Genomic DNA, 230,686 nt, shown 5'->3' with positions numbered 1-230,686 from the left:
GCGGCTTCGGCCGCATCCGTACCGCGGCTCGGATGCCGGGGCGCGAGGATCGTCAGGAGTCTCGGAAATTGCGACTTCAGCACGGCATGGGCGTAGGCGACGATGCTGTCCTCGCCCTCATGGGTGCTCGCAGCGACCCAGACCGGTCGGTCGGCGACCATGCCGTCGAGATAAGCCAGTTGCTGGCGATCGACCGGCGGCACCTGGGAGTCGAATTTCAGGTTGCCGGCGACGCTGACCCGGGGTGCGCCGAGCTTGGCGTAGCGCGTGCCGTCCTCCTGGGTCTGCGTCAGGCAGATTGCGATCCGGGAGAGCAGCGCCTTGGCGGTGCGCGGGCACCGCTCCCAACCCTTGAACGAGCGCTCCGACATCCGGCCGTTGACCAGGATGAGCGGGATCTCGCGGGCGTCCAATTCCAAGATCGTGTTCGGCCAGATCTCGGATTCGGCCACGATGGCGAGATCGGGCTGCCAATGGTCCAGGAACCGCGCGACCCATCGCGGCGCATCGAGCGGCACGTATTGGTGCACGGCACCCGGAGGCAGGCGGGCCCCGATCAATTCGGCGGCCGAACGCGTCCCCGTGGTCACCAGCACCGAGAAGCCGCGGGCGATCATGCCCTCGACAAGCCCGATCAGCGACAGGACTTCGCCGACGCTGGCGCCGTGCATCCAGGCGAGCGGTCCGACTGGGCGAGCCCGGCCGGGCAGCCCGCGCCGCTCGGGCAGCCGCAGCGGATCCTCCTTGCCGTGATGCGCGCGCCACGCGAGGAGCCCGGCCAGCGCCGGCTCACCGACGCGCAGGCCGGCCCGGTAGGCCAGCAGCGGCAGGGTCACGGACGGCAGCTTCACGCGGGGTCTCCCACCGGGGCGGCCGCTGCGGCCGGAGACCCGTTGCGATAGAGCGCCGCCCGGTCGGTACGCCCGACCAGCGCGTAGGCCCGGGCGTGCACGCGGTCCATCTCGGCTTCGAGGTGGCGCCGGAGCGATTCGAACTCCTCGCCGGCGCAGTCGCGGGCGACGTAGATCGGCTCGCCGAGCACCACCGCGCCCCGGCCGAAGGGCAGACCGAGACAGGCCCTGTCCCAGGATCCGAAGCGCAGGTGCCGGCTCGTGACCACGGCAGCCGGGACGATCGGGCGTCCGGAGAACCGCGCGAGGGTCAGGATCCCGGCATCGCAACGCCTGGACACTTTCGGTACGTCGGCGCTGAACGCCACCGACTCGCCGGCCTTCAGGGCCCGCAGCATCGCCCGCAACCCTTCCGCACCGCCCTTGGCGCGCAGGTCGGTCGCCCGGTCCCGGCCGCGAGCGCCGGACGCCCGGATCACGCGCACGCCGAGATGCTCCAGCGCGATGGTGTTGATGTTGCCGTCCGGATTCTTGGAGATGATCGTCGCGACCCGATCGCTCGGCCGTCGCATGAACGGCATCATGATATGCTGCCCGTGCCACATGCCGGCGATGAGCGGCACATGTGCGCCGATCCATTCGTCGGAGCTCCCGTTTGCCGCCGCGCCGGCCTGCACCTCGAAGCGATTCGTCGCCTGCACGAGCCGCAGATAGCCGGCCGCGAGGCGCCCGAGGGCGCGCTGAACGACGGGATGGCGTAGGATGCGCTTGCCGAGACTCATGAAACGCTTTTGGCGACCGGAGCGGCGCAGCCCGATTGGGGCGAGCGCGGATTAGTCCGGCCATGGTCTAGTCCCCGCGCCTCGGCCAACGCAACTCGATCGGCCATCGGACAGACGCGATCGCACGCCCGGCACCGGAGCGGCCCAGGCGAAAGCGCGGCCATCGCAGCGAAAATCCGTCCGCGCGCTTGTTTATATCAATTCTAAACAGTAGATTAGAACAAATCCAAACAGGAGTGCCGAGCATGGCTGCCGCCTTCGAATCCGTGATCGACGCCGCCGAAGCGCGGCGGAATTTCGCGCTGCGCTACGTCCAGCCTGGGCTCGCCGGCCTGATCGACGGTTCGGTCTCGACCCTCGCGCCGATCTTCGCCGCCGCCTTCGCCACCGGCCATAACGGCGCGACCTTCCTGGTCGGGCTGGCGGCCTCCGTGGGGGCGGGCATCAGCATGGGCTTCACGGAGGCGCTGTCGGACGACGGCAGCGTCACCGGACGGGGCGACCCGTGGATGCGCGGCCTGGTCTGCGGGGTCATGACGACGCTGGGGGGCCTCGGCCATACGCTGCCCTACGCGATCCCGGACCGGCTGCCGCCCGGCTGGCCGAACCCGTTCCTGCTCGCCACGAGCCTCGCCGTCGTGGTCGTGATCGTCGAGCTGGTCGCCATCGCGGCGATCCGGACGCGCTTCATGGCGACGCCGTTCTGGCGCGCGGCACTCCAGGTGATGCTGGGCGGCGCGCTGGTGCTGGCCGCCGGGATGCTGATCGGCAGCGCTTGACGCGGGAGCCCGCGACCGCGATGCCGGGCGCGTTCCGTGCCCTCCTTCAGCGTTGATCGTCGGCCTTGATCTTCCGCCTGGCCCATCTCAGTGACCCCCATGTCGGCCCACTGGGCCGCGTGCGCCTGCACCAGCTCATCGGCAAGCGCGCCACCGGCTACGCCAACTGGCGGCGTGGTCGCTCGCGCAGCCACGACATGACCGTGCTCGAAACCCTGGTGGCCGACCTGAAGCAGCAGGGTGCCGCGCATGTCGCCTGCACCGGCGACCTGTGCAACATCGGCCTGCCGAGCGAGTGGGAGACGGCGCGCACCTTCCTGGAGGCCCTGGGGCCCCCTGAGACCGTGAGCTTCGTGCCGGGGAATCACGACGCCTACGTGCGTGGCTCCCTGGAGGGGTTGCTGGCGGCCTGCCATGGCTACACCGGGGACGATTCGGGCTCGTCGGGACGCTTTCCCTACCTGAGGCGGCGCGGCCCCGTGGCCCTGATCGGCCTCTCGAGCGCGATCCCCACGAAGCCGTTCGTGGCCACCGGCCGCCTCGGACCGCCGCAACTCGCCGCGGCCGAAGCTTTATTGCGCGCGCTGGCGACCGAACCGGGCAAACCGTTCCGGGTGGTGATGATCCACCACCCGCCCCAACCGGGGGGCGCGTCGTCGGGGCGGGAGTTGAAGGACGCCGCCGCCTTCACGGCGATGATCGCGCGGGCGGGCGCCGACCTGATCCTCCACGGCCACAACCACACCACCACCTGCGCCCTTGTACCGGGGCCGGACGGCCGTTCCGTACCGGTAATCGGCGCGCCATCGGCGTCCGCGCGCCCGGATGGGCATGGCGGGCTCGCGGCGCGGCGGGCGTCCTATCTGATGTACGAGATCGCCCGCTCGGGCGAAGGTTTCGCGGTCAGCGCGCGGCGGCGCGGCCTGGACGCAGCTGGTGTTGTCTGCGACCTCGGACCGATCAGCTTGACCTGAACGCCCGGGGCGTCGTCGAAACCGAGACCGGCCTGCCCGTCTGGCGGCCGGCCTCGGCTCAGGTCATCAATGGCTCGCAGCGGCGAGCTCGGACCGTCGCTGTTGGCTGATACTGGCCTCATAGCGCTCCGCCTGCAGGCGGGTCAGCCCGCTGATCAACGCGAGAGTCCCGCGATAGACCGTATAGGTGCCGTCGTGAGTCGGCTTGACGCGAATCATCTCTGCCATGGAAGCCTGCCTTGCTCTGGAGGTTGTCTGTCTTCGTCGGAGGAGATTGATCCTTCCCGCAGATTTGGCCGGTTGAACGGGCGAACGCTGGCGAGGTTATCAATCAGTCCATGCTTGGCAAGGGTCGGCTACCGCGAAATGCTTAGGTTCCTCTGCTGCGATGCGGCAAGCCGTTGCCGATACTTGCGATCGGCCAATGCTTAAAAAAACGGCCGCGCGCTTGCATAATGAATAAGGCCGTGACGGACGGTGTCGCGCCTCGACTCGGCGCGTGTCCGAAGCGAATCTCGCCCTGCGGGGCTCGGCAAAGGGACATCACATGCAGCTATGGCGTCTGACCGCGACCGACCTGTCGGCTCTGATTCGCAGCGGCCAGGTCTCGGCCCGGGAGGTCGCACAGGCCGCCCTCGATCGCCTCGACGCGGTCAATGGGCGGATCAACGCCGTGGTCGAGCATCGCCCCGACGAGGTGCTGTCGCAGGCCGATGCGGTCGACGCCGCCCGCGCTCGAGGCGATACGCTCGGGCCGCTCGCGGGCGTGCCGGTGACGATCAAGGTCAATGTCGACCAGCGGGGCTTCGCGACCACGAACGGCCTGCGCCTCCAGCGCGATCTCATGGCTACCGACGACAACCCCGTCGTGGCGAATTTCCGGCGTGCCGGAGCGGTGCTGCTCGGACGCACCAACACGCCCGCCTTCTCGCTGCGCTGGTTCACCACCAATCAGTTGCACGGCGAGACCAGGAATCCCCGCGATCCCGGCTTGACGCCGGGGGGCTCGTCCGGCGGCGCAGGCGCAGCCGTGGCGGCCGGGATCGGGGCCGTCGCCCACGGGACCGACATCGCCGGCTCCGTCCGCTACCCAGCCTATGCCTGCGGCGTTCACGGGCTTCGTCCGAGCCTGGGGCGGATCCCAGCCTGGAACGCCTCGTCGCCGGAGCGCGGGATCGGGCCGCAATTGATGGCGGTATCGGGTCCGCTGGCCCGCAGCATCGCGGATGTGCGCCTCGCTTTCCACGCGATGGCGGCCCCGGACCCGCGCGATCCTTGGTGGGTGCCGGCGCCGCTGGAGGGTCCCGCGGTGCCGCGCCGGGCTGCGCTCTGCGTGCGGCCCGGCGGCCTCGCGGTGGTCCCCGAGGTCGAGGCCGCGCTGCGCGAGGCCGCCCGGCGCCTGGCCGAGGCCGGGTGGGCGGTGACCGAGATCGCCGACACGCCGCCGATCCGTGAGGCGAGCGCCTTGCAGCTTCAGCTCTGGCTCGGCGACGGCTACGAGGCGGCCCGGGCGGCGGCCGAGCGCGAAGGCGACCCGGCAGCCATCGACCTGCTGGAACACTTCCGTACGCGCGCGGAAGCGATGGCCCCCGACGCCATCGCCAAGGCCCTGACGCGTCGCGCGACGCTCGTGCGCGACTGGTCGTTGTTCCTCGCCGAGCATTCCGTGTTGCTGGTGCCGGTCTCCGCCGAGCTGCCGTTCCCGGACGGGCTCGACCGGACCGGCGAGGACGGGATCGCACGCGCCTTCGAGGCGAACCTCCTGCAGGTCGGCCTGGCGCCGATTGGAGTTCCGGCGCTCACCGTCACAACCGGGCTGGTCGGGCGCACGCCCGTCGGCGTCCAGCTCGTCGCCGCGCGCTACCGGGAGGATCTCTGCCTCGCGGCAGGTGCGGCCATCGAGGCTGCCGGCGTTCCGGAGATGCCCGTCGACCCAGTCTGACCCAGCGCCTCCCCGCAGGCGGGAACCTGATGGAAACAGCCCCGGTTATACAACCGATAGTTGCATGAGGTTCCCGATGTCCGTGATCGCCACCGCAGGCTGCGTCGGAAGCTCCCTGGTCTTCGCGCTGGCGGCGCCCTCGGGTCCGCTGCTGGCCATGGCGGGCTTCTTCGGGGGCGGCACGATCGGGGGGATGATCGGCGCCGTGGCGGTGGCCACCCTGGGTTGGGGCCGCGCCTGACTGCGACGCGGCGTCGGCTACCGGCCCCGTCGCCGCGCGGCCTCCGTCAGAAAGGCCTGGACCGTGGTCCAGCGCAGGTCCGGGTAGCGGGCGTTGTCGAGCGGCGTGAGCCGCGCCCGCCCCTCGAACATGTCGCGCAGGTACTGCATGCCCTGCCAGGGCGGGAACACCGCGCCCCGCCCCGGCGCCAGGGTGCGGGCGACCCGGATCATTAAGCTCAAGGTCCCGAGCCCACCGGCGCGCAGGGGCCGGTAGCGGGTGCCGAAAACATCGCCCGCCGTCTCGGCCAACGTGCGGGCGCTGAGGCTGTCGCCGGCGACGCGCAGCCAGCGCGGCGCCTCGGGGTCCAGGGCTGCCCGGGCCGTGAAGCCGGCGGTGTCGTCCTTCGTGGTGAAATCGAGGATCTGGTCGGCGCTGCCCCAGCAGAGCACCCGGTGCGGACGATGGAGGATCAGCGGGGCCTGCCCGTCGAGCAGTTCCATGAATGCGCCGCTGAGCACCGAGGTGGCCTGGATCGGCGCGGCGTCGAGCCGGGCCTGAAAGGCTCGGCGGAGGTCGAGGTTGCGGTTTCCGCCGGGCGCGGTTTTCGCATAATCGATCGCGAAGTCGGACGGGATGAAGCGCGGGACGCCGGCCCGGACCGCGCCCTCGAGCAGGGCGGTCTGCGCGTCGATCACCGTGCCGCTCAGACCGTTGAGCGCCGAAACCACGCAGCCGGCGCCAACGCAGGCTGCCTGCCAGCTGCCCGGGCGTCCGGGGCCGGCCTCCGCGATGCGCGCGCCGAGGGCCGTGAGCGGTGCCGTCCGGGCGAGATCGGTCCCGGGCCGGACGATGGCGGTCACAGGCGCACCCTCGCGCCGAAGGGCCCGCACGATCCGCAGTCCGAGGTCGCCGGTCGCGCCGGCGACGACGACCGTCACGGGGTCCGCGCTCACGGCTGTCCCACGGCGCCGAGATTGGCCAGCAGAGCCGCGAACAGGCGCGCCCGCCGGGGCAGCGTCTCGATCAGCACATGCTCGTCGAGGGTGTGGTAGCCCTGGCCGAGCGGCCCGAGACCGTCGAGAGTCGGGATGCCGTTGGCGCCCGTGAAGTTGCCGTCGGAGCCGCCTCCGGCGCTGCGGTGGGGCAGGGTCTGGCCGAGAGATTCGCTCAAGGTGCGCGCCTGCTCGTAGAGGGCCATGCAGCCGGCATCCGGCTCCCAGACCGGCCGGGTGACGCCCCGGGTGACCGAGAAGTGGACGCCGTCCTGCTCGCCCGTCAGCGCCAGCATCCGCTCGACCCCCCGGTCGAGGTCCAACTGGCGCTTGGCCATGCTCAGCGCTTGGCCGCGGCACAGGGTCGGGACGCAGTTGACCCATTGCCCGCCCGAGACGATCCCGGTGGAGAAGGTACAGTCGGCGTCCGACATGGCGTCGATCGCCAGGATCATCCGCGCCATGGCGCGGATCGCCGAGCGGCCCTCAAGCGGGGACGCGCCAGCATGGCTCGGGCGGCCGAACGCTTCGAGGTCGAAGCGCGCGATGGCGTAGCGCCCGGTGACGACGCCGTTGTCGGCTTGGCCGGGCTCGGGCACCAGCACGATTGCGTGGCGGGCAGACTCGGCCTCGATCAGGTCCCGGGTCGAGGGGCTGCCGACCTCCTCGTCGCCGGTGAACAGGAACGTCACCGGCAACGGCGTCTCGATCCGGGACGCCGCCAGGGCCCGGATCGCCGCGAGCGCGATCACGTTGCCGCCCTTCATGTCGAGGATGCCCGGCCCATAGGCACGGTTGCCCTCGATCCGCCAGGGCAGGCTCCCGAGGGTGCCGACGGGATGCACGGTGTCGAGATGCCCGAGCACCAGGATGCCGGGCCGGTCAGGATGCCTGTGCGGGAACCGGGCGCGGACGCAATCGCTCAAGCCCATCGATCCGGGAATGGTCTCGACCGCGGCCCCGGCGACCGCGAGGTCGCGCGCGGCCAGGCCCATCATGCGGTTGACCGCGGCCGCGTCGTGGGTCGGGCTCTCGCATTCCACCCAAGGACGCAGCGTCGCCAGGATCGCGTTGGCATCGAAAGACAGGTCCGGGGTCATCGGGCGCCCTCGGCGAAGGGATCGGCAACCTTGGGCCAGTAGCGGTCCGAGCGCTTGGTGTAGGGAATCGCACCGTAATCGGGCGGGACCGCGCCAGGGGCCGCGACGTAGCGGACCTCGCTCGCGATCGGTGCGAAGGCGGCATAGAAATGCTGCATCGATTTCACCACCACGATCCGCTTGTCGTCGAGGGTCAGCCCCAGCCCCGCGAAGGCGTCGGGCGCGAAGGCCTGCTGGCGGATATGGGTCAGGACCACGTGGATCCCGTCGGCCTCGACCCAGGCGGCGGGGCCGAGCTGGGCCCGGCCGCCGCTGAGGCCGCCCTGGCTGTGATCCTCGGAGAGGCCGCGCACGGTGATGCGCAGGTCCACGGGATCGCCCGAGGTCACGCCGCACTTGCCGCCGATGCGCAGCACGAAGGACGCGCCGAGCCCGGCCTCGTGGCAGATCCCGACCGCGCCCGGATCCCAGATCAGCCCGAGTGCCACATCTTTGATACCGCGCTCGGCCAGCCGCGCCAGGATCGCGGTGTTGTCCGAGGGCGCTCCGGCGCCGGCATTATCCGCGAAGTCGGCCAGCACCATCGGGCGCGGGTCGCCGGAAGCGAGCGCGGCGTCGATGGCGGCATCGATCGTATCGCAGCGGCTCGCCGCCGCCTCGCGCATCGCCCAGACTGCGCCGGCGAGTTCGTTCGCGAGCGCCTGCGCCTTGGCGGCATCGCCGTCGGCGACGACCAGCATCTTGGCGCCGACATCCGGCACGTCGCCCCATGGGAAGCCGTGCCCGAAGGAGACCGACAGGATGCCGTCCCGGCCCTCCAGGGCCTCCATCCGGCGCACGAAGGCCGCGACCGGCTCGCGGGTGGTGCGCCACATGTTGACCATCCGGCAATCGGCATACGCCATCACCGGGCGGATGTTCTTCGCCACCGTGCGCATCACCAGCGGGTAGAGGTCGCGGGCGCGGTCCACGATGTCGGTGTGGGGGTATTCCTTGTAGATCACGATGATGTCGGCGCTCCGCCGCATCGTCTCGGTCAGGTGGCAGTGCAGGTCCAGCTCGAGGCCGATCGTGACGTCGGGCCCGACGATGGCGCGGACCCGCTCCAGGGTGTCGCCCTCGCAATCGTCATAGCCCTCGGCGACCATGGCGCCGTGCATGAACAAGAGAACGGCATCCACCGGCATCGCGGTCCGGAGATCGTCCAGCAGCGCGTCGCGCAGCTCCTCGTAAACGGCGCGCAGGGTGATCCCCCCCGGCTGCGCGAAGGTAGAGACGCTCTCGATCACATCGTGTCCGTCCGCCTCGGCCAGCTCGCGCCAGGCCTTGAGGCCGATATTGCTGAGGCGGGGCGGGTTTTTGCTGCCGTCGCGGCGGGCATAATCGGCCAAAAAGGCCGCCCGGCCAGTGGGCAGCGGCGCGAAGGTGTTGGTCTCGGTGGCCAATCCGGCGATGAAGATCTTCAAGGTTTTTCGGTCCCCGTCTTCGACCCGCCGCCGATCAGGCGGCGGCCGGGCTCAGCGTGATGATCGTCTCGGTGGCCGCCTCCACGGCCGCGCGGCCGTAGAGCATCGGCACATGGTGCTGGCGCCCCCAGACGGGAGCCAGGTCGCCGTAATGCGGGCTGCCCGGGTCCCCCGACTGGCCGGGCACGTTGATGAAGACCGACCGGTCCCAGTCCCCCACATCCACGACCATGCGGAACGAGGCACCGTGGGTCAGCCGGAACGTGTCGGTCCGGTACTCCGCGTGCATGACCGATGCCGCGGCACCGCCGATGGGCAACGGACCGACATCCCAGTCCAAATTCGGCCGCAGCGGCGAGAGCGGATGCGCGAACAGGGCCTGGTGCACGCGGCCCCAGGACCAGGTTTCCGGGTCCTGGCCCATGCGAGCACGGCAATCCCGGAACGCGGCGCCTAAGGTCTCGATGAGGAGAGGGTCGCGCGTGGCCGGCTCGAGGCCCGTCTCCAGCCGCTCGATCAGGCTCTGCGTGTCGCCGGGCGGCAGCAGGCGCTGCATCTCGGCATCCGGCACCAGTGCCTTCAGCAGCGCCGGGCGCAGGTGGCGGGCCCAGACCACCTCGATGAGAGCAGCCGCCGCGGAGTTCTCTTGCAGCGTCCCGTCGAACGCGGCCAGCAGGGCCCGGGCCGCGGCGACGTCGGGATCCGACACCGCCGGAAGCGCGCGGACCAGCCCGGCGAGCCGTAGGGCCGGCTCGGATAGCGCGTCGCCCTGAAGGGCCTGGGAATCCGCCAGGCTGTGACGGGTCTGCCCGTCGAGCACCGCCCGGATGCGGCGGGCGCGCCAGGGCTCGGCCCACTCGAAACCGACCTTGCGGGTCTCGGCGGGAAAGTCCGGCGGCAGGTTCATCTCGTTGGCGGTGGCAAGGTAGCCCTCCGGCGGGTCGATGCGAGAGGGCAGGGTGGCCGGATCGTGGAATCCGGCCCAGTCGTAGCGGCCGTCGCCCGGCACCGGCAGCAGCCCGTCATGGGACGGCCGAACCGGTGCCTTGCCGGCCATGAACCAGGCGATCCGCCCGGTCGCGTCGGCGTAGAGCTGGTTGACGGAGGGGGCCGACCAGTGGCGCAGGGCCTGCCCGAACGCCTCCGGGGTCGTGGCGCCGAGATAGGCGAGACTGCCGAGATAGGCGGCAGCGCCCGGATCGGACCAGACCGTGCGCAGCGCGAAGGCGCGTCCGCCCGCCTCGCGGAGCACCGGACCATGCCGGGTGAAGCCGAGCACCGAGGTCTCGTCCGGGCCGCCACGCACCGGGATCGTCTCGATGACTCGCTCGATCCGCTCCCAGCCACCCTCGTACTTGTAGCGGTCAGCGTCGTCTGGATCGGTCTCGCAGACGAACAGATCCTCCTGGTCCATCGGCGCGATGGTCAGGCTGAAGGCCGCATGGCCGTTATGGCCGATCGAGATACCCGGCAGCGCCGGCTCGCCGGCCCCGATCACGTCGAGCCCCGGCGCGGTGAGGTGGACCGCGTAGCGCAGCGAGGGCTGCAGATAGATCCTGTGCGGGTCGCTCGCCAGGATCGGGCGGCCGGTCTCGGTGCGGGAGGGCGCCACCACCCAGTTGTTCGAGCCCTCGGCCGGCTCCCTCGGGGCGGCGCGCGGCCCTCGCGTGACGGCGCCGTGCGCATCGACCTTGGTCCAGTCCCAGGCTTCTTCGCGCGTCGCCGCCATCCGCTCGGGCGTGAACCCGACCGGGGCGGTGGCCAACCGGAAAGCGTCGAGGAGATCGTCAGGCCAGCCGGCGGCGTCGATCCCGTCCGGGATGACCGGATCGTGCGGCGGGCTCATCCGCTTGCGCAGGTCGTCGGCGGCCAAGCCGGCCTCGCGGGTCTCGGCCCTGGCCAGCACACGCGCGCGGGCGACTTCGGACAGGACGTTGCGCACCAGCCCATGGCTGCGGATCCGGACCACGTCCTCCGGAAGCCATCGTGCCGGGCGCGTGTCCGTCAGCGCGAATTCCGGCGGCAGCAGCGCCGGCCGCGCCTCGGCCAGCGCCACGAAGGCGTTGATCCCGTCCGCGAAGGCCGTGACGATCGCTTGCGTGTCCTGCGGCCCGTAGGCGGCCCACTCGTCCGCCATGTCGCCGCGATACAGGAACAGACGGGCGGCGCGGTCCTGGGCGAGGTAGCCCGGCCCAAAATCCGCCGCCAGCAAGCCGAGGCCGCGCTTGCGCCAGAGGTCGAGCTGCCACAGCCGGTCCCGGGCGGCGTTGAAGCCCTGGGCCCGGAACGCGTCGAGCGTCGTTCCGGCCCGGATATGTGCCAATCCCCAGCGGTCGACCCGGATTTCCACCGGGCCTTCCAGCCCGGTGAGCGGGTAGGTGGTGCGGCTCACAGAGCCACTTCGATCAGATGCGGGCCGGGATTTGACAGGGCGTGCTGGAACGCCGCGATGAAGTCCTCCAGCGTTTCCACCCGCCGGCCCTCCACCCCGAAGCCCTTGGCGAGACTGACCCAATCCAGGGCCGGATCGTCGAGGCTCAGCATGCCGATCGCCTTGGGGCCGGGATTGAGCGCGCCGACATTGGTGAGTTCCGCCCGCAGGATCGCGTATGAGCGGTTCGACCAGACCAGAGTCACGACATCGAGCCGCTCGCGGGCCTGGGTCCAGAGCGCCTGCACGGTGTAGAGCCCGCTGCCGTCGGCCTGGAGGTTGATCACCTTGCGGCCCGGGCAGGCGATCGCCGCCCCTGTGGCCATCGGGATGCCCAGCCCGATCGATCCGCCGCTGAGCTGCAGCCAGGAATGCGGCGCCGCATCCCGGGTCAGGGCGAAGAAGTTGCGGCCCGTGGTGATCGACTCGTCGCAGATCACCGCGCCCTCCGGGATCAGCGCGCCCAGGACCTGGCCGATCGTGTCCTGGTCGAGGGGTCCGGAGGTGGGAAGCTTCGGACGCGGGTTCACGGCGACAGGCGCGGCCGGCGGGGCTTCCACCGCCTCGGCCAGCCGCTCCAGTGCGTCGATCTGGTCCTCCTCGGGGGCGGCGAGGGTGATGGTCGAGGCTCCCTCCGGCGCGAGAAGGCTCGGCTTGCCCGGATAGGCGAAGAAGCCGACCGGCTGGGTAGCGCCGATCAGGATGATGTGGCGGAAGCCCTTGAGGGCCTCGATCGCCTGATCGATCGGGTAGGGCAGGCGCTCGATCGGTACGGTGCCGGCGCCCCGGTCGATCCGGGCGTTCGAGGTCATCGCCATCAGCGTCGCGCCGGTCTTGCGGGCGATCCGGTCGGCGATGACCCGGCCCTCGCCTCGCACCGCCCGGTCGCCGAGATGCAGGAGCACCGGTTCGCCGCTGGAGAGCACGGCGACGGCGGCCGCGATCGCGGCCTCCTCGGCCTTGGCCGGCTCGGGGATCGCCGGCACAGGCGCGATACCGGTCCCGGGGTCCCACGCGGTGTTGGCCGGTAGGACCAGGGTCGCGACCTGCCCCGGCGCGGTTCGGGCGGCAGCGATGGCGGCGGCGCCGTCCGCGCCGATCTCGGCCGCGCTCATGCCGGTGTGAACCCAGGACGACATCGGCCGGGCCAGCCCCTCGATGTCCGAGGTCAGCGGCGCGTTGTACTCGCGGTGGTAGGTGGCGTGCTCGCCGACGATGTTGACGACGGGGGTGCGCGCCTTCTTGGCGTTGTGCAGGTTGGCCAGCCCGTTGGCGAGACCCGGCCCGAGATGCAGCAGGGTCGAGGCCGGCTTGTCGGTCATGCGGGCATAGCCGTCCGCGGCGCCGGTGGCCCCGCCCTCGAACAGGAACAGCACGCAGCGCATGCCCTCGACCCGGTCGAGCGCCGCCACAAAATGCATCTCGGACGTGCCGGGATTGGTGAAGCAGACCTCGACCCCGCCGGCGACGAGGGTCCGAACCAGGCTCTCGGCCCCGTTCATCGTGGTTGGCGTCCCATCACTCACGGGCAGCTCCCTTCCGGTCCGGCTCGAGCGTCCGGCGAATCGCATTCTTTATTATCGTGGCGCAGCCCGTGCCGAGCGCAAGAGCCGAAACGCGCGTTGCCCGGTCATCGGGCGCCTGGACTATCGCACGATCTGGCGCAAGATTTGCCGCTGGCGTCCCGCAACTTCGACGAACGGGATCCGATGAAACTTCGCCGCCTGATTGCCGCCTCCCTGGCTGGTTCCTTCGCCCTGGTCCCTGCGGCCCGGGCCGAGAGCGTGCTGCGCATCGCCATGACGGCCTCCGACATCCCCACGGCCACCGGGATGCCCAACAACGGCTTCGAGGGCATGCGCTTCCTCGGCTACCCGATCTTCGAGGGTTTGGTGCAATGGGACCTGAAGAGCACCGACAAACTCGCCGGCATCATCCCGGCTCTGGCCGAGCGCTGGGAGCAGGATCCCAACGACAAGACGATCTGGACCTTCCACCTGCGACAGGGCGTCAGCTTCCATGACGGCACCCCGTTCAATGCCGACGCGGTGGTCTGGAACCTCGACCGCTACTTCAAGAACGACAGTCCGCAATTCGAGCCGCAGGGGGCCGGCATCTCCCGGGCCCGGGCGCCCCTGGTCGGGACCTACAAGAAGATCGACGAGTCCACCGTGCAGATCACGACCACGCAGGTCGCGTCGTACTTCCCCGACATGGTCGTCTACCTGCTGTTCACCTCGCCCCAATCGTTCGAGAAGGCGGGCCGCGACTGGGCCAAGGTCGCGGCGCTGCCGGCGGCCGGCACCGGCCCGTTCAAGATCACCCGCGTAGCCCCGCGGGAATCGGTCGATCTGGCCAAGTTCGACGGTTACTGGGATCAGAACCGGATGGCCAAGGTCGACAAGGTCCGGCTGATGCCCATCCCCGAGGCGAATGCCCGGGTCGCCGCCCTGCGGTCGGGGCAGGTCGACTGGATCGAGGTGCCGGCGCCCGATGCGATCCCGTCCCTGAAGCAGGCGGGCTTCGCCATTACTACGGGCTCCTACCCGCATGTCTGGCCGTACATCTTCAACATCGGCGCCAAAGACAGCCCGCTGAAGGACGTGCGCGTCCGCCAGGCGCTGAACTACTGCGTCGACCGGGCCGCCATCGTCGAGCTGCTCAACGGCACGGCCGAGCCGGCCTCGGGCTGGCTCAACGACAAGGACCCGAATTTCGGCGCGCCGAAGAACCGCTACGGGTTCGACGCCGCCAAGGGCAAGGCGCTGCTGGCCGAGGCGGGGTACTCGGAGAAGAAGCCGCTCAGCCTCAAGGTGATGATCTCGTCCTCGGGCTCCGGCCAGATGCTGCCGATGCCGATGAACGAGTACCTTCAGGAGAACCTGAAGCAGGCCTGCAACGTCGAGCTGAGCTTCAACGTGGTCGAGTGGCAGGTGCTGCTGAATTCGAGCCGGGCTCTGCCGGACGCCCCGAGCCTGCAGGGCTCGATGGCCCTCAACGTCTCCTCTCCCTCGTCCGACCCCAGCGTGATGGCGCGCTACTTCGCGGGCGACCGGTTCCCGCCCGGCGGCTTCAACTTCCCGAACTGGAAGGACGATGCGTTCGACGCCGCCCTGAAGGCGCTCGCCGAGACCGACGACGCGAAGGTGATCGATGCGCAGACGGCGCTCGCCCACGAACGGCTGGTGGACAACCCGCCCTGGCTGTTCATCGTGCATGACCTCAACCCACGCGGGATGTCGAAGAAGATTCACGGCTTCGTCTCCCCGCAATCCTGGTTCGTCGACCTCACCCTCGTCAGCGTGCAGTGATCCCGATGGCAGATCTGAATCCCGTCGATGCGTCCGCGGCCGAACTCGCCCGGGCCATCAGTTCGAAGTCCTTGTCCCCGGTCGACGCGGTCGATGCGCTGCTCGGCCAGATCGAGCAAATGGAGCCCAAACTTCAGGCCTTCACGGAGGTGTTCGCCGCCGATGCACGCCTGGCTGCCGAGGGCGCCGAACGGGCGATCCGGTCGGGCCACGCGGTTGGACCGCTCCACGGCGTGCCGGTGGTGCTCAAGGATTTGATCGACCTTGAGGGCCGGATCACCATGGGCGGCTCGGCCGCCCACCGGGCGCGCCGGGCCGAGCGCACCGCGACCATCGCCCGCCGACTGATCGCACAGGGCATGATCGTGCTGGGCAAGACCCACACGGTGGAGTTCGCCTATGGCGGCTGGGGCACCAACCAGCATCTCGGCACCCCCTGGAACCCCTGGGATCTCGAGACGCCGCGCACCCCCGGCGGGTCGAGCAGCGGTACCGGCGTCGCGGTGGCGGCCAGGATGGCGCCCTGGGGCATCGGCACAGACACGGGCGGATCGGTGCGCCTGCCCGCCTCCTTCTGCGGGCTCACGGGCCTGAAGGTCACGGTTGGACGCGTCTCGACCTGGGGGATCGTGCCGCTGTCGACCACGCTGGACACGCCGGGCCCGCTCGCCCGCACCGTCGAGGACACCGCGCTCCTCTACGAAGCCATCTCGGGTCCCGACCCGCTCGATCCCACGACCCGGGGGATCGCCCCGGACGCGCCCTGGTCGATCCTGAACCGCGGCGTGCGCGGCCTTCGGCTCGGGCGCATGCCGGACGCCGAGCGGGACGGTGTCGCCCCCGACATGCTGCAGGCCTACGATGCGGCCCTCGATCTGCTGGCTCGGCAGGGGGCCGAGATCGTCGACGTCGTCCTGCCGTTCCGGTTCAGCGAATGCGTCGCCATGAGCGGCATCACCAACGCCGAGGCTTATTTCGTCAACGGCGCCCTCGCGGAAGACCCGGCCTCGCAGCTTGGCGACGCCGTGCGGGCCCGGATCCTGGCCGGCGCGAAGGTTACGGCCCAGGAGTATCTCAGCACGCTCCAGCGCCGGGCCGCGATGAAGCACGCCTACGCCGCCGCCCTCGACGGGATCGATGCCCTGCTGACGCCGACGACGGAATGCGCCGCCGTAGCCCTTGCCGAGGTCGACGAGGCGCACCTGCCGTCCCGGTTCACCCGCTTCGGCAACCTCCTCGACCTCTGCGCCCTGGCGCTGCCCGACGGCTTCACCGCCGCCGGTCTGCCGCTCTCGCTGCAGATCGTCTGCCGGGGTTACGACGAGGCGACGGCGCTACGGATCGGCCAAGCCTATCAGCGGGCGACCGACTGGCACCTGCGCCGTCCGCCGGTGTGAGGCCACGAACGATCGGCACCGCATCGCTCTCCGGCTCCGCGGCGGAGCGCGATGCGGCAGGACAGCGTGAGGGCAGCGCGGCCGCACCGCGCTGAACTGACGATGCAGCACCAAGCGGCGCCGCGCACGATCTATCGAGGCAACCCCAAGTCCCTCCGATCCGGGCCGCAAGCGATCTGACGGTCGGGATCTGCGGCTGGAGCCGCACGTGCAGAAAACCGATCTCACCGACGATACATAGACAGCCGGCCACGCGTGCCGGACCCTCTGCGAGGAGACCGAGCCACCACGTCGCCGCCACGCAAGCGAAGGCGAGGAAGCAGGCGGAAAGCGCAGCACGCGCGGGGTGCTTCCACCGCCCCTGCGCTGGTCCGTCGTCGTCCTGGGATGTCGGAGCCATCTGCGGCTCCCGATAATGGAACCGCAACGATCCTGTACGATGAAATTTGGCGTTGACCTGAGCACCCAGGCCCATTCCGGGCGGGTCGCCGCTTGGTCGGCGCGGATGGTGACACGGCCCTTCGCGATACGGCCCCTCGAGCGGAGCGAACCCGCGCGCTCAGGCAGCCGGCGCCTGGCCCGACACCACGACGCCGAGTGTATCGAGCAGAGACGACCGCGCCCGGCTGACGCGGCTCTTCACGGTGCCGACCTGGCAACCGAGCTTGCTCGCGGCCTCCTCGTAGGTGTGGCCCTCGGCGCCGACCAAGAGTAGCGCCTGCCGCTGCGCCGCCGGGAGGGTCCCGAGCTGCTTCCAGACGACCTTGAGAGTGCTGGCATCCTCCTGGTCGGACAGGCTGGTCATCTGGCTCGCGTGGGTGCCGTCCACGTCCTCGACCTCGCGCCGGTTCTTGCGCAGCTCCGAGTAGAACTGGTTGCGCAGGATCGTGAACAGCCAGGCGGTGAAGTTCGTCCCGGGCCGGAACCGGGCCTGGTTGGCCCAGGCCTTCACGAAGGTCTCCTGCACGAGGTCGTCGGCCCGGCTGACGTCGCCGACCAGCGACAGCGCGAACGTGCGCAGCGCGGGAAGCGCCTTGATGATGTCGCTGCGGAAATCGAACGCCACGACCTGGCCGTGCGCCGCCACGGCCGCCTCGAAGCGCTCCATCAGAACGGCGAGCTGGGGTGGCAGCGGCTCCTGCTCGACGACCTGGAAATAGTCCCGGATCGGCAAGGCGAGATGCTGGCCGAGGATCGTTGCGTATCGAGGCGGGGTGCTGCCCGAGGGGTTCGATCCATCATCGATCATGCGCGTTCCCTGCGGTCGAAGACTTGGTATACTGGAATGACTCTAACCCGGTATCTCGGCAATCCTGAACCGTTACCAAACGCTCCCGACAGCATCGGGAAATTTACGCAGACTTGCTGAATGCCGAAGACGGTCGTCGCACCCTCCCTGTGGCGGCCGGGCGCGCAACGATGCAGAATGCGGGTCGCCAGGAGAGCGGGATGAGCCAGGACGACCACGACCACCACCACGCCCACGACCATGAACATCCGCACGGCAGCGAGCTGTCGCCGCTCGAGGCGCGAGTCCGCGCCCTCGAGTCCCTGCTGACCGAGAAGGGCTACATCGAGCCCGCCGCCCTCGACGCCCTGGTCGAGCTCTACGAGACGAAGGTCGGGCCCCACGCGGGAGCACGGGTGGTGGCCCGGGCCTGGGTCGATCCCGATTATCGCGCCCGGCTGCTGGCCGACGCCACCCCGACGATCGCCGAGCTTGGTATCGGCGGTCGTGGCGGCGAGCACATGGTGGTGGTGGCCAACACCCCCGAGACCCACAACCTCGTCGTGTGCACGCTCTGCTCCTGCTATCCGTGGCCGGTGCTGGGCCTGCCGCCGGTCTGGTACAAGGCGCCGCCCTATCGAGCGCGGGCGGTGATCGATCCGCGCGGCGTGCTGGCCGAGTTCGGCGTCACCATTCCCGAGACCACGCGGATCACCGTTTGGGATTCCACCGCAGAGACCCGCTACATGGTCCTGCCGATGCGCCCTGCCGACACCGAGGGCCTTTCCGAGGAGGCTCTCGCCGCCCTCGTCACCCGCGATGCGATGATCGGCACGGGCCTGCCCGGGCTGCTTCCAGCGGAGATGCCCCTATGAACGGCGCCCAGGACCTCGGCGGCGCGCACGGCTTCGGGCCGGTGGTGCCCGAGCTAGACGAGCCGGTGTTTCACGCCGCATGGGAGCGCCGCGTCTTCGCGATGGCGATGGCCATGGGCTACACCGGCGCCTGGAACCTCGACGGCAGCCGTGCCAACCGCGAGTCGCTGCCGCCGGCGCACTATCTCGCGTCGAGCTACTATGAGATCTGGCTGGCGGCCCTGGAGAAGCAGATCGCCGCCACGGGCCTCGCCACGCCGGAGGAAATCACAGCGGGCCGGGCCTCCGCGCCGGCCAGGCCGGTGGCACGGGTGCTCGCCCGGGACGGGCTGGAGGCCCGCTTCCGGGCCGGCTTCCCGAGCAGCCGCGACCCCGCCGCGCCCGCCCGCTTCACGGTCGGCGACGCCGTCCTGGCCCGGAACATCCATCCGACCGGGCATACGCGCCTGCCGCGCTACGTCCGCGGGCGGCGGGGCCGGATCGAGCGCATCGACGGCGCCTTCGTGTATCCCGATACCAACGCCTACGGCGCGGGCGAGAACCCGACTTGGCTGTACACCGTCAGCTTCACGGCCCGGGAATTGTGGGGCGAGAGCGGCGACCCGGGCGGGATCGTCACGGTGGCGGCGTTCGAACCCTACCTGGAGGCGGCGTGAGCGTCCCATCGCCCAAAGCCTTCGCGGCCCCCTGGGAAGCGCAGGTCTTCGCCCTGGTGGTGTCCCTGCAGGAGGCCGGGCTGTTCACCTGGGCCGAATGGGCCGAGCGGATCGGCCGGGAGATCCGGCCGGACGACGGGCCCGAGCGGGCGGCCGATTACGGTGCGTGGCTCGCGACCCTGGAACAGATCCTCGCGCAGCGCGGGGTTGCCCCTCCCAGCAGCGTGGCCGCGCGGGCCGAGGCGTTCCTCCGCGCCGCCGCGGCCACGCCCCATGGCCAGCCGATCCGCTTGGAGAACGATCCGCTCTATCGGTCGTGATCCTTGAGGCCCTCGAGGGGCACCGGGGCGGCGTGGGGCCGGCCGGCCAATTGCGCGTCGATCAGCGCCAGAACCTCGCGCCGTCCGCAATTCTTCGCGGCTTCGAAGGGCGTCCAGGTCTGATCGAATTCGAACTGCGCGAAGACGGCGCGGTAGCGTTCCAGTTCCTTCGGCGTGAGCGGCACGCCGCGGACGAAGGCCTTGTGCGCCGAGATCGTCGTGGCCCGGCGCGGGTCGGCGGGGTCGAGCTCGAACTTCAGCGCGTCGCCGCAGAAACAGATCTTTCGGGCCCGGTCGAACAGGACGGCGTGGCCGTCGAAATGGCCGGCGGTGCGGTGCAGTTCCAGGCCCGGCAGCGGCTCCAGGACGTCGTCGTAGGGCCAGCTCACCTGCAGCGCCGCGCTCCAGGTGAAGTCGGCCGCGGGCAAGCACAACTCGGGGTCGAACCGGTCCTGCAGTTGCACGAGGGCGCCATAGGCATGCGGGTGTGAGGACGAGAGCACCTGCATGCCGCCGAGCGTCTCGATCTGGTCCAGGGCGGCATCGCTGAAAACCGGGCAGCCCTCGAAGCCCATATTCCCGTTCTCGGTGCGGATCAGGTAGGCCGAGGGGCCGATGCCGGAGACGGGCTCGTTCCAGAACCGCCACACGCCAGGCTCCAGTTCCTGCCAGTGGCAGGGAAAGGCATCCTGCGCCTCCCGGGTCGTGCGGAATCGCCAGCCGTCCTGCGGCACCACGTGGCGAGCGTCGAGGCACATCGGGCAGGACGGGGGCGCCTCGAAATGGCGCTGCCAGAACCCGCAATTGTCGCAGGTGTAGGCGGGCAGGTTCAGGGCGCCCGCGAAGGGCAGATAGCCGGGCATCGTCTCGAACCTCTCCTGCCGAATGGTCTCGGGTTCCCAAAGGGCTCAGCCCTTTGGCGGGGCTCGGGGGTGCCCCCCCCGAAGCATCGGGCCAAGCCCGACATCAGGGCTCCGCCCTGGACCTGCAAAAGGTCTCAGACCTTTTGAAACCAGGCCTTGTCTAGTGGGTCCGGTCAGGTAGCGCAGCGCGCCGCGAGCGGGAGGCCGCCACGGCAGCGCCGGCGAGACCCAGCAGCGCGAGCCCGGCCAAGCCGCCGACCACCGCGTCGCGGGTGCGGCTGGTGACGAACTCGCTGCGGGTCGATTTCATCCGATCGTTGAACCGCCCATCGATGCCGACATCGCCGGGCACCGGGTCGAACAGGTTGCCCGCCATGTCCGGGATCGTCGTGTCGGACAGCTGCGCCGACCACATCGTGGCAGCCTTACGGTCCGCCAGCGCGGGGGCGAGCGCCTGGGCGGCAGCCATCATCATCGACGAGCGCCCGACCCAGACTTCCCGGGGCGGGTGCTCGGCGGCGTATACGATCGCCTCCGCGCAGAGCCGCGGATCGAACACCGGATCTGGGGCATACTGGCGGTGGCCGGTACGGTTGCGCGCCCAGTTGAACTGCGGCGTGTTCACGGCCGGCAGGTAGACCACGCTGAGGCTCACGGCGACGTTGTCGTGGAGCAGTTCGCAGCGCAGGGCGTCGGTGAAGCCGGAGACGGCGAACTTGGCCGCACAATAGGGCGCCTGGAGCGGCGCCGCCCGGATCGCCAGACCCGAGGAGACCTGGATGATCGCGCCGCGGTTGCGCCGCTTCATGTAGCGAAGCGCCGCGAGCGTACCGTAAACCTGGCTCAGGTAGGTGGTCTCGGTGACCCGCCGGTACTCATCCGGCGTGATCTGGTCGGCCGGGTTCACCACGGTCGCCATGGCGTTGTTCACCCAGGCCCGGATCGGGCCGAGCTCGGCCTCGATCCGGGCTGCGGCCGCATCGACCGCCTCGGCATCGGCGACGTCCGCCGCGATCGCCAGGACCGGCTGGCCGTAGGCAGCGAGCGCCCGCTCGGCGGCGGCGAGCCGCCCGGGATCGCGCGCCACCACCGCCACCGACCATCCGCCGGCGGCGAAGCGATGCGCGGTCGCGAGCCCGATTCCGGCGGTCCCTCCGGTAACGACTGCAACCCGTGCCATCCTGGCCTCGCCTGAGTGGAGAAAATCGCAGCGGCAACGGGTGCCGACGCCCACGGTTGCGCCGCACCGCCGTGCCGGAACGTCACGGCCACCGGTCTTTTTGGAACCCGGCGCGCAACGTCCGCCGACGAGCGCTGTTGATCCTGCGTAGTCGCGCGCTCTCGGCGTGCAGCCGGCCAAAGGATCGCAGCCATGCGCTACGGACGACGGTTCTCCCTGCCGATCGATCCCTGGCCGCAAGCCTCGCTGGGTGAGCGGATGTCGGTCGGCCTGGTCCTGACCTTGCTGCTGCTGGTGCCGTTCTGCGCTGCCAGCGCCGTGATGGTCGTGAGCGCGGCCATCGGAACTTACATCGCCTGGTCCTACGATCTCGGCGCCTCCCTGCGGAGCGCCATTGAGCGCCAAGTCGGCAAGCTCGCAGACAGGCATGGCCGGACCGTCCGGAAAGCTTGACCCGAATCGCGACAGCAATCGGGCTCGGATGTTGGCTGGCCTCGTGCGCCTGCATCGACCCGATGAGATATCAAGACCGAACCGGAGCCGGCTTGCAAAGCTTGACCCCGTCATCGGTCGGATTGGGTCACCTGCACTGAAGCCCCGCTCCGTCTTTGCAAGCAAAGCGCGCTGAGGCAGCGGGCGATCTCCCAACCTTGACGCAGCACCGGCACGATTCCTCGCGCTCTCGAGGACGAAACTGTCGGGATGACGCGCAAACCGGTGTATGGCGACCCCACAACCACCGCGTCACGCAGGTCCGATTTGACCTCGACGCATCGAGTGGGCCAGTCAGGTTCGGAACCGAGAGATCGCCATGTTCCGTTCCCTGATGAGTGCCCGGCGCTTCGCGCCGCTGTTCTGGTGCCAGTTCTTCTCGGCGTTCAACGACAATTTCCTCAAGAACGCGCTGGCCTTCCTGATCCTGTTCGGGATCGGCGGGCAGGCGGATGCCCATGCCGGCGTCCTCGTCACCTTGGCCAGCGCGGTGTTCATCGGGCCGTTCTTCATCCTGTCGGGCCTCGGCGGGCAATGGGCCGACCGGTACGACAAGGCGCTGATGGCCCGGCGGCTCAAGTTCGCCGAGATCTTCGCGGCCGGCACCGCGGTGATCGGCTTCCTGCTGCATTCGGTCCCGGTGCTGTTCGTGGCGCTGGGCCTGTTCGGGACGATCGCGGCCCTGTTCGGACCGATCAAGTACGGGATCCTGCCGGACCATCTGCGCCGCGAGGAGCTGCCGGCCGGCAACGCGCTGGTCGAGGCCGCGACCTTCCTGGCGATCCTGCTGGGTACGATCGCGGCCGGCGCGGCCTCGGCGATGGGCGGCTCCGGCCTCGTGTTCGGTGCCCTGGTGATGGGCTTCGCGGTCCTGTGCTGGCTCTCGGCCAGGATGATCCCGCCGACCGGGGAGGGGGCGCCGGACCTGCACGTCGATCGCAACGTGGCGCGCTCGACCGCCTCGCTGCTGCGCGACCTCTGGGCCGACACGCGCCTGTGGCGCGGCTCCCTGACGGTGAGCTGGTTCTGGCTGGTCGGCGTCGTGGTGCTGTCGCTCCTGCCGGTCCTGGTGCGCGACGCCTTCAACGGCACCGAGACCGTGATCACCCTGCTGCTGGCACTGTTCTCCGTCGGCATCGCGGTGGGATCGGGGCTCGCCTCGTGGCTCGCCAGCGGCCGGATCGTGCTTCTGCCGACGCCGGTCGGGGCGGTTCTGATGGGCCTGTTCGGCCTCGACCTCGCCTGGACGATCGGACATCTTCCGCCGCCGTCCACGGCGGCGATCGGACCGTTGGACTTCCTGCGGACCGGCGACGGCCTGCGCACCGCCATCGGGTTCCTCGGCCTCGCCATGTCGGGGGGCCTCTACATCGTCCCGTCCTTCGCGGCCGTGCAGGCCTGGACCGAGAAGGCGATGCGGGCCCGGATCATCGGGGCGGTCAACGTCGTGACCGCGGCGTTCATGGTGGCCGGCACCCTGGCGCTGGCGGCCCTGCAGGGCGCGGGCCTGTCGATCGCCAGCCTGCTCGCGGTCGTGGCGGTGCTGAACCTGATCGTCGGCGCCGTGGTGTTTGCGACCCTGCCGACCAGCCCGTTCCGCGACGCGCTCTCGATCCTGTTCCGGGCCTTCTATCGGCTCGAGGTCCGCGGACTCGACAACGTCGCGGCGGCCGGGCCGAACTGCATCCTGGCGCTCAACCACGTCTCGTTCCTCGACGCGCCGCTGGCGCTGTCGCTGCTCGACCAGGAGCCGGTCTTCGCGGTCGACAGCGGAATCGCGCAGCGCTGGTGGGTGCGGCCGTTCCTGCGGGTCACAAGGGCGATGCCCCTCGACCCGACCCGGCCGCTCGCCACGCGGACGCTGATCAACGCGGTCAAGAATGGCGAGACCCTGATCATCTTCCCCGAGGGACGGCTCACCGTCACCGGCAGCCTGATGAAGGTCTACGACGGCGCCGGGCTGATCGCCGACAAGTCGGGCGCCATGGTGGTGCCGGTGAAGATCGACGGGTTGGAGCGTACCGCGTTCTCGCGCCTGTCCCGCGGGCAGGTCCGCCATCGCTGGTGGCCCAAGGTGACCGTGACGCTAATGCCGCCGGTGCGGCTCGCCGTGGATCCGGCGCTGCGCGGCAAGGCCCGGCGTCAGGCGGCCGGGGCAGCCCTCTACGGCATCATGTCCGACCTGCTGTTCCGCACGGCCGACACCGACCGGGGCCTGATGGCAGCGCTGATCGAGGCCGGGGACCGCCACGGCTGGCGCCGCACCGCCGTCGAGGATCCGGTCACGGGCCGCCTGTCCTACAGCCGCCTCGTCCTCGGCGCGAACGTGCTCGGCCGCAAGCTGATGCCGCTCGCCCCGGAAGGCGGCCGGATCGGCGTGATGCTGCCCAACGCCAACGGCGCAGCCGTAACCCTGTTCGGCCTGGCATCGGCGGGCCGGGTGCCGGCGATGATCAATTTCTCCGCCGGCGCGGCCAACGTGCTCTCGGCATGCCGGGCGGCGCAGGTCGACAAGATCCTGACCTCCCGGGCCTTCATCGAGAAGGGACGGCTCGGCACCCTGATCGAAGCGATCAAGGGACAGGTCGAGCTGATCTACCTGGAGGACGTGCGCGCCACCGTCACGACGCCGGACAAGATCCGCGCCCTGCTGGCCGGGCGCAAACCCCTGGTGCGGCGCACGGGCGAGGATCCGGCCGCGGTGCTGTTCACCTCGGGCAGCGAGGGTACGCCCAAGGGCGTGGTGCTGGCCAACCGCTGCATGCTCGCCAACGTGGCCCAGGTTGCGGCCCGGATCGATTTCGGCCCGACCGATAAGGTCTTCAACGTACTCCCGGTGTTCCACGCCTTCGGGCTGACCGCCGGGCTGGTCCTGCCGCTGGTCTCGGGGGTGCCGGTCTACCTGTACCCGTCGCCGCTGCACTACCGGATCGTCCCGGAGCTGATCTACGGCTCCAACAGCACGGTCCTGTTCGGCACCGACACGTTCCTCGCCGGCTACGCCCGGGCCGCGCACGCCTACGACCTGCGCTCGCTCCGCTACGTCGTGGCCGGGGCCGAGGCCGTGAAGGAAACGACCCGCAAGACCTGGGGCGAGAAGTTCGGGCTGCGGATCCTGGAGGGCTACGGCGTCACCGAGTGCGGACCCGTCGTCGCGCTGAACACGCCGATGTTCAACCGCTTCGGCACGGTCGGGCGGATCCTGCCCGGGATCGAGACCCGCCTCGAGCCGGTGCCCGGGATCGACGATGCCGGCCGCCTGTCGGTGCGAGGCCCCAACATCATGCTGGGCTACCTGCGGGCGGAGAAGCCCGGCGTCCTGGAGCCGCCGCCGGGTGGCTGGCACGACACCGGCGACATCGTAGCGATCGACGCCATGGGCTTCGTGACGATCAAGGGCCGGGCCAAGCGCTTCGCCAAGATCGCCGGCGAGATGGTGTCGCTCGCCGGCATCGAGGCGCTCGCGGCCGAGCTCTGGCCGAGCCAGCCGAGCGCGGTCGCGGCGGTGCCGGACGCGCGCAAGGGCGAGCGGCTGGTGCTGTTCACGCAGGAGAAGGGCGCGACGCGTCCCGCCTACCAGAGCTTCGCCAAGGAGCGCGGCGCCTCCGACGTGGCGATCCCCGCCGAGGTGGTGGTGCTGGACGCGATCCCGATGCTGGGCAGCGGCAAGGTCGACCAAGTCTCGGTGGTCAAGCTTGCGCACGAGCGGGCGAAAGAAACGGCGGCAGCCTGACCGGCCGTCCCATCCCACCCCCGCGCGTCCCCCAAACGGGGGATGCGGGCGGCATCGCGTTAGCATGGTATCACGAATACAGTCATGATTCGATCAATCTTGAGTGATCGAGATTCAGGGACTGAATTCCGCGATTCGCGCGTGTGTCGACGAGGGGTTGATCATGCAAAAGGGCAGGCGATTTCCGATCTGGCTGACTCGGCGGGCCTACTTCAAGCGTCTCGAACGCTGGGCGAAGCCCGGCAAGGCGCGCAAGCCCGCGCCGCCGAGCACCGAGATCGCGCCTGCAATGCTGTCGTCCAACGTCGTGCCGTTCCCGATCCACCTGGCCCAGGCGAGCCGGCCGGCTTTCCCGGACCTGCGCGGCGTCGGCATCGGCTGAACCGCCGCCCCGGGCCTTGCCTGCCGCGGCGGATCGTTGAATCTGTGCGCCCTGGCAGACCCGGGATCTGGAGGATGCGTGCCGCACCATGGGCCTGATCCCGGCGCGGCCGCGGCGTCCAGGCTTCGCCGCGCGGCCCGCGCGGGCCTCGCGATGGCGGCACTTCTGGTCGTGCTGGTCTTGGCCGGCGCCGGGCTGGTCTGGTGCTACGCCGCTTCGCTGCCGCCCCTCGACCTGGCGGCGGCCTCGGCGCGCTCGACCGTGGTGCTCGACCGGTCCGACACGCTGCTGCGCCCCTTCGCCACCGCGGACGGCCGCTGGCGGCTTCCGGCCAGAGCGGCGACCGTTGATCCGCGCTACCGGGCGATGCTGCTGGCCTACGAGGATCGGCGCTTCGAGACCCATCCCGGCGTCGACTCGATGGCGATCCTGCGCGCCGCCGGTCAATGGCTGGGGCATGGCCGGATCCTGTCGGGCGGCTCGACCCTGTCGATGCAGGTCGCCCGCCTGGTCGAGCCGCGCCACGGGCGCTCGCTGGAGGCCAAGGTCCGTCAGATGGTGCGGGCTGTGACGCTGGAGCAACAGCTTGGCAAGGCCGCGTTGCTCGACCTCTACCTGGCGCTCGCCCCCTATGGTGGCCCGCTCGAGGGCGTCCGGGCGGCGAGCCTGGCCTATTTCGGGCGCGAGCCGGCGCGGCTGACGGCGGCGCAGGCGGCCTTGCTCGTCGCCCTGCCACAATCCCCAGAGACCCGCCGGCCGGACCGCTTCCCGGGCCGCGCCCGGGCCGCCCGCGACAGGGTGCTCGATCGGGTGGCCGGGCGCGGGCTGATCAGCGTGGCCGAGGCCGCTGCCGCCAAGGCAGAGCCGGTCCCGACCGGGCGGAAGCCGTTCCCGATGCTGGCCGCCCACGCCGCCGAGGAGGCGGTCGCGGCCGAGCCCGGGACGGCGGTGATCCGCCTGTCCATCGACGGGCGGCTGCAGGCGCGCCTCGAGGACCTGGCCGCCGAGCGTGTCGCCGCGACCGGACCGGCCCTCTCGGCGGCCATCGTCGTGCTGGACAACCGCGACGGCCGCGTGCTGGCCCAGGTCGGCAGCCCCGGCTACCTGGATCCGAGCCGTCGGGGCGCGATCGATATGACCCTGGCGGTGCGCTCGCCGGGCTCGGCACTGAAGCCGTTCATCTACGCCATGGCCTTCGAGGACGGCCTCGCTCATCCCGAGACGTTGCTGGAAGACCGCCCGGCCCGGTTCTCCGCCAGCTATGCGCCCGAGAACTTCGACCTGACCTTCCAGGGCACGGTCACGGCGCGGCGCGCCCTGCAGCTCTCGCTGAACGTGCCCGCGGTGGCGCTGATGGAGGCCGTCGGGCCCGCACGCTTCATCGCCCGGCTGCGGGCGGCCGGCGCCGGGATACAGCTGCCCCGCGAGGCCGCCCCGGGCCTGCCGGTGGCGCTGGGCGGCCTCGGCATCACGCTCACCGACCTCGCCCGGCTCTATGCCGGCCTCGCCCGGGGCGGCGGAGTGCCCGACATCCTGCGCCGGGCCGGGGGAGCCGCCGGAGCGGGCACGGAGCGCCGGGTCACGGAGCCGGTCGCGGCGTGGTACGTCGCCGACATCCTGCGCGGGACGCCGCCGCCGGAGAACGCGCTGTCGAGCCGCATCGCCTACAAGACCGGCACGTCGTTCGGCTATCGCGACGCCTGGGCGGCGGGGTTCGACCGGCACGTCACCGTGGCGGTCTGGATCGGGCGGCCCGACGGTGCCGCGGTCCCCGGCCTCGTCGGGCGGGTTGCCGCGGCCCCGATCCTGTTCGATGCCTTCGCGCGCCTCGGGATCGAGCCCGAGCCGGTCCCGCAGCCCCGCAACGCCCTGAGCGCCACCGAGGCCGGCGGCTTGCCGCCGCCGCTCCGGCGCCTGCGCCGCGACGGGGCGGAGACGGCCGGCCCCTCCCTCAAGATCGCCTATCCCCCGGACGGGGCCCGGATCGATCTTGGCCTCGCGGCCGATCCGGCCGGGCATGGGGACGGAGGTCCCAGCCTCGCCCTCAAGGCCCTCGGCGGCGTCCCGCCGCTGACCTGGCTGGTCGACGGCCAGCCGGTGGCCCAGACACCCCGCCGGCAGGCCGCGTGGATCCCGAACGGCGCCGGATTCGCGCGGATCTCGGTTCTCGACGCCACCGGAGCGAGCGACAGCGTCTCCATCCGCCTGGAGTGAAGTGCCGCCTCAGCGTTGCCGACGATCAGAGGCGCCGGGACGCGACATTATGTGCGGGCTAATACGGCCACCAATGTCAGTCTTCATACGAAGATTCATCGGTCATCAACGAATACCGGCCTAATGCTGGCCAGTGAGGTCGGTGATGGCTTGGAAGGTCGGCGCCGCGATCGCGGGGCTTCTCGGGTTGGTGGGTGTGACGGCTGGACTCGGCGGCGGTGCTGATCCGCGCCGGGCCGGCTGGCGCGAGACCTATCGGCCGCCTGCCGAGATCCCGTTCCCGGACGAGAACCCCTACTCGGCCGCCAAGGCCGACCTGGGCCGGCGCCTGTTCTTCGATCCGATCCTGTCCGGCGATGGCACCCGGGCCTGCGCCACCTGTCATCTCCCCGATCTCGGCTGGGGTGACGGGCGCGCCCGCGCCGCGACGCGGATGCAGGGCGACATGGACCTGCGCACGCCGACGCTGATCAACATCGCCTGGCAGGACGGCCCGATGGGCTGGGACGGAAAGTTCAAGACCCTCGAATCCGTCGCGGCGATGCCAATGATCTCGCCGTCCAACATGAACCTGCCGATGGCCGATGCGCTCGCCCGGCTGTCCGCCGACTCGAGCTACGCGGTCGCCTTCGCCACCGCATTCAACGATCCCGCCATCACCCGGGACCGGCTGGAGGCGGCGCTGGCGACGTTCGAGCGCCTGATCGTGACCGGGACGAGCCCGTTCGACCGCTGGATCGCCGGCGACGAGGCCGCCATTGGCGAGCCGGCTAAGCGCGGCTTCGACCTGTTCAACGGCCGGGCCGATTGTGCCGGCTGCCATTCCGGCTGGTCGTTCACCGACAACTCGTTCCACGACATCGGAGTCGGCACCGGCAACGATATCGGCCGGGGCCGCTTCAAGCCCACATCGGTCGCCCTGCGCTATGCCTTCAAGACCCCGACCCTGCGGGAGATCGGCCGCCGGGCCCCCTACATGCACGACGGCTCGTTGGCGACCCTGGAGGCGGTGATCGACCTCTACGACCGCGGTGGGATCGAGCGCCCGAGCCGCTCCCGGGCAATCAAGCCGCTCCATCTCAGCGCGACGGAACGCGCGGACCTGCTGGCGTTCCTCAAGACGCTCTCGACCGAGGCGGCCCCCGACCTGACGACGGCATCATTCACCACCGCGGTCCCGGCGCCGTGACGGCGGCAGCGCAGATCACCGCGTCATTCCAGGGCGCCGCAGGCGAGCCCGGAACGACGAGCGGGTTGCTTTGGCACGACGGCAACATCCAAGCCGCGGAGACGCATCGCGTTGTCTGCCGCCCAACACCGAGCCCCGATAGGCTCGCGACGGCGACCGTCAGCGCGCCAGCCCCGGCTGCGGCGCTCCGATCGCGCGCCGCTCGGTCGCTTCAGGCGCGACGCCGACGCGAGCCTCGATGACCGCGTAGCGATGGGAGAGGTTCGCGAGGCTGACGATGATCCACACGCTGCCCAGCAGGCTCGCCGCCAGCACGCCGAGCAGGATGTAGACCGTGCGGGTGTTGCGCCGTACTTCGACCGACAGGTCCTGGGCGAGGTCCCGGTTGCTATGGAACAAGGCGTCCCGCGCGGCGACCAGCTCGTTGTGCATCTCGCTGATGACGTGGGTGGCGTTGTAGAGCAGCAGCAGGTGGACGACGAAATCGTCGTCTGTGGTGGTGTTGAGGGCGGCCGCGACGCGCACGGCGAGCTGCCGCTCCCAGGGCAGCAGCTCCCGGCCGTGGACCGTCCGGTAGAACCGCTCGAGGTTGTTCACGGACGGAAGGCCTCGCGCCAGGCCGTGTGGAAGTTGCGCCGCAGGCGCCGGCCCTCGACGCGAAGGCGCATCGGCGCGGTCGTCGCCAGTTCCAGCCAGGTCGTGTGCTGGATCCGCAGCGCCTCGATCAGGCGCTCGCCGATCCGCTCGATCTCGGTGGCGCGGAAGTTCGGTTGCGCCCGCAGCTGCCGCACCACGTCGGAGGCTTCCAGATAATCGAAGTTGGTCGCCTGGGCGGTGTTCTTGGCGAGGATCGCCCGGTCGCATTCGAGCAGCAGCGGACGGAGTTCCCGGAGTACGTCGAGGGCGGTGGGATCGACGGCACCGGCGGCCACGACCACGCAGAGGCGGATCTTCTCCTCGCGGCAACTCTCGACGATGATCTCGGTGCTGCGCCGGGTCGTCTCGGTGTCGCCCGCTGGGAAGTCGACCACGACGAAGCGCTCGGCGGCGTCCGACACGCGCTCGATCAGGTCCTGGACCAGGGTCGGATCGACGCGGCCGGTGGAATCCTCGGCCCGCAGGCGCTGCCGGAAGCAGGACACGCCCGGACGGCGCGGCATGAAGCTCTGGCTGCCCGGGTCGGTCTCACGCATCAGCGCCGTGTGGAAGTGCCGGTTGGCCGGGTCGGTGTCGACCGCAAGGACCGGCCCGACCTCGGCACAGAGATCCGCGATCTGCAACGCGATGGTCGTCTTGCCGACGCCGCCCTTGCCGCCCAGGCACAGGATCAGGACCTTGGTGTTGCCTGGGCCGAGCAGATCCTGCTGGATGTCCTGAAGCTCGGACGGGGTGTACCAGGCCGGAACCTTGAGCTGCGTGACGTCGGTCATGAAAGTCTCCTCGGGTTGAAGGGCGCAGGTCGGCGTCCGCGCGGGCGCTGCTGCGCCGGGCCGGGACGGTCCTGCAGGGGTTTCAGGGTCGGTATCGTCGATCCGGGCTCGTCCGGCGGGCAGCCGGGCCGCCTGTCTGCGCACGGTCGATCGCCGACCGGGACGCGGTGAACGGGCCTCGCGACGGCGGGAGAGCGGGGCCGCGATTTTGGGCGCTTGGGCCGGGCACGCTCAAGCCGGACGCCCGCCCAGGCATCGGCCGATCGCTCGCCCACCGCCCGATGGCCGGCGATCCCCGCACAGTGGCGCAGTGGACGCGGGATGGCGGAACCGGATGTGGCCCCGCCGTGGCATAGCGCCGTACAGGTCGGGACCCGAAATGTTTGCCCTCGTCACGCCTCGCACTCCGTTGCCGGCCCGGTGCCGCGGCGGGACCGCGTCAGTTCGTCGTCTGGCCAGCGTCGCGCAGGAGCGAGAGTTCGCCCAGCGCGGCGCCAGAGGCAAGCCTATAATCCGAACTGTTGACAGCTTATCCGTACGTATGATCGCAATTTCTCAGACTCCGTTCGCAAAAAATGTCTCTTTCTTCGATAAAATTCTATCATCTCCGATTTTAAATACATATATATTCAAATATATACATCTAGCACACATCAATATACGCGGGATCTTAGGCTAAATACCGCCAAATGCTCAGATGATACATCTTGGTCATCGAGGCGTATTGGGACGCCACCGCTGGTGGCGCGTCCTCAGATCCCGTCTCGAAACACGATTGCGGTTGCCGGTGAGGCTCAGGACGGCGGATGGCTTGCCGTTTCCGGATCCGGGATCAGGCCATCGCGGGACCGGCGCGCGGCTCGGCAACGCTTGAAATCCACAGCGTTAACCTTCCACTCATATTCGTTAATAAACCATTGGCGAGAAGCCTATTAACCTATCTAAATAGAGCGGTAACCACGGTGTCGACATGCACCGGTGAGGCTCCGATGCTACCAATCAAGACAAAGCGCACGTCAGCCGGATACGCTCTCACCGCCGCCGGAGCCGCGAGCCTCGCGGCCACCGGCGAGGCCCAGGCCCACGTCAAATGGTTCTGCGCCTACGACGTCGCCGGGCAGCCCCAGGGCCTCGAGCAGGTGCTGTGCGCCAACTTCGAGGGACTCACCGTCCTGGCTCTGGTGTGCCTGATGTTCGGGTGCCTGGCCGAGGGCACGCCGCTGGGCGGCGCCCTGCTCAACGCGCTGGATCGTGTGACCTCCCGGGTCCGGACCGACACCGAGCTGCTGGTCCGCGCCACGCTGGGTTTCTTCTTCGTCTCGCTCTGGGAACTCGGTGGCATCATCCTCACCCCCGAACTCAAGACCGACGTCGCCTGGATCCCGTGGTTCCAGCTCGCGCTGGCCGCCGGCCTGATCTGGCGCCGAACCATGCCGCTCACCGGCCTGGGCATCGTCTTCCTGTTCAGCTTCGCCACGGCGCAATACGGCGTCTTCCACTTGGCCGACTACCCGATCTTCCTGGGCGTGGCCGTCTACCTGATCTGCCGCGGCCTGGACCTCTCGCCCTTCGGCGTGCGCCCGCTCGACATCGTGCGCTGGACCGCCGCCATCACGCTGATGTGGGCGTCGATCGAGAAGTGGGCCTATCCGGAATGGACTGCGCCGCTAATCGCTGCCAAGCCGCAGATGACGCTCGGCGCCACCCCGGAACTGTTCATGCAGGCAGCCGGCGTCATCGAGTTCACCCTGGCCTTCGCGCTGCTCTGGACCCCGCTGGTGCGGCGCGCATCGGCGATCATTTTGGCCGCGATCTTCGTCTCGGCGGTGTTCGAGTTCGGCAAGGTCGATGCGATCGGGCATTCCGGGATCATCGTGGTGCTGATGGCAATCGCCGCCGACGATGTCCGGATCGCGGTCCGGGCCCGCCACGTGGTGCTGGCGCCGGCCTGGTACGGGGCCGCCCTGGCGCTCTTCCTCTTCCTCTACTACGCGGGCCACGCGGCCCTGTTCGGCGGGCTCGACACCCTGCCGGTGATCTGAGGCGCGGATCAGCGCGCTGCGAGGAGCGGCGCGAACACGTCGGTCAGGCCGGTGATCAGGATCTGGGTCCCGACGCAGAGCAGCAGGAACGCGAACAGGCGGCCGGTCACCCGCGCCCGGGCCGGGCCGATCAACGCCACCACCCGGTCGGCCGAGGCGTAGATCAGCGCCACCGCGAGCGCCACGACGAGAGCCGCCAAGGTGACGCCGAGATAGAAGCCGAACCGGTCCGCGTAGGCGGCGGGCCGGTTCGCGCCCAAGCTGATCGCCACCGCGATGGTGCCGGGCCCGGTGGTGAACGGCAGGGTCAGCGGGAAGAACGCGATCTCGGCCAACGGCGCCGGCGCCGGGTCGCGGCTCGCCTCGATCAGGGTCGTCGCCCCGCGGTCCTTCGAGCCGGACGCTTCGGCCTGCTTGCGGGCCTCGCGCGCCTCGGGGCGGTTGAGCTGGGTCCAGGCCGAGGACATCACCACCAGTCCGCCCGCGATCCGCATTGCCGCCAGGGTCACTCCGAAAAAGTTGAGGATCGGTGTGCCGGCCCAGAGGGCGCCGAGCATCACCAGGGCGGCATAGACGCCGATCTTGCGCGACAGCAGCACCCGCTCGGCATGGCTGTAGGCGGTGGTCACCTGCGCGAAGATGAAGGCCCCGCCGATCGGGTTCACGATCGCGATCAGGCCCGAGAAGGCGAGCAGGAACTGCTGGATTGTGAAATCGATGCTCATCAGGGCCGCCGCCTAGCCCAACAGGCCTCCGACGACCAGCCTATCGCTCTTCAGCCCGGCGACGGCGCGGGCACCAGCACCCGCGCGGGGGCGAGGCGGCGGGCGCGGCGCACCTGCTGGACCGCGATCGGTCGGTAGAGCTGCTTGGTCGCGTGGACCACGTGCAGGCCGGCGAAGGGCAGGGCCAAGCCTGAGCCAAGCCGCTCCCAGGCGGGACCGGTGCGCAGCATCAGCCGCGAGCGCACCGGCGGCATGTACAGGGTCTCGGCCCAGCCCTCGGGCGAGAACAGCGTGTCCCGCATCAACCGGCCGAGCTGCGAGCGGCTGTAGGGCTGGCCGTGGCCGAACGGCGTCGCCTCGCGCCGGGCCCAGACGCCGCGCCGGTTCGGCACCACCAGGATCATCCGGCCGCCCGGGGTGAGAGTGCGCCAGACCTCCTGCAGCAGTTCCGTCGGGCTCTCCACCGATTCGAGCGCGTGGACCAGGACGACCCGGTCGATGGCGGCCTCGGGCAGCGGCATCATGGTCGGGTCGGCCAAAGCCGTGCAGGACCGGCCGGTGCCGGGCCAGTTCACCACCCCTTGCGTCGCCGGCATGAACGCCAGGGTGCGCTCGGCGATGCAGTGGATCGGCCCGAGATACGGCGTCGCGTAGCCCAGTCCGAGGACCCGCAGGCCCGAGACCGAACCCAGGAACCCGTGAAGGGCGCGGGCGACGACGCGGTGCGTCTCGGCCCCCAGGGGGCTGGCATAGAAGGCGCGCAGGCCGTTGACGTCGAGACGCATGGACGAACAGGACACCGAGCCCGGGACGATGATCAACCTCAATGGTGAGACGCGATGCGCGCCGCAAGCGCCATCGATCCCCCCGGCGAAGGAACCCGCTCGATTGCCGCCGGTTCACGGCTGACGTTTCGCGCTGCGACGCGCCGGTGCAGTGTCGCAGCCCCGGGAGAGGGAATCCGATGGCTGCCGAGACCGAGATCCGAACCTTCCTGTGCCGCAGCGACAATATCGGGGTCCTGATCCGAGATCCGGCCACCGGCGCCTGCGCGGCGATCGACGTGCCGGAGGCCGGCCCGGTCCTGAAGGCCCTCGACGAGACCGGCTGGCGCCTGACCGACATCCTCGTCACCCACCGGCACGGCGATCACATCGAGGGCATCCCGGCAGTGAAGCGGGCGACCGGAGCCCGGGTGGTGGCCCCCGCCAAGGCGGGCGGCGCGGTGCCGGAGGTGGACATCACGGTCCGCGAGGGCGACACGGTGCAGGTCGGCGGGCTCAAGGCCCAGGTCTGGGAGACCCCCGGCCATTGCGCCGACCACGTCACCTACTGGTTCGCCGAGGCCGGCCTCGTCTGCTCCGGCGACACGCTGTTCACCCTCGGCTGCGGCCGGGTGATGGAGAGCCCGCCCGAGACCTTGTGGCGCTCCCTGCGCCGGTTCGAGCAACTGCCCGACGAGACCTGCGTCTTCAGCGGCCACGATTACGTCTTGTCGAATGCCCGCTTCGCACTGGCGGCGGACCCGGAGAATCGCGACCTGATGGCGCGCAAAGTGGAGGCAGACCGTGCGAAGGCCGAAGGACGCTTCCTGATTCCCTCGACCATGGGCGCGGAGCGCGCGACCAATCCGTTCCTGCGCAGCAGCCTGCCTGCCCTGGCTAGATCAGTCGAACTCGGAGCCGGCACAGATCCGGAAGCGGTGTTTGTGGCACTGCGTGCGTGGAAGGACCGCTTCTAGAGGCGGTGATAACCAAGAAAATTTTGTTGCGTTCTCAAGCCGAACTGACCCATACCCTGTGCAAGCGGTACCAATCCGCTAAGTCAACGGGCTCCCGGGGGGAAGCCGTAACGTCAACGCGAAGCGCCGGGACGCTTCCGCCGGTCTGATGGGGGTCCGTCTCGCCCTACCACCTGTCCACCTCCCGCCTTCCGCTTCCGTTCCTTAAGCCAGAATCCGACGGGGCTAAGGACGAGGCGCTCAGCGCAAAGACCAAGATTCCTGCAAGCGACACGACCGCCAGTGACGCGCTTCGCGACACCGGCGAGGTGGCAACCCCGTCGCGTCCCCGCGCGCCGGTCGCGGCCGATGTGCGGCTGCTCGGCATCGCCACCGAACACCTCTCCCGCCTTGGGCCCAAGCGCGTGACGGTGGTGGCCGTGGCGGCGGAAGCCGGCATGACGCACGCCAACGTCTACCGCTACTTCCCGTCGAAGGACGCGCTCCTCGATGCGGTGGCAGGGCGCTGGCTGCGCGAGGTCGAAGCCCGACTCGCCGGCATCGCCGACGCACCCGACCCGGCCGACGACAAGATCGAGCGGCTGCTCACCGCCCTGGCCACGGTGCAGCGCGACGCGCTGTTCGACGAGCCGAACCTGTTTGCGGTCCATCTCGACGCCACGGTGTCGGCCCGGCCGATCGCCCGGCGGCACCGGGTCCGTTTGCGGAGCCTCGTCGAGCGGGTGGTCGAAGAGGGAATCACCTCGGGCATCTTTTCGGCCCGGGACCGGGAGCGGGCGATCGCCTACATCTTCGATGCGAGCTACCGCTTCACGCATCCGCTGGCGATTCAGCACGATGCCGACGTACCGCGGGACCTGATCGAGGCGCGATTCGGGGCGGTCATCCACGCGATCCAGCGGGTCCTCCGGTCTGGGATCCTCTGAGGACGGACCACACTCCAGTGTTGGTCGACAACGCTTCGAAAGGCCCGGACATCGCGTCCGGGCCTTTCGCGTTTTTGGCCATGATGGTGCATTATGGCTCAGCGAGTTCGACGGCCCTGAATTTCCTGAAATGACAGGATCTCGGATCTGTTATCTGAGCTTTGCCGCACCGGCGGGGCCGGGTGCAGTGCACCTAAAAGCCTCGCCGCATTGGCGTTTCGTCGCCCGGGCTTGCGCCCTCCACGTCAGGCCCGGGCCAGCCCGGCCAAGTCTGCAACGGTCCATCGGGTTGAAGCGACGAGGCTTTTCGGCCACACAACCGCGCAGATTCCAGAGCGGCGAATCCCGCGCCGGCACCGACCAGTGGACGGTCCCGGCGCCTCGCCGATCCCACCGAAGATGACACGCAGCGGAGGTTGATCCGACATGGCTCGCAACAAGATCGCGCTCATCGGTGCCGGCCAAATCGGCGGCACCCTGGCCCTCCTGGCTGGCCTGAAGGATCTCGGCGACGTGGTGCTGTTCGACATCGTCGACGGCGTGCCGCAGGGCAAGGCGCTCGACATCGCCGAGGCCGCCCCGGTCGAGGGTTTCGACGCGACCTACGCGGGCGCGAGCGACTATGCAGCCATCAAGGGCGCCGACGTGGTGATCGTCACCGCCGGCGTGCCGCGCAAGCCCGGGATGAGCCGCGACGACCTGATCGGCATCAACCTCAAGGTCATGCAGGCGGTGGGCGAGGGCATCAAGGCCTACGCCCCGGACGCCTTCGTGATCTGCATCACCAACCCGCTCGACGCGATGGTCTGGGCCCTGCAGAAGTTCTCGGGGCTCCCCACCAACAAGATCGTCGGCATGGCCGGCGTGCTCGACTCGGCCCGCTTCCGCCACTTCCTGGCCGAGGAATTCAAGGTCTCGGTCGAGGACGTCACCGCCTTCGTGCTGGGCGGCCACGGCGACGACATGGTGCCGCTCACCCGCTACTCGACGGTCGCGGGCGTGCCGCTCACGGATCTGGTCAAGCTCGGCTGGACCACCCAGGAGAAGCTCGACGCCATGGTCGAGCGGACCCGCAAGGGCGGCGGCGAGATCGTCAACCTGCTCAAGACCGGCTCGGCCTTCTACGCGCCGGCCTCCTCCGCCATCGCCATGGCCGAGAGCTACCTGCGCGACAAGAAGCGGGTCCTGCCCTGTGCCGCCTATCTGGACGGCCAGTACGGCGTGACCGGCATGTTCATCGGCGTGCCGATCGTCATCGGCGCTGGCGGCGTGGAGCGCGTCCTCGAAGTCACGTTCGACCCGGCCGAGAAGGCGATGTTCGAGAAGTCCGTCGCCTCGGTGACCGGCCTGATCGAAGCCTGCAAGAGCGTCGACGGCAATCTCGCCTGATCACGGGGCGAATAGTGAATAGGGTTTGGCGATTGGTGACCCAGCCGAGGTCCTATCGCACTCTAGAAGCTACTCGCTATTCGCTACCCCCTACTCGCTCCTCCGTATGAGGTCCCGATGAACATCCATGAATACCAGGCCAAGGCCGTCTTGAAGGAGTTCGGCCTGCCGGTCTCCCGCGGCGTCCCGATCTTCGATCCGTCGGAGGCCGAGGCCGCCGCCAAGGAGCTCGGCGGCCCGGTCTGGGTCGTGAAGAGCCAGATTCACGCGGGCGGCCGCGGCAAGGGCACGTTCAAAGGCGCCCCGGAGGGTGCGAAGGGCGGCGTGCGCGTCACCAAGTCGATCGACGAGGTGAAGCTTTACGCCGGCGAGATGCTCGGCCAGACCCTGGTGACGATCCAGACCGGGCCGGCCGGCAAGCAGGTCAACCGCCTCTATATCGAGGAGGGCGCCCAGATCGCCGAGGAGTTCTACCTCTCGATGCTGGTCGACCGCGCCACCGGCGGCGTGGCCTTCGTGGTCTCCACCGAGGGCGGCATGGACATCGAGGCGGTCGCCCACGACACGCCCGAGAAGATCCACACGATCCCGGTCGATCCCGCCACGGGCGTGATGCCCCATCACGGCCGCGCGGTCGCCAAGGCGCTGGGCCTTTCCGGCGCCCAGGCCAAGGAAGCCGCCTCGCTCACCGAGAAGCTCTACGCGGCGTTCGTGTCCAAGGACATGAGCATGCTGGAGATCAACCCGCTGGTGCTCACCGCCGACGGCCACCTCAAGTGCCTCGACGCCAAGATCTCGTTCGACTCGAACGCGCTCTACAAGCATGCCGACATCGTCGCGCTGCGGGACGAGACCGAGGAGGACGCCAAGGAGATCGAGGCGTCGAAATACGACCTCGCCTACATCGCGCTGGACGGCACGATCGGCTGCATGGTCAACGGCGCCGGTCTGGCCATGGCCACCCTCGACATCATCAAGCTCTACGGCGAGAGCCCGGCCAACTTCCTTGACGTCGGCGGCGGCGCCTCCGAGGAGAAGGTGACCGCGGCGTTCAAGATCATCACCGCCGACCCGCAGGTGAAGGGCATCCTCGTCAACATCTTCGGCGGGATCATGAAGTGCGACGTCATCGCCCGCGGCGTCATCGCCGCCGTCAAGGCGGTGGGCCTGCAGGTGCCCCTGGTGGTGCGCCTGGAAGGCACCAACGTCGAAGAGGGCAAGGACATCATCCGGGGCTCCGGCCTAAACGTGATCCCGGCGGACGACCTCGACGACGCCGCCCAGAAGATCGTCGCCGCCGTGAAGGGAGCCTGATCATGTCGGTGATGATCGACGCGAACACCAAGGTCATCTGCCAGGGTTTCACCGGCAAGAACGGGACCTTCCACTCCGAGCAGGCCATCGCGTACGGGACCAAGATGGTCGGCGGCACCAGCCCCGGAAAGGGCGGCGCGAGCCATCTGGGCCTGCCCGTGTTCGACACGGTCGCCGAAGCCCGCGAGGCCACCGGCGCCGACGCCTCGGTGGTCTACGTGCCGCCGCCCGGCGCCGCCGACGCGATCTGCGAGGCGATCGCCGCCGAGATCCCGCTGATCGTGTGCATCACGGAGGGCATCCCGGTGCTCGACATGGTGCGGGTGAAGCGGGCGCTGACCGGGTCGAAGTCGCGCCTCGTCGGCCCGAACTGCCCCGGCATCGTCACAGCCGGCCAGTCGAAGATCGGCATCATGCCGGCCAACATCTTCCGCCAGGGCTCGGTCGGCATCGTCTCGCGCTCGGGCACGCTGACCTACGAGGCCGTGTTCCAGACCACCAACGCCGGCCTCGGCCAGACCACGGCCGTGGGCATCGGCGGCGACCCGGTGAAGGGCACCGAATTCATCGACGTACTGGAGCTGTTCCTGGCGGACCCGAAGACCGAGTCGATCGTGATGATCGGCGAGATCGGCGGCTCGGCCGAGGAGGAGGCTGCGCAGTTCCTGCGGGACGAAGCCAAGCGCGGGCGCAAGAAGCCGATGGTCGGCTTCATCGCCGGACGCACGGCGCCTCCGGGCCGCCGCATGGGCCATGCCGGCGCGATCATCTCGGGCGGCAAGGGCGGCGCCGAGGACAAGATTGCCGCCATGGAGGCGGCCGGCATCCGTGTCTCGCCGTCGCCGGCCCGGCTCGGCTCGACGCTCGTCGACGTCCTCAAGGGCTGAGGCCAGCGCGCCAGCGTTGCGGCCGGCGCAGGGCCGCGACACCCATATCGACCTTGTCGGGGCGCGCTTTCGCCCCGGGTCAATTTCAGGGCGATCCGCACTGCGAGCGGGTCGCCGACAGGGCAGCCGGCCTGCCCGCGCGACAGGATGAACGGACCATGGCACGCCAGGACGTGAACGAAGCGCTTCTCGAAACCTCGTTCCTCTACGGCGCCAACGCCGCATACATCGAGGAATTGCAGGCGGCCTACGCCCGCAACCCGGCCTCGGTGGATCCGGAATGGCAGGCCTTCTTCAAGGGCCTGGGCGAGGACGAGACACTCGTCGAGAAGAACGCCGCGGGCGCGTCCTGGGAGAAGCCGAACTGGCCGGTGCCGGCGAATGGCGAACTGGTTTCGGCGCTCGACGGCAATTGGGGCGCGCTCGAGAAGGCGATCGGCGACAAGATCGTCGCCCGGGACGCCAAGGAGCCCAAGCCCGGCAAGCCGGTCGACAGCGTCGCCGCCACCACGGGCGTGTCCGTCGAGCAGGCGGCCAAGGATTCGGTGCGGGCGATCATGCTGATCCGCTCCTACCGGATGCGCGGCCACCTGCATGCCAAGCTCGATCCGCTCGGCCTCGCCCCGCGCGGCGACCACGAGGAGCTGCACCCGCAGCATTACGGCTTCACCGAAGACGCCGACTGGGATCGCCCGATCTTCCTCGACAACGTGCTCGGCCTCCAGTTCGGGACGATCCGCGAGATCGTCGACATCCTTGAGCGGACCTATTGCCAGACGCTCGGCGTCGAGTTCATGCACATCTCCGATCCCGCCGAGAAGGCGTGGATCCAGGAGCGCATCGAGGGCAAGGACAAGGAGATTTCCTTCACGCCTGAAGGCCGTCGGGCGATCCTCAACAAGCTGATCGAGGCCGAGGGCTTCGAGAAGTTCCTGGACCTGAAGTACACCGGGACCAAGCGCTTCGGCCTCGACGGCAGCGAGTCGATGATTCCGGCGCTGGAGCAGATCATCAAGCGCGGTGGCGCGCTCGGCGTGCGCGAGATCGTGCTCGGCATGGCGCACCGGGGCCGGCTCAACGTGCTCACCAACGTGATGGCGAAGCCGTTCCGGGCGGTGTTCCACGAGTTCAAGGGCGGCTCCGCGTCGCCGGCCGAGGTCGAGGGCTCGGGCGACGTGAAGTACCACCTGGGCGCCTCGTCCGACCGGGCCTTCGACGGCAACAACGTCCACCTGTCGCTTACCGCCAACCCGTCCCACCTCGAGATCGTCGATCCGGTGGTGCTCGGTAAGGTCCGGGCCAAGCAGGACCAATGGGCCAAGCCGCATATCCAGCGCGCCAGCGTGCTGCCTCTGCTGATCCACGGCGATGCCGCCTTCGCCGGGCAGGGCGTGGTCGCGGAGTGCTTCGGCCTGTCGGGGCTGAAGGGCCACCGCACCGGCGGCTCGGTGCACTTCATCATCAACAACCAGATCGGCTTCACCACCGACCCGCGGTTCTCCCGCTCCTCGCCTTATCCGTCGGACGTAGCGAAGATGGTCGAGGCGCCGATCTTCCACTGCAACGGCGACGACCCGGAGGCCGTGACCTTCGCGGCCAAGGTGGCGGTCGAGTACCGGCAGAAGTTCGGCAAGCCGGTCGTGATCGACATGCTGTGCTACCGCCGCTTCGGCCACAACGAGGGCGACGAGCCGGCCTTCACCCAGCCGAAGATGTACCAGCGGATCCGCAAGCATCCCTCGGTGCTGGAGACCTACGGCCGCCGGCTCGTGGACAACGGAACCCTCGACCAGCCGGCGCTGGACGCCCGCAAGGCCGAGTTCCGCCAGATGCTCGACAGCGAGCTCGACGTCGCCACCAACTACAAGGCCAACAAGGCCGACTGGCTCGACGGCCGCTGGTCCGGCTTCAAGGCCGTGCACGAGGACGTCGACGACCCGCGCCGCGGCCGCACCGCGGTGCCGGCCGAGACCCTGCAGGAGATCGGCCGCAAGATCACTCAGGCGCCCCCCGGCTTCCACCTGCACCGGACCATCCAGCGGTTCATGGACAACCGCGCCAAGGCGGTGGAGACCGGCGCCGGCATCGACTGGGCGACCGCCGAGGCCCTGGCCTTCGGGGCGACGCTGCTCGACGGCAACCGGGTCCGGCTCTCCGGCCAGGACGTCGAGCGCGGCACCTTCTCGCAGCGCCACGCCGTTGTGATCGACCAGGAGAACGAGCAGCGCTTCACGCCGCTCAACGCCATCCGCGACGGCCAGGCCTCGATCGAGATCATCAACTCGATGCTCTCCGAGGAGGCGGTGCTCGGCTTCGAGTACGGCTACTCGCTGGCCGAGCCGAACGCCCTGGTCCTGTGGGAGGCGCAGTTCGGCGACTTCGCCAACGGCGCCCAGGTGGTGATGGACCAGTTCATCGCGAGCGGCGAGCGCAAGTGGCTGCGCATGTCCGGCCTCGTGCTGCTGCTGCCGCACGGCTACGAGGGCCAGGGTCCCGAGCACTCCTCCGCCCGCCTGGAGCGCTACCTCCAGGCCTGCGCCGAGGACAACATGCAGGTGGCCAACGTCACCACCCCGGCCAACTACTTCCACATCCTGCGCCGGCAGCTGAAGCGGGACTTCCGCAAGCCGCTGGTGCTGATGACGCCGAAGTCGCTGCTGCGCCACAAGCGGGCGGTCTCGACGCTCGACGCGCTGGCCGAGGGTTCGACCTTCCACCGCGTCCTGTGGGACGATTCCGAGGAGGAGGGCGCGCCCAACAAGTTGGTGCGCGACGACAAGATCCGCCGCGTCGTCCTGTGCTCCGGCAAGGTCTATTACGACCTGCTGGAGGAGCGCGAGAAGCGCGGCCTGAACGACGTCTACCTGATGCGCGTCGAGCAGCTCTACCCGTTCCCGCTCAAGGCACTCGCCAACGAGATGGGCCGGTTCCGCAACGCGGACGTGGTCTGGTGCCAGGAGGAGCCCAAGAACATGGGCGCCTGGTCCTTCGTCGAGCCCTACCTCGAATGGGTGCTCGGCCAGGCCGGCTCCGCGGTGAAGCGCGCCCGCTACGTCGGCCGTCCGGCCTCCGCGTCCACGGCCGTGGGCCAGATGTCCAAGCACCAGGCCCAGCTCCAGGCGTTCCTCAACGAGGCGCTGGCGGTCTGATTTTATGGAGCCCGGCGGTCATCCGCCCGGGCGCCGCCGCCCTCAACAATTCCAGGCCGTCCGGCACGGCCCAACCGATCCGGAAGTGCGAAAGACCATGGCTACCGACATCCTCGTCCCGACGCTCGGCGAATCCGTGACCGAGGCCACCATCGGCCGCTGGTTCAAGAAGCCCGGCGACACGGTCGCGGTCGATGAGCCGATCGTCGAGCTCGAGACCGACAAGGTCACCCTGGAGGTCAACGCTCCGGCGGCCGGCCAGCTCGGCGAGATCCTGGTCAAGGACGGTGAGACGGTGGAGCCCGGCGCGCTGCTCGGCTCGATCGTCGAGGCCGGTGCGGCTGCGGCCTCCGGCGGCGGCAAGAAGGCCGCCGCCAAGGAGGCCCCGAAGGAGGCCGCCGAGACCAAGTCCGAGAGCCGCAGCGAGGCGCCGAAGCCGGCCGCCCCCGCGAAGACCGAGGCGCCCGCCCGGGAATCGTCCGCCGGCTACGGCAACCACGGCGACGCCGGAGCCCCGGCCTCCCAGCGCCCGACCGGCGACAACGGCCCGGCGGTGGCCAAGCTCGCCCGCGAGAGCGGCGTCGATCCCTCCGGCATCAACGGCTCCGGCAAGGACGGCCGCGTGACCAAGGGCGACATGCTCGGCGCGATCTCCAAGGGCCCGAGCCCGGCCCCGGCCGCCCCCCGCCAGGGAGGCCCGCCCGACCCGCCGCGCGCGCCCTCGGCGCCGGACGATGCCGCGCGCGAGGAGCGCGTGCGCATGACGAAGCTGCGCCAGACCATCGCGCGCCGCCTCAAGGACGCGCAGGACACTGCTGCGATGCTGACGACGTTTAACGACGTCGACATGTCGGCCGTGATGGCGCTCCGCAGCCAATACAAGGACATCTTCGAGAAGAAGCACGGCACCAAGCTCGGCTTCATGGGCTTCTTCACCAAGGCGGTGATCGGCGCCCTCAAGGACGTGCCCGCGGTCAATGCCGAGATCGACGGGCAGGACCTCGTCTACAAGAACTATTACCACATCGGCATCGCGGTCGGTACCGATAAGGGCCTGGTCGTGCCGGTGGTGCGCAACGCCGACGACCTGTCGATCGCCGGCGTCGAGAAGACGATCGCCGGCTTCGGCAAGAAGGCCCGCGACGGCAAGCTGTCCATCGAGGACATGCAGGGCGGCACCTTCACGATCACCAACGGCGGCATCTACGGCTCGCTGATGTCGACCCCGATCCTCAATGCCCCGCAATCGGGCATCCTCGGCATGCACCGCATCGAGGAGCGCCCGGTGGTCCGTGCCGGCAAGATCGAGGCGCGGCCGATGATGTACCTCGCACTGTCATACGATCACCGGATCGTGGACGGTAAGGAGGCCGTGACCTTCCTGGTGCGGGTCAAGGAGGCGCTGGAGGATCCGGCCCGGCTCGTGCTGGACCTGTGATCCGGTTTGGCGGGGGAATGATCGTGGCCTCGATTGGAAAGTCTCGCTGATCGCGGCCGACGATCGCCATCGTCGAGGGCGTTCGGATCACGATCTGTCTCAACGATCATCTGCCGCCACATCTGCACGCATTCTTGTCCGGCCAGGAGGCGAAGCATTCGATCATCACGGGCGAAGTCCTCAGCGGGGCTTTGCCGCGTGCGAAGGACAAGGACATCCGGGCGTGGCTGGATGCCAACCGCGAACAGGTTTCCTATGTCTGGCGAGAGATCCGGGCCGGTCGCTACAACGGGGGAATGATCGAATGACGTCGCATCGGATCGCCTCCGTGGAGCCTCTTCATTATCCGGCTCTCCGCGTCACGTTCGTTGACGGCATCGCGGGCATTCTGGACTTTTCGGACTCCATTACGACGGGCGCCATCTTCGCGCCGCTCGAGGACGAAGCCTTTTCCCGGACCGTCGCTGTCGGCGATCACGGACGGACCTTCGGCTGGAAACTCGACGCTGTCGGGCGCGAGATCGGTTTCTGCCCCGACGCCGCACGGATCCGGATCGAGACCCAGATCGTCGAGGTTCTCGCGAGCCGCTACGAGTCGGCCCACGCGGCAGCCGCATGAGTGAGCCCATGAACAGACCCAACGTCGCCATCGTCACGGGCGGCAGCCGCGGCATCGGTCGGGCGGTATCGTTGCTGCTCGCCGAGCGCGGCTACGCGATATGCCTGAGTTACGTGTCGGACACGGCCGCGGCACAGGCGGTGGTGGATGCGATCACCGCCAAGGGCGGCAAGGCGCTGGCCGTGCGCAGCGATGTCGGCGTCGAGGCCGACGTGCTGGCGCTGTTCCAGGCCGCGGACGGGCTCGGCCGGCTCGCGGCGCTCGTGAACAACGCGGGCGTGGTCGATATGAAATCCGACGTGGCCGACATGAGCGCGGCCCGGCTCCAGCGCATGATGACCACCAACGTGGTCGGGAGCTTCCTGTGTGCCCGCGAGGCCGTGCGGCGCATGTCGACCAAGCGTGGCGGGGCAGGGGGCGCCATCGTCAACCTGTCCTCCGTCGCGGCCCGGCTCGGTGGCCCCGGCCAGTTCGTCGACTACGCCGCCTCGAAGGGCGCGATCGACTCGCTGACCACCGGGCTCGCCCGGGAGGTCGCCGGAGAGGGCATCCGCGTCAACGCGGTGGCGCCCGGCATCATCGCCACCGAGATCCATGCCAGCGGCGGCGAGCCCGACCGGGTCGAACGCCTCGGGCCCGCCGTCCCGATGGGCCGCGCCGGCACCGCCGAGGAGGTCGCCGCGCCGATCGCGTGGCTGCTCTCGGAGGAGGCCGCCTACACCACGGGTGCCATCCTCGACGTCGCCGGCGGCCGCTGAGCCGCCCCCGACACCTCTCTTCTCTTCGACCGCCCCAGGCGGCATGACCGACCGGAAGCGAACTCTCATGTCCTACGATCTCGTCGTCATCGGCACCGGCCCAGGCGGCTACGTCTGCGCGATCCGCGCGGCGCAGCTCGGCCTGCGGACCGCCGTGGTCGAGAAGCGGGCGACCCACGGCGGTACCTGCCTCAATGTCGGCTGCATCCCGTCGAAGGCACTGCTGCACGCCTCCGAGGCGTTCGAGGAGGCGACCAAGCATTTCGCCGATCTCGGCATCGAGGTGAGCGGCGTGAAGCTCGATCTCAAGAAGATGATGAGCTTCAAGGCTGAGGGCGTCGCCGGCAACACCAAGGGCGTCGAGTTCCTGCTCAAGAAGAACAAGGTCGACACCTTCCACGGCACCGGCAGGATCGCGGGCGCCGGCCGGGTCGAGGTCGTGTCCGAGGATGGCGGCAACCAGATGCTCGAGACCAAGAGCATCGTCATCGCCACCGGATCCGACGTGACGCGCCTTCCGGGCGTGACCATCGACGAGACGGTCGTGGTCTCCTCCACGGGCGCCTTGGAGCTCGACCGGGTGCCGAAGAAGCTCCTGGTCATCGGCGCCGGGGTGATCGGCCTGGAACTGGGCTCGGTCTGGCGCCGGCTCGGCGCCGAAGTCACCGTGGTGGAATACCTCGACCGGGTGCTGCCCGGCATGGACGGCGAGGTCGGCAAGCAGTTCCAGCGGATCCTGACCAAGCAGGGCATCCAGTTCAAGCTGTCGACCAAGGTGACCGGCGTCGAGGTCGGCAAGAAGGGCGCCAGCGTCAGCGTTGAGCCGGCAGCGGGCGGCGCGACCGAGACCGTGCAGGCGGACGTGGTCCTCGTGGCGATCGGCCGGGTGCCCTACACCGAGGGTCTCGGGCTGGACACCGTGGGCGTGCAGCGCGACGACAAGGGCCGGATCCTCACGGATTCCCACTACGCCACCAACGTCACGGGCATCTACGCGATCGGCGACGTGATCGCGGGGCCGATGCTGGCCCACAAGGCGGAGGACGAGGGCGTCGCCATCGCCGAGATGCTGGCCGGCCAGTCAGGCCACGTCAATTACGGCGTTATCCCGAACGTGGTCTACACGTTCCCGGAGGTGGCCTCGGTCGGCAAGACCGAGGAGGAGCTGACCAAGGACGGCATCGCCTACAATGTCGGCAAATTCCCGTTCACGGCCAACGGCCGCGCCAAGGCGAACGGCACCACGGACGGGTTCGTCAAGGTGCTGGCCGACGCGCAGACCGACCGGGTTCTCGGCGTGCACATCGTGGGCGCGGATGCCGGCAACCTGATCGCCGAGGTCGCGGTGGCGATGGAGTTCGGCGCCTCGTCCGAGGATATCGCCCGCACCTGCCACGCGCATCCCACGCTGACCGAGGCGGTCAAGGAGGCAGCCCTGGCCGTGTCCAAGCGCGCCATCCACGTCTGACCGGTCCAGCCGATCCGGCGCGGGATCAGGCGATCTTGCGCCGGGCGTTCGGGAGGTCCGCGATCCGCAGGAGCGCGCTTGGGGCCGGCGGCGCCGTCAGGGCGTTCAGGAGATACGGCCGGCGCAAGCCCAGGGCGTTGTGCAGCGCCAGGTCGATGTCGCGGGCGTAGAACGGCATCCGCAGCACCGCATCGACCCCGAAGTAGCGCCCGGCCTGTGCGATCGGCTCCAGCTCCGACGTGGTCAGCAGGGTGATCCGTGTCGGCAGCCCGAGGGGCTGGATCTGACAGGCGAGTTCCATCCCTTCGATGCCACCGAGCTTCACGTCGAGGAACGCGAAATCGTAGGCACGGAGCTTGAGCTGGCTCAGGGCATGGTGGCCGCAATTGGTCTCTTCGAGTTCGATTGCGAAGCCGCTGCGGGCCACCACCCGGCTGATCGCGGTCCGCCCGGCGGGGGACGAGCAGGCCAGCAGCGCCCGGGTCGGGGTGCGGCGGCGGGCATCGGCATGCAGCAATGGCTCGATATGGCCCGGGTCGAGCGGCGTCTTCAGCACCTCGTAGGCGCCGAGGCTCTGGGCGATCTCCTGCCAGTGCGGCAGCACCCGGTTGGCGACCAGAACCAGGCAGGGCGGCTCGGCACCGGCCCGGCGTGCGACCGCGACCGCCTCGGGCCCGCTCAGGTCGGCGAGCTGGAGCCCCACGAAGGCGAGGCTCGGGCGTTTCTTCAGAAGGATGTCGCACAGCGCCTGACCCGACGTGGCCTCGTCGATCACGGCGCGGGAGTCGAAGCGTTCGACGATTGCCCGCAGGGCGGCGCGGCGTCCCGCATCGCAATCCGCGATTGCGACACGCGCCGGCGACCCCGCCTGATCAAGCTCCATGGCCATGCCCCGACACTCGCATCCCCCAATCCGGATCATGGATGCAGGTGATGACGAAGCCCTTAAAAAGCAGCCTAATAAGCTCAGTCTACGGATTATTCGAACGGACAACCCATAAGAATAGCAACTTGCACTATCACCGACAGTCTAGATCACCGGCCCGCCCGCGGATGCGCCGCCGTGTAGGCGCTCATCAGCCGGGCGGCGTCGACCTGGGTATAGAGCTGCGTGGTCGACAGGGAGGCGTGGCCGAGCAGTTCCTGGATCGCCCGCAACTCGCCCTGGCGGGCGAGCAGATGCGTCGCGAAGGAGTGGCGCAGGGCATGGGGCGTCGCACTTTCGGGCAGGCCGAGCGCCCCCCGGGCGCGGGCCACCGTGTACTGGATGATGCGCGGCGAGAGCGGCCCGCCGCGGGCCCCCACGAAGAGCGGCCCCTCCGGCGGCAGCGGCAGCGGGCAGGCGGCGACGTAGTCGGCCACCGCCCGCGCCACCACTGGCAGGATCGGCACCATACGCTGCTTGCCGCCCTTGCCGAGCACCGTGACCTGATCGCTGCCTGGGAGCGGGGCGTCGCGCCGGGTGAGGCCGAGGGCCTCGGAGATGCGCAGGCCGGCGCCGTAGAGCAAGGCGAGGACGGCGGCGTCCCGCCAGCACCCACGGCGCGCGCTCCTCGCCGGCCCGGATGGCCGTGTCGGTGAGCGCCACCGCGGCGGCGACGGGCATCGGCCGGGGCAGCCGGCGCGGGACCTTGGGCGCACGCACGCCGCCGAGCGCCGAGACGCTGCCGTAGCCCTCGCGCTCCAGGAAGCGCCCGAACGAGCGCAAGCCCGCCAGCATCCGCATCAGCGAGCGTCCGGATACCTCGTCGGCCCGGCGGGCGGCCATGAAGGCGCGGATGTCGCGGACCTTCAGGGCCACCAGCATCGGAATGGTCGGGGTGCCGAAGCGCGAGGCCAGGTGGACCAGGAACTGGCGCAGGTCCCGGCTGTAGGCCTCGACGGTGTTGGGCGACATCCGCCGCTCCCGCGCCAGCCCGTCGGCCCAGGCATGGACCACCTCGCGCAGGCGCGCGTCGCCGGGAATCACGATCAGGTCGTCTGCCGTGTCGCGCGCGCTCATCGCCTCACTCGACCGGTATTTTATTGTCGGGGACTTAACGCCGCGCAGGGCCGCGCCTCAGTTCAGAATTCCATCCTTGCCCTGGAAACCCGCCAGCGGCGCGGTGAGGACGCAGAGCAGACCGGTCTCCCGGTACTCCAAGGCGACGTCCCCGGCGACCGTGCCCGCGAAGGCGCGCTCGATCAGGCGGGTTCCGAACCCCTTGCGCGACGGCGCGGTCACCGGAGGCCCACCGGACTCGGCCCAGCTGAGCCGAAGGTGCGGATTGTCGTCCCGGGTCTCGATCTGCCAGGTGACGCCGACAGCGCCGGCTGCCGCCGAGAGGGCCCCGAACTTCGCCGCGTTGGTCGCCAGCTCGTGGATCATCAGCGCCAGGGCGAGGGCCGCCTTCGGCCCGATGTCGAGGGGCGGCCCCTCGATCCGCAGCCGGCCGGCGCGGGCGTTGTCGTGGAGCGCCAGCGCGCCGCGGATCACCGCCTCCATGCCGGCCCGCTCGGCATTGCCGGCGAGCAGGATATCGTGCGCCTTGCCGAGCGCCAGCAGGCGCTGCAGCAGGGCGTCGCGGGCCGACGCGACGTCGGGGGCGTCGCGCAGGGTCTGCGAGGCAATTGCCTGGACCATCGCCAGGGTGTTCTTCAGCCGATGGCTGAGTTCCTGGCTGAGCATCTCGCGGTGGGCGTCGGCCTCGGCCTGCTGGGTCGCATCCAGCATCACGCCGGTCATTCGGGTGGCCCTGCCCTCCGAGCCCCGGACGATGATCGCCCGGTTGAGGACGGTGGCATAGCTCCCGTCGGCCCGCCGGAAACGGTATCCCTCGCTCCAGCGCAGGGGTGCGCCGTCGATGGCCGCCTGGACGCTGCGGCGAACGCGGTCGCGATCCTCGGGATGGATGTGCGCGTACCACCAGTCGTTGCTGGGTTCGATCTCGCCCGGCTGAAATCCGTACAGCGCCGACAACCCGTCATCCCAGTGGATCCGGCCCGTCTGCGGGTTCCAGTCCCAGATCAGGTCCGTGGTCGCCCGCGACGAGAGGCGGTAACGCTCCTCGGAGACCGCCAGGGCGTCGCGGACCAGGCGCTCGGCCGCCAGCGCCGCCTCCCGCTCCCGGACCGCGCGGCGCAGTTCGAGCTGCGCCATCACCTGCCGCGCCAGGGCCCGCAGTGCGAAGGCCTGATCCGGCTTCAGCCCGTCCGGCCGAGGTTTCGTGTCGATCACGCACAGGGTTCCGAGCGAGACGCCGTCATCGGTCCGCAGCACAGCCCCGGCATAGAACCGGATGAACGGCGTTTCCGTCACCAGCGTGTTCTCGCGGGTGCGCGGATCGGCCGTCAGGTCGGGGATCACCAGCAGCCCGTCCTCGGCGGTCAGCGCATGGGCGCAGACCGACTGGCTCAAGGGCGTCTCGCAGGATGGGAAGCCGCATTGAGCCTTGAACCATTGCCGGTCGGCCGCGACGAGGCTGACGAGGCCCACCGGCACCGCGCAGATCTGCGTCGCCAGCGTGACGATGTCGTCGAAGGCCGGCTCGCGCGGCGTATCGAGGATACCGTAGCTGTGGAGGACCTGGAGGCGGGCGGTCTCGATCGGGTCTGACATGGCCGGGGTGGTGGATCGGGCGGGGCCCGGGAAGCACGCGGAAGCGATCGGGACAGGTCTTAGCCGATCTTGCGCGCGTGAGCATCTTGCACTTCGGGGTAAGGTTTTCCGAGGATGCGGCGTCGCCCGCTTGTCCATCTCACCTCGCCCCTGGTCGATACCCATGCCAAGGCTCGTGCGATGACGCTCCTCGTCTATGCCGGCGCCGCCCTCGCAGAAATCGCTGGATGCTTCGCCTTCTGGGCCTGGCTTCGGCTCGGCCGCTCGGCCTGGTGGGCGCTGCCGGGGACCGCCTCCCTGGTGGCGTTCGCCGGCCTGCTGACCCTGGTGGACAGCCCGGCGGCGGGGCGCGCCTTCGCGGCTTATGGCGGAGTCTACGTGGCCGCCTCGGTGCTGTGGTTGTGGCTCGCGGAAGGGCAGCGGCCGGACCGCTGGGACCTCGCCGGCAGCGCCGTCTGCCTCGCCGGCACGGCAATCATTTTGCTCGGGCGGCGGGGGTGAGGGCGCCTCATCGCCCCATCGTGTAGAACTCGTCGTTGGGCCGCAGATCCGTCACGCTGGCCAGTCGGTTCGACAGGGCGAACAATGCGGTGATCGCGGCGATGTCCCAGATGTCGTCGGGGCTGAAGCCGTGGCCCGCCAGCACGTCATGGTCCTCGGCCTCGACCGTGTGGGCCGCCTGGGCCACCTTGAGCGCGAAGGCCAGCATCGCGCGCTGGCGCGGGGTGATGTCGGCCTTGGCGTAGGCGACCGCGACCTGGTCGGCGAGCAGCGGGTTCTTGGCGCGGACCCGCAGGATCGCCCCGTGGGCGATCACGCAGTAGAGGCAGTTGTTGGCCGCGCTGGTGGCGACCACGATCATCTCGCGCTCGGCCTTGGTCAGGCCGCCGGGCTTGTCCATCAGCGCGTCGTGATAGGCCATGAAGGCGCGGAACTCGTCCGGGCGGTGCGCCAACGCCAGGAAGATGTTGGGCACGAAGCCCGCCTTCTCCTGCACCAGGGCGATGCGGGCGCGCAGATCCTCGGGCATCTCGGACAGCTTCGGCACCGGGAAGCGGCTGATCGGTGCTGACGCGCTCATGGTCGGGCTCCCTGAATCCCGGTCCCTTGGTGAAACCGGGCGTTCACGATACGTACGGCACGCTCGGGCAGATCGTCGAGGGCGGACGGCCGATAGGATGCGGCCGCCTTTCGGAACACGACGATGGACGAGACAAAAAGCCCTGGAGCGTCATGAGCAGCATCGTCCGCATCCTGGGGATCGACCCGGGGCTCCGCCGCACCGGCTGGGGCCTGATCACCGCGCAGGGCAGCAAGCTGAGCTACGGCGATTGCGGGGTCGTCACCTCGGACGGCGACCTGCCGCTTGCGCTGCGCCTGCGCGAGCTGTTCGAAGGGATCGGGCGCATCGTGGCGGCGCAGACACCCGACGAGGTCGCCGTGGAGGAGACCTTCGTCAACAAGGACGCCCAGGCGACACTCAAGCTGGGCCATGCCCGGGCCATGGCGCTGGTGGTGCCGGCGCTCGCCGGCCTCCCGGTGTTCGAGTACGCCGCCAACCTGATCAAGAAGACCGTGGCGGGCTCCGGCCACGCCGAGAAGGTGCAGATCCAGGCGATGGTCCGCTTCCTGCTCCCGAAGGCCGAATTCCGTGTCGCCGACGCCGCCGACGCGCTGGCCATCGCGATCACTCATGCCAGCCACCGCGACGCGCACGCCCTGCGCAAGACGCACCTGCCGGAGGGCAAGCGGCGCAACCTCAACGGACAGGCGGCCGCTGGGCAGGGGCTGGCCGGAAAGGGATTCTCGGCCGCGGCCGCCGCGCGCATCGAGGCGGCCCTGGCGAAGCAGGTCTGATCGGGCAGGATCTTCAGAAAGCTTGGTGGGGGAAGTAGGACTCGAACCTACGAAGCTTACGCAGCGGATTTACAGTCCGCCCCCTTTGCCGCTCGGGACATTCCCCCAAGGCAGGTTTCTCACCCGCGGCGCCCTTATGGTGAGGGGCTGGCCGGGTGTCAACGCTTGTCGTGGCCGGATCCCGCCTCCCGGGCTGGGTTTACGACACTTCTGCGGGGTTGAGGGGGCCGAACCGCTGCGCGGCGCATGCGGTGCTGGGTCCCGGATCAGGTTCCGCTCCACATCTCCGGGAAAGCGGCGGTGCAGGATGAAACGCCGCTTTCCCGGGCGCCTGCAGCGGCCGCGGAATGTGGCCCGGAACCCAGCATGGGATGCCCCGCGCAGCGGCTCAGTCCGAACGAACCTGCGCCAGCGACCACAGCGCCCGGGAAGAAAACGCGAACGTTCCGCGTCCCGAGGGATTCACAAAGGAATCCGGATCGGCCACGGTGCGCCGATGTCGCCCTGCTTCGCCGGCCCTTGACCCGTCCCGCCCCATCCCTGCGGTCGCACCAGCGTACGTTGATGGCCCTCGTCGCGGCCATGGCGAGCGGGCAGGCGGGGCATGTCCAGAAGATCCTGGCGGCGGTGACGCCTGGCGGCGGCAAGTCGCTGCTCCCGGTGATTGCGGCGCATACGCTGATCGCCGCGGGCCGGGTGGACCGCGTGGTCTGGGTGGTGCCGCGGGACTCCCTGCGCCTCCAGGCCGAGGAGGCCTTCGCCGATCCGCTTTGGCGGGCGACGTTCGGGCATGCGCTCAGCGTGCGCGCGGCCGACAACGAGCGCGATCCCGCCCGGGGCCTGGCCGGCTACGTCACCACCTATCAGGCGGTGGCGGCTGCCCCGGCGCTGCACCTCGCGGAGGCGCGGGCCCACCGCACCCTGCTGGTGGTCGACGAGGTCCACCACCTGCCGGTCCCGGGACGTCCCGGCGCGGAGGAATCCTCCACCGAGGAGGCCGAGGCCGGGGCGTGGTCCCGGGCGATGCTACCCGTGATGGAGGCGGCCGAGATCGGCCTGTTCCTGTCCGGCACCCTGGAGCGGGCGGACGGGCGGCGCATCCTCGGCCTGCCCTACCGGCCGTCCGCCCTCGGTCGCGGGCCGGAACTGGAGCTGGAAGCGCCGGGGCTCGCGGTGATCGGCTACTCGCGTTCGCAGGCGCTGGCCGAGCGGGCGGTGCTCCCGGTCACCTTCGGGGCGATCGACGGCGAGGCGAGCTGGCTCGAAGGCGGCCGCATCGCGGGCGACAGCCCCCGGGTCGGGCCGCACCGGCTGGGCGCCGGCTCGGTGCGGGTCACCACCCGGCCGGCCCTGTTCACGGCCCTGCGAACCGGCTTCGCCCGGGATCTCCTCAGCGAATCCTTCTTCGCCACCAAGCGCCTGCGCGCTCGGCGCCGGCTCGAACGCGACCTGCCGGCCGGCGAGATGGCACGGGGACTCGGCAAGCTCCTGGTGGTCGCCCCGGACCAGGCCAGCGCGCGCGCCTACCTGACGACCTTGCGGAGCTGGATGCCGGCCGGGCAGGGCGAGCGCGACGTCCGCCTGGCAACGTCGGGGCAGGGCGATGCCCATGCGGCCCTGGCGGCGTTCCGCCTGACCGCGGAGCCGGCCGTGCTGGTCACCGTGGCGATGGCCTACGAGGGGCTCGACGCCCCCGAGGTCGCCGTGGTGGCGGCTCTCACCCATATCCGCTCCCGGCCCTGGCTCGAGCAGATGCTGGCCCGGGCAACCCGGGTCGATCCGCATGCGGGACCCTACGAGTCCCAGCAGGCGCTGATCTTCCACCCGGACGACCCGCTCTTCGCCCGGTTCCGCCTGGAGCTGGAGACCGAGCAGGGCAGCAGCGTACGGCCCAAGCGCGAGCGGCCGGCCACCGCGCTCGTGCCGGAGCGGACCCCGTGGCGGGACGAGGATCCCGGGGGGATCACGCCGCTGGAGAGCAATGCGATCGGGCTGCGCTACGCTCTGCTGCGCCCGCGCCTCGCCGAACCCGCCCCGGTGGCGCCGGCGCCCGAGCCGCCGTCGGTCACGGAGCGGACCCTGCGCCAGCGGCTGGCCGTCGCGGTGGCGAGCCAAGCCGTGGAAGACGAGGCGTCGCTGCGCGTTCCCCGCGGCAGCAACCTCGCGCATCGCTATAACGCGGTGCTGAAACGCGTGCTCGGCAAGGGTCGCGCGACCATGACCCTGCCCGAACTTGAGGCCGCGCTCGCCTGGCTTGAACGCAACCGGCTTTCGGACCATCTCGACCGCCTCGACGGCGATACCCGCTACGCGTGGTCCGCCCGCCAGCGCCGCAGCCGCTGGCTGCCGGAGCGCGCCGCTGGACGCTGACCCGTCGCGGATGGGGAGGAGTGCCCGATGACCGAGACCCTGCCGGCCGCCTTCGCGGCGACGCTGACCGAGCCCGAGCCGCCTTCCGCCTGGCCGGCGCCGCGCGCCGCCCTCTGGTGGCTCGCCAAGGATGGCACCGAGACCGCCGACGCTGCCTGGGCACGGGCGCATGCCCTCGTCCAGGACGCCTCCGGGCCGGACGCCGCCTGGGTCCACGCCCATCTCCACCGGATCGAGGGCGATGCCGGCAATGCGCGCTACTGGTACGACCGCGCCGGCCGCCCGGTGCCGCGCGGCACGCTCGCCGAGGAACGCGCGGAGCTCGCCGCCGCCCTGTCGGGCGCGGATTGAGCGTCGAACTCACGGTCGTCGTGGGGCAGGGGAGGGTTCCGGTCCTCAGCCGGTCGGCCAACCCTGCTGATGTCTGCTGCCGACCCTATCGGGGAACCAAGACCGAATATCCGACCGACATATCCTTCAAATGCGGTGTGACAGGATTGATTTTCCGCCCGATATTCAAATTGAGAGCGTCAGAGGTTCTACATCGACCGAGTCTGCTCAGATCGAACCCTGTGCATTTCCCGTTGACTACGTGGCCTTCGGTACCGCACAGCGCCCAGATCTGACTAAGGCTGGACCCGTCGAGTTCGGACCACGAGGAACGTGCCGGTTATCGTAATGAGCCTGGGGTGCTTAGTCTGCAGTGTGGGTCTGGCGGGTCTTTCGCTGCGCGACCCGGCGCGCGCCGTCGTCCTCGAACGCTGGAGCGGCATCTTCCTGGTGCTCGGGCTGACCCTGCTGGGGATCGCGCTGCACGGCGCCCGCGGCTAGTCTCGGCGCCGCGCAAACCGATTCTCGGAACGCCTGGGCCGACAACCGGTTTACAGCCCGCCCGGCGCACAGGTCGGGCCTCGATTATCGGAGCGGACCTATGAGCCTCCTCGGCAGCATCGTCGGCAAGATCCTCCATCCGTTCGGCGGCGGTTCCGCGGACGCCGCGCCCGCGTCCACGTCGGGCTCCGCGAGCGGCTCGACCGCCTCGGGCACGGCTTCGGCCCCAGGCAGCGCGGGCGGCGAGCCCGTGGACGTGGAGGCGGTGCTCACCGGCCTCGCCGAGAAGAACGGGCAGAAGCTCGACTGGCGCCACTCGATCGTGGACCTGATGAAGCTGCTCGGCCTCGAGTCGAGCCTGACCGAGCGGAAGCAGCTCGCCGACGAGCTGCACTACACCGGCGACAAGGATGACTCGGCTTCGATGAACATCTGGCTGCACAAGCAGGTGATGAAGAAGCTCGCTGAGAACGGCGGCAAGGTTCCGGAAGACCTGAAGAACTAAAACCGAGACCTGAAGGCCCGGCGCATCGAGCGGCGCCGGGCCTTTCTTTCAGCGCCCGGTGCGGACCCGGGTCCAGAGCCGGGTGACGTAGCGCTGCGTCCGGTCGTCCCAGGCGGTGTTGATCGACAGGCGCTGCATCGTCGCCTCGTCCGGGTAGATGCCGGGGTTGCTCAGGATCTCCGGTTTCACGAACTTCTTCGCCGCGAGGTTGCCGCTGGCATAGGCCACGAAGTTGGTGTTGGCCGCCGCCACCTCGGGCCGCAGCATGTAGTCGATGAAGGCCAGGGCCTCGGCCGGGTGGGCGGCATCCTTCGGGATCGCGAAGGAGTCGAACCACATCAGCGCGCCCTCCTTGGGCACGACATACGCGATCTCGATGCCGTTCTTGGCCTCCTCGGCTCGGCGCTTGGCCTGCAGCACGTCGCCCGAATAGCCGACCGCAACACAGATATCGCCGTTGGCGAGCGCCTGGATGTATTCCGATGCGTGGAACTTCCGCACGGTGCCCCGGACCTTGTAGAGCGCGTCGGTGACCAGGGTCAGGTCGTCCAAGCGCTTGGAATCGGCCTTCGCGCCGAAGACCGGCAGCATGCTGGGGATCAGATCCTCGGGACTGTCGAGCATCATGATCCCGCAATCCTTGAGCTTGTTCGCGGATGCGGGATTGAGGACGACGGTCCAGGAGTTCAGCGCCGCGTTGACACCCAGTCGCTCGCGCACGGCGGCGACGTTGTAGCCGATGCCGGTGGTGCCCCACATGTAGTCGACCGCGTAGGTGTTGCCGGGGTCGTAGACGGCCAGCCGGCCCGCGATCTCCGGCCAGAGATTGCCAAGGTTCTTCAGCTTCGCCTTGTCGAGGGGCAGGAATGCGCCGGCCCGGATCAGCCGCTGGAGATAGGGCCCCGACGGCACGACGATGTCATATCCGGAGCGGCCGGCCAGCAGCTTGGTCTCCAAGATCTCGTTGTTGTCGTAGGTGTCGTAGACGACCTTGATCCCGGTCTCCCGGGTGAAGGCGTCGAGCACCTTCGGGTCGATGTAGTCCGACCAGTTGTAGATGTTGACGACCCGCTCGTCCGCGGCCCGCACGGGCGCGGCGGGGCCGAGGACGAGGAGGGCGGCGAGCAGCGCTGCCATCCTGGTCCGCAAGCCGCTCTCCGAGCGCGCAGCCGCCCAGCGGCGGGCCGGGACGAGGCGCCGGAGCGATCGTCCGACCCGGCCCGTCCCGGCCGCGATCACGCCAGCCTCGCCGCGACGACCACGATCTCGACCAGATATTGCGGATCGCACAGCCGCGCCTCAACGGTGGCACGCGCCGGCGGATGATCCTTGGACACCCAGGCATCCCAGGCGGCGTTCATCTCAGCGAAATGGCCGATGTCGGCGAGGTAGATCGTTGCCGTGAGGATGTGATCCTTGTCGCTGCCGGCGGCCGCGAGCAGGCGGTCGATCTGGTCCAGGATATTCTGGGTCTGGGCGGTGACCCCGGTGCCGACCGGGTCGGATGCAACCTGGCCGGCAAGGTAGATGGTGTTGCCGTGGATGGCGCCCTGCGACATCCGCGAGCCCGGTTCGATCCGTTCGATGCTCATTCAAGTCTCCAGCCGGCGAAACGCCGGTATCTGCCGCGGCTCCGGGCCGATCGTAAAGGGCCGCGCGCCGACGCGCCGCGGGAACCGGCGGAAAATTCTCCCTTCGTGTGCAGTTGCGAGCAACCGGTGCCGACCGACGTGCGTTCACACGGCATCGCTTGTCACGCCTTGGGGTTCGTCATGGGTATTCTCTGGACCATCATCATCGGGTTCCTCGCTGGAATCATCGCGAAGTTCCTCATGCCCGGACCGAACGAGCCGTCGGGCTTCATCCTCACCACCATCCTGGGCATCGTCGGCGCCTTCGTGGCGACCTTCCTGGGCCAGGCTATCGGCTGGTACGGACCGAACCAGGGAGCGGGCTTCATAGGAGCCATCGTGGGCGCCGTCGTGGTGCTGTTCATCTACGGCATGATCGCCGGCCGCCGCCGCACGACCATCTGACCGATTCCGGCACATCGGAAAACGAAGGGGCGCCCCGCGGGGCGCCCCTTTTTTGTGGCCGGTCGATCCGGTCGGACCCTCAGAGGTGATCGGCGGCCGCCTTGACGGCGCAGTGGCCGGTGGCGCCGCGCACTGCCAGGCCGACGCCGACGACCAGCGCCAGCAGGCTGAGGATCTTGTTCGGCCGGGGCTGCGCGGCCGCCGCGGCGATCCCCAGACCGAGCGCGACCGACACGGCCCGCTCGGTGGTGGACAGGTTCGGCTGCCCACTGAAGATGTCGTTGATCATATCGTTGGCCATGAAACGCTTCCCGTTGTGAGATCGCGGTGCGAACGCGGGCGCGGAGCCAGCGTTCCGTCCGCGCCGCACGATGGAGCGCTGCATATCGCGCACGGCGATCAGTCGTCGCAGCTGAACGCGGCCGGCAATCTCGGCCCCGGGACGGCGGCGGTGCCGGCTGCGCGTCGGCCGTGACGCGGTGCGGTCAGAAATCGGCCTCACCGCGGCAGACATGCGTCGTCACGCATGAAAAAGGCGCGGCCCCGGGGGACCGCGCCTCGCGCATCGTACCCGTGCGGGCCAAAGCCCGCACGGGAATGTCTCAAGCGATTACTCGCCGGTGGGTTCGCGGCGACGCTCGCCACGGTGGCGGCCGCCGTTATCCTCGCGCCGGGGCTCGCCGTCCCGGTCGCTGCGGCTGGAATCGCGCTCGGACTTCACCTTCTCGGTGATGTCCTCGCCGGTCTGCTGATCGACGACGCGCATGGACAGGCGAATCTTTCCGCGGTCGTCCTGACCGAGGAACTTCACCTTGACCTTGTCGCCTTCCTTGACGACGTCCGTCACCTTGGCGACCCGCTGGGCGGCGAGCTCCGAGATGTGGACGAGGCCGTCCTTGGCGCCGAAGAAGTTCACGAAGGCACCGAACTCCATGCACTTCACGATCGTGCCGTCGTAGATCATGCCGTTCTCGGGCTCGGCGACGATCGAGCGGATCCAGTTATAGGCCGCCTTGATCGCCTTGCCGTCGGCCGAGGCGATCTTCACGATGCCGGTGTCCTCGATGTTGATCTTGGCGCCGGTCTTCTCGACGATCTCGCGGATCACCTTGCCGCCGGTGCCGATCACGTCGCGGATCTTGTCGGTCGGGATCTGCATCGTCTCGATGCGCGGGGCGTATTCGCCCAGCTCCGGCCGGGCGTCGGTGAGGGCCTTGGCCATCTCCTGCAGGATGTGGGCGCGCCCGTCCTTCGCCTGGTCGAGGGCGACCCGCATGATCTCCTCGGTGATGCCGGCGATCTTGATGTCCATCTGGAGCGAGGTCACGCCCTCGTCCGTGCCGGCCACCTTGAAGTCCATGTCGCCGAGGTGATCCTCGTCGCCCAGGATGTCGGACAGGACCGCGAAGCGCTCACCCTCGAGGATGAGGCCCATGGCGATGCCGGCCACCGGGCGGCGCAGGGGTACGCCGGCATCCATCAGCGACAGCGAGCCGCCGCAGACCGAGGCCATCGAGGACGAGCCGTTGGACTCGGTGATCTCGGACACGACGCGGATCGTATACGGGAACTCGTGGGCCGGCGGCAGGACCGGCCGGATCGCCCGCCACGCCAGCTTGCCGTGGCCGATCTCGCGACGGCCCGGGGAGCCCATGCGGCCGGTCTCGCCCACCGAATAGGGAGGGAAGTTGTAGTGGAGCAGGAAGCGCTCCTTGTAGGTGCCGTCCAGCGAGTCGATGAACTGCTCGTCCTCGCCGGTGCCCAGCGTGGCGACCACGAGGGCCTGTGTCTCGCCGCGGGTGAACAGCGACGAGCCGTGGGCGCGGGGCAGCACGCCGACCTCGGAGACGATCGGGCGGACCGTCTTCAGGTCGCGGCCGTCGATGCGCGAGCCGGTGTCGAGCACGTTCCAGCGCACGACCTTCGACTGCGCCTCCTTGAAGGCGGCCTTGACCTTCTCGGCCGGGAACTTCTCGGCGCCCTCGGCGCAGAGGGCGGCCATCACCGTCGCCTTCACGGCGTCGACGGCGGCGTAGCGCTCCTGCTTGACGGTCTTGGTGTAGGCGGCGCGCAGCTCGGTCTCGCAGACCTCGAGGACGGCCTTCTCGACGTCGGCGTTCTCGGGGGCCTTGAAGTCGCGCGGCTCCTTGGCGGCCTTCTCGGCCAGGCGGATGATCGCCTCGATGACCGGCTGGAAGTGCTTGTGGCCGAACATCACGGCGCCGAGCATCACGTCCTCGGACAGCTCCTTGGCCTCCGACTCGACCATCAGGACGGCGTCCTGGGTGCCGGCGACGACGAGGTCGAGGCTCGACTCCTCCTTGGTCTCGGTGACCAGCGGGTTCAGCCGGTAGCCGCCGTTGATGTAGCCGACGCGGGCGGCGCCGATCGGGCCCATGAACGGCACGCCCGACAGGGTCAGGGCGGCGGAGGCGGCGACCATCGACACGATGTCGGGATCGTTCTCGAGGTCGTGGGTCAGGACCGTGATGACGACCTGGGTGTCGTTGCGCCAGCCGTTGATGAACAGCGGGCGGATCGGGCGGTCGATCAGGCGGGAGACCAGGGTCTCCTTCTCGGAGGGACGGCCCTCGCGCTTGAAGTAGCCGCCCGGGATCCGGCCGGCGGCGTAGGCGCGCTCCTGGTAGTTCACGGTGAGCGGGAGGAAGTCGATGCCGGGCTTCGGCTCCTTGGTGGCGACCACGGTGGCGAGCACTGAGGTCTCGCCGTAGGTGGCGATCACGGCGCCGTCAGCCTGCCGGGCAACCTTGCCGGTCTCCAGGACGAGCTTGCGGTCGCCCCACATCAGCTCTTCACGTTGAACGTCGAACATTCTTGTCTCTTCCTTACCTTCGGCGGGCCCGGCCCGGCGCCGTCGGGGGCAAGACGGCGAGACACTTCGTCCAATGAAGTGTCTCGCGATCCTGCCCCGACGCTGGCGCCTCGAAGCGGCCCGTTTTCGAGCGGCCGGACCCATTCCGGCAGCCCGAGATTGTGAAACGCGGCCCCGAGCCGGGCTCGGAACCGCGCGTGGTCGGACTTAGCGGCGGATGCCGAGGCGCTCGATGAGGGCGCGGTAGCGGGCCTCGTCCTTGCGCTTGACGTAGTCGAGCAGCGAGCGGCGCTGCGAGACCATCTTCAGCAGGCCCCGGCGGGAGTGGTTGTCCTTGCCGTGGGTCTTGAAGTGGCCGGTCAGGTTGGTGATCCGCTCGGTGAGGATCGCGACCTGGACCTCGGGGGACCCGGTGTCCTTGGCGTCCTTGCGGTGTTCCTTGATGAGCGCGGTCTTGCGCTCTGCCGTGATCGACATCGCATACCTTTCGGGTTGTGCAGGTCAGATGCGGCGCCCCGATCGGGGCGCTCGAGCTCGGCGTTCGGCCGGTGCCGGGATGTCGTCCAGCACGGTCACAGCGCCAAGCGGCTCAAACCCCGCCCGGTAACCCGGGCCGAGGCTGCGCGATCCATACACGAAACCACCGGATAAACCAGCCCCGGGCCCGGGCGGTCCGCCGAGGGAAGGTTTAACACCGGCGTGCTAGAGCATCGTCCCGAAAGGTTGCCGCCGGCTTTCGGACAAAGACGATGCAGGATCAGACACTTACGGCTTCATCCCGGCTGCCGGGACGAGGCTGGGGCGGGAAGGCCCGACGCAGAGCGGCCCGCCGATGAACGCCAGTCTCACGGACGCGTGCGGGATCCTGGCGGCGACGCTGCTCGGTGTCCCCCTGCTGCTGCTGCCGGGCTACGCGCTGGGCGCTCTGACCGGGATCCTCGGCTTCCGCGCCCTCTCGCCCGGCGATCGGCTCCTGTGCGCGGCTCTGCTGGGCATCGGCCTGCTGCCGGTTCTCGACAGCCTGCTGGTCCAGGCCGCCGGCATCCCGGCCGCCGCGCTGGCCAACCTCGCGCTGGGGCTGGCCGGGCTGGTGCCGGCGATCCGCGCGCTGCGGGGCAGGATCGATCTCTCCGCCGCGGCGTACGGCCTGGCGCTCGCCGGGCTCTGGCTCGGGATCGTCGGTTACGCGCTGATCGACATCGATACCGGCACGGGCCTGTACCAGCCCGTCACCGTCATCGACCTCGTGAAGCACGCAAGCCTGACCCGCGCGATCGTCCAGGACGGCCTGCCGCCGGTCGATCCGTTCTTCGCCCGGCCCGAGCGCGCCGGCTACTATTACTTCTTCTACACGCTGTGCGCCCTGATCGACCGGGCCGGCGGAACGCACGTGGACGGGCGCACCGCCTTCGCGGGGCTCGCGTTCTGGACCGGGGTCGGGCTGCTCGGCCTGTTGGACCGGTTGCTCGCCGCCACCGGCCTGGTGCGGGAGGCCTCCCCGCGCCTCGTACGCCGTGCGACCCTCCTGCTGCTGCCGGCGGCCGGGCTCGACATCCTGCTGGTCCTCCGCGACCGGATCGCCACCGGGCTCTGGATCCCGATGCCGGAATGGCTGAACGACCAGGTCCTGAATTGGCCGAGCTCCCTGGTCTGGGTCCCGCACCACGTCGCCGCCACCCTTGCGGCCTGGCTCGGGCTTCTGATCCTCGCGGAGGCGGCGGACGGCACCCGGCGCGCACCGGGCGTCGCGGTCGCGGTGGCGGGCATCGCCTTCGCGGCCTGCGCGGGCCTGTCGGTCTGGGTGTGCCTGGGCGCGGTCGCGGCGGCCGGAACCTGGCTGACGCTGCTCGCGCTCGAGCGCCGCTGGCGCGATGCCGGACGGCTGGTCGCGGCCGGGCTCGTCGCCGCACTCCTCGCAGCACCCTACCTGTCCGGGCTCGTTGCGAGCCGGCATGAGGCCGGGCAAGCGATCGTCCTGGCGGTCCGGAGCTTCGGCCCCCTGGAGGGATTCGCGGACGGGCCGCTCCTGAGCCTGCTCCGCCTGATCCTGCTGCCGGTCAACTACTACCTGGCCTTCGGCGTCTTCGCCGCCGGCGCGTTCCTGTTCTGGCGTGTCGTCCCCCGGCGCGCTGCGCATGCGCGCGAGGCGGGACGCCTGCTCACCATCGTGGCGGCGTCGTCCCTGCTGATCGGCGGCTTCCTGCGCTCGGCGATCCTCTACAACGACCTGGGCTGGCGCGTGGTGTTGCTGGCGCAGGTCGCCGCCCTGGCCTGGACCGTCGCGGCGCTGGCGCGGGCGCCGGCACGCGGCTCCGGCTGCCCGGCCTGCTCGCGGCGCTGCTCCTGCTCGGCTATGCGACGACGCTCTACGGCTTCGCCGGGATGCGGGCCTACCGCATCTCCGGCCATCCGAGCTTCGCGTTCCTCAACGCACGCCCCGACATCGATCGTGCCCTGCGGATGGCCTATGAATGGGCCGGCACGCATCTGCCGCGGAGTCTCGTGCTTCAGCACGCGGCCGCCGAACCGCGCGTGTTCGACTTCGGCCTCTACGGACGCCAGCCGGTCGCGGTGGCCGACCGGGAGGCGCGGCTGTTCGGGGCCTCCCCCGAAGCGGTCGCGGCGCGGCTCGCGCAGGTCGGGCCGATCTTCTCCGAGACCCTCGGGGCAGACGACGTCCGGCGCCGGGCCGCCGCCGCCGGCATCGGCGCACTCATCGTCACCGCCCGAGACGCCCCCTGGACGGACCCTGATTCCTGGGTCTGGCGGAGCCGGCCGCTCTACGCGTCGCCGTTGGTCCGGATCCTGTCCGTTCAGGATCTCAGCCAGGACCCAAGCGGGGCAGCGCGATGACCCGGCCCGCCCCCGCACGTCTGAATGGGGCGCTGCGCTGGCTCGCGGCCCAAGGGGCGCTGCATGCCGGAGCAATCCTCATCGGGTTCGGCTGCTTCGTGCTGCTGTTCCGGACGGACCTCGCATCCAACGTGACGATCCTGTTCTATCGCGGCCTGATCCTGCTGCTGGTGGCTTTCGCGGTCACGGCCGGCGCGATGACGACGCTTGCCGGCCTCGGCCGTCCCTGGGGCCTGCATCGCAGGGATGCTCTGGGAGCCTGCGTGCTATCGCTCGCCCTGAACCTCAGCGTGTTCGTGATTCTTCCGGTGACGATCGACCGCTCGATCAGCGTCTTCCTGCTCGGCCAGATGGCGGCCCGTCCCGAGGAGAGATTCAGCGCCGCGCGCGCGCGCGCCTTGTTCGAATCGGTCTATCTCGGGGAGTACCGGCAGATCGAGCGGCGCCTGGCGGAGCAGACCGCCTCTGGCAACGTCGCGCCGTCCGGGGACGGCTACGTGATCACCCCGCAGGGCCGCGCCTTCATCAAATTCTCGGCCTCCGTGGCCCGACTCTTCCGGACCGATCCGCGGATGGTCGAGGTACAGCCGCCGGCCTCGGACAAGGCAACGCCATGAACACGACGCCGGCACCAAGAAGCAGAAAGCTTCAATGTGCCTAAAAATTCGACCTTTGCATATTTTGTAGTTCATTTTGGTATAAAAATCTATTCGATACCAGAACCCGATCAAACACCAAAAAATTACATTGATAAAATTGCGTGATCAATCAAAGATTTTACTGAGTTATAATAGGGGTTGAATTTCATTGGTGCATTGCACTCGTGATCTCAAGTGGGATCCGGTGCACCAAGCAGGACGCGTGATCCTCGCCAGGTCGGCGGGATCCTCGACCCCGGCGCCGTCGAGTCTGGCGGCCGGCACCGTGGCCACGAAGGCGGACCGGTCCCTGTCGGTGGCGGCCTACGCGGGGGATGCCGCCTTCGAGGTCCAGCGGGCCTCTGCGGCCGCCGCGGAGCTGGGTTCGTCGATCGTCGAGCTCGGCCGGCAGGTGGGCGCGTCGGCGACGTGGCGGCGCTGATCTCGGACATCGCGGGACAGACCCAATTGCTGGCTCAAAGCGCCAGGGTCGAAGCGGCACGGGCCGGGGCTTCGCGGTTGTGAACGCCGAGGTCCAGGAACGCGACCAGCAGACGGCCCGGGTGACGCAGGCGATCGCCACGCAGGTCCACCGCATCCAGACCTCGACCGAGCAGGCCATCACGGCCGTGGACGGCATCACCGTACGGATGCGCGACATGAGCGGCGTCGCCCCGGCGATTACCACAGTGGTCGAGGAGCAGGGCGTGGCAACCCGGGACATCCTAAGGACCGTCTCGGAGGCCGTCATTGGCACCGGCGCGATCACCGCCACCCTGAGCGTCGTCACCGGAGACGTGCAGGTCACGGGCTCAGAGGCCGGCCCCGTGCTCGCCTCGGTCACGGACCTGCCGCAGGTTTTCACGAGCCTGCGCGCCGAAGCCGGCGGCGTCCTGAACGCCGTACGTGCGGCTTGACGTCGCGGCTCGGATCTTGCTCACCGGGCTCCCATCCGACACAGCTGATGCCGGACGACCGTGAGCCGCGACATGACCGACACCGCTGCAATCGCCCGGATCGAGAGCCCGGCGAACGGTCATCCCGAACTCGCGCGGAGCCTTACGGCCCCCGGCCTCATCGCCATCGGGCTCGGCGCCACGATCGGCGCCGGCATCTTCGTTCTGACAGGAACCGCGGCGGCGCAATATGCTGGGCCGGCCCTCAGTCTGTCCTTCGTGATCGGCGGCATCGCCTGCGGCTTCGTCGGCCTGTGCTACGCCGAGCTGGCCGCCATGATGTCGGAGGCGGGATCGACCTACACCTACACCCGGGCGACCCTTGGGGTTTTCCCGGCCTGGATCATCGGCTGGGACCTCGTGCTCGAATTCGCCCTGGCGGCGGCCACGGTGGCGGTGGGATGGTCCGGCTATGCGCAGTCGCTCGCGGCGGATTTCGGCCTGACGCTGCCGGCCGCGCTGTCGGGGGCGCCGGGAGATGGCGGCTGGTTGAACCTGCCGGCGGTCGGCATCGTGTTGGCGCTGACCGCGCTCTTGACCCGCTCGACCCGGGACGCCTCCCTGATCAACGGGCTCCTGGTGGTTGCCAAGATCGCGATCATCCTGGCCTTCGTGGGCGTCGGCGCCGTCCATCTGCAGCCGGCGCTGTGGCACCCGTTCGTGCCCGAGAACGCCGGCACCTTCGGCAGCTACGGCTGGAGCGGCGTGTTCCGCGGGGCCGCGGTGGTGTTCTTCGCCTTCATCGGCTTCGAGACCGTGGCCACCGCGGCGGGCGAGTGCCGGGCGCCCCAACGCGACGCGCCGGCCGGGCTGATCGGCTCGCTGGCGATCAGCACGGTCCTGTACGTGGCGGTGGCGGCGGTGCTCACCGGCCTCGTGCCCTACCGGGAGCTCGACGTCGCCGACCCGATCGCCAAGGCGATCGACCGGCTGGCGCTGCCCAGCTTCGCCATCGTCATCAAGATCGGTGCGCTGATCGGGCTGACCACCTCGGCGCTCACCGCGCTCTACGGGCAGGGCCGGATCTTCTTCGCCATGGCCCGGGACGGGCTGCTGCCGCCCCTGTTCTGCCGGGTCGATCCGGCGACCCGGGCGCCGGTGTCGAGCCAGGTGGTGATCGGACTGTTCACGGCGGCGGTGGCCGGGCTGGTGCCGATCGACATCCTTGGCGAGCTCGTCAGCATCGGCACGCTCCTGGCCTTCAGCCTCGTCTGCGCGATCGTGCTGATCCTGCGCCGCACGGACCCAGGCAGGCCCCGGCCGTTCCGAGTCCCGGCGGCGACCCCGATCGCCGTGCTCGGCATCCTGTCTTGCGTGATCCTGATGGCTTCGCTGCCGCCGGACACCTGGATCAGGCTCGCACTCTGGCTGGTGATCGGGCTGGCGATCTACGCCGGCTACGGCCGCCGCAACGCCCGGCTCACCCGAGAAGGTTGAGCGTCGCCCGGCTCACCGTGTCGATCGACGCCTCGGCGCTGAGGTTCAGCTCGTAGTTGCGGATCACGCGCTGCAGGTCGGCCGATTCGAGGGCGACGTTGACGTTGGGCAGGCGGACATAACCTTGCCGATCGGCGGACACGTTGGTCGGGTCGTAACGCCTGCGGAAGTCGCTCGAATCGCGCACGATGCGGCCGACCAGCTCGCGCCCCGCCTCGACATCGACCGGACGGAACACCGCGATCTTCCGGGCGTAGGGCGCCCCATTGGGATTGGCCGGGACCGAATCGGCGTTCGCGATGTTCTCGGAGATCGCACGGATCTGGCCGCTCTGGATCCGGCGGCCGTAGGCCAACGCATCGGTGGCCGCCTTGAGGGGGCTTGTATCCGGCATGCGAACAGGCTCGGTCGGAACGGGACGTTGGGCTGACCGATCCTTCTCGAAACAGGCTTAAGGGTCGGTTAACCGGCCCGGCCAGACAGGCTCACCGCCTCGCGCAGGTCCCGTCCGTCGGTCAGGCGCAGGCCCCTCCGGCGCAGGGAGGCGAGCAGCGCGCGATCCGGAAACGGACAGTAGGGCAGGACGGCGGTGCTGCGGCCCTCGGGCATGCGGCCGGTGCGGGCGATCTCATCGAGCAGGCGGTCCAGCAGTCCGCGGCCATGGGCGTGGAGCGCCAAGGCCGCCCGGGTGGCGGTGGTGTCCGCGGGCAGCGGCACGGCCTCCTGGGCGAGGATAGCCCCGGTGTCGATCGTGGCGGCGAGCCAGTGCAGGGTCATGCCGAAGGCGCCCGGGCCGTCCGCTAGGGCGTGGATCGTCGGGACCGGCCCGCGATGGCGCGGCAGCAGCCCGGGATGGCCGTTGATGCCGCCGAGCCGCGCCAACCCGATGGTCTCGGCCTTCAGGATCTGATCGAAATGATAGGTCAGGATCAGGTCGGGGGCGGTCTCGCGCACCCTCTGTGCGACCTCGGGACCGTTGACGTCGTCCACCGTCAGGGTCGGGATGCCGAGGCGCCGACACAGGGTCTTGAGCGGCGTCGATTCCGGCGCGTCGCCGCTGCCGGCCACGGCCTGGGTCAGGGGCGCCAGCGGCCGCAGCAGGTCGGGCAGCCCGAAATTCACCGCCAGATACGGAAGGATCCCGGTCCCCGACCGCGTGAGGTGGCGCCGGACCTGCCCGGTCAGCCCGCCGCTTGACGGCCGCTCCGCGTTCGAGAGCCCGACGAAGGCGATGTCGGCGCTGTGATCGGCCACGAACCGGCGCACCACCCGGGCATTCGGCAGCGCCTCCAGCACGAACAGGGCGATCCGGGCGCGGCTCATCAGCGGCGCGGCCGCCGCTGGAACCGGAAGGCGTAGAGCCCGGCCCGGCGAATGCTCTCAGGAAGAAGTAGGACGGTCCTGGCCAAGGCCGCCAGCGCGAACGGGAAGGCGATCACGTCGCGATCCTTGGCGACGCCCTTGGCGATGCGCAGGGCAGCCTGCTCGGCGCTCATCTCCAGGGGCCGCCAGCCCTTCAGCTCGCCGCCCATCGGGGTCTTCACGTAGCCCGGCGCAACGACGTTGACCTTCACGCCCCGTGGCCCGACCTTCTGGCGCAAGGCCAGCCCGTGGGCGACCAGGGCGGCCTTGGCGCCGCTATAGGCCGGGGCATCCTGCAGCGGCGCGTAGGCCGCCAGGGAGGAGACGAGCACGATCTGGCCGCTGCCGCGCTGAAGCATCAACGTCAGGGTGGGCAGCACGATGTTGAGAGAGCCCGTGTAATTGATGTCGGAGGTCTCGAAGGCCGTCTCCTCGGACTCGACCTCGCCCTTCTGGTTACCGCCGTTCACGGCCGCGTTGGCGATCACGAGGTCCAGCGGCTGCGCCGCGTGAAGCCTGTGGATCAGGGCGATCGCGGCGGCCCGGTCACGGGTGTCGAGCCGCACGGGCTCGACGGTCGCGCCGCTCGCCCGGCAATCCCGGGCCACGGCTTCGAGCCGCTCGACGTTGCGTCCGACGAGGATGAGGCTTGCGTCGGCACGCGCGTAGTGGCGTGCGAGCGCAGCGCCGATACCGCTCGACGCGCCAGTGATCAGAATGCGGGGCATGGTGCGGGTGCTACGCCGCGGAGCACGGACAAATCAAGGCCGGTGACGGCTCTTCGGTGACTTAATGGGTCGGCCGGCCCCGGAAACTGTCAGCCGGAACCGACACGTTTGCCGCCACGCTTCAGTAGACGGGCGCGAGTTGCCCGTCGCTCTCGCCGCCTTCGCGGATCACCCGCGCGGCGGCCAGCATCGAATCGGGGAGGGCGGATTCCATCCGCGGCACCGAGCCGGCCACCGCCCGCTCGATCGCCCCCTTGGAGAAGAAGCCGCCGTTGACCTGTGTCCGGTGTAGCACCACGCGGCGGAAATCGGCCATCAGGCCCATGTCCGGCGGGGTCGGGTTCGTCCAGAACCCATCGAGGTCGGCCTGATGGGTCAGTCCGGCCATGTTGTAGATCGCGGTGCCGACCGCATGAGTCGGCCGGCCCATCTCCAGCGACAGCATGCCGACGGTCGAGTTGACGATCACGACGCCGCGGGCGCCCTTGATCAGCGACGGAAGGTCGCCGCCGTCGATGAAGTCGAGCCGGTCGCTGACGCCGTGGCGCCGGGCCGAGGCACGGGCGAACTTGCGCCAGTTGATCAGGCCGCTGTCCAGCGGATGCAGCTTCACGAGGAGGCGCGTCGGCGCCGAGGACGCGTCCGCGAAGGACTTGATCACCCGGTCCATGAAGCCTTCGACGCCCAGGAACGGCGAGTGCACCCGGATCTGGTAGTCGCTGTCGAGCTGGAGCGGCAGAAGGAAGTAGTCGCAGCCGACCGCACGGTAGATCTCGTCGCAGCGCGCTGCCTCGCGGCGGGTGTGGGAGCGGCGGCTGAACTTCTTGATCCAGCCCGCGTACTCGGCCGCGATATGGGTCGGCCGGTGGCTGCGGAAATGTGGGAAGAGATAAGGGAAGGCGATGTTGGCGATGTTGTAGCCGACATCCCAGACGCTGCGGCGGGCCATATCGCCGGTTGAGGGCATTGCCCGGCCGGGCTGGGGCAGGCGGCGCGCCAGCGCGCGGACTTCGGCCGCCGTGCGGGGCAGGGACGAGAAGCCGTTCACCCCGCCGAGCTCGCAGGTGATCCAGTTGGGACGGATGTAGCCTTCCTCGAACACGTGGACGCGCAGGCCGCGGACCTCCGCGATCATCCGGGCCGCCCGGTGGAACGGCCGGCAATCGCCGAACAGCACGATGTCCGTGACGGCCTCGCGGTCGAGATATGATTCGAGATACGTGCCCCACGCCTCGCGGCGGCCGCGGTAATTGTCCGCCTTACCGTTCCAGAACAGCCAGTCGCCGGGGCACAGGTTGATGCGCCGGACCTCGTGTCCCCGGGCGCGCAGCGCCGTGCCGAGATCGGAGAAGAACGGAGACGCGATGCCCTGCAGGAACAGAAAGGTTGCGGGGCGGTCGCGGAGGGCGTCGGGGGCGGTCTTATGCATTCCGCGGCGCTTCTATCCTTGACCCTCGGCCGGACGGAGCCGGACCGGAAAGACTGACCTGAGGTGGCACGCCTCGGCGCGAGCCGGCAATCCGAGGCCGCGTCGCAGGAGGGCGTTTCCGCTCCGGCGTGGCCCGTCTGCAACGGTCGCACTTTCGCGGCCCCCGCCTGGATTGAAGGGTCAATCACGGCGACGATATGTCCAAATCCTTTCCGCGACGTGACGCTTTGCGCGAACGGACGCGCTTGTCCCTGTGATTTCGGTGGTTTTGGGCCGGCCATCCCATGCCGGAGAAAATGCGCTACACGACGGCCCGAACGAGTCAGATGACCGGAGCCGGGCGCCCCATCATGTCCCTTGAACCGACCCCGTCGCTCTATGCGACCGGCCGGACGATCCACCGCCTGCGGACGGAGATCGAGGCCGCGACGGGTCTCGCCTTCGGGCCGGTGCGGCCCGGTGCAGTCGGCGCCGTCTGGCAGGCGGGAAGCCTGGCGGCGCGGCTGCTCGCGCTGACCGGCCGGCGCAGGCTCGTCGTCGCGCCGGGTCCCCTGGTCAGCCCGTACGATCGGCCGGAGACGGGCTTCGCATCTTTGCGGATCAGCCTCGACGACGTGCCGCTCGGCGGGGAGGGCGGCATCCACTACCTCGATCCCTGGACCCGCGCGCCGATCGGCCGCGAGGCCTGCGCCGAGGCGGTGGCCTGGCTCGCCGCACGCTTCGCCGAGAACGACCGGCGCGTCGTCTATGTCGGCATGTCACGCTGGAAGAGGACGGCCCTCGACGTGCTCGGCACCGGGCCCGCCGGGCGCCCGGTCCACACCATGACGGCCGAGGCCGCGGTCGAAGCGGGCCAGCGCCATCACGGCCGGATCCTCGCCTGGGCGACGCGGGCCCCGGGCAAGCTTGAAGACGCCTGCACGCTGGCCGGCCTGCCGCTCGCCCGGGTGGAGGACGGATTCCTACGCTCGGTGGGCCTCGGGGCGAGCTTGCAGCCCGGCGCCTCGATCGTGGTCGACGACCTCGGCATCTACTACGATCCCCGCAGGGAGAGCCGCCTGCAACGGCTGCTGGCCGAATCGGATTTCCCGCCCGAACTCGTGAGCCGGGCTAAGCGCCTGCGTGAGGAGGTCGTGGCCCGCCGCCTCAGCAAGTACAATGTTGGCCTGGACGCCGCATCGCTCGATTGGCCGGCCGGCCGCAGGATCGTGCTGGTGCCGGGACAGGTGGAGGACGACGCCTCGGTGCAGCACGGCTCGCCGCTGGTCCGGTCCAACCGGGCGCTGCTCGAGGCCGCCCGGCGGCGCAACCCCGACGCCTTCCTGCTCTACAAGCCCCATCCCGACGTCGAGGCGGGGTTTCGCCCCGGCATCATCCCGGAGGCGGAGGTGCTGGCGCTCGCCGACCGGATCGTGGCGGGGGTCAGCATCGTCGACCTGCTCGACCGGGTCCACCACGTCGAGACCATGACCTCGCTCGCGGGCTTCGAGGCGCTGATCCGCGGGCTCACCGTGGCCACTCATGGCCGTCCGTTCTACTCGGGCTGGGGCCTGTCCGAGGATCTGGCGCCGGGAGCCGACCGTGGCCGCAAGCTCACCCTGGACGAGTTGGTAGCCGGGGCGATGATCCTCTATTCGCGCTACCTCGACCCCGTAGCGATGAAACCCTGCAGCCCCGAGCAGCTTCTCGACCGGCTGAGCGCCGCCCGCGAGGCCGCACCGCGCAGCGCGCTCTCGATTGGCCGCACCGCCCATTGGGTCATGCGCGCCCGCTACGGCTTGTTCAATCCGATCGTGCGGGCGTTGCGCCGGCGCCGCGGCGTCGGCCGCGAGGCTGGACCGCGCTGAGGGCAGGGAGCACCGCCGTGACATCCGGTGTCCCGGATTTTTCGAGCCCGCAAACGGGGATAGGGCCGGCTTCTCTTGTAGCGGAAGAGGGGGTGACGCCGAGGCCCCCGCTTCAGGGAACGTCCCGAAGCCCTTGTTTCAACATGTTCTTCCGTGCCGGGTCGGATGCCGTATCGCTCGCTCGCGCGCTTGCCCCTCTCCGAGTTCCAGGACCTTGACGACGTTCCTCACCGCCGCCAGCCTCGCGCTGGCCCTCTGCCTCGCCCTCGAAGTCTTCGTCGGCGATTCGCTCACCCGGGCCAGTCTCGCGCCGGGCGATCTCGCCCTGCGGTTGCTCGGCTACTCGCTGATCCTGCTGTTCTGGTTCTGCTTCTCGTGGCGGCCGTGGCTGGCTGCCCTGACCTGCGTGGTCTCCGTGGCGGCGCTGATCTATGTCAGCCGCGCGAAGCGATCGGTGATCGGCGAGCCGCTGCTGTTCAGCGACTTCGTCCTGCTGCCGCAGGTGCCGCGACACCCGCAGCTCTACTACATCCCGCCGCTCTGGGATCCGCGCATCGCGGTCCCGGTGATCCTGACCCTGATCGCGACGGTGATCTGGTACCGGACCGAGCCCAGCGTCTTGCCGGGCGGGCCGCTCCTGCGCGTCGCGGCGCTGCTCGGCTTGCCGCTCGCCCTGTGGATCCTGTTCCGCGCCGCGTCCCGGCCGCCGCTCGCTGGCCTCGTCGCGCAATGGTTCCCGGAGCCCGACCTGGAGGCCGATGTCGCGCGGGTCGGCCTGCCGGCGAGCCTGCTCGGCTACACGGCCCGGGCGCTGGCGGGCAGCGCCCCGGTCCCGGACGTGCCGGTGCTGCAGGCCGGCCCGGGCGACGACGTGGTCGTGGTGATCCAGCTCGAATCGTTCATCGACCCGGAGCGCCTCGGCGGCCCGGCACTGCCCGCGATGGAGCTGTTCCGCACCCGGGCTGCGCAATACGGCCGGCTGCGGGTCCCGGCGCACGGCGCCTACACCATGCGCAGCGAGCACGCCGTGCTCACGGGCCGCCCCTCCGAAAGCCTCGGCTTCGGCCGGTACGATCCCTATACCTCCCGCAGCGGCGACGAGCCGACCAGCCTCGCCCGGCTGGCCCGGAGCCGGGGTTACGGCACCCTGTTCCTGCACCCGTTCCACCGGGATTTCTTTCGCCGGGCGAAGGTCATGCAGGCCTTCGGCTTCGGCGACCTGGTGATGGGCGAAACATTCGCGGCCGCCCCCCGCATCGGCCCCTATGTCGGCGACGTCGCCCTCGGGGAGCGTCTGCTCGACGAGGTCCGGGGGCGGCGCACCCCGCTGTTCCTATTCTGCGTCACGATGGAGAATCACGGACCGTGGAAGCCCGGTCGGCTGCCCGGGATCGACGCCCCGGAGGCGCAGTACCTCCACCACGTGGTCAATACAGGGCGGATGGTCGAGAACCTGGTGGCCGGGCTCGACGCCCTGGCGCGCGAGCGCGGCCAGACCGTCACGCTCTGCGTCTTCGGGGACCACGCCCCCTCGCTGCCGACCTGCAAGCCCGGGTTCGGCGGTCAGGCGACCGATTACGCCCTGTTCCGCTTCGGCGGGCCCCCTGTCCCGCCGAAGCGACGGGACATCGCTGCCGATGCCCTGGGGCGGGAGCTGCGGTCCACCCTGGCTGGCGCCCTTGCGGACATGCCGGCAAGGACGCGATAAGGTTAAGCTTGACGGCAACAAGCTCGGCAGTGCCACGCTGGTGACGCATTGCCGGCCGATAGCGAAGCTGTCCGAGAAGTGGGTTCCGCACGGCGCCCGCCTGTTCGACGCGGCCGTTAAAGCGATCGCAGCGTTTGGCGGTCACCATGGATGTCCCGGTCCGAGCCAGCGATGGCGCGGAGGCCGGCGAGGAGAAGTCTCTGTGATGCTGCGTAAGACGGCGCTCTCAGCGCTGATGGCCGCCCTCGCGGCAGGGTCCATCGGCGGCTGCACGTACCTGCCCGCGGCGGGTCCGACGGCCAGCGCGATCGAGGCTGGCGCGGAAGTCGCCACCGCCGACGGCGGCGTGCTCGCCCGCTACGAAATCATCGACGTCACCCCATCCGTGGTCGAGGCCCTGCGCGGCCGGCCCCTCGACAGCCTGCTCGCCTCCTTCGGTGACCACCGCCCCTCCACCGAGCCGGTGATCGGCATCGGCGACATGGTCTCGGTCTCGGTCTGGGAGGCCGGCTCCGGCGGCCTGTTCTCCGGCCCGCTGGTGGCCGACCGCTTCTCCGCCGGCTCCAAGTCCGCCCTCATCCCCGAGCAGCCGGTCGGCCGCGATGGCGCGATCTCGGTGCCCTATGCCGGGCGCATCAAGGTCGCCGGCCGCCGGCCCCAGGACGTCCAGGGCCTGATCGAGAACGAGCTCGCCGGCAAGGCGATCCAGCCGCAGGTGCTGGTCTCGGTCACCCGGCCGATCAGCCAGGCGGTGACCGTCACCGGCGAGGGCGCCGCCGGCGCGCGCCTGCCGTTGTCGGGCCACGGCGACCGCATCCTCGACGTCATCGCGTCGGCGGGCGGCAACCGCTCGCCGGTCTCGGAGACCTTCGTGCGCCTGTCGCGCGGGCCGGTCACCGCCACGGTGCCGCTGACCACGGTGGTGTCGAACCCTAAGGAGAACATCTACCTGCGGCCCAACGACGTGCTGACCCTGGTGCGCGATCCGCAGACCTTCCTGGCGGTGGGCGCGCTCGGCCAGGCGACCGAGCTGCCGTTCCAGGCCGACGGGATCACCCTGGCCCAGGCGCTCGCCAAGGCGCGCGGCCTCTCGGACTTCGCCGCCGACCCGGCCGGCACCTTCATCTTCCGGTTCGAGCCCGCCAGCGTGGTGCGCCGCCTCAACCCGGCCACCAAGCTCACCGGCACCCCGCTGGTGCCGGTGGTGTACCGGATCAACATGCGCGACCCCAACAGCCTGTTCACCACCCAGGCGTTCCGCATGCGCAACCGCGACCTGATCTACGTCTCGAACGCCCCGTTCACCGAGGTCCAGAAGGTGCTGACCGCCTTCAGCGGCGTCACCGGCCCGCTCAGCTCCGCGGCCACCGCCTACGCCTACGCCAAGTAGGCTGGCCGACACGCCGGCCTCCGGGCCGGCGTGGGATCCGGAGCCCACATGCAAACAGGGCGCGGATGCCATCCGCGCCCTGTTTGCATGTGGGGGTGGTGGAACGCGCCGTGACCGGCGCGGTCCGGATGCTCAGCCGCGCTTGGCCAGAAGCTGCTCGATCAGCGAGCCGCCCTTGTCGATCGCCATCATCTCCTCGGCCACCGCGTTCACGGTGTCGCGGATCTGGTCCGCGGTGTGCTCGGAGGTGAGGAAGAAGCGCAGGCGCGAGGCCCGCTCGGGCACGGCCGGGTGGATGATCGGCTGCACGTTGATGCCGCGGCGGAACAGGCGGTCCGACAGGGTCACGGCCTTGAGGGAGTCGCCCACGATGATCGGCACCACCGCGAGGCCGAGGCTGAAGCCGGTATCGAGGCCGAGCTTCTTGGCGGTGGCGAGGAACAGCGTGCCGTTCTGGCGCAGGCGCTCGACCCGCTCCGGCTCGGCATGCATCACCGCCAGCGCCGCCTCGGCGGCGGCGGCGAGGGGCGGCGACATGCCGACGCTGTACACGAAGCCGCCCGCCGTGTGCTTGAGGTACTCGATCAGCGCGATCGGGCCGCAGATATAGCCGCCGCAGGTCGACAGCGTCTTCGACAGCGTGCCCATCCAGAGGTCGACCTCCTTCGGGTCGACGCCGCAATGCTCGAACAGGCCCGCCCCGGTGCGGCCGGTGACGCCGAGGCCGTGCGCCTCGTCGACCATAAGCCACGCATCGTAGCGCTTCTTGAGCGCGACGAGACCCGCGAGGTCCGGCGCGTCGCCGTCCATGCTGTACAGGCCCTCGACCACGATCAGCGCCCGGCGGTGCTCGTGGCGGGTGTTCTGGAGCAGGCTCTCCAGGGCGTCGAGGTCGTTATGCGCGAAGGAGCGGCGCTGGGCGCCGGAGAGCTGCGCGCCGGTGACGATGCTGTTGTGGGACAGCGCGTCGTGGAAGATCACGTCGCCGGCTTCCAGGAGCGCCCCGATGGTCGTGACGTTGGTGGCGTGGCCGCTCACCATCACGATGCAGCCTTCGGTGCGGTAGTGCTTGGCCAGGGCCTGCTCGAGGCTGATATGGCCCGGCCGCTCGCCCGCCACCACACGGCTCGCCGACGCGGAGGTGCCGTAGGCGTCGATCGCCTCCCGGGCCGCGTTGCTGACCCGGGGATGCCCGTTCAGGCCGAGATAGTCGTAGGACGAGAAGTTGGTGAAGGTCTTCTGGTCGATCCGCGTGGTCGCACCGGCCTTCGCGTCGTGGACGCGAAAGAACGGGTTGCCCAGCCCGATCAGCTGCGCCGCCTGGCGCTGCAGCTGCAGCTCGCGGTAGCCCGGCAGGTTCTCGAAGTTCTGTGCGGCCGATTGCCCGGCTGGCGAAGCCGCCTTGACGGGCGCCGGGCGCGGCGTCGCGCGTCCGAGGCGGTTCGTCACGAAGCCGGCGAGCGCCGCGCGCCCGCCGTCAGGCCGTGCCGTATCGGTCATGAGTTGGTCTCTTTGAGCTCGCTGTTGGTCTTCTCGATGAGTTCCCTGAGCGGCGCCATCATCTGCGCGTCGATCTCACCACCGATATGCTTCGAGACGAGGCTCATCGCGACACCGGCCGCTTCATCCATGGGCGCGGAAACCGCCTGAATTAAGGACTCCGACAACTCGTTGACCGTCATGCCGGACGACAGGCCGGCGGGCGGCGCATCGAGGGCGAAGCGCTCCTGCAGGCTGGCGCCGAGTTCGACGCCCATCAGTGAGTCGAGGCCGATCTCGGAGAGCTGGCGCACGCGGCTGATATCGTCCTTGGGCAGGCGCAGGATGCGCGCGATGTCCTCGACGATCGCGTCCGACACCGTCTTGCGGACCGCATCCACGTCGCCTCCCTTGAGGAGCGCGCCGATGTTGATCGCCTGGACGCCGCCGGCCTCCGCCTGCTGATCCGACCCGAGACCGGCGTAGCTCGGCGAGCGCATCGTGGCGAGCCGCTCGCGCGCCTTGCCCCAATGCATCGCCGCGATGGCGATCACCGCCTCGTCCGGCGAGGTCCCCTGGCTTTCCAAGGCGTCCGCCATCAGCTCGAGGCAGCGTCGCGCCTCCATCGGGGTGACGCCGACACGGCCGGCGAGGCCTTCCATGACCGCCTTGTTGCGGGCGAGCATGCCGACATCGCCGATCGCGCCCCAGGCCACCGCCAGCGCGGGCAGGCCGCGACGACGGCGCTGCCGGGCCAGGCCTTCCATGAAGCCGTTGGCGGCGACGTAGGAGCCCTGGCCGGGGTTGCCGATGAACGTCGTCGCCGACGAGAACATCACGAAGTAGTCGAGGCTGCGGTCCCGGGTGGCGGCGTCCAGGTGCTGGGCGCCGACCACCTTCGGGCCGATCACGGCGTCCAGCGCCGCCGCGTCGATGTTGGCGATCAGGCCGTCCTGAAGCACCGCCGCGGCGTGGAGAACGCCCGCGAGCGTCTTTCCACCCTGCTCGATCTCCACGATCAGGCGATCCACCGCCGAACGGCTGGTGATGTCGACGGCCTTGGCCTCGACCTTGACGCCGCGCCCGGCGAGTTCGGCGACGATCGCCTTGGCCTCATCGGTGGTCGCGCCCTTGCGGCCGGCGAGAACGAGGTGCCGGGCGCCCTTGTCGACGAGCCAGCGGGCCGCCTCCAGGCCGAAGCCGCCGAGGCCGCCGGTCACGAGGTGGACGCCGGTCTCCGAGACCGTGAACGGCCGCTTGGTCTCCTTGATGATCGTGCCGGCCTTGGGCGGGCTGATCACGATCTTACCGATGTGACCCGATTGCTGCATCAGCCGGAACGCGTCGGAGGTCTCGGCCGCCGTGAACGGCTGGTAGGGCAGGGGCTTGAGGCCGCCGTCGTTGAACAGGGCCATGACCTCCCGGAACATCCGCGCGCCGTCGTCGCCCTGGTGCTGGATCACTTGATCCAGGTCGACGCCGAAGTAGCTGAGGTTCCGCCGGAACGGACGCAGGCCGATATGGGTGTTGGCGACGTAGTCGCGCTTGCCCAGCTCGACGAAGCGGCCGAACGGCCGGAGGGCGTTGAGCGAGCGCTCCATCGCCTCGCCGAACAGGCTGTTCAGCACGATGTCGACGCCGTCGCCGGTGATCGCCCGGATCTCGTCCACGAAGGCGAGGGAGCGGGAATCGAGCACGTGCTCGGCGCCCAGCGCCTTCACCAGGGCCCGCTTCTCGCGGGAGCCGGCGGTGGCGATGACCCGCGCGCCCTTCAGCTTGGCGATCTGCAGCGCGGCAAGGCCGACGCCGCCCGCGCCGCCATGGACCAGCACCCACTCGCCGCGCCGCATCCGGGCGCAGGAGACGAGGCCGTAATAGGCGGTCAGGAACGCCACCGGGACGGTCGCGGCCGCCATCGGGTCCAGGCCCTGCGGACTCGGCGCGACGACGATCTCGGGCACCACGATGTGGGTGGCGAAGCCCGATTGGGCGAAGGCGACGACCGGGTCGCCGGCCTTGACGCCCTTCACGCCGGGGCCGACGGCGGTGACGCGGCCGGCGCATTCGAGGCCAAGGCGGGGGCCGGCGAAGCCGTCCTCCAGGATCTCCTCGGGCAGCATCGAGAGCGCCCATAGGACGTCGCGGAAGTTCAGGCCGGTGGCCTCGACCGCGATCTCGATCTCACCCTTGCCGGGGGTGCGGCGCTCGGCCGGACCCCAAACCATCTCGTTGAGGCCGCCGGTGTTGCTGCGCTCCAGGCGCGCGGCCTCGGCCGGGACGGCATCCGCCGGATCCCGGTGCTTCGGCCGGCCGGCATGGAAGCGCACGACCTGCGTCCGCTCGTCGTCGAGGACGATCTCGGTCTCCGGCGTACCGGAGAGGATGAGGTCGCGCAGGCGCTCGGATGCCCGCTTCGACGACATCTCGGGCGAGAGGTCGATGCGGCGCACGTCGAGGTTCGGCGCCTCGTTGGCGAGCGTCCGGGAGAACGCCCACACGCCGGCCTCGATGTTGGTGGTCTGGCCGCCGCGGTCGCGGGTCGCGCCCGGCGCCACGACCCACAGGCGGGTCTGGCGGGCACCGAGATGCTCCGTGCAGCGCTTCAGGCTGAGGCAGCGGTCGCGCAGCCGCTCGGACGCCTCGCCGCCGCGGGTGAAGGCGCCGGCCAGGAACACCACCGTGTCGGGGGTCTCCTTCTCCAGCTCCATCAGCGACGTCTCGGAGTCGAGGATGATCGAGACGTGCACGCCGCCCGCGACCAGCAGGGTCGCCAGGGACGAGGCCGTCTCGGCCGCGAACTCGTCGTCCGAGCCGATCACGAAGGCGAAGCTCTGCGCCGGGGCGGGGCCCGGACGCACCGGGGCCTCGGCGACCAGCAGCAGGTCGTCGCCGTTGGCCGACGCCGCGCGCTCCACCGCGACCTTGACCAGGCCGTGGGCGCTGAGCGTGCGCTGCCAGCCCTCGATATCCTCGAGGCGGCCGACGGGCATGCCGCCCACGGCCTCCTCGAACCAGCCGCCCGTGAGGCCGAACACGAGGTCGCGGAACAGGGACGCGCCCGGCTCCACGGCCACCAGCAGGCCACCGGTGGCGAGCGCCCCGGAGAGCTGCCCCGGCAGGGCGCGGTCGCCGCGATGCAGGCTGCCGGCCGCCAGGATCAGGTCGAAGCTGCCGGGGGCGAGTTCGTCGGCAGCCTCGACGACGGCGGCGCCGTTGGTGAGCGACAGGCGGGCACGCTCGGCGAGCCGGCGATCCGCCTCGAACACGGTCAGCCGGGCCTCGGCCGCGGCGGCGAAGGCCGCAGCCTGGGCGGAGAGCGGGCCGAAGCCGACCTGCAGGACCCGCAGGGCGCGCTCCTTCGGTAGGTGTCCGCGGCTGGCCTCGATCAGGCCGGCGACCACGTCGGCCGTGTGGCGGGCGGTGGCCGAGCGCATGACGAAGGCGTCGATCGCGCCCTGAGGCAAGGCCGGGGCCTCGGTCAGCTTGCCCGCGAGCAGCCGATCGACCATGGCGCCGACATCGGCAATCAGCACCAGTTCGGCGGAGAGATCCGGGTGGTCGCCCGCGATCCAGCGCATGATCTCGTCGGGAGCCGGCAGCGCCGAGCCGTCTTCGCCCAGGGTCCAGTTCTGGCCGGCACGTTCGGCCAGGCCGCTGCTCTCCAGGGCGTAGAGCGCGTTCAGCACCCAGGGGCGCAGGGCCTCGGGCACCCGCCGGTCGGCGACCGAGACGGTCCCGCCCTCGGCCAGCCCGGAGGCGAGACGATAGGCCAGCGAGGTCGCCCAACCCTCCAGCAGGAGGTGGCCCGGGGACAGGGCGGCGTCGGCCGGCCCCTTCGCCTCGGCGGTGAGCGGACGCAGGCGGGCGGCCACGCTCGGCCGGCGCTCCATCGGGATCGCGGTCGGCTCGGTGGCGAGTTCCGGCACCTGCGAGATCGCGAAGGCCGAGAGGTCGCCGCCGCCCTTGGCGCGCAGGGCCTGGAAACGGCCCTCGCGGATCGTGGCGACCACTGCGCCGTCGGCGTCGAGCAGGGTGAAGTCGGCCAGGATCGAGCGCTCGTTGCAGCGGCGCGTCCGGATGATCGAACGGGCGATCACCGCACCGGGGCGCAGAAGCCGCACCTCGCCGAAGCGCACCGGGATGTAGGCCTTGCCGGCGTTCTCGCCGAGCAGGTCGGCGAACAGCAGGATCAGCCCGTGGAAGCAGGCGTCGAGGCGGGCCGGGACCAGGGTGAACCGGTCGTCGGCCACGGCCGGCAGCAGGTCGGACACGATGGTGGTATCATCCAGCCGGGCGCTCATGGCGACCTGCTGGAAGCTCGGGCCGAAGCCGAGGCCCGAGGCCCGGGCGCGGCCGTAGAGCGCGTCGCCGGACAGGACCTGCTCGCCGGCGGTGTCGAAGTCGAACCCGTTCAGGTCGGGCGCCTTCGGAGCCGTGAACGTGCCGTCGACGATCTTGGCCTGGGCGTGGAGCTGCCAGGGGGTCTGGGTCAGGCGCGGGCGGCTGAGGACCTGGATGCCGTTGCCGGTCCCCGACAGACGCACCGCGACCTCGCGCAGGGCCTCCTCGGCGAACACCATGGGCGACAGGATCTCGAAATCGGCCAGCACCACCTCGTCGTGGCGCATCGCCTCGCGGACGCAGGCCAGCGCCATCTCGACGAAGCCGGCGCCGGGCATGATCACCTGGCCGTCGACCCGATGATCCTCCAGCTCGGGCAGGGTGGCCGGATCGACGAAGCCGTTCCACTCCAGGCCGTCGAAGGTGGTCCGCGATCCGATCAGCGGGTGGTAGGGGCGGGCGCTCATCGCGCCGACGCTCTCCGGGGTGTCGGCCAGGCGGAACGGACGCCGCTGCCACGGATAGGTCGGCAGGCGCACGTCGCCCCGGGGGGCGTCGCCGAAGAGCAGGGATTCGTCGACCTGCGCGCCCTGGACCAGGGCGGCGCTGACCGCCTTGGCGATCGGGTCGCCGCCCGACGCCTTGCGGTGCATGACGCCGACCGTGGCGGTCTCGATGCCGAGCGGCTCGACCGCGTCGCCGACATGGGACATCAGCGTCGCGCGCGGGCCGACCTCGACGAACACGCGGGCGCCGCGGCGGGTGGCATCCTGCACGGCCTCGCTGAAGCGCACCGGCTCACGGATGTTGCGCCACCAGTAGCCGGCGCCGAAATTGTCGCCCTCCAGCACGCTGCCGGTGACGGTGGAGACCATCGCGGTGGTGCCGGCCTTCGCCTTCAGCCCGGCGAGATCGCGCAGCAGCGGCTTCTCGGTCGGGTCCATCAGGCGCCCGTGGAAGGCGTAGGCCAGGTCGAGCTTGCGGCCGCGACGGCGCTTGCGCGACAGCGCCTTCAGGGCGGCCTCGATGTCGGCCACCGGCCCGGCGACCGTGACGGCCTTCGGGCTATTGTAGGCGGCGATGTCGAGGGACGGGTAGTCCTTGAGGAAAGCCTCGACCTCCTCGGACGGCATCAGCAGCACCGCCATGGTACCCTGGCCGTGCGTCGTCTCCTGGTGGTGGCTGCGATAGTAGATGACTCGGACCGCGTCCTCGAGGCTCAGGACGCCGGCCGCCTCGGCGGCGGCGATCTCGCCGACGCTGTGGCCGAGCACGTAAGAGGGGATCAGGCCCTTGGCCTTGAGGGCCGCCGTCGAGGCGCTCTCGATGGCGAAGATCAGCGGCTGCGAGACGCTGGTGAGCGCCAGGCGCTCGTCGAGGTCCTCGGCGTAGAGGGCCTGCTTCAGCGACCAGTCGGCATAGGCCTGGAACAGGGTGTCGACCCGGTCGAAGGCGGCCCGGAAGGTCGGGTTCTCCTCGTAGGCCTCGCGGCCCATGCCGGCCCACTGGCTACCATTGCCGGAATAGACGAACGCCACCTCGGCGGCGCGGTCGACCGCGGTGCCGGTGAAGGCGTCCTGGGCATCCTCGCCCTCGCCTACGGCGCGCAGGGCGGCGGCCACGTCGGTCTTGCCGTCCAGCGTGATCGCCAGGCGGGCGGGCAGGCGCTCGCGCCGGTGCGCGACCGCGGCGGCCACCGTGGCGATCCGGCCGGGCTCGGCTTCGAGCCGCTCGGCATAGTCGAGGGCGAGCTCGTTCAGCGCGGCGCGGGTCTGGGCCGAGAGCAGCAGAACCTGCGCGGACGGCGCCGGGGTGGCCTCCGCCGCCTGCGTGCCGACGTTGCCGTCGGTGATCACGACGTGCGCGTTGGTGCCGCCGAAGCCGAAGGAGTTCACGCCCGCGTAGCGCTCGCGCGGACCGCGGGTGATCGGCAGCGCCTCGCGGACGACGCTGAGGTTCAACTCGTCGAACGGGATGTCGGGATTCAGCTCGGCCGCGTGCAGCGAGGGCGGCACGAGATTGTGCTCCAGCGCCAGCGTCGCCTTCATCAGGCCGGCGAGGCCGGAAACCGGCTCGGTGTGGCCGATATTCGTCTTGATCGAGCCGATCGGCAGCGGCGCCTGACGGCCGCGCCCGAGCTTGGTCCCGATGGCCGAGGCCTCGATCGGGTCGCCCACCGGGGTGCCGGTGCCGTGCGCCTCCATGAAGGCGAGGTCGTCGAGGCCGATCTCCGCGTCGCGGTACACCCGCTCCAGCAGGGCACCCTGGGCGTAGCCCGACGGCAGCGAGATGCCGGTGGTGCGACCGTCGGAATTGATGCCCGAGGCCACGATCCGGGCGCGCACGGTGGCGCCGTTGCGCCGCGCGGCCTCGGCCGATTGCAGCACGAACACCACGCCACCCTCGGAGCGCACGTAGCCGTCTGCGTTCTTCGAGAACGCCTGGCACAGGCCGGTGCGCGAGAGCATCTGCGCGGTGGAGAAGCAGATGAAGTTGAACGGGCTCGCCAGCACGTTGACGCCGGCCACGACCGCGGTGTCAACGCGGCCCGACTGGATCGCCTGCACGGCGTTGTCGAAGGCGACGAGGGAGGACGAGCAGGCCGTGTCGACCGTGAAGCTCGGGCCCTTCAGATCGAAGATATACGAGATGCGGTTCGAGATGATCGAGAGCGTGTTGCCGGTGGCCGCGTAGGCGTCGCCGGAGGCCGCGTCGAGGATGCGCAGGTTGCCGTAATCGAGCGACGAGGCGCCGACGAACACGCCGATGTTGCTGCCGGCCACGCTCGACGGGCGCAGGCCTGCATCCTCGAGGGCTTCCCAGGTCAGCTCCAGCAGCATCCGCTGCTGCGGATCCATCTGCTCGGCCTCGCGGGGCGAGATGCCGAACACGGCCGGGTCGAACGACCAGATATCGTCGATGACGCCCGCGGCCCAGGTGTAGCTCTTCCCGCGCTCCTGGGCGCGCGGATGCGCGAACCGGTCGAGGGAGAAGCGGTCACTGGGAACCTTGCTGACGGCGCAGCGTCCCTCGGACAGGAGTTGCCATAGCCCATCGACGCTGGGGGCCCCGGGCAGTCGGCATGCGCGTCCGACGATCGCAATGTCTGTACGTTGTGTCACGTTCGGTTCGCACACGCTCGTTATCGGAAGTCGGCTCGGCTCGCGACGAGTGAGTACCGTCTCACCCCTTACTGTGGCACCATTGCGGTGTCCAACCTGCCCCCAGGCAAGGTCATCCCCGCCCGGCCAGATTGCGCCGCGCTGTGACATGTATTCATCAGACTGCAGTCCAGTGCCGGCGGCCGAAATGCCAAGTTTGCTCGGCATGACGGCCTGTTGAGACGGTCGCGCGACCATCGAAATGCCACAGTTGCGCGTCGGCGGACGGAGCCCGTCTACCCGGGCCGCGAGGGTTTTCCAAAGAGATCTTTGCAGCAGCCTGCAGATCTAGAACCGCAACGGGACGGCTCATCGCTGGTCCGCCAACGCTCAAGACGTGCCCGGAGCGGCATAATCCTTGGCGCTATCCTTGGATCGTCCGACGCCGCGATAGGTGAAACCGTGGCGCTCGGCCGTCTCGGGATCGTAGATGTTGCGCAGGTCGATGAGCACGGGCGCGGACCCGGCCGGCGCCATGATCTGCCGCAGCCGGTCGAGATCGAGCGCCCGGAACGCGTTCCACTCGGTGACGATCACCAAGGCGTCCGCGCCATCCGCGCAAGCGTAGGCGTCTTGCGCGAAGTCCACCCCCGGCAAAAGCGGCCGGGCCTGCTCCATCCCCTCCGGGTCATAGGCGCGCACCTTGGCGCCGGCATCCTGAAGGCCGGCCACGATCGACAGGGACGGCGCCTCGCGCATGTCGTCGGTGTCGGGCTTGAAGGTCAGGCCGAGCAGCGACACGGTCTTGCCCCGGACGCTGCCGCCGCAGGCCTTGATCACCTTGCGGGCCATGGCGCGCTTGCGCTGATCGTTGACCGCCACCACGGTCTCGACCAGCCGCAGCGGCGTGCCGGCATCCTGGGCGGTCTTGACCAGAGCCAGCGTGTCCTTCGGGAAGCACGAGCCGCCGTAGCCAGGGCCGGCATGCAGGAACTTGCTGCCGATCCGGTTGTCGAGGCCGATGCCGCGGGCCACCTGCTGCACATCGGCGCCGACCTCCTCGCACAGGTCGGCGATCTCGTTGATGAAGGTGATCTTGGCGGCCAGGAATGCGTTGGCGGCGTACTTGGTCAGCTCCGCCGTGCGGCGACTGGTCACCACGATCGGCGCGGCGTTGAGATAGAGCGGCCGGTAGACCTCGCGCATCACCGCCTCGGCGCGGGGATCCTCGCTGCCGACCACGATCCGGTCCGGACGCTTGAAGTCGGAGATCGCCGCGCCCTCGCGCAGGAATTCCGGGTTCGACGCCACGGCGACATCCGCCTCGGGCCGCAAGTCACGGATGATGCGCTCGACCTCGTCGCCGGTGCCCACCGGGACCGTCGACTTCGTCACCACCACGGTGAAGCCCGAGAGCGCCCCGGCGATCTCCCGGGCGGCATCGAACACGAAGGACAGGTCGGCGAAGCCGTCGCCGCGCCGCGAGGGGGTCCCCACCGCGATGAACACCGCGTCGGCCTCGGCCACGGCGTCCTGCAGGCTGGAGCCGAAGGCGAGGCGGCCCTGGCGGACGTTCTCGGCGACGAGGGCGTCGAGCCCGGGCTCGTAGATCGGCATGCGGCCGGCGTTCAGGCTCGCGATCTTGTCCGGGTCGCGGTCGATGCAGACCACGCTGTGGCCGAAATCGGCCAGGCAGGCCCCGGACACCAGGCCCACATACCCGGCCCCAATCATCGCAATCCGCATACGGCCCTCCCGGCGACCCGCCGTGCGGCTCGTTGCACTGCAGCATGATCCGAGACCAGCGACGATGCAACCCGGGCCGCTCGGCAGCGCCCATTTCTATCATGCGCATGCAACACCGCGGAAACACGACTGTTTTTTGACAGCGTCGACGCTCGCAGCTTGACGGGGGCCGGAGCTTGTCGCCGGCGCGGGCCTTCCGCAGGCGCGTTCGCGGCTTCGCAGCGCGGTCGGCTTCCTGTAGAAGCGCGCCCGCCGGCCGAACGAGGCCGGGCGCCGCCAGGCCCCATACATAGGATCGGCGAAGGACCGCGATGACCGAATTGCCGAACGTGCACGTGCGCGCCGAAATCCTGGCCCAAGCGCTGCCCCACATGCAGCGCTACGACCAGGAGATCGTGGTCATCAAGTATGGCGGCCACGCCATGGGCGACCGCGCCGCGGCCGAGGATTTCGCCGAGGACATCGTCCTCCTGGAGCAATCCGGCGTGAAGCCGATCGTGGTGCACGGCGGCGGCCCGCAGATCGGCAAGATGCTGGACCGGCTCGGCATCCAGTCCGAGTTCCGCGGTGGCCTGCGGGTCACCGACGAGGCCACCGTCGAGGTGGTCGAGATGGTCCTGGCCGGCTCGATCAACAAGCAGATCGTCGGCTGGATCTCAGCGGAGGGCGGCCGGGCCATCGGCCTGTGCGGCAAGGACGGCAACATGGTCCGCGCCAAGCGGGCGATGAAGACCGTCATCGATCCCGAGAATCACACCGAGCAGACCGTCGATCTCGGCCTGGTCGGCGAGCCGGACCATGTCGAGCGCGGCGTCCTCGACGCGGTGCTGAAGGCCGAGCTGATCCCGGTCCTCGCGCCGGTGGCCTACGGGGCCGACGGGCAGACCTACAACGTCAACGCCGACACCTTCGCGGGTGCCATCGCGGGGGCTCTGCGGGCCAAGCGGCTGCTGCTGCTCACCGATGTCCCGGGCGTGCTCGACAAGGACAAGAAGCTGATCCCCGAGCTGACCGTGGAGGATTGCCGGCGCCTGATCGCCGACGGCACGATCACGGGCGGCATGATCCCGAAGATCGAGACCTGCATGTACGCAATCGAGCGGGGTGTGGAGGCGGTCGTCATTCTGGACGGCAAGGTCAACCACGCGGTGCTGCTGGAGCTGTTCACCGATTACGGTGCCGGCACCCTGATCCGCCGGAGCTGATCTCCCTGGGACGGCGATGGGCGGATCGGACGCGGCAACGCCCGCGCCGCTCGCGCATTGTCGTCGTCCCGGCTCAGCCTCGCGCAAGCCCGCGCTGCAAGCCTGACCGCTCCAGGGCGCCGATTCCGGAGGGATCGTCGGCCGGGCCCGCATCGCACCGAGGGTTTTGGGCTGCATCCGATTGCAACGCGATCGGGCCTGGCCCTAGAATCCCTCAGGTTCAGGATCTCAAAGGGACACGGTGCACCACCCGGAGAAAGCCCAGTTCACCACACCCGCCTCCCGTGGGTTTGCCGATGTCGACACCTGGGTGTTCGACCTCGACAACACGCTCTATCCGAGCGACGCGCAGGTCTGGCCGCAGGTGGACGAGCGCATCACGCTCTATGTCATGCGGCTCTATGGGATCGATGGCATCTCGGCCCGCGCCCTGCAGAAATACTTCTACCACCGCTACGGCACGACCCTGACGGCGCTGCTGACGGAGGAGGGGGTCGATCCGCACGACTTCCTCGATTTCGCCCACGACATCGACCACTCGACGATCAAGCTCGACCAGAGCCTCGGCGACGCGATCGAGCGGCTGCCCGGGCGCAAGCTGATCCTGACCAACGGGTCGCGCCGCCATGCCGAGAACGTCGCGGCCAAGCTCGGTATCCTCGACCATTTCGAGGACGTGTTCGACATCGCAGCCGCCAACTTCGTGCCGAAACCCGAGCGCTCGACCTACGAACGGTTCCTGGACGCCCACGGGGTCGAGCCGACTCGCGCCGTCCTCTTCGAGGACATCGCCCGCAACCTCGCGGTACCGCACGATCTCGGCATGGCCACCGTGCTGGTCGTCCCCAAGATCGTCGACCCCTACCGCGAGGCCTTCGAGCAGGAGGCGGTGCGCGAGCCGCATATCGACCACATCACGGACGATCTGGCCGCCTTCCTGTCGGCCTGCGTGCTGCCCGAGGCCACGCGGGGCTCAACGGCCGCGGATCGCCCCTGACGCGACGGCCGGCATCGGCAATCGACAAGCCGTCGGGGATCCTGTAGAGGGCTGCGCAACTCACAACAGGATCGCCGAAATCCTGGTGCCGGACGCCCATGAGGGGCGGCACGGCGCAACGGCTGGAGCTATGCCATGAACATCATCGAGCAGCTGGAGCGCGAGGAAGTCGCGCGCCTCGCCAAGACCATTCCCGATTTCGAGCCGGGTGACACGCTCATCGTCAACGTCCGCGTCAAGGAAGGCGAGCGCACCCGCGTCCAGGCCTACGAGGGCGTCTGCATCGGTCGCCAGGGCGGCGGCCTCAACGAGAGCTTCACGGTCCGCAAGATCTCCTACGGCGAGGGCGTCGAGCGCGTCTTCCCGGTGCATTCGCCGATGATCGATTCGATCAAGGTCGTCCGCCGGGGCAAGGTGCGCCGGGCCAAGCTGTACTACCTGCGCGACCGCCGCGGGAAATCGGCCCGCATCGTCGAGCGCACCGATCGCTACAAGTCCAAGGATACCCCGAAGGCGGCCCCCGCCGCCGCCGAGTAAGGCCCTCGGGTACCCCGGCTCGCAGCCGGGGAACCCGCAGTTTTCAACCGGCCCGGCTCAGCCTGGCCGGTTTTTTCATGCAAGCGGCTCAGGCGGCCCGGACCCGATCGAGGAAGTGGGTGATCTCCGCGGAGAGCAGCCTGGACTTCTGCGACAGTTCGGCGGCGGCACCGAGCACCTGCTCGGCCGCGCCCCCGGATTCCTGGGCGGCGGTCGAGACCTCGGCGATGTTGCCGGTCACCGTGCTGGTGCCGTCCGCCGCCTGCGCCACGCTGCGCACGATCTCGCCGGTGGTCGCCTCCTGCTCCTCGATCGCGGCCGCGACGCTGGTGGCCAGCGTGTTGACCTCGGTGACCGTGCGGCCGATCTCCTGGATCGCCTCCACGGCCTGCCGGGTCGAGACCTGCACGGCGCCGACCCGGGTCGCGATCTCCGCCGTCGCCTGCGCGGTCTGGTTGGCCAGTTCCTTCACCTCGCTGGCCACCACCGCGAAGCCGCGCCCGGCCTCGCCGGCGCGGGCCGCCTCGATCGTGGCGTTGAGCGCGAGGAGGTTCGTCTGGCTGGCGATCGCCGCGATCATGCTGGCCACCGCGCCGATCTTCTCCGCGCCCTCGGCGAGGTCGCGCACGATCGCGTCGGTCCGCTGCGCCTCCGTGGCCGCCTGGCCGATCATGGCCGACGAGCGCGCCATCTGGCCGGAGATCTCCCGGATGGTCGTCGACATCTCCTCGGTCGCAGCGGCCACGGTCTGCACGCTGGCGGAGGTCTCCTGCGCGGCCTCGGCGACCTGGGCGGAGCGCGCGCTCGTCCGCGTCGCGCTCTGCGCCATCGTGGCGGCGTTGGCCTGCATCGCCGTGGCGGCGGAGGTCAGGCCCCGCATCAGGGTCCCGGCACCTCCCTCGAACTGCCGGGTCAGGGCATCGAGAGCCTGAGCGCGCTCGATCTTGGCCTCGGCATCCCGGGCGGCCGCGACGTCCATCTCGCCCTTGGCGACCAGGGCCTGGCGGAACACCTCGACGGTGGCGGACATCCGGCCGATCTCGTCGCGCCGCTCGCTATCGGAGACCGGGCTCGTGATGTCACCCTCCGCCAGGGCCTGCATCCTCCGGTGCAGGCGGCCGAGCGGCCGGGTGATGCTGCGCCCGATCAGCAGCGAGCCGAGCACCGAGACGCCGACGATGCCCAGGAGCAGGCCCACCACTGTGATCGCCAGCGACCGGAACGCGGCCGCGATTTCGTCGGTATAGGCGCCGGTGACGATGAAGATGTCCCAGGGTGCGAAGCGGGACGCCACGGACACCTTCGGAAAGACGCCCTCCCGTCCGGGCCGGAGGTAGGTGTATTCCAGCATCGTCGAGTCGGACGATCTCAGGCCAGCGATGAAGGCGCGAATGATCGGTATGCCGTTGACCGTGAGATCCAGCTGGTTCTTGCCGACGTCCTTCCGGTTCGGCGCGGCGATGGTCCTGCCGTCCATCGCGTAGATCGATATGTAGTTGGTTCCGCCGCTGTAGCGCATCGCCATGGTCGATTCGGCCAGCTCGGTCAGGGCCGCTTCCTTGGTCATGGTCCCGGCCTTGACCCGCTCGTCGAGGGCCTGGGCGTGCGACTGGATCAGCTCGACCATGGCGCGCAGCGACTGGACGCGCTCGTCCAGCATTTCACGGTGAAATAGATTGAGGCCCAAGCCACCGATCGTAGCAATAATCAGACACGTCAGTATCGTGAGAAGCGAAAGCTTGCGTGACAGCGTCAAATTCGCGAGAGAAAAGCGCATATCGATCTTTATCCTATACGATTGAGGATCAATATGCTCAGCGCAACGCATAACTCAAGATTTTCTATCAAAAAACCTTTCCCGAACAGTAAAATAATTTCTATATTTGCAACCGTAGTACGATTAAATACCGACAATCATTATTTTGTCTTCGGTAATCGGTCGATCAAACGCAGATCATATCAACAATTTATATTGGAGAGTACGACAGTTCGGATACAGTGCAGCCGATCCATCTCATCGCGGCATGGCAGATCCGCGATGGTGAATGTGAGCGTGCGGATCGTGGCGGCGGGACAGGCCTGGCCCGCAGGGACCGTTCGAGCAGGAGCCGTGCGCCACAAGGGGGCAAGCCGCGCCGATGGCCGTGGCGGTCACCCTCCAACGCCCTCGAGCGCGCGATACTCCGGGCGGCGCGGGGCCGACCAGCGGCGAAGGGCAGGATGCGGGTCTCCCGTCCGATCCGAGACCGAGACAGGGTGCACCTGTTCCACCGAACCCCGGTCCCTCACCCCGCTCCTTTCCGGAGCGGGGGGGGGCGTCACTGCGCTCTCGCGTCGATTCCGGCCCCAAACCTTCGGGGACCATCCTGCCTCTCTTGGCGAGCCGGGATGACTTCCTTGGCGAGCCAGGATGACTCCCCGCGAAAAACACCGCGTCGGCCGCCGTGCGTGGAGACCCAAGCGGCCTACACCCTCTCAGCTTCCGCGCAGGGCTTCCAGCACCTTGCCGCCGGGGCGGCCCGTCGGAGTCATGCCGAGCTTGCGCTCGACGTCCTTGATCGCGTCGCGGGTCTTCTGGCCGACCTTGCCGTCCGGCTCCCCGACATCGTAGCCGCGGGCGGCCAGCCGGGTCTGGAGGTCCCGCCGCTCGGCCCGGGACAGGGGCGGGTCGTCGGTCGGCCAGGCTGCCTGGACGCCGGCCTTGCCGCGCAGCCGGTCCGACAGGACCGCGATGGCGAGACCGTAGGATTCGGCCGCGTTGTAGGAGTAGATCGCGTCGAAGTTCCGGGTGACCAGGAAGGCCGGTCCGTCGATGCCGGCGGGTGCGATGATGCCGGCCAGTCCCTCGCCCGAGAGCGAGCGGCCATCCGCCCGGGTCACGCCGAGCGCGGCCCAGTGGGCGATCGGCTTCTTGTTCTTCCGGCCGGCGGAGGCGACGCTGAAGCCGCGGGGCAGCTTGACCTCGTAGCCCCAGACCTGGCCGTTCTGCCACTTGGCCACGTGCAGGAAGTTCGCCGTGGAGCCGACAGCATCGGCCACCGAATCGACCACGTCCCGCCGGCCGTCGCCGTCACCGTCCACCGCGAGCCTTTGATAGGTGGTCGGCATGAACTGGGTCTGGCCGAAGGCGCCGGCCCAGGAGCCGGTGAGCCTCTCCGGCGCGATGTCGCCGCGCTCGATGATCCGCAGGGTGGCGATCAACTCGCCGCGGAAGAAGTCCCGGCGGCGATTGCTCGAGCAGGCGAGCGTCGCCAGCGACTGCACCAGCGGCATCTTGCCGAGGTTCTTGCCGAAGTTGGACTCGACGCCCCAGACCGCCGCGATGGTGTAGCGGTCGACCCCGTAGCGCGCCTCGGCCTGGGCCAGGGCGGACGCATTCTGGCGCATGGCCGCGCGTCCGTCCTCGACCCGCTCATCGTCCACGAGCGCCGCCATGTAGTCCCAGATCGGCGTCTTGAACTCGGGCTGCGCCTGCGAGAGCTCGATCACCTTGTCGTCGAAGCTGATGCCGCGGGTGGCCGCCTGGAAGGCCTGGGCCGACACCCCGGCCGCCGCCGCCTGCCTCTGGATGCCGGCGAGGCACGAATCGAAATCGGCGCGCGCCGGCACCGCGGCGAGGCCGGCGAGCAGACCGACCCCGAGCGCGACGCCCGATCCGAGGGAGTGAATCCGCATCCTGGCGATCCCGTTCGACGTCCGTTGCATGAACTTCGAATCAGGCAACACCAGGGTTAAGGAGCGGTTAGGCCGCACCGAATCCACCGGCCCGCCCGACGGGCCCGGACGCCGCCGCGCTGCGCCCGAAGTCCGGACCGTGAAATTCAATCGTCCGGTCGCGGTGTCAGTACGGAAATAGATTTGGCGGCGGCTTTAGTTTTCCGACAATCGATGCCTTGGTTGTTGCTAATTAATATCTTCTAATACTTCACAAATGCAGCAATATATTAGAATATTCCCGCCTATTCAATCGGCAATCCGCTCGGAACGATGTGATTCTTGACGGCAACTTATTAACCCACGACTGTTCATATAAGACGGAATCAGTTTTTGGACGACGGCAGGAAATCTGGACCATGCGCCTGGTAGATCTATCGATTGCGAAGAAAGTCGTTGGTTCATTCGCTGTTTTAATAATTATCGCGCTGGTAAGCGCGGTTATCAATCATCGGAAACTATCGTTCATCCAATCGTCGATTGGATGGTCGGAGCATACCTACGACGTCCTGAACGTGAACGCGTCCCTGATCACCACGATGGTCGATCGCGAGACCGGCCTGCGGGGCTATCTGGTGACCGCAGACCCGGCGTTCCTCGCGCCGTATCGCAGCGGCACGCAGGCCTTCGACGCGAATCTACAGCGGCTTCGGACGCTGACATCGGACAATCCGGCGCAGCAGGCCCGCATCGCCGAGGTCGAGACCCTGGCGAAGCGCTGGCAGGCCGACATCGCCGAGCCGGAGATCGGCCTGATGGGTCAGCCGAGTACCCAGGCGGAGGCCCGCGCACGCGTGGGGGGCGGCGCCGGCCGGGCGCTCATGGACGCCATTCGCGCCAAGGGTGGGGAGATCGAGGCGACCGAGCGCACCCTGCTGACGGCCCGGCAGGCCGACGAGGCCGACGCCTTCTCGACATCCTACGCGGCTACGCTGCTGTCCCTCGTCGCCCTCCTGGCGACCGCCATCGCGGGCGCCTTCCTGCTGACCAAGCTCATCGCCATCCCGACGCGCACGATGACGCTGGTGATGGGGGAGCTGGCCCGGGACAATCTCGACGTCACCGTCCCGAGCAGCGACCGGCGCGACGAGATCGGCGGCATGGCGGCGGCGGTCGAGGTGTTCAAGGCCGCGCTGATCGCCAAGCGGTCAGGCGACGCCGCGACCGCCCGGGAAGCGGATGCCAAGGCCCGCCGCGCCGCCCATCTCGACGCCGTGGTGACGCGGTTCGAGACCGAGGTGTCCGGCCTCACCCAAGCCATGGCCGGGGCCGCCACCGAACTCGAAGCGACGGCGCAGTCGATGACCGGCATCGCCGAAGAGACCGACGCGCAGGCGCAGACGGTGGCGGGCGCCGCCGAGCAGGCCTCCTCGAACGTGCAGACGGTGGCCGCCGCCACCGAGGAGCTGTCGATCTCGATCCGGGAGATCAACAGCCAGGTCACCCGGGCGGCCCAGGCCGCGAGCGCGGCCTCCGACGAGGCGATCCAGACCGACGGGGCCGTACAGGTGCTCGCCGAGAGCGCGGAGAAGATCGGCAGCGTCATCGCGTTGATCTCGCAGATCGCCGGGCAGACCAACCTGCTGGCGCTCAACGCCACCATCGAGGCCGCCCGGGCCGGCGATGCCGGCCGCGGCTTCGCGGTGGTCGCCAGCGAGGTCAAGGAGCTGGCCGGCCAGACCACCCGCGCCACCGAGGAGATCGGCGCGCAGATCGGCGCGATCCAGACGGCCACCGGCCACGCGGTCTCGGCGATCCGGTCGATCGCCCGCATCGTCGGCGAGATCGCCACCAGCTCCACCGCGATCGCGGCCGCGATCGAGGAGCAGGGGGCGGCCACCCAGGAGATCGCCCGCAACGTCCAGCAGGCCGCCTCCGGGACCGAGCGGGTCACCGGCAACATCGTCGACGTCAAGCGCGCCGCCGGCGAGACCGGCTCCGCGGCGACCCAGGTGCTGGGCGCAGCGCGCGGCCTCTCCCAGAACTCGAACGACCTCACCCGCGCGGTCGCGACGTTCCTGGCGGACGTGAAGGCGGCCTAAGCGGAGGTCCGCTCAGACGTGCGAGAGCTTTCGCGTCGCCCGCTCAGGCCCATTCCCGAGCGGCGAGCTTCTGCTCGTAGGCGTCGATCGCGGCGGCGCGCTGCAGGGTCAGGCCGATCTCGTCGAGGCCGTTGAGCAGGCTGTGCTTGAGGCCGCCGTCGATGTCGAAATGCAGGGTGCCGCCGTCCGGCCCTTTGATGGTCTGGGCGTCGAGATCGACCGACAGGGTCGCGTTCGAGCCGCGCTCGGCGTCCTCGAACAGCTTCTCAAGGTCGTCCGGAGCGACCGTGATCGCCAGGATGCCGTTCTTCGCGCAGTTGTTGAAGAAGATGTCGGCGAAGCTCGTGGAGATCACGCAGCGGATGCCGAAATCGGCCAGCGCCCAGGGGGCGTGCTCCCGGGACGAGCCGCAGCCGAAATTGTCGCCGCACACCAGGATCTTCGCGTTCCGGTAGGCCGGCTTGTTGAGCACGAAGTCCGGGTTTTCGGAGCCGTCGTCCTTGTAGCGCATCTCGGCGAACAGGCCCTTGCCCAGGCCGGTCCGCTTGATCGTCTTCAGGTACTGCTTCGGGATGATCCGGTCGGTGTCGACGTTGATGATCCGCATGGGCGCCGCGACGCCCTCCAGCGTGGTGAATTTTTCCATCGTCTGCAGGCTCTTGGTGAAGGCACGGTCTGGCGCCGGTTTAGCAGCCTCGGCGGCGGGTCGGAAGCGTCAGGCCAGATCCCCGGCCTCGGCGCTCCGCAGGGTGCCGTCGTGGAGCGCCGAGGCGACCAGCGCCCCGGCGATCCCGGCCGCGCAGGGCCCGCAGGTCGTCCGCCCGCGCACCCGCCGGCCGCGTAGACCCGGCGGCCGAGCCACGGCCGGAGCGCGTCGAGGTCGGGCCACCGGCGCCGCCCGGGCCAGCGTCATCGCGATCACGTCCGGCGGCCAGAGCCCGGATCGTCGTGGAGCGCGGCCGGGCCGAGGCGCTCGGATCCGCGCGTATCGAGGGACAGCACGGCGCGTTCGCCGAGATCGGTGACGAGCCCGGTATCGTGCTGGCTCTCGCTGCCGATCACGGGCCGCCCGAGGCCGGCGGCGAGGAACGCCGCGACGCCCGCCGATTCGGAAAAGCCCGCATCGACCCACAGGCCGAGTCCCGGGCATGCGCGGGCGATCGCCTCCAGGGCCCGGAGGTCCGGCCTGATCCCGTCGATGATCGCGTCGAGATCGGCGACGTAAAGCGTTTGGGCGGGCCACGCGTCGAGAAGACCGCGCGCGATCGCATCGGGCGCGGAGCCCTTTGCCAAGGGCGTCTCGATCGGGGCATAGGAGGAGCGCTCGCCGCGGCGCGCCCGCACCACGCGGCCGCCGCGCAGGTCGAGCACCGGGATCACCGCGAAGCCGGGGCGCCCGAGTCCGTCATCCATCGAGGCGCGCGTCGCGGTCATATGCCCATGCCAGTCCCAAAGCAGATCGGGTGGGACCTCGGTGGGGTCCACGTCAAGGCCGCGCTGGTCGAGGATGGCCGGGTCGTGGCGGCGGCCCAGGTCCCGTGCCCGCTCTGGCAGGGCGTCCCGGCCCTGGACGGGTCCCTGGCGACCTTGCCCGACTGGGCGCGCGGCGAGGCCCGGCACGCGGTCACCATGACGGGCGAGTTGACCGACTGCTTCGCCGGCCGCCGGGAAGGCGTGGCAGCGCTCTCGGGCTGGGCCGAGCGGCACCTCGCCGGCCCGGTGCGGATTCGCCGGCCGCTCAGGCCTCGTGGCCCCGAACGCGGCAGCGGAGGTTTTCGCGGACGTCGCCTCGGCCAATTGGCACGCCACGGCGGCGCTCGCCGGGCAGCATGCGCCGGACGCGCTCCTGATCGATGTCGGCTCGACCACTGCCGACCTGATCCCGATCGTCGCCGGCCGCCCGGCGGCCGCCGGCTACAGCGACGCCGAGCGCCTGGAAACCGGGGAGCTCGTCTATACCGGGATCGTCCGCACCCCGGTGATCGCGCTCGCCGACCACGCCCCCTTCGGCGGTCGCCGCACCCGGCTGATGACCGAGACGTTCTCCCACATGGCCGACGTCTACCGGATCCTGGGGCTGCTGCCCGAGGGGGCCGACCAGCAGGCCAGCGGCGATCGCAAGGGCAAGTCCGTCGCCGAGAGCGAGACGCGGCTCGCCCGAATCGTCGGGCGGGACCGCGAGGAGAACCGAGGCCTGGGCGCTGCTGGCGGGCCACTTCGCCGAGGCGCAGCTGCGGCTGCTGCACGACGCCGCCACCCTGCTGAGCCGGTCCGATCTCACCAGGGGCGCCGCTCATCGCGTGCGGCGCCGGCGCCCTGGGCCCGCGCCTCGCCGCGCGGCTCGGGCGGCCGACCATCCCGCTGGTGAGCCTGCTGCGCGGCCGGATCGCCGGAGAGCTCGACTGGATCTCGACCTGCGGGCCGGCGGTCGCCGTCGGCCTCATCGCCTCGGAGGACGCATTCGCATGAGCGCCATCAAGATCCTGGCCCGGGTTCTGACCAGCCGGGTCGGGCCGCATATCGAACTGGCCGTGGAAACCGAGACCGGTGAGGTCCTGAAGGTGCTCGCCACCGAGGATCAGATCGATCGGCTGGTGGACGAATTGGAGGACATGCTGAACTCGCCCGTGGAGCCGGAGGATGGCGAACCGCCGGAGGCGGCTTGAGGGTCGGCGGGTCGAGACCGGCCATGCGACCGGCATGAGACCGGCATGAGCCTGATCGCCGCCAAGATCGCCATCACCCCGGCCCTGATGTGGGCCGTGTCGGCGGCGGCCCGCCGGTGGGGCAGCCTGGTCGGCGGCCTGCTGTCGGGCCTGCCGCTCACCTCGGCGCCGATCTCGATCTACCTCGCGCTCGAGCAGGGCAAGACCTTCGCGGCCGATGCCGCCGTCGGCTCGGCGGAGGGGCTGGGGGCGGTCACGCTCTGCTATCTCGCCTACGTGGTCTGCGCCCCCCGGATGGGCCCGGTCGCGGCCCTCTGCGCCGCCCTGTCGGCCTTCGTCCTCGGCGGTCTCGTGCTGCACGGGCTGATCCGGCCCGGGCTATGGTTCGCGGCGGCGATCGACCTGCCAGCCATGGCCTGGATGCGTGGCGCTCTGCCCACCGCCCGCCGGACCCGCGCCCGCCGGCGCGCCCGATCCGCCGCGGTGGGACATGCCGGCGCCTCGCGGCCGCGACCGCGCTGGTCCTGCTGGTCTCCAACCTCGCGCCGTATCTCGGCTCCGGCCTGAGCGGCCTGCTGGCGCCGATCCCGATCATCTCCTGGCCGCTGATCGCCTTCGCCCGGTTCCAGGACGGCGTCCGCGCCTCCCTCGACGTGGTGCGCGGCAGCGCCCAGGGCGCCTTCGGCGTGCTGGCCTTTTATGGGTGCGTGCACCTGTCGCTCGGGCAGACCGGGCTGGTCACGGCCTACGCGGTGTCGATCGCGGTGTCGGCGGCCTGCGTGCTGCCGTGGCTGATCGTGGGGCGCCGCCGACGCGCCAAGCGTTCGGCCGCGGCCCGGCCGGCCTGATCGGACCGGGTCGAGGCGGGGTCACCCGTGTTCCTGGACGTAATCCCAGACCTTCGAAATGACGACCGATCCCTCGCCGACCGACGATGCGACGCGCTTCACGGACGCGGCGCGCACGTCGCCGACCGCGAAGATGCCCGGTTGCGACGTGGCATAGGGCGAGCCGGCGCCGACGGCTTCCCCGGTCAGGACAAAGCCGTTGCGATCGAGTTCGACGAGGCCGGACAGCCAGCTGGTATTGGGGGCCGCCCCCACCATGACGAACACCGCGCAGGTCTGGATCGTCCGGACCGTCCCGTCGGCGATGGTGCGGATCGACACCGCGTCGAGGGCGTCCTCCCCATGTAGCGCGCTGAGCTCGGCGCCGTACTCGATCGTGATGGCCGGATCCGCCTCCAGGCGGCTCGACAGGTAGCGCGACATCGAGGTTGCCAGCGACGGCCCGCGGACCAGAAGCCGGACATGCCGGGCGGAGCGGCTGAGGAACATCGCCGCCTGCCCGGCCGAGTTGCCGCCACCGACAATGACGGTCTCAGTGTTCTTGCAATAGCGGGCCTCGATTTCGGTGGCCGCATAATAGACGCCCGCCCCCTCGAATGCCTCCAGGCGATCGATCGGCAGGCGTCGGTACTGGACGCCGGTCGCCACGACCACGGCCTGGCCACGCACCCGCTGGCCGTTGTCGAAGGTCGCGCAGTACGCGTCGTCGTCGAGGCGCTCGAGCTTCGCCACGCGCCGAGGCATCGCGAACCGCGTGCCGAACTTCATCGCCTGGACTTCGCCGCGCCAGACCAGATCGGCCCCGGAGATCCCGGTCGGAAACCCCATGTAGTTCTCGATCCGGCTCGACGTGCCGGCCTGCCCGCCGATCGCGACGTCTTCGACCACCAGGGCGCGCAGCCCCTCGGCGCCCGCATAGACGCCCGCCGCCACGCCGGCTGGACCGCCGCCGACGATCAGCACGTCGAAAGCCTCGTCGTCGATCAGGTTGTAGTTCAGGCCGAACAGCTGCGCGACCTTGTCGGGCGTCGGGTCTGCGACGACGTTGTTCCGGCCGAAGATCACGGCCGGCCGGTCGGCGGGAACCGAACAGGTCGTGGCGACACCCGCGGCCTCCGGACTGCCGAGCGCGTAGGACCGATAGGGCAGGCGGTTGCGGCTGGCGAACTCCGCGATCCGCCGGACCGCCCGGTCGTCGTCCTCGCCGATCAGGACGAGCGTGCCGTCGCGCGAATCGAGCTGCCGCCGCCGCCGTGCCGCCAAGACCGTGATGACGATGTCCGACATCTCGGGGATCTCGGCCATCAGACGCAGCATCGCGGCCCGCGGCACCTCAATCACATCCGTATCGGTGACCGTCCGCATCGGCATCGACCAGCTGCCGCCGTTGAGGAAGGAGATCTCGCCCATGAACTGCGTCGGCCCCAGGGTCGAGGGCAGGTGGCGCTCGTCCGTGAACGGGTTCACCACCTCGATCTCGCCGTCCTCGACATAGACGAAGCGGTCCGCCGGCTCGCCGGCGCGAACCAGGACGGTCCCGGCCGGGTAATGCCGCGGGACTCCCACGGCTCTGATCGCGGCGACATGCGAGGCCGCGAGGGGGACGCGCTGCATCACGCGCAGATCCGGGCCGATCGTTTCCATGGCCTGCTCCCTCGCACTTCTGCCGCCGTGACGCCCGGTCGGCCACGGGGGACGAGGACCCGTTCCAGGGGCGGGTTCGTCTTCGCGACCTGTGCGGGCGAATATCCGCCCGAGGTGCAACGAAGGATTGTCCAAGGTCAAGCTTGACCGGCCTGGCCCATCCGATCCGAGGGCCTTCGCCCAAACGCGCGACGGGCTCGGCCCGCCTGGTCATGCCCGGTCACAGCGTGCCGGTGACCGCAGTCTCCAAAACGAGAAGACCCGCGGCCGTGGGGCCGCGGGTCTTTCGAGAACACTCCGATACCGGTGGGTCAGGCGGCCGTGCGCTTGCGGGCTTCCTGCTTGGTATCGACGCCGGCCGCTTTGATCTCGGACAGCTTCTGGGCGACGTTGCGCGAGAACACGAACTCGGCCGGGCGCTGGTTCTCCAGGCTGACCTCGGGGGCCATCGCACCGTCGGTCTTGATGCCGCGGATCGCGTGAACGAGCGGCTTCCAGGGCTTGCGGACCGAATCGACCACCGAGGAGGCCTCGTAGCCCGAGTGGACCATGCAGTCGGCGCACTTTTCGTAGTTGCCGGTGCCGTAGGAATCCCAGTCGGTCTCTTCCATCAACTCCTTGAAGGTCGCCGCGTAGCCCTCACCGAGCAGGTAGCAGGGCTTCTGCCAGCCGAACACGGTGCGGGTCGGGTTGCCCCAAGGCGTGCAATGGTAGGTCTGGTTCCCGGCCAGGAAGTCGAGGAACAGGCCCGACTGCTGGAAGGTCCACTTCTCGCGGCCCTTCTCCTTGCCGTGACGGAACACGCCGCGGAACAGCTCCTTGGTCGCCTTCCGGTTCAGGAAGTGCTTCTGGTCGGGGGCGCGCTCGTAGGCGTAGCCGGGGGAGACGGTGATGCCGTCGATGCCCATCCGGGTCACGCTGTCGAAGAAGTCGGCGATCTTCTCGGGCGAGGAATTGTTGAAGAAGGTGCAGTTGATGGTGACCCGGAAGCCCATCTCCTTGGCCTTGGCGATGGCCGCGACTGCCTTGTCGTAGACGCCGCGCTGGCACACCGACTGGTCGTGCATCGACTGGTCGCCGTCCAGGTGGATCGACCAGGTGAAGTACGGGCTGGGCTTGTAGTCCTTGATCTTCTTCTCGAGCAGAAGCGCGTTCGTGCAGACGATCGCGAACTTCTTCTGGTCGATAATGCCTTGCACGATCTGCGGCAGATCCTTGTGCAGCAGCGGCTCGCCGCCGGCGATCACCACCACGGGTGCACCGCACTCGCGGACCGACTCAAGCGCGTCGGCAACCGGGAGACGCTTGTTGAGGATCTCGTCCGGGTAATCGATCTTGCCGCAGCCGGCGCATGCGAGATTGCAGCGGAACAGAGGTTCCATCATCATCACAAGCGGGTAGCGCTTGCGGCCCGTGAGGTGCTGCTTGAGGATGTAGCCGCCGATCTTCGCGACGTACCGGAGGGGGATACCCAAGATTGCGGCTCCTTGACTGCGTCGGCCCCGGGGCGATCGGGGTGCTTACCGCGAAAAAAACACGAATTCCAGCGCTCTAGCTTGGAACTAATCTGAAATGATCCCGTTTCGGCGGGACCATGACGACTTATTCTGTTCCTGACGCAACCGCGCCACATGGGCGGCGATCGGCAGGGAGGACGGATGGGATCGCCCGACGGTTGAGGACAGCACGCGCAATGCGTCCGCAATGCGACCGAAATCCCAAGATTTTGATCCCGATCCCAAGATTGCAGTGCGGTATCGCACATCCGCCCAGGCGAAGACCGAGCCCCGGCCTTCGCGTTGCAATCTGGGATCGCCCTCTTTACTGAGCCCTGTGGCCGCGATGCAAGGGGTGGCCCGTACCGAGCGGCTGCGCGCGGGCCCGCATCGGACCGGTTCGACTTGCGCGCGCCCGCGGCGCGACCAGATCGGGCGGTGCGGCGTTCCCCGAACGCGAAGGTTGCTTGTGCGGCTCAGCTGCGCGCGCACGGACCTCGGGGCGTATCTCGGGCCGGACTTCACGCGGCCCGTCGAGCCCGGCGGGTCTTCGAAGCTGGTCGGGCCGATCCGGCCGGGGCATTTGGGATGAGCCGGTCGCGCATGGGGCGCGTCCGGGGCGAACAGGCAGGGTGCTCGTGATCGAAGGTCTCGTCGCGTTCTCGGTGCGGTATCGGTGGATCGTGATCGCCCTGATGGCGTTCGTCACGGTCGCGAGCCTCGGGGTTGCGGCGCATCTGTTCCGCATCAACACCGATGTCGAGCGGCTGATCGATCCCAAGGAGCCCTGGCGCCAGGACGAGATCAACTTCGAGAAGGCGTTCCCGCAGCGCGGCAACACCCTCGTGGCGGTGATCAACGGCGAGACGCCCGAGGAGACCGAGGAGGCGGCCGCCAACCTGGCCAAGGCGCTGAGCGCCCACAAGAACCTGATCGAGACCGTCTACCGGCCCGACGGCGGCCCGTTCTTCGACAAGAACGGCCTGCTGCTGATGCCCCAGGCCCAGCTCGACAAGACGCTGGAGGAGTTGACCCAGCAGCAGGGCCTGCTCGGCCCGCTTGCGGCCGACCCGTCCCTGCGCGGCGTGATGCGGGTGCTGTCGCTCGGCGCGCGGGGCGTGAAGACCGGAGACGCCAAGCTCGAAGACCTCGACAAGCCCATGGGGCAGATCGATGCGACCCTGCGGAAGGTTCTGGACGGCAAGCCCGCCCGGATGTCCTGGCAGGAGCTGCTGGCCAACGGCGAGAGCAGTGTCACGGACAAGATGAAGTTCGTGATGATCCAGCCGGTGCTGGACTTCAACGCGCTGGAGCCCGGCTACCAAGCGACCAAGCTGATCCGCAACGTGGCGCAGGATCTCAAGATCAACGCCGAGAATGGCCTGCGCATGCGGCTCACCGGCACGGTGGCGGTGGCGGACGAGGAGTTCGCGACGCTTTCGGAGGACGCCGCCCTCAACAACAGCATCATCGTCGGCGCGATCGTGCTGTTCCTGTGGCTGGCCCTGCGCTCCGGCAAGCTCGTCGGCGCGGTGCTGATCACGACCTTCGCGGGCCTCATCGTCACCGCCGCCCTCGGCCTCGTCATGGTCAAGGAGCTGAACCCGATCTCGGTGGCGTTCGCGGCCCTGTTCGTCGGACTCGGCATCGATTTCGGCATCCAGTTCTCGGTGCGCTACCGGGCCGACCGCTACGAGCAGCCGACGCTCCAGAGCGCGATCCGGGCCGCCGCCCGCGGGGTCGGCTGGTCGCTGACGCTGGCCGCCGTATCGCTGGTGGCGGGCTTCTTCGCGTTCCTGCCGACCGCGTTCCGGGGCGTCTCGGAGCTGGGCCTGATCGCCGGCGTCGGCATGGTCGTGGCCTTCCTGTTCTCCCTGACCCTGCTGCCGGCGCTGATCGCGGTGTTCAAGCCCAAAGGTGAGAAGGCCGCGGTGCAGACCGAATGGCTGGTCGGCGTCGATCCGTGGATCATCCGCAAGCGCAAGCCGATCCTGATCGCGGTGGGCCTCGTGACCCTGGCCGGCGCGCCGCTGCTCTGGCACCTGCCGTTCGACTCGAACCCGATGCACCTGCGCAGCACCAAGACCGAGTCGATCGCCACCTATCTCGACCTGATCAAGAACCCCGAGACCAGCCCGAACCTCATCGACGTGCTAGCCCCCAACGTGGACGCGGTGCCGGGCCTCACGAAGACGCTGGCGGCGCTGCCGGTGACCTCGTCGATCAACAGCATCGACACCTTCGTGCCGCGGGACCAGGACAAGAAGCTCGCTTCCATCGCCGACACGGCGCAGCTGCTCGATCCGGTGCTCAATCCGGGCCGCAAGCCGCCGCCGCCGACCGATGCCGAGAACGTCAAGGCGCTCAAGGATGCCGCCACGGCGCTGAACGGCGTGGCGGGCGACGGGAAGGGCGGGGCCGCGGGCGTGCAGACCGCCAAGCAGCTTGCCGGCACCCTCGACACGCTCGCCGGTGGGCCGGTTCAGATGCGCGAGGCAGCCTCGGTCGCCCTCACGAAGGACCTCGTCCCGCTGCTCCAGCGGCTGCGCGACCTGCTCCATCCGGAGAGGATCACGCTCGACAACCTGCCGCCCCAGCTCAAGGCAGATTGGGTCGCAGCGGACGGGCGCGCCCGCATCGAGGTGCATCCCAAGGGCGATTCGAACGACGACGAGGTGCTGCGGACCTTCTCGGACGAGGTGCTGAAGGTCGCCCCCCACGCCACCGGTGCACCCGTGGCGACGACGCGGTCGACCTACACGATCCTGGGCGCCTTCGTTCAGGCGGCCATCACGGCGTTCGTGCTGATCTTCGTCATCCTGTCCGTGGCGCTCCGCAAGCCGTGGGACGTGGCGATGACCCTGGGCCCGCTGGTGATCGCGACCCTGTGGACCCTGATGGCCCTGCGCATCATCGGCATGCCGCTGAACTTCGCCAACATCATCGCCCTGCCGCTGATGCTCGCGGTCGGCGTCGCGTTCCACATCTACTACGTGATCGCATGGCGGGCGGGCGTCACCGACATGCTGGCCTCCAGCCTGACCCGGGCGATCTTCTTCTCGGCGCTGACCACCGGCAGCGCCTTCGGGTCCCTGGTGCTGTCGAGCCATCCGGGCACGGCCAGCATGGGCAAGCTGCTGGCGCTGTCGCTGTTCTTCACGCTGATCGCGGCGTTCTTCGTGGTGCCGGCGACCCTGGGCGAACCGCCCACGCAAGCCGACGACGACCGCCCGGAGGGCGAGAAGGCCGCGGCGGCCGCGCTTCGGAAGAGCGCCGCCCTCTCGGATCCGGTGCCCGCCAAGTAGAGTCTGCTTCCGAGGGACGGGGCGCATGATCGAGAGCCCGGTGCGGGGACGCGCCGGGCTCTCGATCGGTCAGAGCACCTTTTCGAAGAAACGGTCGGGGTAGGGGTCGTCGTTGAAGCGTTCGATCTCGACCCAGCCCGTCTTGCGGTAGAGCGCCAGGGCCTCCGGCAGGGCACTGTTGGTGTCCAGGCGCAGCGCCGTGACCGACAATGCACGGGCCCTGTCCTCGACGGCCTGCATCAGCCGTCCGGCCACGCCGAGGCCCCGGGCGACGGGGTCGATCCAGAGCCGCTTGACCTCGGCGACCGGGCCGCCGCTCCCCTTCAGGGCGACGCAGCCGACTGGCAGACCGTCGGCCATCGCGAGCAGGAACGCGCCGCGCGGCCGGACCATCGCGGCCGCCTCCGGGTCGCGCGACAGGGTGACGTCGAACCCGGTCCGCAATCGGGATGCGAGTTCGGCGTAGTACGCCTCCAGGCAGGTGCGGGCGGCCTCGCCCCGGGGATCGACCTCCGTGATCGCGATCCTGTCGCGTCCGAGCATCAGGGCAACGAGATCCATCGCGCGCAGAAGGTCCTCCACCCGGGGCGCCCGCGTCAGCACCGCCGAGGCGCGGGCGTCGGACAGGCCCTCGTAGGCCACGAATTCCCGCTGCCCGGCCTCGGTCAGATGCGCGACCCGGCGGCGGGCATCGTCCGGATGGGGCTCGGTGGCGACAAGACCCTCCTCTTCCAGGCTGCGCAGCAAGCGGCTCATCAGACCCGAATCGAGGTCGAGATAAGCGCGGATCTCGGCGACATCGGTCCGTCCGGCGCCGATCGCGTTGACCACACGGGCCGCCCCAAGGGGACGTCCCCGGCCGAGGAAGGAACTATCGAGGGCCCCGACCTCCGCGGTGACGGCACGGGCGAAGCGACGGAAGCGGGCAATGGAGTCGGGCGCCATGATACCTGACTTTAGTCAGACGATCGGCGTCGTCAATCGCGAGCGCCGCCAGCCTTTGGGAGATTGCGACCAAGACACGTCTCGGAAAGCGCGATCCCGGCATGCCGATCGGGACGTTGGCAGAGTTCTTCGAGGCGGTCGGGATCGGGATGCTTCCGGTCACGGCCGCGCACACCATCGCGGCCGTCGATCCGATACCCTCGACACGCGCTCCGTTCGACAGGATGTTGCGAACGCGATGCCTCGTGGAAGGCCGACGCCGCGTCACGGTGAACAATGCTCGACGCGACCATCCGCCGGCGGGTCGCTTCGAGGATAAAACCGCGAAGGCTAGCCCAAAAAGTCCGAAAACCCGCCCCTGAGTGCCCCTGACGCGTCGGCGGCCGCCCGGGAGGCGGGGGCGATCAGCGCGTCGCGCTCGGCGCCGTAGAAGTAGCCCGGCGCCTCGCCGGCAAAGCCACCTTCCGTGGCCGGGTGCGTGTACAATTCGGTGAGGCCGTCCGGGAGATGGGCCAGGAGCGCTGCGACCCGGGCCGGCGTCATCGCGCCGGACCAAGCGAGGCCGAGGGTCCGGTCCGGGATCAGCAGGCCGGCTTGGCGGGCGCGCACGGCGAGCAGGGCCGCCCAGGGGGCGATGTCCAGGGCCGGCCGGGGCCGGGCGCTGGCCTCGGCCCGGCGGAGCAACGCGCGAGGCTCGCGGGGCACACGGATCGCCCGCATGTCGTAGCCGCGGCCGATGCGCAGCACCGCGCCGGCGATCAGCGGATGGACGTGGAAGTGCTTGTGGGCGTTGACGTGGTCGAGGGCTAGGCCGCTCGCCCGGTAAGCTTCGAACTGCGCCTCGATCTCGGCGGCGAGCTGACGCCGGGCGGCTGGCTTCCGGGCGAGGTCGAGGCCGACGCGGGCCATGTCGGCGCGCATCAGGCCGGTCGCATCGGTGAGGTCGGGGAGTTGCGCCGCCGGAAGGGTCGGCCAGGCCTCCACCAGCACGAGATGGAGGCCGACCCGCAGGGACGGCATCCGCTTGGCCCGGGCCACGGCGTCGGCGGCGGCCGGCGCCGAGACCATCAGGCTCGCCGCGGTGAGGATCCCCTCACGGTGAGCCTGCTCGACGGCCTCGTTGACTTCGAGGCTCAGCCCGAAATCGTCGGCCGTAACGACAAGACGCTTCACAAAGACCTCGTAAGGGGTGTCGAGAGGGCGAGCCCTCTCGCGGGTCCAGGGCGGAGCCCTGGGGAGGGTGCGGGGCGCTGCCCCGCACCCGCCGGGGCCGCAGGCCCCGGACCCCGGTTCTTACGCCGCCTTGGCGGTGCCCTGACGCTCCTTGAGGAAGCGGTAGAACTCCACACCCTCGCGCAGGCGGCGCTTCATCATGTCGGGAGAGCGCACCATCTCGCTGACGATGGAGGCGATCTTCGGGGCGCGGAAGTAGAACTTCCGGTAGAACTCTTCCACCGCCGCGAAGATTTCGGAATGCGACAGGTGCGGGTAGTGCAGCGGAGCGATCTGCACGCCGTTCTCATCGACCAGTTCGGCGTTCTCGATGTCGAGCCAGCCGTTCTCCACCGCCTGCTTGTACAGGAACGTGCCCGGATACGGCGCGGCCAGCGACGCCTGGATCGTGTGCGGGTTGATCCGCTTGGCGAAGGCGATCGTCTCCTGGATCGTCTCCTTGGTCTCGCCCGGCAGGCCCACGATGAAGGTGCCATGGATGGCGATGCCGAGGTCGTGGCAATCCTTGGTGAACCGCTCGGCCACCTCGACGCGCATGCCCTTCTTGATGTTGTTCAGGATCTGCTGGTTGCCGGACTCGTAGCCGACCAGCAGCAGGCGCAGGCCGTTCTCCTTGAGCACCTTCAGGGTCTCGCGCGGCACGTTCGCCTTGGCGTTGCACGACCAGGTCACGCCGAGCTTGCCCAGCTCGCGGGCGATCTCTTCCGCGCGCGGGAGGTTGTCGGTGAAGGTGTCGTCGTCGAAGAAGAACTCCTTGGTCTGGGGGAACTCCTTCAGGCAGTACTTGATCTCCTCGATCACGTGGGCGACCGAGCGGGTGCGGTAGGTGTGCCCGCCGACCGTCTGCGGCCACAGGCAGAAGGTGCAGCGGCTCTTGCATCCCCGGCCGGAATAGAACGAGATGTAGGGGTGCTTCAGGTAGCCGATGAAGTACTTCTCCATCTGCAGATCGCGCTTGTAGACGCTGGTGACGAACGGCAGCTGGTCCATGTCCGTCATGATCTCGCGGTCCTCGTTATGGACCACGACGCCGTTCTCGTCGCGATAGGACAGGCCCTTGATCTCAGACATCGGCGTGCCGTCGGCGACTTCCTTGACGGTGAAGTCGAACTCGTTGCGGGCGCAGAAATCGATGCAGGGCGCCTGGGCCATGGCGCCGGCGGCGTCGACCGCCACCTTGGCGCCGATCAGGCCGGCCTTGAGCTTCGGGTTGGCAGCCTTGAGCGCCTCGACGGTCTTCACGTCCGACTTGAACGACGGCACCGAGGTGTGGAGCACCACGAGGTCGAAATCGTTGGCCTGGGCAACGATCTCGGCGAGCTTGATGTTGTGCGGGGGCGCGTCGATCAGCTTCGAGTTCGGCACCAGGGCGGCCGGCTGGGCCAGCCAGGTCGGGTACCAGAACGACTTGATCTCGCGCTTGGCTTGATAACGGGAGCCGGCACCGCCGTCGAAACCGTCGAAGGTGGGGGCCTGGAGGAAGAGCGTGCGCATGGGGTTCAAGGCCTCAGGGCGTTGCCGGGGGAGGGGTGAGGAAGCGAGAGCCGGGTTCAACGTGTGGGTGCGCCGGCGTCACGGCCGAGGTCGGCGTCCGGGATCAGGGTACCGTCCGCAACCACGTGATAATCATGACCTTTCCATGTCACCGCCCCCGACATGAAGGCCCAGGAGAAGTTCAGGAACGAGAGGATGTCGCGGATCGGCAACAGTCCGTAGGGGTGCGGGGCGAGGCCGAAGGCCCGCTCGAGCTGCCGGCACAGGACGATCCGGCCGGCGAGCGCCAGGCCCGCCACCACCAGCGCGCCGGTGCCGGCGCCGGGCAGGAGCGCGCCCACCAGGGCCAGCGGGAAGGCGTGGGTGACGATCGAGCCGGCATACCCGGCCGGGTCGACGTTGCGGATGGTGCGGTTCCAGCGCAGCTCGTGCCGCCACAGGCCGGAGAGGTCGGTGTCGACGCTGGTATGGCCGATGGTGAAGCTCGGGATCACCACCCGGCCGCCGAGGCCGCGCAGGGCCGCACCGATGGCGTAGTCGTCGGCCAGGTCGTTGCGGAAGCGGCGGAAGCCGCCGACCGCGTCGAGGTTCGTCCGGGTGAACGCGATGGTGGAGCCGAAGCACGGCTTGGCGAGCCCGAGGCTCAGGCCCATCACCACGTTGGGCAGGAACTGTACGTCGATCGCCAGCGCCGAGAGCTGGTCGTAGAGGCCCCGGAAGGCCGGGACGCCGTGGTACAGGCAGGTGACGCCCGAGACGCCGTCCTGCGACAGCTCGGCGACGAGCCGCTCCAGGTAATCCGGCCGGACCACCATGTCGCTGTCGGCCAGCACGATCACGTCGTGGGCGATCCGCTCGGCCATGTTGATCAGGTTCGAGACCTTGCGGTTCGAGCCGTGCTGGCGGCCGTCGATCACCAGGTCGATGCGGGCGGCCGGGTAGGCCTGCTTCAGCCGCTCGACCACGCCGATGGCCGGGTCGGCGGCCTTCTGCACCCCGAACACCACCTGGACCGGGCCGGCGTAATCCTGGCGCAGCACGGTCTCGAGATTCTCGTACAGGTTGGGCTCGAGGCCGCAGAGCGGCTTCAGCACCGTGACGGACGGGCGGGGCGCGCCCGGCTCCAGCGCAGGCACGGGACGCGCGGCGAACCGGCCGGCGCAGTAGGCGGCCGCCAGCGCGTAGAGGCAGCCCGCCGCCGCCAGGAGCAGGCAGAACAGCGAGAGCCACGACAATGCGTTGAGCGCCAGCGAGGTGAGATCCATCCGGTCGGGTCCGTGCGGTCGTCCGGCCGCCTCAGGCGGCGTTCGCCGCGTGCGACCCGATCGGGACGGCACGCATAGCGGCTGTGAGTACGACGTCGGCAGTCACGGTGTCGGTTTTGCGGCGAGCATGCCGTCGGCGCGCTGCCGGAGGAACTTCACCGCCCCGTCGGCACCGCCGGACTTCAGCGGGGCGGACAGCGCGTTGCGCTGGGCGGCGATCTCGCTGACGTCGCCGTTGAGCAGCACGTCCTGGATCCGGTTGTCGGCATTGACCACGAAATCGACCGCGGAATCGTCGCCGTCGGCCGCGGTGACCCGGGTGGGCACCACGCGCTGGCTGCCGCGCTCCTCGACCTTCGGGGTCACGTCGAACTTGCCGCCGGCCGCCCGGGCCAAGCGGTTGGCGTAGGTCACGGTCAGGCTGCGCTTGAACGCGTCGGTGACCGCCGCCTGCTGCTCCGGGGTGAAGCCCGACCATTTCGAGCCGACCGCGATCCGGGTCATGGCCGGGAAATCGAACGCCTTCTCCAAGGCCGGCCCCACGGCCGCGACCCGGTCGGGCAGGGGGCTCGGGCCGCCCTTCAGGGCGTCGGTGAACGCGGCGTAGAGGTCGCGCACGGTCTGAACCGCGGGATCGTCCGCGGCCCAGGCCGAGACCGGGGCGAAGAGGGGGGCGGCCAGGAGGACAGCGGCCGCGAGCCGACGGGTCAGGCGCACTTCTTCAACTCCTCGCCGTCGCCGATCCGCGAACCCATGCGGGGCGGGGCGTAGCTGTAGAACGGGCCGAGCGTGGCCGGTTGCGGCACCAGCTTGGCGGTGCGGCCGATGCCGGCGCCCGGCTCGGCGGCGGACTCGGCGGCGGATTCGGCAGCGACCTCGGCGGCGGTCTCGGCCGCGAGCTTGGCCTCGATCCGGTGCCAGAGCAGCAGGCCCGGCACGCCGACGCCGAGATCGGCGAAGCGCTTGACCAGCGACAGGGCCAGCGCCGCCTCGGCCGGAATGTTGAACAGGCCGCAGAGCGCGATCAGGCCACCCTCCTGGGCGCCGAGCGCGCCCGGCACCGCGAAGGCCGCGCCGCGGACCGCCTGGGCCAGGCTCTCGATCACCAGCGCCTGAGCAAAGTCGACCGGGTAACCCATGAAATGCAGGCAGATGTAAACTTCGAGGGTCCCAATGACCCAGCCGACGAGGTGGATCGCCAGCGCCGCGACGAAGCGGCCATGGTTGCCGTACATCCGGCGCAGGCTGTCGTAGAGCTGGTCGATGGCACCGAACGCGCGCCATTCACGGCCGGAGGCGAAGCGGGTCATCAGGCCCTGGATGATCCGGTGCCCGGCACGCCGCTGGATGAGGTAGAAGGCGCCCAGCGCCGGCACAGCGACGGCCAGGCCACCCGCCACCGTCCGGGCGATCGGCCCGTCGCCCGCGATCAGGACCAGCAGGCCGAGGCCGATCACCGTGAACAGGAGCTGGGTCAGCGCCTGCGTCATCAGGTCCACGAACATGCTGGCGCCGGCCATGGCACCGGGGACGCCGCGCTTGGACATCAGCCGTGCGCCGACGAAATCGCCGCCCACGGTCGCCACCGGCAGCAGCGTGTTGATCCCCTCGCGCACGAACCGCAGCGACACGCAGTCGCCGAGCCGGGCCATGCCCGCGGGGAACACGATGTGCCAGCCGAGCCCCGCCCAGGCGACGGCGGCCAGGCGGGCCACCACCACCAGGGCGGCACCCCAGCCGGCGCTCATGACGGCGGCCGACACGTCCTCCAAGCCGGAGGACATGAACAGGCCGACGACCGTGCAGAGACCGGCGATCGAGGCCAAGGTCGTCAGGCGCTTCATAATGGTCTTTCAAGCTCGCAAGTGGCTTGATGCGGGAAATCGGTCACGGTCGCGGCAGAAATAGGTCCGGGCGGCCAAGAACGTTTCTGCCACGTTGCAGCACGGATTACCGGTGTCTATCACCCGTTTGACACACCGGGGGCCAAAGCGGTGGCCGGGCCGAGGAGCCCGCGCAGAAGACCGCGGCACGTCGCAGAAGGGGCACACGTCATGGAGCGCGAATCACCGATCACGGCCGTTGAGGCCGTGAGCGACGACACGCATGCCGGCGGCCTCCGGGGCGGAATGGAGCCCGGCGTCCCGGCGCCTCACTCCCCGGTCATGGCCTGGAACGAGTGGGACCCGCTGGAGGAGGTGATCGTCGGATCCCTCGACGGCGCCACCATCCCGACCCATCACCTCACGGTGATCTTCAACCTGCCGCGGGCGGCCCAGCCGTTCTACCGCTTCGCCAGCGGCTGGAAATACCCGAAGTTCATGAAGAAGCTCGCGCAGCAGGAGCTCGACAACTTCATCAAGATCCTCGCCGGCGAGGGCGTCAAGATCCGCCGCCCGGACGCGGTGGACTTCTCCCGCAAATTCAAGGCGCCGCGCTGGACCTCCCGGGGCTTCTGCGTCGCCTGCCCGCGCGACCCGTACCTGGTCATCGGCGACGAGATCATCGAGAGCCCGATGTGCTGGCGCTCGCGCTACTTCGAGGGCGACGCCTACCGGTCGCTGTTCAAGGAGTATTTCCGCGCTGGCGCCCGCTGGACCTCGGCCCCGCGCCCGCAGCTCACCGACGACCTCTACAACTACGATTACCGGGTGCCGAACCTGAAGGCCGGCGAGCCCATGCAGTTCACGGTCAACGAGTTCGAGCCGGTCTTCGACGCCGCCGACTTCGTCCGCTGCGGCCGTGACCTGTTCGTGACCCGCTCGAACGTCACCAACCTCATGGGCATCGAGTGGCTGCGCCGCCACCTCGGCCCGGGCTTCCGCATCCACGAGATCGAGAGCCGCTGCCCGCAGCCGATGCACATCGACTCGTCGTTCATGCCGCTCGCCCCCGGCAAGGTACTGGTGAACCCGGACTACATCGACGTCGAGAAGCTGCCCGCCGTGCTCAAGAAGTGGGACGTGCTGATCGCCCCGCGCCCCGACCCGGTCGAGGGCTTCATGAGCAAGATCTCGATGTGCTCGCCCTGGACCTCGATCAACGTCCTGGCGATCACCGAGAAGAAGATCGTCGTGGACCAGAGCCAGCCGACCCTGATCAAGGCGCTCAAGGACTGGGGCTTCGACCCGATCCCGGCGCCGTTCCTCAGCTACGGTCCGTTCGGCGGCTCGTTCCACTGCGCAACCCTCGACGTCCGCCGCCGCGGTGTGCTGAAGTCGTATTTCTAGGGTTTCGGAGCTGCGTGACGGCGTCCAACGCCGTCCGCAGGATAAATTACCGCGTCATCCCGGGGCGCTGCAGGCGGCCTCGGGATGACGAGGCGGGTGTTCAAGCGCCCGTGCAACGCTGGCACCCCCGCGAGAACGCGCGCGGCTTCACGGTGTGGCGCCCGCCGGTCACGGCGCGGAAATCCCCGCGATCAGCGCCGTGTTGAACCCCTCGGGATCGGACATCTGCGGCGCGTGGCCGAGCGCCGGGAACTCCACGAGCCTGGCCCCCGGGATCGCCTTGGCCGCCGCCTTGCCCAGCTCCGGATAGTTCCCGAGCTTGCTGCGCATGTCCGGCGGGGCGAGGTCCTTGCCGATCGCCGTGTTGTCCTTCTGGCCGATCATCAGCAGGGTCGGCACCGCGATCTGCGGCAACCGGTAAACCACCGGCTGGGTCAGGATCATGTCGTAGAGGAGCGCCGAGTCCCAGGCGACCGCCTCCTTGCCCGGGCCGGCGTTGAGCCCGGCCAGCATCGTCACCCAGGGCTCATAGCGGGGCTCCCACTGGCCGGCGTAGTAGGTGGCGGTCTCGTAGGCGCGGATCGAAGCCGCCGAGACCTTGAGCTCGCGCTGGTACCATTGCTCCACCGAGACCGGGGGGACGCCCTTGGCGCTCCAATCCTCCAGGCCGATCGGGTTGACCAGCACCAGCTGCGCGACGTCCTTCGGGTAGAGCAGGGCGTAATGCGCGGCCATCATGCCGCCGGTGGAATGCCCCACCAGGATCGGCCGCGCGACCCCGAGCTTGTCGAGCAGGGCGTGGGTGTTCTCGGCGAGCTGCCGGAAGGTGAACTGATAGGCGGCCGGCTTGCTCGACTTGCAGAACCCGATCTGGTCCGGGGCGATCACCCGGTAGCCGGCCCCGGTCAGCGCCCGGATCTGGCTCTCCCAGGTCGCCGCGCAGAAGTTCTTGCCGTGGAGCAGCACCGCGGTGCGCCCGTTCGGCGTCGCGGGCCGCACGTCGAGATAGGCCATCTGCACGTCCTGGCGCTGCGACGTGAGGGTGAAGCGCTCGACCGGGAAGGGGTACTCGAACCCTTCGAGTTCGGGCCCGTAGGCCGGCTCGGCCGCAGCAGCGCTCGGAAGCGGGAGGGCCGGGATAGCCACGGCCAGGAGGGTGAGGGCGAGGACGGATCTGAGCATGGGCTGCCGGAAGCTTGAGCGGCGAGGGGCGTTGCGTCGTCCGCTCAGATCGGGCGGGCAGGACGCCCTGTCTACAGGATACCCTGTCCGAGTGGCGGCGACGCGCATCTTCGCGGCCGCGCCGGCCCGCGCTATCTGTCTCGCGTCCCGCCGGTCCGTGGCCCGGAGCCCCCGCAAGGAATTTCCGACAATGCGCTTCCCCGCCGTGGCCGTCCTCACCGGCGCCCTGGTCCTCGCCGCGGTACCGGCCCGGGCCGCGGATGCCTGCGACGCGCTTGCCGCCAAGGTGATCCGGATTACGGGCGCCTCGCTCGCCGGCCGGGAGGGGCCCTACGCGGTGTTCCGGGCCCAGGATGCCGAGCGGATGAGCCTCGATTGCCGGGCACCGGCCCGGATCACCATCGCCTCCCGCGACCGGGAGCCCGGAATCGCCTTCTTCGTCCTGGTCGGGCTGGCTGCCCGGGCGCTCACCGGCGCGGAGCCGCAAGCGGCCGAGGTGCTGGCGCTCAACCTTCACCAGGACAGCCTGCTGGCCGACGCGCCGCGGCGGGGCGGCACCAGCCGGGCGCTGATGCTGTGCGAGACCGGACCCCGGACGGATGGGCTCCGGGACGACCTGACGGTCTGCCGGGTCGCACCCCGGGCCGGGGTTTCGCGAATCCGCCGCGCGGGGTAGAGCGCTGCCCATGTCGACAAACGCAACACCCGGTCCCGTCGTCCAGGTCGGTCCCGTCGTCCAGGTCGGCGCGGCGCGCTTCGGAAATCACCTGCCGCTGACGCTGATCGCCGGCCCCTGCCAGCTCGAGGGGCGCAGCCACGCCCTGGAGATCGCCGCAGCGCTCAAGGAGATGGCTGCGGGTCTCGGCATCGGCCTCGTATTCAAGACCTCGTTCGACAAGGCCAACCGGACGTCCGGGAGCGCCGCGCGGGGCATCGGCCTCGAAGGCGCCTTGCCGGTCTTCGCCGAGATCCGCGAATCCCTCGGCCTGCCGGTGCTGACCGACGTGCACGCCGCCGAGCATTGCGCGCCAACCGCCGAGGCCGTGGACGTGCTCCAGATCCCGGCCTTCCTGTGCCGCCAGACCGACCTCCTCCTGGCGGCCGCCGCCACGGGCCGGGCGGTCAACATCAAGAAGGGGCAGTTCCTGGCCCCCTGGGACATGAAGCACGTCGCCGCCAAGGTGACGGAGGCCGGCAACCCCAACGTCATCGTCACCGAGCGCGGTGCCTCGTTCGGCTACAACACCCTCGTCTCGGACATGCGCAGCCTGCCGATCATGGCGCAGGTGACCCACGGCGCGCCGGTGGTGTTCGACGCCACCCATTCGGTGCAGCAGCCGGGCGGGCAGGGCGCCAGCTCCGGCGGCCAGCGCGAATTCGTCCCCGTGCTGGCCCGGGCCGCCGTAGCGGTCGGCGTGGCGGGGGTGTTCATCGAGACCCACCCGGATCCGGACCGGGCCCCGTCGGACGGCCCCAACATGGTCGCCCTGCGCGACCTGCCGGCTTTGCTCGAGGACCTGATCGCCTTCGATCGCCTGGCCAAGCGCCGCTACGCCTGAGCCCGGTCAAGCCGGCCGGAGCACGTGGATCCGCAGGGGCTGGACCAGGGCGTAGCGCCCGTCTGCCTCGCACTCGGCCGCGCCCAGGAAGGCCGCCTCGACGATCGGCCGCCGGTCCGGGATCGTCGCCGTGCGGGCGGGATCGACCGCGCTGACCCGTGCCAGGAAACCGTCCAGGTCGGCGAAGCTCTCGCGCCGGGCGAGGGTCACGTCCTGGCGGCACAGGAAGGTCCCGGCCGCCAGGGCCGACGCGATGGCGTCCTGCGCTGCGGCCCGGACCGCCGTCTCGTCCTCGATCGGTCGCAGGGCGTCGAAGAAGCTGCCCTCGGCCAGGGGCTCCACCACCACCAGGGTCCCACCCGGCACCAGGATCCGGGCCGCCTCGCCGAGGGCGGCGGTGGGGTTGGGCACGTGATGCAGGGCATTGACCATCACGGCGGCATCGAAATGCGCGTCGGGAAACGGAAGGGCCTCGGCCGAGGCGGCTTCGAATCGCGCGGCCGGCACGGCGTCGCGGGCCTTGCCCAGGGCCGTCTCGCCCGGATCGACGCCCGTGACCAACGCGCCGTCCTCGGCGAGCCGTTTCGCCAGGGTCCCGGGTCCGCATCCGATGTCGAGGATGCGCTTGCCGGCAAGCGGCGAGAAGGTGTCGCGGATCAGCGTGAGGGCATCCATGGCGTTGGCTTTCCGGAACCGCGCCGTTCGCGGCGCCAGCGTAGGTAAGCAGTTTCCGCTTGGAACGGGATGCGCGAGCCGGCGTCATACCGGCTGAGATTGCGTCGGACGTCTCTCCGGTCGCGCCCGCATCCTGAGCTTGGAAGACCTCGAAGGCGCCCTCCAGCCAGCCGCGCGACCTCTGGAGGGCTAGCCCCGTCACACCTCAGGACGGGGGTGAGATCGGGACCTTCGTCCCTCGAAACGGGCGTGAGATAGGAACCGGGCGGTCGGACGGTCGCGGCACCAAAGCCCCGCCCTCACCCGCGACGCGACACCCGCCCGGTGCAGGCGCACCATGATGCGGAAAGTATTCACAAGATCAGTGGCTGGCACTTGCGAGTGCCCAGGCCACCGGCAGTGATTCCGGCCTACGATGCGGAGATGAACCGTCGTTCAGGCCGTCATGGTTATCAAAATCCGCACGTGAAAACTCGGAACCGTTCGTCGTGCAGCCACGTTGGTGGGCATGTTCGATCGAGGATCGAGAAGGAATGTCATGCGCAAGATCGGTATCATTGCCACCGCCGCCGCCCTGGCCCTCGGCAGCGTCGCCGCCACGACCGGCGCCGAGGCCCGTCCGTACGGCTTCCATGGCGGATACGGCCACGGCTATGGTCACGGCTACGGCTATCGCGGCGGACGTCGCGGCATCGGAACCGGCGCGGCCATCGGCCTCGGGATTGCCGGCCTGGCGGCCGGCGCGGTCGCTGCCGGCGCGGCCAACAACTACTACAACCGTGGCGGCTACGGCCCGACCTACGGCGCCCCGGCTTACGGCTACGGCGCTCCGGCGTACGGCGGCTATTACGGCGCCCCCTACTAAGGGCGACGATCCCAACGGATCTGAAGGGCGACCGGCGCGAGCCGGTCGCCTTTTTCATGTCCGGTCAGCGACCGCGATAGGGGGCGACCCCGGTGTCAGGCAGCCAGATCGTCTTCGGCGGCTCGCCGGTCTGCCAGAACACGTCGATCGGAATGCCGCCGCGGGGGTACCAGTATCCACCGATCCGCAGGTAGCGCGGCTCCAGCAGGTCGCGCAGGCGCTTGCCGATCGCCACGGTGCAATCCTCGTGGAACGCCCCATGGTTGCGGAACGCGCCGAGATAAAGCTTGAGCGACTTCGATTCCACGAGCCAGTCGCCCGGCACGTAGTCGATCACCAGGATGGCGAAATCCGGCTGGCCGGTGACCGGGCAGATCGAGGTGAACTCGGGCGCGGTGAACCGCGCCACGTAATCGGTATCGGCATGCGGGTTCGGCACCCGGTCGAGGCGGGCATCCGCGGGGGAGGACGGCAGCGGGGTGGGCTGGCCGAGCTGCAGGGTCTCAGGCGTGGTCATGGCGTCTTTATAAGCCTGCGTGCGGTCCGACGCACCCATGCGCGCCGCGACCAATTCTTTACCGGTTTCCGTCACGATCCGCGCAGCGGGTGGCCGTCGACGCTGTCCGAAGCCGGTACGATACGATGCGTCTCGTTGCCTTCGGGTTGATTGCGATGGTCGCGGCTGCAGACGCTCCCGCCCGCGCTCGGGAAGACGACGCGGTCCAGCGCATGCTCGATGCCATGACCAGCCACGACCTCTGTGCCCGCAACGACGTCCAGCTGCGCCGGCTGAACCGATCCCTGGCCGCGACGCCGGTCCGGCACCCGGCCCCGCTGCGCGTGCGGTAGGCCCGCACGTCAGCGTTGCGCTTCATCGCTGTCACGACACGTGCACAGGCGCCGCCTAACCGGATGCTTGCCGCCGGACGCGGCTTGACGGATAAGCCGCCGCGATGCGCCGCACCCCGGATCGGGGCCGCCGCTGCCGACAAGCGGCCCCGCGAGAGGACCTGTAATGACCGCGATCACCAATATCAGCGCCCGCGAGATCCTCGATAGCCGCGGCAACCCCACGGTCGAGGTCGATGTCCTGCTGGAGGACGGCTCGTTCGGCCGCGCCGCCGTCCCGTCGGGGGCGTCCACGGGCGCCCACGAGGCGGTCGAGCTGCGCGACGGCGACCAGAGCCGCTTCATGGGCAAGGGCGTGCTGAAGGCGGTCGAGGCCGCACAGACCGAGATCCTCGACGCGATCGGCGGCATGGAGGCCGAGGATCAGGTCGCGGTCGACGAAGCGATGATCGAGCTCGACGGCACCCCCAACAAGGCGCGCCTCGGGGCGAACGCGATCCTCGGTGTCTCGCTCGCGGTCGCCAAGGCGGCGGCCGAGGCCTCGGGCCTGCCACTCTACCGCTACGTCGGCGGCGTGCAGGGCCGGGTCCTGCCGGTGCCGATGATGAACATCATTAACGGCGGGGCGCACGCCGACAACCCGATCGACTTCCAGGAATTCATGATCATGCCGGTGGGCGCGGAGTCGCTCGCCGACGCCGTGCGCATGGGCTCCGAGGTGTTCCACACCCTCAAGGGCAAGCTGAAGAAGGCCGGCCACAACACCAATGTCGGCGACGAGGGCGGCTTCGCCCCGAACCTGCCGTCGGCCGAGGCCGCCCTCGACTTCGTGATGGACGCGATCAGCGCCGCGGGCTTCAAGCCGGGCACCGACATCGCGCTGGCGCTCGACTGCGCCGCCACCGAATTCTTCAAGGGCGGCGCCTACGCGTACGAGGGCGAGGGCACGACCCGGTCCATCGAGGCCCAGGTCGATTACCTGGCCCAGCTGGTCGCCAACTACCCGATCCTGTCGATCGAGGACGGCATGTCCGAGGACGACTGGGCCGGCTGGAAGCTCTTGACCGACAAGATCGGCGCGCGCTGCCAGCTCGTGGGCGACGACCTGTTCGTCACCAACGTCGAGCGCCTCTCCCGGGGCATCGCGGAGCAGACCGCCAACTCGATCCTGATCAAGGTCAACCAGATCGGCTCGCTCACCGAGACCCTGGCGGCCGTCGATATGGCCCAGCGCGCCGGCTACACCGCGGTGATGTCCCACCGCTCCGGCGAGACGGAGGATTCGACCATCGCGGATCTCGCGGTCGCCACGAATTGCGGGCAGATCAAGACCGGCTCGCTGGCCCGCTCCGACAGACTGGCGAAGTACAACCAGCTGATCCGCATCGAGGAGGGCCTCGGTCCGCAGGCGCTCTACGCCGGACCCGCGGCGATCAAGCACCTGGCGCGCGGCTGATCTGTCAACGGCCGTATAAACCACCTTGTCATTCCGGGGCCGCGAGGCGGTACCCGGAAACCAGAAACTCCGTCGCGTCAGCACCGTGCACCGTGGGCCGCCCTGGAGTCCGGGGCTCGCCTGCGGGGCCCCGGAATGACGGGGTTGGTATCCGAGTGCGCCTGCGCCGGTTCACGCCGCCGGCAGCGTCCAGACCTTCTGCGGCCGCGCCAGCCCCCGCAGCTCGATGATCCCCACCGGCTCCAGCGGCCGGGCGCACCGCTCCGCGAAGGAATCCGAGACCAGCAGCGTGTGGCCGAGCGCCTCGCACTGGCTCTCGATCCGGCTTGCCTCGTTCACCGCCCGCCCGATCACCGTGAAGTCGAGGCGGCGCTCGGTGCCGACATTGCCGTAGACCACCGTCCCGAAATGCACGACGCAGTCGGCCGTCAGTTCCGGTAGCCCCGCGGCCCGGCGGCGATCGTTGAGTGCGGCGTTGGCCGCCAGCCCGTCCGCGGCGGCGTCGAGGGCGCTGTTGCAGACGGGGCAGGGCAGGTTGCCGGCGTCAGCCACCGGGAAGATCGCCAGGAAGCCGTCGCCGAGGAATTTCAGGATCTCGCCGCCGTGCCGGGCCACGGGATCGCCCAGCGCGTCGAAATGCTCGTTGAGCCAGGCGACCATGTCGTAAGGGTCGGCCCGGTCGGACAGGGCCGTGAAGCCGCGTAGGTCCGTGAGCAGGATCGCGGCCGGGACGGCTCGGCCCTGGCCGCGCTGGATCTGCCCGTCGAGGACCCGCTCCGCGGTGGAGCGCCCGAGATAGGTCGCCGTGACCTCGCGCAGGGTATGCCCGAGGCCGAGCTTGGCCACCGCCAGCGCGAAGGTCGGCATCACCGCCGCGACCGCCGCGAGGTCGGCCTGCGAGAAGCCCGCGCGGGCCTGGGTGCAGAACGAGATCGCGATGCCGCGCAACGCCGTGCCGGGTGCGAAGCCGACGATCTGGACCGCGTACTCGGTGCCGCCCTCGGCGCGCAGGGCGTGCAGGATCGGGTAATCCGTTTCCGGACCGGGGCTGTCGAGGCGCCAGCGTCCGAAGGTCTGGCCCCGCTCCAGCATCGCGAAGATCGGGCTGCGGAGCCAGTCGGCCTCCTGCTCGGCGCCGTGCGGGTTCGGCACGAAGGTCAGACCCTGGTCGAGGAACCAGTTCAGGCTGACGCCCCGCACCGTCGGGTCGATGGCCGGCGACATGACGCTGACCCGCCAGAGCGGGACGCCGGCCGCGCAGAGGGCCTCGCAGACCCGGGCCAGCATCGTGTCGTGGTCGTCGGTCGCGGTCGCGTGCTCCGCGATCCAGCGCGTCAGCTCCGTCATGTCCATCGGTGCGCCGGAGTTCCCTTCCCTGGATCCGGATCATACCCGATGGGCACGAACCGGCAGCACCGAAAAACTCCGTTAACCTTTCCGCGCGAGGCTGGCGCCATGGTCGTCCGTCGCCGCGTCAGAATGGTCGTTTTGCCCCTGGGTCTCTGGACCCTGTCGGCGCTCGTGGTCGGCTTCTTCGTGTGGCAGGCCGAGAGCGGCAACCGCGGCCTCGAAGCCAAGAAGGTGCTGAAGATCCGCGCCTACGGCCTCACCCGGGAACTCGCCGCCGTGCGGGCGGAGCGGGCGACCTGGGAGCACCGGGTCACCCTGCTCAAGAGCGACCAGATCGACCGCGACCTCCTCGAGGAGCGCGCCCGGATCGTGCTGGGCCGCGTCCACGCCAACGACGTGGTCATCATCACACCCTGAGATCACGCCCTGCCGTCGCGCTGCGACCTGAGGTCAGCCCTGTCGCGCCCTGAAAGCCGGTAGTTCCCGGTCGGGGCGATGCCGTCGTTTCGCTCTGACAAGAGGGGCGACCTGTCAGAGCGTCCACCCTCGCTTTCCAAACGGTGCTGTCCTACACCCCGTTCCAGTCGCGTGGAATCACGGGGAGAGCGCCGATGGACGCTGCCAAGGAGCCTGCGAAGGACGATTCGTCCTCGCAACCGCAGATCGGAAGCTCGGAGGCTGGAAGCGCTCAGGTTATCGACGCGCACAAGCCGGCGCCCAACATGCCGCAATTCAACCGCGAAGAAGATCTCCACGCCTATCACGAGATGCTGCTGATCCGGCGTTTCGAGGAGAAGGCCGGCCAGCTCTACGGCATGGGCCTGATCGGCGGGTTCTGCCACCTCTATATCGGCCAGGAAGCCGTGGTGATCGGCATGCAGATGGCCTCGGTCGACGGCGACCAGGTCATCACCGGCTACCGCGACCACGGCCACATGCTGGCCTGCGGCATGGACCCCAAGGGCGTCATGGCCGAGCTGACCGGGCGCCGGGGCGGCTACAGCCGTGGCAAGGGCGGCTCCATGCACATGTTCAGCCGGGAGAAGCAGTTCTTCGGCGGCCACGGCATCGTCGGCGCCCAGGTCTCGCTCGGCACCGGCCTCGCCTTCGCAGACCGTTACCGGGAGAACGGCAAGGTCAGCCTCACCTACATGGGCGACGGCGCGGCCAACCAGGGCCAGGTCTACGAGAGCTTCAACATGGCGGCGTTGTGGAAGCTGCCCGTGGTCTACGTGATCGAGAACAACCGCTACGCCATGGGCACCTCGGTGGCCCGGGCCTCGGCGCAGACCGACTTCTCCAAGCGCGGCCTCTCCTTCGGCATCCCGGGCGAGCAGGTCGACGGCATGGACGTGCGCACGGTGCGCGAGGCGGCGGCGCGGGCGGTCGAGCACGCCCGCTCGGGCAAGGGCCCCTACATCCTGGAGATGCAGACCTACCGCTACCGCGGCCATTCCATGTCCGATCCGGCCAAGTACCGGACCAAGGACGAGGTCTCGAAGATGCGCGACGAGCACGACCCGATCGAGATGGTGCGCAAGCGCCTGCTCGAGCTGCACGGGGTGCCGGAGGCGGAGATCAAGGCGACCGACGCCAAGGTCCGCGAGACCGTGAACGCGGCGGCCGAGTTCGCCACCAACGATCCCGAGCCGGATCCCGCCGAGCTCTGGACCGACATCCTGCTGGATGCGCACGCCTAGCGCGTCCGCGAAACCCTGGCCGCCCCGACCGAAAAGACGACCGCAGAGCTGAGCATGGCGACCGACATCCTGATGCCCGCCCTCTCCCCCACCATGGAGGAGGGCAAGCTCGCCAAGTGGCTGAAGAAAGAGGGTGACCCGGTCAAATCCGGCGACGTGCTGGCCGAGATCGAGACCGACAAGGCGACCATGGAGGTCGAGGCGATCGACGAGGGCGTGCTCGCCAAGATCCTGATCGCGGAGGGCACCGAGGGCGTCGCGGTCAACACGCCGATCGCCATCATCGCGGGTGAGGGCGAGGACGTGGCCGAGGCGGCCGCCGGCGGCGGCAAGGCCAAGCCCAACGGCGCGGGCGGCCACCCGGCCCCGACGCCGGACATGCAGGCCGAGGGGATGGCCGAGAAGCCCGCCCCGGCGGCCAAGACCGGCTCCGACGCCCCGAACGCGCCGGCGGCGCCGGCCATCATCACCAACAAGGCCGACGAGCCGGTGATGGAGGAGTTCCCGGCCAACACCCCGATGGTCACCACCACGGTCCGTGAGGCCCTGCGCGACGCGATGGCCGAGGAGATGCGCCGCGACGGCGACGTCTTCGTCATGGGCGAGGAGGTCGCCGAGTATCAGGGCGCCTACAAGATCACGCAGGGGCTGCTGCAGGAATTCGGCGCCCGGCGGGTGGTCGACACCCCGATCACCGAGCACGGCTTCGCCGGTATCGGCGTCGGCGCGGCGCTGTCCGGCCTGAAGCCGATCGTCGAGTTCATGACCTTCAACTTCGCCATGCAGGCGATCGACCACATCATCAACTCGGCGGCCAAGACCCTGTACATGTCGGGCGGCCAGCTCGGCTGCCCGATCGTGTTCCGCGGCCCCAACGGCGCGGCCGCCCGGGTCGGCGCCCAGCACAGCCACGATTATTCCGCGTGGTACTCCAACGTGCCGGGCCTCAAGGTGATCGCCCCCTACACGGCCTCGGACGCCAAGGGCCTGCTCAAGGCCGCGATCCGCGACCCGAACCCGATCATCTTCCTGGAGAACGAGATCCTCTACGGCCAGTCCTTCCCGGTGCCGCAGCTCGACGACTTCGTGCTGCCGATCGGCAAGGCGCGGGTTCACCGCACCGGCAAGGACGTGACCATCGTGTCCTTCGCGATCGGCATGACCTACGCGCTCAAGGCCGCCCAGGCGCTCGCCGAGGAAGGCATCGAGGCCGAGGTGATCGACCTGCGCACGATCCGCCCGATGGATTCCGAGACGGTGGTGCGCTCGGTGAAGAAGACCGGCCGCTGCATCACCGTGGAGGAGGGCTTCCCGCAATCCGGCATCGGCGCCGAGATCGTGGCCCGCCTGATGGTCGACGCCTTCGACTACCTCGACGCCCCGGTCCTGCGCATCACCGGCAAGGACGTGCCGATGCCCTACGCGGCGAACCTGGAAAAGCTCGCCCTGCCGACCGTGGCCGAGGTCGTCGAGGCGGCCAAGAGCGTCTGCTACAAGTGACGCGACTCGCGGGCGGCGCCGCAGCCCCGTCCGTCAGCCTCGAACGGGTTCGGAAACCAGCCGGCGCGCCATGAGCCAGGATCCCACACAGGACTTCGTCGAGCTGGCCGTCCCGCCGGACGCCCGCGCGCAGGGCGGCATTGAGGTGCTGCGCGCGGCCGTGGTGGACGGCGCCGTGAGCGTGGCGCTGCGTCGGTCGTTCGACGATCCCGCGACCTGGGGACGGCTGCTGCTCGACCTCGCCCGGCAGGCGGCCCGCGCCTACGCGCTGGAGACCGACATGTCGGAAGAGGAGGCGTTCGAGCGCATCCGCGCCGGCTGGGAGGCCGAGGGGCTCGACCCCGGCGGCTTCAACTAGCGATGGCGGCATCCGACCATGGCTGAGGCAGCGATCCGACTGGCAACCTACGCCAATCTCGTGGCCGTGCCGGAGCATCTCGTCGCCGAGATCATCGATGGCACCCTGGAGACACACCCGCGTCCGCGGCCTGGGCACGCCAGCGCGGCAGTACGACTCTCCAGCGAGCTCGATTTTACCTTCAGCCGTGGGCGTGGGGGTCCCGGGGGTTGGATCTTCATGATCGAGCCGGAGCTTCATCTCGACCCTCACGTGGTCGTGCCCGATCTCGCTGGCTGGCGCCGCGAGCGGATGCCGACCGAACCCGCGGATGCCTTCATCACGACCGCGCCGGATTGGGTCTGTGAGATCCTGTCGCCGTCCACCATGCGCCTCGACCGCGGTCCCAAGCGCCGCATCTACGCGGAGGCGGGGATCGGCCACCTCTGGCTGCTCGATCCGGCCGCGGGCGTGCTGGAAGGGTTTGCCCTGATGGACGGGCGCTGGCTGCTGCTGGCCACGATCCAGCGCGGCGAGACCGTGGCCCTGCCGCCCTTCGACGCCGTCCCGTTCCCCCTGGACGACCTGTTTCCTTTCGACGATCCGGCCGCCCCGGCCTTGCCCGAGACCTGATGCCATGCCGATCAACGTGCTCATGCCCGCCCTCTCGCCGACCATGGAGAAGGGCAACCTGGCCAAGTGGCTGAAGAAGGAGGGCGACGCCGTGAAATCCGGCGACATCCTCGCCGAGATCGAGACCGACAAGGCGACCATGGAGGTCGAGGCGATCGACGAGGGCGTGCTCGCCAAGATCGTCGTGCCCGAGGGCACCGCCGACGTGCCGGTCAACGACCTGATCGCGGTGATCGCCGTCGAAGGCGAGGATCCGTCGAGCGTGCCGGCCACGGGCGGCGGCAAGGCCGAGCCGGAGGTCAAGGCCCAGCCAAAATCCGGGCCGACATCGGCCGAGCCGGCGCCGGCCGACCAGAACACCACGCCCGGCGGCGGCCACATGTCCTACGAGCGGGTGAACGCGGCGCCGGAGGGCGCCCAGCCGGGCGGGACCGCGCCGCAGCAGCAGGGCGGTTCGGGCGGCCGGGTCTTCGCCTCGCCGCTCGCGCGCCGGATCGCCAAGCAGGAGGGCGTCGAGCTCGCCGCCGTGGAGGGCACCGGCCCGCACGGGCGGATCATTGCTCGCGACGTCCAGGCCGCCAAGGCCACCGGGACCACCAAAGGCGCCGGCCGCCCCAGCAGCCCGCCGCCGAGGCGCCCAAGGCGGCAGCGCCCGCTCCGAAGGCGGCGCCCGTGGGCGGGGCGCCGGCCGGCCTCACCCTCGATCAGGTCCGGGGCTTCTACGCCAAGGGCTCCTACGAGGAGGTGCCGCTCGACGGCATGCGCAAGACCATCGCCAAGCGCCTCACCGAGGCGATGCAGGTGGCCCCGCACTTCTACCTCACGGTGGATTGCGAGCTCGACGCGCTGATGGCGCTGCGCGAGACGCTCAACGCCTCCGCGGGCAAGGACAAGGACGGCAAGCCGGCCTTCAAGCTGTCGGTCAACGACTTCGTCATCAAGGCGATGGGCCTGGCGCTCACCCGCGTGCCCGCCGCCAATGCGGTCTGGGCCGAGGACCGGGTGCTGCGCTTCAAGCAGGCCGAGGTCGGCGTCGCGGTGGCGATCGACGGCGGGTTGTTCACTCCGGTGATCCGCCGGGCCGACGAGAAGACCCTGTCCACCATCTCGAAGGAGATGAAGGATTTCGCCGCCCGGGCGCGTGCGAAGAAGCTCAAGCCGGAGGAGTACCAGGGCGGCGTCACCTCGGTGTCGAACCTCGGCATGTTCGGGATCAAGCACTTCACCGCGGTGATCAACCCGCCGCAATCGAGCATCCTGGCGGTGGGGGCCGGTGAGAAGCGCGTCGTCGTCAAGGACGGCGCCCCGGCGGTGGTCCAGGTGATGACCGCCACCCTGTCCTGCGACCACCGCGTCCTCGACGGTGCGCTGGGCGCCGAGCTGGTCGCGGCCTTCAAGGGGCTGATCGAGAACCCGATGGGCATGTTGGTCTGAGCCGGAGCACGCAATGTCCGACACCTACGACATCCTCATCATCGGCGCTGGCCCCGGCGGCTACGTCACGGCGATCCGGGCGGCGCAGCTCGGCTACAAGACGGCGGTGATCGACCGGGAGCACCTGGGCGGCATCTGCCTGAACTGGGGCTGCATCCCCACCAAGGCGCTGCTGCGCTCGGCCGAGATCTACCACTACATGCAGCACGCCTCCGATTACGGCCTGTCGGCCAAGGAGGTGTCGTTCGACACCGCGGCCATCGTGAAGCGCTCGCGGGGCGTCTCGGGTCGGCTCAACGGCGGCGTCGGCATGCTGCTGAAGAAGAACAAGGTCGACGTCATCTGGGGCGAGGCCTCGGTCGACAGCGTCGCCACGGGCAACCAGCCCGGCCAGGTCACCGTAAAGGAGTCCAAGCGCGCCGAGCCGCCCAAGGGCGCCAAGGGAGCGGGCAGCTACCAGGCCAAGCACATCATCGTGGCCACCGGCGCCCGGCCGCGGGCGATCCCCGGGATCGAGCCCGACAAGAAGCAGATCTGGACCTATTACGAGGCCATGGTCCCCGAGACGATGCCCAAGAGCCTGCTCGTCATGGGCTCGGGCGCGATCGGTATCGAGTTCGCCTCGTTCTACCGGACCATGGGCGCCGAGGTGACCGTGGTGGAGCTGCTGCCGCAGATCCTGCCGGTGGAGGATGCCGAGATCGCGGGCCTGGCGCGCAAGCGCTTCGAGAAGCAGGGCATCAAGATCCTCACTGGCGCCAAGGTGACCAAGGTCGAGAAGGGCGCCGATTCGGTCACGGCGACCATCGAGGGCGGGGACGGCACCTCACAGACAATCACCGCGGAGAAGCTGATCTCGGCGGTGGGAGTGGTCGGCAACATCGAGAATATCGGCCTCGAAAAACTCGGGGTGAAGATCGACCGCGGTATCGTCGTCACCGACGGGCTGGGCCGGACCAACGTCCCGGGCCTGTACGCCATCGGCGACGTCGCCGGCCCCCCGATGCTGGCCCACAAGGCCGAGCACGAGGGCGTCATCTGCGTCGAGACCATCAAGGGCCTGCCCACCCACCCGATGGACAAGGCCAAGATCCCGGGCTGCACCTATTGCCAGCCGCAGATCGCCAGCGTCGGCCTCACCGAGGCCAAGGCCAAGGAGCTGGGCTTCGCCGTCAAGGTCGGTCGCTTCCCGTTCGCCGGCAACGGCAAGGCGATTGCGCTGGGTGAGCCGGACGGCCTCGTCAAAACGGTGTTCGACGCCAAGACCGGCCAGCTGCTCGGCGCCCACATGGTCGGCGCCGAGGTGACCGAGCTGATCCAGGGCTACGTCGTGGCGATGAACCTGGAAAGCACCGAGGAGGAGCTGATGCACACGGTGTTCCCGCACCCGACGCTCAGCGAGATGATGCACGAGAGCGTGCTCGACGCCTATGGCAAGGTGATCCACAGCTGACCGGTGGCGCGTCACGCCTGCGCACAACGGTTTTCGGCGGTCTCACACGTCCGACAGCCGAAACGCGCGTTGCTTGACGCAACAGCGCGGAAAGCAACGCGGGATAAGCGTGAGGATCGCTGCTCTGGAGGCGCCGCTACGTCGGCGCCGCGGCGTTCGCGCGCGCCGTCATGGCAAGGCCGATGCCCTGGAACAGGGCGATTACGAACACGGTCGCCAGGCTTCCCCCGAGAGGAATCAGCGCCAGAGCCCACGGATCGAAACGACAGACCAACAGCAACGTGACAACGCTTCCGATCACGGACGCGATGATCATGCGAAAAATACAGCATTCCGACGGCTGCATGATGTCTTCCGGTCGGCTACCCCCAACCTATAATTGTAATTTTAACCAAAGATTGCAATCGAAAATAGTACGCAGCACCGTGGCGGGATCTCTGTTCCGCTGTTTCGCCGCCAAGGCGGATGCGCGGTCTACGGTCTCAACCCGTTCGCCGACCGCATGCAGGGACCGGCGGCCCGTCTCCCATGGCGTTTGGTTTACTAAAACGATCAAGGAGCCCGGGTCGGGGGCGGTGAAACGGCTTGCGCGATTACCTGTGTCAAACGCTCATCCGGTCCCGCGCTCCACCGGCTCCGCCTGATCTTGAGACGGCACATAGGCGCACCACTCGCAGATGCCGCGCTCGGCGCCGCGACTGGCGTTGCGCTGCGAACAGAGCGGGCAGACGAGCAGGATCAGCCGTCCGCCCGACCGGAGCGCCAGGCCCCGCCCGCGGAACGTGACCTCCGTCACCTCATCGCCAGCCCGCCGATCGCGCATCCTGTCGCTCATCGGGCCTCCGCGGTACCGCGCTGCGGGCCAGCGAGAAACGCGACTCGAACCTTCGATTCCAACGGCATGGCGACGCGACCCTCGAACGAATCCAGGGATACAAGCGGCGGGCCAACGAATGGCTCCGCTTGGCCTGTGAATCCCACGGATGCGCGGGGCGCAAATCCTGCCTAAGAGTGGCCGCGACCGGGAGTGGTCCGCCGGCCTGATTCCGGTTTGGAGCGGGCGCGCGCAGGCGGTCGAGGGCAGGCGGCCGGAGCCGATCGCAGCGCGATCGAGCGCGGTTCTCAGGCAGGAGCTTTGTGGGATACAATGCCGGAGCAAGCACAGACGACGACCGCCGAGAGTGGCGTTCCGACCTTCGGGGACGTTGCCCGGGCCGCGGAGCGGATCGCCGGGATCGCCCACCGGACCCCCGTGCTGACCTCACGCACCGCCGATGCGCGGACCGGCGCGAAACTGTTCTTCAAGGCCGAGAACCTGCAGCGGGGCGGGGCCTTCAAGTTCCGCGGCGCCTACAACGCGATCAGTGCCCTGCCGGAGGCGGTCCGCGCCCGCGGGGTGCTGTCGTTCTCCTCGGGTAACCACGCCCAGGCGATCGCCCTGGCGAGCCAACTGCTCGGCATCCCGGCGACCATCGTGATGCCGGGCGACGCCCCCGCGGCCAAGATCGCGGCGACCCGGGGCTACGGCGCCGAGGTCGTGCTGTACGACCGCTACACCCAGGATCGGGAGGCGCTCGGCCGGGAACTCGCCGAGCCCCGGGGCATGACGGTGATCCCGCCGTTCAACCACCGCGACGTGATCGCCGGACAAGGGACGCTGGCGCAGGAACTGATCGCGGAGGCCGGCCCCCTCGACGTGCTGGTGGCCTGCCTCGGCGGCGGCGGCCAGCTCGCGGGCTGCGCGCTCGCCGCCGCGGAATTGTCGCCCGGCTGCCGGGTGATCGGCGTGGAGCCGGAGGCCGGCAACGACGGGCAGCAATCGTTCCGCGGGGGCGCAATCGTGACCATCCCGGTTCCTCGGACCATCGCGGACGGGGCGCAATCGACGGCGCTCGGCGACCTTACCTTCGCGATCATCCGCCGGGATGTCGCCGACATCCTGACCGTTTCGGACGCGCAGCTCGTCGAGACCATGCGGTTCTTCGCCGAGCGCATGAAGATCCTGGTCGAGCCGACCGGCTGCCTGGCGGCGGCAGCGGTCCTGCACGGGCTGGTCGACGTCAAGGACAAGCGCGTCGGCGTGGTGATCAGCGGCGGCAACGTCGATCTCGCCACCTTCGCGCGGCTCACGGGCGAAACGGCCTGACGCGCCGAATGCCGCGGCCCTGTGGCCCGGCCGTAGTGGACCGGGCGGGGACGGATGCTTATCTTGTGCCTGTCAGAATGCGCGCTCCCGGGCCTTGAACCCGGATGGGCGGGAGGGTGACGATGTTTGCAGGCTTCAAGGTTCTTTCGCTGACCGATCGCGCGGCCGAGCGGATCAAGGCGATCATGGCGGATGCCGACCGGCCGATCGCGGGCCTACGGGTCGGCGTTCGCAACGGCGGCTGCGCCGGCATGTCCTACACGATGGAATATGCCGAGGCGGCCAATCCCGGCGAGGACGTGGTCGAGGATCGCGGCGTCCGGGTGTTCGTCGATCCGAAGGCGGTGCTGTTCCTGCTCGGCACCGAGATGGACTTCACCACCACCAAGCTCGCCTCGCAGTTCGTCTTCAACAACCCGAATCAGACCTCGGCCTGTGGCTGCGGCGAGTCGGTGGCGATAACGCCGGTCTCGGAAGAGCGGATCCCGGCCCGGGTCTAGGGCGTCGTCCCGAAGGATGACGTCCGGCCTTCCGGAAATTCGTTGTGCGATCGACGACTTAGCGCATCATTCTGGCTGCGGCACCCAGGATGATGCCCGAACGCTTCGCGTCAGGCCACCTGCGGGAGCGACTCGGCCGCATCGTCCACGACGCGGTTCCGGCCGGCGCGCTTGGCCGCGAACATGCACAGGTCGGCGCGCTCCAGGAGTGAGGCCGGGCTGTCGCTGGCGTGCAGAACCGCGATGCCGAGCGAGATCGTGACCTTGCCGAGCGACTCGCCGGTGGAGCGCTTCACGAGTTCCCGGCCCATCACGCTGGTCCGGACCTTCTCGGCCACCTGTCGGGCCAGGACCCGGTCGGCGCCGGGCAGCACGATGCCGAACTCCTCGCCGCCGAACCGGGCGAGCAGCGCCTGCGGGCCGGCATTCTCCCGCATCACGATCGCCACGAGCCGCAATACCTGATCGCCCGTGAGATGGCCGTACAGGTCGTTGAAGCGCTTGAAGAAGTCGATGTCGAGCACGACCAGGCTCATCGGCACGCCCCCGAAGCGGGACGCGTCCAGGGACGCCTTCAGCATCTCCTCGAAATGCTTGCGGTTCGCCAGCCCGGTCAGCGCATCGGTCAGGCTCTCGATCCGGCTCACCTCGAGCTTCTCGCGCAGGGTCTCGATCTCGGTGCGGGTCTCGCGCATCCGGGCCTCGAGGACGCGGTTGTTCACCGCGACCTCGCGGGTGGTGGAGACCAGGGTCGATACGATCTCGCCGAGGCGCGCCCGGGTCGGCATGCCCTCCTGGGCGAGGTCCTGGGCCAGGCCGCGCAGGGCTTCGCCATATTGCGTGGTGGAACCGAGCGACAGGTCGAGAATCTCGGTCACCGCTCCGATCTCATCGAGCACGCTGCGGCTGACGTCGCCGGCGGCGCTCGTGAGCTGGCGCCCATCGAGATAGGTCTCGTGCAGGTCGTCGATGTCCGACTCGGTCAGGCAGCCGTTCTCGGTGGTCCGGCGCTTGACCGCGTCGCCCAGCAGCGGCAGCTCACCGGACACGTAGGCGTACCAGACCGCGTAGGCCCGGGGGGTGGCTGAGGGACCGTAATCGTGGATCAGATCGTGGGCCCGCTTCGCCAGCGCGAAGCTGCGGTCACGATCGGAATAGGTCTCCTGGCTCATCCGTAACCTGCGGTCCGAGGCCGCCGGTGGATCAATAAACCCGGCCCAAGACCAGTCTAGTGCCGGTTCGTAGCCGGAACGTTAAGCCGGACGTTACTTCTCTTTCTTTGCCAAAACTGGTCGAAGCAAGAAGGCCGGGACATGTGAACCAAGTCCGACCGGGGTATCCCCGTCGGGCTCGTTGCGGCGGCTGCGATCTTCGCGCACCCGCTCCTCGCGGACGGGTTCGGGGCGCGGAGCCGGACGGGTGTCGCCACGCGCGGCGGCCGACCCGCCGCGGGAGCGCTGGCGTCCACCGCCCTCGCGGCCATTCGGCTTGGCCTCGGCCCGAGGCTCCGACCTGCCATCGGTCGCGCGCGGCTCCGGTGCCCTGGCCTCCACCAGACCGGTCTCCGACGATCTGCTGTCGGGAGTCCTGCTGTCGGAAGTCTTACCCTCGGAAGATCTGCCCTCGGAGGCGCGCCGCTCGGAGCGCCCCCCCGATGACCGCCCTTCGGACGAGCGCCCCTCGGACGAGCGGCCCTCGGACGACCGCCCTTCGGATTTGCCCGAGCGCGCGCTGCGGCGGCCCTCGCCCGAGCGGCCGCGATGCCGCGTGCCGGTATCGGCGGACGGATCGGCCACGGTGGACAGGTCACCGTCGAACCAAGGGATCGGCTGCCCGATCAGCGCCTCGATGGCGACCAGCGAGCGGTCGTCCCCGGGAGCGACCAGGGTGTAGGCGGCGCCGCTCCGGCCCGCCCGGCCGGTGCGGCCGATCCGGTGAACGTAATCCTCGGGGTGGTGCGGGATGTCGAAGTTGAAGACGTGGCTGACCGCCGGGATGTCGAGGCCGCGGGCCGCCACGTCGCTGGCGACCAGCAGGGCGGTCTCGCCGGCGCGGAACGCGTCCAGCGCGGTTGTACGCGCCCGCTGGTCCATGTCGCCGTGGAGCGCGGCGGCGTCGAAGCCGTGGCTGACCAGCGACTTCTGCAGCAGCGCGACGTCGCGCTTGCGGTTGCAGAAGATGATCGCATTGTTCAACTCGGACTCGCCGCGGATCAGGGTGCGCAGGCGCTCGCGCTTGGCATGCCCCTCGGAGCCGACCGCCACCAGCCGTTGCGTGATGGTCGAGGCCGTGGAGGCCGGCCGCGCCACCTCGATCCGCTGCGGGTTGTGCAGGAACATATCCGCCAGCCGCTCGATCTCCGGCGGCATGGTCGCCGAGAAAAACAGCGTCTGCCGGGTGAACGGCACCATCTTCACGATCCGCTCGATGTCGGGGATGAACCCCATGTCGAGCATGCGGTCGGCCTCGTCGATGACCAGCAGCTCGACACCGGTGAGCAGCAGCTTGCCGCGCTCGAAATGGTCGAGGAGCCGGCCCGGCGTGGCGATCAGCACGTCGGTGCCGCGCGTCAGCTTGGCGTCCTGGTCCGCGAAGGACACGCCGCCGATGATCAGCGCGACGTTGAGCTTGTGGTTGGTGCCGTAGCGATCGAAATTCTCGACCACCTGCGCGGCGAGCTCGCGCGTCGGCTCCAGGATCAGCGTGCGGGGCATCCGGGCGCGGGCGCGGCCGTTCTCCAGCAGCGTCAGCATCGGCAGCGTGAACGCCGCGGTCTTGCCGGTGCCGGTCTGGGCGATGCCGAGGACGTCCCGGCGCGCGAGCACGTGAGGGATCGCCTGCGCCTGGATCGGCGTCGGCTCGGTGTAACCCGCCGTCTCGACGGCGTTGAGGACTTTTTCGCTCAGTCCCAGGTCGGAAAAAGGCATCTGCGTTCAGGAACCGTTGCGCGCCCGGCCGGCGCGGTGGACACCGTCGCGGCAACGGCTCGGGAGGGCTCACGTAAGACGCACGAACGCACCCGTGGCCGCGGGGCGCATGGGCCAGTCAGTTAGGGGCTTGGCGCAGCTTGTCAATCTCGCAATGCGCGCATCGGGGTCCCGCACACAGCCGATCAGGGCTGGTGACGGTCCAGGGCGGGCAGGAGGCAGGGGTCGAGACGTGTCGCCCGAGCGGCGCCGGCCGGCGCGAGCGAGCCGGTCGTCTCAGGATCGGCCGGAAGCCCGTGTCCGGCCAGGGCGAGCTGCCCCGGCGCGGGGCCGGCCTGGCTCAAACGGGCGAGCTGGTGAGTCGCGGCCAGGGCGAGCAGACCCACGACGGCCGAGATGCGCAGCGCCCAGGCCAGGGATCCTGTGGGCCGGGCCGTTCGGCTCGGGCCCGGATGCGCCGGTACGGGCCTGTCCGACTCGGCGGCGGGTCGGCGAGTCCCGAAGGGCTTCTGACTCCGCTCGGCGGGCGGGAGCATGGTCTGTCCTTCTCGGTCCGGCGTGCGGCCGGCGACGGTCGATCCGGGACGGTTACCACCCCATGGTTAACCGCCGACTTACGCGGGACGGCACGAGCAAGCGCTCACCGTACCAGAATAAAACGGTTTCCCCGGCGCCCTTGCGGAAGAGCCCGACTTGCGCCGGGCCCGAATCGGACAGATCCCGGCGTCTCATGATAATGAAGCCCGACTAATCTTCAGGCTTTGCTCAAACGCCGTTGCAGCTTCTGATACACAGTCCTTCGCCGAGGACAGGGATCTTCACGCTTAACCTTCACCTTTCGTTGACGAGATCGGGCTAGTCTCGGCGGGCTTGTTGCAGGAAAGCGACAGACCCGCCGACCGAGAGCGCCTAGAAGGCAGCCGGCTCAAGCCAACCCCAGGACCCATGGCACCATGAAAAAAGTTCTTCTTGCATCGACCGTTCTCGCCGGCATGACTGTCGCCGCTTCCGCGGCCGACCTGCCGCGTCGCGCTGCGCCGCCGCCGGTGTTCACGCCGGTGCCGGTGTTCACCTGGACCGGAGCCTACTTCGGCGTGAATGCCGGCTACGGCTTCGATGCCAGCAGCCGCAACACCGCCAGCTACGGCCTGCCGGCCGGCTCGCTGATCAACTCGCCGAACACCAATGCCGTCGTCAGCGTCGGCAACCGTAGCGCCAACGATGGTTTCACCGGCGGCGCCCAGATCGGCTACAACTATCAGTTCACCCCGGGCTCCGGCATCGTGGTCGGCTTCGAGGCTGACGCCCAGTACGTCGATTTCGCCCGCCGCGCCAACGGCACCCTGAACTACGGCGTGACCGGCGCTCCGGGCACCGCTTTCTCGGCGCCGCGCGCCTTCGTCGCTACCAGCGGCAACGGCCTCGACTACTTCGGCACCGCCCGCGGCCGCCTGGGCTACGCCTTCGACCGGACCCTCGTGTACGCCACCGGCGGTTACGCCTACGGCTCGGGCCAGGACGACCAGAACTTCGCTGGCCGCAGCTTCCGCAGCAGCTTCCGCACCGGCTACGCCGTCGGCGGCGGCATCGAGTACGCCCTGCCCACCGACTCGTTCTTGAACTTCTTCAAGTCCTCCGCCGTGACCCTCAAGGTCGAAGGCCTGTACGTGAACCTGGACCGCCAGAAGAACACCGCCGGCGGCGTGTTCTACGGCAACCTGCTGGCCCCGAACGGCACCGCCTACCTCAACGGCGCCGCCGCCAACACCGAGTTCGCCGTCGTCCGCGCCGGCGTGAACTACAAGTTCGGCTCGTACTAAGATCGCACTTCGGCGCCGGCTTGGCCGGCGCCATCGTGACCCGGGGCCCGGCCGCAAGGTCGGGCCCTTCTGCGTTTCAGGACCACCGAGGCCCGGTGCGACAGGGGCGACAGGAACACCCGTCGCCGCCGGCGCCTTTCACGGTCGGCGCCCGGATGGCTCGGCCGCGCCGGAGCGATCCCGATGCGCAAGATCCGACTGATCACGTCCCGTCTGCTGCTGCCGCTGACTGTCCTGTCCCTGTCCGGACTCCCGGCTCCGGCTCAGGATGCCAGCGTGATCGGCACCAAGACGGTGCTGCCCGGGACAGGGCCGGGCACCTCCACCAGCGGGGAGGGCGGCGGCCGGCTAATGACGGCGGCCAGCGCCGAGGCCGCGGCCAGGCGCCAGGGCCTCAAGCCGGCGGCGTTCCTGGCCTCCAAGATGATCGGCGTCACGGTCCGCAACGCGGCCGGCGACAATGTCGGCACCATCGACGACCTGCTGATCGCCGATGGCGGTGCCCTGAAGGCGGTCGTGCTGGATGTCGGCGGCCCGCTGGGCCTCGGCAGCAAACGGATCGCCGTGGAGCCCGGCGCCCTCGTGCTGCGCCCGGGCGGGGAGCGGTTCTCGGCCGTTCTCAACATGAGCACCGACACCGTCGCGGCCGCCCAGCCCTTCGATCCGGCCAAGGCCATGGCGTCGGAGTAGCCTCGCCGGCAATCGCTTGACGCGGACGCAATCCAGGCGCTCCGACCCGAAAGCGGTCTGCAAGTCAGTCAGTGCGACCGTCGCGAAGCAACCCGGTATTGCGATCCCCAGGTGTCGCGGTCCCCAGGTGTCGCGTTCCCCCGTGTCGCGCTTCCCCGAATCGCTTCGCTGCGGCCACGCTGAGGAAGCGTCGTTTTACGGCCGCCCTGTCGCCTCAGATATCCAGATCGACCCCGTCGGCGAAGGCGGCGCGCTCGCTGATGAAGGCGAAGCGGGCTTCGGGCTTGTTGCCCATCAGGCGCTCCACCGTATCGCCGGTGGATTCCCGGGCCTCCTCGAGGATCGCGACGCGCAGGAGCGTGCGCTTCTTCGGATCCATGGTGGTCTCCTTGAGCTGGGCCGGCATCATCTCGCCCAGGCCCTTGAAGCGCCCGATCTCGACCTTGCCGCTCTTGAACACCGTTTTGGTGATCCGCTCCCGGTCGGCGTCGTCCCGCGCATACACGACCTTCGAGCCCTGCTGCAGCCGGTAGAGCGGCGGGATCGCCAGGTAGAGGTGGCCGCGATCGATCAGCTTCGGCATCTGCCGGTAGAAGAACGTGATCAGCAGCGATGCGATGTGGGCGCCGTCCACGTCGGCGTCCGTCATGATGATCACCTTGTCGTAGCGCAGGTCCGCCTCACGGAAGGCCGCGCCGGTGCCGCAGCCGAGCGCCAGGGTGAGGTCCGAGATCAGCTGGTTGGCCCCGAGCTTGTCCCGGGAGGCCGAGGCGACGTTGAGGATCTTGCCGCGCAGGGGCAGGATCGCCTGGGTCGTCCGGTCCCGGGCCTGCTTGGCCGAGCCGCCGGCGGAATCGCCCTCGACGATGAAGATCTCGGAGTTGGCCGTTCCGGCGGCCGAGCAATCGGCCAGCTTGCCGGGCAGGCGCAGCTTGCGGGTCGCGCTCTTGCGGGCGACCTCCTTCTCATGGCGCCGGCGCAACCGCTCCTCGGCCCGGTCGATCACCCAGTCCAGCAGCTTGTTGGCCTGGGCCGGGGAGGCCGCCAGCCAATGGTCGAAGGCGTCCCGCACCGCCGTCTCGACGATCCGCTGCGCCTCGACGGTGGCCAGCTTGTCCTTGGTCTGGCCCTGGAATTCCGGCTCGCGGATGAACACCGACATCATCGACGCGCAGGTCGCCATGACGTCGTCGGTGGTCACGGCCGTCATGCGCTTGGCCTGGTTCACGCGCTCGGCGTGCTCGCGCAGGCCCCGCAGCAGCGCGACCCGCAGGCCGGCCTCGTGGGTGCCGCCCTCCGGCGTCGGGATGGTGTTGCAGTAGGAATGCGAGAAGCCGTCCTCGGCGACCATCCAGGCCACCGCCCATTCGAGCGAGCCGTGGGAGCCGGGCTTGGTCACCTTGCCGGTGAACATCGCATCGGTGACCAGGTCCTTGCCCTCGATGTCCCGGGCCAGGTAGTCGCGCAGCCCGTCCGGGAACCGGTGCACCGCCTCGGCCGGTACGCCCTCCAGCCCTTCGAGCAGGGCGGGGGCGCAGCGCCAGCGGATCTCGACGCCGCCGAACAGGTAGGCCTTGGAGCGCGCCATCTTGAACAGGCGGCGCGGGTTGAACTTCAGGGAGCCGAAGATCTCGGCATCGGGGTGGAACCGCACCCGGGTGCCGCGCCGGTTCTGGACCCGTCCGACGAGTTCGAGGGCCCCCTGCGCGTGGCCGCGCGAAAAGGTCTGGCGGTAGAGGGTCTGGTTGCGGGCGACCTCGACTTCGAGGAAATCGGACAGGGCGTTCACCACCGAGATGCCGACGCCGTGCAGGCCGCCGGAGGTCTCGTAGACCTTCGAGTCGAACTTACCGCCCGCATGCAGCGTCGTCATGATGATTTCGAGCGCCGACTTGCCTGGGAATTTCGGGTGCGGGTCCACCGGGATGCCGCGGCCGTTATCGGTGATCACCAGGGAGCCGGATTCCTCCAGCTCGACCTCGATGAAGCTGGCATGGCCGGCCACCGCCTCGTCCATGGAATTGTCGATCACCTCGGCGAAGAGGTGGTGCAGCGCCCGCTCGTCGGTGCCGCCGATATACATGCCGGGCCGGCGCCGGACCGGCTCCAGGCCCTCCAGCACCTCGATGTCGGAAGCCGTGTAGCCGGCCTCCGGCTCGGCCGCCGCGATGGCCGGGACCGAGGCCGATTCCGCCAGCCGCCGCCGCCGCGGCTCCGCCGGACGCGGGCAGGGGGCTTGCCGCCAGGCCCGAACAGGTCGCGCGCCGGATCGCTCACGCGCGGCCTCCGCGCGCGCGGCGAATCGGCCGGCTCGGCGTCGGGCGGACGGGCCTTTGGCGATCGGACCTGGGATCGTGCAGCATGCGCCTTCATCCCCGCATGATAGCGGAACAAAACAGAAACATCCAGAGGGTCCGGTGCGTCGCCGGACCGCCCCACCATCGCATGCTGCACCGCCGCGAGCGAGGGCCGCGGCCGGCGCAGCGCGAAGGCGCCGTCATCGCCACGTTGCACAATCGTGGGTTAACGGTTTCTCCGCCGCCGCCCGGATCGGAACCGAGCGGCTCCGACCGCGTTCTGTCGGAAAAGAACTTGACCGTGGTCCGGGAGCCGCCGTCGATGAGCAACGCCGCGATCGAGGCCCGCCGCCTCACCCTGATCCGCTTCGAGCGAGCCGCCGGCACCGTATTCGGGTGCGAGGACGATGCGCCCTCGGTCGTTCCGCAGGCCCGCATCTTCGTGAACGGCCTGACCATCGCGTTGGCGACCGTCGCGACCGCGTTGGCGGCCACGATCACCTACCTGGCCTGAACGCGACGAACCGCGACGCTTTCTTCGCGGGTCGCGGGTCCGGCGCTCAGCCGGCCCCGGATTTCTTCGCCGTCGTCTTCTTGGCCGCTGGCTTCTTCGCGGCCGTCTTCTTCACCGCCGGCTTCTTTTCGCCCGCCGCCGCGCGCGCCGGCGCCTTCCGGGCCGAGCTGCGCTTGGCGTTCACCAGCGCGATCCCCTCATCGAGGGTCAGCGCTTCGGAATTCATCGTCTTCGGCAGCGTCGCGTTGACTTCGCCATCGGTGACGTAGGGGCCGTACTTGCCGGCCTTGACCACGAGGTCCCGCCCACTCGTCTCGTCCTTGCCGAGCGGGCGGCCCGGATCCGCGGCAGCCCGGCCGCGGCCACCGCCCTGCTCCTTGGCGACGATCAGGTCGATGGCGCGGTTGGCGCCGATCTCCAGCACGTCGTCGTCCTTGCCGAGGTTGGCGTACATCTTCCCGTGTTGAACGTAGGGACCGAACCGGCCGAGATTGGCCAGGATCGGTTCGCCGGTCTCGGGGTGGCGCGCCACCTCGCGGGGCAGCGCCAGCAGCGCCAGGGCCTTGTCGAGGCCGACCTCGGACGGCGAGAGCCCCTTGGGCAGCGACGAGCGCTTCGGCTTCGCGGCGTCCTTCTCGGTGGAGGCTTCGCCGAGCTGCACGAACGGCCCGAAACGCCCGTCCCGGATCGTCACCGGCATCCCGGTCACCGGATCGTCGCCCAGCACCCGGACGCCCGGCTGGCCACCCTCGCCCGAGGAGCCGTCGCCGTCGCCGTCGATCCCCGAGGCCGAGAGCTGACGGGTGTACTTGCACTCCGGATAGTTCGAGCAGCCGATGAAGGCGCCGAACTTGCCGAGCTTCAACGAGAGCTGGCCGGTGCCGCAGACCGTGCAGGTTCGCGGGTTCGCGCCGTCGCCCCTGTCGGGGAAGATGTGCGGACCGAGAAGGCCGTTGAGCGCCTCCAGCACGTCGGTGACGCGCAGCTCCTTGGTCTCCCCGATCGCCGCGGAGAAGTCCTTCCAGAAGTCGCGCAGCACCGCCCGCCAGTCGATCTCGGCGTTGGAGACCCGGTCGAGCTGGCCTTCGAGGTCGGCCGTGAAATCGTACTCGACATAGCGCCGGAAGAAGCTCTCCAGGAAGCCGGTGACGAGGCGCCCCTTGTCCTCCGGCTGCAGCCGCTTCTTTTCGATCTTGACGTATTCGCGATCCCGCAGGGTCTGGAGAACGGCGGCGTACGTGGACGGCCGGCCGATGCCGAGCTCCTCCATGCGCTTGACCAGGCTCGCCTCGGAATAGCGCGGCGGCGGCTCGGTGAAGTGCTGGGTCGAGGTGATACGCTCACGGGTGAGCGGGTCGCCGGCCTTCATCGGCGGCAGGCGCTTGCTCTCCTCGTCCTCCTCGTCGTCCTTGCCCTCCTGGTAGAGGGCCAGGAAGCCGTCGAACTTCACGACCTGGCCGGTGGCGCGCAGGTCGATCCGGCGCGGGCCGACGCTCGCCGCCACCTCCACGGTGGTGCGCTCCAGCTCAGCAGATTCCATCTGGCTCGCCATCGTGCGGGTCCAGATCAGGTCGTAGAGCTTGGCCTGCTCCGGCTCGAGGTGGCGGGCCACCATCTTGGGCAGGCGGCTCATGTCGGTCGGGCGCACGGCCTCGTGGGCCTCCTGCGCGTTCTTGGCCTTGACGCTGTACTTGCGCGGGACGTCCGGCACGTAGCGGTCGCCGAACTCGGTGCCGATGACCTTGCGGGTGTCCTGGATCGCCTCCGGCGCCATGTCGACGCCGTCGGTCCGCATGTAGGTGATGATGCCGACCGTCTCGCCGCCGACGTCCACGCCCTCGTAGAGGCGCTGCGCGACCCGCATGGTCTGCGCCGGCGCCATCCCGAGCTTTCGCGATGCTTCCTGCTGCAACGTCGAGGTGGTGAAGGGCGGCTGCGGGTGGCGCTTGGCGGGCTTCGCCTCGACGCTCGCAACCTGGAAGCTCGCGAGCTCGAGGTCGCGCTTGAATGCGGCGGCGTCCGCGCCGGTGCCGACGTCGAGCCGCTGGATCCGCTTGCCGTCGGCCCCGACCAGGCGGGCCTCGAAGGTCGCGCCGTCCTTGGTGGTCAGGGTCGCGACGATCGACCAATACTCGCGCGGCTTGAAGCTCTCGATCTCCATCTCGCGCTCGACCACGAGCCGCAGAGCCACGGACTGCACGCGGCCGGCCGAGCGGGCGCCGGGGAGCTTGCGCCACAGCACCGGCGAGAGGTTGAAGCCGACGAGGTAATCGAGCGCCCGGCGCGCCAGGTAGGCGTCCACCAGCGCCTGGTCGATCTCCCGCGGCTTGCGCATCGCCGCCTCGACCGAGGCCTTGGTGATGGCGTTGAAGGTGACGCGCTCGACCGGGATTCCCTTGAGCGCCTTTCGGGCGTTCAGCGCCTCCAGGACGTGCCAGGAGATCGCCTCGCCCTCGCGATCCGGGTCGGTCGCCAGGATCAGCTTGTCCGCGCCCTTGCAGGCCTTGGCGATCTCGCTGACGCGGCTGGCGCCGCGGTCCGCGAGTTCCCAGACCATGTGGAAATCCTGCTCGGGATCGACCGAGCCGTCCTTGGCCGGCAGGTCGCGGATGTGCCCGAAGGAGGCGATCACCTCATAGTCGCGGCCAAGATACTTATTGATCGTCTTGGCTTTGGCCGGCGACTCGACGACGACGACTTTCATTCAGACCTCTGCCCCTCGACGGGGCCTGGGCGCGACGGACGAATTCTGTTCGAAATTCGCGTGGGACAAGTGCCCGCCGTCGGGCCGGGGCCGCGCGCCGGGGACAAGTGGGTTACGGGGCACGGGTTGTCAAATGGCAACGGTCGCCGAACGGCTCGCCGGGGCTGTCATGCGCGGGGCGCGAATCCGACAGGATTGCGGATCGCGGGCAATCACCGTCGACCTGGCCGGCTTGCCTCATGCCGTCGTGGGACGCCCAGCCAAGCGACCTGCCCAGCCAAGCGACCTGCCCAGCCAAGCGACCTGCCCAGCCAAGCGACCTGCCCAGCCAAGCGACGCGCCCAGCCAAGCGACGCGCCCAGCTAAGCGACCTGCCCAGCGCTACACGCGGGAATCGCGCGCCAGACCGGGTTTCCCCGCCGCGCGCGCACTGACGGCGGGGCGGGCTCGACCTGTTCAGATCCCCGCGTACCACTCGTAGCCGCGATCCTCCCAGTAGCCGCCGCTGCCCTGGCCGAAGCCCGCCAGCGAGTCCACCAGCTCGACCCGCATCACGTACTTGGCCTGCTTGTAGCCGAGCTGGCGCTCGACGCGCAGGCGCAGGGGGGCGCCGTTCGAGACCGGCAGCGGCTTGCCGTTGAGGTCGTAGGCGAGGATCGTCTGCGGGTTGACGGCGTCGAACAGGTCGATGCTCTCGTAGTAGCGGATCGGGGTCCGCTTATCCTCGGGCGCCTCCGGCTCCGGCGCGCCCTGGCCCCAATCGTCCGTGCCTTTGTCGTCCGTGCCTTTGTCGGCCTTGGGCGGAGCACCGCCCCAATCCTCGGCGGCGGCAAGTTGGATCATGCCGTCGCGGACCGAGCCCGGATGCTCGGGGCGCCACAGGGAGGCGCCGTCGCCGCCCTCAAGGCCGCCGCCGGCATATTCCAGCGTGTCGGCGCAATGGAACACGGCGTAGCGCGCCTGCGGCTTCAGGCCGGCCCGGGTGACCAGCTCGGCCAGCGGCACGCCCGACCATTGGCCGATGCAGCTCCAGCCCTCGACGCAATCGTGGCGGGTGATCTGGGTGCGCGCCGGCAACCCGCGCAGGTCCGCAAGGCTGAGCGACAGCGGCGTCTGCACCAGCCCGTCGACCGTCAGCTTGAAGTCGGCGAATTTCTTGGCCGCCAGGGCGCGAAAATCCCTGTCCGGCGGGTCGATGGTGCCGTTCGGCTTGAACCACGGCGAAATCATCGCGGCCGGATATTCCCGGGCCAGGGTGGCGGGGGACATCAGCAGCCGCTGAACGAACAGGTTGGCATCCTCGCCGACCTTGAGGGTGCGGCGCCCGGTCTCGGTCCCGGCGAAGCGGTCGCAGCCGCCGAGCAGGGCGGTCCCCGCCAATCCGGCGCCGGCGGTGAGCAGCTTGCGGCGGTGCAGGATCATCGCGCGGTCTCCTTCTCGGGACGGCCGAGGCTGAACCAGCCGGTGAGCATGCCGCGCATGTTGTTGACGAGGCCGGAGACCAGGACGAGGAGCACGTGGACGACGACGAACAGCACCAGCAGCCCGGCGGCGATGAAGTGGATGCTGCGCGCCGATTGCCGGCCGCCGAACAGCTCCGGCAGCCAGGGCCAGGCGGCGTCGACGCCGGGCGACATGGCGAGCCCCGCCAGCACCATGGCTGGCAGGAGGCCCAGCACCACGACGAGGTAGGTCAGCTTCTGGATCACGTTGTAGCGCTTGGCCTCCTCGCCTTCGGGGAAGCGTAAGAGCAGGTGCTCCTTCACGGAGCCGGCGAAGTCGCGGATCTGGTCGCCGTCCGGGATCAGGCGGCGGCGGAGCTGGCCGCTGAACAGCCCGTAGAGCAGATAGATCGCGCCGTTGATCACCAGGAGCCACGCGAACAGGAAATGCCAGCGCCGCCCGGTGGCGAGGTCCTGATCGGCCGGAAGGGTCGCCCAGGCCGGGAAGGCCCGGTCCACCGCGGTGCCGCCCTCCCGGGACAGGCCGAGCACCCCGGTCGTGTCGAAGCTGTGCGATCCGACCGTCACCACACCGCGATTCGTGCCGTCGCGTCCCTGCTCGCTGGTGATCGCCAGGGCCGGATCGTCGAAGGTCGAGACCGCCCCCCAGTACAGCGCCGGGTGGGCGTTGAAGATCTGCAGGCCGCTCATCAGCAGCACCAGCAGCACCCCCGCGTTGACCCAATGCGCCACCCGGATCACCGCGGGGTGCCGGTAGAACCAGCGCCGCCCGGAGGCGTCGACGGTCTCCGGGGCTTCGAGCGCCGGGACGGCGTCCAGAGTATCGGTTCTCAAGCGTGCGTCTCGCGAGGCGATGGCGGCGCGGATGCCGCGCGATCCGGCTGATACGTGGCGCGGGCGCCGAAGTTACCAACCGTTGAAAAAAGGCCGCCGGCACAGGCCATGAAAAGGGCCGCAGGCGCTCGTCCGCCTTGCCGGAACGACCGGCCGGACCTACACCCCGGTCTCATCATGACGAGCCCCGCGCCCCCGGCCTTCCCGCACCGGCATCTCCTCGGCATCGAGGGCCTGACCCGCCCCGACATCGAGGGGCTGCTCGACGCCGCCGACGCCGCCGTCGACATCTCGCGGCAGGTGGAGAAGAAGCGCACGACCCTGCGGGGCCGCACGCAGATCAACCTGTTCTTCGAGCCCTCCACCCGGACGCAGTCGTCGTTCGAACTCGCCGGCAAGCGACTCGGCGCCGACGTGATGAACATGTCGGTGGCCTCGTCCTCGGTGAAGAAGGGCGAGACCCTGATCGACACCGCGGCGACGCTGAACGCCATGCGGCCGGACATCATCGTGGTGCGCCACGAATCGGCCGGTGCGGTGCATCTGCTCGCCCGCAAGGTCGATTGCGCGGTGGTGAATGCCGGCGACGGGGCGCACGAGCACCCGACCCAGGCGCTGCTCGACGCGCTGACGATCCGCCGCAACAAGGGCCGGATCGAAGGGCTTCAGGTCGCGATCTGCGGCGACGTCCTGCACTCGCGGGTGGCGCGCTCGAACATCATCCTGCTGCAGGCGATGGGCGCCCGGGTTCGCCTGATCGCGCCCTCGACGCTGCTGCCCGCGGGAATCGAGCGGTTCGGCGTCGAGACCTTCACGGACATGCGCAAGGGCCTGGACGGCTGCGACATCGTGATGATGCTGCGCCTCCAGCGCGAGCGCATGAACGGCTCGTTCGTGCCCTCCGTGAAGGAGTATTTTCGGTACTTCGGCCTGGACGGCGAGAAGCTGGCGCTCGCCAAACCGGACGCCCTGGTGATGCATCCGGGTCCGATGAACCGCGGGGTCGAGATCTCCTCGGAGATCGCAGACGGCGCGCAGTCCTTGATCCGCGAGCAGGTCGAGATGGGGGTGGCGGTGCGCATGGCCGTGCTGGAATCGCTGGCCCGGCACCTGCCGAACGGCTGAGCACCGTCCCGGATCGATTTCGACCCCGCATAAGCCCGACAAAGCCGGGGCGCTTTCACCCGCGCGGCTTGATCGCCGGGCGGCTGCAGCGCAGTTTCCTGCCGAATACGGCCTCGGCCGGACCTTCAAGCATCATCCCGAGCGGCGGTTGCCGGCTTTCGGGGAACGATGATGCACCATCAAACGCTGGCGCATCGTACCGGATCGGATATCCAGGACGTTGCTCTACAGACGACCTCACATGCAGATCGCGTCATGACCGCCTACACGCTCGACGACCTCGCCAAGCTCGTCGCGAGCCGCGCCGGGACCGACCCGGAGACCTCCTACACGGCCAAGCTCCTGTCGGAAGGCCCAGCGAAGGCGGCGAAGAAGCTCGGCGAGGAGGCCGTGGAGGCGGCCATCGCGGCCGTGCAGGGCGACAAGACCGGCCTCCGGAACGAGGCCGCGGACGTTCTCTACCACCTGGTTGTTCTGCTCCGCGCCGGCGGCGTCGAGCTCGACGCCGTGATGGCGGAGCTGGAACGCCGCACCGCCCAGAGCGGGATCGCCGAGAAGGCCGCGAGGCAGCCCGCGTGAACGCGGCCGCGCTGCCGGGCTCCGTCGAGGCGATCCTCGACGGATCGGATCGGCTCTCGCCGTATCGCCGGTTCAGCCGCGAGGAATGGGCGCAGCTGCGCGCCGACACGCCGCTGACCCTCAAGGCCGAGGACATCGAGCGGCTGCAGTCGATCAACGACCCGATCTCGGTCGAGGAGGTGGTGGCGATCTACCTGCCGCTGTCGCGGCTGCTCTCGCTCTACGTCGCGGCGACGCAGGGGCTGTTCAAGGCGACGCAGCGCTTCCTGCTGGCCGAGCGCGAGACCAAGGCCCCCTACATCATCGGCCTGGCCGGATCGGTGGCGGTGGGCAAGTCGACCACCGCCCGCATCCTGGCCGCGCTGCTGGCCCGCTGGCCCAACACCCCGAAGGTCGACCTCGTCACCACCGACGGCTTCCTGCTCCCCAACGCCGCGCTCACCGCCAACGGCATCATGGAGCGCAAGGGGTTCCCGGAGAGCTACGACACCGCCTCGCTGCTGCGCTTCCTCCACGACGTGAAGGCCGGGCACAAGCGCGTGACCGCACCGCTCTACTCCCACTTGGTCTACGACCGGGTGCCGGGGGAGGAGCGGGTGGTCGAGAGCCCCGACATCCTGATCGTCGAGGGCCTGAACGTGCTCCAGCCCGCCCGCCTGCCGCGGGACGGCACCGCGATCCCGTTCGTCTCCGACTTCTTCGACTTCTCGATCTATCTCGACGGCCACGAGGACGACCTGCACCGCTGGTACGTCACCCGGTTCATGAAGCTGCGCCAGACCGCGTTCCGGGACCCGCGCTCGTACTTCCGGAAATACGCCGAGGTGCCGGAGACCGAGGCGCTGGACATCGCCGACCGGCTCTGGACCACGATCAACCTGCCGAACCTGCGCGAGAACATCTTACCGACCCGACAGCGGGCGAGCCTGATCCTGACCAAGGGCGCGAGCCACCGGATCGAGAGCGTGGCGCTGAGGCGGCTGTAGGTCCAGTCCGGGCATCCAACCCAACGCCCTCATCCTGAGGTGGTGGGTTGGACTGCAGGCGTTAGACGAACGGAAACTCAGCCTCCGCGAGGTACGGCCCGCCCCCGGTCGATTCCTTGGCCGAGAACATGGTCACCCGGTCGGCGGTGAAGGCCAGGGGCGCGAAGGCCGGAGCCTGGGAGAGATACATCGCCACCGCCTCCGGGCTGGCGTCGCGCTTGAGGCGGGCCAGGGTGACGTGGGGTGTGAACTTCCTGCGTTCGGGCGCGATGCCGGTGCGCCGCACCAGCCGCTCCTGCTCGGCCTGGAGGTCGATCAGCTCCGGGCTCGGTGCCACCGACGCATAGAGGGCCCGCGGCCTGTCGCCTCCGAAGATTCCGAGCCCGTCGAGGGTCACCGTGAGGGCGGGGCGCACACGCATCTCGGCCATCGCCTCCAGCACGTCCTCGGCCGCGGGCACCTCGACATCGCCGAGGAACCGCAGGGTGACGTGGTAGTCGCCGGGCTCGATCCAGCGCGCGCCGGGCAGGCCGCCCCGGTAGATCCGCAGCGCCTCGGCAATCTCCGTCGGGATCGCGAGCCCTGTGAACAGGCGCGGCATTACCGCGACGCCCCCTGCCGGAGACCGCCCAAGAAAGTCTCGACCGTGGGGAGGATCTGGGCCGCGATGGTCTCGACGCCCTGCCGGTTCGGGTGCAGCCCGTCGTCGAGGTGCTGGGCCCGGTCGCCGATGATCCCGTCGAGGAAGAACGGGTAGAGGGTCAGCCCGTAGCGCTTGGCCAGGGTCGGGTAGATCGCGTCGAACCGCGCCTTGTAGTCCGGCCCGAGATTGGGGGCGGCCTGCATGCCGGCGAGCAGCACCGGGATCCCCCGGGCCTGCAACCGCTCGATGATCGCCGCGAGCGCCCCCTCGGTGACCTTCGGGTCGGTGCCGCGCAGCATGTCGTTGGCGCCGAGTTCCAGGATCACCCCGGCGGTCCCGTCCGGCACCGACCAGTCGACCCGGTCGAGGCCGCCCGTGGCGGTGTCGCCGGAGACGCCGGCATTGGCGACGGTCACGTCCGCGCCCTTGGCCTTGAGCAGGCGCTCCAGCACGGTCGGGAAGGCTGCGTCGGATGGCAGGCGGTAGCCGGCGGTGAGGCTGTCCCCGAGGACGACGAGCTTGACCGGGCCGGTGGTGGCGGCGTGAGTCGCTGTCATGAAAGGGAATACCAGACCCGCTAGCGCTGCGACAAACAGGGCGGCCCGCCGAACGCGGCCGGCGCCGTCATGGCGTAGCCCCAATGCGCCCCCCATATCGCGGTGCATCAACGGGCGGTGCCGCCAAGTTCGTCGCCACGTCAGCGGCCAAGTCAGCAGCCAAGTCAGGACCTCGCGCGCCATGCTCGTCATCGCCCACAGATCGGCCGCCCGGTGAGCAACGGCAAGGTGCTGCGCGAGCCGGCGATCGCGTTGTCCGACATCGATCTCAGCTTGGGACGCGGTGCGGCCCGGGTCCACGTCCTGCGCGGAATCTCGCTCACCGTCGATCGCGGCGAAGCGGTCGGGCTGGTCGGCCCCTCGGGCTCGGGCAAGTCGACGCTGCTGATGGTCATGGCCGGGCTGGAGCGACCCGATTCCGGCGGCGTGGTGATCGAGGACACCGACCTCGCCCGCCTCGACGAGGACGCGCTCGCCCGGTTCCGGGGCCGGCGGATCGGAATCGTGTTCCAGGCCTTCCACCTCGTTCCGACCATGACCGCGCTGGAGAACGTCGCGCTGCCGCTCGAGCTCGCCGACCGGCCCGGCGCCCTGGAGCGGGCCCGCGCCGAGCTGGAGGCGGTCGGCCTCGGGCACCGGCTGCACCATTATCCGGCCCAGCTCTCCGGGGGCGAGCAGCAGCGCGTCGCCATCGCCCGGGCAGTCGCCCCCGATCCGGCGATCCTGGTGGCCGACGAGCCCACCGGCAACCTCGACGAGGCCACCGGCCGGCAGATCGTGGACCTGCTGTTCCGGCTGAAGCGCGACCGGGGCGCCACCCTGGTGCTGGTCACCCACGACAACGGCCTCGCCCGCCTGTGCGACCGCACCGTGCGCCTGCGCTCCGGCCGGGTCGAGGAGGCGGTGAGCGCCTGATGCACGGCACGATCTCGCATCCCGAGCCCGCGCCTCGGCGCATCCCGCTCACCCTGCGTCTGGCCGTGCGCGAATTGCGCGCGGGCCTGTCCGGCTTCGGGGTGTTCCTCGCCTGCATCGCGCTCGGCGTCGCGGCGATCGCCGGCGTGGCGTCGATCTCGCGCTCGCTCTCCGACGGTCTCGGCCGGGAGGGGCGGCGGATCCTCGGGGGCGACCTCGCCTACAACCTGATCAACCGCGAGGCGACCGACGCGGAGCGGCAGGCCCTGTCGCGCGAGGGCACGGTCGACGCCGTGGCGTCCCTGCGTGCCATGGCGGTGGCGGCCGGTGGCGAAGCCGCGCTGGTGGAGCTGAAGGCCGTCGATCCCGCGACCTACCCGGCGGCCGGCGAACTCGTCACAGATCCGCCGGGCCGGCTCGCCGACCTGCTGGCGGAACGCGACGGGACGCCCGGCGCCCTCGCGGACCCGGCCCTGCTCACCCGCCTCGACGTCAAGGTCGGCGACCGGATCGCGCTCGCCGGGCACCCGGTCGTGATCCGCAGCACGCTTACCTCCGAGCCCGACAAGATCGCCGGCGGCATCGGCTTCGGCCCGCGGCTGATGATCTCGGAGCCGACGCTGCGCGCCACCGGCCTCGTCCAGCCGGGCAGCCTCAACCGCTGGAGCTACCGGATCGTCCTGCCGAAAGACGCCGCCCGGGACCCGGACCTCGACGCCGCGCAGGTGCGGATCCGAACCGCGACTCCGGAGGCCGGCTGGGAGATCCGGTCTCGCGGCAACGCCGACCCGCGCTTCGCCAAGAGCATCGAGCGCTTCACCCAGTTCCTGACCCTGGTGGGACTGACGGCGCTGATCGTCGGGGGCGTGGGCGTCGGCAACGCGGTCCACGCCTTCGTGGAGCGCAAGCGGCCCTCGATCGCGACGCTCAAGAGCGTCGGCGCCCCGGGCTCGCAGGTGGTCGCCCTCTACCTGACCCAGGTGATGCTGATCGCGGGCATCGGCACGGCGATCGGCCTCGCGGTCGGTGCGAGCCTGCCGTTCGTCCTGGATGCGCTGTTCTCCGCCGACCTGCCGCTGCCCCTGAACCCGACGCTGGCGCCCGGGGAATTGCTGCTCGCCGCCGCCTACGGGCTGCTGACCGCCTTCGCGTTCGCGATCACGCCGCTCGGCCGTGCCCACGACGTGCCGGTCTCGGGCTTGTTCCGCGACACGGTCGATCCTGCCCGGGTCAGCCCGCGCTGGCGCTACCGGATCTGGCTGGCCCTCAGCCTCGCCGCCCTGGTCGGCCTGGCGGTCGGCACGGCGTTCGACCGGCGCGTGGCCCTGATCTTCATCGCGGCCGCCGCTATCGCGTTCGCGCTGCTGCACGGGGTGGCGCTCGGCCTGATGGCGCTCGCCCGCCGCCTGCCGCATCCGCGCTGGCCGGCGCCCCGGATGGCGCTGGCGAACCTCCACCGGCCGGGCGCGCTGACCCCCGCCATCGTGCTGTCCCTCGGGCTCGGCGTGACCCTGCTGGTCACCCTCAGCCTGATCGACGCCAACGTCCGCCGGACGATCAGCGCGACCCTGCCGGCGCGTGCGCCGAACCTGTTCTTCCTCGATATCCCGTCCCGCGACGCCGCCGAATTCCGCGCGTTCCTGGCGCGCTCGGCCCCCAACGGCAAGATCGAGGACGTGCCGATGATGCGCGGCCGGATCGTCGCCCTGAACGGCGTGCCGGCCAACAAGATCCGCCCCCCGGAGGACGCCGCCTGGGTCCTCGACGGCGACCGGGGCATCACCTACGGCGACACGGTGCCGGAAGGCTCGACCCTCACCGAGGGGGCGTGGTGGAGCGCCGAGCAGGGGGCCAAGCCGCTGGTCTCGTTCGAGGCGGACCTCGCGCGCCAGCTCGGGCTGAAGGTCGGCGACACCGTCACCGTCAACGTGCTCGGGCGCGACCTGACCGCGACGATCTTCAACCTGCGCCGGGTGGAGTGGCGCAACCTCGGCATCAACTTCGTCATGGTGTTCTCGCCCGGCACCTTCCGGGGCGCCCCCCACTCGGATCTCGCGACCCTGTCGCTGCCCGGCGGTACCGATGCCGGCGCCGAGAACCGCATCCTGCGCGACGTCGCCAAGACGTTCCCGTCGGTGAGCGCCGTGCGTGTGAAGGACGCGCTCGACGCGATCGGCGACCTCGTCGGCCGCCTGGTCCTGGCGATCCGCGGGGCGAGCGCGGTGGCGGTGCTGGCGAGCCTGTTCGTGCTGGCCGGGGCCATTGCGGCCGGCCACCGGGCCCGCCTCTACGACGCCGTGGTGCTGAAGGTCCTGGGCGCCAGCCGGACACGGCTACTCAGCGCCTACGCCATCGAGTACGCCGCCCTGGGGCTCGCCACGGCCGTATTCGGCCTCGCCGCCGGCAGCCTCGCCGGCTGGGTGATCGTCGCGAAGGTCATGCACCTCGACTTCCGCCTCGACCTGTCCGGCGCGCTTGTGGCGGCGACCGCCGCGGTGGCGCTGGCGATCCTGCTCGGGCTGGCCGGCACGTGGCGCATCCTCGGCCAGAAGCCGGCGCCGTATCTCCGGCAGATCTAGAGCCTTGATTAGTCGCACTCGCTGACGCCGGACCGGTACCCATTTCGGCGGTGCGCGCTCTGACCGCTGGTCTTCGCGGCCCCGCTTCCGGTCTCCGCGCATGGTTAAGACTTGGGCGGAGAGACATCGACCCGATGCGATCCGGGCAACCGCCAGTCGAACCCGGGGCCGTGAGCGCGGGAATCCGTTTTAATCCCTGACTTCATGGACAAAAATACATCCTCCGACACCGGAAAAGCGCCCCCGCAACCGTAGCTGGGGACTTGTGCGGGCGGCGGCCGCGCAACATATTCCTGTGCGAGGTGCCAGCCTGGCGCCAGAGGTCCTGCGTGGGCCTCGCCCGAAACACCACGCTGAGAGAGCCTCCGCAAGGAAACTCCCATGGCATTCGAGAACTCTCCCTTCCGGTACGGCGCCCAGCAGCCGTCCGGGTACGCAGGCACCCAGGTCGATGTCGATCAGGGCCTGCGCACCTTCATGCTCGGCGTCTACAACAACATGGTCGTCGGGCTCGGCATCTCCGGCCTCGTCGCCCTCGGTCTGAACATGGCCGCGGTTGCGTCCTACCAGGGTACGCGCCCGATCCTGACCTCCTTCGGTCAGACCCTCTACACGAGCCCGCTCAAGTGGGTTCTGATGCTGGCCCCGCTCGCGTTCATCTTCGTCTTCTCGATGCGGATGGACCGGATGTCGGCCTCGTCGGCCCGGACGATGTTCTGGGCCTTCGCGGCGGTGATGGGCGCCTCGATGTCCTCGCTCCTCCTGGTCTTCACCGGGGCGAGCGTGGTGCGGGTGTTCTTCATCACGGCGGCGGCGTTCGGTTCGCTGAGCCTCTACGGCTACACGACCAAGCGCAGCCTGTCGGGCATGGGCTCGTTCCTGATGATGGGCCTGATCGGCATCATCCTGGCTTCGCTGGTGAACATCTTCTTCGCCTCGTCGGCGCTGCAGTTCGCCATCTCGGTGCTCGGCGTGCTGATCTTCGCGGGCCTGACCGCCTACGACACCCAGAAGCTCAAGGAGATGTATCTCTCCAGCAGCTTCGACGGTGAGATGGCGGCCAAGATGTCGGTGAACGGCGCCCTGACCCTCTATCTCGACTTCATCAACATGTTCCAGTTCCTGCTCAGCCTGGTCGGCGACCGCCGCTAAGTCCTGCAAGAACCCGGATCTGGAAGCCCCGGCGGTAAACCGTCGGGGTTTCTTTTTTGGCCTGCGCGGATCGGGTGAGGGCGGTTATCATGCCGGCATGCCCCAACCGATCTCCGGCCTCTCCGCCTTCCCGATCACCCCGAGCGACGCGGACGGCCGCGTCGATGCCGCCGCCATGTGCCGGCTGCTGGAACGCCTCGTCGATGCACGGGTCGATTCGATCGGCCTGCTCGGCAGCACCGGGACCTACGCCTACCTGTCCCCGGACGAGCGGCGCCGCGTCGTCGAGATCGCCGCCGAGGCGGTGGCCGGCCGCGTGCCGCTTCTGGTGGGGATCGGGGCGCTGCGCACCGACGACGCGATCCGGCACGCTCGGGCGGCCCGGGCCGCGGGGGCCGACGTGGGCCTGCTTGCCCCCGTCTCGTACACGCCGCTCACCGACGACGAGGTGTATCGGCATTTCACGGCCGTGGCGGGGGAGGGCGGCCTGCCGCTCGTGATCTACGACAACCCGGCGACCACGCATTTCCGGTTCTCGCCGGCGCTGATCGGCCGGATCGCGCGCCTGCCGGGCGTCGTGGCGGCCAAATGCCCCGCGCCGGAGCCGGCGGCGGCCGAAGCGGGAGTTTCCGGTCTGACGGAAGCGGTCCCGGCGGAGTTTCCGGTCGGGTTCAGCGGAGACTGGAACGTGACCGAGGCGCTGCTCGCGGGCGGTACGGCCTGGTTCAGCGTGGCCGGCGGCCTGTTTCCCAAAACCTGCCTGGCGATCGTGCGCGCCGCCGAGGCCGGCGACGCCGCGCAGGCCCGGGCGTTGAACGAAGCGCTCGCGCCGCTCTGGACGCTGTTCAAGGCGCATTCGAGCCTGCGGGTGGTCTACGCCCTCGCCGACCATCTCGGCCTCTGCCGCGCCGAACCACCGCGGCCGATCCTGCCGCTGCCGCCGGAGGTTCAGGCGGACATCGTCAGCACCGTCGAGCGGTTGAACCTCGCCTGAGGCGATCCTGGAACACTCACACCGCCCGGGGAGGGGGCTCCAGCACGGCGAGCACCCGGGCCAGCTCGGTCCCGCGCTTCATCACCAGTCCGCTGGCGGCGATCACCGCGTAGGCGCCCTGGCGGCGGGCGAGCTTCGGGTCCTTCTCGATCCGGTAGAGCGGCATCTCGGAGGCGCGGCGGTAGATCGAGAATACCGCCTTGTCCCGGCGGAAATCCATGGCGTAGTCGCGCCACTCGCCCGCCGCGACCTGCCGGCCGTAGAGGTTGAAGATCGTGCGCAGCTCGTCCCGGTTGAAGGCGATCTGCGGGGGTTCCGCACGGGCGGGGAACGGAATGACATGGCCCGCCGCTTCCTCGGGCCTCGACTCCGCGCTCGTCCGCTCCGTCATCGTCACTCCGTGGTGCCCATGCTGTGCCGAATGATGGCCCCCGCGCCCGCGACCCGCAAGGGTGGCCGCGCCGGGACCCCGTGTCGCCCACGACACATCCAAGCGACAAAAAACACGGTTCCGCCCGAATGCCGCCTTTCCCGGGCCGCGTTGCACTGGCACAACACTGCCTGAACCTCGCCGGCTCCTGCCGGACCAGCGGCCGAAACCCAGCTCCCCAGCCTTCGGTCGCCGGTCGGGATTCCAGAATTCGGCACTCCGAGGTTTCGAGACCCAATGACTTCAGGCCGCCCCTCTGGGCGGCCTTTTTTCGTGGCCTGTCCTGCGCCCCGGCAGGAGGGTCGTCCCGAGAGGCCGCTGCCGGCTCCGATGCGCGGCCGGGGTGTTTTCGTTCTCCCGTTTGACGCCGGATGCAGGTAAGGCGAGCCGCATCATGGGTCCGCCCGCCTTCGACGTCAGCTTCATCCAGGCCCTCGACACGCTGTTCGCGTGGCGCCGCGACGTGCGTCGGTTCCGGCCGGACGCCGTGGACCCGGACGCCCTGCGCGCCTGCCTGGCCGCGGCGCACCGGGCGCCGTCGGTGGGCAACAGCCGGCCCTGGCGGTTCGTACGCGTGTCCGATCCGACCCGGCGCGCTGCCGTGGCAAGCGACTTCTCCCGCTGCAACGCGGCAGCCGCGGAGGGCTACGACGCGGCACGGGCCGCCCGCTACCGGGCACTCAAGCTCGCCGGCCTGAACGAGGCGCCGGAACACCTCGCGGTGTTCTGCGACGACGCCACCGAGACCGGCCTCGGCCTCGGCCGCGCCAGCATGCCGGAGACCCTGGCCTATTCGGTGGTCGGGGCGGTTCAGTGCTTCTGGCTGGCGGCGCGGGCGCGCGGCCTCGGGGTCGGCTGGGTCTCGATCCTGGAGCCCGCCCGCGTCGCCGGGATCCTTGCGGTGCCGGAGACCTGGCGGCTGGTCGCCTACCTGTGCGTCGGCCATCCCGTCGAGGAGCATCGCGACCCGGAACTGGAGCGCCACGGCTGGCAGGCGGAAGACCCCCGCGGCACCCAGTTGTTTGAGCGCTGAGCCGTCCGGCCTCACGATTGAGGCTACTTCTTTACCCTCCCCAAGACTTCCCGGGAGAAGCAGAGCGTCAACCATAGCGCTCAAGGGAACGGCAAGCGCGGCCGTGGATTACTGGCCGGCATACGCTCACGCTTGTCGAGGAAGTCCAGGATGTCGGGTCGGGTGACGGCTTTATTCGGTTTGGCCGGCGCGATGCTGGCGGGTTGCTTCGGGGCGGCCCAGGCGCGGGAGGTGGTGCCGTTCCAGAACGGCGTCGCGCCGGGCTCGGTGGTGATCAGCGTGTCCCAGCGCAAGCTCTACCTGGTGAACGGCGACGGCACCGCGATCCGCTATCCCGTGGCGGTGGGCAAGCCCGGCAAGCAATGGTTCGGCACGGCCGCGATCGACGGCAAGTACGTCGCCCCGGCCTGGTCGCCGCCGGCCGAGGTCAAGCGCGACAACCCCCGGCTGCCGAACGTCATCGCGGGCGGCTCGCCCAGCAACCCGATGGGGGCGGCCGCGATGACGCTGGCCGGCGGAGAGTACGCGATCCACGGCACCAACCGGCCGAACTCAGTCGGGACCTACGCGTCTTATGGGTGCATCCGGATGTACAACCAGGATGTGGTCGATCTCTACGCCCGGGTCGATGTCGGCGCGCAGGTCTACATGACCCGGTGAGGGATTTCCCTTACTTCGCCGGCGGCGCCGTCGCCTCGACGGACGTGAAGGTCTCGAGGATCCGGTAGGTGTGCTCGGCGCCCGCCGGCACACAGTAGGAATCCCCCGGCGCGAGCGCGACCGTCTCGCCGCCGACCACCAGCTCCGCCCGGCCGCTGATGACGTAGCCCACGGTCTCGTGGGGCGAGGACGTCATCGGCTTGTCGGCGTTCGGCTCCTCGGCCCGCCACATGCGCATGCCGAGTCGCTCGCCGCGGGCCAGGGTGATCTCGCCGTGCGGTCCCGCGGCCGCGCCGTGGGCCGATACCTTCGTCGCCATCATCGTCTCCTGTCGGTGAACCAGCCCAACGGCGCCCGGCCCGCGACGTTCCGCGCCCGGTGTCGCGGCCTCGGCCTGGGTCGCCGCTTGACGCCTCCCGGGGGCGACAACAGGATGCGGTACCGGTCCGACAAGGCGCCCGACAGAGGCGTGGGCCGGTGCGACGCCGCGAATCCGTTCGGGTCCGGCGCGTCGCCGAATCGACCGGAGGGACGCGCCATGCAGATCAAGGCGGCGATCGACAGGATTCCCGGCGGGCTCATGCTGGTCCCGCTCCTGCTGGGCGCCCTGTGCAAGACGTTCGCGCCGGGAGCGCCGGCCTATTTCAAGGGCTTCACGCAGGGGATCATGACCGGGGTGATCCCGATCCTGGCGGTCTGGTTCTTCTGCATGGGCGCGTCGGTCAGCCTGAAGGCGACCGGCACCGTCCTGCGCAAGTCCGGCACCCTCGTGCTGACCAAGCTGCTGTCGGCCTGGGCGATCGTGCTGGTGGCTGCGCTGTTCATCCCGCCCGAGGGCATCCAGACCGGCTTCTTCGCGGGCCTCTCGATCCTCGCGATCGTCTGCGCGATGGATATGACCAATGGCGGGCTCTACGCCTCCCTGATGCAGACCTACGGCAGCCGGGAGGAGGCGGGCGCGTTCATCCTGACCTCGATCGAGTCCGGCCCGCTGATGAGCATGATCATCCTGGGCGCTTCCGGGGCGGCGCATTTCGAGCCGCAGATCTTCGTCGGCGCGGTGCTGCCGTTCCTGGTCGGATTCCTGCTCGGCAACCTCGATCCGAAACTGCGCGCCCTGTTCGCCCCGGGCGGCCAGCTGATGATCCCGTTCTTCGCCTTCGCGCTGGGCAACACGGTGGATCTCAACAACCTGCTCTCGCCCCTCGCCGGACTCGGGATCGTGCTCGCGCTGGCCGTCATCGTGCTCACCGGGATACCGCTGATCCTGGCCGACAAGGCCATCGGGGGCGGAACCGGGACGGCGGGGCTCGCGGCCTCGTCCACCGCCAGGGTGCCGCCGCCAACCAGCTGGCGATCGCGGCGGTGGCGCCGCAATTCGCCCCGGCGGCGCAGACCGCCACGGTGCTGGTGACGATCTGCATCATCGTCACGTCGATCCTGGTGCCGATCCTCACCGGGCTCTGGTACCGCCGGTTCGGGGCGGGCGCGGCGGAGGCCAGGGCCGAGCCGCCGCCGACGCCCTTCGAGGGGCGTGCCCGGAGTAGGGGGGGGCGGCTCAGAAATCGACCGCGAGACCCTTCACCTCCCAATCCTGGTAGCGCACCGGCTCCAGGCCACCGCGGCCGAGATGCTCCGGCGCGGCGCGGATCGCAGCCGCGCGGGCGTCGATCGCGGCCCGGCGCTCGGCCGCCTCGGCTGAGGCACGCTCGGCCGCAGGGCTGAGTTTGCGCGGGGCCGCGGCGGCGCCATCGGTCGCATCCTGTCCGTTCGGGTCTTGCATCGCGGTCGCTCGGGTGTGAGGGCGTGTGTCAGCGGATCATCGGGTTCAGGAGTAGAAGTGGCATCGCGGGACACAGGCCGCAACATTCCGGTCGAGACATCGACGGGTACGCCCGACACCGCGGGGCTCGGCGCCCGGCGGGCCGCCCTGAATGCGGTGGCCGAGATCATCGGCCAGGAGCGCCCCCCGGCCCTCGAGGAGACCCTGGCTCAGGCGATCCGGACGGAGAACCTGAGCCCCGCCGATGCGGGCCTGGCCCGGGCGATCGCGGTGGCGACCTTCCGGCGCTACGGCCTGATCCGGGCGGCCCTCGCCGCCCGGCTCGAGCGCGCCTGCCGGTCGACAAGCCGCGGCTCACCGCGCTGCTCGCCACCGCGACGGCCCAGATCCTCGACCTCGCGGTCCCCGACCACGCCGCGGTCGATTGCGCGGTGCGACTCGCCAAGGGGGACAACCGCACCGCGCATCTGGCCGGCCTGGTCAACGCGGTGCTGCGCCGGGTCGTGCGGGAGCGCGACGCGATCCTGGCCGCCTCCGCCGACGCGCTGGCCGTCAACACGCCGGACTGGCTGGCGAGCCGCTGGGTTGCGGCCTACGGACCGGAGCGGGCGGCCGCCATCGCGCAGGCCCATCTCGCCGGGCGGCGATCGACCTGACCCACGCGGCGACGCGCCGCGTGGTCGAGCCGCTTCGGTGCGGCGCCTGCCGACCGGCTCCCTCCGGCTGCCGGAGAACGGGCCGGCGATTCCCGACCTGCCGGGCTTCAGGAGGGCGCCTGGTGGGTTCAGGACGCCGCCGCCGCGATCCCGGCGCGGCTGCTCGCCCGCAGCGGGCGCCGGGTGTCGATCTCTGCGCCGCCCCGGCGGCAAGACGATGCAGCTCGCTGCCACCGGCGCGCGGGTGACGGCGGTCGACCGCTCGGCGCCGCGGCTGGAGCGCCTCCGCGAGAACGTCGCCCGCCTCGGCCTCGACGTCGAGATCGCGGTCTCCGACGCCCTGGCCTTCCAGGCCCAGGACCACGACGCGGTGCTGCTCGACGCCCCGTGCTCGGCCACCGGCACGATCCGGCGCCACCCCGACGTGGCCTGGACCAAGTCGAAGTCCGACATCATCCGGCTGTCGCTGCTCCAGGTCAGGCTCCTCCAGAGCGCGGCCGAGTTGGTGCGCCCGGGCGGCCGGCTGGTCTACTGCACCTGTTCGCTGGAGCCCGAGGAGGGCGAAGCGCAGATCGCCGCCTTCCTGGCCCGGGACACCCGCTTTGCGCGCGTGCCGGTGCGGCCGGAGGAGATCGGCGGCGCCGCCGAGATGATCGACGGCAACGGGGACCTGCGCACCCTGCCGTGCCACCTGCCCGAGGTCCCGGGCGCCCGCGGCGGCCTGGACGGCTTTTTCGCGAGCCGGCTCGAACGCGTGGGGTGAGGAGCGCCCCGCGGCCCTTTCCGTCATCGCGGGCGCAGCGACGCATCCGAGCAGAGCACGCGCTCGAGAACGGCGGATCCTTGGGCGAGGGACCGCGCGCGACCGGGTGCAGGCCGATCGGCACCCTACGCCGCCCTTGACAATGTTCCTATTTTGTGCTCATTAGCCGTCACCTGTCCTTCGGCGCTGTGGGGGTGACTCCACGGCGCTCCTCGGGGGTCCGTCCGGTGGCTGACCGGCGGGCTCGGGGATGGGGCGATGCCCGCGTCGGTGGCTCTCAGCCGCCATCGCCCCGGGCGGCGTGCCGATGCGGGCGTGTCTCGGATACGGGCGTGAAGATCGGGCGGTAGTCTGCCCGGCGGGGTGCGGAAATGCCCCCGCGGCGACCCGGATCTGGGCGTGACCCTCAGAAACCTGCGGACCCGCCCACTACGAGGCGGATGTCGGGTGGAAGGCCACGGCGGTGATGCGGGTTCCGGGGGCGTCTCGGCTGCGATTGCGGCTTGGGCGCCATGGGCAGTGACCGCTAACACGGAGTCGCGGGGATCGGGGCGTCGCACAGACATCGCGACGAGACAGACGGCACCGGCCGGGGACCATGCCCGGCCGATGCCGCGGGTCGCCGCGGGGATCGGATCCCGCGCGTAACTTGGCCGACACCTGGGTTCCCGCGGCGTCCCGCGTCCAGCGTGAGGAGACTTCTTGGGCCATGCCCCCGGCGCACCAGGCGCGCGGGGACGATGAAGCCTGTCGGGAGGTCGCGTGCGAACCGTTGATTCGATCCGTCTGGTCTGGATCGACTAGGTTGGCTGATGAATATCCGCCGCCGAGATCTTTCGGCCGGGGATCGATAGGTTTTTGTCACACTTCGTTCGAGGAGTAAGGCGGAGCCGCCGTTGAGGCGGGGAACGATTATCGCTAGCGTGCCGCCAAATCGGGAGGATGCACGGCAACCGTGCACGGGATGGATATGGCACACGCAACCCACGCGACGACCGCGCCCGGCGCTCCCCGCGAGCCCTGGTACAAGGTCCTCTATATCCAGGTCCTGATCGCCATCGTGCTCGGCGTCCTGCTGGGCTGGTACGACCCGGCCACCGGCAAGGCGATGAAGTGGCTCGGCGACGCCTTCATCGGCCTGATCAAGATGATGATCGCGCCGATCATCTTCTGCACCATCGTACACGGCATCGCGTCTGTCGGCGATCTCAAGAAGGTCGGCCGGGTCGGCGTGAAGGCGCTGGTCTATTTCGAGGTCGTCTCCACCCTGGCGCTGCTGATCGGCGTGCTGGTCGGCGAGGTGATCCGGCCGGGTGCCGGCTTCAACGCCGACCCGACGAAGCTCGATGCCAGCAAGGTCGCGAGCTACGCCAACAAGGCGGCCGCCGATTCCACCGTCGCCCACATCCTGGCGATCATCCCCAAGAGCTTCCTGGATCCCTTCGCCACCGGCGACCTGCTGCAGGTGCTTCTGATCTCGATCCTCACCGGCGTGGTCGTGACCAGCCTCGGCGAGCGCGCGGCCGCGGTGAACAGCGCGATCGATACCGCCGGGCAGATCTTCTTCAAGATCATCGGCATCGTGGTGAAGCTCGCCCCCGTGGGCGCCTTCGGCGCGATGGCGTTCACCATCGGCGAGTACGGCATCCAGAAGGTCTACGACCTCGCCTGGCTGGTCGGCACCTTCTACGTCACCGCGATCCTGTTCGTGGTCGTGGTACTGGGCAGCATCGCCAAGGTCGCGGGCTTCTCGATCTTCCGCTTCCTCGCCTACATCAAGGACGAGCTGCTGATCGTGGTCGGCACGTCCTCGTCGGAGACCGTGCTGCCGCAGCTGATGACCAAGATGCGCCGGCTCGGCGCCTCGGATTCGGTGGTCGGCCTCGTGGTCCCGACCGGCTACTCGTTCAACCTCGACGGCACCAACATCTACATGACGCTCGCCACGCTGTTCCTGGCGCAGGCGGTGGGTGCGGACCTGACCTTCGCGCAATACGCGACGATCATCCTGGTGGCGATGCTGACCTCGAAGGGCGCCTCCGGCGTCACGGGCGCCGGCTTCATCACCCTGGCGGCCACGCTCTCGGCGATCCCGAACAGCCCGGTCCCGGTCGCCGCCATGACCCTGGTGCTCGGTATCGACAAGTTCATGTCCGAGTGCCGCGCGCTCACCAACCTCGTGGGCAACGGCGTCGCCTGCGTGGTGGTCAGCCGCTGGGAGGGCGAGCTCGACATGGCCAAGCTCAACGAGGTGATGGCCCATCCGGTCGCGATCGGCACCGACATCTCCGACCACGCGCCGCAGCCGATGGGGACCGACACCAAGGTCACCAAGGTCGCCGCGGCGGAGTGATGCCGGCGCCCAGCGGGCGGGCTCGCCTCGGCATCGATCTCGGCGGCACCAAGATCGCCGGAATCGTGCTGGATTCCAGCGGCGCGACCCTGGCCGAGGCCCGGGTCCCGGCCCCGCGCGGCGATTACCGGGGTACCCTCGACGCCCTGGCCGCCCTGGTGGAGCGACTGGAAGCCGAAGCCGGCGCCGCGTCCGGCGCTCCTTGCAGCGTCGGCATCGGCATGCCCGGCAGCCTGTCGCCGGCGACGGGCCTCGTGCGCAACGCCAACTCCCACTGGCTCAACGGTCATCCGTTCGGGATCGACCTCGCGCAGCGGCTCGACCGTCCGGTCCGGATCGAGAACGACGCCAACTGTCTCGCGGTCTCTGAGGCGGTCGACGGCGCCGGGGCCGGCGCCCGGGTGGTCTGGGCGGTGATCCTGGGCACCGGGGTCGGATCGGGCATCGCCATCGACGGCCGCGTGCTCACCGGCCGCAACGGCATCGCGGGCGAGTGGGGCCACGGCCCCCTGCCGGCGCCCACCCCCGACGAGCAGCCAGGACCGGATTGCTATTGCGGTCGCCGGGGCTGCGTCGAGACCTGGCTGTCCGGGCCAGGACTCGCCGCCGACCATGCCCGTCGGCACGGCGGCCATCGCACCGCCGAGGCTGTCGTCTCCGCCGCCCGCGACGGCGACGAGGACGCGCGCAAAACCCTGACGACGCATCTCGACCGGCTCGGGCGCGCCGCGGCCCAGGTGGTCAACCTGCTGGATCCGGACGTGATCGTGATTGGCGGCGGCCTGTCGCGCATCCCCGAGCTGATCGCCGGACTGCCCGGTGCGATCGCCCCGCACGTCTTCTCCGACGCCTTCGACACCCCCGTGCGCGCCAGCCTCCATGGCGACGCCTCCGGGGTGCGCGGGGCGGCCTGGCTCTGGGAAGCCGACCGATAACACCGGCTCGAGAGCTGGCCGCCGCTCCGGGATGCCGATGCGCCGGTGCCGGAGGAGCCTTGGACATCGCGGTCGTCGGGCGAACCTGAAAGTTACCTCCAAGGCCCGGCCGGGCGGCGCAGCCCGGGGCAAGGCGGCGGGAGACCACAGGGGGGAGACCACAGGGACGTGTACGGCGGGCCCCTTGCCCATGCCGGGAGGGCAGGGCAGGAGGGCCGCACCCGCTACCGCGAAGCCCCGATGATCGTCCGCACCCGGCCCAACCTGTTCACCCTGCTGTTCACGATGCAGGGCTCGATCCTGCCGCGGGTGGCCCAGAAACTCGTCGGGATCGTCGCGGTCTCCTGCCTCGTGGTCTGGGCGGAGGCGCGCTGGCCCGCTTTCTTCCCGGTGACCGCCGGGGTCGCGCCGTTCACGCTGGTCGGCCTCGCCCTGTCGATCTTCCTGAGTTTCCGCAACAACGCCTGCTACGAGCGCTGGTGGGAGGCTCGGAAGGCCTGGGGCAGCCTGATCGGCGAGGTGCGCAACCTCGCCCGCCTGATGCCGGCCCTGCTGCCGGCCGCCGAGGCGGCGCCCCAGCTGCGGCGCCTGTCGGCCTTCGCGCACGGCCTGCACGCCCGCCTGCGCGGCCTCGACGAGGCCCGCGCGGTGGACGGGAAGGCGCCGGGCTCGGACCTCTGCGGCCCGAACCCGACCGATTCGGTCCTGGCCGCCATGACCCGCGACCTCGCCGGGCTGATGCGGGCCGGGCGCCTCACCGACATCCAGTTCGGCCTCCTGGAAACCCGGATCGAGGCCCTGTCCGGGGTGCACACCGCCTGCGAGCGGATCGCCAACACGCCGCTGCCCTTCGCCTACACGCTGCTCGTCTACCGCACGGCCTGGCTCTACTGCCTGCTGCTGCCGGTGGGCCTCGCGGGCTCGCTCGGCTGGGCGACGCCGGTCGTGGTGGCGCTCGTCGGCTACACGTTCTTCGGCCTCGACGCCCTCGGCGACGAATTGGAGGAGCCGTTCGGCACCGAGCCGAACGACCTGCCCCTCGACGCGATGGTCCGGGCCGTCGACCGCATCGTCCACCACGCCCTGGGCGAACCGATGCCGGCGCCGCTCGCACCGGACGGGTATTGGCTGCGGTAGCGCCGGGATCAGCCGTTCCAGGCACGCAGGACCGGTTCGCTGCGGTCGTGCTCGTATCCCAGCACGCTGACGCTGGCGGTACCGAGCACCAGCAGCGCGCCGCCCTCCGGCGGCAGGCCGATCCAGCGGGCGGCGAGCACGCGCAGACAATGGGCACTGGAAAAGAGGATCAGGTCCGCATCCAGGGCGCGGATCCGGGCGATGACCCGGTCGGCCCGGGCGCCGACATCGGCGGCCGTTTCGCCGCCGGGGCAGCCGTCGCGAAAAAGCCGCCAGCCCGGGCGCTCGGCCAGGATCTCCTTCGTGGTCCGGCCCTCGTAGGCGCCATAATCCCACTCGGCGAGGTCCGGGTCGATCGTGCGGGCCGCGCCGAACCCCGCGAGCGCGCAGGTGGTCGCCGCACGACTCGACGGGCTCGACCAGACCGCCGCATAGGCTCCGGCCGCCAGGCGCGGCGCGAGGGTACGGGCCGCCGCCTCGCCCACCGGCGTCAACGGGATGTCGCTGCGCCCGGTATGCTGCCCGGACAAGCTCCAGGCGGTCTCACCGTGGCGGACCAGAGTGATCTGTGGGAGCTTGGTCTGGGACATGCGCGCCTCCGGGTGCCTGCACGCAACGCACCTGCACGCATCCGGCACCCAAAAACCAGGCAATACGCTGGCACCGCAACATCACCCTTGCGCCTCCGATGAAACGGACATAAACATATCTTTATGTCTAGCGCTGAGAGTCGAACGGCGGGATCGATCCCTTTTCCAGAAGCCCTGGGCGTCCTGCGCGCGGCGGCCGAGGAGACGCGCCTGCGCATCCTGGCGCTGCTCACCGACGGCGAATTGTCGGTCTCCGACCTCACCGACATCCTGGGCCAGTCGCAGCCGCGCATCTCACGCCACCTCAAGCTCTTGGTGGAAGCCGGTCTCGTCGAGCGGCATCGGGAAGGAGCCTGGGCTTTCTTCCGCCTGTCCGAGGCCCGTGCCGGCCTGGCCGACCCCCTCCTGTCCGGGTTGGACCGGAATACGCCACCGCTCTCGGAGGATCGGGCCCGGCTCGACGCGGTCCGCACCCAGAGGGCCGAGACGGCCCAGACTTTCTTTGCCCGACTGGCGCCCAAATGGGATGAGCTGCGCTCCCTGCACGTTCCCGAGGCGACGGTCGAGGCGGCGGTCCTCGATGCGCTGGGCGAGCGCCCCCTCGGCAGCCTGATCGATCTTGGCACCGGCACCGGCAAGATGCTCGGCCTGCTCGCCCCGCGGGCCGCCCGGGCCACCGGCCTCGATTCGAGCCACGCCATGCTGTCGGTCGCCCGGGCCAACCTGGAGCGGCGGGGTTTGTCGCGCGTGGACTTGCGCCAGGGCGATATCCATGCGCCGCCCTTCGCCCGGGCGAGCTTCGATCTGGTGGTGGTGCATCAGGTGCTCCACTATCTCGACGATCCGGCCCGTGCCCTGCGGGGCGCCGTGCGTCTCGTGGCACCGGGCGGACGGCTCCTGGTGGTGGATTTCGCGCCGCACGATCTCGAATTCCTGCGGACGAGCCAGGCCCATCGCCGGCTCGGCTTCTCCGCGGACCAAGTCTCCGGCTGGCTGGCCGAGGCCGGGCTCGCCACGGTCGCAACCCGCGATCTGGTGCCCCGGGAGGTCGGCCAGCTGACCGTCACGCTGTGGCTCGCGCAGGAAGCCAGTCACCGGCAGGCCGGCCTCGACCGCGCCGCCGAACCGCTCCAGCGAGCGGTCGCCTGACCCCGAAGTCCGGCGGCCCTTACACAACCTGTCACCCTTATCGTCTGAACCGACCGACATAGAGGACGAGATCCGATGCGCCGCCCCACCCACCGCGCCAGCCGAGACGGCTACCACCCGATCCGCGTCTCGATCGAATTCTTCCCGCCCAAGACCGACGAGATGGAGAAGGTCCTGTGGTCGTCGATCGAGCGTCTGGCACCGCTTCAGCCAAAATTCGTCTCCGTGACCTACGGGGCGGGCGGCTCGACCCGGGAGCGCACACACAACACGGTCGCCCGGATGATCCGCGAGACGACCCTCAAGCCGGCTGCGCACCTGACCTGCGTGGATGCCAGCCGCGAGGAGATCGACGCGGTTGTGCAGTCCTATTGGGATGTCGGCGTCCGCCACATCGTGGCCCTGCGCGGCGATCCGGCCGACGGCGTCGGCCACGCCTACCGGCCGCATCCTGAAGGCTACGCCACGACCGCGGAGTTGGTGGCGGGAATCAAGCGCATCGGCGACTTCAAAGTCTCGGTCTCGGCTTATCCCGAGAAGCACCCGGAGGCCGCCACCCTCGATGCCGACATCGACGCCCTGAAGGCCAAGGTCGATGCCGGCGCCGACCAGGCGATCACGCAGTTCTTTTTCGAGAACGAAGTCTATCTGCGCTATCTCGAGAAGGTCCGGGCCGCCGGGATCACGATCCCGATCATCCCGGGCATCCTGACGGTGCAGAACTTCAAGCAGTCGGCGAACTTCGCCCGGCGCACCGGTGCCTCGGTGCCCTACTGGCTGGCAGCCCGGTTCGAGGGGCTGGACAACGACGTGGAGACCCGCCGGCTCGTCGCCGCCGCCGTGGCGGCCGAGCAGGTGCTCGACCTGGTGGACGAGGGCGTCCAGGACTTCCACTTCTACTCGATGAACCGCTCCGACCTCGTCTACGCGATCTGCCACCTGCTCGGCCTGCGCGCGCAGGCGCCGAAGCTGGCGGCGGAGAAGGCGGCGGAGAAGGCGGCGGCTTAAATTCAGCTGCGCCCGGTTCGGGCGGCAGGGGGTTAGGACCATGGCCGAACCGCAGGATAGCGTTCTTCCGATTCGCCGGGGGATACGGACCGATATACGAGACCGCAGGCGGAATGCCGCGCGCGCGTTCACCGTGGTCAACCGTCGACTCGACCAAATCGAGCGTCGGTCCGGCAATCTTCAGGACGCCGTCGACGGCGAATCGCTCCTCGGGCGCTACGCGGCGGCCGAGGTCGAAGAACGTGTCGACGCGACCGAGACGCGGCCCGCCGCCCTGGGGAAGGCGCACTGATCCGGTCGAACGCCGGACCGGTTCAAGACAAGATCACACCCTCCGCCTCGTCCTGAGGTGCCGCGACGCGGCCTCGCGGGAGGGTTCCAGGGAACGCTAAGACATCTGGAGGCCTCCTTCGAGGCCTCCGTTTCGCTCCGGCACCTCAGGTTGAGGTGATCTGTTGGGACCGACCATGACTGACTTTCCGCCCGTCGACGGCACCGAGATCGCAACCGCGCTGCGCCAGCGCGCGTCGGAGAAGATCCTCGTCCTCGACGGGGCGATGGGCACCGTCATTCAGCGGCTCGGTCTGACCGAGGCGGATTTCCGCGGCGACCGGTTCAAGGATCATCCGAACGACCAGAAGGGCAACAACGACCTCCTGATCCTGACGCAGCCGGACGCGATCCGGCAGATCCATCTGGATTACTTCCTGGCCGGCGCCGACGTCTGTGAGACCAACACGTTCTCCGGCACCACCATCGCGCAAGGCGATTACGGCCTCGAATCGATCATCCACGACCTGAACCGGGAGGGCGCGCGGCTCGCCCGCGAGGCGGCGCAGCTCGCTGAGAAACAGGATGGTCGCCGCCGCTTCGTCGCCGGCGCCATCGGCCCGACGAACCGTACGCTGTCGATCTCGCCGGACGTGAACAATCCCGGCTACCGCGCAGTGACCTTCGATCAGGTCAAGACCGCCTACATGGAGCAGGTCCGCGGCCTGATCGCCGGCGGCGCCGAGCTGATCCTGATCGAGACGATCTTCGACACGCTCAACGCCAAGGCAGCAGTGGCCGCGGCCTGGGCCGTGTTCGAGGAGACCGGGATCCGCCTGCCGATCCAGATCTCCGGCACGATCACCGACCTGTCGGGCCGGACGCTGTCGGGCCAGACTCCGGCGGCATTCTGGAATGCGCTCCGCCACTCCGATCCGCTGACCTTCGGCCTGAACTGCGCGTTGGGCGCCCGCGAAATGCGCGGCCACATCGCCGAGCTGTCGCGGATCTGCGACACCCTGGTCTGCGCCTACCCGAACGCCGGCCTGCCCAACGAGTTCGGTCTCTACGACGAGAGTCCGGAGGCCATGGGGGCGCTGGTCGGAGAGTTCGCGCAAGCCGGCCTGGTCAACATGGTCGGAGGGTGCTGCGGCACCACGCCGGATCATATCCGGGCGATCAGCGAGGCGGTCGCCGGCAAGACGCCCCGGCAGACCCCCGAGATCCCGCGCCTGATGCGGCTCTCGGGCCTGGAGCCCTTCGTGCTCACCAAGGAAATCCCGTTCGTGAACGTCGGTGAGCGCACCAACGTCACCGGGTCGGCGAAGTTCAGGAAGCTCATCACCAACGGCGACTACGCCGCCGCCCTCGATGTCGCCCGCGATCAGGTCGCGGCGGGCGCCCAGGTGATCGACGTCAACATGGACGAAGGCCTGCTCGACTCGCAGAAGGCGATGGTCGAGTTCCTCAACCTCGTCGCTGCCGAGCCCGATATCGCCCGGGTCCCGGTCATGGTCGATTCCTCGAAGTTCGACGTGATCGAGGCCGGCCTGAAATGCATCCAGGGCAAGGCGATCGTGAACTCGATCTCCATGAAGGAGGGCGAGGAGAAGTTCATCGAGGCCGCCAAGATCTGCCGCTCCTACGGGGCTGCCGTGGTGGTGATGGCCTTCGACGAGCAGGGCCAGGCGGACACCTACGAGCGCAAGGTCGAGATCTGCACCAAGGCCTACCGGATCCTGACCGAGCAGGTCGGCTACCCGCCGGAAGACATCATCTTCGATCCGAACATCTTCGCGGTGGCCACCGGCATCGAGGAGCATAACGGCTACGGGGTCGCCTTCATCGAGGCGACCCGGACGATCCGCGAGACCCTGCCGCACGCCCACATCTCAGGCGGCGTCTCGAACCTGAGCTTCGCGTTCCGCGGCAACGAGCCGGTGCGCGAGGCGATGCACGCAGTGTTCCTGTACCACTGCATCCAGGTCGGGATGGACATGGGTATCGTCAACGCCGGCCAGCTGGCCGTCTACGACGAGATTCCGGCGGAGCTGCGCGAGCTGTGCGAGGACGTGGTCCTCAACCGCCGGGACGATTCCACCGAGCGCCTGCTGGAATCGGCCGAGCGCTTCAAGACCGGTGCCTCCGCCCAGGCCAAGACGGCCGACCTGACCTGGCGCGAAGCCGCTGTGGCCAAGCGCATCGAGCACGCGCTGGTCAACGGCATCACCGAGTACATCGTCGCCGACACCGAGGAGGCGCGGCAGGGCGTCGAGCGCCCGCTCCACGTCATCGAGGGCCCGCTGATGGCCGGCATGAACGTGGTCGGCGACCTGTTCGGCGCCGGCAAGATGTTCCTGCCCCAGGTGGTGAAGTCCGCCCGGGTGATGAAGCAGGCGGTCGCCTATCTCGAGCCTTACATGGAGGAGGAGAAGCGCGCCAATGGTGGCGACGGCAAGCGCCAGGCCGCCGGCAAGGTGCTGATGGCCACCGTGAAGGGCGATGTCCACGACATCGGCAAGAACATCGTCGGCGTCGTGCTGGCCTGCAACAACTACGAGATCATCGATCTCGGCGTGATGGTCCCGGCCGCCAAGATCCTCGACGTGGCCCGCAAGGAGAACGTCGACATCGTCGGCCTGTCCGGCCTGATCACGCCGTCGCTCGACGAGATGGTCCATGTCGCGGGCGAGATGGAGCGCGAGGGTTTTTCCGTGCCGTTGCTGATCGGCGGCGCCACCACGAGCCGCGTCCACACCGCGGTGAAGATCCACCCGGCCTACGCCAAGGGTCAGGCGGTCTACGTCACCGATGCGAGCCGCGCGGTCGGCGTGGTGTCGAGCCTGCTGTCGAAGGAGACCCGCGACACGACGATCGAGAAGGTGCGTGCCGAGTACGCCAAGGTCTCGGCCGCCCATGCCCGCTCGGAGCTCGACAAGCAGCGCCTGCCCCTGGCCAAGGCCCGGGCCAACGCGTTCAAGGTCGATTGGTCGGGCTACGCGCCGAAGAAGCCGGCCTTCACGGATGCCCGGGTGTTCGGGTCTTACGAGGTCGCCGACCTCGTCCCCTATATCGACTGGACGCCGTTCCTGCAGACCTACGAGTTCAAGGGCCGCTTCCCGGCGATCCTCGACGACCCGGACCAGGGTCCCGCGGCACGCGCCCTCTACGAGGATGCGCAGGAGATGCTCAAGCAGATCGTGGCGGAGCGCTGGTTCAACCCGAAGGGCGTGATCGGCTTCTGGCCGGCCAACAGCGTCGGCGACGACATCGTGCTCTACACCGGCGAGCGCCGCAGCGATCGGCTGGCGACCTTCCACGGTCTACGCCAGCAGCTCTCGAAGCGTGACGGCCGGCCCAACACCTGCCTGTCGGACTTCGTCGCCCCCGCGGAGACCGGCATCGCCGATTACGTCGGCGGCTTCGTGGTGACGGCCGGCCTGGAGGAGGTGCGGATCGCCGAGCGGTTCGAGCGGGCCAACGACGATTACCGGGCGATCCTGGTGAAGGCGCTGGCCGACCGGATCGCCGAGGCCTTCGCCGAGCGCATGCACGAGCGCGTCCGTCGGGAGTTCTGGGGCTACGCGGCGGACGAGAGCTACACGCCAGCGGAACTGACGAGCGAGCCCTATGCCGGCATTCGCCCGGCCCCGGGCTACCCGTCCCAGCCCGATCACACCGAGAAGACGCAGTTGTTCGATCTCCTGAAGGCCGAGCGACGGATCGGGGTGAAGCTGACCGAGTCCTACGCCATGTGGCCGGGCTCCTCGGTCTCGGGACTCTACCTGGCGCACCCGCAGGCGCATTACTTCGGCGTCGCCAAGGTCGAGCGCGATCAGGTCGAGGACTACGCCCTGCGCAAGGGCATGGACATCCGTGAGGTCGAGCGCTGGCTCGGGCCGATCCTGAACTACGACCCGACGCGGTATCTGGCGGAGGCCGCGGAGTAGGGGGGCAGCCACGCATCCAACGGCGGCCCGTCTCCGTGAAACGGGGTCGCCGCCGGATGCGTCGTGCGATCGACCGGGATCAGCAGGTCCCGGCGCCGCGCGTGTTGACGTAGAGCGCGTAGACCGAATGCGAGGCGGACATCAGCAGCAGGTTGCGCTCGAGGCCGCCGAAGCAGAGGTTGGCGCAGCGCTCGGGCAGGCGGATCCGGCCGATCGGCTTGGCTTGCGGCGACAGGACGAGCACGCCGTCCTCGGCCTCGCTCATGCCCCAGCCGCACCACAGGTTGCCATCGACGTCGACCCGGAATCCGTCCGGCGTCCCCGTGCCGGCGTCGAAGAACACCCGTCCGTTGGCGGCCTTGGTGCCGTTATCGACGATGTGGTAGACGCGGATCAGGCGGTTCGGCTTGGCACGCGCCTCGATGACGTAGAGCTTGGACTCGTCCGGTGAGAAGGCCAGCCCGTTCGGACCCGCGAGCCCCGCCACTGCAAGGCTCGCCTGCCCGCTGGCCGGGTCGATCCGGTAGACGTTGCCCGGAAGCTCCGGAGCCGCCATCGACTCGTGCGGGTTCGGCCCGAAGGCCGGGTCCGTGAACCAGACGGCGCCGTCGGAATGGCAGACCACGTCGTTGGGCGAATTGAGCGGCTTGCCGTCGAACCGATCGAGCAGCGTGGTGATCGATCCGTCATGCTCGGTCCGGGTGAAGCTCCGGGTCTTGTGCTGGCAGGTGACGAGGTGCCCTTGCCGGTCCCGGGTGTTGCCGTTGGCATAGGCGGACGGCTTGCGGAACACCGTGAGCGCGCCGGAGGCCTCGTCCCAGCGCATGATCCGGTCGTTGACCACGTCGCTGAACAGCAGCGCCCCCATGTCGCCGAACCAGACCGGCCCCTCGGCCCAGCGCAGGCCGGTGGCGACCCGCTCCACGGTGGCGGAGGCCAGGCGGTACTTAGCAAAAGCCGGATCGAGCACCTCGACGGCCGGATCGGGCACACGCTGCGACGGCTCCCATCCGGCTCCGGCAGCCCGCGCGGCTCCAAGCAGGGCCGCACCTGCGAGCAGGCCCCTGCGTGCGATCGTGGCCATATACCCTCTCTCTCCGTTTCCGCCGCCGGCGCTTGCCGGCAGCGTGCAGGCCGCTGTGCCGATGGGCTTCCTTGCGCCGGGCTGGGATCGCGGGCGGCGGGTTGGCGTCAATGGATCTCGGGTTCGGGAATGCCGCCGGCGCCCTCCAGGAAATCGAAGTCGCAGCCCTCGTGCGCCTGCCGGACGTGCTGGGCGAACAGGCGGTTGTAACCCCGTGGATAGGCCCGGTTCGGCGGTACGAACGCGGCCACGCGCGCGGCGATCTCGGCTTCGTCGATGTGCAGGTGAATGCGCCGCTCGGCTACGTCGACCGTGATGCGGTCGCCGTTGCGCACCGCCGCCAGCGGCCCGCCGACCGCCGATTCCGGGGAGACGTGCAGGATGCAGGCACCGTAGCTGGTGCCGCTCATGCGCGCGTCCGAGATCCGCAGCATGTCGCGCACACCCTGTCGGAGCAGCACCTTCGGGATCGGCAGCATTCCCCATTCCGGCATGCCGGGGCCGCCGACCGGGCCGGCGTTGCGCAGGACCATGATGTGGTCCGGGGTGACGTCGAGGTCGAGGTCGTTCACCGCCGCGCTCATGGCGTCGTAATCGTCGAACACCAGGGCCGGGCCGGTATGCTTGAGGAAGCGCGGGTCCGCGGCCGGCGGCTTGATCACGCAGCCATGCGGCGCAAGGTTGCCGTACAGGATCGCGGTGCCGCCGGTCGTCACGATCGGCTTGTCCAGCGGGCGGATCACGTCGTCGTTGTAGACGCTCATGCCGGCGAGCCCGTCGCCGACCGTACCGCCCGTGACCGAGCGGGCGTCGAGGTGGAGGAGGGGGGACAGCCGCACCATCAGCGCCCGGATGCCGCCGGCGATGTGGAAATCCTCCATCAGCCACTGGCCCGAGGGCCGCAGGTTGGCGATCACCGGCACCTTCTGGGCGAACTCGTCGAACTCCGCGAGCTTGATCGGGATCCCGGCCCGCCCGGCCATCGCCACCAGATGGATCATCGCGTTGGTCGAGCCGGCCAGCGCGTTGTGGACCACCAGGGCGTTGTCGATCGAGCGCCGGTCGAGGATGTCGGACGGCTTCAGGTCCTCCCAGATCATCTCGACGATGCGCCGGCCGCAGGCGCTGGCCATGCGGGGGTGATCGGCGTCGGCCGCCGGGATCGAGGCCGAGCCCGGAAGCGACAGGCCGAGAGCCTCGGTGATCGACGTCATCGTCGAGGCCGTGCCCATGGTCATGCAGGTTCCCGCCGAGCGGGCGATGCCCGCCTCCATGTCGTTCCACTGCTGCGTGGTGATGGCGCCGGCTTCCTTCTCGGCCCAGTACTTCCACACGTCGGAGCCCGAGCCGAGGATCGTGCCGCCGGAATGCCCGCGCATCATCGGCCCGGCCGGCAGGAAGATCATCGGCAGGTTCATGGAGATGCCGCCCATCACCGTGCCGGGCGTGGTCTTGTCGCAACCGCCCATCAGCACCGCCCCGTCGACCGGGTGCTGACGCAGCAGTTCCTCCACCTCCATGGCCAGGAGGTTTCGGTAGAGCATCGTAGTCGGCTTGACGAAATTTTCGGACAAGGAGAGCGCCGGGAGTTCGATCGGGAACCCGCCCGCCTGCCACACGCCGCGCTTCACGTGCTCGACGCGCTCGCGGAAGTGGAGGTGGCAGGGATTGATGTCGCTCCAGGTATTGATGATCCCAACGATCGGCTTGTCACTGAAATCGGCGCGCTCGTAGCCCATCTGAAGCATGCGCGATCGGTGACCGAAGCTGCGCAGGTCGGTGGCGCCGAACCAGCGCTGGCTGCGCAGATCGCCGAGGTCTTTCTTGCGTGCAGTCATTCAGACGGTCTCCGGTCTCGCGCGTTCGGTTGCGGCAACGACCGGCGGTCCCGCGGCGGTTCCCGGATCCGCCGAGGATGCGATGGGCCGAACCGCCAGAAGGGTAATCGTCGCAGAGGCGCACGCACAGGCTGCCAGGAAGTACAGCCCGTCCTCGTAGGTGCCCGTCGCGTCTTTCAGCCAGCCAAGGACATAGGGGCCGACGAAGCCGCCGAGATTGCCGATCGCATTGATCAGCGCGATGCCCCCGGCCGCAGCCGGTCCCGACAGGAACTCCCCCGGCATTGCCCAGAAGGCCGGCTTTGTCCCGTAGAGGCCGATTGCGGCCACCGACATCGCCGTGAGCGCCCAGAGGCTGCCCAGCATCGGCCCCGCCGTGACGAGGCCGAGCACGGCGATCAGGCCGGCAACCACGAAGTGCCAGCGGCGCTCGTCGCGCCGATCCGACGACCAGCTCCAGGCGACCATGCCGACGGTGCCGACGACATAGGGAACCGCCGTTGCGAGGCCGGTTTCCCAGTCGGTGAGCTTCAAGCCCTTGAGGATCGGCGGCAGGAAGAAGGTGATGCCGTAGGTCGCCGTACCGATGAAGAAGTAGATCGACGCGAGCGCCAGAACCCGGCGGTCGGTCAGGGCTTGCCTGAGCGTGAAATGCCCATGCCTCCCGACCGTGCTCCGGCGCTCGGCCTCCAGCGTGTCCTCCAGCCAGATCCGCTCATCGGGTGCGAGCCAGGCGGCCCTGGCGGGCCGATCGGTCATCAGCGCGAGCACGGCGAAGGCCAGAAGGATCGACGGCACCGCTTCCAGCACGAACAGCCACTGCCAGCCGTACAGGCCGAGCGCGCCATCGAGCTGGAGGAGCGCCCCGGAGATCACCGCCGTCAGGGCGTTCGAGCCCGGCACCGCCAGGAACAGGGCCGCGACGACCCGGGCCCTGTATCGGCGGGGAAACCAGTAGGTGAAGTACAGGATCATACCGGGGAAGAAGCCGGCCTCCGCGACCCCGAGCAGGAAGCGCATCACCAGAAAGCTCACCGGCCCGGTGATGAACGCCATGCTGCCCGCGACCAGGCCCCAGGTGACCATGATCCGGGCGATCCAGAGCCGCGCTCCGTTGCGTTCCAAGAGGATGTTGCTCGGCACCTCGAAGATGACGTAGCCGAGGAAGAAGATCCCCGCGCCCCATCCGTAGAGGGTCGCGGAGAAGCCGAACTGCAGGTTCAGGCCGAATGAGGCGAAGCCGACATTGGTGCGGTCCATGTAGGCGACGAAATAGATCACCACAATCAGCGGCAGAATTCGCCAAGCGACCTTGCCGACCGTTCGCTTCTCTATCTCCGTCTGCGCCGCGATAGCTGGTATGCCCCCCGACATAGCCGCTCTCCTGACCCCGAGTTTTCGTTTTCGCCGGCGACGCGCCGGTGCGTATCGGGCCCCGTCAGCGCCCGGTCTGCTTCCGCCACGCGGCGAAGTCGGCGAGACTCTGCTCGTCGGTGGCTGGGTAGAGGCCGAGGATCGAGCGCCCCTTGCGGACCTCTTCGGTGACGAAATCCTCGTAGGCGGTCATCTCCACCGCCTCGTCGGCAACCTCGTCGGCGAGATGGGCCGGGATCACCGCCACGCCGTCGCCGTCGCCCACGATCACGTCGCCCGGAAAGACCGGGGCGTCGCCGCAGCCGATCGGCACGTTGATGTCGATGGCCTGGTGATGGGTGAGGTTCGTCGGCGCCGAGGGACGCACGTGGTAGCTCGGCATGTCGAGCTGGGCGATCTCGTCTGCATCGCGGAAGCCGCCGTCTGTGACGAGCCCGGCGCAGCCCCGCACCATCAGCCGAGTCGCCAGGATCGAGCCGGCCGAGGCCGCCCGGGCATCCTTGCGGCTGTCGATCACGAACACGGCGCCGGGCGGGCACTCCTCCACCGCCTTGCGCTGCGGATGCGCGCGGTCGCGGAACACCGTGATCGGGTTCAGGTCCTCGCGGGCGGGCATGTAGCGCAGGGTGAACGCCTCGCCGACCATCGTGCCGCCGCCGGCCTTCAGCGGGCGCACGCCCTGGATCATCTGATTGCGCAGGCCGCGCTTGAACAACGCGGTCATCAGCGTCGCCGTGCTGACGGTCTTGAGCTTGTCGCGCGTCGCAGAGGACAGCCCGGCCATCCGCATCCCTCCCCTTGAAGGCGGTCGCCATCGAGCCCGGATCGTCGAGGATCCGGTCGGCGCGGATGCGCCCTGGGCGACTCCTGATATCTCAGTGCTTGAGTAGGGCGCCGACTGGAGCCATTGTCAACAGAAGCAAGCCAAGGCTTCGAGAGGGAATCGGGTTGGGGGATGCGAGGAGCTTGACGGCAAGCCCCGACGCGCGCGCGATCGCGACCGACGCGGGACGGACGCGGTCCCTCGCCGAGACCGCCTACGACGCCATCGAGCAGATGATCATCAGCCGCCGCCTCGCACCGGGCGCGATGGTGTCGGAGGGCGAACTCGGCGCGGAACTGGCGCTCGGGCGCACCCCGGTCCGCGAGGCGCTGGCGCGGCTCAAGACGATCGGCTTCGTCGAGGTCCATCCGCGCCGCGGCGTGCTCGTCACCCCAGTCGACGTCATCCGCCACCTCGAATTGCTGGAGGTCCGGCGCCCGCTGGACGAGACGATGGCCCGCTGCATCATCGTCCGCGCCTCCGACAACGACCTGGACGCCCTGCAGCGTCATACCGAGGGCTTGCTCGTGGCCGCGGGTGCCCGGGATCGCGAGGTCTACTTCCGCCTCAAGCGCACCCTGCACGAGGCGATGGTCGGAGCGGCCTACAACCAGACGCTGACCAGCACGATGGTTCCGCTCCACGCCCAGTCCCGGCGGTTCTGGTACAGCCACGAGCCCACCGCCAGTTTCCAAGACTGCGCCGGAATCCACGCTACGATCGTGGCCGGCATCGCCGCCCGAAACGCCGAGCGGGCCCTTGCCGGAATCGCGACCCTGTTCGATCTCCTCGATCAGATGACGCGACGGGCCCTCGACCGACGGCCTCTGGTCTGACAGGTTGACCGGGCCACCCGCAGCCCTACCCTGAGGCTGACATATCAGTCGCATCCCAGGACACGGCATCGGTAAGGCGCACGGCCGCAACAGGCCGGCCGCCCCTGGAGACCTCCTCCGGGCGGCATCATCGCCAGGGAGAAACGGCTTGAGCGGATTGCCCCCACGCACCGGTGCGCAGGTGCTCGTCGATCAGTTGCTCGTCCAGGGCATCGAGCGGGTGACCTGCGTCCCCGGCGAGAGCTACCTCGCGGTGCTCGACGCCCTGCGCGACAGCGGCATCGACGTGCTCGTGTGCCGGCAGGAGGGCGGCGCCGCGATCATGGCGGAAGCCGCCGGCAAGCTCACCGGCCGTCCGGGCATCTGCTTCGTCACCCGCGGCCCCGGAGCCACCAACGCCTCGGCGGGCGTCCACATCGCGCGCCAGGATTCGACGCCGATGATCCTGTTCGTCGGGCAGATCGGCCGGGCGATGCGGGGCCGGGAGGCGTTCCAGGAAGTCGATTACCGCCAGATGTTCGGTGGGCTGGCCAAGTGGGCGGTGGAGATCGACGACGCAGCCCGCATCCCGGAGATCCTCGCGCGGGCCTTCCGGGTCGCGCTGCAGGGCCGCCCCGGGCCGGTGGTGATCGCCCTCCCGGAGGACATGCTCGACGATGTGGCGGCGGTCGCCGACGCGCCGCGGGTGGTTCCGGCCGAGCCCGCCCCGTCGCCTGAGGATGTCGAGCGGTTGCGCACCCTGCTGGCCGCGGCGCGGCGACCGGTCGTGCTGCTCGGCGGCGCACGCTGGACGGAGGCCGCCCGCACCGCCCTGGCCGCCTGGGCCGAGAGCCACGACGTGCCGGTGGCGGTCTCGTTCCGGCGGGCCAACCTGTTCGATGCCGACCACCCGAACTTCGCCGGCGAACTCGGGATCGGACCGAACCCGGACCTCCTGGCCCTCATCCAGGCGTCAGACCTGCTGCTCATGGTCGGCGGGCGTCTCTCCGAGATGCCGGCCCAGTCCTACGGGCTGCTCGGCATCCCCAATCCCGGGCTGCCGCTGGTCCACGTCCATCCCGATCCGGAGGAGCTCGGCCGGGTCTATCAGCCAGCCCTGGCGATCCAGGCGAGCCCGGGGGCGTTCTGCGCCGCCCTGCCGCGCTACGACGCGCCGGGGGCAGGGCGCGCCGCCGAGGCACACGCCTCCTACCGCGCCTGGTCGGAGGCGCCGGAACCCAAGCCCGGGGCGTTCCAGTACGGCCAGGCGATCACCTGGCTGCGGGAGCGGCTGCCGCGCGATGCGGTGATCTGCAACGGCGCCGGCAACTTCGCCACCTGGATCCATCGCTACTACCGGTTCCGCGCGTTCGGCACGCAGCTCGCCCCGACCTCGGGGTCGATGGGCTACGGCCTGCCCGCCGCCGTGATGGCCAAGCGCAGCACGCCTGAGCGGATCGTCGTGACGCTCGCGGGTGACGGCGACGTGATGATGACCGTGCAGGAATTCGCCACCGCCGTGCAGTACGGCATCACGATCGTCGTCGTGGTCCTGGACAATGGCATGTACGGCACGATCCGGATGCACCAGGAGCGCGAGTATCCCGGGCGGGTCTCCGCGACCGAACTGCGCAATCCGGATTTCGCCGCCCTGGCCCGCTCCTGCGGCGGCCATGGCGAGCGCGTCGAGCGCACCGAAGAGTTCGCCCCCGCCTTCGAGCGCAGCCTCGCCGCCGGCCTGCCGGCGATGATCCACTGCCTCGTCGACCCGGAGGCGCTGACACCGACCATGACCTTAGCAGCGATCCGCGCGAAGGCCCTGGCGGCACGCGAGGGCTGAGAGGCCTCGTCTCACCGACCCGGTGCGGAGCGTCCGCACCCGTTTCGAACAGGAGTCGATTATGACCGTGCGTGGCGAGAACCTGATCGGCGCTCAGGCCCAGCGAGGCACGCAGGCCGCGTTCCAGGCCGTGGAGGCGGCCACCGGCAACACCCTGGAACCCGATTTCCCCGGCGCGAGCCTCGCCGATCTCGACCGGGTCTGCGCCCTGGCGGATTCCGCCTTCGACACCTACCGCGAGACCGCGCCGGAGGCCCGGGCGGCCTTCCTGGAGGCGATCGCCGCCAACATCCTCGACATCGGCGATGATCTCGTCACCCGCTGCATGGCGGAGACCGGGCTGCCCCGGCCCCGGATCGAGGGCGAGCGCGGCCGCACCGTGGGTCAGCTACGCCTGTTTTCCGGAATCCTGCGCGAGGGCAGCGCCTTCCAGATCCGCATCGATCCGGCGCTGCCGGACCGCAAGCCGCTGCCGCGGCCGGACCTGCGCCTGCGGATGCTCGCCGTGGGACCGGTGGCGGTGTTCGGCGCCAGCAACTTCCCGCTCGCCTTCTCGGTGGCCGGCGGCGACACCGCCTCGGCGCTGGCGGCCGGCTGCCCGGTGATCGTCAAGGCGCACCCGGCCCATCCTGGCACCTCCGAGCTGGTCGGCCGGGCGATCCAGCAGGCGGTCGTCGCGAGCGGCCTGCCGGAAGGGGTGTTCTCCCTGCTGTTCGATGCGGGCCAGTCGATCGGGCAGGGGCTGGTGGCCGACCACCGGATCGCCGCGGTCGGCTTCACCGGATCGCGCCGGGGCGGCACCGCCCTGATGGAGATCGCGGCCAAGCGCCCCCGCCCGATCCCGGTCTATGCCGAGATGAGCAGCATCAACCCGGTCCTGCTGTTCCCGGGCGCCTTGGCGACCCGGGGCGAGGCGATCGGGCGGGCCTTCGCGGCCTCGCTGACGCTGGGCGCCGGCCAGTTCTGCACCAACCCGGGCCTGATCCTGGCGGTGCCCGGCCCCGGCCTCGACGCCTTCCTGGCCTCGGCCACGGCCGTCCTGCGGGAGAGCCCGGCCGCGACCATGCTGACCCCCGGCATCCACCGCGCCTATTGCGAGGGCGTCGCGCGCCTGGGCCGCCACGCCGCCGTGACGCAGCTCGCCGAAGGGCCGGACGGCGCGGCCACTCAGGGCCGGGCAGCCCTGTTCGCCACCGATTCGGACGCTTTCCTGGCCGAGCCGGCGCTGCAGGAGGAGATGTTCGGCGCGGCCGCCCTGGTGGTGCGCTGCGCAGACCTCGCCGCGATGCGGGCGGTGCTCGAGCAGCTCGAGGGACAGCTCACGGCGTCCCTGCACATCGCCCCCGAGGATCACGCGGCCGTGCGTGGGCTGCTCCCGCTGCTCGAGCGTCGGGTCGGACGCATCCTGGTCGACGGTTTCGGCACGGGGGTCGAAGTGGCACACGCCATGGTCCATGGCGGCCCGTACCCGGCGACCTCGGACGGGCGCACGACCTCGGTGGGGAGCCTCGCGATCGACCGGTTCCTCCGGCCGGTGAGCTACCAAGACCTCCCCGACGCCCTGCTGCCCGCAGCGCTCCAGGAAGCCAACCCGCTCAACCTCCCGCGCAGGCTCGACGGCACCCTCGAGCGCCGCTGACGGCCCCAGGGCCACGGGGCCAGGCACACAGCTAGCCATCCCCGCGCGCCACAGGCTCGAACCCCGCCGTTCGCGCCCGAACGACCGCTTGCCACGCCGGGGCTGCCCGTCTAGACAGCCCCCGGCCCACGGTGGGGCGTCGCCAAGTGGTAAGGCAGCGGTTTTTGGTACCGCCATTCCCAGGTTCGAATCCTGGCGCCCCAGCCAAATTCCTGTGCTTCTCAGCCGACCGTTGATTCTCCGGCTCTTGTCGGATCCGTCCGGGTTCGCTCGGGAGGTCCGTGGTCCGAGATGGACAAGGAGGTATGCCTCGCCCCGCTCCCGGAGCAGGTTGAGCGCATGACCGCTCGATCCGTCGAGGCTTCAAAACGCGAGCTTCAGACCTCCCACGAGCGTGCGTGGGGCGCCGGCGAAGATCGATCCTGTCGTCCGGGCGAGGATGCCCGCTCCGTTCTGAAGACCGGTCTTGGCGTCGATCGTATCGGCCAGGTTCTGTGCTGAGTTGGTGTAGACCCGATCGAGCAGGTTGCGCATCTCGAGGTAAAGGCTCAGCCGCCGGGCGAAACCCATGTCCGCGCTGCCCGTCATGGCCCGGTCGTAGTGCAGGTTGAGGTTGACGACGGCAAAGCCGGACGCTTTCAGCAGGTTCGCGTTGTCGATGAAGAAGCTGCTCTGGTAGACCGACTCGGCGAACAGGCCCACGCCCGCCCACGGCCCATGCGTCTGCTCGTAGCCGAGCCGGATCAAGGCTGCGTCCGCGGGCACGCCGGGGATGTGGTTGCCGGCACGGTCGAAGCGGGCGGCCCGTGTCCCGGCGCTGAGTCGCTCCACGAAGCTGGTGTAGACTTGGTCGTCGTGGGTGTAAGCCAATGTGGCGCGCCAGCCGTCTGGTGAAATCCAGCGGCCGCCGACCTCGACACCTCGGTGTTCCGAGGCCGGAGCATTGAAGACATAGGGCAGCAGGCCGGCCCCTGGTGACTGCGAGAGCAGTTCGTTGCGGAACAGTTCGTAGAAGCCGGTGACGGACAACTGCAGGTCTGGTGCGGGGGCCCAGTTCACCTCGAGGTCAAATCCCAGGTTTCTCTGGGCCTGAAGCTGCACGTTGTCGCCCGGTTGCCCCGCGGGTGTGATGAACAGGTTGGTCGCCGCAGGCGTCCCGTAGCCGATGGCGGCCCGGGCGCGGATTTGCCATTCGCGAACGGGGCTGAACACCAGCGCCAACTCGGGCGCGACATTCAGGAAGCTGCGATCCACGCGCACGACCGTGCCGACCGTGCCGGCGGCGCTGGTCGAGAAGGCGTTGTTCTGCCCGGTGATGACCGTACGCTCGACGCCGAAACCCGCCACAGCCGTCCAGTGCTCTCCGAGCGCCAGCTCGATCCGCGCCCGCCCGCCGAGATTGTCCTGCACGGTGCGCTGATCGCCGACGAGGGCTCCCAGGCGTGGGCCGCCGTAAGGCACCCTGTTGAAGATAGCCGCGTGGCCGTCGATCGTGTTGTAGGTGAGTGCCGCGTAGCCGACCGCCGGGAGCCCGAACAGCGTATCCTGTCGCCTCAGGTCGGTGAGGAAATTCCAGGCCGGGTACGATCCGCGCGGGGCCGCCGTCGAGAACGGCTGATTGAAGTCTCGCTCATCGAAACCGAGCTGCGTGCGCAGAGTGGTGGACGCGTCGAGGTCGTGCTCCCAGCGCGCGGCCACCACCGAACGCTGGTCGGCGCGCAACAAGGCCGCTTCGCTCGCTGTGACCGACGCCATCGGTCCGAAAGCGCCGTTGACGAAGTAGGCGACCGTCGTGCAGCCCGGCGCAGCGGTCGCGGCTGCCGCGCAGCCGCGCTAGTAGGGGTTGATCCGGTACTGCGCCAGAGACGAGCGGGCCGCGAGGTTCGCGTTGAGCGTGTTGTCGATGACCTTCAAAGTAAAGCGATTGTCCGGGGTCGGGGTATAGTTCGCCAAGAGGTTTATCGTCTGCGTGTCGTAGCTCGAATGATCCTGATAGCCGTTGGCGCGGACATCGCTGGCGAACAGGCTGATCTCGAACGGCCCGCTGGCGTCGCCCACGGTGAAATAGGTGTTGCGGTATCCGAAGCTGCCGGCGTCGGTGCCGATCTCGTAGCCGTCGATCTCGCGGCCGGTCCGGGTCTGGAATGCGATGGCGCCCCCCGTGGCGTAATTGCCGAACAACGCCGATTGCGGTCCGCGGAACACGTCGATGCGGCTGTAGGCATGCGGGTCGGTCAGATCGAAGCGGGAAACACCGTCCGGTTGTGTCAGGGAGAAGCCGTCTTCCACGACGACGATGTTCCTGTTCGTGCCCGTCGACCGGGCATTGCTGCCGCGGATCGACACGATGACGTCGCGGCCTCCCGTCCCCTGACGGACCGTGACGCCGGGACTGTCGATCAGGACCTGTCCGATGTCGGCGGCGGGCCGATACGCAATCGCGCCCAGGTGGGTCATCGTCGCTCCGGCCGACTCGCGGATTGGCCGGGCTCGGTCGTCCAGCCGGGGCCTGGATGCGAAATCGTCGGCGGACGGGTTCGCGTCGCCGACGACGGATAGTTCATCCAGGACGAGGGCACGGGCCGCCGGTGCGGCGCCTGCGCCCGTGCACGGCAGGGAAGCCGCGAGAAGCGCGATGACGCCACAGGCTGCACGGTGGCGGGTCATGGCGTCGGAGAGCCGTCGGTCACGCACATGACGATGTAGGCCTGGAGCGCGCGCCGCCGAAGTGGATACCGGTTCGGCGCCACGGCTCCAGCCGACGTCTCGAGTGGATGCCGGATGGCGAAAGGCGCTGCGCGTGCATCGAGGCACAGTCGATGACACGGGCGTAACATGTGAAAACGGTCAGCACTACGGCCCGAGATTGAGATTGGCCCGATATCGACTTTACCGTCGAGCAGCGACGGTCCGGATCGTACGGTCTTTGCGGGCGGCTTCCTGCGTTCGCCGCGGCGCGGTCGCGGTCTCCGGCGTGGATCCCGCTGCAAGGTCGGCAAGTCAGCGGCTCGAACGCGGGGGACCACGGCTCGCCAATCGCTTACGGTCCGCGGTTGCGAAGTCACCAGATTGTGACCGCGGCTGGCGTGGGGCCTGTTACGGCCGGGTCTGGCAGGTCGGCCGTTCGGGAGGCGCGAAATCAAGGTTGCGCGAGGACGCTGCCGACGCCCTTGCGTCGGGTTGGGCCGCTTGGCATCCCAGGAACCATTCGAACCGTCGCTCGTATCGCAGTGCGGTCGCCGCACCTGGGCGGGGATCTATGGGACCGCTGCGAGCGCGTGCTTGGCCGCGCTCGCAGTCGCGATCCGACCGAGATCCTTGCCTCAACCGTCCGGGAGAGACGCCGATTCATGCCTGTCGAAGCGCTGACCTTTGACGCGCGCGCCGCCACAGACTGCGGCAGCTTCGAAGCGTATCGGCGGCTCTACAGCTCGGGCACCGACGTCACGCGCACCGACGGCTGTTTCCACGCCAGCGTCCGGATCGTGCGAGAGCCCAGGATGATCGTGTTCGATCGTCAGATCAGCGGCCTTCGGCACAGCCGGGACGCCGCGCGCGTCCGACGCGACGGCTTCGACCATTTCGCTCTGCACCTCCTCCTCTCCGGAGAACTGGTGTCGGGTCCGATCGAGGACGAGCGGCGGCTCAGTCCCGGCGAGGTCATGATCGTCGACACCTCGCGGCCGCACCGATCGCAGATGGAGCGCGCCCGGCTCATCTCCGTGCAGTTGGCGCGCGAGCACGTGCGGAGCGTGCTCGGGACCATCGATCACATCCACGGGGCGATCCTGCCGGCGGCCGCGGCCGGGTTGCTCTCCGACTTTCTGGCCTCGTTCGTCCGGCGGGTGGCGACGTTGCCGCCGGACGGCACCGGCCATGCGGCGCGCGCCGTGACGGAGCTCCTGGGCCTCGGCCTCGCCAACCTGCCGATCACGGACCGGGCGCTCTCGCACGAGGCGGCCGACCCCGTGCGTCGAGCGCGGGCGGAAGCGTTCATCGGGGCCCACCTGATGGACGCAGGGCTCGACGTGCAGGCTGTCGCGACCGGAATCGGGATGTCGCGCTCGGCCCTCTACAAGGTTTTCGGCGTGGACGGCGGCATCGCGCGCTACATCCAGCAGCGCCGGCTGGAGGCGGTGCGGAAGGCCCTGCTGCGGCCCGGCGAGGATCGCCCCCTGGCCAGCCTGGCGCATGAGCACGGGTTCGCCAACGAAAGCCATTTCAGCCGCGTCTTCGCGGGTGCCTACGGCGCGCCGCCGGGCCGGTTCCGCACGGAGATCCGGCAGGCCCGTTCGACCGGAGCGAAAGACGGGGTCGCCCCCGACCCGGTCCTCGCGCGCTGGGTCGCCGAGCTGTACTGATGCGGGCCGTCCAGGAGGGAAGCACTCGGCCCGGTCGCGCCTGGCGCGACCGGGATGGACTGCCGCTGGTCCTGCTGCTCGCGGCGGTCCAGCTGGTCGCCTTCGGCGATCGCTTCCTGATCACCCTCGTGGCGCAGCCCCTGAAGGTGGATCTCGGGCTCAGCGATGCGCAACTCGGACTGGTTCAAGGGTCCGCCTTCGCGCTGGTGAACGCGCTCGCCATGCCCGGCATGGGTGTCCTCGCGGATCGCGGCCATCGGCGTGCGCTGCTAGTCGCCAGCCTCGTCGTGTGGGGCGCGGCGACCTTCGCGTGCGGACTCGCAGACACCTTCGTGCTGCTCCTCGGTGCCCGCGCGCTCCTCGGCCTCGGCCAGGCGGCGATCACGCCCGTCGCGCTCTCGCTCCTGTCCGATCGTTTGCCGAGGCATCGGCTCGGACGGGGCATCTCGTGGTTTACGGCCGGCGGAAGCATCGGGCGCAGTTCCGCCCTCCTGCTGGGCGGGACGGTGCTGGCTTGGATGACCCTGAACGGCGGGTTCCGGATTCCCGGGATGGAGGCCGCCCTGCCGCCATGGCGCGCCCTGTTCGTCCTGGCCTGCCTCCCCAACGTCCTGCTGCTCGTCGGCGCCCTCAGCATCGTTGAACCGTCACCCGCGCCGCCAGCGCGCGACGCACGGCTGTGGGCGTGGATGCATCGGCGGCGCGCGCAGTATCTGCCGCTCTTCGGGACCGCCGTCGCGGCCGTCCTGATCGGACAGACGCTGACGGCCTGGATCCCGACCTTCTACGTGCGGGTGCATCATCTCACGCCGGCCGAGAGTGGTATACGGATCGGCCTGCTGGTTCTCGTCGCGGCGCCGGCCGGGCATCTCACGGCCGGCCGGCTGCTCGACCGCTGGCGCGCGCGCGGACGACGCAGGCCCGGATCTCTCATCCTCGCGGCCGCTCTCGCCCTGACGGGTCCCACGGTCGCCGTGACGGCGCTCGCCTCCGACCTGAGCGTGTCCTTGACGGCGTTGACCGCTCTGGTGGCGCTTCTCGGCATGACCAGCGCACCCATATTGGCCAGGCTTCAAATCCTAACACCGAGAGCGTTTCGCGGGCGCGTCAATGCGCTCTTCGTGTCCGGCGTCACGCTGATCGCCTTCGGTCTCGGTCCCGTCCTCGTCGGCGTTCTCAACGATCGTGTCTTCGGCACCGAGGGCGTCGGGCTGGCGATGCTGACCGTCTTCATCCCCGTCTCGGCGCTTGGGTCTGTCCTCGCCCTAGTCGGCGGCACCGTTCGGGCGCCGTCTAGGCCGGACCGTTCGCGGTAGCCCTATCTCGGATCGGACCGGCGACGCTGTCGAGGCCGGGTCCCTTTCAGGCCCCGACCCGCCAGCGTTTGTCTCGGTGTCCCGTTCTTTTGTCCTGCCGTTTTTCCCGGCTCAATTGGTTAGCTTGGCGGGTTACAGTGTCTGTAAGGGCACTGCGGACCTGTGCATAACCGCCTATGCGGTCATTGCATCGTCTTTGGTTTCATATGCGGCCAGACATCGTGTTTAAATTACAGATCAAGTCTTCAACCACAAAGATCCGGTGCGCCCCTTTCGTCCTGGAGACCCAGGTCTTCGACGAGGCGATGAGCGTCGCCGACCGGGTCGCTGCAGCGTGCCGTAAGACCGGGGCCGCCCGTTGCGATTCCACCTGGGACTGGGTCGTGGAGATCATCGGGGAGACCGGCGGCATTTTCTATTGTGCACCGGTGGCTCAAGCGTGATCGCGCCCAGCATACGGCAGATCGGTGTGATCGGTCATCGAGGCGTAGCTTCGATCCCGTCGGCCGATGTCTCAGTGCGCGCGACGGGCCGCGTGCCGAACCTTGCCGGCATCGGGCTTCACGCCGCCCGTAGCCCGAGCGATCAGGGATATGGCGTGGCGCTGACGCGGGCGGCACCACGGGTTCGCCCACGACCGACGGATCGCAATCGACCAGCTCGGTCTCGTGATGCGAGGACAGGTCTTTCTGCCGATGTACTCGTAGCGCACCCGACCGATGGGTCTCGCTCGACGTGGGTGATGCCGTCCGAGGCATCCGTGACTGTGTCGCGTACGATCGATCCGGCCAGACGGGTCTCTATGAGACGAAACTACGTAGGTTTTGGCCGCTGAACCCGCTTGGAAGCGGGCGGGGAACAGATTTCCTGCAACGCGCATCGCCCAACTACGTATGCGGCCTTAGACCAGTTAACTAAGTACCATTTGAACTAAATATTGGCTCTAGTCTCATATCGACATCCGTGATTTACCCATTTTTAGACGTAATGATTGATTAACCATCCAACCAATACCCAAGGCGAACGTCGCCGTCGAGAGGTCGGAACTATGCTGCAGAGTGCATTACAGCGACGGGGGGCGGCCGATTTCTCGGCTCATCCGGGCGCGCTTGGCGGCGGCTGCGCCGTGACGGCCGAACTCACGCTCGGGCAGGTGGGCGAGGCGGCTGAGGCCGCTCTGCCGGAGACGCCGTTCGTGGCGCGTGGGCTTCGGTTGGATTGGGCGGCCAAGCGCGGGCTCGACATCGGGGTGGCGGCGGCCGCGCTGTTCCTGCTGCTGCCGCTGATGCTGCTGATCGCCGTGCTGGTCTGGGCCGGCGACTGCAAGGCGCCGATCTTCCGGCACATGCGGCTCGGCCGGGACGGGCGCAGCTTCGGCTGCCTGAAGTTCCGCTCGATGGTCACGGACGGCGAGGGCGTGCTGGCCGCGCACCTGGCCGCCAGCGCTGGCGCCCGGGCCGAGTGGGCCGCCACGCACAAGCTCTCCGACGATCCGCGCATCACCGCCATCGGCCAGGTGCTGCGCAAGACCTCGCTCGACGAGCTGCCGCAGCTGTGGAACGTCCTGCGCGGCGAGATGAGCCTGGTCGGGCCGCGCCCGATCGTGCAGGCCGAGGTCGCCCGCTACGGCCGGGCGTTCGCGACCTGCTTTGCCGTGCCGCCCGGCGTCACCGGCCTGTGGCAGGTCTCGGGCCGCTCCGACACCAGCTACGCCGAGCGCGTGGCGCTCGACCTGGACTACGCCAGCCGCTGGAGCCTGCGCCGGGACATCGCGATCATGCTGCGCACCGTCCCGGCCGTGCTCGCCCAGCGCGGCAGCAAGTAGCGTGGCCGTGCCGCCGAGGGACCACGCCATGCAGGACGACAACCCGCTCTGGTACGACTACGCCGAGGCTGAGATGCCACCCTCCAGGCCTCTGCTGCTCTTGGCGAGCGTGCTGAGCCTGTCGCTGGGTGTGATGCTGCGTGCGGCCCGTGCGCACGAAGCCTCGCACCGGCTCTGGTCGCGGATCGTTGCCCGAGTGAGCCGCCGCCCGAAGATCGATGTGCAGCACCTTTGAATGTTAGGGCCGGCGATCCGGTCCGATGGCGCACAAGGTCGGCGACGCCGGTCGCCCCGCGCGCGTCGTGGCATAACGCTCGTCACCCCTGACCGAGCATCGGCAGCGGGAGGCATGGGTGGGCGAGGCCCCCCATTCCGAGCGTCTCGATCCATCCACCGCGTCATTACAGCGGCACGACCGGCGACCGTCACCGCTCGGATACGGCGGCCGATCCGGAACCATACCCATCAACCCAGAAAACAGATCAGTAAACTGACAGCAGACTCACGATAGTCCGCATGGAGAAACCGTTCGGTATTGTGATTTCCGGATCCCCACTCCAAAGTGACTTGATATCGCGCTTCGATGTCATGGATCGATGACGCGGGTTCATGTCCGAGGAAGGCCCGGGAACCCAGCGTCGAAAGCTCGAGGCGGAAGGGCACGAGATGATGGCCTTCGACATGGAAACGGCGTCGCGTGACGGCGAGCGGCAACGCCTGATCGAGGCGATCGAGAGCAGTTCTGACGGCTTCGCCCTGTTCGATGCCGAAGACCGCCTCAGCCTCTGCAACGGTCATTTCCGCGACTTTCATCCCGGCCTCGATGCCGTGATCGCCCCGGGGGCAGCGTTCTCCGCAATCGCGCGAGCCGCCGCGGAACGCTGCGTCGTGCGAGAGGAGGGCGACACCGGCGACGCGTGGCTCGAAAGCCGGCTCGCACGTTTCCGCGACCCGCGCGGGCCGATCCTCCAGCAGCAGCGCGATGGACGCTGGATCCAGATCAACGAGCGCCGGACCCGGGATGGCGGGACGGTCGCGGTCTACACCGACGTCACCGAGATCAAGCGCACCGAGCAGGCCCTGCTCACGACGCAGGGGCGGTTGACCTACCTCCTGACCGCGTCGCCGTCGATGATCTGCAGCTTCGAGGTGGGCGGCCGCAACGCGCCGACCTTCATCAGCGAGAACGTGCGCGACCTCCTCGGCTACGAGCCGAGCGATTACCTCGCCGGCCCCGAATTCTGGCTGGACCGGCTGCACCCCGAGGACCGGGACCGGGTCCTGGCGGAGTTCCCGCATCTGCTGGCGACCGGCCACAACGTCATCGAGTACCGGTTCCTGCGCAAGGACGGCACCTATCGCTGGGTCCGGGACGAGCAGCGCCTCGTCCGGGGCCCGGACGGCGAGCCCGTCGAGGTCGTCGAGTCGTGGAGCGACATCACCGAGCGCAAGGCGGCCGAGTTCGCGCTCCGGGAGCAGACGGCCTTCGTCGAGCTGCTGCAGGTCACCGCGGCCTCGGCCAACGAAGCCGCCACCGTAGAGGACGCCGTGCGGTTCTGCCTGGATCGGGTCGCGGCCCATACCGGATGGCCCCTCGGGCACGCCTATCGCTTGGCCGAGGACGGGAGCGGAACCCTGGTGCCGACCGGCCTCTGGCACTGCGACGCGCCGGAGCGCTTCGCGCGGTTCCGGGACGTCACGGCGCAGACGCCGCTCTCGGCCGGCGTCGGGCTCCCGGGGCGGTCCTGGCGTCCGGCGCGCCGGCCTGGGTCCTCGGGGGGAGCCGGAGCCTGGCCTCCCCCCCGCCGCGGCCGCGGACGGGATCCGGGCCGCCTTCGCCTTCCCCGTCACGATCGGGCGCGAGGTCGTGGCGGTGCTGGAGTTCTTCGCCGGCGAGGCCAAGACGCCGGATCCGGCGCTGCTGAAGGTCATGGGCAACATCGGCGCCCAGCTCGGGCGGGTGATCGAGCGCAAGCGCGCGGAGGAGCACCTGCGTCAGGCCAAGGACGCCGCGGAGAACGCGAGCCGGGCCAAGAGCAGCTTCCTCGCCAACATGAGCCACGAGCTGCGCACGCCGCTCAACGCGATCATCGGCTTCACGCGGCTGGTGATGCGCCGGGCCAAGGACGTGTTGCCGCTGAAGCAGTTCGAGAACCTCGAAAAGATCCTGACGAGTTCCGAGCACCTGCTGTCGCTCATTAACACCATTCTCGACCTGGCCAAGGTCGAGGCCGGGCGGATGGAGGTGAAGGCGGCACAGTTTGCGCTGGAGCCCACCATCGACATCTGCCTCCGGACGGTCGAGCCCCTGGTCAAGAGCGAGCGCGTGCAGCTGCTCAAGGACGTGGAGGGCCTGCCGGAGACGGTCTTCACCGACCAGGAAAAGCTCAAGCAGATCCTCATCAACCTCCTCAGCAACGCCATCAAGTTCACTGAGACCGGCTCGGTGACGCTGCGGGCCCGCGCGGTCGGAGACCGGATCGCGCTCGCGGTCGCGGATACGGGCATCGGCATCCCGGACGCGGCGCTGACCGTGATCTTCGAGGAGTTCCAGCAGGTCGACAACTCCGCGAGCCGCGCCCACAGCGGCACCGGGCTCGGCCTCGCCATCAGCCACCGGCTGGCGCGGATGCTCGGCGGGGACGTGGCGGTGGAGAGCCGGGAGGGTGTGGGCTCGACCTTCACCCTCACCATCCCGCAGCGGGTCGAGGGCGCTCTCGAACTCCAGCCGAGCCCGAAGCCGTCGGCGCCCGCGATGGCTGCCGCGCCCCGGACCGGGTCCAGGCTCGTGCTCGCGATCGATGACGATCCGAACGTCGTCTACCTGCTTCAGGAGAACCTGTCGGACGCCGGCTACGAGGTGGTCGGCGCCCCCAACGCCGAGGAGGGCCTGCGCAAGGCGCGCGCACTTCAGCCGCGCGCGATCACCCTCGACATCATGATGCCGGGCACGGACGGGTGGCAGGTGCTGCACGCGCTCAAGACCGACCCGCTGACGCGCGAGATCCCGGTCATCCTGATCTCGATCGTCGACCAGAAGGAGCTCGGCTTCCACCTCGGCGCCAGCGACTACATCGTGAAGCCGTTCGAGCGCGAGTCGCTGATCGGCGCCCTCGGGCGCGCCGCCCCCAACAGCGAGCGCATCCTGGTAGTCGACGACGACCCGAACGTGGTCGACCTCGTCCGCCAGCTGCTGGACACCGAGGGCTGCACGATCGACTGGGCCCCGGACGGCGTCGCGGGCCTCGAGCGCATCGCGCAGGCGCGCCCGAGCGTGATCCTCCTCGACCTGCTGATGCCGGGCATGGACGGCCTCACCTTCCTCGACCATCTCCAGGCCGATCCCGTCGGCCGCACGATCCCCGTCGTCGTCCTAACGGCGGCGTCGTTGAACGCGGCCGACCAGGGCATGCTCCGGGAGCGCGTGCGCGGACTGATCGACAAGCAGGGTCTCGACCGCGACGCCCTGGTCCGGGAGGTCAGGCGGGCGTTGCCGCTGGCGGACAACCCGGCGGCCGAGGTGACGCAATGAGCGCTGCCATCGGAAAGGCCGCGGCAGGACCGCTGGATCGCCCGCACGCAGCCTCCGAGGAGGTCGGCGGATGAAGACCATCCTCATCGTCGAAGACGTCGCGCTCAACCGCGACCTGCTGATGCAGCTCCTGGAGGACGACTACGCGCTCGTTATGGCGGTCGACGGCGCCGCCGGCGTCGCGATGGCCGCGAGCCACACCCCGGACCTGATCCTGATGGACCTCTCGCTGCCGGTCATCGACGGCTGGGAGGCGACGCGGCGGATCAAGGCCGACCCGGCGACGGCCGGCATTCCCGTCATCGCGATCACCGCCAACGCGATGAGCGGCGACGCCGACAAGGCCAAGGCGGCGGGCTGCGACGACTTCATGACGAAGCCCGTCGACGAGGACCTGCTGTTCGCCAAGCTGCAACACTGGCTCGACTGAGCGCGGGCGGCCCCAGAGAGGCTTCAGCCCAGAGTGGCATCGGCCCGGAGAGAGCGAGACCCGTGGACCCAGCGCGCATCCTCATCGTCGACGACGAAGCCTTCAACCTCGACCTGCTGGAGCAGGAACTGGAGCTTCTCGGCCATGCGAGCGTCCGGGCCGCCAACGGGCGCGCGGCCCTCGATCTGCTGAACGCGGAGCCGTTCGATCTGGTCCTGCTCGACGTGATGATGCCGATCCTCGACGGCTACGCCGTACTCGACCGCATCAAGGCGCACGAGCGGCTGCGCCATACCCCGGTGGTCATGATCTCGGCGCTGACCGAGATCAGCAGCATCGTGCGCTGCATCGAGATGGGGGCCGAGGATTACCTGCCGAAGCCCTTCGAGCCGGTGCTGCTCGAAGCCCGGATCCGCGCGTGCCTGGACCGGAAGCGGCTCCACGACCGGGAGATGGCGCATCTCGAAACCATCGAGCGGCAGCGCAAGCGCGCCGACGACCTGCTCCACGCGATCCTGCCCGTGGCGGCGGTGAGCGAATTGATGACCACCGGGCAGGTCAAGCCCCGGCTCTTCGACGATGTCGCGGTGCTGTTCATCGATCTCGTGGGATTCACGGCGTGGTGCCACACCCAAGGCCCCGAAGCCGTGGTCGCCGAGGTTCAGCGCCTCGCGGAGGCGTTCGAGGTGGTGGCCCACACGCACGGCATGGAGAAGATCAAGACGATCGGCGACGCCTTCATGGCGACCGCCAACCTGCTGTCGCCCCACGCCGACCCGGTGACCGCGGCGGTGCGCTGCGCCCGGGACATGGTCGCCATCGCGGGTGACGGGCCGACCGGCTGGCGGATCCGCGCCGGCATCCACATCGGTTCCGTCGTCGGCGGCATCGTCGGCCGGTCCAAGTTCACCTTCGATCTCTGGGGCGACACCGTGAACGTCGCCGCCCGCCTCTGTGCGCTCGGCGACGGATGCGCCGTCCACCTGTCGGAGGAGGCCTCGACCCGGGTGCAGGATGGCGGCGCGATCCGTCCCGTCGGCAAGGTCGCCCTCAAGGGGAAGGGCGAGTGCGAGGTCTATTGTTGCGCGTTGAGATAGGCGTTTCGACCGCGCGACGAATGACGCGAATCGCTACGGCGGCGGACAGGCTTCGACGCATCCGCGTCGCTCCTGAGATCCCGGCCGGGCGTCATGGCGGTCAGGGGCTCTCCGAGACCGCCGCGACCGTCCCGGCCGGTGCGGGCCGCGGGCCCCGCGCGCGGCGCTCCTCGAGGCGCTGCAGGATGACGTAGAAGGACGGCACGAACAGCACCGCCAGGCAGGTCGAGGCGAGCATGCCGCTGAACACCGCGATGCCGATCGACTTGCGCGCCGCCGCCCCCGCCCCGGTGGCGGTGACCAGCGGCAGCACGCCGAGGATGAAGGCGAACGAGGTCATCAGGATCGGGCGGAAACGCAGCCGCGCCGCCTCCACGGCCGCCGCCGCGATGTCGAGCCCGGCCTGCCGCTTCTCGCGGGCGACCTCGACGATCAGGATGGCGTTCTTGCTCGCCAGCGCGATCAGCAGGATCAGGCCGATCTGCGTGTAGAGGTTGTTGGCGACGCCGAGCGACAGCAGGGCCCCGACCGTCCCCAGGAGCGCCAGCGGCACGCCGAGCAGGACCGCCAGCGGCAGGATCCAGCTCTCGTACTGCCCGGCCAGCACGAGGTAGACGAGCACGATGGCCAGCGCGAACACCCAGTAGATCTGGGAGCCCACGGCCTTCTCCTGATACGACATCGCCGTCCAGTCGTAGCCCGTGCCCGGCGGCAGCACCTTCGCGGCGATCTGCTGCATCAGGTCCAGCGACTGCCCGGAGCTGAAGCCGGGGGCCGCCCCACCCACGATCGTGGCCGTCGGGTAGAGGTTGTAGAGGCTGATCAGGGATGGGCCCTGCACCGACTTGATCTCGACGACGGTGCCGAGCGGCACCATGACGCCGTTGCCGGCGCGCACCTTCAGGTTCTGGATGTCCTCCGGGCGCAGCCGGTAATCGGGCGCGGCCTGCACGTAGACCTGGAAGGTCCGGCCGAACTTGTTGAACTGCGTGACGTAGGACGATCCGACGTAGCTCGACAGCGTCGAGAACACCTGTCCGACCGTCACGCCCAGGGCCTCGGCCTTGATCCGGTCCACCGCGATCGCGATCTGCGGCACGCCGGCCCGGAACGAGGTGTTGAGCTTCTGCAGCCCGGATTGCGCGGTCCCGTCGGCGACGATCGTCCGGGCGAGGCTTTCCAGCAGCGGGTAGTCGAAGTCGCCGTTGCGCAACTCCACCTGCATGGTGAAGCCGCTGGCATTGCCGATGCCCTGGATCGGCGGGGGGATGAGCACGAAGGTCGAGGCGCCCTCCACCCCCTCCAGCATCGCGTTGAAGCGCTCGTAGAGGCTGCGCAGGTCCTGGCCCTTCTCCTTGCCCCGGGCACCCCAATCCTTGAGCACGACGTAGGCGACGCCGGCGTTGGGCAGGGTGGCGTTGGCATCGAGGACCGAGATGCCGCTGATGGTGAGCACGTTGTCCACGCCGGGCGTCGCCTTCGCGTGCGCGCTGATCCGCTGCATCACCGCGTCGGTGCGCTCCTTCGAGGCGCCGTCCGGCAGCTGCGCCCCGATGAGGACGTAGCCCTGGTCCTCGGTCGGCAGGAACGCGGTCGGAAGGCGGGTCAGCCCCCATCCGGCCAGGCCGATCAGCAGGAGCGCGACGGCGACCATGACGCCACTGCGCCGGACCATGTGGCCGATCAGCCTTGCGTACCAGCCCTCGGCGACGCCGTAGACGCGGTTGAAGCCGCGGTAGAACACGTTGCGCTCCTCAGGCGGGACCGGCTTGCGCAGCCACAGGGCGCACTGGGTCGGCTTCAACGTGGCGGCGTTGACCGCGCTGATCAGGGCGGTGGCGGCGATCACCAGGGCGAACTGCTTGTAGAGCTGCCCGGTCAGGCCGGGCAGGAACGCGGCCGGCACGAAGACCGACATCAGCACCAGGGTGATGCCGATGATCGGGCCGAACAGCTCCTCCATCGCCTTCTCGGCCGCCGCCCGGGGCGAGAGCCCCTGGTCGATATGGTGGGCGACGCCCTCGACGATCACGATGGCATCGTCCACCACGATGCCGATGGCCAGCACGATGGCAAACAGCGTCGAGAGGTTCACGCTGAAGCCCATCGCCGCCATCGCCGCGAAGGCGCCGATGATCGTCACCGGGACCGTCGTCGCCGGCACCAGCATGGCGCGCCAGTCCTGCACGAAGACCAGGATGACGATCAGGACCAGGACGGCGGCCTCGAACAGCGTCGTGTAGACCTCGTGGATCGAGGCCTGCACGAACCCGGTCGTGTCGAACGGGATGCTGTAGACGAGGCCCGGCGGGAAGCTCTTGGCCAGCTCGCCCATCCGGGTGCGGACCGCCCCCGCCACCGTGAGCGCGTTCGCCTCCGGCAGCTGGAAGATGCCGAGGCCGGCGGCGGGCTGACCGTTCAGGGTGAACGACTGGCTGTAGGTCTGCGCGCCGAGCTCGACGCGGCCGACATCGCGCAGGCGGGTGATGCGGCCGCCGTCCTGCGCATCCGCCTTGATGACGATGTTCTCGAAGTCCGGGGCGTCGTTCAGCCGCCCGTTGACGTTGAGGGTGTACTGGAAATCCTGGCCGGCCGGGACCGGCGGCATGCCCACGGCCCCGGCGGTGACCTCCTGGCTCTGCTGCTGGACGATGGTGACGATGGCGTCGGGGGTGAGACCCCGGGCCTGCACGAGGTCGGGGTCCAGCCAGATCCGCATCGCGTACTGGCCGGCGCCGAACACCGTGACGTTGCCGACGCCCGGGAGCCGGGCCAGCTCGTTCTGAACGTTGATGACGCCGTAATTCGACAGGAACAGGCTGTCGAATGTCCCATCGGGGGCGGACAGGGTCACGAATTGCAGGACCGCGGTGGACTTCTTCTGGGTCGTGACGCCCTGCACCTGCACCGCCTGCGGCAGCGACGACATCGCGATGGCGACGCGGTTCTGCACCAGCACTTGGGCCTGGTCGCCGTCCGTGCCGATCGCGAACGTGACCGTGAGGGTGTAGGTGCCGTCGCTGGCGCTGGTCGACTGCATGTAGAGCATGCCCTCGACGCCGTTGACCTGCTGCTCGATCGGCAGCGCCACCGTGTCGATCACCGTGCGGGCGCTCGCCCCCGGATAGCGCGTGGTGACCTGGACCGTCGGCGGGACGACGTTCGGGTATTGCGACACGGGCAGGTTGAACAGCGACACCGCGCCGACCAGCACCATCACCAGGGCGAGCACGTTGGCCAGGACCGGCCGCTCGATGAAGAAGCGCGAGATCATGCCGTGGACCCTCGGTGCCGGCGTCTCAGGGGCGGCCCGCCGGATCGGCGGGAGCGCGGATCGACGGGTGCCGACGGCCGGCGTCTCACCGCCGGATCGCCGCCGGGTCGGCCGAAGCATCGGCCGGCGCCACCTTCCGGGGCGCGACCTTGGCCCCCGGGATGGCCCGCTGGATGCCGTCCGTGACGACCCACTCGTCGGGTTTGAGCCCCGTCTGGATCACGCGTTCGCGCCCGTCCCGCGGACCGAGCGTCACCACCCGCTGCGAGACCGTGTCGTCGGCCCCGACCGTGAGCAGGTAGCTGCCCTGCTGGTTGGTCCCGATGGCGTCGTCGCGGACCAGCAGGGCCTTGTCGTCGCGTCCGACCGGGATCCGGACCCGCACGAACAGGCCCGGCAGGAGCGCATGATCGGCGTTGTCGATGAGCGCCCGGGCCAGCAGCGTGCCGGTGGACGGGTCCACCTGCGGCGCGAGGTAGTCCAGCTTGCCGGTATGCGGATAGCCGGCCTCGTCCTGCAGGCCGATCTCCACCGGGATCTTGGACAGGTCGCCCAACGTCCGCTGCGTCGCGAGCAGGTGCTGCTTGACCCGCAGGACCTGCTGCTCGCCGACGTTGAAGTAGATGTAGAGCGGGTCGATGCGCACGAGCTGCGCCAGCTTGGTCGGTCCGCTGATGCCGACGAGCGCCCCGACATCCACCAGGTGGTTGGTGACCACGCCGTCGAAGGGCGCGGAGACCTGCGTGTAGCCGAGGTTGATCGCGGCGATATCGAGGTTGGCCTGCGCCTCCAGCACAGCGGCGGTGGCCTGGTCCAGCTTGGTCTTGGCATCCTCCACCCGCGCCTGCGAGGCGAATTCCTGCCGGCCCAGGGTGAACTGGCGCTGATACTCCGACTGGGCGTTGGCCAGGGCGGCCTGCTGCGCGGCGAGGGCGCCCTGCGCCTGCTTGAGCTGCGCCTCGTAGGTGTTGCGCTGGATGGAGAAGAGCGGCGCGCCCTTCTTCACCACGGCCCCGTCCGTGTAGCTGATCCCCTCCAGAAATCCCTGGACGCGGGCCTCGAGATCGACGGCCGCGAACGCCTTGGTGTTGCCGGTGAGCTCGAAGTAGCGCGTCACGTTGCGCACGACCGGCTGCGCCACCGAGACGCTCGGCGGCGGCGGCGGAACGTACTGGTTGGTGTCGCGGCACCCGGCCGCCAGCGCCGCGATGGTCGCGACGACCAGAACGCGGACGGGTCCGGAAAGCAGTGGCGCGATCGGCACGGGCGGCCCCTCGACTGGGATCGTTACGGGACGGTCGTGGACAGAGATCCTGCCGCGGCTACCACGTGTCTTCCGCCTTGGCCTCGCGGGCGAGGGTCAGGCACTCGAGCAGATCGACGTAGCTCGGCAGCCCATCCAGCTGGGCCTCCGCGGTGCAGCGCGTCCGGTCGACGGCCGCATAGCGCGACCATTTCTGGGCGACCTGCGCGCGTGCCGACGCCTCATCGTCGAGGCAGAGTTTCTGCCGCCTGGGATCGAGGGTCATCAGCGTGGTGGCCGCCCGGCACCCCGGCCCGACATCGAAGACCGGCACGCGGTCCGCGACCGGCACCGACAGGGTCGCTCCCATCAGCAAGGCGGGAATAGCGATCATCATCGTCGATACGCCTCCGGTCACTGCGCCGACCGGGCCAACTGATCGATCCAAGCCGCGACCACCCTCCTCAGGTGTCGCGCGCCCCGCGATGCCGCGGTGTCTCTGCGCAGGACAAACCCGATTCGGCCGCCGGTTTGCAATGGATACCACAGGCCGTGCGCGCGCCGACTTCAAAAGGCGGGCCATCAGAGCGGATTTCTACTGATAATCGGCATTCGCGCCGCGGAAACGATCGGCTTCGTTTGAATTGATTACCGAATGTGAAATGCCAATCTTGAAGCCCGGACGCGGGGTGGCTCGCCAGGCCCGGCTATCCCGATGGGAGAACGACCGCCATACTGAGCGGGCAGGTCGCCGTTATTGCATTCGAGACGCCGCATCCCATCGTCGACGCGTGCCCCCGTCCGATCCGGTGGCGCGACCGTGTCGAGTACCGCGGCCGCCAGGAGGTGCCTCGGGACGCGGCGCGCGGCCGATGCTGGCGAGGGAGGCCGCGTCGTGAGCTAGCCCGTGCCGCTCGACGGATCGGAACGGAGCCGATCCGCTGCCGGGAGGCGGCTGGCGTATCCGCGTCCCGGATCGCGCCCGGCACAGGTGGGCCCGAGTCGCGGCGTCCCCTCGCAGCGGACCCGCTCCAGCCCGAGCGCTCGCCAGCCACGTGGATGCCGGCTCGGCGCAAGCCAGAACGATGCGTCGAGGCCGTGGCATTGCGCCGGACTGCCGTTTCGCGGTTTGCCGCGCGGCAACATCGAGCAGCGGCCGCCCGGTGGATCAACCGCCGGCGACCGTCTCGTACCGGGAGGCAACGGGTGCCGGCAGGCGCCGGGCGCGACCCTCCGGGCCACACCACGCACCATCCCGCCGGCTGCGGACATCCGCAGGTCCCGGTGAGCGAAGCGGCCCGCGCTCGCAGGCGCCTTCAGAAACCGCGTTCGAAAGCTGCGCCTACCAGAGATGCATCAGGATGTTGGACAGTTTGGTGAACCAGTCGGTGGTCGCGGGTGCGCTGGCTTCGCCCTTGTTGATCTTGGCCATCAGGGCGATCGCGGCTTTCCGCTGGCTCTCGGGGACGGAGAACGTCTCATAGGTGGGAGCCTTGCTCACCGCCGGGACGGCGGGACCCTGCGGGCTCGTGGCGCCCGCGGATGCGGCTGGGGACGCGCTCGTTACGCTGCCCGGATTGATGGGGGCCGTCGGCGCGGCGGCGATCGGGTTGCCGGTCGGCGGGTACGGGTTCTGCGTGCCGGCGGGAGAACGGGTTGCGCTGCCCAGCACCGGCCGCGCCGTACCGCCGGAGCCGGGTGCCACCGTCGAGGCCGGGTTGGTCGGAGCGGTGGCCATGGCCGGCTGCACGGTGGCGCTGCTCGCCACCGGGACTACGCTTGCCGGGCTCGCGACACCGTTTGCGCCGGACCCACCGGGCGGGGTCGTCACCGCCGTTGTGTCGAGGGCCGCCGGGGCCGCCGCGCTCGGTCCTGCGGTCGGCGTGTGGGCCATGCCGTTTGCCGGCGTTGTCGAGGCGGCCGCGGACTGACCCGACACGGGGGACGCGGACAGATTCGCCGTCCCCGCGGAGTTCGTCGTCGGGGCAGGGGCCTGAGGCGCTGCGCCGACGGTGGTCGGAGGGGGAGCCGAACCCGTGGCCGCAAGAGTCGCACCGCCCGAATGGGTCGCACCACCCGAGTGAGTCGTCTCCGCGGCGGTCTGGGACGGCGCGCTCGCGGTCGTGTGCGATCCGCCGCTCGTGCTGCTCACCGCGCTGGAAGCGGCACTGGTCGGCGCGCTGGCGGTCACCGTCGAGGGCGTCGTGCCGGCGGCATTCGGCGTCGGCGCGGCAGGTGCTGCGCTGAGGGTGGTCGAAGGGGACCCCGTCGTCGCACTGCCGCCTGCCGGGCCGGTTCCGCTCCCGGTGCTGGCCGGCGCAGACGCGGCGGTGGAACCCGTGGTCGGAGTCGCCGAGCCGCTCGCACTCGTCGTGGAGGTTGCAGCCGGCGGCGTCGCGCTCGCGGTGGACGCCTGCGTTGCACCGTTCGCACCGCTGCCGGTCGCGCTCGGAGCAGTGCCGGTCGATGCGACCGGGGCGCTGCTTTGCGCCGTCGTGGGGGTCGTGCTTGCGGCAGGGACCGTCGATGAGGCCGTCGTGGGCGCAGCGCTGGCGGTGGGCGCGCTCGTTCCCGGCGTGGCGTTGGTCGAGCCCGAAGACGCGCCGACAGGCGGGTTCTGAACGGCTGACGGCCTGGAGGCGCCGGACCCCGTCGTCGGAGCGGCCGGTGTCGGTGCGGCGGCGGGGGACACGCCTCCGTTCGGGCTGACGCTCGACGGGGAGGCAGCCCCGGTCGGCGCCGTCGAGACGGTGGGCTTGGGGGTCGCGGCAATCGTGACCGTGGAACTCGTCGTCGGCGCGGCGGCCGAGCCGTTCGTCGGGTTGGTTGTTCCTGATGCCGTCCCGGTGGTCGAACCGGTCGCCGGCTTGGTGGCCGACGCTGCCGACGAAGCCACGCTCGTGGCCGTGGTCGTCGTGCCCCTCTCCGCGCTTGCCGTGGTCGCGGCGGCTGTCGTCGTGTTCGTCGAGGTTGCCGCGGCGGCGCCGTACAGGCCCGGATCCCGGCCGTCGGGGCTCGACACGGTGTCGCGCTTCACGGCGGCTGCGGTCGGATCGTTCGAATAGGCTCGGACGTAGTCGATCTTCGAGCTGATCGGCACGCCGGCGAGATCGGCGTTGTTGCTGCCGCCCCCCTGGGTGGCCAGGTTCACCAGCATGTACATCGGGCTGTGCAGATCCGACGGCGTCGCCTGCGAGCCGGTCATCTGGCCGTCCACGTAGAAGCTGATCCGGTCGGCCTGCCAGTTCATGCCGTAGGTATGATAGCCGGTCTGGTCCGGCATTACGCTCGTGACCTGGCGGTTCTGCTGCCAGGGGATGTTCGGCGTCTGATCCGTCGTGTGGATCGTGCTGTAGACGGTGCTCGGCCCGTCGCCGTAGCGCTCGACGACGTCAAGCTCCTGGTGCTGGCCCGCGTTGTAGGGGTCGGCCTTCTGCTGGTTGGGCAGCAGCCAGAACGCGTCCCAGGCGCCGACCTGCTCGGAGAAGTCGGCCCGGACTTCGAAATACCCGTAGGTCTGCGAGAAATTGCCCTGGGTCGTCAGCAGGCCGGATTCCCAGCTGCCCGGCACGCCGGACGAAGTCCTGTCCGGGACCGCCGTGATCGACAGGGCGCCGTCCTGGAGCTGAAACGGGTCGTAGCCAGACCCCTTGTCCACGAAGGACGAGTGGCCGAACCCGACATCGGCATTCGCGTCACCACGGTCTTGCGCGCGGATATCGGCCCAGGTGGTCCCCGCGCCAGTCTGTGAAATGCTCCGGGTGTTAAACTCTTCGTCGAAGGTTAGTTTATAACCGGTCAAGTCGACCATGAATGTTTCCCCAGACTTGCAGCAGGGCGCGATTGATCCATCGCAGCACAAGAGAACTTGCCTACGTCGCGTCAGCCACCCGAGTGGACGGGCAACCTACTCAGCTATTTTTCCTAAATTTAACACTGTGGAAACATTACGTACGTGGTTGCGCTGCTGTCAAGATTTGTATTTGTGCAGCATTCAAGATCCCGTTTTCGGCCTATGAAGATCAGCTCGGTTCGATGCTGCATTCGGGATTGACAGTTGCTGTCGAGCCATACCGCGCACAAGCCTATCTTCCTATTCCCAGTCCGCCCGAGACCTGTCGGAATGAAGATAGGTGTTGCCGGGGATAGCCGGTCCGGAAGCCCCGCTCAGCGGATGAAATCCTGCGTTGAGAGCGGGTTATCCTGCGGGTCGGTCCGCGCGGAATGACCGGCGTGCGGTCGCGGCGCGACTTCGCTTTGGATGGGAATGGGCGGATCCTGCCCAGCTCGGATTTCGCCGGGCCCAGGTCGAGCGGAGCGGATCCGAAGCGGATTCGGGGGTTCGACACGAAGCCGCAGGGGCGACGATCAGGAGCCGCCGGTGGCCGGCCTCCGGACGCCGGTTGGCGCAAGCCGGAGAAGGGCCAAGGATCGATTACCTACCAATCGGGCCGCACCGGTCCGGGGAGCCCGGCGGGTAACAGCGAGCCCGTCGCCGTGGCGGATCCGCTTTTCTTGCGATCGACCGGGGAACGCGCGCAGGAACGGCGGGCGCCGACATCATGGGCGGTCGGGGCGGTGCACGAGTTCGGTATCGGGACGAAGCCTGCACTGTCGGGCGGACTGCCGACGCGGCATCGCGTTTTGCACTGCAACCGTTCGCACCCTGTCAGGCGCGTCGATCCGCGATTCCGACTGGGTCTTATGGGGGCGCGCGCCTATGCGGCCTGGGGATCTTGCATCCCGGGCCGCCGGTCCGGCACCCGCCGGGCGCAGGGGTGGTGCGCTCGGTCTGCGGCATCCCGGAGCAGGGCTGGGGGCTCCGGGATGCGTCTGAGCGATGCGCCGTGAAGATGCGCCGGGAGGCGTCCGGCCCGCATCAGCGGGTCGGCATCGCGGTAGCGGTGACGACACGGGTGGTGGTCTGAGCCGCCGGGACGAGGCGCGGCGTGGTCGCCAGTTCGGTCGCGGGACGGGTGGTCGAGATCACCCGGGCCTGCTCCCGGTAGAGCGGCGGCGTCAGGTTGATGGCCTCATCGGCCAGGGCTGAACCGATCATCGGGATGGAGGCCAGGGCGGCCAGGATCAAGGAACGCGTGGTCATGGTGGGATACCTCTTGCTGTCCGGGTCCGAAGCCCGTTGTCGAGGCACTATCTACGCTGCACTGCGTCATGATCCAAACAGATAGGATCGATAATAGAAATCGATATGATCAATGACGCAAGCGACCCGAATGTAGGGCGTGACCGGTGCCGGCTGATGCGAACCGCCGATCGCCATGCTAGGCGTATCTGGCAGTCGAGCTTGCACGGATACTGATCCTCGAACCGGGACGTCACATGCTGGGCTGGTTTCGTGCGTTGATGCCGAAGGAAGACCGGTTCTTCGACCTGTTCGAGCGCCATGCCGCCACCCTGGTCGGCGGCGCGGCCGCGCTCCGGGCCCTGCTCGATGGCACCCAGGACGTCCCGGTGGCCTGCCAGGCGATCGCCGACCACGAGGATGCCGCCGACACGATCACCCGGGACGCCCTGCTGGCCGTGCGGCGGACCTTCATCACCCCGTTCGACCGGGGCGACATCCAGGCCCTTGTCGGCTCCCTTGACGACGCCATCGACCAGATGCTCAAGACCGCCAAGACGGTGCAGCTGTTCGAGGTCACCGCCTTCGAGCCGTCAATGCGCGAGATGGGCGCGGTGATCCAGGAGGCCGCCGCCGCGACCGCCGAGGCGATGCCGAAGCTGCGGGCGCTGGGCGAGAACGCGACCGTCCTGAACACTCTGACCGAGCGGGTGATCCAGCTCGAAGGCCGGGCCGACGACCTGCACAATGCCGGGCTCAAGGCCCTGTTCAAGGCTTCCCGGCAGGATCCCATGGCCTTCGTGGTCGGGTCCGAGCTGTACGACCACCTGGAGAAGGTCATGGACCGGTTCGAGGATGTCGCGAACCAGATCAGCAGCATCGTGGTCGAGCATGTCTGAGCCGGCCGCGTGCCCCTCCTGATCGTCCTCATCGCCGTCGCCCTGCTCTTCGATTTCTTGAACGGGCTGCACGACGCCGCAAACTCGATCGCCACCATCGTGTCGACCCGGGTGCTCGCGCCCCGCTACGCCGTCATCTGGGCGGCGTTCTTCAACTTCGTGGCGTTCCTGATCTTCGGCCTGCACGTGGCCGGCACGGTCGGGTCGGGCATCGTCGATGTCGACATGGTGACCGACCGGGTGATCCTGGGGGCCCTGGGCGGCGCGATCAGCTGGAACCTGATCACGTGGTACGCCGGAATCCCATCCTCGAGCTCGCACGCGCTGATCGGCGGCCTGCTCGGGGCCGGCATCGCCAAGGCGGGCCTCGGCGCGATCGTCTGGCCCGGCGTGATCGCGACCAGCGCCGCCATCGTGCTCTCGCCCGCCCTGGGCTTCGGCCTCGGGCTGCTGCTGATGCTGGCGGTATCGTGGATCTTCGTGCGCTCGACCCCTCACGCGGTGGACCGGCTGTTCCGGGGGATGCAGTTCGTCTCGGCCTCGCTCTACTCGCTCGGCCATGGCGGCAACGACGCGCAGAAGACCATGGGCATCATCGCGGTGCTGCTCTACGCCCACGGGGAGGAGGGCGGTGCGTTCCACGTGCCGCTCTGGGTGGTGCTGTCCTGCCAGACCGCCATGGCGCTCGGCACGCTGCTCGGCGGCTGGCGCATCGTCCACACGATGGGCTCGAAGATCACCCGGCTGTCGCCCATGCAGGGCTTCTGCGCCGAGACCGGTGGGGCCGTCACCCTGTTTGCCGCCACCGCGTTCGGGATCCCGGTCTCCACCACTCACACGATCACCGGGGCGATCGTCGGAGTCGGTGCGGCCAGGCGGGTTTCGGCGGTGCGCTGGAACATCGCCCAGGGCATCGTGATCGCCTGGGTGGTCACGATGCCCGCGGCGGCGCTGGTCGCGGCATTGATCTACGGCGTCTCCGGCCTGGTGCTGCCGTGACCGGCCAGGAAAAATATGCGTCGCGCGCACGAAACCGAATTTAAGAGGCTTAATATAGCAACATGCGTAGGATTGAGCTATAAATCTTACTATTACGCCATACAGGGTGCTGCTTGTTGCTTATCGCGGCCCTCTTATGCGCAGCAGGAATTCTGGAAGGATGGCTCTATCGGGCCCCGGCTGTCGTGGCGAGTTCGGTGCTGATCGCCCTGATATGCCTGCCCCTCTGGGCACTGACGTCCACGATCGATGCCGTGAAGGTCCTGGTGCTGCTCGCCTATCTGGCGGCCCACCAGTCCGGCTACCTGATCGGAGCGTTTGTCGGCGCGAGCCGTCACGACGATCGCTGAACCCGGTCACCAGGTCCAGATCACGCGGCCGGAATAGGCGTAGATCACGACCCACATCCCGACCGACACCGCCAGCCACGAGACCACCAGGGGCAGGGGCGGCCGCTTCGTCTCTTCCCGGCGCAGCCGCGCGAATGTGTCTCTCACCATCAACCTCCCGGACGCGCCTTGTGGTTGAAGACGCGAACGGAGGCGATTCGACAAAAGTTTCAGGACGGCGCCGCGCACCGTCGCAAACTACGGGTTTCCGAGGCCGAGGTTCGGCGCATCGTCGTGTTCCGAAAGCCGGCGGCCACCTTTCGGAACGATGCTCTAGCGCCCGAACTGCACCGGAACGCTGAGGTCGGCGACCCCGTCCTCGGCCAGCAGCTCGACCGGGGGCGCCCTGAACGGGCTCGCCCCCTGCACCGCCCGGAGCGCCCGACGGTCGAGCCCGCGGGAGCCCGAACTACGCTCGATCTCGGCCTGACGCACCGAACCGTCGGCGGCGATCTCGATCCGCACCAACACGGTGCCGGCTGCCCGGCGGGTGTTCGCGTGCCGATCAGCGCGATCGACCGCGTCGATCCGGGTGACGAGGCCGGACAGCCAGGTGCGCACCGCCGGCGAGACCCCCATCCGCGCCGCCGCCGGCCAGGGCAGCAGCAGAACGCCGAGGAGCGCGGCGGTCCCGTAAGTCAACACGCGTGACGACATGCTGGAACAACGATCCTGTGCCTGATGGTAGCCCGGCTATCCTCACGCCGAAGGGTTTACCGGCCGTGACCCCGGCCCCGGTGTCCGGGGGCAAAGCCTGCGGTGCCGCGGGGCCCGAGCAACCGTCAGGACGGCCGGTCTTTGCGATCTCGATCCGTTGCGGATCGTCAGCCGGCCGGATGGAAACCTTGATCCATGATGTGAAACCCACCTACCGTGACGCTTATGAGGGTCGATTATCCGGTTTCGACGCAGACCAGCGCCGCCGGCATCGTCCCGGTTCCGGGACACAGGCGCGGCACCCCTTGAACCGTCCCCGCCGATGGGTCCAAAGGCTCCGGCGACGCCGCAGACAACACACGTGATCCAGGAGAAAGCCTCAGATGACCCGATTGGCGGAGCTGCAGAACGACCCCGCGTTCCAGCAGGCCGTGCTCGCCGTGCGCGGAGCGGCCAGTACGCTGAGCGGTCGGGCGGTCACCGCCGAGGAAGCCAGCTTTCTGGTCGGTATCGCGTTGGCCACCTTCGCCAATGCCGGTGGCCTGAACGAGCCGAGCCTTAGCCGTCTCGGACGGTTCTCGGACACGCTCGGACAGAACGAGACCCTCGACAGCCTGACGAAGCACTGAGGCGATCGGGCGCCGGTTCGGTTCGGCGTCCGGCATCGCTGCTGGTCCTGCGGGAGACGCAGAGACTCCGATGCCCCCGATGGGACGATGCGGCACTTCGAGATAGCCGTCCGACGACGCTCTCGTGGGCCTCCGGCTACAAGAACCCCATCCGCCGGGCCAGCATCACCGCGAAGGCGAGGCACGCCGCGAGGCTGACCACCAGCATCGCGACATTCGTCCAGAACCGGACCGGCCGACTCGAGCCCTCGATCCCGCTGGCGCGCAGCCTGACCCAGGGCACATAGAGGAACAGCGCAACCACGGTCAGGACCATGAACGCGAAGGTGGCGATCCGGCCCGCCAGCAGCGCGGCCCCGGCCAGGACGACCCAGCCGAGGACGATACCCAGCATCGTGAAGAGGGCCGTCGTGTTCAATCCTGCATCATCCCCAAACGGATGGAACGGCGCGCCATCCTAGGCGCCACGGGAAGCCGACAGGCTCGACGACGCCTTTCCGGCGATCCTTCAAGCAAACCCGAGGATTGGCGCAGCGAGAGCCCGCTGTACCCTTGAAACGATCAGTCAGTCAGGAGAAATTCTGGTGCTGCGAGACAGGATTGAACTGTCGACCTCTTCATTACCAATGAAGTGCTCTACCACTGAGCTACCGCAGCAAGCGCCGTGGCGACCCCGCTTGGGGGCGTGTCCGTCCGGCTGAGAGGGGCAATAACGGATCATCGCCGGCTTGGCAACGGTGGGTTACGCGTCCGTCGCCTTAACTTGCCGGCATGTGGCGCGAATGATCGCCGCGAGGCCCGGTTCGGACACGGCCTCGGCGGCCTCGGCAGGCGTGAACCAGCGCAACTCGCGCTGATTCGCCTCCGGGAAGTTCTTGAGCTGTTTGCGAACCTTGAGCGGGAAAACCTTGACCTGGCACAGGACCGCGTCGAGGTTCTTCAGGCGCTTCTGGTAGACGTAGTAGCCGAGTGGCCGCTTGCCGACATCGCCGCGCAGGCCGGCTTCCTCGTAGGCTTCGCGCGCCGCTGCTTCGAACGGCTTGCGGCCCTTCATCGGCCACCCCTTCGGGATGACCCAGCGCCGGCTTTCCCGGGAGGTCACCAGGAGGATCCGGTTCTCACCGTCGCGCCCCTGCTGAAACGGCAGAACGCCCACCTGCCGGCGCGGTTCGGCCGTGTCCTCGATCGCGGCCGTCACGACAGGACCGGCCGGGTCGGAACCCGCGTTGCGCCCCGCCGGATCGGCGACGCGACAGGGAGATGAAGCGGAGGGCAGATTGTCTGATCCTCGGTCGGCGCGGGCGTGCATCAGCAACAGGGTACGCATTATCAACAACTGACGTCAACGTAAGCGCGCGACCGAGGGAAAAGTTCAGTACAAGACTGATATCTCCCACTCTTCTCTCGTTATCCGGCTAAGGCCGGACCAGCCGATCCGTCATGCCGTCCGCCGCGCGGCCCGCTCGCCCGAGGCCGGGACCGCCGCAGAGGCCATGCCGGCGGAAACCGCGTCGGCCCCCGGACCAGCCGGCGGGCTGGCGGCGGGGATGATGGTTGGAAGCGGGGCGGGCGACATCGGTTCGGCCGGGACGAGGACGGGCTTCGGCAGGTCGGGCTCCTCCGGCTCCACCGCGGGCTCGGAGGGTGCCAACGTGTTCGGCGGCTCGCGCCACGCGAACGCGTCGAGGCGGCCGCTGACCGGCGAGACCGGTGCCCAGGTGTCGGACGCGATGCCGTCGGCGATCCAGACAGGGTCGCGCGGCGCCCGGGCCGCCCGGGACAGCCACTCGCGGGCCTGACCGGACGCCGCGCCGTGCTCGGCCTCCTCGATCGCCGCCATCATCAGGCTGGAGCGGACGGTCGGGCGGTCGGCGAGCAGCGGCTTCAGGGCCTCCCGAGCCCGGCCGTATTCGCGCGCGTCGAGGGACGCCTGCGCCACGGCGAGGCGGGATTCCGGATCCCAGGACGTGAGTTTGGCCAGGGTCTCGGCCCGGGCTAGGCGGTCGCGGACCGAATCACCGGGGCGCAGGCCGAGATAGACCTTGGCGAGGTCGGGGTGCGGATTGGTCTTCCAGGCCGTCTCGACGACCTTGGCGGCCTTGCGCAGGTCGCCCCGGCGCGAGAGCAGGCGCCCCGCGATGCAGGCTGCCGGTACCAGGTCGGGGGCGAGCTTGACCGCCTGCAGGGCGCGCTCGGCGGCGAGTTCCGGCTCACCGGCCTCGCGCTCGCCGGCGATCGCCGTCAGGAGCACGGCCCGCTGGCGCCGGGCGGTCGGCTTGTCGATCAGCCCCAGGGAGGAGCGCCGCTCGATGGTCTCGAGAGCGGAGCCCCAGTCGCCGTCGGCGGATTGCGCCTCCAGCATCGCCTCGTTGGCCCAGGTCACGCTGGGAGCGAGGCGGGCCGCCTCCACCGCGTAGGCGCGGGCGGCGGTCTCGTCCTCGCGGCGGCGCGCCTCGACGAACAGGCCGCGCAGGCCGAGCACCCGGGTCTCGGGGTCGTCGACCATGCGCTGGAAGGCGCTCTCGGCGGCGTCGCGGTCGCCGGAGATCTGTGCCGCCTGGGCCTTGAGCAGGAGGGTCAGCGGCTCGGGGCCGAGCAGCCGCTCGGCATCCCCGGCGTAGCGGCGGGCGGCGAGCGGGTCGCCCGAGCCCACCGCCACCATCCCGCGCGAGAGGGCGGAGAAGCCCTTCGCCCGGCGGCGTTCCGCCGAACCGCGCACCAGCGCCTCGGGTAGGCCGATCACGCCGCGCACGATCGCCCAGAGCAGGCCCAGGACGATGGCCGCGGCGATCACGCCGACCAGGGCGACCGCGAGGCTGGTGCCGATCTGGTAGCCGTTCCAGACGACGGTGACGGTGCCGGGCCGGTCGGCGATCCAGACCGCCCCGAAGGCGGCGAGTGCGAGCAGGGCCAGGAAGGCGAGGGCGCGCCACATGGGGTCAGTGTCTCCTGTCGACGGCCGCCGGGCGGCCACCGCTGGGTGCGGGAGAGGCGGGGCGCCTGGGCGCCCGACCGGAGAAGATGCAGCCGCGCGAGGCGCGGATCGACGCCGTCACTGCCTAGCGGCCTGGCGCCGCCGGGGCGGCACCGGAGGCCGCATCCGTAGGCAGGGCCTTGAAGACACCGGCGAGCAGGGCCCGTACGGACTCCTCGGCGGCGGCCCGGGCCTTGAGCTTGGCGGCGAAATCGCCGGCCTGGTCGCGCATCTCGGGCGGCAGGGCCGCGAAGGCCGCGGACGCCGCCGGCAGGTCGCCGCGGTCCAGCGCCGCCTGGACCTTGGCCTCGGGTTCGTCGGACGCCTCCGGCGTGGTGGCGGGCGCATCGACCTTGCGCACCTGCACGAGGCCGTCGGCCATGCTCAGGAGCTTGGTGCGGAAATCGCCGGTCTCGGCGGCGCTCCGGGCCAGCTGCGACCGGCGCTTGGCGGCGACTTGCTCGGCGACCGGCCGGAACGCGTTGGCGAGTTGAGCCGTGGTCGGCGCGCCGGTCTCGGCGAACGGCGCGAGCGCCGTGGCCTGGGCTTCCGCACCCGGATCCAGCTTGCGCAGCGTCGCGAGCGGCTCCGCGTAGGGCATGCCGGCCGCGAGCGCCGAGGCGACGCGATCGGCCACCACCACCCGCAGCGCCGCCTGAACGGTGGAGATTTCGGCCCGCTGGGACACGCTCTTGTCGAGCGCGGCGATCTTGTCGGCCTGCTCCTGCAGGCGGCGGTCGACCGCCTTCGCGGCCTCGGCGGCCTGGGTCTGACCCGCCTCCGCGGCGGTGCGGCTCGCCTGCGTGGCCGCCTGAACCGCCTCGGTGGCGGCCTTCACGCGGGCGTCGAGGGCCTGCTGCAGGCTGTCGAGGCGCTGGCCCAGGGCGGCGTCGGCCGTGGCATTGGCCTTGGCCCGCTGCTCGACCTCGCCCTGCAGGGCGGCGATCGTCTCCGACGCCTCGGCCGCGGCCCCCTTGTCGGGCTGATCCGCCTCGAGCGCCTTCACGCGCGCATCGAGATCGGCGACCTGCTTGGGATCGGCCGCCTGGGCCGCGCCGAGCTTGGCATCGCCCCCCTGATCCCGGCCGGGCTCCTCCTGGAGCGCGGCGACCCGCTGATCGAGGCTGTCGAGGCGCGCGGCGAAATCGGCTGGCACCGCCGCATTCGTCCCGGGCGCCTGCCCGTCCGTCGCAGCGCCGCCGGGGGCCGGGGACTTCTCCAGAGCCTGCCGGGCCGCGGCCTCTGCGGCGGCGACACGCTTGTCGAGGTCGGCGACGGCATCGCGCGGGGCGAGCCCGTCCACCCGCTTGTCGAGGGAGGCGACCTGGCCGGACAGGGACGGATCGGAGGCGTTCGGCCGCACAGTGCCGAAGCCGGCGCGCTCCGCGCCGAACAGCGCACCCGCGCCGATCAGGCCGCCGATGAGGCCGGCCGCCGCCAGGGAGCCGAACCCGGCCCGGGCCCGCCCGGCCGGCGGGGTCACGGGGTTCAGGGCCGTCGTCCCGGAGCCCTTCGGGGGCTCCTTCGCGGCAACCTTTGCAGTGTCCTTGGCAGTTTCCTTGCCAGTTTCCTTCGCAGCGTCCTTCGACCCGTCCCTGGGCGCATCCTTCGGGGCGTCCTTGCCGGGCTGCGGCGGATCGGGAATGCGCTTGGCCTTCAGGTCCAGGATCGGCCCGGCCGTGACCGCAGCGGCCGCGGCACCGGTCGCCGCAGCACCGGGCCGGGGACCACCGCCATTCTGCGCGCCCGCACCCGGCTGGCCAGCCTTGGTGGGATCCGGCTTGGTGGGATCGGGCTTAACCGCCTCGGGCTTGCCGGGTTCGACCTTGCCGGCTTCGGGCTTGCCGGGTTCGGGCTTGCCGGGCTCGAGTTTGCTAGGTTCGGATTTCGGCCCGGCGATGCCGGACGCCAGCTTGGCCTCGGAGCCCGAAGAGGCCGTGGCGCCCGGCTGGGTCGCGGCAGGCTTGCTCTCGCCGGGACGATCCGTTCCAGCGGCGGACGGCTTGGCGCCGTCGCCAAGTAGTTTGCCGGCTTCTGGCTTGCCGTCGGCCGCGCCGGTGCTGCCCGGCTTGACGGTCAAGACCGGTTCGGTCGCCGGCTTGGGCGGAGTGGCCGCCGGAGATCCAGTGCCGGGTGCACCCGGCTGATTCGGTGCGACCGGCACGGGCTTGGCGCCCCCCACCGCGGGGGCGGGCGACTTCGCACCGGGCCGGGATTCGGTCCGGCCCGGATCGGGTTGCGCAGGGGTGGACGGAGCGCCGCCCGGCTTCGGACCGCCGGCTCCGGGCTTGTCGGCGTCGCTGGGTGGTGGCGTCACGGGCAAGTCCTCCAACTCTTCGGCGTCGCCGCGCCCCCGTAGCACCGCGGCGGCACCGGGCGCGAGGGCGAGATACGGCGGCTCTGTCCCGCTGTCACCGCGCGCCGTCGCCGAAGCGTGGCGCGAGGGCATCGAGCAGATCCGTTTCCCGCGGCCGTGCCGCAACGAAATGGACCGCGATGCCGGCGGCTTCCAGGGGGAACGCGACATCAACAGACAGGCAGTAATGCCTCAAGCGGCGGAAAGCTCCGCCGTGTCCCGATCCATCCGCGAGCGCGAGCGCGGCGGCCGCACTGCGGCGGGAGTAATGCAGCGCGGCATCGAGCGCCCCGGCGGCGAGTGCGTCGCCCACGGCAGCAGGCAGGGTCGGGACCAGATCCGCCGTGTAGGCCTCGACGATCACGATCGTGAATCCGGCGGCCGTCAGGGTCGCTTCGGGCTCGGGCTTGCGGGCGGTCCCGGTGGCGTGGAGCAGGCACGCCCCGGCCGGCAACACCTCGGCCACGAGGGCGGCGAGCCCAGCCGCGTCACCCGTCCCTCCCGAACAGGCCCGAGCCCCGCCGCGCGCACACGCTCGGCGGTCCGGGGGCCGACCGCGAAGACCGGCAGCCCGCGCAGGCTTTGCGTGTCCCGGAGGGCCGGCACCGCGTGGGCGCTGGTGAACAGAAGCGCGTCGAACGAACCGGCGGGCGGTTCCGCGCCGGTCGGCCCGATCGCCAGCACCGATGCCACGAGGGGGGCGTGCCCGCGCGCGGCCAGGGCCGCGCCGGTGCGGGTGGCCCCCGGCTCGGGTCGGGCGACCCAGACGCGCAACCGCTAGGTTTCCAGGGTCAGGCGGACGCCGTGACGAGCCTCGTCACCCGGTGGCAGCACGCGTTGCGCGTCGCGCTCCTGAAGCGGGCCGGAGAAATCCGCCCAGTCGGCGTAGCCGGTCCAGCACTCGAGCGACAGGAACGGCGCGGTCGGCTTCGTCCAGACGGCGAGGTGCGGGAAATCCTCCATCTCCATGCGGATCGCCTTGACCGCCCCCTGGCCGGGTCCGGTGAAGCGCATCCATCGGCTCTGCGCATTCCGGAACACGAAGGCTTCGGTGAAGATCGCCGGGTCGAGGGGCAGGGTATCGCCGGCCAGCGGGATCGGCTGCTCGTCGCGCAACAGCAGCCCGCCGGGGCCGACCTGCGGGGCGAACGGGCGCTCGGGCCGCTCGAACGCCACCGCGTAGCCGCCGTCCCGGGCCCGCTCGCCACCCGCGAAGGGCCACGGGAAGGCCGGGTGGAACCCGAGCGCGTAGGGCAGGGGAACGTCGCCCGTGTTGACCACGGTGACGGTGAGGTCGAGCCCGGACGGCTTCACCCGGGCCGCGATGTCGAGGCGGAAGGCGAACGGGTAATGCACCCGGGTCTTTGGCCCGTCGGTCAGCCGAAGCGTCACCGCGTCGGCGCCGCGATCGACGACCGTGAACGGCAGGTCCCGGGCGAAACCGTGCTGCGCCATCGGGTAGCGCGCGGCCCCGACCGTCACCTGGCCGCCGGCCGAGGCGCCGACCACGGGGAAGAGCCAGGGAGCGTGCCGGTTCCAATGCGCCGGATCGCCGCTCCACAGGTACTCGGTGCCGCCGACCCGCCAGGAGACCGGCTCGGCCCCGTGGGTGGAGAGCACGGCCGTGGTGCCGTCCGGAGCGGTCAGGTCGATGCGCGTGCTCAAGCGTGCCTCCCGGGCGATCCTCGAACCGGCGAGGTAATGGACGCGGACCGGGACGCAAGGGGAGGGCGCCACCTCACGCCGCATTCCCCAATCCCGGCAGGATCGTCTCCGGTGGCCCGGAGGCCACTATCCGGCCGGCCTCCAGCACGTGGACCGCGTCTGCCCCCTCCAGGGTCGAGAGCCGGTGGGCGATCAGGATCACGGTGCGCCGGCCCGAGAGCGCCCGCAGGGCGCGCATCACGGCCCCTTGCGTCTCGTCGTCCAGCGCGGAGGTCGCCTCGTCGAACACGATCACGTCCGGATCGTGGTAGAGCGCCCGGGCGATGCCGAGGCGCTGGCGCTGGCCGCCGGAGAGCCGCGCGCCGCGCTCGCCGACGCGCGCGGCGTAGCCGGGGGCAGGGCGGCCACGAAATCATGCGCGCCCGCGAGCCGGGCCGCGCGTTCGACGGCGGGCAGATCCGGCGCGTCGAGGCCGAGGGCGATGTTCTCGGCAACGGTGCCGTCCACGAGAAACACGTCCTGCGGGACGTAGCCGATGCGGTTCTGCCAGGCGGGGAGGGCGCTGGCGTCGAGCACGCGCCCGTCCACGGTGATCCGGCCCGTGCCCGGGGTGAGCACCCCCAGCAGCAGGCCGGCCAGGGTCGACTTGCCCGAGCCGGTGCGGCCGGCGAGGCCGATCGTCGTGTTGACCGGGATCGTCAGGTCGATCTCGGCCAGCGCCGGCCGGCCGGTCCCGTAATCGAAGCCGACCCCCTCCAGCCTGATGGCACGGCCGAAGGGCAGGCGCTCGCCGGTGCGTGGGCCGGGGCGGCGCTCGCCGGAGAGTTCATCGACGATCACCCGCACCACCGGGCTGTAGAAGCGCATCAGGGAGACGGATGTGAAAATGTTCTGGAAGGCCGGGAGCATCCGGTAGCCCGCGAAGGCGAACAGGCCGAGCAGCGGCAGGATCCCGGCCACATCCAGCCCCTGGGCCAGGGCGAACAGCACCACCACGATCACCCCGCCGAAGGCCAGGGCCTCGATTACGAAGCGCGGCATCTGGCCGGTGAGCAGGCTCTCGGCGGTGGCGATCGCGTAGGCACGCGCCGGGGCGTCGAACCGGCCCGCGAAGGCCTCCGCCCGGCCGTAGAGCTTCAATTCCGTGAGCGCGCCGAACGTCTCCTGCACGATCCGGAACCTTGCCTCGTTGTCGGCCACCGAGCGGCCGCCGAGCCGGGCCAGCCGAGCCCGCATGATCAGGTAGATCCCGACATAGAGGCCGCCGAAGCCGCCGCCGAGGATCAGGGCGAGCTGCGGCGCGTAGGCCAACAGGAACGCGATCACCGCGAGCGCCGAGGTCGCCCGCGAGGCCAGCACGGTGGCCGGGGTCAGCACGCCGACCACCAGCCGGTCGGTCTCGGACAGGACGTTCTTGGCAAGCTCGGCGCTGTTGGCCTGGGCGAAGAACAGCCGCTCCCGGTCGAGGTAGCGGAACAGCATCCGCCGGCTGAAGCCGTAGCCGGCCAGATGCGTGAACCGGAGCTGCGCGTAGGTCAGCCCGGCATTGACCACGGCGGTGGTCAGGATCGCCAGCAGCGCCGCCCCGCCGGTGACCAGCAGGAAGCTGCGCGCGTCGGCGAGCCCAAGGGCCTCGCGGGCCTGGGCCAGGTACGGCACGCGGGTCGCCGCCGATGGGTCGCCGACCAGGGTCAGGAACGGGATCACCGAGGCGACGCCGACCACCTCCAGCAGCGCCGCGCCCGCCAGGCCCGCCGCGATCAGGACGAGCCGCCGCCGATCGCGCGCATGCATGATGCGAACGAGATCGATCAAGGCGCGCATGGTTCGGGACGGATCGGCGGGAGGGGTCGCATGGCCGGGCCGGGCTTAGAGGGCCCGGCGCCGGAGGGAAAGGCGGCTGGGCTTCCCGGCCCTGGGTCGAACACCCGCAGACATCGTCCCAAACTCGAAACGCCTGGTTTCCGAATGGCCCGAACCCAGCCCCTCTGGCGGGTTTGAATCGCGTTCTGTGCCGCTCGCCCGACGAGGCTGACCTTAGGCTCAGGCCTTTATGAAGCCGCCCCTGTCATCCCGGGGTCGCGGAGCGGAACCCGGGATCCAGAACCACCGTGGGATCAAGGCTTCGCATCGTCGGCGGCTCTGGATCCCGGGCTCGCCTCCGGCGCCCCGGGACGACCGGGAGGTCGATAGGGCAGCCTCGGTCGTGAGCCGCCCATCCAGGCTGACCGAACCTGTGCGGGCCAGCACTTTCAACGGGTTGGGTGCTGGGCCTTATCAGACCTGGACGGTCAGTCGAGCTTCTTGAGCGAGCCCAGATCCACGTCGCCGTTCTGGCTCGAGAAGGTCAGCGACTTGGTGCTGCCGTCCGACTGCGAGACGCCGCCGATCCGGTGGTCACCGCTATCGTAGGTTGAGACCTGGCCGTCGCGCTCGATCAGGAGACGATGTTTGTCCGGGAAGAACGCGTATTTCATGCCGTTCTGGGAGCCGCTGGTCGAGGGATCGCCCAGGTCCTTCGGCCAGAAGGGCTCCATGCCCTTCATCGGCTCCATGGGCTTCATGGGTTCCATCGGCTTCATCGGTTCCATCGGCTTCATCGGTTCCAAGGGGTGCCTCCTGTTCAGCTGGGTGACAGGAGGACGCGGCAGGGGGGAAACGGTTGCATCGTGCCCTGACCGCCGGGCCGGAGATCGGTCCGGCGGCGCGCACATGCAGGCGACCGAGGCCTTAGAGCCGGGCGCCCGGGACCGGCCGCTCGCGAACCTGGCCGTCGAAGCCGATATGGAGCTGGTGCTCGCGCCCGTCCCGGTCCTTGGCCGCGACGTCGAGGTGGCGCGGCCCGCGGCCGGTCACCCGCACGTCGCCGTAGCCGGCGGCCTGGACGGCGGCGGTCAGCGCCGGCACGTCCGGGTTCGGCCCGAGGCCGAGCTTGTCCTTGGCCCAGTCGAGGCTGCCACGCGGAGGTCCACCGGCCGGCCCGATCACTACCTTGCGGCCGTCACCATGGGTCAGCACGCTCGCATGCAGGAACCCGGTCTCGAACCGGCCCTGCACCGTCACGGCCTCGCCTTTGGCCACGAGGTTGCCGCCCTCGCCGGCGGGGCCGGTCTCGACCAGCGCCCGGCCGGTGGAATCCTGGACCACGAACTTGTTGCCAAAAATCTCGGCGACCTCGCCCTTGATGGCAGTGGCGCTCGACGGGGCCAGCGCCTGAATCGCCACCGGATCCACCGGGGTCGGCTGGAACGCGGTGCCCTGCGCCAGGGACAGGCCGGCGGCACCCAAAGCCAGGGGTGCGGCGATCGCGGCCACAACCCAGGTCCGCCCCGGGACCTTTCTGGTTGACTTGGCGGAGGCCGGCTCGCGGATCTCGCGGGCGGTGCCGTCGATGGTGTTGTCGTCGCTCATCGTTGTCGTCCTCTTGAGAAGGTTCGGGACCCGATCGGTCCGTGGCGCCTTCGTAAGACGCCCCCTCGAATCCGGCCTGAACCGCCCGGTTCAGCCTCGGTTAAAGCCGTCCGCCTATGGCCGGATCGGCGCCGAGACGCGCGGGCGATCAAGGACTTGGCCGCGGGTGCAGATCCGGGGGCCGGATGGATGGGCAGCGTGAGAGAGCGGCCCTAACTTCCGGCAGCGCCACGGTGTCGGGCGGGCCGGGGCACGAGGGGGCAAACGTTTGAAAATCCTGCTGGTGGAGGACGACGCGGCCCTGGCTGCCGAACTGGCCAAGGTCCTGCGCGCGGAGAACTTCGTCCTCGACCGGGCCGCCACCGGCGAGGACGCGCAGCATCTCGGCGAGACCGAGGGCTACGACGCGGTGGTGCTCGACCTCGGCCTGCCCAAGGGCGACGGCGTCTCGGTGCTGCGCGCCTGGCGGGCGGCCGGGCGGACCCTGCCGGTGCTGGTGCTCACCGCCCGGGACGGCTGGAGCGACAAAGTCGCGGCGTTCAAGGCGGGAGCGGACGATTACCTGGTCAAGCCGGTCCGGGTGGAGGAGCTGGTGATCCGCCTGCGCGCCCTGGTGCGCCGGTCGCAGGGCGGCGGGGCGAGCCGGATCGCCTGTGGCCCTCTCAGCTTCGATACGGGGCTCGGCGCCTTCGAGCACGAGGGCCTGCCGCTCAAGCTCACGGGCCTCGAATGGCGGGTCCTGTCCTGCCTGATGCTCAACCGCGACGCGGTGGTGCCGCGCCCGCACCTGATCGAGCGGGTCTACGAGGGCGACGCGGATGTCGATTCGAACTCCGTGGAGGTGATCATCACCCGCCTGCGCCGGAAGATCGCCCCCGCGCGGATCGAGAGCGTGCGGGGCCACGGCTACCGCCTGCACGCGGATCCGGCCTGATGCCGCCGCCGAAGAAGAGACCGCCGCCGCACCGCTCCCTGCGGACCCGCCTGCTGGTGGCCGCCCTGGCGCTGGTGCTGGCGGCGCTCGTGGTGGCCGGGCTCGCCATCGGGGTGATCCTGCACCGCTTCGTCCGGGGGCAGATCGAAGGGCATCTCGACGCCCAGATCGTCGCGCTGCGGACCGGCCTGGAGGCGGGCCTTCTGCCCCGGGATCGCGACGCGCCGCCCTTCGACCGGGACGGGCCCGGCTGGGCCTGGGAGGTGCGCCGGGGGGCAGAGACCTTCGGCTCGGGCTCCCTGCGGGGCGGCCATATCACCGTCACCGAGCCGGGCCCCGACGACGAGCCCGACCGCCCGCATCCGGCGGACGGCACCGGGCCGCGGGGGGAGCGGCTGATCCTGCGCATCCTCGACGTGCCGGGCACGCCCCCCGCCACGATCGTCGCGGCGGCGCCCCGGGCGGCCCTGTACGGCCCCTTGCGCGAGGCCCTGACCAGCCTGGCCCTGGCGCTCGGCGTGCTCGGCCTCTGCCTGATCGCCGGACTGGCCCTGCAGGTGCGCCTCGGCTTGGCGCCGCTGCGGCGCCTGCGCGGCGACCTCGCCGCCGTGCGCACCGGCACCGCGAGCGGGTGCCGGAGGAGCAGCCCGCCGAGATCAAGCCGCTGGTTGCCGAACTCAACGCGCTGCTGGACCAGAACGCGCAGAACCTGGAGCGGGCCCGCGGTCACGTCGCCAACCTCGCCCACGCCCTCAAGACGCCGCTGGCGACCCTGTCGATGGCGCTGGCCGAGCCTGCCCGCGATCCCGGGGGCGCCCTGCGCCTGCAGGTGGACGCCATGGACCGGCGGGTCCGCCACCACCTGCGCCGGGCCCGGGCGGCGGCGCTCGCCGGCTCGGCCTGGGGCGCACGCCCCTGGCGCCCCGGGTCTCGGACCTGCGCGATGCGCTGGTGCGCCTCTACGCCGAGAAGGGCGTGGCGATCGAGCTGGCGGTGCCGGACGACCTCACGGTGCCCTGCGAGGGGCAGGACCTCGACGAGATGCTGGGCAACCTTGTCGACAACGCCTGCCGCTGGTGCCGCAGCCGCGTGCGGGTGACGGCACTCCCGCAGGCGAACGGCGTCCGGGTCGCCGTGGAGGATGACGGGGCCGGCCTCGCGGCCGAGGCCGCCGAGGCGGTCATGGCCCGCGGACGGCGCCTCGACGAGGGCGTGCCGGGCCACGGTTTCGGGCTGCCGATCACCCTCGAACTCGCCGAGCTCTACGGCGGCGGCTTAAGCCTCGGGCGATCGGATCTCGGCGGGCTGAAGGCGGAGCTGCTGTTGCCGGCGTGAGGCCGACCTCAATCTGTTCGTTGCGCCGCTCACCGTCATCACGCGCGGTTGGGACGTGATCGAGGGTTTGGACGCGATCCGCTTGGCGCTGGTGATGTCTGAGAAGGGTGGTTTCGAGACAAAGCCGTGTGATCGGAACGAGGGTTAGCTGTCTCTCGGCGTACCGATGCCCAGGTGCTTGAACTCGGCACTCAGCCATTCGGCGCAGCGTCTGCGTTCCGCCGGGTTGCCGGCCTCCCCGAAGGCGCGCAGGAACCTCGCCAGCACCGTCAGCAACTTCTCCTCATCGATCGGGCGAGCGTTTGCGTCCGGGCGTCCGTAGAATGTCGAAACCGGCACGCCCAGGACGGCGGCGATGAGCTGGAGGGAGCCCGCACGGGAGGCTTCGTCTGCCATACGCGATCCCTCCCAGGAACGGTCAAGGCGTGTCAACTTAGAACGACACCCGCTGCCTTGGGGCCCATCTGTGCGGCGATGTGGCGGCCGATGGACATCAGCGCGTCTCTCAAAACGTCCTGTACCTCGTCGTCCCTGGCCACAGCAGCTTGGTATGCGGCGCACATGGACGTGGCCACGTCGTCGAGATCGCCTTCATCGAGGCCGGCAAGGTTCAAGGCTTCGAGAATGGATAAGCGGTGGTCGGGCGCCTCGGGTTCAGCGTCAGCCGGCGGTGTCAGCCCCCACTGAGCGGAGATGCTGGCCCAGGCCTGTTGCAGGCGGAAACGAGACTGCGTGTTCGCTTCGCGCATGACGGCTGCCTCCCGGCGCACCGACCGCGCCTCAGCCATAAGCGCGCGGAGTTCGGCCTGCTTCGAGTGGAGCCAGTCATCACATTCCGAGGCATCGAAAATCGCGCTCATGACTAGGTCCCCGAGAAGCGATACACGCAACTCAGGATCGATGTGTCAACTCGGGTTTTCGACCATGAGTGTTCTGCGCGCGATACGCGGGAATGCTGTGGGTCGGAGGTGGAATGTCCACTTCGGGTCGCGAGGTCCGGGTTTGGTGGCCACCCCGAGCCGAAGTTGCCAGACGGCCAACGAATGACCGCTATCGGGAAGCGCCTGTGGCAAACCAGGCGGCCAAGTTGGGTCGAACGCTGTCACCCTAAGCTCAAGCTTATCGGGCGCAGACCCATTGGGCGCCGTACCCCGATCAAGCGAGGAACCCCGCCAGGTCGCTGCGCTGCGCGCGCAAAGCCACCATGGCACCGGAGCGATCACGCCAGCGCCGCGCGCAGGATCGGCCGGATGCGCGGGTCGACGCAACGGGCGACGTTGAAGCGCATGTAGCCGTTCCAGTGGTCCGAGAGGCTGAACGCGGTGCCCGGCGCCAGGACCATGCCTTGCGCCATCGCCCGGCGCGCCACCTCGGCGCCGTCGCGCCCGTCCGGCAGGTGCATCCACAGGAAGAAGCCGCCCCGGGGCTGCGCCCAGGGTTTCAGGCCGCAGGCGCCGAGCTCGGCCGAGGCCTGGACCATGGCGCCGGCCAGCCGCCGCTTGGTCTCGGCCAGATGCCGACGATAGCAGCCCTCGGTGATCAGGCTGTGCACCAGGGCCGCGGTGACGTGGCCGTTGCCGAGGCTCAGGGCCAGCTTGAGATCGACCAGCGGCTCGACCCAGTCGGCCCGCAGCGCGATCCAGCCGCAGCGCGCGGCGGCAGACAACGTTTTCGAGAAGCTGCCGATCTGGATCACCCGGTCCAGCCCATCGAAGCCGGCAAGCCGCGGCGCGGGCTCGGGCTCGAGGTCGCCGAAAATCTCGTCCTCGACGATCAGGGTGTCGTGCGCCTCGCACAGCTTCAGCAGCCGGTGGGCGATGACCGGGGCGAGGCTCGCGCCGGTCGGGTTCTGGAGCGCCGCGTTGGTGAGGTAGAAGCGCGGGCGGTGCTGCTCGAGCAGGGTGCCAAGAGCCCGCAGGTCCGGTCCCTCCGGGGTCAGCGGCACGCCGACCACCGCGACCCGGTGGGCTCGCAACAGCGCCAGGAAATTGAAGTAGCAGGGATCGTCCACCAGCACGGTGTCGCCGGGCTGGAGCAGGAAGCGGCAGACCAGATCGAGGGCCTGCGTGGCCGATTCGACCAGCACGATCTGGTCCGGCTCGGCGCCGACGCCCTTCTCGGCGATCTTGCGGGCGATCTGGATCCGCAGGGGCTCGTAGCCGAGCGGGCGGTCGTAATTGGTCATCTCGGCCAGATCGGCCCGGGCCACCCGGCGCAGGCCGCGCCGGATCGCCTCGTGCGGCATCCACGAATCCGGCAGCCAGCCGGCCCCGGGCTTGAGCTGGTCCGCGCCGGCCTGCTGGGCCTGGCGGGTGATCCAGAGCGGGTCCACGATCCGGTCGAGCCGCGGACCCATCGCCTGGAGGGAGAGCGGCCGGGTCTTGCCGGCGACGTAGAAGCCCGAACCCGGCCGCGCCACCAGGGTGCCCTCGGCGGCCAGCCGGTCATAGGCCTCCACCACGGTCGATTTCGACACGCCCATGGATTCCGCGAACGCCCGCACCGACGGGATCCGGACCCCGGGCACGAGATGGCGCGCCGCGATGCGCTCACGGATCTCACCGGCCACGGTCTCGACGCGCGTTCCGGCCGGCCTGCTCGCGACCTTCATCCGTACCGCCTTTCCGACCGGACAATTCTTCGAAACCGTACCGAACTGTTCCTGTCGCCGCCAGCCCCATGGCCGCAGGATCGCGGAAATCCGCACGGACGAAGGATCGAACCATGGACCAGTGCCTCACCCAGACCGCCCACGCGCCGGGCAGGCCGTCCTGGCTCGCCCGGGCTGCCCGGGCGATCGCCGAGGCCGCGGCCGAGGTGCGGACGGGCCTGTCCCGCGCGGCGATGAACCGGCGCGTCCTGCACCGACTCGCGACCCTGTCCGAGCGGGAGCTGAAGGATATCGGCCTGACACCGCAGGACGTCGCCGACGCGGCCGTGCCGGACCCCCGCGACGCCACCGACCTGCTGATCGGCCGGCGCAATGAACGGCGCCGGGCGCGGGGGGCGGACCGGCGTTGATTCTGCACCGGTGCGCATGGAATGGAGCCTCACGCGACCACGGCATTCAGGAGGGACCATTGATGAGCAGAGTTGCCGTGACCGCACCCGGTGCAACGGCCGTCGGCCCCTACGCGCACGCCGTTCGGGCCGGCGACACCGTCTATTTGTCGGGTCAGACTCCGATCGACGCGACGACCGGCCGTTTGGTCGAAGGCGGGTTCACAGCGCAGGTTCACCAGTGCTTTCGAAACCTCGAAGCTGTGCTGACAGCAGCGGGACTTGGCTTCGGGGACGCGGTGAAATGCAACGTGTTCCTGACGGACATGGGCGACTTCGCCGCGATGAACCACGTCTACGCCGAGTACTTCACGGCCCCCTACCCGGCGCGCACGACGATCGGCGTTGCGGCGCTCCCGCTGGGGGCACATGTCGAGATCGAGATGGTTGCCGCCGTCCCACGGCCCTGAGGGCGTACGCATGTCGAGCGGAACGTGGGCTCGGCAGGTGGTTGGGTCGGTGCGTGTGACCGTCCATGAAAGGTCGGAGGGCACACGCCAACGACGCCGCCCGACACGCGGTCGGCGATCCTGGGCGTCACGGATCCCCGGTGCCAACGTCGTGGCGATCAAGATCGGCCTCGAAACGACGGCTCCGCGCCCGCTCTGAACCGTCCGTGGCCGCTGGACTGCCACGTTGCCGCCGACATCTCACGTTCGAGGGCGCCGATCTGCCGACCGATCACGGTCCCGACGGCAGCGCAAACGCAAGAACGCCCCCGAGACGATCGGAGGCGCGGTTCGGGCATCATGTAACGGTATTGCGGAAGTGGCGCGGGCGACGGGACTCGAACCCGCGACCTCCGGCGTGACAGGCCGGCACTCTAACCAACTGAGCTACGCCCGCACGGCGTGGTCGCTTCCGAGGGGGCGTTTCGCCCGGCGACGGGGCGGGGTGTATGGGCCAGACCGGGGACTGTCAAGCGTGTCCGTGACGGTTTTGTGCGGCGATGCGCCGGACGGGCTGCGCGCTTGCGTCGTGTTGCAGGCGAGCCGCCTGCGCCCAATCTCTGCACAAGGCAGGACGTGCACTTTGTGCGACGCGACAAGCCATTGTCACGGGTCGGCGGCTCGACTAAGCCTCCGGCCGCGCGCATCCTGGCATAAGAACAATTCCACGGGCGAATCCGGTTCGGCGGCGCACCGCGGTTTCCCACGTCGATACGAGACGCTCTCGCGAGGCCCTGGCATGACCGGATTGTTGGCGGACTATCTTCCGCTCATCGTGTTCATCGGCGTTGCTCTGTTCATCGCCACCGCGCTGCTGGTCGTGCCGTTCCTGGTTGCGTTCAAGAGCCCGGACCCGGAGAAGCTCTCGGCCTACGAGTGCGGCTTCAATGCTTTCGACGATGCCCGCATGAAGTTCGACGTGCGGTTCTACCTCGTGGCGATCCTGTTCATCATCTTCGATCTCGAAGTCGCGTTCCTGTTCCCGTGGGCGATCACCTTCGGAGACCTTGGCTGGTTCGGCTTCTGGTCGATGATCGTCTTCCTGGGCGTGCTGACGGTCGGTTTCGTCTACGAGTGGCGCAAGGGCGCCCTCGAGTGGGATTGATTCGCAACAGCAGCCTGCCCGCACCGCATTCCGAGTCGCCGATGGCCTTGATCACCGACACGACCCACAGCCTGTCCCGCGCCCCCGCGGTCGCGCCCCAGCCGAAGGGGATCATCGATCCCAACACCGGCCGGCCGATCGGCGCCGACGATCCGACCTTCCTGTCGATCAGCGACGAGCTGGCCGACAGGGGCTTCCTGCTCACCACCACGGACGAGCTGATCAACTGGGCCCGCACCGGCTCGCTGATGTGGATGACCTTCGGGCTCGCCTGCTGCGCGGTCGAGATGATGCAGATGTCGATGCCGCGCTACGATTGCGAGCGGTTCGGCTTCGCGCCGCGCGGCTCGCCGCGCCAGTCCGACGTGATGATCGTCGCCGGCACCCTGACCAACAAGATGGCTCCGGCCCTGCGCAAGGTCTACGACCAGATGCCGGAGCCGCGCTACGTGATCTCGATGGGCTCCTGTGCCAACGGCGGCGGCTACTACCACTATTCCTATTCGGTGGTGCGCGGCTGCGACCGGGTCGTGCCGGTGGACATCTACGTGCCCGGCTGCCCGCCCACCGCAGAGGCGCTGCTCTACGGCGTGCTGCTGCTCCAGAAGAAGATCCGCCGCACCGGCACGATCGAGCGCTGAGGAGCGGGCATGACCAACGGCATCTCGATCCTGTCGCATACGCAGCCGGAGAGCGGCGAGTCCGCCCTCGCGGCGATGGCGGCGCGCATCACCGGCGCGCTCGGCCCGGCGGTGGTGTCCCACGCCACCGCGTTCGGCGAGCTGACCCTGGTGGTCCAGTCCTCCGACATCGTCTACGCGCTGACCTACCTGCGCGACGACCCGGCCTGCGCGTTCCGCAGCTTCATCGACATCTGCGGCGTGGACTACCCGCAGCGCGAGAAGCGCTTCGACGTGGTCTACCACCTGCTCTCGCTGCGCCACAACGCGCGCATCCGGGTGAAGGTGCAGACCGACGAGGTGACCCCGGTCCCTTCGGCGATCGAGGTGTTCCCCGCCGCCAACTGGTACGAGCGCGAGGCCTACGACCTCTACGGCATCCTGTTCTCGGGGCATCCGGACCTGCGCCGGCTGCTCACCGATTACGGGTTCGAGGGGCACCCCCTGCGCAAGGACTTCCCGCTCACCGGCTTCGTCGAGGTCCGGTACGACCAGGACGAGGCGCGGGTCGTCTACGAGCCGGTCCAGCTGACGCAGGAATTCCGGAACTTCGATTTCCTCTCGCCCTGGGAGGGCACGGATTACGTGCTCCCGGGCGACGAGAAGAAGTCGGCCTGAGGAGCGGAGCCGCCCGATGACCGAGCACAACATCCGCAACTTCGCGATCAATTTCGGCCCGCAGCATCCGGCGGCGCACGGCGTGCTGCGCCTTGTGCTGGAGCTCGACGGCGAGGTGGTCGAGCGCGTCGATCCGCATATCGGCCTGCTGCACCGCGGCACCGAGAAGCTGATCGAGCACAAGACCTACCTGCAGGCGACGCCCTATTTCGACCGGCTCGACTACGTGTCGCCGATGAATCAGGAGCACGCCTTCTGCCTGGCGATCGAGAAGCTCGCGGGCATCGAGGTGCCGCGCCGCGCGCAGCTGATCCGCGTGCTGTTCTGCGAGATCGGTCGCCTGCTGTCGCACCTGCTCAACGTCACCACGCAGGCGATGGATGTCGGCGCCCTCACGCCCCCGCTCTGGGGCTTCGAGGAGCGCGAGAAGCTGATGATCTTCTACGAGCGTGCCTCGGGCGCCCGGCTCCACGCCAACTACTTCCGGCCCGGCGGCGTCCACCAGGACCTGCCGCCCAAGCTGATCGACGACATCGAGGCCTTCTGCGACCCGTTCCTGCAGGTCGTGCAGGATCTCGACGACCTCGTCATGGCCAACCGCATCTTCAAGCAGCGCAACGTCGACATCGGCATCGTCTCGGTGGACGAGTGCATGGAGTGGGGCTTCTCCGGCGTCATGCTGCGCGGCTCGGGCATCCCGTGGGACCTGCGCAAGGCGCAGCCCTACGAGTGCTACGAAGAGATGGCGTTCGACATCCCGGTCGGCCGGAACGGCGACACCTATGACCGGCAGGTGATCCGCATGGAGGAAATGCGGGAATCGGCCAAGATCATGAAGCAGTGCTGCGCCAAGCTGCGCGAGCCGGCCGGTCAGGGCCCGATCGCGGCCATCGATGGCAAGTTCGCGCCGCCGCCCCGCCGGGAGATGAAGCGCTCGATGGAAGCGCTCATCCACCACTTCAAGCTCTACACCGAGGGTTTCCACGTCCCGGAAGGCGAGGTCTACGCCGCCGTGGAAGCACCCAAGGGCGAGTTCGGCGTCTATCTCGTGTCCGATGGGACCAACAAGCCGTACCGCTGCAAGATCCGCGCGCCGGGCTTCGCGCATCTTCAGGCGATGGATTGGATGTGCCGGGGGCACCTTCTGGCCGACGTGTCGTGCGTGCTGGGCACCCTCGACATCGTGTTCGGCGAAGTGGATCGGTAAGGCGTTAGCAGGATGGCAAACCGCAGACTCGCGCCGGCCTCTGAGCAGCCCCAGAGCTTCGCGTTCTCCCCCGAGAACGCCGCCTGGGCGAAGACCCAGATCGCAAAGTACCCGGAAGGCCGCCAGGCCTCCGCGGTGATCTCGCTGCTCTGGAAGGCGCAGGAGCAGAACGGCGGCTGGCTGCCCCGGGCCGCCATCGAGGCGGTGGCGACCGAACTCGGCATGCCCAACATCCGCGTGCTGGAGGTGGCCACCTTCTACACGATGTTCGCGCTGGAGCCGGTGGGGCGCTTCTGGGTCCAGGTCTGCGGCACGGTGCCGTGCGATTCCTGCGGCGCCCGGGGCCTAAAGGAGATGCTCGAGGCGCGCCTCGGCCCCGCCGGCCACGTCTCGCCCGACGGCAACTTCTCGTGGCTCGAGGTCGAGTGCCTGGGCGCCTGCTGCAACGCCCCGATGGTCCAGATCAACCAGGACTATTACGAGGATCTGACGCCCGAATCGCTCGGCACCCTGATGGACGACCTCGCCGCTGGCCGGCCGGTCAAGGTCGGCTCGCAGGTCGAGCGCCAGGCATCCGAGCCGCTCGGCGGCCCCGACACGCTGACCGATCCGGCCCTGTTCGACGGCTCGCGGGTCGGCGCCTGGCGCAAGCGCTTCGAAGACACCGCGAAGTCCGGCGCCGACGAGGCCGCGAAGGCGGACGAGGCGAAGTCGAGCGAGCAGCAGCGGGCGGCGTCGCAGCCCAAGCCCGCCCGGCCCGACGCCGGACGCGCCGCCGAGCGCCCCGTCACCGATGCGCCGGCCCAGCGCGCGGCAAACGGCGAGACGCCGGTCAAGCCCGAGGATCGGGCGGACGCGGCCGAGACCGGCCGCTCGACGGCGAAGGGCGGCGCCCCCGGGAGGGTGACGCGGACGTGCGCGAGGCGCCGGCCGAGGCGGTCTCCAAGGACGAGCGGGCCGGGGGCGACCAGGGCAGCCAGGCTGTGCCGGATCGCGGCACGGTCCCGCCGCAGCCGGAGGCGTCCGGCGCCAGCGAGGGCGAAGTCGCGGCGGAAGCCGAGGAGGCGCGCGTCGCGGACGCCCTGGCGGCCCTGCCGACGGACGCGACCCCTGAGCAGAAGGCGAACGCGGGCGGCACCCGTCCGCCCGGCCTGGATGCCGCCCGCGCCGGCCAGCCGGACGACCTGACCCGGATCAAGGGCATCGGCCCGGGCGACAGCCAGCGCCTGAATGCACTCGGCCTCTACCATTTCGACCAGATCGCCGCCTGGGGCCGCGACGAGATAACCTGGGTCGGCACCTACCTCGCGTTCCCAGGTCGCATCGACCGGGAGGACTGGGTGGGCCAGGCTCAGGCGCTGTCGGGGACGGGAGTTTGACCACCATGACCGCGGTGACGAACGAACGGATCTACGAGGTGCTGAAGGCCGTGCAGGCGCGCGTCGGGAACATGGACGGAGGCCTGCGTGAAGTGCGCGGCGAGTCGAGGGGCGTACGCGGCGATCAGCAGGCGCAGCAACTGCAGATGAACCCCGTGCAGACCGATATCGGCACCCTCTACGAGACGTTCGGCGCCCTCGACTCCCGGCTCGCCCGGATCGAGCGCCGCCTCGACATCACCGACGCTCCGGTCAGCTGAGGAACGAAGAACATGCTGTCGGATCAGGATCGCATCTTCACCAACCTCTACGGCCTGCATTCGCCGGGCCTGGAGGCTGCCAAGCAGCGCGGCGCGTGGGACGGGACCAAGTTCCTCCTGGAGCAGGGCCGCGACTGGATCATCGAGGAGATGAAGGCGTCGGGCCTGCGCGGCCGCGGCGGCGCGGGCTTCCCCACCGGCCTCAAGTGGTCGTTCATGCCCAAGAAGTCCGACGGGCGCCCGCACTACCTCGTGGTCAACGCCGACGAGTCGGAGCCGGGCACCTGTAAGGACCGGGAGATCATGCGGCACGATCCGCACCTCCTGATCGAGGGCTGCATGCTGGCCTGCTTCGCGATGGGCGCGCATGCCTGCTACATCTATATCCGCGGCGAGTACGTGGCCGAGAAACACGCCCTGCAGCGGGCGGTGGACGAGGCCTACGAGGCCCGTCTCGTCGGCCAGTCGAACGTCCACGACTTCCCCTTCGACATCTACGTCCACCACGGCGCCGGCGCTTATATCTGCGGCGAGGAGACGGCGCTGATCGAGAGCCTCGAGGGCAAGAAGGGGATGCCGCGGCTCAAGCCGCCGTTCCCGGCGAATATGGGCCTCTACGGCTGCCCGACGACGGTCAACAACGTCGAGTCGATCGCGGTCGCCGGCACGATCCTGCGCCGGGGCGGTTCGTGGTTCGCCGGCCTCGGCGGCAAGAACAACACCGGCACGAAGCTGTTCTGCGTCTCGGGGCACGTCAACAAGCCGTGCAACGTCGAGGCCGAGCTGGGCATCACCTTCCGCGAGCTGGTGGACCGGCATTGCGGCGGCATGCGCGGCGGCTGGGACAACCTGCTGTGCTCGATCCCGGGCGGCTCCTCGGTGCCGCTGGTGCCGGCCGATCAGATCATCGACGCCAAGATGGACTTCGACACCCTGCGCAACCTCGGCTCCGGCCTGGGAACCGCGGCGGTGATCGTGCTCGACCGGTCCACCGACATCGTCGCGGCGATCACCCGCATCTCGTACTTCTACAAGCATGAGTCGTGCGGCCAGTGCACGCCCTGCCGCGAGGGCACCGGCTGGATGTGGCGCGTGATGCAGCGCATGACCGAGGGCCGCGCGCAGAAGCGCGAGATCGACATGCTGTTCGAGGTCACCAAGCAGATCGAAGGGCACACGATCTGCGCGCTCGGCGACGCGGCGGCCTGGCCGATCCAGGGCCTGATCAAGCACTTCCGGCCCGAGATCGAGAAGCGGATCGACCGCTATACGGCCAACCCGCATTCCGATCCCATCCCGATGGCGGCCGAGTAGGCCGATGACGGGCCGGCCGGAAAGCCTGAATCTCGTCGATCCGCGGCGCATCGACCACGCGGTCGATCGCCGGGGTGACGCTGCCCGCGCATGGAAGGGCCGGATGGCCGCGGTCGAGAATAACTCTGCCGGCGTTCACCGGCCGATCGACAGGATCGAGCGTCGCCTCGATCTCGCCGACGCCCCGCACTGAGATTGCACCGATGACAAAGATCCTCGTCGACGGCACCGAGGTCGAGGTACCGGCCGAATACACCCTGCTCCAGGCCTGCGAGGCCGCCGGGGCCGAGATCCCGCGCTTCTGCTTCCACGAGCGCCTGTCGATCGCCGGCAATTGCCGGATGTGCCTGGTCGAGCTGAAGGGCGCGCCCAAGCCCGTGGCGAGCTGCGCCTACGCGGTGAAGGATTGCCGCCCCGGACCGAACGGCGAGCCGCCCGAGGTGCTCACCCGCTCCGGCCTGACCAAGAAGGCCCGGGAAGGGGTGATGGAGTTCCTCCTCATCAACCACCCGCTCGATTGCCCGATCTGCGACCAGGGCGGCCATTGCGACCTGCAGGACCAGGCGATGGCCTACGGGGTCGATTCGACCCGCTACCAGGAGAACAAGCGCGCGGTCGAGGAGAAGCATATCGGTCCGTTGGTGCGGACCGCGATGAACCGCTGCATTCACTGCACCCGCTGCGTGCGCTTCCTGGCGGAGGTGGCGGGCGTGCCCGACCTCGGCGCCATCGGCCGCGGCGAGGACATGGAGATTACGAGCTACCTCGAGCAGTCGATGGCCTCGGAGCTCCAGGGCAACGTCGCCGATCTGTGCCCGGTGGGCGCCCTGGTCCACCGCCCGCAGAGCTACAACGTCCGCCCCTGGGAGCTGAACAAGACCGAATCGGTCGACGTGATGGACGCGGTCGGCTCGTCGATCCGCGTCGACACCCGCGGCCGCGAGGTGATGCAGATCGAGCCGCGGGTCAGCGAAGAGATCAACGAGGAGTGGATCTCGGACAAGACCCGCTACCACGTCGACGGGCTGCGGATGCAGCGCCTCGACCGGCCCTACCTGCGCGAGAACGGCCGGCTGCGGCCCGCCTCCTGGGGCGAGGCGTTCCAGGCCATCGCCGCCAAGGTGAAGGGCACCGATCCGAAGCGCATCGGCGCCGTGGTCGGCGACCTCGCCGGCGTCGAGGAGATCTTTGCGCTTCGCGAGCTGATCAAGAGCCTCGGCTCGCCGAACCTCGACTGCCGTCAGACCGATGCCGGCCTCGATCCGGCGCTCGGCCGCGCCTCGTACCTGTTCAACCCGACCATTCCGGGCATCGAGGCCGCGGACGCGATCCTGATCGTCGGCGCCAACCCGCGCACCGAGGCCTCCCTCCTCAACGTGCGCATCCGCAAGCGCTGGCGCATGGCGCCGCTTGCGGTCGGGGTGATCGGCGAGCCGGTCGACCTGACCTATCCCAGCCACTACATCGGCGCCGGCCCCGAGTCGCTCGCGGGCCTCGCCCGCGGCGAGCACAGCTTCCTCGAGACCCTCAAGGCCGCGAAGGCTCCGCTCGTCATCGTCGGCGCCCATGTCGAGGCCGGTATCCTGGCGGCGGCCGCGACCCTCGCCAAGGAGATCGGCGCGGTGACGCCGGAGTGGAACGGCTTCGCCGTGCTGCACACGGCCGCCGCCCGGGTCGGCGCCCTCGATCTCGGCTTCGTGCCGGGGGAGGGCGGCCTCGATTTCCCGGCCATGCTGGCCACCGGCGGCGTCGACGTGCTGTTCAACCTCGGTGCCGACGAGCGCGACGTCGCCCCGGGCGCCTTCGTGGTCTACCAGGGCACCCACGGCGACCGCGGCGCCTCCCGGGCGGACGTGATCCTGCCGGGTGCGGCCTACACCGAGAAGTCGGCGACCTGGGTCAACACGGAGGGGCGGGTCCAGATGGGCAACCGCGCCGGGTTCCCGCCGGGGGATGCCCGCGAGGATTGGGCGATCCTGCGCGCCCTGTCGGACGTGCTGGGCCGGCGCCTGCCGTTCGATTCGCTCACCGCGCTCCGCCGGGCGCTCTACGCAGCCCACCCGCATCTCGCGGCGGTCGGGACCGTGGAAGCCGGCGATGTCGCGGCGGCCGTGAACCGGCTGGCCGGTCTCGGCGGCGGCACGGGCGGCCCCGCCTTCGCTTCGCCGGTGACCGACTTCTACCTCACCAACCCAATCGCCCGTGCCTCGCGGGTGCTCGCCGAGTGCTCGCGCCTGGCTCGCGAGCGTGCCGCCGAAGCGCGGCCGCTCGCGGCGGCAGAGTAGGGATCTCACGATGACCTCGCTCGAAATCCTCGGGACCGTGCTCCTGATCGTGCTGAAGAGCTTCGTGCTGCTCTCGGCGCTGCTCGTCTTCATCGCCTACGCGCTGCTGGCCGACCGGAAGATCTGGGCGGCGGTGCAGCTCCGGCGCGGACCCAACGTGGTCGGCCCGTTCGGGCTGCTGCAATCCTTCGCCGACCTGCTCAAGTTCGTGCTGAAGGAGCCGGTGATCCCGGCGGGCGCCAACAAGGCGATCTACCTGCTGGCGCCGCTGGTCTTCGCGATGCTGGCCCTGTCGAGCTGGGCGGTGATCCCGCTCGCCGACGGCTGGGCGATCGCCGACATCAACGTCGGCATCACCTACATCTTCGCGATCTCGTCGCTCGGCGTCTATGGCGTCATCATGGGCGGCTGGGCCTCGAACTCGAAATACGCGTTCCTGG

Annotated in this window: 190 protein-coding genes, 4 tRNA genes and 13 pseudogenes (2 of these 207 cut by a window edge); 117 read left to right on the top strand and 90 right to left on the bottom strand. The window is 69.7% G+C overall.

Annotated features, from left to right (window positions below; all coding sequences use genetic code 11):
• Together FVA80_RS11780 and FVA80_RS11775 are read right to left on the bottom strand one after the other, a co-directional pair.
• Positions 1-851, bottom strand: the 5' portion of a protein-coding gene (locus tag FVA80_RS11780; protein ID WP_147907309.1) for a 3-deoxy-D-manno-octulosonic acid transferase. It extends 481 nt beyond the left edge of the window; only the first 851 of its 1,332 coding nucleotides appear in the window; the start codon lies at positions 849-851; its stop codon lies off the left edge, out of view.
• Entirely contained in the window at positions 848-1,633 is a 786-nt protein-coding gene (locus tag FVA80_RS11775) for a lysophospholipid acyltransferase family protein (protein WP_147907310.1), read from the bottom strand. The genes FVA80_RS11780 and FVA80_RS11775 overlap by 4 nt, the downstream gene beginning before the upstream one ends.
• 287 nt (positions 1,634-1,920) lie before the next feature.
• Here FVA80_RS11775 and FVA80_RS11770 point away from each other — a divergent pair.
• A pseudogene (locus tag FVA80_RS11770) lies at positions 1,921-2,412 on the top strand (VIT1/CCC1 transporter family protein); the annotation flags it as partial.
• 68 nt (positions 2,413-2,480) lie between these two features.
• Positions 2,481-3,386, top strand: a complete 906-nt coding sequence (locus tag FVA80_RS11765) for a metallophosphoesterase (RefSeq protein WP_147907343.1) — start codon at positions 2,481-2,483, stop codon at positions 3,384-3,386.
• A 66-nt stretch (positions 3,387-3,452) separates the two neighbouring features.
• Here FVA80_RS11765 and FVA80_RS30490 read toward each other — a convergent pair whose 3' ends face one another.
• On the bottom strand, positions 3,453-3,614 hold the full coding sequence (locus tag FVA80_RS30490; RefSeq protein ID WP_187193651.1) for a hypothetical protein: 162 nt from the start codon (positions 3,612-3,614) through the stop codon (positions 3,453-3,455).
• Between the two features lie 319 nt (positions 3,615-3,933).
• On the opposite strand from FVA80_RS30490, the gene FVA80_RS11760 reads away from it, so the two are divergent.
• Both FVA80_RS11760 and FVA80_RS30485 read left to right on the top strand, forming a co-directional pair.
• Entirely contained in the window at positions 3,934-5,328 is a 1,395-nt protein-coding gene (locus tag FVA80_RS11760) for an amidase family protein (protein WP_147907312.1), read from the top strand.
• Between the two features lie 64 nt (positions 5,329-5,392).
• The gene (locus tag FVA80_RS30485; protein WP_187193755.1) at positions 5,393-5,569 is read left to right on the top strand and encodes a hypothetical protein; all 177 of its coding nucleotides are present in this window, start codon (positions 5,393-5,395) and stop codon (positions 5,567-5,569) included.
• A 17-nt stretch (positions 5,570-5,586) separates the two neighbouring features.
• Here FVA80_RS30485 and FVA80_RS11755 read toward each other — a convergent pair whose 3' ends face one another.
• Genes FVA80_RS11755 through FVA80_RS11735 form a run of 5 tightly spaced genes read right to left on the bottom strand, consistent with a single transcriptional unit; the run spans position 5,587 to position 13,042 of the window.
• Positions 5,587-6,504, bottom strand: coding sequence for an NmrA family NAD(P)-binding protein (locus tag FVA80_RS11755; RefSeq protein ID WP_246692376.1), 918 nt, complete (start codon positions 6,502-6,504; stop codon positions 5,587-5,589).
• The gene (locus tag FVA80_RS11750; RefSeq protein ID WP_147907313.1) at positions 6,501-7,643 is read right to left on the bottom strand and encodes a M20/M25/M40 family metallo-hydrolase; all 1,143 of its coding nucleotides are present in this window, start codon (positions 7,641-7,643) and stop codon (positions 6,501-6,503) included. The genes FVA80_RS11755 and FVA80_RS11750 overlap by 4 nt, the downstream gene beginning before the upstream one ends.
• Positions 7,640-9,109 (bottom strand): M81 family metallopeptidase, encoded by a 1,470-nt coding sequence (locus tag FVA80_RS11745; protein ID WP_147907314.1) that lies wholly within the window; start codon positions 9,107-9,109, stop codon positions 7,640-7,642. Before FVA80_RS11745 ends, FVA80_RS11750 begins: the two co-directional genes overlap by 4 nt.
• Before the next feature lie 34 nt (positions 9,110-9,143).
• Entirely contained in the window at positions 9,144-11,501 is a 2,358-nt protein-coding gene (locus tag FVA80_RS11740; RefSeq protein ID WP_147907315.1) for a penicillin acylase family protein, read from the bottom strand.
• A complete protein-coding gene (locus tag FVA80_RS11735) occupies positions 11,498-13,042 on the bottom strand; it encodes an acetolactate synthase large subunit (RefSeq protein WP_147907345.1) in 1,545 nt (514 codons plus the stop codon). Before FVA80_RS11735 ends, FVA80_RS11740 begins: the two co-directional genes overlap by 4 nt.
• 207 nt (positions 13,043-13,249) lie before the next feature.
• Here FVA80_RS11735 and FVA80_RS11730 point away from each other — a divergent pair, with 207 nt between their 5' ends.
• Positions 13,250-14,851, top strand: coding sequence for an ABC transporter substrate-binding protein (locus FVA80_RS11730; protein ID WP_147907316.1), 1,602 nt, complete (start codon positions 13,250-13,252; stop codon positions 14,849-14,851).
• 5 nt (positions 14,852-14,856) lie between these two features.
• Positions 14,857-16,248, top strand: coding sequence for an amidase (locus FVA80_RS11725; RefSeq protein ID WP_147907317.1), 1,392 nt, complete (start codon positions 14,857-14,859; stop codon positions 16,246-16,248).
• 559 nt (positions 16,249-16,807) lie between these two features.
• On the opposite strand, the gene FVA80_RS11720 is transcribed toward FVA80_RS11725, so the two are convergent.
• Positions 16,808-17,497, bottom strand: a complete 690-nt coding sequence (locus FVA80_RS11720) for a sigma-70 family RNA polymerase sigma factor (protein ID WP_147907318.1) — start codon at positions 17,495-17,497, stop codon at positions 16,808-16,810.
• 200 nt (positions 17,498-17,697) lie between these two features.
• On the opposite strand from FVA80_RS11720, the gene nthA reads away from it, so the two are divergent.
• The 3 genes from nthA to FVA80_RS11705 are packed head-to-tail and all read left to right on the top strand — an operon-like array spanning position 17,698 to position 19,327.
• Positions 17,698-18,351, top strand: a complete 654-nt coding sequence (nthA, locus tag FVA80_RS11715; protein WP_147907319.1) for a nitrile hydratase subunit alpha — start codon at positions 17,698-17,700, stop codon at positions 18,349-18,351.
• Complete coding sequence (nthB, locus tag FVA80_RS11710) at positions 18,348-19,007, top strand: nitrile hydratase subunit beta (RefSeq protein WP_147907320.1); 660 nt, start codon at positions 18,348-18,350, stop codon at positions 19,005-19,007. Before nthA ends, nthB begins: the two co-directional genes overlap by 4 nt.
• The gene (locus FVA80_RS11705) at positions 19,004-19,327 is read left to right on the top strand and encodes a nitrile hydratase accessory protein (RefSeq protein ID WP_147907321.1); all 324 of its coding nucleotides are present in this window, start codon (positions 19,004-19,006) and stop codon (positions 19,325-19,327) included. The genes nthB and FVA80_RS11705 overlap by 4 nt, the downstream gene beginning before the upstream one ends.
• Here FVA80_RS11705 and FVA80_RS11700 read toward each other — a convergent pair.
• Together FVA80_RS11700 and FVA80_RS11695 are read right to left on the bottom strand one after the other, a co-directional pair.
• Positions 19,315-20,190 carry an MBL fold metallo-hydrolase gene (locus FVA80_RS11700; RefSeq protein WP_147907322.1) on the bottom strand — a complete coding sequence of 292 codons (876 nt, stop codon included), beginning with the start codon at positions 20,188-20,190 and terminating at the stop codon, positions 19,315-19,317. The genes FVA80_RS11705 and FVA80_RS11700 overlap by 13 nt on opposite strands.
• Before the next feature lie 160 nt (positions 20,191-20,350).
• Complete coding sequence (locus FVA80_RS11695) at positions 20,351-21,370, bottom strand: SDR family oxidoreductase (RefSeq protein ID WP_147907323.1); 1,020 nt, start codon at positions 21,368-21,370, stop codon at positions 20,351-20,353.
• A gap of 192 nt (positions 21,371-21,562) precedes the next feature.
• Between FVA80_RS11695 and FVA80_RS11690 the strand changes: the two genes are divergently transcribed.
• The 5 genes from FVA80_RS11690 to FVA80_RS11670 all read left to right on the top strand — a co-directional run bounded on the left by FVA80_RS11690 (position 21,563) and on the right by FVA80_RS11670 (position 29,380).
• The gene (locus FVA80_RS11690; RefSeq protein WP_147907324.1) at positions 21,563-21,823 is read left to right on the top strand and encodes a hypothetical protein; all 261 of its coding nucleotides are present in this window, start codon (positions 21,563-21,565) and stop codon (positions 21,821-21,823) included.
• A gap of 358 nt (positions 21,824-22,181) precedes the next feature.
• A complete protein-coding gene (locus FVA80_RS11685; protein ID WP_147907325.1) occupies positions 22,182-25,595 on the top strand; it encodes an acyl-[ACP]--phospholipid O-acyltransferase in 3,414 nt (1,137 codons plus the stop codon).
• Positions 25,596-25,698: 103 nt separating this feature from the next.
• Positions 25,699-25,977, top strand: coding sequence for a hypothetical protein (locus FVA80_RS11680; RefSeq protein ID WP_246692375.1), 279 nt, complete (start codon positions 25,699-25,701; stop codon positions 25,975-25,977).
• Positions 25,978-26,130: 153 nt separating this feature from the next.
• Positions 26,131-28,191, top strand: coding sequence for a penicillin-binding protein 1C (gene pbpC, locus FVA80_RS11675; protein WP_187193650.1), 2,061 nt, complete (start codon positions 26,131-26,133; stop codon positions 28,189-28,191).
• 145 nt (positions 28,192-28,336) lie between these two features.
• Positions 28,337-29,380 (top strand): cytochrome c peroxidase, encoded by a 1,044-nt coding sequence (locus FVA80_RS11670; RefSeq protein WP_147907327.1) that lies wholly within the window; start codon positions 28,337-28,339, stop codon positions 29,378-29,380.
• Positions 29,381-29,539: 159 nt separating this feature from the next.
• Here FVA80_RS11670 and FVA80_RS11665 read toward each other — a convergent pair whose 3' ends face one another.
• Together FVA80_RS11665 and FVA80_RS11660 are read right to left on the bottom strand one after the other, a co-directional pair.
• Positions 29,540-29,977, bottom strand: coding sequence for a hypothetical protein (locus FVA80_RS11665; RefSeq protein ID WP_147907328.1), 438 nt, complete (start codon positions 29,975-29,977; stop codon positions 29,540-29,542).
• Positions 29,974-30,810, bottom strand: coding sequence for an ArsA-related P-loop ATPase (locus FVA80_RS11660; RefSeq protein ID WP_147907329.1), 837 nt, complete (start codon positions 30,808-30,810; stop codon positions 29,974-29,976). The genes FVA80_RS11665 and FVA80_RS11660 overlap by 4 nt, the downstream gene beginning before the upstream one ends.
• A gap of 989 nt (positions 30,811-31,799) precedes the next feature.
• Here FVA80_RS11660 and FVA80_RS11655 point away from each other — a divergent pair.
• The gene (locus tag FVA80_RS11655) at positions 31,800-32,852 is read left to right on the top strand and encodes a hypothetical protein (RefSeq protein ID WP_147907330.1); all 1,053 of its coding nucleotides are present in this window, start codon (positions 31,800-31,802) and stop codon (positions 32,850-32,852) included.
• 8 nt (positions 32,853-32,860) lie between these two features.
• On the opposite strand, the gene FVA80_RS11650 is transcribed toward FVA80_RS11655, so the two are convergent.
• On the bottom strand, positions 32,861-33,577 hold the full coding sequence (locus FVA80_RS11650) for a MarC family protein (RefSeq protein ID WP_147907331.1): 717 nt from the start codon (positions 33,575-33,577) through the stop codon (positions 32,861-32,863).
• 50 nt (positions 33,578-33,627) lie between these two features.
• Positions 33,628-34,362, bottom strand: a complete 735-nt coding sequence (locus FVA80_RS11645) for a methyltransferase domain-containing protein (RefSeq protein WP_147907332.1) — start codon at positions 34,360-34,362, stop codon at positions 33,628-33,630.
• A 179-nt stretch (positions 34,363-34,541) separates the two neighbouring features.
• Here FVA80_RS11645 and gloB point away from each other — a divergent pair, with 179 nt between their 5' ends.
• The 11 genes from gloB (at position 34,542) to lpdA (FVA80_RS11590) (ending at position 47,266) form a co-directional block, all read left to right on the top strand.
• A complete protein-coding gene (gloB, locus tag FVA80_RS11640; protein WP_147907333.1) occupies positions 34,542-35,318 on the top strand; it encodes a hydroxyacylglutathione hydrolase in 777 nt (258 codons plus the stop codon).
• Between the two features lie 308 nt (positions 35,319-35,626).
• Positions 35,627-36,244 carry a TetR family transcriptional regulator gene (locus FVA80_RS11635; RefSeq protein WP_238261510.1) on the top strand — a complete coding sequence of 206 codons (618 nt, stop codon included), beginning with the start codon at positions 35,627-35,629 and terminating at the stop codon, positions 36,242-36,244.
• A 426-nt stretch (positions 36,245-36,670) separates the two neighbouring features.
• Positions 36,671-37,633, top strand: a complete 963-nt coding sequence (mdh, locus tag FVA80_RS11630; protein WP_147907334.1) for a malate dehydrogenase — start codon at positions 36,671-36,673, stop codon at positions 37,631-37,633.
• A 117-nt stretch (positions 37,634-37,750) separates the two neighbouring features.
• A complete protein-coding gene (gene sucC / locus FVA80_RS11625; protein ID WP_147907335.1) occupies positions 37,751-38,947 on the top strand; it encodes an ADP-forming succinate--CoA ligase subunit beta in 1,197 nt (398 codons plus the stop codon).
• A gap of 2 nt (positions 38,948-38,949) precedes the next feature.
• A complete protein-coding gene (gene sucD, locus FVA80_RS11620; RefSeq protein WP_147907336.1) occupies positions 38,950-39,834 on the top strand; it encodes a succinate--CoA ligase subunit alpha in 885 nt (294 codons plus the stop codon).
• A gap of 158 nt (positions 39,835-39,992) precedes the next feature.
• Positions 39,993-42,983, top strand: a complete 2,991-nt coding sequence (locus tag FVA80_RS11615; protein ID WP_147907337.1) for a 2-oxoglutarate dehydrogenase E1 component — start codon at positions 39,993-39,995, stop codon at positions 42,981-42,983.
• Positions 42,984-43,080: 97 nt separating this feature from the next.
• Entirely contained in the window at positions 43,081-44,421 is a 1,341-nt protein-coding gene (gene odhB, locus FVA80_RS11610) for a 2-oxoglutarate dehydrogenase complex dihydrolipoyllysine-residue succinyltransferase (protein WP_147957832.1), read from the top strand.
• A 134-nt stretch (positions 44,422-44,555) separates the two neighbouring features.
• Complete coding sequence (locus FVA80_RS11605) at positions 44,556-44,729, top strand: DUF4160 domain-containing protein (protein WP_246692374.1); 174 nt, start codon at positions 44,556-44,558, stop codon at positions 44,727-44,729.
• Positions 44,726-45,040, top strand: a complete 315-nt coding sequence (locus FVA80_RS11600) for a DUF2442 domain-containing protein (RefSeq protein WP_147909298.1) — start codon at positions 44,726-44,728, stop codon at positions 45,038-45,040. The genes FVA80_RS11605 and FVA80_RS11600 overlap by 4 nt, the downstream gene beginning before the upstream one ends.
• Positions 45,037-45,798 (top strand): SDR family oxidoreductase, encoded by a 762-nt coding sequence (locus tag FVA80_RS11595; RefSeq protein WP_147909297.1) that lies wholly within the window; start codon positions 45,037-45,039, stop codon positions 45,796-45,798. Before FVA80_RS11600 ends, FVA80_RS11595 begins: the two co-directional genes overlap by 4 nt.
• A 67-nt stretch (positions 45,799-45,865) precedes the next feature.
• On the top strand, positions 45,866-47,266 hold the full coding sequence (gene lpdA, locus FVA80_RS11590; protein ID WP_147909296.1) for a dihydrolipoyl dehydrogenase: 1,401 nt from the start codon (positions 45,866-45,868) through the stop codon (positions 47,264-47,266).
• 25 nt (positions 47,267-47,291) lie between these two features.
• Here lpdA (FVA80_RS11590) and FVA80_RS11585 read toward each other — a convergent pair whose 3' ends face one another.
• The 3 genes and pseudogenes from FVA80_RS11585 to FVA80_RS11575 form a co-directional block, all read right to left on the bottom strand.
• A complete protein-coding gene (locus FVA80_RS11585) occupies positions 47,292-48,155 on the bottom strand; it encodes a response regulator (protein WP_246692373.1) in 864 nt (287 codons plus the stop codon).
• A 146-nt stretch (positions 48,156-48,301) separates the two neighbouring features.
• Positions 48,302-49,268: pseudogene (locus FVA80_RS11580) on the bottom strand (tyrosine recombinase XerC).
• Between the two features lie 57 nt (positions 49,269-49,325).
• Positions 49,326-50,864, bottom strand: coding sequence for a PAS domain-containing protein (locus FVA80_RS11575; RefSeq protein WP_187193649.1), 1,539 nt, complete (start codon positions 50,862-50,864; stop codon positions 49,326-49,328).
• 180 nt (positions 50,865-51,044) lie between these two features.
• Here FVA80_RS11575 and FVA80_RS11570 point away from each other — a divergent pair, with 180 nt between their 5' ends.
• A complete protein-coding gene (locus FVA80_RS11570) occupies positions 51,045-51,365 on the top strand; it encodes a YnfA family protein (protein ID WP_147909293.1) in 321 nt (106 codons plus the stop codon).
• Between the two features lie 7 nt (positions 51,366-51,372).
• Here FVA80_RS11570 and FVA80_RS11565 read toward each other — a convergent pair whose 3' ends face one another.
• Positions 51,373-51,945 carry a peroxidase-related enzyme gene (locus tag FVA80_RS11565; RefSeq protein ID WP_147909292.1) on the bottom strand — a complete coding sequence of 191 codons (573 nt, stop codon included), beginning with the start codon at positions 51,943-51,945 and terminating at the stop codon, positions 51,373-51,375.
• Between the two features lie 152 nt (positions 51,946-52,097).
• On the opposite strand from FVA80_RS11565, the gene ruvC reads away from it, so the two are divergent.
• On the top strand, positions 52,098-52,721 hold the full coding sequence (gene ruvC / locus FVA80_RS11560; protein ID WP_147909291.1) for a crossover junction endodeoxyribonuclease RuvC: 624 nt from the start codon (positions 52,098-52,100) through the stop codon (positions 52,719-52,721).
• 23 nt (positions 52,722-52,744) lie between these two features.
• Here ruvC and FVA80_RS11555 read toward each other — a convergent pair.
• A tRNA-Tyr gene (locus FVA80_RS11555) sits at positions 52,745-52,828 on the bottom strand.
• 457 nt (positions 52,829-53,285) lie between these two features.
• On the opposite strand from FVA80_RS11555, the gene FVA80_RS11550 reads away from it, so the two are divergent.
• The 4 genes from FVA80_RS11550 to FVA80_RS11540 all read left to right on the top strand — a co-directional run bounded on the left by FVA80_RS11550 (position 53,286) and on the right by FVA80_RS11540 (position 56,427).
• Positions 53,286-55,091 carry a DEAD/DEAH box helicase family protein gene (locus FVA80_RS11550; protein ID WP_246692372.1) on the top strand — a complete coding sequence of 602 codons (1,806 nt, stop codon included), beginning with the start codon at positions 53,286-53,288 and terminating at the stop codon, positions 55,089-55,091.
• A 27-nt stretch (positions 55,092-55,118) separates the two neighbouring features.
• Positions 55,119-55,442, top strand: coding sequence for a hypothetical protein (locus FVA80_RS11545; protein ID WP_147909289.1), 324 nt, complete (start codon positions 55,119-55,121; stop codon positions 55,440-55,442).
• A gap of 354 nt (positions 55,443-55,796) precedes the next feature.
• Positions 55,797-55,922 (top strand): hypothetical protein, encoded by a 126-nt coding sequence (locus FVA80_RS31910; RefSeq protein WP_281408711.1) that lies wholly within the window; start codon positions 55,797-55,799, stop codon positions 55,920-55,922.
• A 100-nt stretch (positions 55,923-56,022) separates the two neighbouring features.
• Entirely contained in the window at positions 56,023-56,427 is a 405-nt protein-coding gene (locus FVA80_RS11540) for a DUF3597 domain-containing protein (protein ID WP_147909288.1), read from the top strand.
• 48 nt (positions 56,428-56,475) lie between these two features.
• Here the strand turns inward: FVA80_RS11540 and FVA80_RS11535 are convergent, their stop codons facing one another.
• Positions 56,476-57,564: a polyamine ABC transporter substrate-binding protein gene (locus FVA80_RS11535; RefSeq protein WP_147909301.1), complete on the bottom strand. Its 1,089-nt coding sequence runs from the start codon at positions 57,562-57,564 to the stop codon at positions 56,476-56,478.
• A gap of 98 nt (positions 57,565-57,662) precedes the next feature.
• Positions 57,663-58,019, bottom strand: a complete 357-nt coding sequence (locus FVA80_RS11530) for a RidA family protein (protein ID WP_147909287.1) — start codon at positions 58,017-58,019, stop codon at positions 57,663-57,665.
• Positions 58,020-58,199: 180 nt separating this feature from the next.
• On the opposite strand from FVA80_RS11530, the gene FVA80_RS11525 reads away from it, so the two are divergent.
• Positions 58,200-58,463 (top strand): GlsB/YeaQ/YmgE family stress response membrane protein, encoded by a 264-nt coding sequence (locus tag FVA80_RS11525; protein WP_147909286.1) that lies wholly within the window; start codon positions 58,200-58,202, stop codon positions 58,461-58,463.
• A gap of 79 nt (positions 58,464-58,542) precedes the next feature.
• Here the strand turns inward: FVA80_RS11525 and FVA80_RS11520 are convergent, their stop codons facing one another.
• From FVA80_RS11520 to FVA80_RS31245, 4 genes are all read right to left on the bottom strand, one after another.
• Positions 58,543-58,764: a YgaP-like transmembrane domain gene (locus FVA80_RS11520; RefSeq protein ID WP_147909285.1), complete on the bottom strand. Its 222-nt coding sequence runs from the start codon at positions 58,762-58,764 to the stop codon at positions 58,543-58,545.
• A gap of 309 nt (positions 58,765-59,073) precedes the next feature.
• Positions 59,074-61,296 (bottom strand): polyribonucleotide nucleotidyltransferase, encoded by a 2,223-nt coding sequence (pnp, locus tag FVA80_RS11515; protein ID WP_147909284.1) that lies wholly within the window; start codon positions 61,294-61,296, stop codon positions 59,074-59,076.
• Between the two features lie 207 nt (positions 61,297-61,503).
• Positions 61,504-61,773 carry a 30S ribosomal protein S15 gene (rpsO, locus tag FVA80_RS11510; protein ID WP_007560136.1) on the bottom strand — a complete coding sequence of 90 codons (270 nt, stop codon included), beginning with the start codon at positions 61,771-61,773 and terminating at the stop codon, positions 61,504-61,506.
• A gap of 280 nt (positions 61,774-62,053) precedes the next feature.
• Positions 62,054-63,433, bottom strand: a complete 1,380-nt coding sequence (locus FVA80_RS31245; protein WP_246692371.1) for a hypothetical protein — start codon at positions 63,431-63,433, stop codon at positions 62,054-62,056.
• 245 nt (positions 63,434-63,678) lie between these two features.
• On the opposite strand from FVA80_RS31245, the gene FVA80_RS31240 reads away from it, so the two are divergent.
• The 5 genes from FVA80_RS31240 to FVA80_RS11485 all read left to right on the top strand — a co-directional run bounded on the left by FVA80_RS31240 (position 63,679) and on the right by FVA80_RS11485 (position 67,180).
• On the top strand, positions 63,679-64,149 hold the full coding sequence (locus tag FVA80_RS31240) for a hypothetical protein (RefSeq protein WP_246692370.1): 471 nt from the start codon (positions 63,679-63,681) through the stop codon (positions 64,147-64,149).
• On the top strand, positions 64,146-64,766 hold the full coding sequence (locus tag FVA80_RS11500) for a hypothetical protein (protein ID WP_147909282.1): 621 nt from the start codon (positions 64,146-64,148) through the stop codon (positions 64,764-64,766). The genes FVA80_RS31240 and FVA80_RS11500 overlap by 4 nt, the downstream gene beginning before the upstream one ends.
• Before the next feature lie 244 nt (positions 64,767-65,010).
• Entirely contained in the window at positions 65,011-65,229 is a 219-nt protein-coding gene (locus FVA80_RS11495) for a hypothetical protein (protein ID WP_147909281.1), read from the top strand.
• A gap of 79 nt (positions 65,230-65,308) precedes the next feature.
• Positions 65,309-65,704 (top strand): hypothetical protein, encoded by a 396-nt coding sequence (locus FVA80_RS11490; RefSeq protein ID WP_147909280.1) that lies wholly within the window; start codon positions 65,309-65,311, stop codon positions 65,702-65,704.
• A 72-nt stretch (positions 65,705-65,776) separates the two neighbouring features.
• Positions 65,777-67,180 (top strand): amino acid permease, encoded by a 1,404-nt coding sequence (locus tag FVA80_RS11485; protein WP_147909279.1) that lies wholly within the window; start codon positions 65,777-65,779, stop codon positions 67,178-67,180.
• Here FVA80_RS11485 and FVA80_RS11480 read toward each other — a convergent pair.
• The 4 genes from FVA80_RS11480 to FVA80_RS11465 all read right to left on the bottom strand — a co-directional run bounded on the left by FVA80_RS11480 (position 67,164) and on the right by FVA80_RS11465 (position 70,699).
• A complete protein-coding gene (locus tag FVA80_RS11480; RefSeq protein ID WP_147909278.1) occupies positions 67,164-67,574 on the bottom strand; it encodes a flagellar biosynthesis protein FlgC in 411 nt (136 codons plus the stop codon). The two genes, FVA80_RS11485 and FVA80_RS11480, sit on opposite strands and share 17 nt — an antisense overlap.
• A 68-nt stretch (positions 67,575-67,642) precedes the next feature.
• Positions 67,643-68,503 (bottom strand): formyltransferase family protein, encoded by an 861-nt coding sequence (locus FVA80_RS11475; protein ID WP_147909277.1) that lies wholly within the window; start codon positions 68,501-68,503, stop codon positions 67,643-67,645.
• Positions 68,503-69,270, bottom strand: a complete 768-nt coding sequence (locus FVA80_RS11470; protein WP_147909276.1) for an SDR family NAD(P)-dependent oxidoreductase — start codon at positions 69,268-69,270, stop codon at positions 68,503-68,505. The genes FVA80_RS11475 and FVA80_RS11470 overlap by 1 nt, the downstream gene beginning before the upstream one ends.
• Positions 69,271-69,391: 121 nt before the next feature.
• The gene (locus FVA80_RS11465; protein ID WP_147909275.1) at positions 69,392-70,699 is read right to left on the bottom strand and encodes a capsular biosynthesis protein; all 1,308 of its coding nucleotides are present in this window, start codon (positions 70,697-70,699) and stop codon (positions 69,392-69,394) included.
• Positions 70,700-71,049: 350 nt separating this feature from the next.
• Between FVA80_RS11465 and FVA80_RS11460 the strand changes: the two genes are divergently transcribed.
• The 3 genes from FVA80_RS11460 to FVA80_RS11450 all read left to right on the top strand — a co-directional run bounded on the left by FVA80_RS11460 (position 71,050) and on the right by FVA80_RS11450 (position 75,644).
• Entirely contained in the window at positions 71,050-72,546 is a 1,497-nt protein-coding gene (locus tag FVA80_RS11460; RefSeq protein ID WP_147909274.1) for a capsular biosynthesis protein, read from the top strand.
• A 214-nt stretch (positions 72,547-72,760) separates the two neighbouring features.
• On the top strand, positions 72,761-74,254 hold the full coding sequence (locus FVA80_RS11455) for an LTA synthase family protein (protein ID WP_147909273.1): 1,494 nt from the start codon (positions 72,761-72,763) through the stop codon (positions 74,252-74,254).
• Between the two features lie 205 nt (positions 74,255-74,459).
• Positions 74,460-75,644 carry a polysaccharide biosynthesis/export family protein gene (locus FVA80_RS11450; protein ID WP_147957831.1) on the top strand — a complete coding sequence of 395 codons (1,185 nt, stop codon included), beginning with the start codon at positions 74,460-74,462 and terminating at the stop codon, positions 75,642-75,644.
• A 132-nt stretch (positions 75,645-75,776) separates the two neighbouring features.
• Here FVA80_RS11450 and FVA80_RS11445 read toward each other — a convergent pair whose 3' ends face one another.
• The 3 genes from FVA80_RS11445 to FVA80_RS11435 form a co-directional block, all read right to left on the bottom strand.
• Positions 75,777-77,144 (bottom strand): aminotransferase class I/II-fold pyridoxal phosphate-dependent enzyme, encoded by a 1,368-nt coding sequence (locus FVA80_RS11445; protein WP_147910005.1) that lies wholly within the window; start codon positions 77,142-77,144, stop codon positions 75,777-75,779.
• A complete protein-coding gene (locus FVA80_RS11440) occupies positions 77,141-84,586 on the bottom strand; it encodes a type I polyketide synthase (RefSeq protein ID WP_187193648.1) in 7,446 nt (2,481 codons plus the stop codon). The genes FVA80_RS11445 and FVA80_RS11440 overlap by 4 nt, the downstream gene beginning before the upstream one ends.
• A gap of 369 nt (positions 84,587-84,955) precedes the next feature.
• Positions 84,956-86,311, bottom strand: a complete 1,356-nt coding sequence (locus FVA80_RS11435) for a UDP-glucose/GDP-mannose dehydrogenase family protein (RefSeq protein WP_147910003.1) — start codon at positions 86,309-86,311, stop codon at positions 84,956-84,958.
• Between the two features lie 311 nt (positions 86,312-86,622).
• Between FVA80_RS11435 and argB the strand changes: the two genes are divergently transcribed.
• From argB to rplS, 3 genes are all read left to right on the top strand, one after another.
• A complete protein-coding gene (gene argB / locus FVA80_RS11430; RefSeq protein ID WP_147910002.1) occupies positions 86,623-87,516 on the top strand; it encodes an acetylglutamate kinase in 894 nt (297 codons plus the stop codon).
• Between the two features lie 241 nt (positions 87,517-87,757).
• Positions 87,758-88,513: a pyrimidine 5'-nucleotidase gene (locus tag FVA80_RS11425; protein ID WP_147910001.1), complete on the top strand. Its 756-nt coding sequence runs from the start codon at positions 87,758-87,760 to the stop codon at positions 88,511-88,513.
• 135 nt (positions 88,514-88,648) lie between these two features.
• Complete coding sequence (gene rplS, locus FVA80_RS11420) at positions 88,649-89,050, top strand: 50S ribosomal protein L19 (protein ID WP_147910000.1); 402 nt, start codon at positions 88,649-88,651, stop codon at positions 89,048-89,050.
• A gap of 88 nt (positions 89,051-89,138) precedes the next feature.
• Here the strand turns inward: rplS and FVA80_RS11415 are convergent, their stop codons facing one another.
• Positions 89,139-90,710, bottom strand: coding sequence for a methyl-accepting chemotaxis protein (locus FVA80_RS11415; protein WP_246692369.1), 1,572 nt, complete (start codon positions 90,708-90,710; stop codon positions 89,139-89,141).
• Positions 90,711-91,525: 815 nt separating this feature from the next.
• The gene (locus FVA80_RS11410; protein WP_147909998.1) at positions 91,526-92,725 is read right to left on the bottom strand and encodes a lytic murein transglycosylase; all 1,200 of its coding nucleotides are present in this window, start codon (positions 92,723-92,725) and stop codon (positions 91,526-91,528) included.
• Between the two features lie 554 nt (positions 92,726-93,279).
• Between FVA80_RS11410 and FVA80_RS11405 the strand changes: the two genes are divergently transcribed.
• Positions 93,280-94,806, top strand: a complete 1,527-nt coding sequence (locus FVA80_RS11405) for a CHASE3 domain-containing protein (RefSeq protein ID WP_246692368.1) — start codon at positions 93,280-93,282, stop codon at positions 94,804-94,806.
• A gap of 43 nt (positions 94,807-94,849) precedes the next feature.
• On the opposite strand, the gene leuD is transcribed toward FVA80_RS11405, so the two are convergent.
• Together leuD and FVA80_RS11395 are read right to left on the bottom strand one after the other, a co-directional pair.
• Positions 94,850-95,452 (bottom strand): 3-isopropylmalate dehydratase small subunit, encoded by a 603-nt coding sequence (gene leuD / locus FVA80_RS11400; RefSeq protein ID WP_147909996.1) that lies wholly within the window; start codon positions 95,450-95,452, stop codon positions 94,850-94,852.
• Positions 95,453-95,521: 69 nt separating this feature from the next.
• Positions 95,522-96,219: pseudogene (locus FVA80_RS11395) on the bottom strand (HisA/HisF-related TIM barrel protein).
• Positions 96,220-96,246: 27 nt separating this feature from the next.
• Between FVA80_RS11395 and FVA80_RS11390 the strand changes: the two are divergent.
• The 4 genes and pseudogenes from FVA80_RS11390 to FVA80_RS31235 all read left to right on the top strand — a co-directional run bounded on the left by FVA80_RS11390 (position 96,247) and on the right by FVA80_RS31235 (position 98,320).
• A pseudogene (locus tag FVA80_RS11390) lies at positions 96,247-97,275 on the top strand (hydantoinase/oxoprolinase family protein).
• Positions 97,272-97,472, top strand: a complete 201-nt coding sequence (locus tag FVA80_RS11385) for a hypothetical protein (RefSeq protein ID WP_147907989.1) — start codon at positions 97,272-97,274, stop codon at positions 97,470-97,472. The pseudogene FVA80_RS11390 and the gene FVA80_RS11385 overlap by 4 nt, the downstream one beginning before the upstream one ends.
• A 45-nt stretch (positions 97,473-97,517) precedes the next feature.
• Positions 97,518-98,039, top strand: a complete 522-nt coding sequence (locus FVA80_RS11380) for a hypothetical protein (protein WP_246692367.1) — start codon at positions 97,518-97,520, stop codon at positions 98,037-98,039.
• Between the two features lie 89 nt (positions 98,040-98,128).
• Positions 98,129-98,320 carry a hypothetical protein gene (locus tag FVA80_RS31235; RefSeq protein WP_246692366.1) on the top strand — a complete coding sequence of 64 codons (192 nt, stop codon included), beginning with the start codon at positions 98,129-98,131 and terminating at the stop codon, positions 98,318-98,320.
• 21 nt (positions 98,321-98,341) lie between these two features.
• Here FVA80_RS31235 and FVA80_RS11375 read toward each other — a convergent pair whose 3' ends face one another.
• Positions 98,342-99,964 carry a cyclic nucleotide-binding domain-containing thioredoxin-disulfide reductase gene (locus FVA80_RS11375; RefSeq protein WP_147907987.1) on the bottom strand — a complete coding sequence of 541 codons (1,623 nt, stop codon included), beginning with the start codon at positions 99,962-99,964 and terminating at the stop codon, positions 98,342-98,344.
• Positions 99,965-100,275: 311 nt separating this feature from the next.
• Positions 100,276-101,439 (bottom strand): adenosyl-hopene transferase HpnH, encoded by a 1,164-nt coding sequence (gene hpnH / locus FVA80_RS11370; RefSeq protein ID WP_147854312.1) that lies wholly within the window; start codon positions 101,437-101,439, stop codon positions 100,276-100,278.
• Between the two features lie 659 nt (positions 101,440-102,098).
• Between hpnH and FVA80_RS11365 the strand changes: the two genes are divergently transcribed.
• A complete protein-coding gene (locus tag FVA80_RS11365) occupies positions 102,099-104,765 on the top strand; it encodes an MMPL family transporter (protein ID WP_147907986.1) in 2,667 nt (888 codons plus the stop codon).
• Positions 104,766-104,834: 69 nt separating this feature from the next.
• Here FVA80_RS11365 and FVA80_RS11360 read toward each other — a convergent pair whose 3' ends face one another.
• The 6 genes from FVA80_RS11360 to FVA80_RS11335 form a co-directional block, all read right to left on the bottom strand.
• A complete protein-coding gene (locus FVA80_RS11360; protein WP_147907985.1) occupies positions 104,835-105,710 on the bottom strand; it encodes a helix-turn-helix domain-containing GNAT family N-acetyltransferase in 876 nt (291 codons plus the stop codon).
• Between the two features lie 330 nt (positions 105,711-106,040).
• Positions 106,041-106,883: a hopanoid biosynthesis-associated protein HpnK gene (gene hpnK / locus FVA80_RS11355; RefSeq protein ID WP_147907984.1), complete on the bottom strand. Its 843-nt coding sequence runs from the start codon at positions 106,881-106,883 to the stop codon at positions 106,041-106,043.
• Between the two features lie 120 nt (positions 106,884-107,003).
• The gene (hpnJ, locus tag FVA80_RS11350) at positions 107,004-108,437 is read right to left on the bottom strand and encodes a hopanoid biosynthesis associated radical SAM protein HpnJ (RefSeq protein WP_147907983.1); all 1,434 of its coding nucleotides are present in this window, start codon (positions 108,435-108,437) and stop codon (positions 107,004-107,006) included.
• Positions 108,438-108,493: 56 nt separating this feature from the next.
• Positions 108,494-109,702, bottom strand: coding sequence for a bacteriohopanetetrol glucosamine biosynthesis glycosyltransferase HpnI (gene hpnI, locus FVA80_RS11345; protein ID WP_147907982.1), 1,209 nt, complete (start codon positions 109,700-109,702; stop codon positions 108,494-108,496).
• A gap of 102 nt (positions 109,703-109,804) precedes the next feature.
• Positions 109,805-110,419 (bottom strand): ABC transporter substrate-binding protein, encoded by a 615-nt coding sequence (locus FVA80_RS11340; protein WP_147907981.1) that lies wholly within the window; start codon positions 110,417-110,419, stop codon positions 109,805-109,807.
• Complete coding sequence (locus FVA80_RS11335) at positions 110,410-111,546, bottom strand: flippase-like domain-containing protein (protein WP_147907980.1); 1,137 nt, start codon at positions 111,544-111,546, stop codon at positions 110,410-110,412. The genes FVA80_RS11340 and FVA80_RS11335 overlap by 10 nt, the downstream gene beginning before the upstream one ends.
• A gap of 210 nt (positions 111,547-111,756) precedes the next feature.
• Between FVA80_RS11335 and FVA80_RS11330 the strand changes: the two genes are divergently transcribed.
• Positions 111,757-112,932, top strand: a complete 1,176-nt coding sequence (locus FVA80_RS11330; protein WP_147855762.1) for an amidinotransferase — start codon at positions 111,757-111,759, stop codon at positions 112,930-112,932.
• Positions 112,933-113,100: 168 nt separating this feature from the next.
• On the opposite strand, the gene FVA80_RS11325 is transcribed toward FVA80_RS11330, so the two are convergent.
• Positions 113,101-114,114 (bottom strand): alpha/beta hydrolase, encoded by a 1,014-nt coding sequence (locus tag FVA80_RS11325; protein WP_147907979.1) that lies wholly within the window; start codon positions 114,112-114,114, stop codon positions 113,101-113,103.
• A 190-nt stretch (positions 114,115-114,304) separates the two neighbouring features.
• Here FVA80_RS11325 and FVA80_RS11320 point away from each other — a divergent pair, with 190 nt between their 5' ends.
• Both FVA80_RS11320 and kdsA read left to right on the top strand, forming a co-directional pair.
• Complete coding sequence (locus FVA80_RS11320; protein ID WP_147907978.1) at positions 114,305-114,790, top strand: hypothetical protein; 486 nt, start codon at positions 114,305-114,307, stop codon at positions 114,788-114,790.
• 10 nt (positions 114,791-114,800) lie between these two features.
• A complete protein-coding gene (gene kdsA, locus FVA80_RS11315) occupies positions 114,801-115,673 on the top strand; it encodes a 3-deoxy-8-phosphooctulonate synthase (protein ID WP_147907977.1) in 873 nt (290 codons plus the stop codon).
• Positions 115,674-115,679: 6 nt separating this feature from the next.
• Here kdsA and FVA80_RS11310 read toward each other — a convergent pair whose 3' ends face one another.
• On the bottom strand, positions 115,680-116,348 hold the full coding sequence (locus FVA80_RS11310; protein WP_147907976.1) for a class I SAM-dependent methyltransferase: 669 nt from the start codon (positions 116,346-116,348) through the stop codon (positions 115,680-115,682).
• 538 nt (positions 116,349-116,886) lie between these two features.
• Here FVA80_RS11310 and FVA80_RS11305 point away from each other — a divergent pair.
• A complete protein-coding gene (locus FVA80_RS11305; protein ID WP_147907975.1) occupies positions 116,887-117,213 on the top strand; it encodes a hypothetical protein in 327 nt (108 codons plus the stop codon).
• Positions 117,214-117,277: 64 nt separating this feature from the next.
• Here FVA80_RS11305 and queF read toward each other — a convergent pair whose 3' ends face one another.
• A complete protein-coding gene (queF, locus tag FVA80_RS11300; protein ID WP_147907974.1) occupies positions 117,278-117,730 on the bottom strand; it encodes a preQ(1) synthase in 453 nt (150 codons plus the stop codon).
• A gap of 125 nt (positions 117,731-117,855) precedes the next feature.
• Here queF and FVA80_RS11295 point away from each other — a divergent pair, with 125 nt between their 5' ends.
• Positions 117,856-118,062, top strand: a complete 207-nt coding sequence (locus FVA80_RS11295; protein ID WP_147907973.1) for a hypothetical protein — start codon at positions 117,856-117,858, stop codon at positions 118,060-118,062.
• A gap of 166 nt (positions 118,063-118,228) precedes the next feature.
• Entirely contained in the window at positions 118,229-119,518 is a 1,290-nt protein-coding gene (eno, locus tag FVA80_RS11290) for a phosphopyruvate hydratase (protein WP_147907972.1), read from the top strand.
• A 171-nt stretch (positions 119,519-119,689) separates the two neighbouring features.
• On the opposite strand, the gene FVA80_RS11285 is transcribed toward eno, so the two are convergent.
• Positions 119,690-120,865 (bottom strand): adenylate/guanylate cyclase domain-containing protein, encoded by a 1,176-nt coding sequence (locus FVA80_RS11285; protein ID WP_246692365.1) that lies wholly within the window; start codon positions 120,863-120,865, stop codon positions 119,690-119,692.
• Between the two features lie 108 nt (positions 120,866-120,973).
• Here FVA80_RS11285 and FVA80_RS11280 point away from each other — a divergent pair, with 108 nt between their 5' ends.
• The 7 genes and pseudogenes from FVA80_RS11280 (at position 120,974) to lpdA (FVA80_RS11250) (ending at position 127,925) form a co-directional block, all read left to right on the top strand.
• Entirely contained in the window at positions 120,974-121,285 is a 312-nt protein-coding gene (locus FVA80_RS11280; RefSeq protein ID WP_147907970.1) for a septum formation initiator family protein, read from the top strand.
• Between the two features lie 194 nt (positions 121,286-121,479).
• The gene (gene pdhA, locus FVA80_RS11275; protein ID WP_147907969.1) at positions 121,480-122,568 is read left to right on the top strand and encodes a pyruvate dehydrogenase (acetyl-transferring) E1 component subunit alpha; all 1,089 of its coding nucleotides are present in this window, start codon (positions 121,480-121,482) and stop codon (positions 122,566-122,568) included.
• Positions 122,569-122,622: 54 nt separating this feature from the next.
• Positions 122,623-124,068, top strand: a complete 1,446-nt coding sequence (locus tag FVA80_RS11270; RefSeq protein ID WP_147907968.1) for a pyruvate dehydrogenase complex E1 component subunit beta — start codon at positions 122,623-122,625, stop codon at positions 124,066-124,068.
• Between the two features lie 70 nt (positions 124,069-124,138).
• Positions 124,139-124,426: a DUF5076 domain-containing protein gene (locus FVA80_RS11265; RefSeq protein ID WP_147907967.1), complete on the top strand. Its 288-nt coding sequence runs from the start codon at positions 124,139-124,141 to the stop codon at positions 124,424-124,426.
• Positions 124,427-124,444: 18 nt separating this feature from the next.
• A complete protein-coding gene (locus FVA80_RS11260; protein WP_147907966.1) occupies positions 124,445-125,038 on the top strand; it encodes a Uma2 family endonuclease in 594 nt (197 codons plus the stop codon).
• A gap of 4 nt (positions 125,039-125,042) precedes the next feature.
• A pseudogene (locus tag FVA80_RS11255) lies at positions 125,043-126,472 on the top strand (pyruvate dehydrogenase complex dihydrolipoamide acetyltransferase).
• 13 nt (positions 126,473-126,485) lie between these two features.
• Positions 126,486-127,925 (top strand): dihydrolipoyl dehydrogenase, encoded by a 1,440-nt coding sequence (lpdA, locus tag FVA80_RS11250; RefSeq protein WP_147907964.1) that lies wholly within the window; start codon positions 126,486-126,488, stop codon positions 127,923-127,925.
• A 136-nt stretch (positions 127,926-128,061) separates the two neighbouring features.
• Here lpdA (FVA80_RS11250) and FVA80_RS11245 read toward each other — a convergent pair whose 3' ends face one another.
• Both FVA80_RS11245 and FVA80_RS11240 read right to left on the bottom strand, forming a co-directional pair.
• The gene (locus FVA80_RS11245) at positions 128,062-128,271 is read right to left on the bottom strand and encodes a hypothetical protein (protein WP_147907963.1); all 210 of its coding nucleotides are present in this window, start codon (positions 128,269-128,271) and stop codon (positions 128,062-128,064) included.
• A 264-nt stretch (positions 128,272-128,535) separates the two neighbouring features.
• Positions 128,536-128,760: a hypothetical protein gene (locus tag FVA80_RS11240; RefSeq protein WP_147907962.1), complete on the bottom strand. Its 225-nt coding sequence runs from the start codon at positions 128,758-128,760 to the stop codon at positions 128,536-128,538.
• Between the two features lie 312 nt (positions 128,761-129,072).
• On the opposite strand from FVA80_RS11240, the gene FVA80_RS11235 reads away from it, so the two are divergent.
• Entirely contained in the window at positions 129,073-130,071 is a 999-nt protein-coding gene (locus tag FVA80_RS11235) for a threo-3-hydroxy-L-aspartate ammonia-lyase (RefSeq protein WP_147907961.1), read from the top strand.
• 122 nt (positions 130,072-130,193) lie between these two features.
• On the top strand, positions 130,194-130,571 hold the full coding sequence (locus FVA80_RS11230) for an iron-sulfur cluster assembly accessory protein (protein WP_147907960.1): 378 nt from the start codon (positions 130,194-130,196) through the stop codon (positions 130,569-130,571).
• A gap of 110 nt (positions 130,572-130,681) precedes the next feature.
• On the opposite strand, the gene FVA80_RS11225 is transcribed toward FVA80_RS11230, so the two are convergent.
• The 3 genes from FVA80_RS11225 to FVA80_RS11215 all read right to left on the bottom strand — a co-directional run bounded on the left by FVA80_RS11225 (position 130,682) and on the right by FVA80_RS11215 (position 134,034).
• The gene (locus tag FVA80_RS11225; protein ID WP_147907959.1) at positions 130,682-131,743 is read right to left on the bottom strand and encodes a GGDEF domain-containing protein; all 1,062 of its coding nucleotides are present in this window, start codon (positions 131,741-131,743) and stop codon (positions 130,682-130,684) included.
• A 93-nt stretch (positions 131,744-131,836) separates the two neighbouring features.
• Positions 131,837-133,498, bottom strand: coding sequence for a DEAD/DEAH box helicase (locus tag FVA80_RS11220; RefSeq protein WP_147907958.1), 1,662 nt, complete (start codon positions 133,496-133,498; stop codon positions 131,837-131,839).
• Between the two features lie 185 nt (positions 133,499-133,683).
• A complete protein-coding gene (locus FVA80_RS11215) occupies positions 133,684-134,034 on the bottom strand; it encodes a hypothetical protein (protein ID WP_147907957.1) in 351 nt (116 codons plus the stop codon).
• A gap of 417 nt (positions 134,035-134,451) precedes the next feature.
• On the opposite strand from FVA80_RS11215, the gene FVA80_RS11210 reads away from it, so the two are divergent.
• Both FVA80_RS11210 and FVA80_RS11205 read left to right on the top strand, forming a co-directional pair.
• A complete protein-coding gene (locus tag FVA80_RS11210) occupies positions 134,452-135,318 on the top strand; it encodes a porin family protein (protein ID WP_147907956.1) in 867 nt (288 codons plus the stop codon).
• A gap of 183 nt (positions 135,319-135,501) precedes the next feature.
• Complete coding sequence (locus FVA80_RS11205; protein ID WP_147907955.1) at positions 135,502-136,008, top strand: PRC-barrel domain-containing protein; 507 nt, start codon at positions 135,502-135,504, stop codon at positions 136,006-136,008.
• 214 nt (positions 136,009-136,222) lie between these two features.
• Here the strand turns inward: FVA80_RS11205 and parE are convergent, their stop codons facing one another.
• Complete coding sequence (parE, locus tag FVA80_RS11200) at positions 136,223-138,130, bottom strand: DNA topoisomerase IV subunit B (protein ID WP_246692364.1); 1,908 nt, start codon at positions 138,128-138,130, stop codon at positions 136,223-136,225.
• A 323-nt stretch (positions 138,131-138,453) separates the two neighbouring features.
• Here parE and FVA80_RS31230 point away from each other — a divergent pair, with 323 nt between their 5' ends.
• Entirely contained in the window at positions 138,454-138,819 is a 366-nt protein-coding gene (locus FVA80_RS31230) for a hypothetical protein (RefSeq protein ID WP_246692363.1), read from the top strand.
• Between the two features lie 46 nt (positions 138,820-138,865).
• On the opposite strand, the gene topA is transcribed toward FVA80_RS31230, so the two are convergent.
• The 3 genes from topA to FVA80_RS11180 all read right to left on the bottom strand — a co-directional run bounded on the left by topA (position 138,866) and on the right by FVA80_RS11180 (position 143,805).
• The gene (topA, locus tag FVA80_RS11190) at positions 138,866-141,523 is read right to left on the bottom strand and encodes a type I DNA topoisomerase (RefSeq protein ID WP_147907953.1); all 2,658 of its coding nucleotides are present in this window, start codon (positions 141,521-141,523) and stop codon (positions 138,866-138,868) included.
• A gap of 456 nt (positions 141,524-141,979) precedes the next feature.
• Positions 141,980-142,945 (bottom strand): molybdopterin-dependent oxidoreductase, encoded by a 966-nt coding sequence (locus FVA80_RS11185; protein WP_147907952.1) that lies wholly within the window; start codon positions 142,943-142,945, stop codon positions 141,980-141,982.
• Positions 142,942-143,805: a cytochrome b/b6 domain-containing protein gene (locus FVA80_RS11180; protein WP_147907995.1), complete on the bottom strand. Its 864-nt coding sequence runs from the start codon at positions 143,803-143,805 to the stop codon at positions 142,942-142,944. The genes FVA80_RS11185 and FVA80_RS11180 overlap by 4 nt, the downstream gene beginning before the upstream one ends.
• A gap of 192 nt (positions 143,806-143,997) precedes the next feature.
• Between FVA80_RS11180 and FVA80_RS11175 the strand changes: the two genes are divergently transcribed.
• The 3 genes from FVA80_RS11175 (at position 143,998) to coaA (ending at position 146,510) form a co-directional block, all read left to right on the top strand.
• The gene (locus FVA80_RS11175; protein WP_147907951.1) at positions 143,998-144,945 is read left to right on the top strand and encodes an aspartate carbamoyltransferase catalytic subunit; all 948 of its coding nucleotides are present in this window, start codon (positions 143,998-144,000) and stop codon (positions 144,943-144,945) included.
• Between the two features lie 255 nt (positions 144,946-145,200).
• Complete coding sequence (locus FVA80_RS11170; protein WP_147907950.1) at positions 145,201-145,524, top strand: phosphoribosyl-ATP diphosphatase; 324 nt, start codon at positions 145,201-145,203, stop codon at positions 145,522-145,524.
• A complete protein-coding gene (gene coaA / locus FVA80_RS11165) occupies positions 145,521-146,510 on the top strand; it encodes a type I pantothenate kinase (protein WP_147907949.1) in 990 nt (329 codons plus the stop codon). Before FVA80_RS11170 ends, coaA begins: the two co-directional genes overlap by 4 nt.
• A 61-nt stretch (positions 146,511-146,571) precedes the next feature.
• On the opposite strand, the gene thpR is transcribed toward coaA, so the two are convergent.
• On the bottom strand, positions 146,572-147,111 hold the full coding sequence (gene thpR, locus FVA80_RS11160) for an RNA 2',3'-cyclic phosphodiesterase (protein ID WP_147907948.1): 540 nt from the start codon (positions 147,109-147,111) through the stop codon (positions 146,572-146,574).
• Complete coding sequence (locus FVA80_RS11155; protein ID WP_147907947.1) at positions 147,111-147,710, bottom strand: arylesterase; 600 nt, start codon at positions 147,708-147,710, stop codon at positions 147,111-147,113. The genes thpR and FVA80_RS11155 overlap by 1 nt, the downstream gene beginning before the upstream one ends.
• A 231-nt stretch (positions 147,711-147,941) precedes the next feature.
• Here FVA80_RS11155 and FVA80_RS11150 point away from each other — a divergent pair, with 231 nt between their 5' ends.
• The 4 genes from FVA80_RS11150 (at position 147,942) to FVA80_RS11135 (ending at position 153,350) form a co-directional block, all read left to right on the top strand.
• Positions 147,942-148,625, top strand: coding sequence for an ABC transporter ATP-binding protein (locus tag FVA80_RS11150; protein ID WP_147907994.1), 684 nt, complete (start codon positions 147,942-147,944; stop codon positions 148,623-148,625).
• Positions 148,625-151,204, top strand: a complete 2,580-nt coding sequence (locus tag FVA80_RS11145) for an FtsX-like permease family protein (protein WP_147907946.1) — start codon at positions 148,625-148,627, stop codon at positions 151,202-151,204. The genes FVA80_RS11150 and FVA80_RS11145 overlap by 1 nt, the downstream gene beginning before the upstream one ends.
• Before the next feature lie 381 nt (positions 151,205-151,585).
• Entirely contained in the window at positions 151,586-152,356 is a 771-nt protein-coding gene (locus FVA80_RS11140) for a Bax inhibitor-1/YccA family protein (RefSeq protein ID WP_147907945.1), read from the top strand.
• Positions 152,357-152,453: 97 nt separating this feature from the next.
• A complete protein-coding gene (locus tag FVA80_RS11135) occupies positions 152,454-153,350 on the top strand; it encodes a dihydrodipicolinate synthase family protein (RefSeq protein WP_147907944.1) in 897 nt (298 codons plus the stop codon).
• A 16-nt stretch (positions 153,351-153,366) separates the two neighbouring features.
• On the opposite strand, the gene FVA80_RS11130 is transcribed toward FVA80_RS11135, so the two are convergent.
• Positions 153,367-153,741 carry a DUF2794 domain-containing protein gene (locus FVA80_RS11130; RefSeq protein WP_147857607.1) on the bottom strand — a complete coding sequence of 125 codons (375 nt, stop codon included), beginning with the start codon at positions 153,739-153,741 and terminating at the stop codon, positions 153,367-153,369.
• Between the two features lie 433 nt (positions 153,742-154,174).
• Here FVA80_RS11130 and bluB point away from each other — a divergent pair, with 433 nt between their 5' ends.
• Positions 154,175-154,813 carry a 5,6-dimethylbenzimidazole synthase gene (bluB, locus tag FVA80_RS11125; protein WP_187193647.1) on the top strand — a complete coding sequence of 213 codons (639 nt, stop codon included), beginning with the start codon at positions 154,175-154,177 and terminating at the stop codon, positions 154,811-154,813.
• 150 nt (positions 154,814-154,963) lie between these two features.
• Complete coding sequence (locus FVA80_RS11120; protein WP_147907943.1) at positions 154,964-155,473, top strand: L,D-transpeptidase; 510 nt, start codon at positions 154,964-154,966, stop codon at positions 155,471-155,473.
• A gap of 10 nt (positions 155,474-155,483) precedes the next feature.
• Here the strand turns inward: FVA80_RS11120 and FVA80_RS11115 are convergent, their stop codons facing one another.
• Positions 155,484-155,792 carry a cupin domain-containing protein gene (locus FVA80_RS11115; RefSeq protein WP_147856879.1) on the bottom strand — a complete coding sequence of 103 codons (309 nt, stop codon included), beginning with the start codon at positions 155,790-155,792 and terminating at the stop codon, positions 155,484-155,486.
• A 114-nt stretch (positions 155,793-155,906) separates the two neighbouring features.
• On the opposite strand from FVA80_RS11115, the pseudogene FVA80_RS11110 reads away from it, so the two are divergent.
• Both FVA80_RS11110 and FVA80_RS31905 read left to right on the top strand, forming a co-directional pair.
• Positions 155,907-156,743: pseudogene (locus FVA80_RS11110) on the top strand (2-keto-3-deoxygluconate permease); the annotation flags it as partial.
• A gap of 95 nt (positions 156,744-156,838) precedes the next feature.
• Positions 156,839-156,889: pseudogene (locus FVA80_RS31905) on the top strand (hypothetical protein); the annotation flags it as partial.
• A gap of 142 nt (positions 156,890-157,031) precedes the next feature.
• Here FVA80_RS31905 and FVA80_RS11105 read toward each other — a convergent pair.
• Entirely contained in the window at positions 157,032-157,256 is a 225-nt protein-coding gene (locus tag FVA80_RS11105) for a DUF1674 domain-containing protein (RefSeq protein ID WP_147957830.1), read from the bottom strand.
• 156 nt (positions 157,257-157,412) lie between these two features.
• On the opposite strand from FVA80_RS11105, the pseudogene FVA80_RS11100 reads away from it, so the two are divergent.
• The 4 genes and pseudogenes from FVA80_RS11100 to FVA80_RS11085 all read left to right on the top strand — a co-directional run bounded on the left by FVA80_RS11100 (position 157,413) and on the right by FVA80_RS11085 (position 163,100).
• A pseudogene (locus FVA80_RS11100) lies at positions 157,413-158,675 on the top strand (RsmB/NOP family class I SAM-dependent RNA methyltransferase).
• 970 nt (positions 158,676-159,645) lie between these two features.
• Positions 159,646-161,028: a dicarboxylate/amino acid:cation symporter gene (locus FVA80_RS11095; protein ID WP_147906968.1), complete on the top strand. Its 1,383-nt coding sequence runs from the start codon at positions 159,646-159,648 to the stop codon at positions 161,026-161,028.
• On the top strand, positions 161,028-161,963 hold the full coding sequence (locus FVA80_RS11090; protein ID WP_147906969.1) for an ROK family protein: 936 nt from the start codon (positions 161,028-161,030) through the stop codon (positions 161,961-161,963). The genes FVA80_RS11095 and FVA80_RS11090 overlap by 1 nt, the downstream gene beginning before the upstream one ends.
• Before the next feature lie 240 nt (positions 161,964-162,203).
• A complete protein-coding gene (locus FVA80_RS11085) occupies positions 162,204-163,100 on the top strand; it encodes a bestrophin family protein (RefSeq protein WP_147907046.1) in 897 nt (298 codons plus the stop codon).
• 8 nt (positions 163,101-163,108) lie between these two features.
• On the opposite strand, the gene FVA80_RS11080 is transcribed toward FVA80_RS11085, so the two are convergent.
• Positions 163,109-163,690, bottom strand: a complete 582-nt coding sequence (locus FVA80_RS11080; RefSeq protein ID WP_147906970.1) for a histidine phosphatase family protein — start codon at positions 163,688-163,690, stop codon at positions 163,109-163,111.
• 123 nt (positions 163,691-163,813) lie between these two features.
• On the opposite strand from FVA80_RS11080, the gene FVA80_RS11075 reads away from it, so the two are divergent.
• From FVA80_RS11075 to metH, 4 genes are all read left to right on the top strand, one after another.
• Positions 163,814-164,839 (top strand): metalloregulator ArsR/SmtB family transcription factor, encoded by a 1,026-nt coding sequence (locus FVA80_RS11075; protein ID WP_147906971.1) that lies wholly within the window; start codon positions 163,814-163,816, stop codon positions 164,837-164,839.
• Positions 164,840-164,914: 75 nt separating this feature from the next.
• Positions 164,915-165,847, top strand: coding sequence for a methylenetetrahydrofolate reductase [NAD(P)H] (metF, locus tag FVA80_RS11070; protein ID WP_147906972.1), 933 nt, complete (start codon positions 164,915-164,917; stop codon positions 165,845-165,847).
• Positions 165,848-165,887: 40 nt separating this feature from the next.
• Positions 165,888-166,139 (top strand): hypothetical protein, encoded by a 252-nt coding sequence (locus FVA80_RS11065; protein ID WP_147906973.1) that lies wholly within the window; start codon positions 165,888-165,890, stop codon positions 166,137-166,139.
• A 175-nt stretch (positions 166,140-166,314) separates the two neighbouring features.
• A complete protein-coding gene (metH, locus tag FVA80_RS11060) occupies positions 166,315-170,067 on the top strand; it encodes a methionine synthase (RefSeq protein WP_147906974.1) in 3,753 nt (1,250 codons plus the stop codon).
• Between the two features lie 79 nt (positions 170,068-170,146).
• On the opposite strand, the gene FVA80_RS11055 is transcribed toward metH, so the two are convergent.
• The 4 genes from FVA80_RS11055 to FVA80_RS11040 form a co-directional block, all read right to left on the bottom strand.
• The gene (locus FVA80_RS11055; protein ID WP_147906975.1) at positions 170,147-171,151 is read right to left on the bottom strand and encodes an SMP-30/gluconolactonase/LRE family protein; all 1,005 of its coding nucleotides are present in this window, start codon (positions 171,149-171,151) and stop codon (positions 170,147-170,149) included.
• A 107-nt stretch (positions 171,152-171,258) separates the two neighbouring features.
• Positions 171,259-172,989 (bottom strand): L-arabinonate dehydratase, encoded by a 1,731-nt coding sequence (gene araD / locus FVA80_RS11050; protein WP_147906976.1) that lies wholly within the window; start codon positions 172,987-172,989, stop codon positions 171,259-171,261.
• A complete protein-coding gene (locus FVA80_RS11045) occupies positions 172,990-174,363 on the bottom strand; it encodes an MFS transporter (RefSeq protein WP_147906977.1) in 1,374 nt (457 codons plus the stop codon).
• Between the two features lie 64 nt (positions 174,364-174,427).
• A complete protein-coding gene (locus tag FVA80_RS11040; RefSeq protein ID WP_147906978.1) occupies positions 174,428-175,147 on the bottom strand; it encodes a ribonuclease activity regulator RraA in 720 nt (239 codons plus the stop codon).
• A 182-nt stretch (positions 175,148-175,329) separates the two neighbouring features.
• On the opposite strand from FVA80_RS11040, the gene FVA80_RS11035 reads away from it, so the two are divergent.
• From FVA80_RS11035 to FVA80_RS11020, 4 genes are all read left to right on the top strand, one after another.
• Positions 175,330-176,022, top strand: coding sequence for a GntR family transcriptional regulator (locus FVA80_RS11035; protein WP_246692361.1), 693 nt, complete (start codon positions 175,330-175,332; stop codon positions 176,020-176,022).
• Positions 176,023-176,170: 148 nt separating this feature from the next.
• On the top strand, positions 176,171-177,841 hold the full coding sequence (locus FVA80_RS11030) for a thiamine pyrophosphate-binding protein (protein WP_147906980.1): 1,671 nt from the start codon (positions 176,171-176,173) through the stop codon (positions 177,839-177,841).
• Between the two features lie 61 nt (positions 177,842-177,902).
• A complete protein-coding gene (locus FVA80_RS11025) occupies positions 177,903-179,480 on the top strand; it encodes an aldehyde dehydrogenase (NADP(+)) (protein WP_147906981.1) in 1,578 nt (525 codons plus the stop codon).
• A 132-nt stretch (positions 179,481-179,612) separates the two neighbouring features.
• A tRNA-Gln gene (locus FVA80_RS11020) sits at positions 179,613-179,687 on the top strand.
• Between the two features lie 156 nt (positions 179,688-179,843).
• On the opposite strand, the pseudogene FVA80_RS11015 reads toward FVA80_RS11020, so the two are convergent.
• A pseudogene (locus tag FVA80_RS11015) lies at positions 179,844-182,147 on the bottom strand (TonB-dependent receptor).
• A 503-nt stretch (positions 182,148-182,650) separates the two neighbouring features.
• On the opposite strand from FVA80_RS11015, the gene FVA80_RS11010 reads away from it, so the two are divergent.
• The 8 genes and pseudogenes from FVA80_RS11010 (at position 182,651) to FVA80_RS10980 (ending at position 192,041) form a co-directional block, all read left to right on the top strand.
• Positions 182,651-183,841 (top strand): helix-turn-helix domain-containing protein, encoded by a 1,191-nt coding sequence (locus FVA80_RS11010; protein WP_147906982.1) that lies wholly within the window; start codon positions 182,651-182,653, stop codon positions 183,839-183,841.
• Positions 183,841-185,157, top strand: a complete 1,317-nt coding sequence (locus tag FVA80_RS11005; RefSeq protein ID WP_147906983.1) for an MFS transporter — start codon at positions 183,841-183,843, stop codon at positions 185,155-185,157. Before FVA80_RS11010 ends, FVA80_RS11005 begins: the two co-directional genes overlap by 1 nt.
• Positions 185,158-186,283: 1,126 nt before the next feature.
• Positions 186,284-186,982 carry a sugar transferase gene (locus tag FVA80_RS11000; protein ID WP_147906984.1) on the top strand — a complete coding sequence of 233 codons (699 nt, stop codon included), beginning with the start codon at positions 186,284-186,286 and terminating at the stop codon, positions 186,980-186,982.
• A 28-nt stretch (positions 186,983-187,010) separates the two neighbouring features.
• A complete protein-coding gene (locus FVA80_RS10995) occupies positions 187,011-187,217 on the top strand; it encodes a hypothetical protein (RefSeq protein WP_147906985.1) in 207 nt (68 codons plus the stop codon).
• 374 nt (positions 187,218-187,591) lie between these two features.
• A pseudogene (locus tag FVA80_RS31225) lies at positions 187,592-188,389 on the top strand (PAS domain-containing protein); the annotation flags it as partial.
• A 466-nt stretch (positions 188,390-188,855) separates the two neighbouring features.
• Positions 188,856-190,514, top strand: coding sequence for a response regulator (locus FVA80_RS31220; protein ID WP_246692360.1), 1,659 nt, complete (start codon positions 188,856-188,858; stop codon positions 190,512-190,514).
• A gap of 70 nt (positions 190,515-190,584) precedes the next feature.
• Positions 190,585-190,944: a response regulator gene (locus FVA80_RS10985; protein WP_147906986.1), complete on the top strand. Its 360-nt coding sequence runs from the start codon at positions 190,585-190,587 to the stop codon at positions 190,942-190,944.
• 62 nt (positions 190,945-191,006) lie between these two features.
• Positions 191,007-192,041 carry an adenylate/guanylate cyclase domain-containing protein gene (locus FVA80_RS10980; protein ID WP_147906987.1) on the top strand — a complete coding sequence of 345 codons (1,035 nt, stop codon included), beginning with the start codon at positions 191,007-191,009 and terminating at the stop codon, positions 192,039-192,041.
• A 100-nt stretch (positions 192,042-192,141) separates the two neighbouring features.
• Here FVA80_RS10980 and FVA80_RS10975 read toward each other — a convergent pair whose 3' ends face one another.
• The 5 genes from FVA80_RS10975 to FVA80_RS10955 form a co-directional block, all read right to left on the bottom strand.
• Positions 192,142-195,315, bottom strand: coding sequence for an efflux RND transporter permease subunit (locus tag FVA80_RS10975; protein ID WP_147906988.1), 3,174 nt, complete (start codon positions 195,313-195,315; stop codon positions 192,142-192,144).
• A gap of 85 nt (positions 195,316-195,400) precedes the next feature.
• Positions 195,401-196,579 (bottom strand): efflux RND transporter periplasmic adaptor subunit, encoded by a 1,179-nt coding sequence (locus FVA80_RS10970; protein ID WP_147906989.1) that lies wholly within the window; start codon positions 196,577-196,579, stop codon positions 195,401-195,403.
• Between the two features lie 58 nt (positions 196,580-196,637).
• On the bottom strand, positions 196,638-196,955 hold the full coding sequence (locus FVA80_RS10965) for a hypothetical protein (protein ID WP_246692359.1): 318 nt from the start codon (positions 196,953-196,955) through the stop codon (positions 196,638-196,640).
• Between the two features lie 945 nt (positions 196,956-197,900).
• Entirely contained in the window at positions 197,901-200,369 is a 2,469-nt protein-coding gene (locus FVA80_RS31215) for a family 16 glycosylhydrolase (RefSeq protein WP_147906990.1), read from the bottom strand.
• Between the two features lie 1,068 nt (positions 200,370-201,437).
• Positions 201,438-201,662 carry a hypothetical protein gene (locus FVA80_RS10955; RefSeq protein ID WP_147906991.1) on the bottom strand — a complete coding sequence of 75 codons (225 nt, stop codon included), beginning with the start codon at positions 201,660-201,662 and terminating at the stop codon, positions 201,438-201,440.
• Positions 201,663-201,898: 236 nt separating this feature from the next.
• Between FVA80_RS10955 and FVA80_RS10950 the strand changes: the two genes are divergently transcribed.
• From FVA80_RS10950 to FVA80_RS31210, 3 genes are all read left to right on the top strand, one after another.
• Positions 201,899-202,540, top strand: a complete 642-nt coding sequence (locus tag FVA80_RS10950; RefSeq protein WP_147906992.1) for a DUF47 domain-containing protein — start codon at positions 201,899-201,901, stop codon at positions 202,538-202,540.
• 9 nt (positions 202,541-202,549) lie between these two features.
• Positions 202,550-203,539: an inorganic phosphate transporter gene (locus FVA80_RS10945; RefSeq protein ID WP_147906993.1), complete on the top strand. Its 990-nt coding sequence runs from the start codon at positions 202,550-202,552 to the stop codon at positions 203,537-203,539.
• Between the two features lie 197 nt (positions 203,540-203,736).
• The gene (locus FVA80_RS31210) at positions 203,737-203,889 is read left to right on the top strand and encodes a hypothetical protein (protein WP_246692358.1); all 153 of its coding nucleotides are present in this window, start codon (positions 203,737-203,739) and stop codon (positions 203,887-203,889) included.
• Between the two features lie 6 nt (positions 203,890-203,895).
• Here the strand turns inward: FVA80_RS31210 and FVA80_RS30475 are convergent, their stop codons facing one another.
• Both FVA80_RS30475 and FVA80_RS10935 read right to left on the bottom strand, forming a co-directional pair.
• Positions 203,896-204,039 carry a hypothetical protein gene (locus tag FVA80_RS30475; protein ID WP_187193646.1) on the bottom strand — a complete coding sequence of 48 codons (144 nt, stop codon included), beginning with the start codon at positions 204,037-204,039 and terminating at the stop codon, positions 203,896-203,898.
• A 162-nt stretch (positions 204,040-204,201) separates the two neighbouring features.
• Complete coding sequence (locus tag FVA80_RS10935) at positions 204,202-204,585, bottom strand: energy transducer TonB (RefSeq protein ID WP_147906995.1); 384 nt, start codon at positions 204,583-204,585, stop codon at positions 204,202-204,204.
• A gap of 383 nt (positions 204,586-204,968) precedes the next feature.
• On the opposite strand from FVA80_RS10935, the gene FVA80_RS10930 reads away from it, so the two are divergent.
• Positions 204,969-205,214, top strand: a complete 246-nt coding sequence (locus FVA80_RS10930) for a hypothetical protein (RefSeq protein WP_147854703.1) — start codon at positions 204,969-204,971, stop codon at positions 205,212-205,214.
• Between the two features lie 136 nt (positions 205,215-205,350).
• Here FVA80_RS10930 and FVA80_RS10925 read toward each other — a convergent pair whose 3' ends face one another.
• The 10 genes and pseudogenes from FVA80_RS10925 to FVA80_RS10880 form a co-directional block, all read right to left on the bottom strand.
• The gene (locus FVA80_RS10925) at positions 205,351-205,632 is read right to left on the bottom strand and encodes a hypothetical protein (RefSeq protein ID WP_147906996.1); all 282 of its coding nucleotides are present in this window, start codon (positions 205,630-205,632) and stop codon (positions 205,351-205,353) included.
• Between the two features lie 164 nt (positions 205,633-205,796).
• Positions 205,797-205,871: transfer RNA gene (locus FVA80_RS10920), tRNA-Thr, on the bottom strand.
• Positions 205,872-205,956: 85 nt separating this feature from the next.
• Complete coding sequence (locus FVA80_RS10915; RefSeq protein ID WP_147906997.1) at positions 205,957-206,412, bottom strand: NUDIX hydrolase; 456 nt, start codon at positions 206,410-206,412, stop codon at positions 205,957-205,959.
• 240 nt (positions 206,413-206,652) lie between these two features.
• Positions 206,653-208,149, bottom strand: a complete 1,497-nt coding sequence (locus tag FVA80_RS10910) for a heme biosynthesis HemY N-terminal domain-containing protein (protein WP_147906998.1) — start codon at positions 208,147-208,149, stop codon at positions 206,653-206,655.
• Positions 208,150-208,273: 124 nt separating this feature from the next.
• Complete coding sequence (locus FVA80_RS10905) at positions 208,274-210,268, bottom strand: translation initiation factor 2 (protein ID WP_246692357.1); 1,995 nt, start codon at positions 210,266-210,268, stop codon at positions 208,274-208,276.
• A gap of 331 nt (positions 210,269-210,599) precedes the next feature.
• Positions 210,600-211,228, bottom strand: a pseudogene (locus FVA80_RS10900) (uroporphyrinogen-III synthase).
• Between the two features lie 93 nt (positions 211,229-211,321).
• The gene (locus FVA80_RS10895) at positions 211,322-212,209 is read right to left on the bottom strand and encodes an aldose 1-epimerase family protein (protein ID WP_147907001.1); all 888 of its coding nucleotides are present in this window, start codon (positions 212,207-212,209) and stop codon (positions 211,322-211,324) included.
• A gap of 73 nt (positions 212,210-212,282) precedes the next feature.
• A pseudogene (locus FVA80_RS10890) lies at positions 212,283-214,033 on the bottom strand (ABC transporter ATP-binding protein).
• A gap of 467 nt (positions 214,034-214,500) precedes the next feature.
• The gene (locus FVA80_RS10885) at positions 214,501-214,809 is read right to left on the bottom strand and encodes a hypothetical protein (protein ID WP_246692411.1); all 309 of its coding nucleotides are present in this window, start codon (positions 214,807-214,809) and stop codon (positions 214,501-214,503) included.
• A 130-nt stretch (positions 214,810-214,939) separates the two neighbouring features.
• Positions 214,940-215,620 carry a DNA-binding protein gene (locus FVA80_RS10880; RefSeq protein WP_147907003.1) on the bottom strand — a complete coding sequence of 227 codons (681 nt, stop codon included), beginning with the start codon at positions 215,618-215,620 and terminating at the stop codon, positions 214,940-214,942.
• Between the two features lie 268 nt (positions 215,621-215,888).
• Between FVA80_RS10880 and FVA80_RS10875 the strand changes: the two genes are divergently transcribed.
• Both FVA80_RS10875 and FVA80_RS31205 read left to right on the top strand, forming a co-directional pair.
• Positions 215,889-216,554, top strand: coding sequence for a response regulator transcription factor (locus tag FVA80_RS10875; protein ID WP_147907004.1), 666 nt, complete (start codon positions 215,889-215,891; stop codon positions 216,552-216,554).
• Between the two features lie 951 nt (positions 216,555-217,505).
• Positions 217,506-217,889, top strand: coding sequence for an ATP-binding protein (locus tag FVA80_RS31205; protein WP_246692356.1), 384 nt, complete (start codon positions 217,506-217,508; stop codon positions 217,887-217,889).
• A gap of 144 nt (positions 217,890-218,033) precedes the next feature.
• On the opposite strand, the gene FVA80_RS10865 is transcribed toward FVA80_RS31205, so the two are convergent.
• The 3 genes from FVA80_RS10865 to FVA80_RS10855 form a co-directional block, all read right to left on the bottom strand.
• The gene (locus FVA80_RS10865) at positions 218,034-218,285 is read right to left on the bottom strand and encodes a hypothetical protein (protein ID WP_147907006.1); all 252 of its coding nucleotides are present in this window, start codon (positions 218,283-218,285) and stop codon (positions 218,034-218,036) included.
• Positions 218,286-218,317: 32 nt separating this feature from the next.
• Entirely contained in the window at positions 218,318-218,749 is a 432-nt protein-coding gene (locus FVA80_RS10860) for a hypothetical protein (RefSeq protein WP_147907007.1), read from the bottom strand.
• A 359-nt stretch (positions 218,750-219,108) separates the two neighbouring features.
• Positions 219,109-220,500, bottom strand: coding sequence for a PLP-dependent aminotransferase family protein (locus tag FVA80_RS10855; RefSeq protein ID WP_147907008.1), 1,392 nt, complete (start codon positions 220,498-220,500; stop codon positions 219,109-219,111).
• 113 nt (positions 220,501-220,613) lie between these two features.
• Between FVA80_RS10855 and FVA80_RS10850 the strand changes: the two genes are divergently transcribed.
• Both FVA80_RS10850 and FVA80_RS10845 read left to right on the top strand, forming a co-directional pair.
• Entirely contained in the window at positions 220,614-220,910 is a 297-nt protein-coding gene (locus FVA80_RS10850) for a DUF1127 domain-containing protein (protein WP_147907009.1), read from the top strand.
• A 62-nt stretch (positions 220,911-220,972) separates the two neighbouring features.
• Positions 220,973-221,359 (top strand): Rid family detoxifying hydrolase, encoded by a 387-nt coding sequence (locus tag FVA80_RS10845; protein ID WP_147907010.1) that lies wholly within the window; start codon positions 220,973-220,975, stop codon positions 221,357-221,359.
• Between the two features lie 359 nt (positions 221,360-221,718).
• Here FVA80_RS10845 and FVA80_RS10840 read toward each other — a convergent pair.
• Positions 221,719-221,795: transfer RNA gene (locus FVA80_RS10840), tRNA-Asp, on the bottom strand.
• 342 nt (positions 221,796-222,137) lie between these two features.
• On the opposite strand from FVA80_RS10840, the gene FVA80_RS10835 reads away from it, so the two are divergent.
• The 10 genes and pseudogenes from FVA80_RS10835 to nuoH form a co-directional block, all read left to right on the top strand.
• Positions 222,138-222,503 carry an NADH-quinone oxidoreductase subunit A gene (locus FVA80_RS10835; RefSeq protein ID WP_007560754.1) on the top strand — a complete coding sequence of 122 codons (366 nt, stop codon included), beginning with the start codon at positions 222,138-222,140 and terminating at the stop codon, positions 222,501-222,503.
• A gap of 41 nt (positions 222,504-222,544) precedes the next feature.
• Positions 222,545-223,144, top strand: coding sequence for an NADH-quinone oxidoreductase subunit B (locus tag FVA80_RS10830; RefSeq protein WP_007560753.1), 600 nt, complete (start codon positions 222,545-222,547; stop codon positions 223,142-223,144).
• 9 nt (positions 223,145-223,153) lie between these two features.
• Positions 223,154-223,801 (top strand): NADH-quinone oxidoreductase subunit C, encoded by a 648-nt coding sequence (locus FVA80_RS10825; protein WP_147907011.1) that lies wholly within the window; start codon positions 223,154-223,156, stop codon positions 223,799-223,801.
• 16 nt (positions 223,802-223,817) lie between these two features.
• Positions 223,818-225,008, top strand: a complete 1,191-nt coding sequence (locus FVA80_RS10820) for an NADH-quinone oxidoreductase subunit D (RefSeq protein ID WP_147907012.1) — start codon at positions 223,818-223,820, stop codon at positions 225,006-225,008.
• A gap of 12 nt (positions 225,009-225,020) precedes the next feature.
• Positions 225,021-226,387, top strand: a pseudogene (gene nuoE, locus FVA80_RS10815) (NADH-quinone oxidoreductase subunit NuoE).
• Positions 226,388-226,392: 5 nt separating this feature from the next.
• Positions 226,393-226,647: a hypothetical protein gene (locus FVA80_RS10810; protein WP_147907014.1), complete on the top strand. Its 255-nt coding sequence runs from the start codon at positions 226,393-226,395 to the stop codon at positions 226,645-226,647.
• 12 nt (positions 226,648-226,659) lie between these two features.
• Complete coding sequence (nuoF, locus tag FVA80_RS10805) at positions 226,660-227,961, top strand: NADH-quinone oxidoreductase subunit NuoF (RefSeq protein ID WP_147907015.1); 1,302 nt, start codon at positions 226,660-226,662, stop codon at positions 227,959-227,961.
• Positions 227,962-227,965: 4 nt separating this feature from the next.
• Entirely contained in the window at positions 227,966-228,154 is a 189-nt protein-coding gene (locus tag FVA80_RS10800) for a hypothetical protein (RefSeq protein ID WP_147907016.1), read from the top strand.
• 10 nt (positions 228,155-228,164) lie between these two features.
• The gene (nuoG, locus tag FVA80_RS10795) at positions 228,165-230,246 is read left to right on the top strand and encodes an NADH-quinone oxidoreductase subunit NuoG (RefSeq protein ID WP_147907017.1); all 2,082 of its coding nucleotides are present in this window, start codon (positions 228,165-228,167) and stop codon (positions 230,244-230,246) included.
• A gap of 10 nt (positions 230,247-230,256) precedes the next feature.
• A protein-coding gene (gene nuoH, locus FVA80_RS10790) for an NADH-quinone oxidoreductase subunit NuoH (protein WP_147853845.1) crosses the window boundary here: on the top strand, positions 230,257-230,686 show its beginning. Its footprint extends 593 nt past the window's final position; only the first 430 of its 1,023 coding nucleotides appear in the window; its start codon is at positions 230,257-230,259; its stop codon lies beyond the right edge, outside the window.

Source organism: Methylobacterium sp. WL1, assembly GCF_008000895.1.
GTDB lineage: Bacteria > Pseudomonadota > Alphaproteobacteria > Rhizobiales > Beijerinckiaceae > Methylobacterium.
Note: the sequence above shows the minus strand (reverse complement) of the source record. Positions and strands in the feature narration are given on the sequence as shown.

Bases quoted from the DNA above. Each gene is read 5' to 3' on its own strand.
- FVA80_RS11475 (WP_147909277.1), bottom strand. From the start codon at position 68,503: ATGAGCCGCGCCCGGATCGCCCTGTTCGTGCTGGAGGCGCTGCCGAAT.
- FVA80_RS10965 (WP_246692359.1), bottom strand. From the start codon at position 196,955: ATGATGATCGCTATTCCCGCCTTGCTGATGGGAGCGACCCTGTCGGTG.
- FVA80_RS10845 (WP_147907010.1), top strand. From the start codon at position 220,973: ATGAGCAGAGTTGCCGTGACCGCACCCGGTGCAACGGCCGTCGGCCCC.
- FVA80_RS10885 (WP_246692411.1), bottom strand. From the start codon at position 214,809: ATGAAGCCGATGGAACCGATGAAGCCGATGGAACCCATGAAGCCCATG.
- FVA80_RS11140 (WP_147907945.1), top strand. From the start codon at position 151,586: ATGGCATTCGAGAACTCTCCCTTCCGGTACGGCGCCCAGCAGCCGTCC.
- FVA80_RS11645 (WP_147907332.1), bottom strand. From the start codon at position 34,362: ATGCGTCTCGACGTCAACGGCCTGCGCGCCTTCTATGCCAGCCCCCTG.
- FVA80_RS11410 (WP_147909998.1), bottom strand. From the start codon at position 92,725: ATGCGGATTCACTCCCTCGGATCGGGCGTCGCGCTCGGGGTCGGTCTG.
- nuoG (WP_147907017.1), top strand. From the start codon at position 228,165: ATGACAAAGATCCTCGTCGACGGCACCGAGGTCGAGGTACCGGCCGAA.
- FVA80_RS11025 (WP_147906981.1), top strand. From the start codon at position 177,903: ATGACCGTGCGTGGCGAGAACCTGATCGGCGCTCAGGCCCAGCGAGGC.
- FVA80_RS11600 (WP_147909298.1), top strand. From the start codon at position 44,726: ATGACGTCGCATCGGATCGCCTCCGTGGAGCCTCTTCATTATCCGGCT.
- sucC (WP_147907335.1), top strand. From the start codon at position 37,751: ATGAACATCCATGAATACCAGGCCAAGGCCGTCTTGAAGGAGTTCGGC.
- pdhA (WP_147907969.1), top strand. From the start codon at position 121,480: ATGGACGCTGCCAAGGAGCCTGCGAAGGACGATTCGTCCTCGCAACCG.
- FVA80_RS11260 (WP_147907966.1), top strand. From the start codon at position 124,445: ATGGCTGAGGCAGCGATCCGACTGGCAACCTACGCCAATCTCGTGGCC.
- FVA80_RS11690 (WP_147907324.1), top strand. From the start codon at position 21,563: ATGCGCTACGGACGACGGTTCTCCCTGCCGATCGATCCCTGGCCGCAA.
- FVA80_RS10930 (WP_147854703.1), top strand. From the start codon at position 204,969: ATGACCCGATTGGCGGAGCTGCAGAACGACCCCGCGTTCCAGCAGGCC.
- FVA80_RS10865 (WP_147907006.1), bottom strand. From the start codon at position 218,285: ATGGCAGACGAAGCCTCCCGTGCGGGCTCCCTCCAGCTCATCGCCGCC.
- FVA80_RS11700 (WP_147907322.1), bottom strand. From the start codon at position 20,190: ATGCCCGGCTATCTGCCCTTCGCGGGCGCCCTGAACCTGCCCGCCTAC.
- FVA80_RS11240 (WP_147907962.1), bottom strand. From the start codon at position 128,760: ATGAGCGACAGGATGCGCGATCGGCGGGCTGGCGATGAGGTGACGGAG.
- FVA80_RS30490 (WP_187193651.1), bottom strand. From the start codon at position 3,614: ATGGCAGAGATGATTCGCGTCAAGCCGACTCACGACGGCACCTATACG.
- FVA80_RS10995 (WP_147906985.1), top strand. From the start codon at position 187,011: ATGCAGGACGACAACCCGCTCTGGTACGACTACGCCGAGGCTGAGATG.
- FVA80_RS11055 (WP_147906975.1), bottom strand. From the start codon at position 171,151: ATGGCCACGATCGCACGCAGGGGCCTGCTCGCAGGTGCGGCCCTGCTT.
- FVA80_RS11375 (WP_147907987.1), bottom strand. From the start codon at position 99,964: ATGGAAACGATCGGCCCGGATCTGCGCGTGATGCAGCGCGTCCCCCTC.
- pnp (WP_147909284.1), bottom strand. From the start codon at position 61,296: ATGTTCGACGTTCAACGTGAAGAGCTGATGTGGGGCGACCGCAAGCTC.
- FVA80_RS11145 (WP_147907946.1), top strand. From the start codon at position 148,625: ATGCACGGCACGATCTCGCATCCCGAGCCCGCGCCTCGGCGCATCCCG.
- kdsA (WP_147907977.1), top strand. From the start codon at position 114,801: ATGTCGACAAACGCAACACCCGGTCCCGTCGTCCAGGTCGGTCCCGTC.
- FVA80_RS11685 (WP_147907325.1), top strand. From the start codon at position 22,182: ATGTTCCGTTCCCTGATGAGTGCCCGGCGCTTCGCGCCGCTGTTCTGG.
- FVA80_RS11730 (WP_147907316.1), top strand. From the start codon at position 13,250: ATGAAACTTCGCCGCCTGATTGCCGCCTCCCTGGCTGGTTCCTTCGCC.
- FVA80_RS11215 (WP_147907957.1), bottom strand. From the start codon at position 134,034: ATGCTCCCGCCCGCCGAGCGGAGTCAGAAGCCCTTCGGGACTCGCCGA.
- FVA80_RS11470 (WP_147909276.1), bottom strand. From the start codon at position 69,270: ATGCCCCGCATTCTGATCACTGGCGCGTCGAGCGGTATCGGCGCTGCG.
- FVA80_RS10975 (WP_147906988.1), bottom strand. From the start codon at position 195,315: ATGATCTCGCGCTTCTTCATCGAGCGGCCGGTCCTGGCCAACGTGCTC.
- FVA80_RS11085 (WP_147907046.1), top strand. From the start codon at position 162,204: ATGATCGTCCGCACCCGGCCCAACCTGTTCACCCTGCTGTTCACGATG.
- FVA80_RS10985 (WP_147906986.1), top strand. From the start codon at position 190,585: ATGAAGACCATCCTCATCGTCGAAGACGTCGCGCTCAACCGCGACCTG.
- FVA80_RS11570 (WP_147909293.1), top strand. From the start codon at position 51,045: ATGACGCTCCTCGTCTATGCCGGCGCCGCCCTCGCAGAAATCGCTGGA.
- FVA80_RS10810 (WP_147907014.1), top strand. From the start codon at position 226,393: ATGACCGCGGTGACGAACGAACGGATCTACGAGGTGCTGAAGGCCGTG.
- FVA80_RS11330 (WP_147855762.1), top strand. From the start codon at position 111,757: ATGGAGCGCGAATCACCGATCACGGCCGTTGAGGCCGTGAGCGACGAC.
- FVA80_RS11175 (WP_147907951.1), top strand. From the start codon at position 143,998: ATGACGAGCCCCGCGCCCCCGGCCTTCCCGCACCGGCATCTCCTCGGC.
- nthB (WP_147907320.1), top strand. From the start codon at position 18,348: ATGAACGGCGCCCAGGACCTCGGCGGCGCGCACGGCTTCGGGCCGGTG.
- FVA80_RS10830 (WP_007560753.1), top strand. From the start codon at position 222,545: ATGGCCTTGATCACCGACACGACCCACAGCCTGTCCCGCGCCCCCGCG.
- FVA80_RS11545 (WP_147909289.1), top strand. From the start codon at position 55,119: ATGACCGAGACCCTGCCGGCCGCCTTCGCGGCGACGCTGACCGAGCCC.
- hpnI (WP_147907982.1), bottom strand. From the start codon at position 109,702: ATGGATCTCACCTCGCTGGCGCTCAACGCATTGTCGTGGCTCTCGCTG.
- bluB (WP_187193647.1), top strand. From the start codon at position 154,175: ATGGGTCCGCCCGCCTTCGACGTCAGCTTCATCCAGGCCCTCGACACG.
- FVA80_RS11565 (WP_147909292.1), bottom strand. From the start codon at position 51,945: ATGAGCGCGTCAGCACCGATCAGCCGCTTCCCGGTGCCGAAGCTGTCC.
- FVA80_RS11650 (WP_147907331.1), bottom strand. From the start codon at position 33,577: ATGAGCATCGATTTCACAATCCAGCAGTTCCTGCTCGCCTTCTCGGGC.
- nuoF (WP_147907015.1), top strand. From the start codon at position 226,660: ATGCTGTCGGATCAGGATCGCATCTTCACCAACCTCTACGGCCTGCAT.
- FVA80_RS11735 (WP_147907345.1), bottom strand. From the start codon at position 13,042: ATGAACGGGGCCGAGAGCCTGGTTCGGACCCTCGTCGCCGGCGGGGTC.
- hpnJ (WP_147907983.1), bottom strand. From the start codon at position 108,437: ATGCGCACGCTCTTCCTCCAGGCCCCCACCTTCGACGGTTTCGACGGC.
- ruvC (WP_147909291.1), top strand. From the start codon at position 52,098: ATGAGCAGCATCGTCCGCATCCTGGGGATCGACCCGGGGCTCCGCCGC.
- FVA80_RS11170 (WP_147907950.1), top strand. From the start codon at position 145,201: ATGACCGCCTACACGCTCGACGACCTCGCCAAGCTCGTCGCGAGCCGC.
- FVA80_RS11695 (WP_147907323.1), bottom strand. From the start codon at position 21,370: ATGGCACGGGTTGCAGTCGTTACCGGAGGGACCGCCGGAATCGGGCTC.
- FVA80_RS11415 (WP_246692369.1), bottom strand. From the start codon at position 90,710: ATGCTGGACGAGCGCGTCCAGTCGCTGCGCGCCATGGTCGAGCTGATC.
- odhB (WP_147957832.1), top strand. From the start codon at position 43,081: ATGGCTACCGACATCCTCGTCCCGACGCTCGGCGAATCCGTGACCGAG.
- FVA80_RS11670 (WP_147907327.1), top strand. From the start codon at position 28,337: ATGGCTTGGAAGGTCGGCGCCGCGATCGCGGGGCTTCTCGGGTTGGTG.
- FVA80_RS11595 (WP_147909297.1), top strand. From the start codon at position 45,037: ATGAGTGAGCCCATGAACAGACCCAACGTCGCCATCGTCACGGGCGGC.
- rplS (WP_147910000.1), top strand. From the start codon at position 88,649: ATGAACATCATCGAGCAGCTGGAGCGCGAGGAAGTCGCGCGCCTCGCC.
- araD (WP_147906976.1), bottom strand. From the start codon at position 172,989: ATGACTGCACGCAAGAAAGACCTCGGCGATCTGCGCAGCCAGCGCTGG.
- FVA80_RS11480 (WP_147909278.1), bottom strand. From the start codon at position 67,574: ATGCCGGATACAAGCCCCCTCAAGGCGGCCACCGATGCGTTGGCCTAC.
- FVA80_RS11115 (WP_147856879.1), bottom strand. From the start codon at position 155,792: ATGGCGACGAAGGTATCGGCCCACGGCGCGGCCGCGGGACCGCACGGC.
- FVA80_RS11460 (WP_147909274.1), top strand. From the start codon at position 71,050: ATGTCCCTTGAACCGACCCCGTCGCTCTATGCGACCGGCCGGACGATC.
- FVA80_RS11265 (WP_147907967.1), top strand. From the start codon at position 124,139: ATGAGCCAGGATCCCACACAGGACTTCGTCGAGCTGGCCGTCCCGCCG.
- pbpC (WP_187193650.1), top strand. From the start codon at position 26,131: ATGGCGGCACTTCTGGTCGTGCTGGTCTTGGCCGGCGCCGGGCTGGTC.
- FVA80_RS11210 (WP_147907956.1), top strand. From the start codon at position 134,452: ATGAAAAAAGTTCTTCTTGCATCGACCGTTCTCGCCGGCATGACTGTC.
- FVA80_RS11380 (WP_246692367.1), top strand. From the start codon at position 97,518: ATGAGCCTGATCGCCGCCAAGATCGCCATCACCCCGGCCCTGATGTGG.
- rpsO (WP_007560136.1), bottom strand. From the start codon at position 61,773: ATGTCGATCACGGCAGAGCGCAAGACCGCGCTCATCAAGGAACACCGC.
- gloB (WP_147907333.1), top strand. From the start codon at position 34,542: ATGGCTGCCGAGACCGAGATCCGAACCTTCCTGTGCCGCAGCGACAAT.
- FVA80_RS11270 (WP_147907968.1), top strand. From the start codon at position 122,623: ATGGCGACCGACATCCTGATGCCCGCCCTCTCCCCCACCATGGAGGAG.
- FVA80_RS11320 (WP_147907978.1), top strand. From the start codon at position 114,305: ATGCGCTTCCCCGCCGTGGCCGTCCTCACCGGCGCCCTGGTCCTCGCC.
- FVA80_RS11535 (WP_147909301.1), bottom strand. From the start codon at position 57,564: ATGGCAGCGCTGCTCGCCGCCCTCCTCGTCCTCGGCCCCGCCGCGCCC.
- FVA80_RS11760 (WP_147907312.1), top strand. From the start codon at position 3,934: ATGCAGCTATGGCGTCTGACCGCGACCGACCTGTCGGCTCTGATTCGC.
- FVA80_RS11040 (WP_147906978.1), bottom strand. From the start codon at position 175,147: ATGGCCGGGCTGTCCTCTGCGACGCGCGACAAGCTCAAGACCGTCAGC.
- FVA80_RS11660 (WP_147907329.1), bottom strand. From the start codon at position 30,810: ATGACCGACGTCACGCAGCTCAAGGTTCCGGCCTGGTACACCCCGTCC.
- FVA80_RS11065 (WP_147906973.1), top strand. From the start codon at position 165,888: ATGGCCGAACCGCAGGATAGCGTTCTTCCGATTCGCCGGGGGATACGG.
- FVA80_RS11310 (WP_147907976.1), bottom strand. From the start codon at position 116,348: ATGGATGCCCTCACGCTGATCCGCGACACCTTCTCGCCGCTTGCCGGC.
- FVA80_RS11280 (WP_147907970.1), top strand. From the start codon at position 120,974: ATGGTCGTCCGTCGCCGCGTCAGAATGGTCGTTTTGCCCCTGGGTCTC.
- metF (WP_147906972.1), top strand. From the start codon at position 164,915: ATGCGCCGCCCCACCCACCGCGCCAGCCGAGACGGCTACCACCCGATC.
- FVA80_RS10825 (WP_147907011.1), top strand. From the start codon at position 223,154: ATGACCAACGGCATCTCGATCCTGTCGCATACGCAGCCGGAGAGCGGC.
- FVA80_RS11075 (WP_147906971.1), top strand. From the start codon at position 163,814: ATGTCTAGCGCTGAGAGTCGAACGGCGGGATCGATCCCTTTTCCAGAA.
- FVA80_RS11220 (WP_147907958.1), bottom strand. From the start codon at position 133,498: ATGCCTTTTTCCGACCTGGGACTGAGCGAAAAAGTCCTCAACGCCGTC.
- FVA80_RS11185 (WP_147907952.1), bottom strand. From the start codon at position 142,945: ATGATCCTGCACCGCCGCAAGCTGCTCACCGCCGGCGCCGGATTGGCG.
- FVA80_RS11525 (WP_147909286.1), top strand. From the start codon at position 58,200: ATGGGTATTCTCTGGACCATCATCATCGGGTTCCTCGCTGGAATCATC.
- FVA80_RS11585 (WP_246692373.1), bottom strand. From the start codon at position 48,155: ATGGCCATGGAGCTTGATCAGGCGGGGTCGCCGGCGCGTGTCGCAATC.
- FVA80_RS11245 (WP_147907963.1), bottom strand. From the start codon at position 128,271: ATGCAGCCGTCGGAATGCTGTATTTTTCGCATGATCATCGCGTCCGTG.
- FVA80_RS11225 (WP_147907959.1), bottom strand. From the start codon at position 131,743: ATGAGCCAGGAGACCTATTCCGATCGTGACCGCAGCTTCGCGCTGGCG.
- FVA80_RS11360 (WP_147907985.1), bottom strand. From the start codon at position 105,710: ATGGCGCCCGACTCCATTGCCCGCTTCCGTCGCTTCGCCCGTGCCGTC.
- FVA80_RS11445 (WP_147910005.1), bottom strand. From the start codon at position 77,144: ATGACCGATACGGCACGGCCTGACGGCGGGCGCGCGGCGCTCGCCGGC.
- FVA80_RS31240 (WP_246692370.1), top strand. From the start codon at position 63,679: ATGCGGGCCTACCGCATCTCCGGCCATCCGAGCTTCGCGTTCCTCAAC.
- FVA80_RS11205 (WP_147907955.1), top strand. From the start codon at position 135,502: ATGCGCAAGATCCGACTGATCACGTCCCGTCTGCTGCTGCCGCTGACT.
- FVA80_RS11105 (WP_147957830.1), bottom strand. From the start codon at position 157,256: ATGCAAGACCCGAACGGACAGGATGCGACCGATGGCGCCGCCGCGGCC.
- FVA80_RS11520 (WP_147909285.1), bottom strand. From the start codon at position 58,764: ATGGCCAACGATATGATCAACGACATCTTCAGTGGGCAGCCGAACCTG.
- FVA80_RS11135 (WP_147907944.1), top strand. From the start codon at position 152,454: ATGCCCCAACCGATCTCCGGCCTCTCCGCCTTCCCGATCACCCCGAGC.
- FVA80_RS10850 (WP_147907009.1), top strand. From the start codon at position 220,614: ATGGACCAGTGCCTCACCCAGACCGCCCACGCGCCGGGCAGGCCGTCC.
- FVA80_RS11335 (WP_147907980.1), bottom strand. From the start codon at position 111,546: ATGAAGCGCCTGACGACCTTGGCCTCGATCGCCGGTCTCTGCACGGTC.
- FVA80_RS10860 (WP_147907007.1), bottom strand. From the start codon at position 218,749: ATGAGCGCGATTTTCGATGCCTCGGAATGTGATGACTGGCTCCACTCG.
- FVA80_RS10910 (WP_147906998.1), bottom strand. From the start codon at position 208,149: ATGTGGCGCGCCCTCGCCTTCCTGGCCCTGCTCGCACTCGCCGCCTTC.
- FVA80_RS11005 (WP_147906983.1), top strand. From the start codon at position 183,841: ATGCGGGCCGTCCAGGAGGGAAGCACTCGGCCCGGTCGCGCCTGGCGC.
- FVA80_RS11575 (WP_187193649.1), bottom strand. From the start codon at position 50,864: ATGTCAGACCCGATCGAGACCGCCCGCCTCCAGGTCCTCCACAGCTAC.
- metH (WP_147906974.1), top strand. From the start codon at position 166,315: ATGACTGACTTTCCGCCCGTCGACGGCACCGAGATCGCAACCGCGCTG.
- FVA80_RS10835 (WP_007560754.1), top strand. From the start codon at position 222,138: ATGACCGGATTGTTGGCGGACTATCTTCCGCTCATCGTGTTCATCGGC.
- FVA80_RS10880 (WP_147907003.1), bottom strand. From the start codon at position 215,620: ATGAGCGACGACAACACCATCGACGGCACCGCCCGCGAGATCCGCGAG.
- FVA80_RS11295 (WP_147907973.1), top strand. From the start codon at position 117,856: ATGCGTCTCGTTGCCTTCGGGTTGATTGCGATGGTCGCGGCTGCAGAC.
- FVA80_RS11285 (WP_246692365.1), bottom strand. From the start codon at position 120,865: ATGACGGAGCTGACGCGCTGGATCGCGGAGCACGCGACCGCGACCGAC.
- nthA (WP_147907319.1), top strand. From the start codon at position 17,698: ATGAGCCAGGACGACCACGACCACCACCACGCCCACGACCATGAACAT.
- FVA80_RS11435 (WP_147910003.1), bottom strand. From the start codon at position 86,311: ATGCGGATTGCGATGATTGGGGCCGGGTATGTGGGCCTGGTGTCCGGG.
- FVA80_RS11655 (WP_147907330.1), top strand. From the start codon at position 31,800: ATGCTACCAATCAAGACAAAGCGCACGTCAGCCGGATACGCTCTCACC.
- FVA80_RS11750 (WP_147907313.1), bottom strand. From the start codon at position 7,643: ATGACCCCGGACCTGTCTTTCGATGCCAACGCGATCCTGGCGACGCTG.
- FVA80_RS10950 (WP_147906992.1), top strand. From the start codon at position 201,899: ATGCTGGGCTGGTTTCGTGCGTTGATGCCGAAGGAAGACCGGTTCTTC.
- FVA80_RS11080 (WP_147906970.1), bottom strand. From the start codon at position 163,690: ATGTCCCAGACCAAGCTCCCACAGATCACTCTGGTCCGCCACGGTGAG.
- FVA80_RS31230 (WP_246692363.1), top strand. From the start codon at position 138,454: ATGCTGCACCGCCGCGAGCGAGGGCCGCGGCCGGCGCAGCGCGAAGGC.
- FVA80_RS11615 (WP_147907337.1), top strand. From the start codon at position 39,993: ATGGCACGCCAGGACGTGAACGAAGCGCTTCTCGAAACCTCGTTCCTC.
- FVA80_RS11120 (WP_147907943.1), top strand. From the start codon at position 154,964: ATGTCGGGTCGGGTGACGGCTTTATTCGGTTTGGCCGGCGCGATGCTG.
- sucD (WP_147907336.1), top strand. From the start codon at position 38,950: ATGTCGGTGATGATCGACGCGAACACCAAGGTCATCTGCCAGGGTTTC.
- FVA80_RS11465 (WP_147909275.1), bottom strand. From the start codon at position 70,699: ATGCATAAGACCGCCCCCGACGCCCTCCGCGACCGCCCCGCAACCTTT.
- FVA80_RS10935 (WP_147906995.1), bottom strand. From the start codon at position 204,585: ATGTCGTCACGCGTGTTGACTTACGGGACCGCCGCGCTCCTCGGCGTT.
- FVA80_RS10820 (WP_147907012.1), top strand. From the start codon at position 223,818: ATGACCGAGCACAACATCCGCAACTTCGCGATCAATTTCGGCCCGCAG.
- eno (WP_147907972.1), top strand. From the start codon at position 118,229: ATGACCGCGATCACCAATATCAGCGCCCGCGAGATCCTCGATAGCCGC.
- FVA80_RS31245 (WP_246692371.1), bottom strand. From the start codon at position 63,433: ATGCGCAGCGCGCCGGGGGACGACACGCCAGAACAGGAACGCGCCGGC.
- FVA80_RS11385 (WP_147907989.1), top strand. From the start codon at position 97,272: ATGAGCGCCATCAAGATCCTGGCCCGGGTTCTGACCAGCCGGGTCGGG.
- FVA80_RS11325 (WP_147907979.1), bottom strand. From the start codon at position 114,114: ATGCTCAGATCCGTCCTCGCCCTCACCCTCCTGGCCGTGGCTATCCCG.
- FVA80_RS11095 (WP_147906968.1), top strand. From the start codon at position 159,646: ATGGCACACGCAACCCACGCGACGACCGCGCCCGGCGCTCCCCGCGAG.
- FVA80_RS11230 (WP_147907960.1), top strand. From the start codon at position 130,194: ATGTTTGCAGGCTTCAAGGTTCTTTCGCTGACCGATCGCGCGGCCGAG.
- FVA80_RS10955 (WP_147906991.1), bottom strand. From the start codon at position 201,662: ATGACCACGCGTTCCTTGATCCTGGCCGCCCTGGCCTCCATCCCGATG.
- FVA80_RS10855 (WP_147907008.1), bottom strand. From the start codon at position 220,500: ATGAAGGTCGCGAGCAGGCCGGCCGGAACGCGCGTCGAGACCGTGGCC.
- FVA80_RS11550 (WP_246692372.1), top strand. From the start codon at position 53,286: ATGGCCCTCGTCGCGGCCATGGCGAGCGGGCAGGCGGGGCATGTCCAG.
- FVA80_RS11450 (WP_147957831.1), top strand. From the start codon at position 74,460: ATGCTGCGTAAGACGGCGCTCTCAGCGCTGATGGCCGCCCTCGCGGCA.
- FVA80_RS11090 (WP_147906969.1), top strand. From the start codon at position 161,028: ATGCCGGCGCCCAGCGGGCGGGCTCGCCTCGGCATCGATCTCGGCGGC.
- FVA80_RS30485 (WP_187193755.1), top strand. From the start codon at position 5,393: ATGAGGTTCCCGATGTCCGTGATCGCCACCGCAGGCTGCGTCGGAAGC.
- FVA80_RS11725 (WP_147907317.1), top strand. From the start codon at position 14,857: ATGGCAGATCTGAATCCCGTCGATGCGTCCGCGGCCGAACTCGCCCGG.
- FVA80_RS11045 (WP_147906977.1), bottom strand. From the start codon at position 174,363: ATGTCGGGGGGCATACCAGCTATCGCGGCGCAGACGGAGATAGAGAAG.
- thpR (WP_147907948.1), bottom strand. From the start codon at position 147,111: ATGCCGCGCCTGTTCACAGGGCTCGCGATCCCGACGGAGATTGCCGAG.
- FVA80_RS10800 (WP_147907016.1), top strand. From the start codon at position 227,966: ATGACGGGCCGGCCGGAAAGCCTGAATCTCGTCGATCCGCGGCGCATC.
- FVA80_RS11540 (WP_147909288.1), top strand. From the start codon at position 56,023: ATGAGCCTCCTCGGCAGCATCGTCGGCAAGATCCTCCATCCGTTCGGC.
- FVA80_RS11775 (WP_147907310.1), bottom strand. From the start codon at position 1,633: ATGAGTCTCGGCAAGCGCATCCTACGCCATCCCGTCGTTCAGCGCGCC.
- queF (WP_147907974.1), bottom strand. From the start codon at position 117,730: ATGACCACGCCTGAGACCCTGCAGCTCGGCCAGCCCACCCCGCTGCCG.
- FVA80_RS11485 (WP_147909279.1), top strand. From the start codon at position 65,777: ATGACCGACACCGCTGCAATCGCCCGGATCGAGAGCCCGGCGAACGGT.
- mdh (WP_147907334.1), top strand. From the start codon at position 36,671: ATGGCTCGCAACAAGATCGCGCTCATCGGTGCCGGCCAAATCGGCGGC.
- FVA80_RS11720 (WP_147907318.1), bottom strand. From the start codon at position 17,497: ATGATCGATGATGGATCGAACCCCTCGGGCAGCACCCCGCCTCGATAC.
- FVA80_RS11155 (WP_147907947.1), bottom strand. From the start codon at position 147,710: ATGACAGCGACTCACGCCGCCACCACCGGCCCGGTCAAGCTCGTCGTC.
- FVA80_RS11130 (WP_147857607.1), bottom strand. From the start codon at position 153,741: ATGACGGAGCGGACGAGCGCGGAGTCGAGGCCCGAGGAAGCGGCGGGC.
- argB (WP_147910002.1), top strand. From the start codon at position 86,623: ATGACCGAATTGCCGAACGTGCACGTGCGCGCCGAAATCCTGGCCCAA.
- FVA80_RS11500 (WP_147909282.1), top strand. From the start codon at position 64,146: ATGACCCGGCCCGCCCCCGCACGTCTGAATGGGGCGCTGCGCTGGCTC.
- topA (WP_147907953.1), bottom strand. From the start codon at position 141,523: ATGAAAGTCGTCGTCGTCGAGTCGCCGGCCAAAGCCAAGACGATCAAT.
- FVA80_RS11305 (WP_147907975.1), top strand. From the start codon at position 116,887: ATGCGCAAGATCGGTATCATTGCCACCGCCGCCGCCCTGGCCCTCGGC.
- lpdA (WP_147909296.1), top strand. From the start codon at position 45,866: ATGTCCTACGATCTCGTCGTCATCGGCACCGGCCCAGGCGGCTACGTC.
- leuD (WP_147909996.1), bottom strand. From the start codon at position 95,452: ATGGAAAAATTCACCACGCTGGAGGGCGTCGCGGCGCCCATGCGGATC.
- lpdA (WP_147907964.1), top strand. From the start codon at position 126,486: ATGTCCGACACCTACGACATCCTCATCATCGGCGCTGGCCCCGGCGGC.
- FVA80_RS31215 (WP_147906990.1), bottom strand. From the start codon at position 200,369: ATGGTCGACTTGACCGGTTATAAACTAACCTTCGACGAAGAGTTTAAC.
- FVA80_RS30475 (WP_187193646.1), bottom strand. From the start codon at position 204,039: ATGGTGAGAGACACATTCGCGCGGCTGCGCCGGGAAGAGACGAAGCGG.
- FVA80_RS11530 (WP_147909287.1), bottom strand. From the start codon at position 58,019: ATGAGCATCGAACGGATCGAACCGGGCTCGCGGATGTCGCAGGGCGCC.
- FVA80_RS11235 (WP_147907961.1), top strand. From the start codon at position 129,073: ATGCCGGAGCAAGCACAGACGACGACCGCCGAGAGTGGCGTTCCGACC.